Origin of the sequence: Flavipsychrobacter stenotrophus, assembly GCF_002954265.1 — a bacterium.
Classification (GTDB): Bacteria; Bacteroidota; Bacteroidia; order Chitinophagales; family Chitinophagaceae; genus Flavipsychrobacter; species Flavipsychrobacter stenotrophus.
This window is the reverse complement of sequence record NZ_PPSL01000002.1, coordinates 230,685-461,370: the sequence shown is the minus strand read 5'-3', so window position 1 is coordinate 461,370 and position 230,686 is coordinate 230,685. Positions and strand designations below refer to the sequence as shown.

The following is a 230,686-nucleotide window of genomic DNA, read 5'->3' as shown; positions in this document are numbered from 1 at the left end:
CTTTGATACAGTTGCCAAAGAAAGTGGACTCACAAAGTCAGCTGCGGCCCTGGTGGTCAATACTTTTACCTCTGCCCCTGCTTTTACAAGCAAACGCACTAGTTGTGGGGTCTTATAGGCAGCAATGCTACCTGTAACCGCCAATACGATCTTTTTTCCTGCTAAAGACATAAGTAACAGTATGCAAGGTACTAAAAGTTAATAGTAGATAGTATTTTGCAGATGCAAGCGTTCAGTTGGTTTAACATATCTGTTCGTTAAATGAAAAAGCCCTGACCCTCTGCATGGCCGGGGCTTTTTACGTTACGGGTTTTCAATTACATTTTTGGCGGCATGCCGTTAACTCTGCTGCTATCCGGGTTTATTCCTTTTGGTTGAATTGTACCGTTTTTGTTGGTTGGAGCAACATTGTTCCATCTCTTCCCTGCAGTATCTGTCGGAATCATCTTAGGTGATCTGTTAGGAGATGTAGAATCCTGCCCTGTGATGTTTTTCTTTGGCTGCTGCACCTTTTTAGTATCCTGAGCAATGGCACTTGTAATTAAGAAGATTGCCATTGCTGCCGTTATGATTGGCTTTTTCATGTTTTAGCCCATTTGATTATACCTGTCAAAGCCAAAAAAATGTGCCAGATACGCAAAATAATGAGCGTCAATAAAGAAGGAACTCAACGCAATTTCTCTCTATGAGCAATGATGTCAACAAAGCACCTAATTTGGGGTTAGTCGATAACAATATCGTATTTGCTTAACAGCCCGCTGATTCCGTGATGAGAAAATTTCGCTTTTTTGATCCTGTTTAGCTCAGGGTCAAGCGAATAGTTATAGGCAGTTCTTAGATCAGCTTTTTCCAGAATGGTCTTATTAAAGCTAGTATGGAGCAGATCACAATTGGTAAAAACTGCTTCTGTAAGATCGGTCTCTTCAAAGTCTGCTTCTTTAATTGAGCAGCAACTAAATAGTGTCTTCTTCATTTTCTTTTGGAAGAAAGATGCGTAATCCAGTTGGCAATCTGCAAACTGAATGGAGAAAAGAAAGTCGCTGCAAACCTGGAAATTGATCCCTATTAACTTGCAGGAAGTGAATTGAACTCCCTTTATACCTGTATTGTTCAAAATAGCCTGTGAGAAATTGCACCCTTTAAAAGTGCACTCAATAAGATCGGTATTCTTAAGGTCGCAGTTTGTAAAGTTACAGTTGATGAACTCGCAGTTTGTATACTCATTGCCGGCGAGTGACTGTTCTGTAAAGTCAGTATTTTCTATTGTAGCCCCTTCAATGTAGTTGTTCATTGTACTTGCTGTTTTTAGAGTAAAAGTATCAATTAATAGTGCCCGGAGAAAATGTAAAAGAGCAGGCTGTGGTGCCTGCTCTTTTACTGATTTGTATATCACTTCAATTATCTCTTACTCACTTTTGTCAGTTGCGGTTGCGTATAATTTACTTTGATCATAGATCTGCAGCATTTTGACAATTCGTCGAACAAAGCAATATTTTCTGTTCCGCCGAAATCATGAAATTTATCTACACTCAATTCTTTACAAATGATCTTTGCCATTTCCTTTGCTTTTCTACTGTCACCCACCAATACTACCTGTGCGGGTTTGCCACCAAAAAGGGGTTTAAACAGCTGCTCATGATTGTATAGACTCAATAGCTTTACAATGTGCTCTGAACCGGTAATAGAATTGATGGCGCCTATAGTATTAATATTGGTAGTATTTCCGTTAGGCACATTTACAGTAAGATCAACGATCACCTTTCTTCTGACATCTCCCAACCAGTAGGCTACTTCACGCACTTCGCTTGCATGCGTACAGATCATTATGAAATCTGCCGCTGCTGCAGCATCTTCTATACTGCAGTAATGTATGTCGCCTTGCTGCTCCGGTTCCGGCAGGCTGCCGGCCATCTCCCTTTCGGTATTAGCCATAAAGACCTGATGACCTACATTAATGAATGCACTGGAAAGTGCATGACTCATTTTGGTGTTGCCAATAATTGCAATGTTCAATGATACGTAAGATCTGTACTCCATCATCCTCTGATTTAATTGAAATAATATAATGTTCTTATGGGAGGACAATTATTTGTTACTCTGAATCTTTTTGGTAGTAGATATACCACAACCAAAGAGCAAAAAATGATCGCGTTTTCGAGGCGAGAAAGGAAGTATTTATACAAATATAGGAATAGAAATTGCTAAAAAAAACTGACCCAAATCAGTATTCTATGTACGAATACCGCTTTTGAATTACCAAAAAATGGCAATGAATTAGCAGGTACATTTTTATACATATAAAAAAGTATACTGTGTTTTAATAAATCTATCTGGTAAAATAAAATTGGGGTAAATGACCTTTAAATAGGGGAATACGAGAAAAGTTTAATTGCGCTTAAAAAAAACAAAACCATTTTTTTCGCCTAAATAGGTCATTTGCGGCATTGCCTTATACTGCTGCGCGTTCTGTATTTTGCTTATAAAGTATGTGGGCCTGTCTACCGTACCATTCATCAGCCATGCTTCGTTTATCTTACCGTCCTTATAATATTCCTTATTAGCAAATAACGGTTTGCGGGCATAGAAGATATTAGCATAGCTTTTATAGCCCAACGGTAGTATGTAAACTTCCTTACCTTCAAAACTCTTGAAGAACTCTATGGCAGCGCGCTGTGAATAGGTCTCTATTTTGGGCGTGAAATGTAGTATGGTTACCTGTATGATAACTAACTGTACCAGACAGAGGGTGATCATTCCTTTTCTGAAATCTCTCTTCATCATGGCAATGGCAGTGCAGGTAGCAATTATGTATAGCCCGCCCCATATACATTCAGTATACCTCCAATGCACGTCAGCGGCAAGGTTGGCTACTGCAAACGGGTCTTCTATAAGTGGAATGATGGCTTGTTTGTTGATGCCAACTACTGGTAGCAGTAAAAGCACCAGTCCCCATATGCAGGCAGTTGCAATGAGTGTGATCTTCACGCCTTTCTTCATCTTCATACCTTCATAGGTAAGCCGGTATAGTTGCACGGCTGCCAGGTAGGTAAGCGGGAAATAACAAAGCGAAGAGTAGTGGACTATCTTGGTCTTTACAATTGAGAACAGGATAAGTACCACCCAGAACATTACCCACATCCAGCGGCTGAAATCGCGGGAATTAGCGGCATCATGACTGCGCTTTCTTGAGTACTGAAAGAGAAATGCTGTAGCCGGGAAGCAGCCGATAAGCAATACAATAAAGTGATAAATGAAAGGCCCGCCATGATCGGCATCTTCTGTGCGGAACAACCTTACCTGGTAAGTAAGAAATTCTGTCATGAACCAGCTGCCGTACTTCAATCCATAAGTAGCAACTGCAGCTCCCAGCCATAGTGCAAACGGTATCATGGCACTAAACGTAATGATAATGAGATCCCTGACCTTATAGCCATTCATGCCTCTGTTGAGTAGCACATAAACTGCGAACGATAGGCCCGCTACCAATATGGCCACAGGCCCTTTGGTCAAAACGGCGATACCCAGGAAGAGCCCTGCCAGTAAAGCATGTAGTGATTTCTTTGCGGAGAATTTTAGCAGGTGCAGCTGAAAGAAAGCAAGGAAAATAAAGTAATTGAAAGTGGGGTCAATGATACCTGTCTTGAAATAGAAGTGTGGTAACCAACTTGCAGCGTAGAGTAGTACCCACCATGTTGCCATCTTCTCATTCATTACCTTTTTGCCGGCATAGTAGAGGGTGATCAGTGTAACTATACCCATTACCGCATTTGGGAAACGGGCTGCATATTCGCCTACGCCAAACAGCTTCATGCCTATTACCTGCATCCATATAAATACCGGTGGCTTCTCCCAGAAAGGCATAAAGTCTATCTGCGCACGCAGGTAATCTTTAGATACGATCATTTCGCGGGCGCACTCCGCAAAGTTGATCTCATCCCAGTCGAATAGATGCACCTGGTCAAGAAATGGCAGGAACAGCAGACAACCTGCAATGGTGATGATGAAATATTTTATATAGTTAGGCATTGGCCTTATTAAAAAATACCGGTGACAATTATAATTGCTCTGCTCCCAGGCGCGATCTGTACCGCATCATAAAGGAGTAAATTAGTGTCGTTGTGATAACGCCGATGATACTGCCCGTATATACGTCCTCAAAAAAATGAGCGGCAAGGTACATTCGGGAATAGCAAACGGAGAGGGCTAATAGAAAAAACACGCTGCCGGCCATTCTGTATCTGGCAGGCAGTAACAAAGTTAGAAAACAAAAGAAACTAAATGCACCCTGGCTATGGCCCGAGGGGAAACTATTATTGCCTGTAAGTTCCGGCCAGTCGGACTTAATAAAGTGTATCCAGTCGGCATGCTGGTAAAACTTCAGCGGGCGCGGATGATAGAATATCTGCTTCATTATCTGCTGCGTGAGTAGCGGGGTAATGTTGCATGCAATAGCTGTAAGTATATACCACCAGTTTCTGAAGCGGGGCAACGCAATGAGGATCAATAGGGTAGGTATGATTACCTCCGGTTGGCCCAAATGGGTAACCGGAAACATGATCTTATCCAGGAAGGGGGTATAGGAGCCATTAACTGCCGCAAAGAGCTCCCGTTTACTGAAAGTGAGTAGCAGAACAGCGCCAACAATTACCCACAGCAATGCCGGCAAATGGAACCAAGGCCTGTATATGATCCTGAATTTATTTTGCAAGGGCAGATTTTTTTGAAGGAAAGTAACCTCTTACCTTACGCCATGCACGCAGGTACAATTCCTTATTGAAGATCTGTGAATCGTTAGTGGCAGTTATGACCAGCCATATGGCTATAGGCGCCATAATAAATGTAGACATCCACATACCTGCCCATGGTGGTAAAGAGCTCGACTTTGCCAGTTTTTCGCCCGTGATGTTCAATATATGAAAGGTGATAAAGAACACTACGGCAAACACCAATGGCAGACCAAGGCCACCCTTGCGGATGATAGCGCCTATGGGGGCACCAATAAGGAACAGCAACATACACGCAAAAGACAACGCGAACTTGCGGTGAAACTCTACAGAGAATTGCATCGTCTTTTCTTTCTGCAGCTTTTCATTCAGGCAGTTATTGTCCATCAACGCCTTCAGGTTGCGCATATTATTACTTACTGTCTGCATCATTACCAGGCGCTTATCTTCCGGTATCAGCTTAAGGAATGAGCTATCGTACGCCCTTGCCGGTGTCTTTACCCCTGCCAGTTTTATTTTCAACAGTGAATCTTCTTTCAGCTTGTTGTTGAAGGTCATGTAGGGCGCTACATAAGACGTAATGGCCTTATAACTCATGTCACTATTCCGGTCAAAGCTGTCCAGAACCTCATAGAGCTGCTTTACATCCATCATCTGGTAAGCATTCTTAAACAGATCCTGGTTAGAACGGGTAAAGTTGAATGAAGAAAGGTCGAATACCTTATCCCATTTGGCAAAGTGCATTCTCGTTTGTGGATACTCAGCATCATGCATTCCCCCCTTATAATTCTCCTCATATCTCCAGCCATCTTTTAGTCTGAATATAAGTGTTTGTTTATCGGCAGTAGGCATCATCTGGCCTTCTTTGGCTATGATCACCTTGTTATTGCCCACCATGTCGGTGTGGTCGTAAATGATAATGTCGTGAATGGTAAAGCCATCTTCATCCTTACTGCCTACCCTTATAGAATAACCCTGTATATCGTTATTGAATTGGTCGGGTTTAATATTTAGTGTGGGCTTGGAGTTACGTACGTCGTATAGCAACGACAGTGCCTTAAGGTTAGCAACCGGGATGATATTATTATTGAATACAAACGCCCCACCTGTAACCAGTAGAATAAATACGCCCAACGGTGCCAGGAAGCGAAGTAGTGAAATGCCGGAGGACTTGATTGCTACCAGCTCAAAATTCTCACCCATGTCGCCGAACGTCATGATAGATGCCAGCAACACACTCAACGGCAATGCCAGCGGCACCAGCGTGGCCGACATATACATGAGCAACTGCACTATCATCCATATGCTTAGGCCCTTGCCTATCAATTCGTCCATATAGAGCCAGAAAAACTGCATAACCAATACGAACAGCGCTATGAAGAAGGTAATGACAAAAGGCCCGATAAAACTTCGAATAATTAATATGTCGAGCTTCTTGAACAATACATTGAAAATTTACTGGGCAAATCTACACATTATAGGCTAAAACGGGTAGCCAGGTGCCCTACCTATAAACGGCAAAACAGGCATTAATTACAATAAATGTAATGATTTAACGCTTTGTTGATTTTTTGAAAGGCAACTACTACCTACATTTTCTTTACATCCCTTATGCAAGTCACATATTTCTGGATGGCAGTAGCTAATTCAGGAGACACTACCGACTGCGCTGTAGCCAGTTTGAAGGATATGATCTTCTTAGTGGTGAGCTGCTTAATGTTATCGCCATTCACAGGGTAGTAGAGCACCCTCATGGCTGTGCCATCCCCTTTTTTATTGTGCGTTACGGTAATGTCATCTTCCAGTTTGGTCTTGTCATCAAATTCTATCACCACCCCCTGCTCCTCCTTCTCTGTTTCTCCGCTGGCACCCGGAACAAGTAGGTCGCTAAACTCACATGGTATGGCAAATATCAGGCTGAAGTTGTCGAAATCAGCTTCAGGGTTAGTGCTGTAGTTCCTCACCACACGTATCAGTGGCAATGAGTCCTCTTTATAAGGAGATTCGTAATTAAATGAAGTGTTGTTCTCGGTTACTTCCTTTTTAACCTGTTTGCAATAGTCTTGTGCAAAAGCAGTGTTGCCGGCGAAAAGCAAAGCGAGTATCAATATGTTTTTCATAAAATGGATATTAAGTGTGTGGCCAGCCATTAGCTGCGCATATAAAAATACATAATAAAATTAATTGAGGGTATAATTTATGGGTGTACTTATCGTATGTGCAGGAGATTTGACAACTTTCTAAAAAGTTGTCAATCCGAATGTTGACCAAAACACTTTTTACTTTTGAGTTTTAAGTTTTTACTTTTTAGTGCATTCTGTCACCCCTCGGCTCCAACAGCGCCAGTACTTCTATTTCTGTCTTCAGCCACCATGCCCACGCCTCTCGCACACGCTCTACAGGGTAGTACACCTCTGCCAGGTCTATAAGCATACGGTAATGGCCGGCTTCTGAGATCATAAATTTATAGTAGAAATCACGAAGTCCCTGGTCTTCGAGATTTTCGTGCAGCAACCTGAACCTTTCGCAGCTGCGTGCTTCTATCAATGCAAAGATCATCAGCTTTTGCAGCAACTTATCGTTGCCGTGGTTGCCATGTTTGGGTTCACGTTCCAACAGCATATTTACATATTCGTCTTTGCGCTGCGGCCCAAGGCTATACCCGCGCTTTTTCATTTCTGCCCACACCATACGGAAGTGTCCCCACTCCTCAGTAACCACCGGCGATAATGCATTCACCAGCTCTATCTTGTCGGCATAGCGCGATATAAGGGTCACGCATTGCGTAGCCGCTTTCATCTCGCAAAAAGCATGATCTATAAGAATGTCTTTGATAGAGATAGACGCCAGATCGGCCCAGCGTGGGTCGGTAGGAAGTTTTAAGCCAAGTATAGTATTTTCTGCGGTACTCATAATTGCTGCAAAAGTAGAAAAATGAAAGTTCATAATCCATGACATATACCTTCTCTTCTCAAAACCGTGGGTAACTTATTTTTTAATTCTCGTTAAACTTAATCTAATCTGCCCAATCTAAATTGCTTATAATCAAATGATTTTATGCGCAAAATAAATTTAACCTACATGCTTGCCCTGGGCATTGCAGTGGCGTTTACGTCTTGCACCAAGAAGGGCGATACAGGTCCTGCTGGTGCCACTGGTCCTGCAGGACCAACTTATACCGGTGCTATAAGCGGCCACATAAGTCTTTTTGACCAGTATGGCAGTAAGGTGCTTACCGGCCTTGGCAATACACAGCTGTCCTTAAGCGGTGGTGCACCAGTGGCTGCAGATGCAGTCGGATACTACATTTTTGGTGGTACGAAGACAGGATCTTATACAATATCTGCAACCAATTCGGGTTATGCAGATACGCGCCTGAATAACTTTCAGTTTCTTGCTGACACGCTCAACAGAGATATCAAGTTATCTGCAATTCCAAACTTTAGCCCTACGGCCGTAACTGTGTATACTATGGCGGGCGGAACCGGCGACTCTGTAGTAATGACATTTGCTACAGACTCAAGGGTAAGAAACTGTATCCTCTTTCTGAATAGCACCTCTACTGTAAATAATATGCCGGCCAATTACCTGCTATCATATTCCCGGTCTATTGGTGCTAATGTACCGCGTGCTGTTTTATTGATACCTAAACAAGATCTGCTTAATGCAGGACTTACTTCTGGTGCCAACGTATACTATGCAGCTTATGGATATGCAGTGAGTGATGCCTCTTCCTATGAAGACCTAGGGACAGGCAAAACTGTTTACACTGCGGTAAGTGCCAGCTCTATGACGGGTACTGGTATTGTACCTTAAAGATCCTTAATTATATAAAACAAAACGGCGCGCATTCTATTGGAATGCGCGCCGTTTCTATATTGTTTAGTCTTTAATTATTCTACCGATTCACCCTTCAGGTAAATAGTATAACGCTTTTCGCCGTTAGGCACTACAGCGTTAGAACGAATATAAACGCTCTTGTTGAATACACCTGTAAGTTCTGATGTTTTTACACCAAGGGTGATGTGGCCTACCTTACCCGGTAAAATTGGTTGCTTATCCCACTCTACCTTAGTACAGCTGCAAGATGGGGTAACGTCGTTAATGATCAAAGGTTCTTTACCTGTGTTCACAAATTCGAAGGTATGCTCGGCAACAGGGCCTTTCTTTACCTTTCCGAAATCGTGGGTCTCACCACCTTTAAATTTAAACTGGGCACGTGTGTCGCCTTGAGCAAATACTACAGCCGAAAAACCGGTAAGGATGCAAAGCAGTGTAAGAATGAGTTTTTTCATAAAAATGTTTTCTTCGTTTAGTGTATTTAAGACCTGAAAATTAATAACTCCGTTTGAAATGTTTTGTTAATTGAAGTATAACAGGCAAATGCTGTGCCAAAAATAATACAAGCCGGATTAATAGGGATTATTTAAATTGCTGAAAAAGCAAATTAGTGGATCTTATAGACCTTCAGCAAGAAGAAAATCAGCGACTATTACAGAAGTACAATAAGCAAATGACCACCGGCAGAGTGGTGATATACCTGTTGATGGCGGTTGTTTTGACAGCGGGCATAGTGGCTTCGCTTAAATTCGCTATGTATACAGACCTGATGCTGGTAGTGATAACAGGTACAATATTTCTGGGACTGGCAGCGCTGAGCTACAAAAAGCCCTTTATCTCATTTGTCATCATTTCCATCCTCAGCTTCTTGTTTTTCCTGCTTGTATTTTATGATGCGATAACAAATGCCGGCATTATACCCGAATCCCCGATATTGATACCGCAACTTGTGGTTGCCGCAATAATGGTACGAGCCGCCATAAGTGCAAGAAAATATGAAATTTTGAACAAGGAACTGAGCTCTTAAACTACCACCATGGACATATTTGAAGAAAAAGAAGAAGAACAAAAGCTATTGCTGAAAAAGTACAACAGGCAGATAAACGCTACGAGGATCATAACGTTTGGTATGGCTTTGATGGCCATGGTTGGGGCCATTATATCTATGTCTATTAGCGCTAAATTTGGCTATAGCAACAGTAGTGCTATCTGGCTGCAGATAGGTGTGCTGGCTGTAGTATTGCTCATTGTTGGGTTAAGCTATGTTAAGCCATTTATACCATTGGTGCTGCTCACGTCATTCACATTGTTTGGTGCGCTGGCTTATTCAATAACCGTTGTTACTACTATGATCTACGGAAGTACGTCGCCGGGCTTGGTGGCAATATTGAGTATATTAGTGCAGTTGGTAATCAACGTGTTTATGATAAAGGGCACCATAGCCGCATGGAAATGGCAAAGGTTGAGAAAGGAAATGATAAACTAAACTATCACTATGGATATTATAGATCACGAAAGGTATGACATGACGCAGCAACTGAAGCAACTTGCGCGACAAGGTAAGGTGGCCAGGATAGTGCTGCTTGGTTATGTATGTTTTTTGTGGCAGCACCAGGCCTTTCGTATAAACGATGTACTGGGGGATGGGCATAGTGTTTCTTATCTTGCAATGAGGCCCGAATATATTTACCTGGCAATATTGACGATAGTATTGCTAATGGCGATTGGCAGCTTTTTCTGGCCACGTATATTAATGTTCATTCTTTCCATTAGTGCTATCGCGTATTTTGTTGTTGACATTACTGCAATTATAGACGTTGTTATGTACTTTGAGACTTTTGATGCAACATTCCTGAATATTAATGTTGCAATATGGCTAACAAGGCTTGTTGTAGTTATATTTATGATAAAGGGCACCATAGCCGCATGGAAATGGCAAAGGTTGAAAAAGCAAAAGGTATAATTTTATGGAAAGCCCATGCCATTGCATCTTATAAAAAAGCAACGTTATGCAATACTCACTCCGTATACTTAAACCATGCAATGAATCATGGGAGCAGATGATGCCCGATGGTAATGGCAGGCACTGTGCACAATGTAGTAAAACTGTTATAGATTTTACTGCCTGGGAACCCGATGCTATATTACAGTATCTGCAGGAGCAGGGTACCGGGCGTACGTGTGGCAGATTCACTGCAGCACAACTAGGACCGCAAGAAAGTGAATCGGTCATATACGCTGTAAGCGTTGCCAGAGCACCTTTATACAGTAAGTGGGTAGCTATATTCCTATTGGCATTTGGATTGATATCGGTAGGCGATGTTGATACCGCAATAGCCCAGAACAAAAAGACACAGGGCAAAGCAAAGATCATTGACGATGGCAAGCATCGTCCGGTGATAATGGGGAAGCCTGCAACAAGGCCTGCGCCTAATAAAGTGACGAAGCATCTGATTCCGGTTGATACCTCGCAGAGTGCGGTGGAGCGGCGATTGAATATAATGGGTGATGTAGCTCCGGAATGGCATCCTGATGATACTGTAAAGAAAAAGTAGCAGTAATTATACAAAAGTGAAAGCGGCAGGTATTACCCGCCGCTTTCTTGTGATATAAACCACTTTCAAGTTTTCACTTTTTACTTTCAACTTAGATAACTACCATCCCAGCAAATAAGCAAAGATCAGTGGAGCTACAATAGTAGCATCACTTTCTACTATAAACTTAGGTGTATGGATATCCAGCTTGCCCCATGTGATCTTCTCATTAGGTACTGCACCGCTGTATGATCCATAAGAGGTAGTACTGTCGCTTATCTGGCAGAAATAGCTCCAGAACGGAACATCATGCCACTCAAGATCCTGGTACATCATAGGCACTACGCATATCGGGAAGTCACCTGCTATACCACCACCTATCTGGAAGAAACCCACGCCCTTGCCACTTGAATTAGCGCGATACCATTCTGTCAGCCACATCATGTATTCGATACCACTCTTCATCGTAGATGGCTTAAGGTCGCCCTTAATGCAATAAGATGCGAAGATGTTACCCATGGTACTATCTTCCCAACCCGGACAAATGATAGGAATATTCTTCTCAGCAGCAGCTATCATCCAGCTATGCTTGGTGTCTATTTCGTAATGCTCTTTCATAGCACCGCTAAGCAGCAACTTGTACATGTACTCATGCGGCAGGTAGCGTTCGCCCTTATCGTCAGCATCTTTCCATATTTTGTAGATGTGCTTCTGTATACGGCGGAAAGCTTCTTCCTCTGGTATACAAGTATCAGTTACACGGTTAAAGCCACCTTCCAGCAATTCGAACTCCTGCTCAGGAGTAAGATCGCGGTAGTTAGGTACGCGCTTGTAGTGCGTATGCGCTACAAGGTTCATAATATCTTCTTCAAGGTTGGCACCTGTGCAACTGATGATAGCCACCTTATCCTGGCGGATCATTTCAGCGAAAGAGATACCCAGCTCGGCAGTACTCATAGCGCCCGCAAGCGATACCAGCATCTTGCCACCTTCAAGCAGGTGTGTTTCATAACCTTTAGCAGCATCTACCAGTGCCGCCGCATTGAAGTGACGGTAATGGTGCTGTATAAATTGGGAGATCGGTCCTTTGTTCATATTATAAAATTGGCTGTAAAGGTAAAACATTAATGGCTGAATTTCGAAATGGCTCAATGGCTTAATGAAATTTGACAATTCGACAATTCGGCAATGTGATAATGGTGTGTTTACTGTTTAATCCAACACGCCAATCACCGTAATTAAGCCATTAAGTAATTGTTAATTCATGTAATTGTCGAATTGTCAAATTGCCGAATTGTCAAATTAGTTTTCTAATTTCATCAAGTAATTATGAGTAATTACAAAACGATCACAGACACCGGCCCTTACACATTCTCGGCGGGCATCTTAAGGCTACAACAGTCCTGGCCACACGGACCAACAGCCTCTCCGGGCAGAAACTATCAGCCACCCGGAAGCCCTCCAACTGAAAATTGCGACAAACACTCCCCGCCTTCGTTCTTTGAGTCAGGCAACAAAATAAGATGGTTAATACTGCTACTTCCCTTCATCATCAGTAAGCACATCTTCAAAGAAATATCACCGTTTGACCTTCCTGACGATCAGTTTTACAAGTTCTACATTATCTACTTCATCTGCAGTGCCCTTACCACACACCTGGCACTAAATGCAAAACGCAGAGCACTATCTAACCGGCTCCACGATACAGATGATCTTCCATACCACCTCAGCAGAATAAAAGAAGCATACAACAAGTGGACGAATACCACCATTGTACCGCTGCTCTGCATAGTGCCGGGATTTGCAAAATTCATACAGCAGCTATTCATGCAACATGATGCACTACTTCCACTCATCAACACAGCAATAATTACACTTCTCTTCCTGGCCATCTTCAGGGCCAATAACTACAACAACACTTACAATGCCTTTTACAAGATAGAACCTCCCTATCACGAGAGTAACTTATCGACAGAGAGTCGCGATCAGTTATTGCGGTGGGGCACACTGGGACTAACCTTCATCTGGTATCACGACAACCTTGTAAAGAGCGGGTTTATGGACCCAAGCGCCGACGATGAAGTGCAGGAACAACTAACAGATAAATGATTTAAATAGACAAAAGCAAAAAATGAAACATCGAACGATTAAAACAAACAATTATGAACAACACAAACACACACAACTACCTCGCAGATCCGCTCTGGAGCAGGATAGACGCCTATCCTATTGATAACCCCGATGCAGCGCATCCCTTCTCCGCCAAACTTGCCGCAGAGCAAGGCTGGACAAAGAGCTTCACGCGGCAGGCCATAGAAGAGTACAAGAAGTTCATCTACCTCTGCTGCATATCTCCCACAGGTGCATCACCCAGTAAAATAGTAGATGAAGTATGGCACCAGCACCTTACCTATACCACAGACTACTGGATAAGGTTCTGCAAAAACACCCTGCACAAAGACATTCACCATTACCCATCGCAGGGAGGAGCGGATGAAAATGCAAAGCACAGCGACTGGTACGACAAAACCATCGAGCTTTATAACGACGCCTTCGGCCACTACCCGCCAGAGCATATATGGCCCGGGCAAAAGCACAGAGAAGTGCCGGAGTATGAGGAAGAACAAAAGCCTTTTGCAGAACATATAAACTATGCAAAATTCGCTGTACTACTTATCCCCTTTGTGCTGATAACTCTTATCTTCTGGCAGCCCAATCCCTTCCATCTCTCGGGACCACACTTCCTGGTTTTCTTCATTACGCTTGCTATCTGTACCATATCGCTACAGGCAGATTGGGCGGCAGGAAAAAAGAAGTTACTGAAACACATCCTGAATAATAAGTATCACGACCTCACTAAGTACGAGAAAGCCTGGCTAAGCGGAGGTACAGAGCGAATAGCCCTACTGATGGTGGTAGAGTTGATAGACAAGGAAATCATAACGCTGATAGGCACAGAAACCTACAATATCAACTACGACAAGATGGAAGGGTACGATCATCCACTCGCCGAATCTCTGAAGAACATAGACCACCTTACCATAGCCTCAGCCCGGCTTAAAGAAGTGGCCCTGTATGTGGCTGGTGGGGTAGAAATAAGACTGCTAACACTCAAGGATGAGTACGACAACCAGGTAAGCAAGGCCAACTGGCTAATAGCAATAACAGCCGCAATAGGTATACTGCGCTTCATACAAGGAGAGAGTAATGACAAACCTACAGGCTTTCTCTTTGGACTGCTGATCGCCTTTGGGTTTATAGCCCTAACCCTACGTCATGCAAATAAGTTCCATCCGGTATGCAACAACACACTGCGGTCAGAATCAGAGCTGCCCGAAGCACTGGAAACAGACATAACCAACCAGGTCATCCTCTACGGAATAGCACCACTACTTATTCTGCCACTCTACAGCCACATGAGAACCGACTATAACAACCAATTCTACGGAGGAGACAGTGGAAGTTCGGGAGGTGGTTGCAGCGGCGGTGATGGAGGCGGATGCGGTGGAGGTTGCGGAGGTTGTGGAGGAAGCTGATTAAAAGTAAAAACTTAGGACTTAGAAGTAATAATTGCCAATTCGATGCATCAGATATAACTGATGCTATTTTTTTGCCTTGCCTGTCCGCTTGTTCCTAAAAACAAAAAAGCACACAGTGTTAACCGCGTGCTTTTTACTTTTAAGTTTTTACTTTTTATTTTTAAGCTACTGCTTCGCCTTTAGCTATAAACTTCTTCACCCATTCCGTAGTGATTGATTTTGGACGCTCCAATGGGAAGCCCAAAGCGCGATCCCAGCACAGGCTAGATAATACGCCCAATGCACGGCTCACACCAAACAGTACTGTGTAGAACTCTTCTTCTATCAGGCCATAGTGCTTCAGCAATGCACCTGAGTGTGCATCTACGTTAGGCCATGGATTCTTGATCTTTCCGGTGCTCTCCAATATTGGCGGTGCTACTTCATATACATTCCATACTGTCTGCACAGTAGGGTCGTTAGGGCAGTGCGTTTTAGCAAATTCCATCTGAGCGGTAAAGCGTGGGTCGGTCTTACGCAATACTGCGTGGCCATAACCCGGTACTACCTTACCTGCTACCAATGTCTTCTGTATATAGTCTGCTATTTGAGCCTTTGTAGGGGCGTCAGAGTTCAGTTCTTTACACATATCTTCTATCCAGCGAATTACTTCCTGGTTAGCCAAACCATGTAATGGACCTGCAAGACCGGTCATACCAGCTGCAAAAGACAAATAAGGATCGCTCAGTGCTGAACCTACCAGGTGAGTAGCATGAGCAGATACGTTACCGCCTTCGTGGTCTGCATGGATCACCATGTATAAGCGCATCAATTCCTTGAAGCTCTCATCATCATAACCCAGCATGTGCGCAAAGTTGGCGCTCCAGTCCAGCATACCATCCGGGTGAATATGTTCACCACCCTTATATTTACGACGGTAGATATAAGCAGCTATACGTGGCAGGCGGGCAATAAGAGACATGGTATCTTCATACACATAAGACCAGTATTCCTTCTTGCTGATGCCTTCGTTATATGCTTTAGCAAATTTAGATTCTGTCTGCAACGCCAGTACCGCCGCTGTGAACTGAGTCATAGGGTGGGTAGAAACCGGAAATGCTTCAATAACATCAAATACATGGTTAGGTACATGTGAACGACGCGCCCATGTAGAAGATATGTGCTCTACATTTTCACCAGACGGCACTTCACCTGTCAACATAAGATAAAACAGACCTTCAGGCAATGGCTCGTTACCACCTTCTGCCTTTGGCAATTTCTCCCTCAACTCAGGAATGGAATAACCGCGGAAGCGGATACCCTCATTAGAGTCCAGCAGAGAAGTTTCGGTAACAAGGCCTGTAATGCCGCGCATACCCTGGTACACCTGGGCAAGCGTTACATCCTCGATCTTCATGTTGCCATGTTGCTCTAAAATACTTTTGATCTCTTTGTTTTGTGCGTCGGCCTTTTCTTTGAAGAGGTCTTTTACGTAGCCCATGTTACTATTAAATTATGTGCGGTGACCAGAATGTGAAAAATAGGATACAAAGGTAATAAAACTGTGATAACGCCAACTGTAGAAAATGCAAATTTTGTGTACATAAACACAGTTTTTTTCTATAATGGTATTTTAAAACCCATGTAATTAAAAAACCTCATCTGTAAGGATGAGGTTTCTAATCTTATATGATAAATTAATTTTAGGCTATTTTTTCTACCTGGCTGTAGTTCAGCTCTACCGGTGTAGCACGGCCAAAGATCTTTACAACTACCTTCAGCTTCTTCTTCTCGTCGTTCACCTCTTCTACAGTACCGTTGAAATCGTTGAAAGGACCATCTACTATCTTCACGGTCTCGCCCATAATGTACGGATCTGCGTAAGATATGCCCTGCTCGCTAACTTCGTCCATCTTACCAAACATCTTGTTCACTTCAGATTTACGCAGTGCTGTAGGGTTTTCCTTACCCAGAAAGTGAATAACGTTCGATACATTCTTTATAGCGTGTGCTATATCGTCTGTAAGCTTACCATCAACCGCTTCAAGCAATATGTAACCAGGGTACAATGTTTTTTCACGCAATACCTTCTTACCGGCAACTACCTTGAAAACCTTTTCAACAGGGCAAAGAACCTGTACTACTGATTTAGACCAGTTGTAGATCTTCACTTCCCTGTCTATCAATTCCTTTATTTTCCTTTCCTTGCCACTTACCACACGTATTACATACCATTTGGTATCCTGTGGTGGCGCTACCGGAGCTGTTTCTTCGGGAACGGGCAGTGAGTTCTGGTTTTCTATAACTTCGTCCATCATTGTTACTCTTTACTTGGCTAATAAGTTATAAATAAATGTAAGGACAGCCTTTATACCAAAGTCCATACCCCATACAATACCGGTTACCATAAGCAACGCTACCAATACGATCATAGTGGTCTGCTGTAGCTCATCCCATGAAGGCCAGCTAACTTTGTGCAGCAACTCGTCGTATGCTTCCTGTATGTAATTACCTAATTTGCTCATTTTATTAAAGTTAAAATATTGAAGATCAGCTGGTTAAGGGCCGGTCAAAATGCTTTTCAAAACAAATAATTACCTGTTAACCTCCATAAGTAAGTTAACAGGTAATACTCAGCACGGGCACGCGGATTCGAACCACGATCAAAGGTTTTGGAGACCTCTATTCTACCGTTGAACTATGCCCGTTTTTGGTACTCAAAACGTCAGTTAAATCAAAAAGTCAAAAGTTTAAACCTTTTGACTTTCTCGCAACGGATGGCAAATATACGCTAACTTTTTGAAAAGACCACTTTTTTTGGAAAGCATAGGAACTTTTTTCCGCGCTCTAATGTTTACATAAGTAATACGTTATACCAATAGTTGTTAATCCGATCACGAAAGGGGAGCAACAGTAACCTCTTTTAATTTCAAAAATGGCTCACCTCATGTTTTAATGCCACATACTTTCCTTTCACTTTTCTGAAAGCCATTCTTATGTAAGCATTCGTCATAGGATCCCATACTTTAAACTCCAGTTTTTTATCTCCTGGCTCCCGCAGCACAAAAATTGTTTTGCGACTTTTATCTTCTTTTAAGCGTGTATCATAAACAGTATAGTGCGAGGTGTCATGTGTTATCTTTAATTGTCGTCCGTCTATGCTGTCAGTGCATCCGTAAAAGAGAAAGTCCCTATCATTAACAATTAACGGCAATTCTGTGTGTTTCATTGACCAGCAGCGCTGTCTCACTTCCGGGTGGTGGAGAATAGCTTTAAGCAGATCACATTTATCGCTAACAGTCTGTCCGGTGCATACGTTAAAAGAAAACACGGATACAGTATATACAATTAGCTTCTTCAAATTCATATAAACTCCCTCCTCAACAATGAAAAACAAACAGAATCCTCAATAATCCCATTCTTACAATAGTGCTCCCGCATCACTCCTTCTTCCACAAACCCGCAACCCTTCACCAATCGTTGAGATGCTTCATTCCTGCGGCCAATAAATGCCTCAATGCGGTTCAGCTTCATTGTTTCAAAACCATAATTAAGTATAGGCCTGAAAGCCTCTTTCATATACCCCTTGCCCTTTACCTCATCGTTGTTCATGTTATAGCCTATCTCTGCACGGCTATGGTCGGGGTACCAGGTATGAAAACCACACTTGCCTATCACATTGCCATCCGCCTTATCAATCAGCAGGAAATTACGGAACGAACGATTATGCATAGTTAGCCCTTTCTGAAATTTGCCCTGCTCTGTGAGCAGCTCAGCCTCTGTAAGTCCAAGAAATATTTTTATATGCTCGTCAGGCAACGTTGTATAGACAAGATTCATCACACCCGGCGTCAGCGCCTTCAACAGAAGCCTTTCGGAATGAATGATCGTAGAAGGTATGGTGGTATGTAAAGGGTGCATATCCAAAGATAATGAAACAGATAAATAATATCCGCTACATCAAACTTCAGATAGAGGTATCATGCGGATATCGATTGATGCCAAAGGACGTCAATTTCACACTTTTTGAATACGTCAACCACTCTCCTCCTTTTGAAGGAGGAGTACCCAAAGTTTCGGCTTTTTCTGCCGGAACTTTGGGGGAGGTGGTTATTGCGTCTGGTATAATTTTGAAGTCAAATTAGTACGACGTTATGGTCCCAACCATAGGTTGGGATGACTTGTCTAAAGAAAACAAGATAAAAACAGGAAAACGATGCCGTAGGTATCGGACGTCTATATAAGCTACTCTCACCTTACCAATGATACTATAAATCCACTTTTAGGTTCATACTTTTGACTTTTAACTTTATCAATGCACCCCATTCAATATCCTCACAATCTCATCCGGCACCCTCATCCCCATCTGGCTCATATGTGCTGTATGTGCTTTCGCTTCAGCTATCTGGCCCTTATTAATGTACATCAGCAATAGATTATTATTGGCGGGCTCACTTGTGGGCATCCTTTTCAGGTAGCTCTTTAGGTAGTTCATGGCACCCGTGGTATCATTTTTGGTCATAGCCACCCTTGCAAGGTAAAAATCAACTTCCACAAAATCTGTATTCGCTTTTTCTGCCAGCAGGTAGGGCTCAGAGGCGATCACAGAATCTTGTTTCTGCAACATCATTCCGTAATAGTAGTTAATGTACTTCTGCTTCGGATCAAGTTTGTAGGAGCGGTGAAATAGTTCATAAGATTTCGCCAGATTATCTTCACGCGCACCTAGCATCATAGCGGCATAGGCCGAATGCGGCGATGTTTCAACTGCATTGGTCCAGAAAATATACGGACTGGAAAAATTACCCTGGTAGGCAAAGTTCATCCCCGAAAATACCACACACAATATCGATCCATATAGCACTGTTTGGGAATCTATAAGCCTTTTAAAAAGAAACGTTTCAGTAAATATGATCAGAATACCAATGATAGGCAGGTACAACCTGTGTTCAAATGTTTGCTCGTTAAGATTGTTGGGTACGAGCAGGGCGGGAATGAGGAATAGCATGAAAATTACCGCTCCTGCAATGACTATTTTCCAGTTCACATTTTTAGAAAGGAAGAGAGAGGCCGCTAACATAATAATCGCTATGATGCCATACTTCATCGATGTGTCTTCCTGCATAGGAAATACACTTTGGTTTACAGGAAGCAGGATCTTACCTATATATTGTGGTATAAGCGGCAGGCGGTGAATAAAATCTGTCACCATTATGCCAATGTTGGGATTATTACCTGCCTGTATGTTAGATGCCTGCGACCGTACTGCATACCAGATCAGAAAGCATGCTACCCAGCTGCCATACAATACCATCTTGTTTTTAGAGATCCACTTATCACCAATCACCAATACAAACATTACAAACGCTACTACTGGAACAAATACAGCACTTTCTTTAGTAAAATAGGCGATCAGTAAAAAGAGTATGGATAATAACAGATCTTTTATCTTGCCGAAGTCAGAATAATCTATCGCGTAGTAGAAGAAAGAAAAACTGAATAATGCCAGTAACGTATCATTACGCCCCGGTATCCACGCTACTGCCTGGCAAAGCACAGGGTGTACAGCAAACATAAGTGTAATGATAAACGAATGAAGTTTCCTTATTCTCAATCGTACAAATACATTATACAGCATTATTACTGATCCTACATGCAGCGCAACATTCACAAGGTGATAGCCAAGTATATTTTGCTTGGCAAACAGGTAGTTGACCACCATGCTATCTAAAAATACTGGCCTGAAGTATGGATCCTTGATTGCGTCAAAGAGGCCACGATGAAATGATGTAGCCAGGTTGGCCAGGTTTTCATTATATTCATGAAACTCACGGATAAAGATGGAATCATCCAGTTCTGTGAATCCAAATCCTATGGTGCGGACGTAAACCAGGAGTGCAGCTAAAGCCAGCCACAAGACAGGTAGATTGACAATGATCTGTCCATTGTTTTGAGGGAAAGTGCCTTTTTTCTGTACATCACCTTTTACAATTGCTCTACCAGGCTGCTTTTGTGCAGTATTATGCTTCAATTTTTATATACGTTTTTGTATGTTTTCAAAATGGTTGATAATTAGAAGATTAGTGCAGGGCAGGTAATGCAAAAACTAAGCTTCAAAAATAGAAAAATTACTTTGCACTTGCGTGAAATTACTTTATTTTTCATATTAATCATGATTGCAATATCGATTATTAATAAAAGGCTGGCTGCACAGCAATATCTGCCTGCGACATCAATGATGCTCAACATATTGCGTAATGGATGGGTGTAATACTGGCATAGGAATACGCAAGTACTAAATGGCCGTCATCACTAAGTCAAATACCTTCGGATACTAAATACTGAGGGAAACCATTCAATAATTAAGAATGCTAATTCCCAAGTCTCCTACACCCTTGCCGGCAATCCATCCAGGCTCACAATATTCTTCTCTGCTTTATAGGCTTCCAATCCATTCGCGCCTTTCTTAGCCGCCCACTTTTGTGCAAAATCACGCTCGCCGTTATAATCATACAGCGGCACGCTAAATCCGCATGATGTCTGTACTTTGTATATGTCGGCTACAATTATCTGCCTTGTACCCAGCTCTATTTCAAAATGAGGAGACAAAGCCGCCCATTCAGTATCAGACGGTAGCACTGTATGGCCCGTTCCGTATAATCTTAGTATGTTAGGCGGGCCATCAAATGCGCAGAACATAAACGTTATTCTCCCGTTCTCCATTATGTGTGCCGACGTTTCATTGCCACTACCCACCAGGTCCATATAAGCTACAAGTGTTGGTGATAACACTCTGAATGAATCTAATCCTTTGGGCGACAGATTAACATGCCCGCCAGCACTTAGGGGTGCCGTACCTACAAAGAACATCTTTTGCTTTTCAATGAACTCTTTGTGTTGCTCAAGAATAGAGTCGCTGAACTTACCCATAGTACATGTTTATTTTTATACGTTAAATCTACACGAAACATACATCTCACACTCTTCTCCTTTTGAAGAGGAGGTGATTATCTTCTTAATTAAATTACAAACCACCACCATTTTACCAGACTACTTTATCTAATTGCACATCATGTGTTTCCGTCGGTACTTTGTCTACAACCTGGAAAGGGTAGCAGATGCCCACCTTGTAAGCATTGGGCGGAGTAACCAGAAACGTATCATAATACCCCGACCCATACCCAAGCCTGTAATTGTTTGTATCAAACGCAAGCCCGGGAATCACAAACAGATCTATATCTCCGTTATACTCATTTCCGCCTGCCGGGTGTTGTGTGCCATATATACCCTCTTCCAGTTCGCTCAATGAATTTAATACAAGGTTTTGCAGTTTACGCTGCTTTAGCGCCTTGGGGTTAACAACAGTGATGCCGGCAGCAAGCATTTTTTCTATAAGAGGATTGATGTTTATCTCACTACCCATGGGCAGGTAAGTATGCACCACTTTTACATCACGCGCCTTTATAATGGCTTCTATCTGTGCACAGATATTCACATCATACTTTTCTTTTTCATCACCTGCCAGCGCATCGCGTTTGGCAAGCATCTCTTTACGTAGTTCCTTCTTTTCTGTCATGGTGTGTATTTAGGAAATGCCAGTGGTACCTCTATGATATTATTGGCTCGTACGTCATTACGGCCGCAGCTGAAAGAGGTTTGTAGCACATGTTGCTCTCTTTTTTCATCGCGCGCCCTTAGGTTCGCGCCCTTTCACATCTCAGCAAAATTCAATACGCCCACTACTGGTTATACAAATGTATTAAAAAGTACACTGTATAAAACAACAACTCTGTAGGCCATTGTATGCAATGATGCTGAAGGCACCAGATGTTTATAGAAGTAGACAAGGCTTATTTTGAAAGCGATGCCGAAGGTATTGATGTCTCCATAGGCGCCACACAAAGCTTGAACATGCGCATAATATTTGTGGTACATTAAAATCGAAACCGCTACAAACAACAAAGCCCCTTCCGTTTAGGAAAGGGGCTTTGTTCATATAAATATACCCAGTATTAGTTAGACGGATGGATAGCCAAACCTATGGTAGACACTCCTGTAGAAAGATCAAGGAACGCACCTACCTTATGGTTGAAATGGTATTCTGTGCCTATGTGCAGATCCAGGTACAACGCACCGGCACCGCGATAAACATCCCTGTCACCGGTGTAGTTATCGTCCCACACCACCCGGGTAAAATTGTAGCCGAGTGAACCTGCCAGGTAAAAGTCCCATGCAGGCCCTGCACCAAGGAGATTATCGAAGTAATAGGTACCCTTTACGCCAATTGGAATAACGGTCTCACGGTAGTAATATCTTCTGTCATAATAATTGCTTCTGTAAGAAGCAATACCTATAAAGGGTGCCAGGGTAAACTGGCGGGCTACATCAAACTCGTAGTTGGCCGTAAAGTAGGGTACTGATTGATTATGGTAATAGCTGTAATAACCCACACCAAGGCCCAGATTAAGACCGCTATAGCTTTCACTGCTATGGGAGTGTTTGTTACTTTGTGCCTGTGCATTGGCCGATAAAAACATTGCCGCGGCTACTCCCGCTATCTTTAATGTTGTGCCTATTTTTTTCGAGATACTCTGTGTGATGTTCATCTGTGTATATTTTTGTGTTGTTATTGATAGTTTAAAAACCGTGCCATGTCGCCTATTTACTTAAGGGTCAGGCACTATTTTTTCTTTTTGTCAATTTTAGGTTGATCTTTTTTCTCGGCTTTTTCTGCTTCTTTAGCTTGCCTTGCTTCTTCTTTTTCTTCCTTCTTTCTTTCTTTTCTTTTATAGTAACCACGTAGCAGGAAGTTGCCTTTCAGCGCTTCCATATTTTCGCTGAATCCCTTTGTACCCTGCTTTATATTGGTAACAGTTCCTTCCAGGTTCTTCGCCAGATCATCATTATACAACAACCTGCCCAGGCTGCCTTTACCCTGACTTATCGTCATAGATATATCTGCCAGCCCAGCCGTTATCACCTCGGCATTATCTGCTATACGTTGCATCTTAGCAACTATTTCACCCATGTCAGTAGGGTTATTGGTGGCTATGCGGGCACCATCTTTCACCGGTTGCGTACCATCATCTGCTGCTGAGATTACGATCAGTTTATCTCCCATCAATCCGTCCGAACCAATAGATGCTACTGCGTTGCTCTTTATGAACTTGTGCACACTCTCCTGCACTATAAGGTCTACTCTGGCCAATGTATCAGATATGATACTTATGCTCTGTACAGTGCCTACATTCACTCCCACAAATCGCACATTGTTACCTGCCTGAAGGCCACCCACATTTTTAAATGTGCCGTATACATGGAAGGTGTCTCCAAATAGATTCTTTGTCTTGCCAATAAGGAAAACAGCGCCAACTAAGAGCCCCAGCCCTATCAATGCAAATATTCCTGTTCTTACTTTCTGTCCGCCCGTTGCTTTCATCGTATGGTAGTATTATAATTTGAAAAATGATTTTATAAAGTCGTCGCTTGAATTTTCCAGTTCCTCAAAAGTGCCCTCTGCTACAAACTCACCTTTGTCCATTACCATCATCCGGTTGGCGGTGATCTTAGCGCAAGCTATGTCGTGGGTAATAATGATCGAGGATATCTTAAACTTCTCCTGCATAGACATGATGAGCTCGCTGATCTCTTTCGATGTGATCGGGTCTAATCCCGTTGTAGGCTCATCATAGAGCATGATCTCGGGTTTAAGAATAATGGTGCGGGCAAGGCCTATACGTTTGCGCATACCACCCGATAGCTCAGAAGGCATTTTGTCAATAGCATCGGGCAAGCCTACACTATCCAGTACCTCCTTTATTCTGTCCTCCAGCTCTTTCTCGTCCTTTATCTTTAGGATTCTCTTTAACGGGAATTCCAGATTTTCACGAACGGTCATAGAGTCATAAAGGGCTGCACTCTGAAAGAGAAACCCTACACGTGTACGCAACTTTTTTAGTTCTTGTTCAGACAGGTCTTTTACTTCGTCGCCAAATACTTTCAGCTCACCTTTATCGTACTCGAGAAGGTTAACAATGAGTTTTATAGTGACAGATTTGCCCGTGCCAGACTTACCCAATATCACCAGGTTCTCGCCCTTGTGCAGATCCATGTTGATGTCTTTGAGTATTGCGTTGTCGCCAAAAGATTTAGCTATGTGGCGCATGGTTATTACATCACTATTGTCTTGCGGAGTGTCAACTTTTTTATTTTGTATAGGTTCGTCCACGTTTGTCTGTAATTAGTGTTTTATTAATTTTGTCATTTGCTGTTGAGAAGTATGGTCTTACTAATGGCGAGCTTTTTAGTTTTAATTTCTGACTTTTAACTTAGTTAGTACCCGAGTGCATTAGTAAGTTGAACTGCAATGCCATCAATGACTATGATCCAGAGAGAGGCATTTACTACCGCCGAATTAGCAGCTATACCCACACTCTCCGTTCCTCTGTTAGAATTATAGCCCTTATAACAACCTATAAATCCTATGGCAAATCCGAAGAAAATGGTCTTGAAGAATGCGGGTAACAGATCACCGAATTCAACCGATGAAAATGCCTTACTGAAGAACAATTGAGGACTTACGTGGTTAGATAAGTTCACCCCGAGATAGCTACCTGCAAAGCCAAGCGCATCTGCCATAAGTGTCAACAACGGTATCATTATAATGCATGCCAGTATACGCGTCACAACAAGGTATTGCACAGGGTTCGCGCCCGATACTTCCATCGCATCTATCTGCTCACTCACCTGCATACTACCCAGTTCAGCGCCAATCCCCGATGATATTTTACCGGCGCATATCAATGCTATTACTACGGGGCATATCTCGCGTATCAATGATATCGCTACCATCTTGGGTATAAAACTTTCTGCCCCAAAAGCCTTCATGGTAGGTTCAGACTGTAGTGTGATAACGAAACCTATAATAAACCCCGTTATACCCACAAGCGGAAAAGATTTATATCCGATCATATAGCACTGGCGTATAAATTCCTCCCACTCAAAGTCGAAGCGGAAAATATTTCTGAAGAAGCGGAACATAAAAAGTACCTGGTTACCGGCCTCTTCAAGTATGCCTTTATATGATGCTGCTGGTGCGTTGGCCATTGTGTTATTGATTTTTATTAGCAACTGTTTGGTGCAAATATTCAAGGCAGTAGCTTAAAAATCCACTACCTCAGAGAATAACCAATAAATACCGTGCCAGTGGTTGCTGGTCTGTGTTGGTTATGATTGTATGGGATGCATTATGCAGGATAATGTAAATTAATTGAATGTTCGTAGAGACGCAAGATTTTGCGTCTCTTAAGCGGCAGAGCTTAACGATGTAAATTGGCAATCACGGATAATACTCAATACTCCGCTCTATAACCGTTGTCCCCAGATCTTTCCAATGTATATACTGCACCAACCAGTTGCCTGCCTTGTCGAAAGATCTGTATTCTATTTTCTTTTGTGAGTGGATGCTGCCATCTGCTTCATAAGATCTCTCTTCAATCAAATTATCCTTTTCGTCAAACTTGCGAGTGGTTCTTATTGCACGGTGTGGCAATGCTGTATCTGCAACCTCACTGATGCAGTTACCATGCTCGTCGTAGGCATAAATAGTGGTCTCCCTGAAGCTATCCGAATGGGTATATATACTCTTTACTTTGTTTCCTTTCTTGTCATACACAAACACCTCGTTCGACATTATCTTCAAACCCGTATCGGGTGCGCTGGCCGGAATACTCATGATTGTGCTGAGGAGTTGGCCCCCTTTGTTATATTGATACTTAGCTTGTATAAGTATCGAACTGCCATCAAAAGGAAAGAAATTTTTCAGGGTGGTGTGGTTTATAGTATCATATGTATAGCGGGTGGTGGCCATCACATTATCAGCATATCCTCGCTCCTCTCTTATCCGGTTTGCGGCACCATATGTGTAAGTGTATCTGAACATCGATTTATTCTTTTCATCGAGTTGCTCGTTTTCTATAAGCAGGCCATTTAAATTGAATTTGAAAGTTTTAGTCCACCTTAGATGCTTCCCCTTATTACTGCCGGTAGTATCCAACATGTAATCCTTCTCTACCAACGTTTTCACCTTCCCGTGCAGATCCATTTTACCCCAATCATTATCTGCCTTCTTCTCCTTACAGGAAAAAAAGAACAGGCATATGATGATAATGGAAAGTGGTTTCATGTATTAAAGATAGTCAAAGACATCTATTCTCCATCGGCATACAATGCCTCAAATTTCTTAGCATACTTCATGCCGTAGATAAGGAAGTAAAAGATACCGATCCGTACAATTATGGTCGATAAGTAGGCAGCCCGCTGTATGCCGGCTATCTCCGCTATAGGGTTTTCTGCTATTATCGTCATCTCCATTATCATGGTTATGGCTACAACAAGTAGGTATGCTATCGTAGCTATTAGCAGGCCGGTATAAGCGTTTGTCCGGCTAAGTACGAACAGCGATGCATATAAAGCAATGATACCGCCAAACAGATAGCTTGCGCTTTTTGCCTGTTCAAAGTTGTCTAAGACCCGTATCAGCTTTACAACATAGATAAAGGCGACGAATACTATCGCCGCCCTACCATGTTTTATTCTCCTTACGTAGCGCTCAGCCTGCCTTTCGGTCATCTCGGCCTGCATATCATTGAGGAGGTCATTCACTTTATTGTCCTGGTCAGATGCCATTTTTATGCAGTTACGGCCATAAGTTCTTTTATTGCCGTCATTATCGTTTGCGCTACATTATTAGCACTGGCTTCGTCTTTGCTTTCCGAGTATACCCTTATTATTGGCTCTGTATTTGAAGTACGCAGGTGCACCCAATCCTTATCAAAGTCTATACGCAGGCCATCTTCTGTGTTGATAGGCTGTGCAGCATACTTCTTTTTGATCTCTTCGAATATAGCTTTTACATTCAGGCCTTCAGGTAGGTCTATCTTGTTCTTAGAGATGAAGTAGTTAGGGTAGGTGTTGCGCAATGCCTTTACAGACAATCCTTTCTTTGCCAGGTGAGTAAGGAATAACGCTATACCAATGAGTGCATCGCGGCCATAGTGCAGTTCAGGCACTATAATACCGCCATTGCCTTCGCCGCCTATTACTGCATTGTTTTCCTTCATCTTCTTGACTACGTTCACTTCGCCTACTGCGCTTGGAAAGTACTTGCCGCCGTGCTTCTCTGTTACATCCTGCAGTGCGCGGGTAGATGAGAGATTAGAGACAGTATTGCCTTTTTTGTTGCTCAATATATAGTCGGCTACAGCTACCAGTGTATACTCTTCGCCAAATAATGAACCGTCTTCGCATACAAAGCAAAGCCTGTCCACATCAGGATCTACAGCTATGCCCAGGGTTGCCTTCTTTTCTTTTACTGCATTGCAGAGGTCTACCAGGTTTTCAGGCAGTGGCTCAGGGTTGTGAGCGAAATGGCCCGTTACTTCTTCATTAATTACTGTTATGTCATTTACACCCAGTGCACGCAGTAATGGTGGTACTGATATGGTACCGGTAGAGTTAACAGAATCAAGCACCACGCTATAGTTCATGGCCTTAATTGCAGCTACGTCTACCAGTGGATGAGCCAGTATTATGTCTATGTGTTTCTGAATGTAGGTGTCATCATTACGCTGAGTGCCTATGTTGTCTATCTCTGCGTAGGTTGGTTCGGTCTTTTCCGCATAGTCCAGTATCCACTGGCCTTCGGCTGCATTCAGGAATTCGCCCTCATGGTTCAGCAACTTTAGTGCATTCCATTGTTTAGGATTATGGCTTGCTGTAAGTATGATACCGCCCCCTGCGTTTTCCATCTTCACTGCCATTTCTACAGTAGGTGTGGTGCTCAGCCCCAGGTCTACCACATCGCAGCCTATGCCTTGCAGCGTTGCCACTACCAGGTCGCGTACCATGCCGCCGGAAATACGGCCATCACGACCAATAACTATCTTCTTATTAGTGCCCTGGCTGGCTACCCATGCACCATATGCAGTGGTGAATTTCACTACATCTATTGGCGTCAGGCTTTTGCCTGGTGTGCCGCCTATTGTACCTCTTATTCCTGAAATTGATTTGATTAATGCCATATGAAAAAGTAAAATTTTTAAAAGTAAAAACTACAAAACCAATGCTGGACTGTTTTTCTTAGGGACGAAGATAAGCGTTTAGTTATACAGATAAAATACTATCAGAGGTAAAACAATTAGCGGTAACTATTCAATAACAAAGGGTTTAATGGCATTTTTTCCCTAACCATCTTTGTACAACTGGCAGCGTTCCTTACTTTTGGTTTATCATGAATTTACAACAGGGCGGAGTTATTGGTATCACTTGTCCATCGGGGTATGTATCGGCAGAAAGAATACAGTATGCTATAACGGTGCTGGAGCGCTGGGGGTATAAGGTGAAGGTGGGTAAAACGGTGGGCAATGAGTTTCACTATTTTGCGGGTACCGACCACGAGCGCCTTGCGGATATGCAGGCTATGTTGGATGATCCTGAAATTGACGCCATATTGATGGGCAGAGGCGGCTATGGCATGAGCCGTATTATTGATGATCTCGATTTTAATGCTTTTAAAGCCCGGCCAAAGTGGGTTTGCGGATTTAGTGACATCACTGTTCTGCATAGCCATATTACTGCTACGCTGGGTATACCTACGCTGCACAGCCCCATGTGTGGCGCGTTTAAGCCAGAAACAGAAAACGAAGACTACCTGCTGTCGCTGAAGCGTGCGCTGGCAGGCGAGCCAGAGCAATATATTATTCCGGCCGCAAGCTTTAACAAATCCGGAAGGGGAACAGGTGTGCTTACAGGTGGTAATTTGTCGTTGCTTGTGCATATGATAGGGACTAGTTCGGATGTAGATACGAAGGGTAAAATATTGTTTTTAGAAGATCTTGGCGAGCATTTGTATCATATAGATCGTATGCTGCTGCAGTTGAAACGTGCCGGTAAACTGGATGGTCTTACAGGGCTTGTATTAGGTGGGTTTACTGACCTGCAGGATACAGAAAGGCCATTCGGACAGACCATTGAAGAAATAATATGGGATAAGGTAAAGGAGTATGATTACCCGGTTTGCTTCAATTTTCCCTGTGGGCACCAGGATGTGAATTATACGCTGGCATTGGGTATGCGGCATACGCTGACCGTAAATGCAGGCGGCGCAAAACTGGTGAGGTAATTACAGGCCTGCTTCCCGCCAGGCTTTCATGCCGCCCGATAGATTGAAGAGGTTGTTATATCCATAGCCCTCTAGTCTTTGTATGGTTATGGTGCTGCGGATGCCTTTTTCACAGTACAGCACTACGTCCTGGTCCTTCGGTATTTCGCCCAGGCGGCTAATGAGATCACCCATGGGGATGTGTGCGCCACCTATATTGAATTGTTCGCGCTCCCATTGTTCACGTATGTCTATCAGCCGGTAGTCATGGCCGGCGGCCTCCCATTGTTTCAGTTCTACGGATGTTATTTGTTGCATGGGGTGGCGTTTAGCTGAATTTATTTGCCTGGTAAGGCTAAAAAAGCGCCCCGCATAGGGACGCTTTTCAATTTATTGCTATTAGAATTTAGTTTTTAGTTACCTCTTCTGTCGGTTGGTGTGATGTTGCAATCGCACTCATCGGCATCCTGGTGAAATTTCTTTAACGGGCCTTCTACAAGGAATGTTTCGTCTGTGTCATCGGCATAAACTATTTTGCTGATGGCCCAGTGAAGCTTGTTTTGAACGCATATATATAACAGGCCAATGTTCTGGCTTTCTATCTGGTCGCCTTCTATTACGGCTTCTTTGGTGATCACTTTTTTATAAACAGGAGAGTAATACTGATAGAAGATGCTCTTTATTTTCTTATCTACATTATTCTTTATCTTGATCTTGTACATTTCTTTAGAGCAAGACTCGCAGTAAAAGCACTCTTTTTGAATAGAGCACAGGTAGAATATCTTTTTATGCTGGAAATAATTGTGGTCTCCGGCGAATACAGAAGAACAGAACAAGAAAATAGGAACAAAAAGTAATAATGTAAAACGCCCTGCCATGTGTGTGTTTTTTTGAATTGTTTGCCGGGTTTGCCCGAAACCATCGCAAATATATAATTTGACGGACATAAAAATAAGGGTTTTAAGATAATAATATTTATATGGTGCTTTTTGGGGGTGAGGAGATGTCTGAATCGTGATGGTCAGGATAAAGGGTCTCGTCCCGGAATAGATTTACATGTTAGTTATATAGTCTCTGTATTTGTTTACTGCTACAATACGGGCGTTACAAACGCCCCGCCGTAGCATCCGCGATACAATCGCGGACGAGCGCAGTGAGTGTATTGGCCGTTTTAGAAAAAGTGGCAGTTTTTCAGAAAAGTGGCAGTTTTGGTTGGGGGTAGGTGGCGGAAGTGCTTGTTGGGAAAGGTTTTTAGCAGATTTTAACAAATTGCCACTATCTGCCACTTCCTGCCACTTTCTGCTACATGCTGCCACTTTTTTTATGAAATGTGGCAGTGCCTCGTCCCGAAGCAGGTTTACACGTTGTCTCGGAAGCGATACACTTCCATTAACGAGGACGAAGCGAGACGCTTCGACCAGTGTCGCCAGTGTTGCGCAGGGCTGAAGATTTTCAGCCCCTACGTTTTTTGTGGTGTTAGGGTTCGTAGATCAAAGAGCTGTGCAGGCGGTTTTCCCTGAATCGGGTGTAAATTAATGAGGGAAATTGAATTTATAAAATAAACATATCCACAAAATTTGCGAAAAAATCGGCTGTAATGAGCTGTGGGTAAGGGTTTCGGTGGCGCTATTTTCTGTGGATATGTTTTTTTAGGAGGGAAATGTCATCTGTAATAGATCGTTCTTCTGTTCAATTTGTCTCAAAAAGAGCGGGCCCCATGCAATCGGTCGCCCCCTGTCTACCGGCAAGCAGGCTTCTAGGACGCCAGGGTGACAGATGGGTAATTTATTTTGCTTTTAAGGGTGCTGTATCTTATTGTTTATTAAGGGTTACGGTGCCTGTAAGCAGTTAATCACCTCCCCCGCCGAAAAGGCGGGTACTCATCTTTCAAAAAGAGGAGAGTGGTTAATGGACAAAAGATGGAATTTCTTCTATGTGATTCGACCTATACGCATTCTAAAATAAAAATTGTCACTTTAGGGTGTTAAAAATATAATATTGCAAATTTTTTCCTATTTTTATCCTTGATTTGTTGCTACCCCTGTAGGGGTGGTGTATGCGTGTATATAGGTAAGTCAGTAAAAATGAGTGCTATTATTTGCGTAAAACGGTCAGAATCAATATAGAATTGAAAAATCTTAATTATATTTTATGATTAAAATCTATTACCCACGTGTGAAGAGCTTTTTTGGTGTGTGTGCGTTGGCTCTTTCTTCTCTTGTTCTCACTAGTAAATCCGCTAACGGGCAGCCGACTATCAGTTCTGTTACCCCTAATACGGAAATACCTGGAAATACTATTACCATCACGGGAACGAATTTTAATACGACACTGGCAAATAACATCATTTATTTCGGAGGTGTTAAGGCAATACCCACGGCAGCAACAGCCACTAATATGACTGTAACGGTGCCCGCAGGTGCCGGGATTGCAGGAGTTAAGGTGGTAAATACTGGTTTAGTTACCAACCGTACCGGCTTTTTCTCTTCTCCTTTTCTCCCTCGTTATATGAACAGTTGCTTTGTGCCTGGTGCATACAACTTTAAGCCGAAAGTTGATTTCACAACAGGGGCGCAGCCGTATATTGCTGCTTTTGCTGACCTTGATGGTGATGGTAAATTAGATATGGTTGTAGCTAATAACGGAACTACTACTATTTCAATGTATAGGTTTATAGGCAGCGGTGGATCAATAACTACAGGGTCGTATGCTGCGCCAATTAACTATACCGTTCCAACGGGTCCATCTAATATTAGATTCGCAGATATGGATGGTGACGGCAAAATTGATGTAATTGTTGGCTGTAGCGGCGGCGGTGGAGCGGTTTCTATATGCAGAAACATTAGTTCGGGTACTACAATAACTTTGGCGACTCCCAGAACTCTCGTCCCTTCAGGTAAAGTTTACGAGTTAGCAATTGAAGATTTTGACGGTGACGGCAGGCCTGATGTTGCCGCAACCATTGTTAATGTAATTACCGCAGGTGCTGACCAGGTAAAAATATTTGCTAACGGCATACTTACTCCTCCTGTTGGAAATGCTGGATTCCCAAATTTATTTACAACGAATACCTTCTCGTTACCAACAGATGCAGATCCGGTAAGTATTTGTGCTTCTGATTTTGATGGTGACGGTAAACCTGATATTGCTGTGGCAAACAGAGCCTCCGCGGGAACAATAAACGGTTCAGTGACCGTTTTTCGTAATACTTCCAGTGGTGCAGGTAATTTTAATTTGTCAACTTACATCAATATGGATATTCCAATAGGGATGCATGGGCAGCAAGTTATGGCCAGTGATGTTGATATGGATGGTAAAACCGATATTTTTGTAACTGGAAATGACCTTTCATATCCGGGTTTCGTAGCAGGTAGTTTCTCTGTTTTTAAAAATCAGTCTACAATTGGTTCGATCACTGCAGCTTCATTTGCGTCAAGAACTGATTTTCCAATATTTGCCACCTATCCTGTAGGTTTAGCTAGTGGAGATATCGATGCGGATGGTAAAGTGGACATATTACTTGGAGATGTGTCAGGCGGTAAAGTAACCTTATATAGGAATAATTCTGTATCGGGAACCATAACGTTAGATTCTACTTTAACTTTTACAACGGGTGCCGGTCCGGTAGGTGTATCAGTAGCTGACGTTGATGGGGATACAAAACCAGATGTGGTAACTGCAAATAGTCAAGTTGCTTCTATCTCCGTTTTTAGAAATTATCCATTACCTATTACTGCGCCAATTACAGGACCTGCCTTGATATGCGTACCGAACGTAGATACATTTAAGGATGTTGTAACCGGTGGTTACTGGTCTGTATTAAATACCACTTTTGCTACTATAGATACTGCAACCGGTGCTGTAACTCCGTTGGCTGCGGGTTCGGATACGGTGTATTACCGTATTATCTGTAATGGCGATACCGCTACTCTTTTAAGAAAGCCTTTCACTGTAAGTGTATTCCCTGTTGTGGCACCTATTTCGGGTACATCAACTTCATTGTGTACAGGTACTACAATATCATTATCAGACGCAACTCCGTTAGGTACCTGGAGCAGTTCTGCCCCGACCGTGGCTACTGTAGTTGGCGGTACGGTAACCGGTCTTACATCGGGTACCAGCGTTACCATTACCTATGCGGTATCTAATACCTGTGGAGCAGCCAGCCAGACATACGGGCCTATAACGGTCAATCAATCTCCGGCAGCGATAACGGGGACCACTACATTGTGCGCAGGGTCTTCGGCAACGCTAAACAATACTACACCTACGGGAACGTGGTCGAGCAATAATTTGCCTGTTGCCACAATAACAAGCCCGGGCGGAGTAGTACATGCGGTAAGCGCAGGTACTGCTATTATATCTTATACTATTGGCGGCTGCTATGATACAGCTCTTGTTACGGTAACTGCAGGCCCTGTAATAGCGGCTATCGGCGGTCCTACATCTGTATGTACCGGTGCTAATATGACGCTGACGAATACTACACCATTGGGTACATGGACATCGAGCGACAATACAAAAGCTACTGTGTCTGCTTCGGGCATGGTGCATGGCATTGCCGCGGGTGCGGTGACGATAAGCTATACGCTTACCAATGGTTGCGGTACGGCATCTCAACTCTATCCAATAACTGTAAACTTAAGCCCCGCCGCAATAACGGGTACATTCAATGTTTGTCCGGGTAATACGATCTCTCTGTTTAATACAACGGGCGGTGGTACATGGCTGAGTACGAATACTGCCGCGGCAACTGTAACCGGCACAGGTGGAGTAGGTGGTGTAGCAGGTGGTACATCTGTTATTTCCTATACAATAACCGGTGGCTGCTATGATACGGTTATAGTAAATGTATACAATAGCCCCGCGCCAATACTTGGTGGGAGCTCTGTGTGCGTGGGTTCTTCGATAACACTCACCAATGCATCGGCACCGGGTACCTGGAGCCAGGTGGGCGGTTTTGTAAGCATAGGCACATCATCTGGCGTAGTCAATGGTATTGCCGCAGGTAATGCTACTATCAGCTTTACACAAACATCTACAGGTTGCAGCGTAGCACTTACACCATTTACGGTAAATACTTTGCCAACGCCTATAAGCGGCGGACCAACCATTTGTCGTGGCGCAACTACTTCATTAACCAGTTCACCTGCAGGTGGTAACTGGACAGCAACTCCTTTATCTGTTGCTTCTATTGATGCCACAACGGGTTTTATAACAGGTAATGCACTGGGTATTGCTACAGTTAGTTATACCATTCCTTCTACAGGTTGTGCAGTAGGTACGACGATATCAGTATTCCCTAGCCCGGGCCCTATAACAGGTTCTGCAACAGTATGCCTTGGTGGCTTTACCAACCTGGTAGATACGCCATCGGGTGGTGTATGGAGCAGCAGTAACTCTGTAGTAGCACCGGTTAATGCTATTGGTATTGTTTCGGGAGCAACATTGGGAACGACTACTATTACTTATTCTATCGCAGGTTCAAGCTGTTATGCCACACATACCATGACAGTTACTCCGCCTCCGGCAGCTATTTCAGGCATATCTACAATATGCCCTAATGTTACTATAACATTAAGCGATGCTACAACGCTGGGTACCTGGAGCAGTAGTAACCCTGCTGTAGCCAGCATTAACACAAATACCGGTGAGCTGATAGGTATGTCGGGTGGTACAGCGTTTATCAGCTATACGCTCACTGCTACATCATGTTTTGTATTCTCTCCTATAACTATTAATCCCGGTCCAACCGTAACGGGGCCTACTTCGGTATGCCAGGGCTTTACCAGCAACCTGATAGTAGATTCGGCATTTGGCTACTGGACAAGTTCTGATACCAACCTGGTAAAGGTAGACTCTGTAACAGGTGTGGTGCGTGGTGTGGTAACAGGCCCATCGCCATCAATAAACACAGCCCTCATTACATTTACTACACCTGGCTTTGGTTGCAGAGATACCATGACAGTTACTTCTTATCCTATACTTACTCCATTGGTGTCTATAACTACAAGTCCTACGCTTACGCTTACAGGATCTGTAGCGACAGTATGTCAGAATACACTGGTGACGTATACGGCTAATACTATAAATCCGGGACCTACGCCAACCTTCCAGTGGAGAGTAAATACACTACCTGCAGGAACGGGACCATCGTTCTCGTATATTCCGCTTAACGGAGATTCTGTAAGTGTGGTAATGACGAGCAGCGCGCAGTGTCCATCGCCGGCAACAGCAAAGTCTTTTGTAAAGATGGTGGTGATCACCCGCAGAACGCCTATACTTAATCTGGCAACAGGTATTGGCGATACAACGTGCCTCGGTAATCCTGTAACGCTGAATCCGAATCCAGTGTTTGGCGGCGCGGCACCTACATTTAACTGGAACATCAACGGTATCAATGTAGGTCCGGGCAGTACATTTACGTACGTACCTGCCAATAATGATTTTATAAGAGTAGTGATACACAGCAACTACATTTGTCCGCTGGTAGATACAGCAGTAGATACCTTAAGACTTACAGTTAGTCCATACCTGAACCCGACGATCACAATGATCGGTTCGGATAGTGCCTGTGAGGGTTATCCGATTGCCTACTCAACAATAATGACCGGCGGTGGTACACACCCGACGTATGTATGGAAGGTGAATGGTGTGCCAGCCGGTACCGCAGGAAGCCTTGCTTATATGGGTACTACCGGCGATGTAGTGACAGTAGAAATGACAAGTAATTTCCCTTGTATCAACTATTCTGTAGCCACCAGCGCACCGCACTCTGTAACAGTGATACCGGTAGCTATACCGGATATTTACCTGAGTGTGAGTCCGGGGTATATATTGGCGCCGGGTATGACGGCTACGTTTACTGCGCATCCTACTAATCCGGGTCTGGCACCTACCTACAGGTGGAAGAAGAACGGTATATTAATACCGGGTGCTAACACTACCACTTACTCTACTAATGTATTGGCAACCGGTGATTCATTTACATGTATCATGACCAATACAGATTATTGTAACAATACATCTGTATACGCATCTCAAGAGATAGCGATAGGTGGTAATGTGGGTGTGAGCCAGGTGAATGTACCTAACAGCGACATTCGTGTAATGCCTAACCCTACCAAGGGTAACTTTGTGATACATGGTAATGTGGGTATTACTACCGACGAAGAAATAAGCGTAGAAATAACCAATATGCTTGGTCAGGTGGTGTACCGCAACCAGTTTAATGCAGCGGGCGGAGCGATAGACAATACGGTAGTACTGGATAATGAGCTGGCCAATGGTATGTACATATTGAATGTACACTCTGAGCACCTGAGTAAGACAATACATTTTGAATTGGGTAAATAAATTGTTCAGGTAGAATATTAATGGCCCCGATGAAACTCATCGGGGCCATTTTTTGTTAGTTCTGCTTCTAAAAAGGTGGAAGGAATGATTTGTTTGTACTCTGTTTTTACTTACGGCGATATTGACTGTTAGTTAATGAAATTGTTAATCGGGTGCAGCATATCTCAACAGTATATTATGTATATTTGCGTAATATACTTTTAAAGAGAAGCATATTACCCGGAATGCAACAACATTTTTGTTTGTTGCTAGTGAATTGTTAATCAAGACCTTATGAACACTCTTTTACTTAATAACCCTCTTGCTTATTTAAGATACTCTTGTCTTATTTTTATATTACTGTGCACTGTGCCGGGGTACGGGCAGGCGCCTGTTATTACGTCTGTTTCTCCATCTATAGCTACCACAGGATCTACTATAACAATATCGGGTAGTAGCTTTGACCTGCTGCCAGCTAATAATATTGTTTATTTTGGCTCTACAAGGGCATTTGTAATTGGTGCTACTGCAACACAACTTACAGTAACGGTAGATACGGGCGCTGTGTTTGGGCCTGTATCGGTGTTGAATACTACAAATCATCTCACGGGTTATCAGGTTGACAAATATTTACCAACCTTTAACAGCTCTTATTTTTACCAGGATACGATAAATATAAGAAATACTACATTGTTGACAGTAGGGTATAATGCGATTGGTTCATTTTCTGATCCTGCGTATTCTTACATAACAGTATTGGGAGATCTTGACGGAGATGGTAAGCCGGATTTAGTGACGACAAACCGACATGATCCTCCTAACTTTGGGAACCTTGTCATTTACAGAAATATAAGTACTCCTGGTTGGATAAGCAATGCATCCTTTTCTCCGGTTGGCGTTGTTTTGCCTTCCGGCAGTTTGCCGGGCGGTAATCAGCCTGCAAATGTGAAATTGGCAGATATAGATGGAGACGGGATGTTAGACCTTGTTTTGCCGCAATTAGGAGGGGGAAAGGTGGCTGTTTACAGAAACACGTCTACAACCGGCAACATTACTTTTGCTTCGATGGTGGAATTTCAGGTGTCGCCAACAGGTGTTGCCCCCTATGTAATAGGAATAGCTGATTTTGACAAAGACGGTAAAGTGGATGTTGCAGTTACCTGTAGGGATTCCGCAAATGTGGTCTTACTTCAGAATACAAGTACTGTAGGCAACATTAGTTTGAATGTTATCGGAGCTTTTAAGTGTGGCGTTCTGCCGATTGGCATTAGCACAGGTGACCTGGATGGTGATGGTTTGGCGGATATCGGAGTTGCAGATGATTCTTCCGAAACAGTTTCTGTACTGAAGAATATTTCAGTGGGCGGAATCATTGATTTTGCCCCGAGAATAATACTGCCTGCACCAGGGAAATTATCAGATATTCAAAGTGTAGATATAGATGGTGATGGTAAATTGGATATTGCGGTTACGTCTACAAGTTCCAACCAGGTTGGATTATATAGAAACATTGGTACTCCAGGGGTAATAGACGCTTCAACTTTTGCAGCTGTAGTGACTTATGTGACACTTGCATCGCCGGCGGGAATAGCAATAGGAGACCTAAATGGTGATGGCAAGCCCGATATTGTTGTTGCAGATGCAGCTCCGAGCAGGATATCCGTTTTCAGAAATACATCTATTACAGGCGCGGCTTTCACAGCCGGCACTTTAGCGACTAAACTAGATTTTCTTACTGGGACAACTCCGCTTGGAGTCAATCTGGGAGATCTAGACGGCGATGGATACCCTGAAATTGTGGCAACAAATAACAGACAGGGAACTATTACCATTTTCCGTGATTACCCACTACCTATAATGGATACTATATCCGGTCCCCATATAATCTGTGCTTCGGCTCCGGCCATAACGTTGACCAGCGGCACAATTGGTGGGGTATGGACCCTGACCAATAATACATTGGCTTCTATAGATACTGCTACAGGTATGTTGACACCACACCTGCCGGGTAAGGACACGGTAATATTGTACAAGATAGCTGGGGGTGATACCAGCAGCAGGAGGTTCGTTATTACGTTTGATTCGGTGATTGTAGTACCTGCCATAGCAGGCCCGGTAAGCCAGTGTATAGGAACGCCTATAACCCTCACCAACACAATGACCGGTGGCACATGGGCGACGGGAGATGCGTTTATAGCGACGATAACCCCAGCCGGAACTTCCGTGACTGTTAATGGTCTGCATACAGGCGTCGTAAATATTACCTACTCACTTACCAATACCTGTGGCCTGATCAGCGCAACAAAAGTAGATACGGTGAAGACCACACCATCTGCAGGGGTAATAACAGGTACCGCAGCTGTATGCGGTGCAGGGCAAACAACAACGCTGGCTGATACTGCTACAGGCGGTGTATGGTCATCTAATAATACTTGGATAGCTACGGTAAACGGAGTTGGGATGGTGACGAGTGTGGCCCTTGTGGGCAGCACTATTATCAGCTATACGTTGACCAATGGCTGCGGTAGTGCAGCTGCTACTGTTCCGTTTATAGTGAATGTGGCGCCCGTGACGGGAACAATAACAGGTACTGTCAATACGGTATGTGCAGGTTCTTCCATTACACTGACGGATACTACATCGGGCGGTGTGTGGAGCAGCTCTGTGCCCGCAGTGGCAACAGTGAGCGGTGGTGTAGTAGGTGGGGCAAGTATAGGCACAACCATCATTTCTTATACGGTAACGAATAGCTGCGGCTCTTTAAGTGATACACAAATGGTGCGGGTGTTTCCGTTGCCTGTTGTGGGCCTGACAACAGGGCCTACGAGTTTGTGTAATGGCACGGTTACCGGCGCACCTTATTCTAATACCGTCGGACCGGGAACATGGAGCAGTAGTAATACGAGCGTCGCTACTATAAACGCCGGCGGAACTGCTGGTGGTGCAAGTGTGGGAGTGGCCATTATCTCTTATTCTGTAACATCAACCAATGGCTGTGGTACGGCAACAGATACTTTGCTGTTAACTATCGATGCGACGCCTAACGCAGGAACTATTACAGGGCCTACTGCAGTGTGTGCAGGTACTACAATAACCCTTACTGACCCGGCAAGTGGCGGTACGTGGATAAGTAGTAATACTGCAAGAGCAACTGTGAGCGGCGGTGTGGTAACCGGCGTAGCTGCAAGTAATGTGATAATATCATATAGTGTTGCCAACAGTTGTGGAACAGCAACCGATACCCAGATGGTAGTGGTTAATCCGCAGCCCAATGCAGGTACAATAGTCGGGCCAGGTGATGTGTGCGTAAGTACTAACATAACGCTGACTAATACCGCTACAGGTGGTGCGTGGAGCAGCAGTGCTCCGGCAATAGCCAGTGTGGTAGGTGGCGTAGTACATGGCGCCGTGGGTGGTAGTGCAATAATATCTTATACAGCGAGCACAGTATGTGGAACGCAGGTAGATACGCAAATGGTAACAGTGATATCGGCTACAACGCCCGGTACTATAGGTGGACCAACTGCTGTGTGTGCAGGTACGCAGATCTCATTGACAACAAGTGTGGCCGGTGGTACATGGAGCAGTAGTGCAACAGGTACTGCTACCGTGACGAATAGTGGAGTTGTGACTGCAGTAGCAGCAGGAAATGCATTGATCTCTTATAGTTTTACGGGTGCCTGCGGAGTGGCGGTAGATACCCAGAATATAGTGGTATTGCCACAGCCAAATGCCGGGAATATAACGGGATTGCACAGAGTGTGTACCGGCTTTGACATTACACTCACCAATGCAACAGGTGGCGGCACATGGACCAGTAGCGATGCATCGGCGACTGTAGTTGGTGGGGTGGTGCATGGTGTATCTGTGGGGCTGCCAATAATTTCTTATTCTGTTACCAATAGCTGCGGCACTGCGGTAGATACGCAGCTCGTGGCGGTTGAACTGAGTCCGGACGCGGGGCATATAAGTGGAGCGGCTTCTGTTTGTGTGGGTAGCAGCATAACACTTAATAATACAGTGAGCACCGGCACATGGTTGAGTGGTGGTGCAGGTGCAACAATAAATAGTGGCGGCGTTGTGACAGGTGTGAGTGCAGGTTTGGTGATCATCTCGTACTCAGCAACAGCAGCATGCGGCACTGCATATGATACTCAAATGATAGTGGTATTGCCATTGCCCAATGCGGGCACTATTAATGGCGCACACACTGTTTGTACGGGATTGAATATAACACTGACGAATGGGACAACAGGCGGCACCTGGACCAGTGATGCACCGGCAATAGCCAGTGTGACAGGAGGTGTGGTTCATGGTGCTACACCGGGTGTTGCTATCATATCTTATTCTGTAACTAACAGCTGCGGTACAGCCGTGGATACGCAATTGGTGAATGTGAATCTGTCTCCTGATGCCGGCTCGATCACAGGGCCAACACGAGTGGTGTGCGAAGGCTCGGTGATCACGTTAAATAATACGGCTACAACCGGTAGCTGGATATCTGCTAACAATGCAACCGCAACTGTAAGCGGTGGTGTTGTTTATGGAGTGGCAGCGGGCAATGTAATCATATCTTATAGCGTAGTGAATAGCTGTGGTACTGCTGTTGATACGCAGATGATTACGGTAAATCCATTGGCACATGCGGGTATTATTACCGGTGGGCATTTAGTGTGTACCGGGGTGAATCTTACGCTTGCGAATCTAACAACGGGTGGCACGTGGACTTCCAGCGACCCAACGGTTGCGAGTGTGGCGGCGGGAGTGGTGCATGGTGCTACAGTTGGAATAGCTATTATCTCTTACTCTATTACCAACAGTTGCGGTACAGATGTGGACACACAGCTGGTGCAGGTAGATCTTTCTCCTAATGCGGGTGTTGTTTCCGGCCCAGTGAGTGTTTGTGAAGGTTCATTGATAACATTGACGAGCACGGTAGCATCCGGCTCATGGGCGTCGGGTAATGCTGCTGTAGCAACAGTGAGTGGCGGTGTCGTTGGTGGTGTGGTAGCGGGTAATGTGGTTATTTCTTATTCTGTAACCAATGGCTGCGGTACTGCTACCGATACGCAAATGATAACGGTAAATCCTTTGCCACATGCGGGTACGCTTACAGGCGCTACGTCGGTATGTACGGGAGCGCAGACTACGTTGGTGCCATCTGCTACTGGTGGAGTATGGGCGGCAACTAATGGCTCAGCTACTGTCGTGTCGGGTGTTGTGTCAGGTATAAACCCGGGTATTGATACGATCAATTATACAGTTACTAATGGTTGTGGTAGTGATGTAGTAAGTAGGGTGATGACCGTTAATTTGTCTCCGTCGGTAAGTCTTATCACAGGCCCAGGTTCGGTATGTGCTGGACAGTCTATTACCTTGACCGATAGTGTTAGTGGTGGTACATGGACAGCATCAAATGCTCATGCTACTGTTATTGGCGGTATAGTTACTGGTGCCACACAGGGAGTTGATACGATCACCTACACTATTTCAAATATCTGCGGCTCGGTATCTGCAACTCATGTTGTGGTCATAGATACGCTGCCACCAGCGGGTGTGATCAATGGGCTGTCCAGTGTTTGTGTAGGTACTGTACTTACATTAACTAATGCAGTAGCTGGTGGCGTATGGAGCGCTACAAATGCCAGTGCAACAGTATCGGGTGGTATAGTTACGGGAGTGGCTAACGGAGCTGATACAATACTATATACCACAACAAATATCTGCGGATCAGCAGTAGCTACTAAAAATATCGTTGTTAATAATTCACCGTACGTAGATACTATATCAGGAGTCAATACAGTTTGCCAGGGACAGGTTATAACACTCGCCAATACCGTTACCGGTGGTGTATGGACGTCAGATAGCGTTTCTATAGCAACTGTAGATACTGCGGGTGTTGTTACCGGCATATCGGGTGGGGTGGTTACTATATCTTATGCCGCTACAAGCGTATGTGGTACGGCTACAACTTCTACTTCAATTACAGTTAATCCATTGCCGCTTGCAGGTACAATAAGCGGACCAACCCATCTATGTCTGGCCAGTACAGTCTCTCTTACTGCTACTGCTTCGGGTGGGGTGTGGTCGGCAAGTAATGGCGCGGCAACGGTATCGGCTGCAGGATTTGTTAGTACAATAAGTCCGGGTACAGATACCATCTCTTATACGGTTACCAATGCCTGCGGTAGTGTTGCGGCAATACACATAGTTATAGTAGATGCGCTGCCTGATACAGGTATCATTACGGGTCCGTCAGCGGTTTGTCGCGGGGCATCTATAGTATTGGCTGATACAGTCAATGGCGGAACCTGGAGCAGCAGTAACACAGGTATTGCATTTGTAACAAGCGGTGGTGTAGTGACGGGTATTTCAGCAGGTACAGTGGTTATCAGTTACACAGTAAGCCTTGGTTGCAATGTGCTCTCTGCGCATCATATTGTTACAGTTAATACAGCTCCTGTGCTCACGAGCACATTAACGCCTGCTGCTATTTGTGATAGCACGGTGTTTACCTATCTTCCTTCTACTGTAACGCTTGGTGCGTCGTTTGTCTGGAGCAGGGATCTGACACCGGGTATTGCCAGTAGCGCGGGCGGCGGCGTAGGCTTGATCTCAGAAGTGTTGGATAATACTACTGCACTGCCCGTAATTGTAACCTATACTGTGGCTCTTGTTGCCAATGGTTGCGCGGATACGCAGCATGTTGTAGTAAGGGTTAATCCTACGCCAAGGCTTACCAGTTCACTAGCTGCTTCGTTGTGTGGTGGAACTGTATTTGATTATGTGCCTTTGAGTGCAACACCAGGTGCAGCCTATAGCTGGACAAGAGCTGCTGTGACAGGCATTACTCCGCCAAGTTCATTGGGTACAGGTGCCATTCATGATAGTGTGGTCAATACCACCGATAGCAATGTGATGGTGGTGTATGTATTCACGATCACTGCCAATGGCTGCGCTAACGTGCAGCAGTTGGATGTGATACTCAGCCCGGGCGCACACATGCCGCATATAGACATTAAGAGCCCGCCAGTGGTGTGTTTGAATACGCTGTACCAAAACTTCGGAACACTGGATACGGTTTATGCCGGAGAGCATTATACCTGGACGGCTACAAGCCCGGCTGCTATATGGGCTACCGGTGCAGGTGGTAGAAATAGTTTAGTTAGTTTCTCTACCCCAGGTATTGGCTGGATATACCTAACCGCTACCATGCTGTCATCGGGTTGTGCACAGCGAGATTCTTTTGCGGTGCTGGTTGATGGTGGTATATCTGATCTGCCTTCTGTTATCTATTTCGATCACCAATTTGTATGTGCCCCTTCTGATGAAGATACCTACCAGTGGGGTTATGATGATGTGATCACACTTGATTCTACATTATTATCAGGTGAGACCAATCAGAATTATTATAATCCTGCGCCGGACCTTGCAGGTAAGTATTATTGGGTCATTACCACCCGCAATGGTTGTATGCAGAAGACCTATTACAATGGAGCAGTTGCGGTAGCTAATGTTGGTGCTATCCAATGTAATATGAGCATTGTACCCAATCCTAATAACGGGTCATTTATGCTGCAACTTTCCTCTTCTGAAACGGAGCCTGTTCACATGGTTGTAACTGATCTTTTAGGAAGGGTGGTTAAGGAATGGAATACAATGACGAATAGAAAGGAACAGGTGCAAATGAATGTAGCCGCCGGCACCTACATGATATCCGCGATAACTGCCAGCGGTAAGGTGACGGAAAGGGTTGTGGTGGGTGAGTAACAATAACAGTAGGTAGAGACGCAAAATTTTGCGTCTCTACGGCGACACGACCGGAGTTTACGCATCGCACCCAGCCACTGGGGAGACGCAAAATCTTGCGTCTCTACCTACGTGTAATCTTTGAATTACCACCTGCTGGCCTGACTAAGAGCCTTCTTCATAATTATCTGTATTTTTTGCAAGAATAAGTATATTACGATCCAGTACTAATAATAGTTATAGTGTCTCTGTTTTACAATAAATATCGAGTAGAATCTACCAGGCTGAGATCATGGGATTATAGCAGCAGTGCGGCATATTTTGTCACTCTATGTACCTTTAACAAGGAACAGTATTTTGGGTCGATCACCAACGAAAAAATCCATTGGTCGCCCTTAGGCATTGTCGCAAATGATTGTTGGCTGGCGATCCCGCAACATTTTCCATTTGTTGACGTGGATGTATTCACAGTCATGCCCAATCATGTACACGGAATTATTGGGATAAATAGAACATTTGACAACCAAAAGGAGCAATCAGGAAGTAGTTTTGGTCCGCAGTCGAAAAATCTTGGGTCAATCATGCTGGGTTATAAAATTGGAGTAACGAATTATGCCAATGAAAACAATATTGTGTTTAAATGGCAACCTCGTTTTCATGATCACATAATTCTCAATGAAGAGGAATATCTGAAAATAAGGAACTACATTATCACTAATCCACAAAGATGGCAGGAAGATAAATTTTATAGAAAATAATTGCCAATGGCGGTTCGTAGAGATGCAAGATTTTGCGTCTCCAAAGCGGCGGGGCGCAGCACATATACAATAGCTGTTTTCATTTGTGTATTTTTAATAACCACACAGCCACAAAAAAAGAGCGCTCCAACCGGAGCGCTCTTTCTATAAAAAATCTATTGTTAAATTAGTTGGCTGCCGGTGGAGCAACATCAGCTGGTGCATCGTCTGCAGCGGCTTTGTTGATCTTGTCGAATTCGAACAGCAATGAGAAACGTACTGTGTTAGACAATGGGTTGCGGGTAGTACCGCTGCCCTGCGGAACGATGTATGCCGCATTGATCTGGAATACATTGTACTTAACACCCAGTCCTGCAGTTATATACTGACGGTCACCATTGCTCTTGTCTTCGTAGAAGTAACCTGCACGCACAGCGAACTGATCCTGGTACCAATATTCAAGTCCCAAAGAAAGATCTAGCTTCTGCAATTGGTTGCCACCACCGAATGACGAAAACACACCGCTGATGATACCTACCTGTGTATCTGAGCTATTCAGCGCTGGTACCAGTAGTTTGTTTACGTCAAAGGCAAAAGTCATCTTGTTATACTGGTCGAACTGAGTAGTATACGCTACACCCAGGCCAAGGTTCATTGGTATGAAATCCTTTCTGCTGGAGTTGTAAGATATCTTAGAACCAAGGTTACTTACTACCGCACCCAGGTTAAGGGTGTTGACATGGATATCATCTTTTTCTTTCCTCTTAGTGTAGAATACACCTGCGTCGGCAGACAATGCATTACCCGGCTTGTAGTTGTTACCCGCAAGGTAGCTTACGCCCGATGCGATAGCAGAGTGGATATACCTGAGGCTTACACCTGTAGAGAAATTTTCAGACAACTTACGTGAATAGCCAACATCGAAAGAATACTCACGTGGCTGACCTGTACCATTAGGGTCGCCCGTATTGGTAGTGTAGTTGATATTACCCAAAGAGAAATAACGCATAGATGCGCTGATTGTCTGGTTATTATCCTTGCCTATTTTGGCATAGCCGGAAATATAAGCCAGGAAGATATCCGGAACGAGGTCCTTCAACCATGGAGTATATGTAGCAGAGATACCATAATTCTTCTCAGAAAAGGCCAGTTTAGCAACGTTCCAGTATTGTGCGTTTGCATCTGGTGTGGTAGCAATACCAGCATCTCCCATGGCACCTGCACGGGCATCGGGGGTAATTCTCAGAAAGGGAACTGCTGTAGTAACAAAGTTCTGGGTACCGTTTACATTCTGGGCCCGGCCATTAAAAGACACAAGACCGGCTAATAGTGTTAAGCTTGCAATTGCAAAATGTTTTGCCATTTTGTTATTATTGTTTTATTTAAAGTTTTGCAAAAATATTCCTTTTTGCCCACTATCACAATATTTAATTGAGATACGGCCATTGTATTAACGTATGATTGCCAGCTTTTGGTATGCAGAGGTCTTATAACCTTTTTCTGTTGATATGTTCAGTCTGTAAACGTATACGCCTGATGGTAACGGAGAACCGCCATTATCGGTGCCATCCCAGGTAATATCTGAGCTGCGGCTGCCGCCCGGTGTAAAGGTTTCTTTGATCGTTTTGGCCAGGGCGCCGGCTGTATTGAATATGTTGATCTCTACATTCATCAATTCATCGGGGTGGTTGTGCTCGAATACAAAGTGTGTAAGGCCACCGAACGGATTAGGATAGTTGCCCAGATTCTGAATAGCAAATAGCTCGCCTTTGATCACCACAAAATCTACCGATCCTTCACCAACATTATTGTTTACATCCCATGCCTTCACTCTTATGGTATGCACACCGTCGGGCAGGCCTGTAAGTGGATACTTGGCAAAACCCAACTGGAATGTATTAGGAGCTGTTTCGTAATAGTCATTCAAAATGTAAGGCAGCTCCACATTGCCATCGAGCACTGCTGTAAGATCATGACCAATGCCGTAGCCCGATACATTAATGCCGGTAAGCGAACTAAGGATGACAAACAAAGAAGTATTAGTGCCGGTAATGCCACCATTAATAAACGCGCTGTCATTCATAAATGGTCTTACTGTAGGCGGTACATCATTGTTTACAGGATTAGCCGAATAACCTCCTATAGCTATAGATGTATCCATACCCGCAGCGTCTGTTACTCCGTTTTCGGCGTAAGTGCTTATTTTACCTTTTCCGAAGAAGTAATTGATATCCTTAGGCGTAATGAAAGTGATTGAAAACTGACCATTAGTTACGGAAACCTTACCCTTGTAGATCAGGTTGTCTTGCACAGCAAATGACTTTCTGCTATATCCCGCAGGAAACGAAACGTTTCTTGCCTTGTCGAAAAACGACATAGTGAGTGAACCGTTGAAATCATTAATAACGTTATTATTATTGTCGCGTATGGTGCCTTTAATGGTGTACATGCCAAGGGCTCTTACCGTGTCGGCGACTTCCATTGTTGCACCATCAAGAATGCTATCGATGGTCACCTTATTTTCAGGGAAATTGGGGGTCAGTGCGGGGTCGCCAAGCAATGTCCATTTACGGAAATTGGCGAGTACAGATTCGGGCTGAAGATTTATGTAGGTTAAGTTCTTTCCTGCTCTTACCGCATCGCCGAAAGTATTCCACCTGCCATTCGCATTCCTGGTGAACTGAGATTCTACATATTCTCTGTTCATCTCCTTATTGTATGAAGAGAATACAGCCTGTGTAGTCGTGATCATGGCTATAACACCACCCTTAGTGTCGAAAAGCAACTGTTCTGCTGCCGAAATAAATTCGGGATGATCGAACTGGCCAAAATCGCAGGTGGCAGTGATCATGAATGGCAGTTTGTCAATGTTTGCCCATTGGCTGTAGTCGTCCTGCGTCAGTATACGCTCATGCGCCAGCAGATCATTACGGCCATGGCCATTGTAGTTGATCATGAATGCGCCCTTATAGATCTGGTCATTGAGCGATGTATTGGCATTAGGGCATCTGTCGCCTGCCGGAGTGTTTACAAACGGTATAACATCCAGGTACACCTTCTGCTCATTATACAGGTTTTTGGTGCTTTGAACGAGTTGTGCGCAAACCAGTTCTGCATCGTCCGCGTGGAACCCTGCGGGGTCGTTATTATCAGCGGCGAAAGTGGTTGACAGGCGCCATGGGCCTAGTGTAGCTGTTGATTTGTAATGAATGATCTTATCGACCACATCATTTGCTACAGTCAGGTTTCTGGCTGATATACGGCCTGAACCAATATCAAGAGCGTTGACCACACTCCCATCTTCTATGTTTTCCGAGTCGTCGAGGAATCCATAAAAATCATCGCTAAGGAAGCTATTAATGGAGTTGGAATCATTGGTAGATTCAAACGTAGGCACAAGATTAGCGTTGTTGGCTACGCGATGCTTATAGTCATAAGAAGCACTTCCCAAAAGCAACAAGTAGCGCGGAATGTCAGCACTGTCGGTGCCGGCATTCTTATACATCATACGCACATAATCTCTTATAGCGCTAAGGTCTTGTGCTCCAGATGAAAATTCATTGTAAATATCACGGGTAGTAGCTATTGCCGTGCGCAGGTGATCGTGGCTGGCGTGGAAATCGGCCAATCGCTGTGCTGCCTGTAGAAATGATACGTCGGTAATTATGATCAGATCTGCTGCTGTGCTGGCATGCAGGTTTTGGTTAGGTACGCCGCCAACGTAGTAGGCGCTATATAATGCCTCATTATTCATGGCTACAAATTCATGTAGCATATTGGCATTCTGAGTAAATGAATAGGTACTGCCGGATAGTGTTCCCTGCATCATTACAGGGTGCAGAGGATCGGTCACGTCCCACACTTTTGTAAAGCCGTTAGCGTTGGTCAACTGGTAATTAGTGATCTTTCCTGCACCGGTTGTCGACCAGTCTCTGAAATTAAGCTGGTTGCCACCAATGTTCAGATTTCTGCGGCCATTCAGTTCTATATAATCAAGATAGCCTTTGGATGATGGGTCGCCCGCGGCAGCATTGAAAGTAATTGTGATATTGGCTGTTCTTGAATTACAAGGTACGGTCCATGTTGGCGCACGATGTGTTAACAAAATATCTGCGGCCGTTGGGGTAGGGGTGTCGAAAAGTGCATTACCCATAGGTGCGCCATTCAGCGTAGCTACAATAGTGCTGTTTGCTGCTTCCTGGTGGCAGGCAAACTTTACCTTACACTCCAGTGTTGCAATATTGTCGCCCAGGTCGAAGCTGTAAGATTTGGTACTGATATTAATGTCCGGAGAGTATTTGTCGTTGAACCAGCTTTTGCTGTAACCTGTAGGGTTGATCAGGTCCTGGTCGTTCACATCAAAGAAGTTGAACGTGGTAGCGGTGGTATTAGGTGTTGGCACAGAACCCTGAGTCTGAACCCTTGCGCCAGCGCCATTATTGAAAGTAATAAAGTAGTATGCTGTATCTGTGTAAAGATTGTTGAGGTGTGTAAACCGCTGTTTGGCGCTGTCTTTCACCATGGCAGTAGGGCCTGAGCCATAAAACACTACATAGTCGCCGGTATTAAAAGCATTGTCGCCGCCATCGTTCACCCATATATTATTCTCAGCAAGGTCACTGATCCTGGGCTGTGCGTTATCTTCAGAAAGCATGGTGCCGCCATTGCCAAAGATCCTGATGTTTGCCGGATTGACATCTGCAAGGTTTACGCCCATGGAGGTGAAAAAGGCGCCATCAAGTTTGTACAAACCTGTTTTAGTAAGCCCTATCTTATACCATGTGCCGGTTGATAGCACAGAATTGGTTGCTGAAGTAGTTTTTGATGCAGTTGTAGTTGGTGGCAATTCAGTCTCGGTAATATCGAGTGTAAAGCCTGTTACCTGGTCTGCAATGCCCGCTATAGCTGTTGCTTTATAAGCAGGTACGCTGATCACCGCAAATGGCCTCTTTCTATCCATGCCCAGCCTCACAACTACATCGGTCTGGTTGCCCGCTGCCGCATCGGAAGGTAGCGCAACACCAGTGGTATAAGAGATGCCCGAAATTACAACCTGTGGTTTGGCATATGCTTTCAACCATACCTTTTCGCTTATATAGCCTGTATGTATATTATTACTGCTTACCTGGTAAGCAGTAGTGTAAGCATGGGCAGGTGCTGCTGCGGTAAGCGACAACAGCAAAAGGGTAGAATAGTTAATAATTAATTTTTTCATATAACCAGGAGGTAATAATTTTTTGAATTTTTCAACCGGCAAAAAACCTCTTTCTCAAAATTACTTAAATATGGTCAGAAAGGCTGAGAAACGGCAATTGCCATGGTATAACAACGAGAAAATTTAACGTATATTTTGTGTGGACAAAAGAATTATTTACGTAAATTTTATTTTTGTGGTTGGGAATGCTTGAAAATCTGAAAAGAAAGTACTAACATTGTTCCTTGATTTAACAGTTTGTCAGACTAATACCGTCAAATCTTTGAGTTTTATTATGAAAAGAAAATTAATAGGCGTCACTTTACTTTGTATTGGAGTTTCCACACTTTTTTCTGCTTGTACATCCCGTTCACGTAAGGAAGGTAAGGGAGATGGGTTTTCCAACACTACCGGTTGGCCATTGAATGATCGCCGTTGGGGTGGTTTTGATGTGGCTTTAGGATATCAGGGTCAGCAGACCCCGGTGGGTATGACTCTCGTGCAGGGCGGTCGTTTTACAATGGGTGCCAAGGATGATGAATTGGTAACCGGAGAAAACAATAATAACAGGCGTACAGTTTCTGTTTCTTCATTTTATATGGATGAAACGGAATTGGCCAACATCAGCTACCGCGAATATATCTATTGGTTAGGCCGTGCTTACGCAAATGACCTTCCTGAAGTAGTAGTGGCTGCATTGCCCGATTCTACTGTATGGCGTTCACCATTGGGTTATAACGAGCCTTACGTGAAGAATTACTTCCGTGCGGCTGCTTATGATAACTATCCGGTTGTGGGTGTTAACTGGTACCAGGCAAGTGATTATTGCAAATGGCGTACAGACCGCGTGAATGAGTATTTGCTCATTGCCGCAGGAGCTTTGCAGCCAAATGTTAACCAGACAGGTGAAGACGTATTCACTACTGAGACTTACATGAACGGTCAGTATCAGGGTACTAATGGTGGTCGTCAGAAATCAGATCTTGATGCGAACGGATCAGGTACACGTCCTTACAATATGTCTGACGGTATCTTTATGCCAGACTATCGCCTGCCAACAGAAGCTGAGTGGGAATATGCTGCTCTGGGTTCTGCAGGTAATAACCCGGCTCCGGAAACTAAGCGTCGTCGTGGTGAAGAAGTTGTTACAGATAATAACGTATACGGCTGGGGACCTAGAAATACTACCCGCTACGATATCCACAATATGTACCAGGGTGAATTCATGGGTAACTTCATGAGAGGTGCCGGTGACTACATGGGTGTTGCAGGTGGTTTGAATGACAATGCTGATATCACTGCAAAGGTTAGAACATACCATCCGAATGCTTTGGGTCTGTATAACATGGCCGGTAACGTTAATGAGTGGGTTATGGATACTTACCGTCCGAACTCTCACGATGATGTTGATGGTTTCCGTTCTTTCCGTGGTAATGAGTACATGAGACAGCAGTTCCAGGAAGATGGTACTGTGGAAGAAAGAGATTCTACCGGTCACATTCCATACACACGCGTTCCAGCAAATGAATCATCACAACAGGGTCGCCAGATCAGAAGTTCTAACCTGTATTCTTATAAAGATGGTGATACTTCTTACGCAGGTGGACAGTTGGACAAGATGAATTATGGTCAGTATCAGTATGGTATCAACACTTTGATCAATGACTCTACTAAGGTTTACAAGGGTGGATCATGGGCTGACCGCGCTTATTGGTTGGCACCGGGTACACGTCGTTACATTCAGGGTAATTTGTCATCAAACACCATCGGTTTCCGTTGCGTAGTTGATCGCCTGGGTAGCCCTAACGGTAACAATGAGCCTGCAGGTAACGGCTTTGGCCGCGAGAAGAACCGCAGACGCTAATTAATAGCAATAACTAATATTGAATAACTCTTTGCAACCCCCTTCGTAATAAGAAGGGGGTTGTTTATTTTTACAGTAATTACTTCAATAAATTGACCGGTTGTGGAAATAAAGGAATTGTATGAACGCTATCTCAGGTATCCTTCTGTACAGACAGATACCCGGAAGATAAAGCAGGGAGATATTTACTTCGCCTTGAGCGGGCCTAATTTTGATGGCAATACATTTGCTGCCGAAGCACTGCAAAAAGGTGCGGCATATGCTGTTATTGACAATGCAGCATTTGCGGTGGGTGACAAGTGTATAGTTGTCGATAATACGCTGCAAACGCTGCAGCAGCTGGCTAAGTACCACAGGCAGCAAATGGATATCCCCTTTATAGCTATTACAGGCTCTAATGGCAAAACAACTACCAAAGAGTTGCTGGCAGTAGTATTGAGCCGTAAATATATTACCTACGCTACTGAGGGCAACCTGAACAATCATATAGGTGTGCCGCTTACCATTCTTAAGATAAAGAAGGATGCGCAGATGGCCATTATAGAAATGGGGGCCAACCACCAAAAAGAGATAGCATCTTATTGCGAAATAGCACTGCCCGATTATGGCGTGATCACTAATTGTGGTAAGGCCCATATAGAAGGCTTTGGCGGCATAGAAGGAGTAAGGAAAGGAAAGGGTGAGTTGTATGATTTTATCCGTGAAACAGGCGGGACCATTTTTCTGAATACTGATCTTGAATACCTGGAACCAATGGCTGACGGCATTAGTGAGCAGATAACTTATGGATCTCACCCGGCGGGCTATACAGGCAGGCCGGTAATGAACGGGGTATTCCTGAATGTAGAGGTAGATACCGATGATGAGCCGGTGACCTTAACTACTCACCTTGTTGGCGAATATAATTTCCCTAATGTACTGTTGGCGGTAGCTGCAGGCGAGCATTTTGGTGTAAGTCTGCAGGAAATACAAGCAGCGCTCGCTGCTTATAATCCCGACAACAGCCGTTCTCAATGGCTGAAAAAGGGCAATAACCAGGTGATACTAGATGCCTATAATGCTAACCCCACCAGTATGAAAGCCGCAATGGAAAATTTTGCGAAAGCAGATCTGCCGGGTAAAATGTTATGGATAGGCGGTATGCGGGAAATGGGTACAGAAGAGCAGCACGAACATGCAGAATTGGTAGCACTGATAGACAAGTATGAGTGGGCAGGCGTAATACTGGTGGGTAAGGAGTTTGCTACTGTAAAGAGCGCCCATATGTGGTTTGAAAACTCCACAGACGCTGCTGCGTATGTGGCGCAACATCCTCCGGTCAACAGTTCTATATTGATCAAAGGCTCGCGGGGCAGTAAAATGGAAGTGATGGCGGCTGCTCTGCCTGAGTAGAGCTGCTGATTATCTTAGCTAAATAGATATGGTTTTCAATGTAGTTCGTTGTTCTCAAATATTTTTGTATTAGGTTTGTTTTGTCATTTATACAATAAGCATGGATAAGGTATCAATACTCAAAGAAAAGATAAAAGAAGCCCACCTGGGTGGTGGTGTAAAACGTATAGAATCGCAGCACAAAAAGGGCAAGCTCACCGCCCGCGAAAGGCTGCTGCTCCTGCTCGATGAGGGATCTTTTGAAGAGATAGGGATGCTGGTAACGCATAGAAGCCGTGATTTTCACATGGAAAATGAAACATACCTTGGCGATGGTGTGGTGACCGGGTATGGAACTGTCAATGGCCGACAGGTATACGTCTATTCTCAGGATTTTACCGTATTTGGTGGTAGCTTGTCTGAGACCCACGCAGAGAAGATAGTAAAGATCATGGATCTGGCTGCGCAGAACGGTGCCCCTCTTATTGGTCTTAACGATAGTGGTGGTGCACGTATACAGGAAGGTGTAGTATCATTAGGTGGTTACGCCGATATCTTTCATCGCAATGTAAAGGCATCGGGTGTGATACCGCAGATATCTGCTATCATGGGCCCATGCGCCGGTGGTGCGGTTTACTCACCTGCTATTACCGACTTTATAATGATGGTGGAAAATACCTCTTACATGTTTGTCACAGGCCCCAACGTTGTGAAGACAGTAACCCATGAAACTGTTACCAGTGAAGAGCTTGGCGGTGCAAATACACATGCGTCTAAGTCGGGCGTTACACACTTCGCTTGTGCCAATGAGGTAGAGTGTATAGAGAACATTAAGAACCTGCTTAGCTACATGCCGCAGAATTGTGAGGACGATGCCCCGGTATATCCTTATGAAGCAGGTAATGAAACAAGAGAAGCATTAAACAGTATCATTCCTGAAAATCCCAATCAGCCTTATGACATTAAAGATGTAATAGCCGAAATTACTGATGAAGATTCTTTCCTGGAGGTGCATAAACAGTGGGCGGAAAACATTGTTGTGGGTTTTGCGCGCATAGGTGGCCGCAGCATAGGTATTGTAGCTAATCAACCCGCTTATCTTGCCGGTGTGTTAGACAATAATGCGAGCCGCAAGGGTGCGCGCTTTACGCGCTTCTGCGACGCCTTTAATATACCATTGCTGGTGTTGGTAGATGTGCCGGGCTTCCTGCCGGGTACCGACCAGGAGTGGCAGGGTATCATCATTAATGGTGCTAAGTTATTGTATGCGCTGAGTGAAGCAACCGTACCTAAGATCACGGTGATCACTCGCAAGGCATATGGTGGTGCATATGATGTAATGAACTCGAAGCACATTGGTGCCGACATGAACTATGCATGGCCTACAGCCGAGATAGCGGTAATGGGAGCCAAGGGTGCATCAGAGATCATCTTCAAGAAAGAGATATCAGAAGCTGCAGACCAATACTCTAAGATCGCTGAAAAGGAAGCTGAATACATTGAAAAATTTGCCAACCCATATGTAGCTGCCGCAAGGGGCTTTGTTGATGAAGTAATACTTCCTGAAGCTACCCGCGCTAAGCTGATCAAAGCATTTAAGATGCTGGAAAATAAGGTGGTTGTCAATCCTAAGCGCAAGCATGGTAACGTGCCACTGTAAGTAAAAAGTAAAAACTTAAAAGTAAAAAGTGTTTTATTCGTAAAGCCCCGTACGGAAGTTCGGGGCTTTGCCGTTTTTTGGATAGGAATAGCGACTTTTACAAAGCCAAATTATTCAATGAAGAAACTCCTCGACTGGTTTTTGCTGACAAGCTCATTTACCGCATTTTGCGCTATGGGCCTGTGCATGGCTACCGAGCGGCTCGTCAATGATATTCCTATCCCGTGGTTCAATCAGCTTGACGTGTTCGTCTATGGTTGTACGCTTGTTGTCTACAACCTGCATAAAGCGGTGAAGCGGAGAAAGTCTGTTGAGGTAGGCTTGCCGCGGCTTACCAGCTGGCACCGGCAGGTATATGCGCTAATGTCTTTTATTGGCCTGTTTATGATGGCAGCAAGTTTTCGTGTCTTACTGTCTGAAAAAATGTTGATCGCCTGTGCCGTACTGGGGTTCATATCTTTTGCCTATTCTATGCCATTATTGCCATTCAAAACAAAGAAACGGTTGCGCGATTTTGGCTGGCTGAAGATATTGTCTTTGGCTAGTGTATGGACGATAGTAACATCTGTATTGCCCATGCTCTACTGGCAAAGGCACGTAAGCGACTTCCCTTACGAAATTGTAGTGCGGTTCATGTTTATTTTCTCACTGTGCATCATCTTTGACATACGAGATGTGAAGGATGACATTGCCAGCAATATCAATACCTTTCCGCAGATAGTGGGCATAAAGAATAGCTATACGGTGATCAATATTTCGTTGATCTTATTTATGCTTGCCGGCATCGTTCAATACCTGCGTTATCCGCTATGGTACAGGCTGGTAGCAGTAGTGATCACTGCTATAGTCACCAGGTATGTAGCCGAATACCTGAAGACACACAACAGCGAACGTAATTACCTTATTTATGCCGATGGCGTAATGATCGTGTACTCTTTACTGGTTCTATTGTTATAACAGGGCTTAGAAATGTACAAAACTCAATCCCATTTGTATCAATCCTATCAGGAAGCCGAACACACCGCAAATGCCTTCAATAAGCCTGAATTCGCGCTTCATCACAGTGGCCAGTATCTCTTCCAGCTTGTCTGATGAGAAGCCCGCAACCTTATCAGTCACCATCTTTTGCACATCTATTTTATGCACCAGGTTATCTGCATATTTGCCGATCACTTCAGGCAGCATTATTTCAATTTCCTCCATCAGTCCCTCTTTCACTTTTTCCAGCATGCCCTGCCCAACAAACATGGAGATTACCGGCATCTTTTCTTTCAGGCGTGTATTGAGGAACGTGTCTATATGCTTTTCAATATCCGGCATTACCGCAGCCAGCTGATCGGGGTCCTTAATCTTTTCGGCTATTTGAGCTGCATTCAAAAGGTCATTGGCCACTACGCTACCCAGCTTCTGAGCAAATATATGCTGCCGCTTCGGGAAGATCCCCTGTATCGTTAACCCGAAAATGTGAATGGGCTTACGCGGGTGAAACAGCATGTAAAAAGCCAGCCACGTAGTAAACCAACCAATAAATGCAGAAACAAAGGGCTGTGCCCAGAATGATAAACTATGCATAGGTATAATGATCGTAAGTAAAACGGTTGCAAAGGTAAGTGAAGGTGATGCAATAAATACGTTATAATCTGTTGTGCTGGTTAAGCATCAAAATTAGAAATACAATTCATGTCATTGCGCCGTAGGTGCAAAAGGTTTGTAGTATACAGGGCCTATTCCTGATCCGCGAGCCGTAGGTTCGCGCCCAACACAACCTTGATTTTTTAATGTCTAACTCGTATTAGTTCATCAATCTCGGATAAAAATGAAGGAAGACCTCGCCCGATATAGGCATTTCTCCATACAATGAATTTAACGCCTTGTCTCCTTTATACGCGGCTAGCTGCGCACCGGCCGCCATGGTCACACCTTTAAAGCTGTACACATCATAGCTGCCCCCAAGTGTAAGTGCATGAACAGGGTATTGCTTATCAAGGCGGTAAATAATGCCCGGCAGGTTCAGTTCTTCGCCTGTTTTCTGTACAAATTCGTAGCGGGTATACAATGCCAGTTTCTTCAGCTTTAAAGTTGCCTCAAGTAGGGCAGAGTTAGATGCGTCTTGTCCGTCAATAAGATTTTGTCCCAATACCGCAGTAGCGGAAACAAACTTATTCTTACCCATAGGATGTACATAAGTGGCAGACGCAGTGGTGCGCACAATATCTTCACCCGGTGCCAGCGCTTCAGGGCTTTTAATAAACCCGGATGATACCTGTATAGCCCAGTTGGCGCTTGGGTTATAAGATAGTCTGCTGCTAAAAGAGTTAAACCTTGGTTTGTCAAATGCGTATCTGTCCTCATCAGGCTCTCTGCCTGTAAACGAAGACCCCTCCAATCTGAACCGGCCATAACGTATACCAAGCGTAGCCACCCCAAAGGTGATATGTGTAGCATCCTGCCAGTGGTGCCCTATGGGGGCGTCGGGGCCAAACATACCCGATGTACGGTGCATAAACGTTACGGGCCCCAGTGCAGGCTCTCCGGGATAGCCAATGTAAATGAACGCGTCAGACTTATCTGATAGGGCATATGAATAACTTGCCGATAGTTCGGAGAATAGGTCATGAGGATGCTGGCGGTCTACCAAAGGCTGGTTCTTCCACGACTCGCCTGTTTGAAAGAGCAGTGGATACCCGCTACCTCCCGCTATTATAGCATCAGTAGACAGCATCACATTAAAGTGCAATAAACCCTTCGTCCCTATTTTTCTTTGTGCCATTCCCATCAGCATATCTGGGGCATCTATTTTATCGCCACCTCTGCTGCCTGCATTGGTAATGTCTTGTTTGTTGTATCTTATATAGATATCTCCATGGGACATGAACATCCATTCCTTATGGTGCATCATGTACCCATACATTGGCGCCGCATCTGGCAACCAGCTGGTGCCCGATCCGTTTCTGTTCATGGGCAGATATAGTGATAATGCACTGGGCATGGATTTCATTTTCTTGGGCTGGTCGCTCATGTCCATGTCATCGTCCATTTCCTCCTCGCCGTCATCATACTCTGCCGAGTCTGCCGGCTTGTGCTTGGGTATGTGTTTGATACGGGTGTCATATTGTGCGCTTGCATACATGCAGCACAATAATAGTAGAACGGTAAGAAAGGATAATGTTCTCATAAATATTAACTTAAAGAACAACACATCAAAAATGTACCACCAGGCATTTACCACCAATTAAATGGCTAAGCACCCATAAATATACTTTTTATATCATGACGAATGCATTATTTTTGTTTTAATAAAACCGAAAAGATGAAGAGACTTTTTACACTACTGGCACTTACCCTGCCCGCATTAAGCGCAATTTCCCAGACTATAACCTGGGGCACACCCGTTACTGTAACTACAGCAACAGGTGCTAACCTGCATCCGCGGATAGCGCTGAACAGGAGCGGCAGCCCATATGTACTTTGGGGACAGACAGATACAAAAGCATTATTTGCCAAATGGAACGGTACAGGATTTACTACTCCTGTGACAGTGAGCGGAGGAATAAATGTATTTGCACAATCGTGGGCGGGGCCTGATATGGCTGCATTTGGCGATACTATTTACGTGGCTGTGAAGCGTTCTCCCGAAAATATGAACATGAACCACATGTACCTCACCCATTCTTATGACGGCGGGATGACCTTCTCCGATACAGTGAGAATAGACAACATTGATACGAACATGTCCCGCTTCCCTATAGTTACAACCACTAAGACAGGTAATCCGCAGATAGCGTTCATGAAATTCAATAGTGCATTTGCAGATGCGCGATATGTAGTAACAAGATCCGCCAATTACGGAATGACCTTTTCACCCGATGCGTTGGCTAGCGGTGCTTCCGGCGATGTTTGCGATTGCTGCCCCGCATCGATCATTTCATCAGATACCAATACACTGGTTTTATTCAGGAATAACCTAAGCAATATCCGCGATATATGGATGGGCCTTTCCAACAACAGCGGAGCTTCATTTTACAACAATAGGGTGGCTGATACTTCTAACTGGATGATCATGTCCTGCCCATCGAGCGGGCCTGATGGTTTTGTATTGGGTGATAGCGTCTACACTGTTTTCATGAGCAACGCATCTGGTATGCCTTATGTCTACCTGAGCAAAACAAACATTGCAACCATGACTGCAGTCACCGCACAGAAAAAGATAACAGGTATGTTCACTGGCCTATCTTCTCAAAACTATCCCCGCATTGCCAACGTGGGTAATAGTGCAATTGCAGTATGGAAGCAGAACACCTCTTCCGGCAATGGTATCGCATACTCTTTTACCAGTAATATTTTGGGTGGTCTTTCAGGCTATACCAATCTACCCGGTGCTACAGGTAGCGGTGTTATGAATGCCGACGTGGCCATGAAGAGCGGGGAAATACATGTGGTGTGGGAAGATGATAATACAGGCAAGGTGATGTACATAAAAGGTACTTACACACCTGTATCTGTTGCCAATATTAGCCGCAAAGAAATGATCAGCATTTATCCAAATCCTGCCAGCGATAACTTCACGGTACCAATGGGCAAGATCAACACAATAACCTATGCTTACCTTACCGATAATATGGGTAGAAATATAGCCTTAGTACCATCTTTAAAGAATGGTACGGCTGTCTTCTCAATACCAGGTATTGCGACCGGCGCATATTATTTTGTAATGGGCGATGATGCGGGTAAAAGCTATTACAGCAAACTGATAATAGAATAATTCGATTTCCTTACTATTTATGAAATGCCTTCTCCACCCGGAGAGGGCATTTTTTTTGCTCAAGTATATAATTGTCATCGTTTAATGAATGGGTATTATTTTTCATCCAAAAAATATCGGTTCCTTCCAAAAAAAGAATGCCGTCTGTCCGAAGGAAAAACACTGTTGAGCCGTCTAAGAATGGTAAGCATGAAGACGTGGATCATTATAGGGGTGGTAATGGCATTGGGGCTATTGTCGTTCAGCAGGAAGCCTGCCGATCGGTTTGTGGTGCCTGCAGGCTGGCCTAAACCCGCTTATAATTTCAAGAAAAATCCGTTAGATCCACAAAAGGTAGAAATGGGTAAAAGGTTGTTCAATGAAACATTATTGTCCCGGGATAATACCATATCCTGCAATAGCTGTCATGCACAATACACGGCCTTTGCACATACCGACCATAGCCTTAGTCATGGCATAGAAGGTAAGATAGGTCCGCGCAATTCACCTGCGCTGATGAACCTGGCGTGGAGCAATAGTTTTATGTGGGATGGCTCTGTAACGCAGCTCGATCTGCAGGCGCAGAAACCTATCACTAATCCGCTGGAGATGGATGAAACAATGGAACATGTGGTGGCAAAGTTGAAGGCCACAAGCAACTATCCCGATCTGTTTTTCAGGGCATTCGGCGACTCGCTGATAACAGTGGATATGATCATGCAAAGCCTCTCACAGTTTATGCTCACACTGGTAAGCGCCAATGCCAGGTACGACAGGGTAATGAATGGCGCAGACACATTTACAAAGAGGGAAGCAAATGGCTATGCACTGTTCAAACAAGATTGCGCTGCATGCCACAAAGAGCCGTTGTTTACAAATGGGCAGTTCGAAAATAATGGATTGGCTGTAGACGAATCGCTGGCCGATGGTGGGCGGGTTAAGATAACGCATAATGCAGGCGATTCACTAAAGTTCAAAGTGCCCACATTGCGCAATATTGAGGTCACTTATCCCTACATGCACGATGGTCGTTTCCGCAACCTGCAGATGGTGTTATTCCAGTATTCAGAACATGTGCAGCAGAGTAGCACACTATCTGTTCACCTGCAAAAGAAATTGATGCTTACCGAGCAGAACAAAGGAGATATTATACTATTCCTGAAGACGCTTACTGATGAAGAGTTTCTGAAAAATAAAAAGTTTGAGTTCGTTAATAATTAAACAACAGAAGTACACATGAAGAAGTTATTATTCTTACTGCTATTAAGCCCCGCCCTGGCCAATGCTCAGGCCAACATCAGCGCATGGACCATGAACCTGAATGGTAAATTAGGGAGCTATTGGAATCAGACCGCAACCAGTGGACCGCCCGTGTATGTATTCACCAACTCTGCCGACTCAGCCGATGTATTGAAGATGTGTTACTCCACAGATTCTATATGGGTGAGAGCGCAGGGGCTTACCGACAATATGGGCAAGTACATGAACCCCGGAAGCTGCCTGGCACAAAACTATGTCTTCCGCTTTCCCCGCAATCCGGTAGTGGCTACCACCAAAGTAATATCGCCAAAGGTAGGTGCCATCGGCTCGTTACTTAACGGTATTCCTATCTACGGTTTGACCAATGCCAACTCATGGAATGGTACTGCCAATGTTGGCGGTCCGGGTGGACTAGGTATATGGAATGTGGAAGTAGGACTGTCTGAAGGCTTTGTACTGGATACCGCTTTTGGCGCGCATCCGCAGCAGCAGGGAGCCTACCATACCCACACTACACCTTACAGGTATTACAGGAACACGCCCGCAGGTAAGCACTCACCGCTGGTTGGTTTTGCCTTTGATGGTTATCCTGTTTACGGTCCTTATGGATACACTAACCCCATGGATTCAACAAGTGGTGTTACCCGTATGAAGTCGGGCTACAGCATGCGTAGCATTACTACCCGCCACACGCTGCCCGATGGGACTGTGCTAACATCAGCGCAATACGGCCCCGATGTGAGCACTACTTACCCTATCGGTACTTATTGTGAGGACTACGAGTGGCTTTCTACTAATGGCGGCGATGTTGATGAATACAATGGCCGCTTCTGTCGTACTCCTGAATATCCTGCCGGCACCTACGCTTACTTTGTTACAACCGATGCTACCGGTGCAGCGGCATTCCCCTACTACATTGGCATCTACTACTACGGTCAGCCCGACCAGGGCAACTTTGGCATGGGTACGTCGCTGTCTATGCCTGCAGGTGTTACGTCTTGCCTTAGTCCCATAACCAACGGCATTGAAGATATTATTGCTGCCGGAACAAAATTCAGCATGTATCCCAATCCTGCTGCCGATCATATATCGCTTGTTACTACAGCCGATGCATTTACAGAGGTGGTCATCTACAACCAGTTAGGCGCAACAGTACTATCAACCACCATTGATAAAAACAACATGGACATCAACATTAACTTAAGCTCAGGGCTGTACTTTGTAAAATGCTTCAATAAGCAAACAGGCGCTGCTGAAGTGCAGAAACTGGTTATCCAACAATAACAGACCACAGAATAAACAGACTACTCATAACCAATCAGCCGGGGCATTGCTCCGGCTTTTTTTGAGACATATTATTCACGGCAAGTGGTAGAGACGCATAATTGCGTCTCCACATAACATGAGCCACACATGCCAGACGCAGCCTCTAAACCCACCAACATCACTCCACCACCACCTTTACCCGCGCACGGCCTATATTATTTTCATACACTGTAAAAAAATACAACCCCGATGTTAGCATACTTGTATTACAATCCAATGCATGGTCACCAACCGCCAGCGGCCCGTAACTTTCTTCCAAAACTACCTGCCCCATAATATTGGCCACTGTTATCCTCACATCGGCGGCATTCTTTAGCCAACAATGTATTGTTGCATTGTCAGCCACAGGATTAGGGTAAACCGACATTGCTGTTGCCTGCCTTTCATTGCTCACACCAAGTGTACCACATTTATCAGCTGCATACTCCCAGGTGGCTACCATAGGTTTTGCGCCCGTGTTCAGTGTGTCCTGGTATACTTGCCTGTTGGGGCAAATAATAAGCAGTGTAGGAAAGAAATTGATATTGTAACCCGATAAAAAATCGCTGAGCGCCACGCCTGTTGGTGGATCTATGATAGGGTAGTTACTGCCGGTCACCCAGTCGCCCTGTGTGCTGGTGCCTGTGCCGTTCAGGTCTGCTGAATTGGTAGAACCATCTCCCTCAATAAAAAATACCCGCCAAGTATTATCACCCGGCATATCATGCAATGTATACAAGCTATCGGGTGTTCCTGTAGTATGATAGTCCCAACATGGGTGACACCAGGTAGCTGAAATATCCAGCGCTACATACTTGCCTGAATCCAGGTAGCTATAAAGGTGGCGCGACACTCCATTGATATCAGTAAAAGTGAAGTCGGGCGCTACTGATCCATTGGCAGGTTGTGCATCGCACGGCCCAAAAGCCAGCAGTAAAAATAATATGATGTATATTTTGTTCATACCTGTTCTATAAAGATACGGGTTTAAATTTTTTAATAGAAAAAGGACTGTCTCTACTAAAGAGGCAGTCCCCCGCATTTATGTAAGCATCGTCTACTCTTTCACAAACGTCACTACCTGCTGGAATAAACGAGATAGTATTTGTTTCCCCCGTTTTGGATGAGTTTTTTGTCAGCTATGTTCATGAAACAAAATGCGCTCACATTCTGTTTTCTTGGGTTATGTTAAAAAAATATTACAGAAATGAACTTCCCCCGATTACCTTAACTTTGTAGCTCATAGATTTTTATGAAAAAGATACATATTGCATTGTTGTTATTGGTTGTAGTGGCTATAGCAGGTATTTCTGCCACATTCATCAATTTCAGCACGTACGAGACATTTGGTTCTGCCGCTAAGACTCCCGGCAAATCTTACCATGTTATAGGCTTTTTTGATAAGTCAAAGGGCATTAACTACGATGCCAAGACCGATCCTAACAAGTTTACCTTCTTCGCAAAAGATAAAGCCGGTAACATGACGCAGGTTGTGTTCATCAACGGTGCGCCTCCACGCGATATCGACAAGTCAGAACAGCTCGTGATGAAGGGATACATGCAGGACAATAAGTTTGTATGCAGCGGTATACAAATGAAGTGCCCGTCTAAGTACAAGAAAGATATGGTTGTAGGAGAGGGTGCATAATATATGTCTGCTTTCAATACGGTTATAGGTTATTGCATTTGATTTTTCAGGAGCGATCAACCAATTTTGATGTTTTACGGCAGAAAACTATACATGATAGTATGCTGATGAAACAACTTTTAAGTTTTCACCCTGCCTGCCGGCAGGCAGGTTTTAAATTTTTACTTATAAAATGGCTGCAGAATTTTTAGGAGAGCATCTGATGCCCGGGAAACTGGGATATTTCTTTGTAATCACTTCTTTTGTAGCGGCGCTGTTCAGCACATTCAGTTACTTCAACGCGGTTAGGCAGGAACAAAAAGATCCGCTGGGCAATAATGCCTGGCTCAAAATGGCCCGCGGCGGGTTTATGCTGCATACTGCCGCCATCATATCCATCTTTGTTACCCTCTACTACATCATTACCAATCACCTTTTTGAATACCACTATGCCTGGTCGCATTCCTCATACGATCTGCCGGGTAAGTATCTTCTATCGTGTTTCTGGGAAGGGCAGGAGGGCAGCTTTATGCTCTGGATGTTCTGGCACAGCATACTGGGCCTGGTAGTGATGCGCACAGCCAAAACACTCGAAACCCGCACCATGACCATCATTGCCATGACGCAGGTAATACTGGGTACCATGCTGCTGGGCTTATATTTTGGTGACAGCATCAAAATAGGTAGCACACCATTCCAGTTACTGCGGTATGCCATGCAGGAAGCACCGATATTCAGCACACCTAACTACATGAGCTTTATCAAAGATGGTAATGGCCTCAACATATCCCTGCAGAATTACTGGATGGTCATCCATCCACCCATCCTGTTCCTGGGGTTTGCATTGTCGCTTATACCATTCGCGTTTTGTATTGCAGCATTGTGGAAGGGTGATTATAAAACATTCATAAAGCCTACTATTGCCTGGTCTTTGGTAGGTGGTGCGGTATTGGGTACAGGTATCATCATGGGTGGTGCATGGGCTTATGAGTCGCTCAACTTTGGTGGCTACTGGGCATGGGATCCTGTAGAGAACGCCTCCCTTGTGCCTTGGCTGGTGCTTATAGCCGGTCTGCATACCCTGGTTATTTTCAAGAGTACAGGCAGGGCACTCACCATGACACTGATATTCCTCATGTTGTCGCACTTGCTCATCTGGTACTCTACCTTCCTTACCCGCACTGGTATATTGGGTAAAACTTCCGTACACGCGTTTACAGGTGATGGCGAAGCCCTTACCTACCACCTGCTGTCAGTAATAGGGTTGCTGCTGGCTATAGCTATTGGTCTGCTGGCATGGCGCTGGAAGACCTTGCCACGCATCAAGAGCGAAGAAGCAACATTATCCCGCGAGTTCTGGATGTTCATAGGCTCTGCGGTACTGTGTATCTCAGCGGTAATGATCATTACTATTACTTCATTGCCTGTATGGGCGCCATTGGCCAAGAAAATAACCGGTAAAGATTTTGCACCATCTACCAACCTGGTGCGAGATTATAACAATCAGCAGGTGTGGATAGCCATTATTATTGGACTCCTTTCCGGCCTTACTTTGTTCATGAAGTATAAGAATACCGATGCCAAAACCCTGTGGAAGAGAATTGGTATTGTTACCGCTATATCAGCTGTTATGTCGTTGGCCATTGGTTACGGACAGAAAATAACTACACCTCAATACTCGGTAATGCTGTTTACTTCATGCTTCGCTATCGTTGCCAGTCTTACATATGGCATTGTTATACAGAAGTTGAAGTTCAAGAACCTCGGCCCTTCCGTTGCGCACTTTGGTTTCGGTGCTGTGTTGCTGGGTATCCTGCTTTCGTCTTACAACAAGCATGCTATATCACTCAATACGACCGGTGAAGCTTTTACATTCAATAAAAATACTGCCGAAGAAGAAGCTATTGAAAGCCGTGAAAACGAGCTGCTACCATTGGGAAGGGGCGTGGCCATGGGCGATTACTTCGCCACTTACATAGGCGATAGTAGTGTGCCGGGTAAGGATAGAAGAGTATACTACAAGGTGAAGTTCGAACGCCTCGATTCTGCCGCTAAGAAGGTGGAAGAAGAGTTCATGCTTTACCCTGATGCCTTTATCAATCCTAAGGGCAATGAGAGCGGCCTGAGTGCCAATCCGTCTACCAAGCACTATTGGAACAGGGATATATTTACCTACATCAGCATGGCAACAGATAAAGCCAAGTCTGACACCAGCACCTACAAGAGTAACTTTGTTAGTAAGCCCGGCGATACCGTTTATCTCGACAATGGCTTCATGATCTTCAACGGATTCTCCCGCGAGGTAAAAGACCCGCGCTATGTGGGCGGACCGGATGATATTGCAGTCTCAGCCAATCTTACCGTTCATGACATGTATGGTGGCGTACACCAGATGGCACCTATCTATGTAGTACACAACAGGGAGTCGGTATACCGTATAGAAGATACCGTACACTCTATGGATCTGTATGCAAGGCTGGAAAACATCATCGTAAAATCAGCCGACTCCGCATCCGCCGAGATCAAGGTAAAACAAACCAACCCGATGGATGATTACATAGTCCTCAAAGCACTGGTATTCCCATACATCAATGTACTGTGGTTAGGCGTTATCATAATGGTCATCGGCTTCTTCATCAGCCTCGGCCAAGCTCCTCACAATGGGCGGTTCAAAAGACAAACTGGTAGAACAGAAGGTCCCGGTAAAGTAACGAATTTCACCTCTGGTAGAGACGCATAATTGCGTCTCCACAGCAGTTGTTTTCGGACACCAGTGCATTAAGTACGTAGCAACGTAATTATGCGTCTCCACAGAAGTCGTTTTCAGTCACCAGATTATTAGCGTACGTAGAGACGCAAGATCTTGCGGCTCCACATAAGTTGTTTTTGTACAAAAACGTACTAGTTAATGAATAATGCTATTAATGTGCTATCACCAATTTCCTATTGATACGGTTGCCCTGATCGTCAGCTATAGTAACATTATAAAGCCCGGTGCTCAATTGGCTGATATCTACTTTCTCTTCTACATTTAATGCGCGTATAGACAAGGCCGTTTGCCCCAGCATATTCGTTACACTTATCGTGTACCCTCCGGTAATATTCGTTTTTACCGTCAATAACTCATTGGCCGGGTTAGGCACAAGCTGGACTTCTGTTATAGGAGCGTTTATGTCATTGATGCCGTTCAACCATTTAAATCCTCCGAAACAAACTACCCCGCCCTTGTAGTAATAGGTAATGTGCTGGTCTATATCTGTATTTGCATCTTTGTAGTTTATACTCCATAGTCCATACCCAATATAGAAAGTCGAATCACGCGACGCCATTAATGTATAATCAAACCCGTGATGACTTGCTGTAAAATTTATATAGCATGTCGGGCCCGAGCAAACCAATTCATTCACAGAAGCAACATACTGCCCCTTTATCGGGCAGTATGCCGAATCGGGCCCCATCTCAGGCATATAGTGGTAAGTATGCCGATTACCTTTTTCTTCGGGCATGAGACTTTCATTGAATAACAAAGTGGTATCATAACCAGAAGGAATAAGAGTTGAGTGGCTGGTAAAAACGGGAGTTGGAGGAGCTCCGTAATAGTAATACTCTTCGCTGGAATGATCCTGAATGGAATAGGTTGACGAATCTGGCGTATGATGCGCAGATACTACAGTATCTACATATTCATTGTGAAAGAGCATGTAAATATCGTTCTGGTCTTTCTCATAAAAGGTCTCGTATACATCTCCAACTGCATAATCGTACACATCTTTCAGAGTAGGGTTATGTAGGTGGATAAGCTTGAATACGGAATTAATGGTATCCGGTAAATCACCGTGATAGGGTGCCACCCAGGCATCACCAACACCTATTATTTTTCTTACCACCAGATCCAGATAATAATCCAGATCCATAATGTTAGATTGCAGGTTGGGTTGGTGATAAGGAAAAGTATAGAGGTCAAAAACCTGTGCAAAGCCATGATCTTTGCTCAAAATTATTTTGAAATTGTTTACCGGATCAGTCAGCCGGGGAATCCCTGCCGAGTCTGCATTTATAGTAATTGTTTTCACGGAGTCAAGGCTTCCCAAGAGGGTCATGGTGTCTACCGCAGTAATAGTAGCAGTATAATGGATGTCGGTAGTGTCATTAAAAAACGGCCATGAGTCACCTAGCGCACCTTGTGTGTTGATAAAAACTGTATCATGCCACAAATTATCAAACTGCCATACACCATTGGTCTGTTGCACCACATTTTTACCTAACCAACTGCCACCATCTGTGTCAGATACAGTTGCCAGGCTAGTTCCGTCCATATACTTCGCAAGCCTCGGCGTATGAAACGCATGATAAATAGTATCACTACCCACCACACTCACGGAGTCTATCCTTATACCCCGTAAATAACCATCACCATTAGTAAAGTAATTTTTTGGCCCGAACTGCAGGCATTGATAATTCTGGGCATTAGCTATGCCGGTAAATAATACGGAAAGAATAAGTAGCCATTTCTTCATAGTGACAATTTTATGTGATTGATAGTCAATATTAAACAATAATAAAGTACGCTGTATCTATTTAGACGTAATAAGTCTGCGATATGTTAGACCGCACAAAAAATAATTCCCGGTTAATCTTAGCTAACCGGGAATATGCGTTCAAATTCTGTTCGATATTACTTCATCACCACCTGCAGTGTCTTCCTCGTTTCCTGCTTCAGCAATATCTGCTTGTTGGCGGTGAGCTGTTCCACCACTTCAGGTGTATAATGGCGTATGGTCAGCAGGCTTACGTTCTCGTTTGATAATACCTTATAGTCCTTGTTTAGTTCTTCGGTCAGGTCCTTTATCTTATCTGCGCGGTTATCTATGCATGCTACAAAGCTGATGGCGGCATTCTGTATCAGGTTCACCTTTATCTTTTTGGCATGGAACAAGGCATACAGCCTGCTCAGATTATCTTCCGTTATAAAAGAGAAGTCGCGGGATGTTACCTGCAGCAATACCTGGTCGTGCTTCAGTACAATAAGTGGAGGGTAGTTGATGCCTGTTACTTCTGCTTGTATGGTAGTGCCGCTAAGCGATGGATCAAGGAAACACTTTACGTAGAGCGGTATGTTATTGTTCTGTAGTGGCTTTATGGTTTTGGGGTGTATGATCTGCGCGCCGTAGAACGCCATTTCTATCACCTCGTTATAAGAGAGTGCTTCTATCTTTACCGTGTTGGAAAACATCTTTGGATCAGCATTCAGGAACCCTTCTACGTCTTTCCATATGGTCACAGATTCCAGCTGTAGCATTGCCGCCAGCATTGCTGCTGTGTAGTCCGATCCTTCTCTGCCCAGTGTTACAGAATCTCCGTTGATAGTAGCGCCTATAAATCCCTGTGTGAGTATAGATCTGCCTGCCTTCATTTTACGGCCTATAACTGCTTGCACCTGTTGCTTGCTGTAATTCCAGTCTACGCCGGCATCTCTATAAGTGTCATCTGTGCGAATAACGGTACGCGCATCTACCCAGTCAAACGGGAGCCCCTTCTGTACAAGATAGAAATGCAGGAGTAGGGTAGAGCAGATCTCGCCCAGGCACACTACCTGGTCGTAAGAAAAATCATAACGGCTGCTGTCTGCTAGTTTGATCCCTCTTTTCAACTCATTGAAGTAGGTATGAAGTGCGTCTGCGGCTTTAATAAAATGGGTTTCATCCAGCAGCGCGCGGGCATAGTCCAGGTGTTCCAGTTCCAGCTGCTCCGCAAGATGTATAGCTTCATTCTTATTTCCTGCACATGCGGCGTTTACTATCTTTTCCAGTGCATTGGTAGATTTACCCAATGCAGATACAACAAGTAGTACAGGTTCATGTTCATTACTGATGATCGGAAGCAAGGCCTCCATTTTTTCGGGGGTAGCTATAGAAGCACCTCCAAACTTAAATACGCGCATACTGTAAAAATAATAAAAATAATGGCTGATTTGCTTAGTAACTAAATGGTGTTGATGCTCCAAAACCTTATAACCAAAGTGAGCAGGAAGTGTTGCTATTGTCAGGTTAGCAGCCATGAAGGTTAGTACCATACGGTAAGGTGCTAATTCCATGTCATGATGCCGAAGGTATCAGATGTTTATAGCAAAATGAGATGGAAATTGGGAAACGATGCCGAAGGTATCGGATGTCTGGTTAGGCACCCTTCGCTTACTTTAATGACAAAGCCCTAAAGGGGCGAAACAACTCTGGCATCACACCTCCGTATATGCAACCCTACAACGGACATATTGCGTGGCATGGTTTTCATCACACTGATTAAGTAACACGGTACTTAATCAATAAGATATTTTATGAAACGAAAATTAATGATACTCATAGCAATAATGGTAGTGAGCATGAACCTCACCTCTTGCCTTATCAGCACACCTCACAGAGGCGGTGGTACTTACTACCAAAGACACAGTGGACATCATGATAATGGTCATCACTACGGTCGCGGCCGCCATTGATATGGTGGATAGAACTAGAGATCCTACATTAAAACATAACGGCAGAGCGTTTCGCACGCTCTGCCGTTAATATATTGGTTAGAATTGCTAGTATTTTTTGTCTGCTTTCATCTTGTCTGCTACAGCCGAAAGAGTGTCATAAAACTCTTCTCCATACTTACGGATGAGTGCGTCTTTAAGGAACTTATAGACAGGCACTTTTAGCTTATTGCCCTGCTTGCATGCGGGTTTGCATAAAGACTGCCTTGGTTCATAATTCACCAGCTCATAGCCGGGGTTAGATACAATGCGTATTGGGAACAGGTGGCAAGAGATCGGCTTCCTGAAGTTGATATGTCCTTCTTTCCAGGCCTTCTCTATACCGCATTTCACAATGCCAAGCTCATCAGTATAGCCATATACACATATGCCGCCATTAACGGTTGGTGTCACTAACCCATGTTCAGGATCAGTAGTATGAGTACCCTGTCTTTCTATCTCATCAAGGTAGGCGGGCTCCAGGTGTGGTTTTATCTTGGGGTATAACTGGGCAATGATCATAGACTCTTCGTGCGTTATCGGCGCACCGCAATCACCGTCCACACAACACCCGCCCTTACACTTATTAAGGTCGCAAAGAAAGTTCTCTTCAACTATCTCATCGCTCAGCAGTACATGGTCTATTGCTATCATTAGTTTCTATGCTTAATTCTTTCCGCAATAACAGGTGCGGTATTCAATTTTTACTTTTAAGTTTTTACCTTTTATCACATATTCAGGTAATTCATCAGCAGGTTGTACTTGCCCATCACATCTTCCATATTCTTCTGGTCGCCAAATACTTCCTTTATTCGGTAGTCATGTCTTTCCAGGGAAGATACTACTGCCTCCAAAGCTGTTCTGTTGGTCTTTATGGTCACTTCCATCGTGCCTTCCGGTGTAGTGTATACCTGCGAGTTCATAATGGTCACATCCTCATTTTCGCAAATACGCGCTATTTCATAAAGGCTGTAATTGCGTGCTTCCATTTCCAGTACTATAATGCCTCCGGCTACTTCAATACTACTGCCATCAGCAATGTATTTCAGCATGGTTGCCCCTGTTATGGCGCCAATGTACTTCTGTTCAAAGGTTACAATGGGCAGTACATCAAGCTCCATCTGTGTCATCAGGCGTAAAGCCTCGTAAGGATGTGCCGAAGCAGGTATAGCCGGCTTGTAAGTAAGTAATAAGCCCGTGTCCTGTAGTGCTGTTTCAGGGTCGTCCATATCTATCAGGTCGTCCTCTTTTACCAGTGCCACAAACATTTCATCCACTACCACAGGCAATTCTGTCAACTTATTCTCTTCCATCAGCTCCATTGCCTTACTGCCGGTATCGGTGGGTAATAAGGTGGGTACTAAAGGTGAAATTAACCGCGTCATGCTCATATCCCTCGGGTTTCGTTTATAGTTAGTGTATCACAAATTGAAAGCCAGACTGCACTTCCAAACCCTTTGGTACAGTATTATGTCACTCGGCTGACAATGCAGGTTATTTGTGTTTGTTCAAAAACTCGGCAAGGATCTTATTAAACTCTTCAGGCACTTCCATCATCGGCGCATGCCCGCACTTGTCTATCCAGTGCAGTTCCGAATTAGGGATCAGTGTCTTGAACTCTTCGGCTACCATTGGTGGCGTTATCGTATCGTTCTTACCCCATATCAGGCACGTAGGCGTAGTTATCGTGTTCAGTTCATCACCCAGGTTGTGTTTGATGGCTGAGCGCGCTAATGATATGATCTTCAGCGCCTTCATTCGTGAGTTCACTATCTCAAATACCTCATCAACCAGTTCTTTGGTAGCTACTTTAGGGTCGTAAAACGTAAGTTCTGTTTTCTTGCGTATATATTCTCTGTCACCACGCTTAGGGTAGGTTTCGCCCATGCCGTTCTCAAACAGGCCCGAGCTGCCGGTAAGCGTGATGGTCTTTACTTTTTCAGGATGCTTTAACACATACACCAGACCCACATGGCCACCTAGTGAATTGCCCAGTAGGTGCACATCTTTAAGTTGCTGATGATCTATAAACTTAGTCACAAACCTCGATAGGCCGGCAACGCTGGTTTCCAGCAATGTCAGGTCAAAAAGAGGCAATAATGGTATAATTACCCTGTAAGATTGTTTAAAATGATCGACCAGGTCTTTGAAATTACTCAATGCGCCAAACAAGCCATGCAGAAGTACTAATGGCTCGCCGGTACCCTCTTCGAGGTAATTGAATTTTCCAGAATGTTTAATTTCGTATTCCATTCACTTAGTTGTGCTATTCTGCTAAAATAAGATAATAGGCCAAAAACGACAAAAGTAATTAAAAGAAAGTTGGGCTTGTACCGGAATACATGCACTTAACAATACTTTTATCTGCCCATTCATAACAATTACTCGTTTGATTTTCATTATTTGTATATCAACATTCGGCTCTATTGGTGTCATTACCCTAACGCAAGGGAGCAAGCTCTGAAAGAGCGACATAAATAGCGAGGGGTTTCAACCCCACGTACAGAAAATATCCAATACATAAGCCCTGTAAGGGCGACATGAAAATGTAAGCAGACAATATGACATTTGAGTCCTTGCGATGATGCCGAAGGTATCGGATGTCTATAGATTTGGCATTAACTCAGGAAAACGATGCCGAAGGTGTCGGATGTTTATAGACGCGGATTGGTTCAGACTCCTCAGTTCTTCCCTACAAAAAAGATAAATGGTGTACTCGCTGCTTCGTTGAGCGCGGCCCTCACCTTATTTTGTTTGCTGATCGCCTTATAGCGTTGCAGGTCTATGGCCTCAAGGTGGGCAATGTAGCTTTTGTTCATATTGCTGCGACGCAGGAAGGAAGCCAAAAATATGGCTGATGAAATATCGGCAGCAATGATGTTCTTAACGTAATGGATCCACGTGTTTTGTCTCTCCCACATATAATACAGTTTTTATCTTCTTCTCGGGCGCCTGTAAGCATTCATCAGGTCGCTGCCACAGCCGCACTTCTTACTGGCGCTTACACAACCTTCTGCTAGTTCTACCAACGCAAATCCTAAAAAAGTATAAATAATTATTCTCCCTATCTTCTTTTTCATACTAGTTTTGTAAAAATAGGGAAATTATTGAGCAATAATATAAGCAAGCGAATATTGGTGGCGCCACTCGACTGGGGGCTTGGGCATACCACGCGCTGCATTCCCATCATAAACCACCTCAAAGCGCTGGGTCACAAAGTTATAGTGGCTTGCAACCACTGGCAACGGTCATTTATTGAGAATATTTATGGCGATATAGAAACCGTTCATCTGGATGGCTATAATGTCACTTATTCCGCACACGACAAGCTGGGTAAGATAAGCCTGCTGGGTAGTGTTCCCTCAATCTGTGCCGCTATAAAAAGGGAAGAGCAATGGCTGCAGCGCCACATAAAACAACTCAATATAGACGGTATTATATCAGACAACAGGTATGGCCTGCATCACCAGAGCGTACCGTCCATCATTATCACGCATCAGTTGGAAGTGCAAACAGGAATGGGCAAGGGTTCCAACCGGTTGATACAGAAGCTGCATTATAAATTTCTGGCACAATTCGACGGGGTTTGGGTACCCGATGTGAAAGGCGATATCAATCTCGGCGGACAACTATCTCACCCTAAGCACCTGCCGCTAGATGCTCAGTATATTGGCCTGCTATCACAGTTTCAGGATGCCGGACCTAAAAGAAATTGGGATGGCTATCTGCTCATATTGCTTTCCGGCCCCGAACCGCAAAGATCTATCCTGGAAAAGATACTCTGGCAGCAGGCCAAAGCCTTTACCGGTAAAGTAGTTTTTGTGGCAGGAAAGGAGCAAAACGCACCTGCCGATATTCCCGGTCACATAACGTACCATGCCCGGCTGGGTGGCGCTGAACTGGCCCATGTTATACAGGGTGCTGCAGTGGTGGTCTGCCGCAGCGGCTACTCAACCATTATGGACCTTATGCTACTTGGCAAGAGTGGCATACTTATTCCCACTCCCGGACAAACCGAACAGGAGTATCTCGCTACCTACCTCTCCGAATCCCGCTTTTTCATGGCTGCAACGCAGAAAAACATAGACCTCCCCAAAATGGTGCCCGCTTTTGCGCACATGAACCGCCATTCAGCGCTTTTCAGCGACAAATACCAGCTTTATAAACCCATTTTAGAGGAATGGCTCAGCCGAATGGATTAGGGTTATTACGCCTCAGTTGCTCTAATACTTTATAAACTATTGATTAAAAACGGCGATAAAACATTCGAAATAAAAATCTTCAACATTTTTTTAGAAAATTACTAACGTTTCTTCTTCATTTGTCGTCTTAGTATATAGGAACAGTTAAAAAACGACATTCTGAAGTGTTAATTTAATTTTGGTAGTGTCGTTTTTTTTGACTTTTTTGCATCGTATTTAATCTTAAAATCTCTTCTATAGCGAACATACTTCTACTTTAACATTATTGCAAACAACAGTTGGCACCCCTATATGCCACGTTCTAAAAAGTAGATTTATGCAGTTATCCCAGTATTCTGACGCCCAGTTAGCCCATGCCTATACAGAAGGTAATGAAAGAGCCCTTGAAGTACTCATCACCCGTCACAAAGACAAAGTATATACTTCTATATACATGTTGGTGAAAGATAAGTACCTGGCCGAAGACATTTTTCAGGATACCTTCTTAAAGATCATTAAAACCATAAAAGGTGGCCGCTACTCCGAGCAGGGCAAATTTTTGCCATGGGCTATAAGAGTGGGTCATAACTTGTGTATGGATCATTTCCGCCGCTCCCGCCAGCAAGTGCCTATCTCCCTGCCCGACGGACAGGATATCTCCGTACTTTTTGGTGCCGGCGATATGGCTTCTGATGGTATTGAGACCCGCCAGGTACACGAAAGCGTACGCAAAATGGTGGAATTACTACCCGAGGAGCAGAGAGAAGTTATAGTAATGCGCATATATGCCGATCAGAGTTTCAAGCAGATATCAGAACTTACAGGTGTAAGTATCAATACTGCCTTGGGTAGAATGCGCTATGCACTTCTTAATTTGAGAAAAATGGTAACTGATAACCAAATGGTTTTACGTTAATAAATTTTTTCTTTATTTTGCAGGATGCCCAATCTCGCTAGATTTTATTTTAATGGAAAGTTAATAGAAAACGAAACGATAACCCTCGACGATGCAACGGCCAAACATATATGGCAGGTGTTGAGAATGGAAGCAGGTGATGAGCTGAGGATTACCGACGGTAAAGGAAATGTTGCGGTAGGAACCATCAGAAGTGCCGAAAGACACAGGTGCGATGTAGTACTGCAGCAGGTTACTCTTTCCGAACATAAGCAGCACAGCCTGCACCTTTGCGTGGCATTTACCAAAAACAACAGCCGCAACGAATGGCTGCTTGAAAAAGCTACTGAGTTGGGTGTTGCCTCCATTACACCTATCTCTGCCGCACGGTCTGAGAAAGTACATTTCAGGCAGGAACGTTGGGAGAAGTTGTTGACATCGGCATTGCTGCAATCGCAACAGGATTACATGCCCGAACTGTCTGACATGATGACCATTGCGGAGGTAGTAAAAAAGTTCGGCCACATCAAAGACAAGTACATTGCCCATTGCATTAGTGAGCAGCCAAGAACCCCGTTTGCAGAAATGTTAAAACCAAGTTCAGAAACTGTTATACTTATCGGCCCTGAAGGGGATTTCAGATTTGATGAAGTAAGTTTGTGTATGGACTATGGTTTTAAACCCGTGACGTTGGGCAACCAGCGCTTACGCACAGAAACCGCAGCCATAGCAGCTTGTGCGCATTTTAACATGATCAATGATGGGAAGGATTAAGAGATACTGCGTTTTATTTATTTGCTTGTTCATAAGCATGCAGGTGTCTGCACAGAATATAAAATTGGCACTTCTTGTCTACAATGGCGGCGGCGACTGGTATGCCAATCCTACTTCTTTAAAGAATCTTGCAGCCTATTGCAATGAGCAATTGCATACTACTTTCAGCCTGCAGGAAGCAAGGGTAGAAGTAGGTAGCAACGAGCTGTTCAACTATCCCTTTGTACACATGACAGGCCATGGCCGCTGGGCGCTTAGCGATGCCGAAGCTACCAACCTGCGTAAATACCTTGAAGCGGGTGGATTCCTGCATATAGATGACAACTACGGCCTTGATCCTTATGTTCGCCCGGCACTAAAGAAGGTATTCCCCGAACTGGAATTGGTAGAGCTGCCATTTACCTACGCTATCTATCACCAGAAGTTCAATTTCCCTAATGGACTCCCTAAGGTACACGAGCATGATAACAAGCCACCTAAGGGATATGGCCTTATTTACAAGGGGCGCCTGGTATGCTTTTACAGCTACGAGACCGACCTTGGCGACGGTTGGGAAGACTACGAGGTACACCACGACAGTCCCGAAAAACACATAGCCGCCCTGCAAATGGGTGCCAACCTCGTACAATACGTCTTCAGCAGTGCCGATAAAAAAGCAGATGTGCCTGTAGCACCATAGTAAAGACAAGGTGCTGGGCGTAGACTCTGTCGCAGTTTATCCCGATTATTTCGGGGTCCTGGCGGTTGCCAGTCTCCCGACTGGCTCATCGGGCCGGTTATCTTTGAGTACGTAGTAGCATTCCCACTGGACGAAGCGTCCCGCTTCGTCCCATTCATGGCAGCGTCCCTGCGCTGGACGAAGTCTTCCGACTTCGTCCTATCGGTAGGGAATCTCCCGATTCCCGAAAACAAAGGTTCGCAACTCGACGCTCACCGTCGTGAGAATTAGCCTAGCACGCTCATGACTACATAATTTAACGAATCTCCGACCATAAGTGTTCGAAAAGGGCGAGTCAGCTCGTTATATATCCCCTGTGAACTTGCGGTTTGTAGTAAAACCTAACAAAAAAGGGACATTGCCCTGTCAGGCAATGTCATTGAAATAAGCAAATGAACTAGCTCTGAAAGAGCCTCATCCACTGGTCGAAGCGTCCCGCTTCGTCCCATTCATGGAAGCGTCTCGCTTCCGAACCTCCACTATCGCAAAACGTAACACAGCGCTCTATTGACTAAACAGTTTATCGGGTCTCGAACCACAAGTGTTCGAAAAGAGTAAAACAGCTCGTTATATGTCCCCTGGGGTCTAGCGGTTTGTAGTAAAACCTAACAAAAAAGGGACATTGCCCGTCAGGGGTTACCCTTATCTAAGGGCTTTAGTAACTTTTCGACATCTTTATCAGATCTCCAACCCGACACGTAACACTAGCGTGCCAACCCATAAAAAATCACATTATTCCCGGTAACTTTAAGTATGAAAAACAGCCTACCCGCTAATCTACTATTTATAGGCATAATAGTATTTTTATGCTCCTTCCTCATCCCTAAAGGATGGCGTATATCTGGCTCTGCCCCCGACAAATATGAGCTGGGACTTTTCAAGATCAACGGCCACGAAGGCAAGGCCTGTGGCGTTATACGCGCGAGCAAAAAAGAATACTTCGGAGACGAATACGCTTCACTCATACAAACTATATCGTCTCAAAACTATTTAGGGAAAAGGATAAAAATGACCGGCTACATGAAGTCGCGTGGAGTAACAGCATGGGCGGGCTTCTACCTCAGGGTAGATAAAGAGGGCAGTAAAGAGCCAATATCATTCGATAACATGCACGATCGCCCGATCAAGAACAATACGAACTGGACACAATACGCTATAGAGCTGGACGTACCATTGAACGCATCTAAGATCACTTTTGGCGCCTTGCTTCACGGCCCCGGCCAGGTATGGTTCGATGATATCAACTTCGAAGAAGTTGGTCCGTCAACCATCGTTGTTACTGATGTCATGTGCGACACCTCCCAAAAACGCCTGCCCGAAAACCTGGGTTTTGAGGATTGATAGTTTGATAACCGCCCGCCGCAAAATTATTTTCTATCTTTAGCCCGCGTTCCAATATTTAATTACATATGCAGTCAGTAACATACTTCTACAGAGAGCCAAGAAAAACAGGAGTTTCTATAGAAGGTATATTCAGGTTAGTAAAAGATTGCCTGAAAGGGAAAGTAGAGATCAAAGAATTTTATTGCGATCCTGCACTATCCCGCTATCAGAATACCATGCTGGCCGGCAAACATGCTGATGTAATCAATCACATCACCGGTGATGTCAACTTCCTGGCATTAGGCCTTAGGGGAAAGAAAAACATACTTACTGTTCACGACATGGGTCATTACGACACATTGAAGAACAGAAGTAAGCTACACTTCCTCATCTATAAGCTATTCTGGTTTCAGCTACCACTCAAATATGTGGATATAGTTACCGTTGTATCAAAATTTACCTACAACAAACTCACTGAATACTTCAATTTTCCCGAAGACAGAATAAGGCTCATCTACGATCCGGTAAAGCCCATATTTCAATATTCAGAAAAAACTCAGTTGCATAATGTGCCACGCATCCTTATGATGGGAACCGGGGTGCATAAAAACCTCAATGGCTTACTTGAAGCTGCTAAAGGCAGAAATGTGCACCTCGATATTATCGGGTGGCCATCAGATGCTGATACGGCAAAACTAAAAGACTATGGCATTGCCCATACACTCTACAGCAAGCTAACTGACGAAGAAGTATATACCCGCTATAAAGAATGTGACATCATGTTTATGGCCTCATTTTATGAAGGTTTCGGCATGCCCATCATTGAAGCGCAATCGGTTGGTCGACCGGTAATTACAAGCAACATCGGCGCCATGAAAGAAGTGGCCGAAGACACCTGCTTACTGGTAGACCCAACAAAGCCGGAAGAAATTGGCGCAGCAATAGACAGACTAATTAATGATCGCGGACTATATAATGAAGTAGTACAAAAAGGCCTGAAAAACATAACACCCTATCAATACGAAATCATAGCACAACAGTACGCAGAAGTGTATGAAGAGTTGAGTAGGTTGTAACTTTATGCACTAAGCAACAATTCCCCTCTTATTTTAAAAGGGGACTATTTTGGGCAACGTAGTTTGCCCAAAATCGGGGGTGATAACAACATCAGGACGTACTCGTTTTGACGCAATAAGGATGCTCCCTTATTAAACATAAAGCCCTGAAAGGGCGACATAAATAGCGAGGGGTTTCAACCCCTCGAACAAATGACTACAGAACCCTAGCCCTGTAAGGGCGACATAGCTAAGTAAGAGAAGTGAGAGACTTGTTACATTAATTGTCATTGCCCCGTAGGGTCAAAAGTTTTGTAGCAAAATACCAGCCTTCAACACAGCGCCCCTTAGGGTCGCAACAATCGGCGGGTGAATTAAATTGAATGAAACATTAAACAACACAACATTGAAAAAGATCGTTTACCTGTATTCTGAGATAATGCCCTATGCCATATCGGTGATGCGGGCCCTTGTGGAAGAATTTAACGTAGAGGTGGAGTGCATTAGCTGGGACCAGAACAAACGCACCCCGTTTGTCCCTGAAAACGAAAAAGGCATCACCTTTCATAAACGATCTGCATTCGATAAACAATCCATTATCGCCTTCCTCAAACGCATCGATCCCTTTATCATGTACGTCTCCGGCCGCATGGATGCCCTCTACCTCGAAGGCATCATGGACATGAAGAGCTGGAGCAAATGTAAGATCGTAACCGGCAGCGACAACCAGTGGGAAGGTACAAATAAACAAAAATTGGCTGCCATAATGAGCCATCGCCTCTACGGTAAATACTTCGATTACTTCTGGGTGCCCGGCCGCAGGCAATATGAATTTGCCCGTAGAATGGGCTACCCCAACGAACGCATCATTAGCAACCTGCTCACAGCAGACAGCCGCGTATTTGCAGGCGCATATGAAAAGAACAGGACCCACAAACAACAGCGTGTTCCGCACAACCTCGTCTATGCCGGCCGCTTCGCCAAAACAAAAGGTATAGACATACTCATAGATGCATTCCTTGCTGCCCGCAAAGAACTCAATAACGACTGGCAACTCACCCTTGTGGGCAGCGGAGATGAGATCTCTGCCAATGAACCATTTATCAATATCAAAGGCTTTATGAGCGGCGCAGAGCTGGCTGAGAACAGCAAGGACTGGACCGCCTATTGCCTGCCCAGCGTCAAAGAACCATGGGGCGTAGTGGTACATGAATTTGCCATGCTGGGTCTCCCCGTCATCTGCTCCACCAACGTTGGCGCAGCCGATGATATGGTCGTCAACAACTACAACGGCTTCATCTTCGAAAGCGGCAATAAAGAAAGCCTCAAACAAGCCATTATCCGGCTCATGTCCGCCACCGATAAAGAACTCCTCCTCATGGGCGAGCGTGGACATGAACTTTCCAAAAAACAAAGCCCGCTCATAGCCGCTTATAGCTTGATGAGTATAGTTTAGCCTACATTTTTAAATGGTTGAAGGGAACTTTATTAAGGTAAGGATGAGTATGCAATGAATAGCTCTGAAAGAGCTGACTCAATAGCGTAGGGCGTTAGCCCTACGTCTCAAACCACCTAACACAAAGCCCTGTAAGGGCGTACTCCTATATAGGCTGGCAACACTTATTAGGATCATACGAACAAGCCCTCTGAAAGGGCGACATAATTGTATATGCCAACCTAAACAAAAATGCCATAAGCAACGTCTTCGTTTTCACATTGCCACATTCCACAATTGAGCCATTATATTCCCTAAATTTGTACCCATGTTATTCAAAGACGTAGTAGGGCAGCAACCGGCAAAAGAAGGATTGACGAAGATGTGGCACAACAATGTGTTTCCGCATGCATTGCTGCTGGTTGGCAATGAGGGCACCGGCGGCCTACCCATGGGGCTGGCACTGGCACAATTCATTTTCTGCACCGAAAAGACCGAAAACGACTCCTGCGGACATTGCGTTAACTGCCGCAAGGTATCTCGCCTGGAGCATGCCGATGTGCACATGACATTCCCTACCATACCACCAAAGCCTGGTAATAAGGGGATGAGCAAGCTCTACATCCAGGAGTTTCGCGAGTTCATACAACAAACCCCATACGGCACTACTTACGAGTGGCTGCAACACATCAATGCCGAGAACAAGCAGGGCAACATAGTAGCCGAAGAGTGCCGCGAGATCATAGATACCCTCAACCTCAAATCATACGAAGGCGGCCGCAAGGTGCAGATCATCTGGCGCCCCGAATACCTGCGTAAAGAAGGTAACATCCTGCTGAAGCTCATTGAAGAACCGCCACACGACACCACTATCATCTTCATAGCAGAAGATCTGGAAGACATACTACCTACCATACTATCGCGAACACAGTCTGTAAAGCTGGCACCGCTGCACCCTAAAGACATTGCCGAGGCGTTGACCTATCGTGCAGTAACAGACCCTACACGTGCCGCACAAATAGCCCACATAGCTATGGGTAGCTATACCGAAGCATTGCGCCTGTCTAACCATACCGATAACGACCTGTTCCCCGGTGTAAAAGACCTCTTCAACTCCATCTTCACCAACAACGGCATAGCCCTTACCAAGTTTGCCGATGAATGGTCCAAGGCAGGCCGTGAGCAGCAAAAAAACTTCCTGCACTACATCATTCAATTGCTGGAGCAGGCAATAAGAGCACGCTATACCCCCGACATGCCATTGTCTCTACCCGAAGCAGAAGCACAGTTCGTCAGAAAACTGGCCGCCACAAAGACTACCTTCGATGCATTCGACAAGATGATCGGCACCATCACAGACACCATGTTCTACATAGAGCGCAACGCCCATTCCAAAACACAACTCCTGGCTATGGCCTTACGTATGCAGTATATGGTGACCAACAAACCGTTACCGGCGGGGGTATAAACAATGTTATTTGTTAGAGATAAATTCCACGTAATGATGCCGAAGGTATCACATGTCTATAGTAAAACCCCAGAATAACTGGGATCGCTGCCGAAGGTATCGCATGTCTGTTTAAGCAATTCCACCACCTAATTATAAATACAAACCATCATACAACACACGCTATGAACAACCTCATCAACTTTCAATCATTCTCCAACCAGGCCGACGCGCAAGCCATTGCCGACAAACTACAAAACGCAGGTATCACAGCCGATGTGGCCAAAAAAGCCAAACGTGGCGATGTGTTCCTGCAGGTAGGCGATTATGTTGATGATTATGTATTGCGCATAGCACCCGAAGACTTTGACAAAGCCAATAACGTGCTGCACTCCGTTGAGATAGACATTGCAGGAATAGAACCCGGCCACCCGCTGCTTGCACTCAGCACCGACGAACTAAAAGACGTAATTGCCAAAGCCGATGAATGGGGCGCAGACAACTATGCCGTGGCCACAGCCTTACTGAAAAGCAAAGGGGTCGTATTTAATAGTGAGGAACGGAAGCAGATGCAGGATAAACGCCTCACAGTATTATCTCAAAGAAAACCTGCCAGTGGCACTCTCATCATTATCGGCTATGTTCTAGCATTGTATCCATTTCTCTTGATTGGCATCCAACAACAAAACCACGTACCTACTTTATTCCCCAATGTAAAATGGTTATTCCCGGGCTTGTTTAGTCCTGCTATTGCTTGGTCTATACTTGTAGCGCGCACCACACTGCCCAACGGTAAGCGTATTGCCACTTACAATGATAGCTCAATCAGGCATGGTATATTTATAGCTGCGGCCAATGTCTTTGCTTGGGTACTTGGGTTACTTGCATTGCTGCTATTACCTTAATAGATCAATACCTTGACTTAGCAAATTAGCCAGCCCTGAAAGGGCAACATAAATAGCGAGAGCAACCCAATGGCATTGGTTTAAGCGCTAACATCATGTCATGACGCCGAAGGTGTCAGATGTCTATAGCAAAATGAAATAGGAATTTTGAAACGATGCCGAAGGTATCGGATGTCTGATTAAGCAAACATCCTCGAACTAAATGCCACTCATCACTTCCACACATGGAAATTCAGCCTCAGCTTCTTGTCCTGTAGCAACTTCCGCCAGTCAATGAACAGGAAGACTGCAATGATCATCACGCCCAGCAGGCTTCCGGTAATACTCTTCCAGGTGAGCATGCCATGCGCAATGTCTGTGGCATTGGTAGCAAAGTAGTCTCCTGTCATCACCATCACCATATCGCTGGTAAACTTACCGATAAAGAATGCGGGAAGTATTCTTATGGCATTGACGCGGGCCATTCCACTGGCCGTAAATAGCGGTGTGGAAGGCAAGGGCATCAAGGTATACAGAAACACGAAGGCAGGCACCTTCCAACCAGCATTACCCAGCTTTTCGCCAATAAAGTGAATGTCTTCATTCTTTTTGGGCAGGATAATCTTGTCAGATAAGTAAGGAATGTATTTACTCAGTGTATAGCGGCCAATGGTCGATCCGATCACACCCACTACCAGCACCATCCAGATATCCAGGTGATATCGCATCTGGAAGAATACCATCACTATCCATGCCGGTGGACCAAAAAACGGCACCAGGTCAACAAGTAGCGCAGCAAAAAACACATAGACATACGGCCAGATCACACTGCAAGGTATTGAAAAACTAAGCCAAAAAAGATGACGTTCGTTAAAACAACAAAGCCCCCTATAAATAGAAGGCTTTGCAGGGGTATCATTAATGTCTATTACCTCATGAACAACAGTTCGCGATACTTTGGTAATGGCCACAACTTATCGTCAACTATCAGTTCCAGCTTATCTGCATGGTAGCGGATGGTATCGAAGTAAGGCTTCACCTTGTGGCAATAAGCCAATGCGCGGTGATGCATATCATCTATGTTGTTGGCATCCTTGCGGGCCTGTATCATCGTTTCCACATTGTCATTGATGTGCTGTATGTGGTTGCTCATCACCTTCACCAGGTTCAGCTGCGCTTTGTAGCCGCTTTCATCCAGTCCTATTTCCTTAAGGCCCTTTACATTGGTGATCATAGTGTTCTGATACTCTATGGCAGCAGGCAATATGTGGTTGGTAGCCAGGTAGCCTATTATGCGGGCTTCGATCTGTACCTTCTTTACATAATCTTCCAGCATGATCTCGTGGCGGGCTTCCAGTTCGCGCTTGCTGAAGATACCATTGTCAAAGAACAGCTGCTTAGACTTGTCGGTAACATAAGCATCAAGAGCTTCAGGAGTTGTCTTAAAGTTGTTCAACCCGCGGCGGGCAGCTTCTTCAGCCCACTCAGCACTGTAGTTATCCCCTTCAAAACGGATCTTCTTGCTCTCGGTAATATAGCTGCGCAATATCTGCAATACTGCTATTTCCTTCTTCTCACCCTTCTCTATCAGCGTATCTACTTCCTTCTTGAACTTCCTCAGCGTATCGGTCATAATGGTGTTCAACACCACCATTGGCGAGCCGCAGTTGGCAGAAGAACCTACCGCGCGGAACTCGAACTTATTACCTGTGAAGGCAAAAGGACTGGTACGGTTACGGTCGGTATTGTCCATCAATACCTCAGGCAATTGTTTATGTATGTCCAGCTTCAGGATCACTTCATCCTGCTCGGTGAATTTCTCCTTAACCCTTGATTCTACTTCATCCAGCACCTGTGTAAGGTACTTACCCAGGTATACAGATATAATAGCCGGTGGCGCTTCATTGGCACCCAGGCGGTGATCATTGTTGGCAGAAGCAATAGCACCGCGCAGCAGATCAGCATGATCATGTACCGCCTTAATAGTGTTCACAAAGAAGGTAAGGAACATAAGGTTGGTACGTGGTGTCTTGCCTGGTGACAGCAGGTTTACACCCGTATCTGTAGCAAGGCTCCAGTTATTGTGCTTGCCGCTACCGTTCACACCTGCAAATGGCTTTTCGTGCATCAGCGCCTTCAGCTTATGACGCTTGGCCACCTTGGTCATTACGTCCATCAGCAATGTATTGTGGTCAACAGCTATGTTCACTTCTTCAAACATAGGTGCACACTCAAACTGTGATGGTGCTACCTCGTTGTGGCGGGTGCGCAATGGAATACCCAGTTTGTAAGACTCCTGTTCGAAATCCTGCATGAAGGCATATACACGCTCAGGGATAGAACCGAAGTAGTGATCCTCCAGCTGCTGACCCTTTGCAGGACCATGGCCCAGCAATGTACGTCCGCACATCATAAGGTCAGGGCGCGCATTGGCCAGTGCCTCATCTACTACAAAGTACTCCTGCTCCCATCCCAGGGTAGCGGTTACCTTAGTTACGTTCTTATCAAAGTAATGGCACACATCTACCGCTGCCTTATCCAGTGCTGCTATCGACTTCAGCAAAGGAGCTTTATGGTCAAGCGACTCACCATTGTAAGCAATGAATATAGTAGGTATGCAAAGTGTCTTACCCGAGCCTGCTTCCATTATGAATGCGGGTGATGATGGATCCCATGCGGTATAACCACGTGCTTCAAATGTAGCACGGATACCACCGTTAGGGAAGCTCGATGCATCAGGCTCCTGCTGTATCAGCGCTTCGCCGTCAAAAAGTTCTATCGCAGAGCCATCGCTCTTAATGGTAAAAAATGAATCATGTTTTTCGGCAGTAGTACCGGTAAGTGGCTGAAACCAGTGCGTGAAGTGAGTAACACCACGCTCTTCGGCCCAGGCTTTCATACCCACGGCTACCTGGTCTGCTATGCGGCGCTCGATACGCTGGCCCGACTTCGCTGAATTCATAAGGCTCTTATAGGCCTCATCGCTCAGTGATTCGCGCATGGCGCGACCTGTAAATACGTTGCTTCCGAACATGGTAGTGATCTTCTTCTCACTGTACCCGGAAACGATCTTCTCTTCGTTCTGCAATGACTGCAGGGCCTGAAAACGTAAATTCGCCATAGATATTAAATTTTGTGCGAATCTAGAAAATATTTCAGAATTGGAGAAATATTTCGACATTTTTCTTGAAAAATGTCACATGTTTATTTATTGTATTGTATTAGTATATTGCCCAGGGTTGGGCGTGATCCACGTAAGAGCAAGCAAAATCAGTAGTTATAAAGTTTTTTGTAAATACCATTTCCGGCATTTTATTCAATTTCATGTAAATATTAATATCTAGCGAAGTGCTGAAATAAGTGATCGGCAGGTGTTCTTTAAAGTCAATCCCCCTGCGGCCATGCCACTTATATACCGCCTCTTTAGCGCACCACGCCAGCGTAAAGTATTTAGGATCGTGGCACATGGTCTCCTGCTCTCCTTCCGACAAAAATTTATGCTTTATGTTATCTATCCTTGGGTGCCACGTCTGTATATCTATACCTGCAGCGTCTACAGGGTCTACCGCCACCGCTATATAAGGCCATGAGTGTGAAATAGAGAAATGAAACTGGTCATCGGGTATACGGGGTTTGTCATGTTCATCCTTTTGAATGGTGTGCAGCGGAAATTCTTCTTCCAAATGAGTGAGCAAATAGCGCCCTGCCAGGTGCTCTATCCTACGCTTCTCATTCTTTATATCAGACACTATCCCTGTCTTTTCAGCAAAAAAAGCCTCATCTTCCTCCACCTTCCATATAGCACCCCGGCCATGATCCCCTATATTCCATTCTTTAAGTAGCGGCATAACACAAATGTACATTGATAATGGCTGAATTGCGTAATGGCTCAATTGCCAGCTAGTAACAAGCTGATACATTAGCCGGTCTTTGTGAGCCTGCCTGCCGGCAGGGAACAAAGCAATCTAGTATCGGGTCGCTGAGTCCATCCGCTGTGGAGACTCAATCTTGCGCCTCTAAGCTCTTCTTCGTCTTTGGTCCTATCTTGGTGAAAAGCTAGGATATTACTCCCACTGGTCGAAGGGTCTCCCTTCGTCCTATCTAATGGAAGCGTCTCGCTTCCGTATTTTTTCGCAAGCGGGACGCTTCGACCAGTGATAAGCCGTTTTGGGTTATCCTAAAAAGAACCGGCCTGATGGTTGTTGGTGAGAAGACCGACAACGGCGGAAATGCCCTGTTTGGTGCAAATTTTTATCGGGCATGGAATTTTGATTATTGATTGGTTTTAAATGGGTTATGAAATAGTTGTATGCCCGATCGTGCCCGACGAAGTGGGTATGGGGAGCGAAAGATAAGGGCGGAATTTCTTGCTTATGTAGTGTGTCGGGTCAGAGGCCAGAAGTGTTAGGAAAGTTATTAATGTGCTTAGAAAAGGGTTGCCCCTGACGGGGCAATGCCCATTTTTTGTTACGTTTTACTACAAACCGGTAGTCCCTACGGGACATATCACGAGCAGTTTTACTCTTTTCGAACACTTAGGGTCAGAGACCCGTCAAATCATATCGTCACGAGAGCCCCGAGATGATCGGGGCTAACTCTCGCGATAGTTGCGACAGGTGCCTCGCCCCTTCAGAGAAATGTCAAATTGATCTCACCAATCATGCCCTGTTTGGCGAAAATTTTCATCGGGCATAGAATTTGAATTATTGTTTGGTTTTGAATGGTTTATGTAAAGAAAGAATGCCCGATGATTGCCGACTACCTGAAAAATCATTCCCAAATAGCGGTGGGTGAGTGGAGGACGGGTAAAGAGTGATGGTGTACATTTTAAGAGTGGGAGTGAAGAAAGGGTGTGTGACTTTGTTGTTGTGTCGGGAGTAAGATCTTGTGTGGGTTGTGTTGCTTGTGCGGGTGTGTTATTGTCTGCCTGAGATCCGTGGTTAGATGTAAGCAGGATGATGATGGCTGTATTGGTTTCCGCTTTGTTTGATTCATGATCTGCCAGAGCCACTTCTTCCCGCTGAAGTTCGGCCATGTCTTTTTCTTCCTCTTGTTCTATGGCTTCGAGGTTGTCCTTGACATCACTTACGTTTTTGTAGGCTGTGGGGTGGAACGGGCTAACCAAGCCTTTTATGTATTTGTCTGTTAGGGTGACTACTGCCTTACCCAGCTCGCTGTCATGGTCGTTGATAAAGGAGGTCAGTTCGGTAAATGCTTCGATGTATGAGCCGATATTGAGTTTCTGGATGTGTTTTGTTGATGCGAATAGTTTACGCAGCATTTCTACTTCCTGCCAGGTGGGGCACCGATCTTCGCGGGCTTTTATTTTATTGTTGACTGCCTCGATGTGATCATACACATCCTGCAACAGGGATGCGGGTGTTTGCCTTGCTGCGGTCTTCATTTGTTCCCAGCGGCCGTGTTTGATCCACAGGTAGAGTGTTTTGGTGTTAATGTCGATGAGGTCGGCGATCTCGGCACGGGTTCTGTCGGAGTGGAGAAAGAGGTTGCGTGCGGCTTGTTTTTTGTCGTTGTTTGCTTCCACAGGATTATTGATTAAGTCAAAAGTTAAAAGTCAAAACCAAAAAGTGGTCGGGGAAATTTTCCTGTCCAGAAATTTGGGTAGTAAAGGTGGGCAACCGGAAACAAACGGATGGAATGAAAAGTCATGGTGGTACACTTTCCGTACCATGATGGTACGCTTTTCGTACCACCATAAAACTTTTTTGTGTGGATAACTAAGAGTAGATTTTTGAAAGTGAGGTTGGTGTGTATTAGTTTTTCGCAGTTATGAAAAAATGTTTGCGTCCATGAGAAAATTTTAGGTATGAGGGGTGATTGGGTAGATGTTATGGACACAGCGCCCACAAAGAGAACCGGCCCGATATGCCGGTCAGAGACCGGCGACCGCACGAGCGTCGTCAGAGACATACGCTCAGCACATAGGGCGTTTTCCTTATCCCGCTCTCACTTCGTCGGGCATAATCGGGCATACAACTATTTCATAACCCATTCAAAATCAATTAATAATCAAGATTCCGTGCCCGATAAAAATTTACACAAAACAGGACTTTCCCCTAAATTATATTCCCACTCTCGATACTATTTCCCTCAAAATATAGTTTATAATTGCCGCAAACTGTTATTATGAAATACACGTCGCTGTTGTTGTCGGTTTTTCTGCTCCATTCCTGCCAGTCGTTGCAGCAAAAGAGCTACCTCAATCCGCTGGGGCGGACGATAAAAGAGCGCGTGCTACTGCCTGAAGGATATACGCGTATTGTAGGAGTCGATACTTCTTTTGCAACCTATCTGCAGAATGTTCCGCTGCTGGCTGCTGGCGAAAAGGTGCATTATTTTGATGGAAGCGTAAAAGATAAGCCGGATGTGTATGTGGCGGTAATTGATATGCCTATTGGGCATAAAGACCTGCAGCAGTGTGCCGATGTGGCTATGCACATGCGTGCGGCTTACCTGTATAAAGTTGGCATGCAAGACAGTATACGGTTTACACTCACTAATGGGTTTGTGGCAGCATATAGTAAATGGGCGCATGGCTACAGGATAGCGGTGAAGGGTAATAAAACGGAATGGGTAAAGAGTGTGGCAGCAAGAGATGATAGTGCAACCCTAGGCACTTATATGGATGTGATCTATAGCTACTGCGGATCTTTATCGCTGAGCAGGGAATTGACGAAAATAGGGTGGCGGGATGTGCGACCCGGTGACCTGTTGGTAAGGGGTGGTACACCCGGACACGTGGAGCTGGTGATGGATATGGCACATGATAAAAGCGGCCATAAAATATACTTACTCGCACAGGGCTTTATGCCGGCGCAGCAAATGCAGCTACTGGCCAATCCTATGAATAGCGGATTAAGTCCGTGGTATGAACTGAAAGAAGGTGAGATAAGAACACCCGAATGTGTGTTTACAAGTGAACATTTTATGCGATTTTAGGGGGAGTTTACTTGTTTTTTCTTTAAAGGAATTGAAAATACGCAGTTTCATACTCTTCTTTGAAGACTGATGAGGTTGTTGGTAGTCTGGTTCTTTTGAAATGTCGCTATTGCCGCTGTATTCCATAGAATAATGTTAAGTTGAAAAAATGAGATGTGAGACAATGCCAACCCATAAGAAGCATTAACCGCACAAAAAAAGCCCTCGGTAAACCGAGGGCTTTCAAAGTTGGATATGAATAGAATTAGATAACTCTTACATTAACTGCATTCAAACCTTTTTTGCCATTCTGAACTTCGTAAGACACTTTATTGTTCTCACGGATTTCATCATGAAGACCTGAAACGTGAACGAAAATGTCCGGACCACCGTTTGATGGTGTGATGAAACCAAAACCCTTTGTCTCATTGAAAAACTTAACTGTACCTTCTTGCATTGTTTTTAAAATAAAAAGATTAATAAAGACCAAAGATATAAACAAAAAACCAAAATACAATCAGGTATTCAAAAAATCTTTTTGATGATAAAGCGCTAAGTTACCCTTGAAATGTCTGAAAGCCTTATTTGCAGCGGCGTTGCTTATATATTTTTTCTTGCGGGCTGATGAGGAGCATGATCTCTGTTGATTTTATTTGATTTTGTTTTTGATCATACCGGAGCGATTTGAGAGCAAGTACTTAAGATCGTCTGATCAAGCAAGCTGCCCACCTTATTATTAGGTAAAGAAGAACCGGAAAATCGTGTAAATGAGCGTAAGTAACTATCTGCCAAAATATCAATAATGCATATTGTTATATGCAAAGTTGGCTTGCTGTGGCTTAAAATGACAAAATGAAAAGGCCTTGCACTGCAAAAATGACCGAAAAAGTGGCTGAAACCCGTTTGGCATAAAAGATGATGAACCGATAGTACAAAACTGTTCACAAACATAAAAATTTATAAAAATGGCTAACAACGTTAACATTACTCCCCTTCATGACAGGGTTATTGTAAAATCGGCTGCTGCTGAAGAAAAGACTGCCGGTGGTATCATTATACCTGATACTGCTAAGGAAAAGCCACAACGCGGTGTAGTAGTTGCTGCTGGTCCGGGTAAGAAAGATGAACCAATGACTGTGAAGGCAGGCGATACCGTTTTATATGGTAAATATGCAGGTACAGAAATTTCACTGGAAGGTGCTGACTACCTGATCATGCGTGAAAGCGATATCCTGGCGGTAATTTAATTCGGCAATTAGCCAATTGTTGCCTTCGGATAACAGCAATTAAACAAGTAAACAACATTTTTTTATACGCGTCAATTGGCTAATTGCCAAATTGACAAATTGACAAATTTAAAATATCATGGCAAAGCAATTGTTCTTTAACATTGAAGCACGCAACAAAATGAAGCGTGGTGTTGACATCCTTGCGGATGCAGTAAAGGTAACCCTTGGTCCTAAAGGCCGTAACGTGGTTATTGAAAAGAAGTTTGGTGCACCTTCAGTAACTAAGGATGGTGTATCTGTAGCTAAGGAAATAGAACTGGAAGACAGCATTGAGAACATGGGTGCACAGATGGTGAAGGAAGTGGCTTCACGTACTGCTGATCTGGCGGGTGATGGTACAACTACCGCTACCGTATTGGCTCAGTCTATCATAGGCGAAGGCTTGAAGAACGTAGCAGCAGGTGCTAACCCAATGGACCTGAAGCGTGGTATAGACAAGGCAGTAACTGCTGTTGTTGAAAACCTGAAGACTCAGTCTCAGAAAGTAGGAAACGACAATAAGATGATAGAGCAGGTTGCTTCTATATCTGCAAATAACGATAATGCAATTGGTGCTTTGATCGCCCAAGCAATGGCTAAGGTGGGTAACGAAGGTGTTATCACTGTAGAAGAAGCTAAGGGTACTGAAACTACTGTAGAAGTAGTAGAAGGTATGCAGTTCGATCGCGGTTACCTGAGCGCTTACTTTGTAACTAATACAGAGAAGATGCAGGTAGAATTGCAGAACCCATACATCCTTATCTATGATAAGAAGGTAAGCACATTGAAAGACATTTTGCCTATCCTGGAAAGTGTTGTTCAGAGCGGCCGTCCGTTGTTGATCATTGCTGAAGATGTAGATGGTGAAGCACTGTCTACACTGGTGGTAAACAAATTGCGTGGTTCATTGAAGATCGCAGCTGTTAAGGCGCCTGGCTTCGGTGATCGTCGTAAGGAAATGCTGCAGGACATTGCTGCCCTTACAGGTGGTATCGTTATCAGCGAAGAGCAGGGTTACAAGCTGGAGAATGCTTCAATAGCTTACCTTGGTCAGGCAGAAAGCATTACTATCGATAAGGACAATACTACTGTAGTTGGTGGTAAGGGTGTAAAGGAAGATATCGAAGCACGTATCAGCCAGATCAAAACGCAGATTGAAAACACTACAAGCGATTACGATCGTGAAAAACTACAGGAGCGCCTGGCTAAGCTGAGCGGTGGTGTAGCAGTATTGTATGTAGGTGCTGCCAGTGAAGTAGAAATGAAGGAAAAGAAAGACCGTGTTGACGATGCTCTTCATGCTACACGCGCTGCGGTAGAAGAAGGTATTGTACCAGGTGGTGGTGTTGCTTACATCCGTGCTATCGAGTCATTGATGGCTGTAAGCACAGACAATGCTGATGAAAAGACCGGTGTTGCTATCGTTCGCCGTGCATTGGAAGAGCCATTGCGCCAGATAGTTGCTAATGCAGGTCTTGAAGGTTCTATTATCATACAGAAAGTACGCGAAGGCAAGGGTGACTACGGTTTCAATGCACGTACAGAAGTATATGAGAACATGCTTGCTGCAGGTGTAATCGATCCTACTAAGGTGAGCCGTGTAGCTTTGGAAAATGCTGCTTCTATAGCTAGTATGCTCCTGACTACAGAGTGCGTAATTGCCGATAAGCCAGAACCTAAGTCTGCTGCACCAATGGGTGGCATGCCAGGCGGCGGAATGGGAATGGATTACTAAGTCAAAACTTAAAAGTGAAAAGTAAAAAGTTACTTCTTACTTAAATCAGATAAAAGATAAAGCCTCCGAGATTCGGGGGCTTTATCTTTTTGTGGTTGTGGCAGATTTGACAACTTTTTAGAAAGTTGTCAAATCTATTGCCTCAGGAGGAGAGTTTATCTGGATTTTCAAAAGGTTTAATGGGGTAGGGGAAATTTTATCAATTTCACATTGTTATAACTTTTGGCACAGATATTGTTACACAAGAGTCAAACACACAAAAAGACAAAAGCTATGAAGACGCTATACTGCTGCACTATTGCAGCGTTAATAACCTCTATTGCCCCTACGTAAGGATACCCATAAAATACTGCTTAAAAAACCACCAGCCCCACAAACCCCGGCACAAAAAAGAGCGCCGTCGAAGAGCGCTCTTTTCTAAAAAATCTGCAAACCCTGAACCCTATCAAATTTTGTTCAGATCATAAACCCTATCAACTATGAAAGTTCAGGTAAGTAAAGGTATAGTTTATAATCCTTATTAACAGACCTTGTTACGATTGTTGCGACCCTACGGGGCGCTGTGTAATTGGTGCTTTTTTTGCTACAAACCGGTTGCCACCTAACTGGGCAATGACATGAACTTAACCTACCTACTTCGCTATTTTCATTTCGTCGATTAACCAGCCGGCACCGCCAAACTTTTCGAGGATGAAGAGGGTGTAGCGGATATCGACAGAGATGTTTCTGCAACGGTTAGGATCAAACAGATAATCGCTCATTGTGCCTTCATATGCACGATCGAAATTGGTGCCTATGAGCTCTCCTTTGCTGTTGAGTATAGGACTGCCGGAATTGCCGCCTGAAGTGTGGTTAGAGGCAATGAATGCAACAGGCACATCACCATTTAATGCCCAACGGCCAAAGTCTTTTTTGTTGTATAGGTCTTTAAGTTTGGCAGGCACTTTGAAAGAAAGGGAGTTGGAGTCATCGAGTGCTACCACATCTGCAAGCTTTGTCTGGTAAGAGTAGGGAGCATCGCCATCAGGGTCAAGGCCCTGCACTTGTCCGAACATAACACGTAATGAAAGGTTAGCGTCGGGGTAGAAATCTCTTTCTGTTTCGTAGTTCATCTGCGCATTGATGTACAGTCTGTTGAGGAAGTGTTTCTTCGCCCTATAAGCGTCTATCTTAGGTGTTATCTTTTCTTTCCTCAATGTTGCAATGCTGGTGTAAAGCAGGTAAGCATGGTCATTCTTTAGTTTGTTGCTGTCATTTACTTTAGCTGTGTTTGCGAAGGCCATCATCTTTTCCTGAGATGCGAGCATAGACGACCTATATACCTTACGTGCCCATCTGTTGCTGTTGCGCAGATTGCGGTGATATTGTTTTTTATAGTAAGCCGGCATTTCCTTTTTGCAGTTCTTAACATATAATGGCATCAATGACGCAAAGAGATCTTTGTCTGTTTCCATGTCGTAATTCTTGTAGAAACCATCGAGCGCTTTGGTGAGTTTCTGCAGGGTGTCGGTGAGTTGGGCCTGTGTGAATTTTGCCCGGAAACATGCCTGCATTTTTTCCATTGCTGCACCCGTGGCTATCAGCTCTATGGCCAATAGTTCTTCCTTTATGTGCTGCTCATGAAACAGGACACCGTCTATATTGTCTACCTCGGTTTTTAGTTGAGGGAGGAGCGTTTTTACATATGGGTCGGTGGCTGTATTCATTGCCCATTGCTGGAATCCCTTCTCATATAATTCTTTCTTTTCGATGGCATTATTTACTCTCAGTCCTTCAATTTCGCCCTGCCATTTTTTCCAGCCATTGGCTACGCCGGCGCGTTTAGAAGTGTACTTCAGGAACACGTCCCTATGCTCGGTCATGTGTTCTGTCCATACATCGAGCCTGCGGGTTCTTGCTTCTATGCTGATAGGGTCGATGATCGAATATACCTGGTTCAGTTCGCCTGAAGAAATGTACTCCATAGTGGTGCCCGGGAAGCCATAGACCATGCTGAAGTCGCCTTCTTTATAGCCTTTCAGGCTGATATTGAAAAACTGGGAGGCATCGTAAGGTTTGTTGCCTGCCGCATAAGGAGCGGGTTTATTGTCGGCACCTGCATATACGCGGAATACGCTGAAATCACCGGTGTGGCGTGGCCAAACCCAGTTCTCGTCATCGCCGCCGAATGTGCCGATGCCATTGGGTGGGAAAGCTGTAAGGCGTATATCTTTATATGTTTCAGTTATTGCTATCCAGTACTGGTTGCCTTCGAAGTATGATTTTATCGTGGCATCCATGCCGGTGATTTTGGCGTAATCTTTCTCCACTACTTTAATGCGGTTGGCAATGAGTGTGTCTCTAATTGCATCGCGGAGGGTATCTGAAATGCCTGTAGTGATCTTAGACGTGACATTTTCTATACGACGGATAAATGTGACTGTAAGGCCGGGGCAAGGAATCTCTTCCTTTATACTTTTGGCAAAAAAACCGGTTGCGAAGTAATCTTTTTCCAGACTGGTGAGTCCCTGTACGGTGCCGTATCCGCAATGGTGGTTAGTGAGTACAAGACCTTTTGACGAAATTATTTCTCCGGTGCAGCCCTTGCCAAAGAGCACCACTGCATTGTTAAGACCGGTGCCACCATCATTATAGATCATTTCTACCGGAATCTCCAGGCCGAGAGCCTTCATCTGGTTCTCATGTTTTTTTATAGTCGAAGGTATCCACATGCCTTCTTTGGCTCCGGCCTCAAAAAAGGCACAAAGAGTGATATTTAAAATACAAATAAAACCTAATGCTAACCTTAATCTTTTACTTTCAAACATATACTTGCTTTGATTTACCGAAATAAATGTACAATTTTGCGACAAAAGTCTGTAGTTATTGTTATATTAGCCGTTTATTACGGAATTTCTTTTTCTGGATTATGAGAAAATATCTGCTACTAGTAGTTTTATCAATATTATCGCAACTGCAAGCTTTAAAAGCGCAGACCTTGTTTACTGCACCCGACACTGTGTGTGTAAGGCAGCCGGTACACCTGAACAGCACCATATTTGATGCTGCTTCATACTACTGGGGTTTTTGCTCAGGAGCCATAACCAGCGCGCCTTCCGGCGTGAACATGGGCAATGGTTTCGGCTTTCACCAGCCCTCTAATATTGAGATACAGCAAGACAGGAACGGACAGTATTACGGCTTTGTGCTTAATGCAAGTACCGATGAATTTTTGCGTCTTAACTATGGAACCAGCTTAAATAATGTGCCTACTGTTACCAATTTTGGTAATCTTACTAATGGTTTGCCTCACCATCCTACTTCTATGTTCATTGCTTATGATACATTGGCAGAGAACTGGTTTGTATTTGTAACAGGTGGATATACAAAAGCAGAATCGGCTGTAGGTCGTATTGATTTCGGACCAACGTTGGGTAACCCTACACCTAATATTGCGAATTTTGGTAACCTTGATGATCCGCTTACACCGGCAGTGAATGAATTTGTTGGCCCTAAAGGAATATTTGTAGCGCAGGATGCTGATCTTAAATGGTATGGCTATGTAGTAAACAGGTTCAATAACTTCCTGGTACGAATGGATTTTGGTACGAACATATCTAATACACCAGCTGTAGTAACAATAGGCAACCCCGGCGGAGTGCTGAATGACCCTACTGATATGGCTGCTATACTTGATAATGGCCAATACTATTTCTTTGTTGCTAACAGAGGAAACAGTACCATTGCCCGTATAAACGTAGGCCCGGTATTGAATACGACAGCAATGACCGGTAGTAATCTCGGTGACTTCCTGTTCCGCGTAACTATTCCATCGTCTATTAGCCTTACAAGAGATTGTGGTAGCATCTATGCCTATATAACCGACAGTACTACAAGCCAGCTGGTATCTATACAGATGGCTACTGCGGTAGGACCATACACTGCTGTAGACTATAGTGTGGTTGGTGGTATGAACTTCCCATCATCTATTTCTACGATACTGCGCGACAAAGATGACCTGTATGCTTTCATTACCAATGTAGCGGATAGCTCATTGACAAAGGTTACCATTACCCAGTGTACCAATGCTTCTATACCTTCTTTTACAGAAGTTACTCCTCCTGTTTATTATTACAATGCACCAGGCACATATAATATCTATTATGTGATCAACCAGGGTAAGCCAAATATGGCAGTAGAGTGTAAATCGATAGTGGTATTGCCTATACCTAATATATTCATTAACATTAACCCTACCATCTGTAAAGGGGATTCTATAAAGCTTTACGTGATATCTAATTTCGCTGATTCGTTTGCATGGTCGCCTATCTACCATATAGATACTGCGTATGATGGTGATGATACAGTGAAAGCATGGCCTGACTATACGATGAACTATAATGTAGAGATATTCTACCCTGATGGTTGCATTGTAGATACATTCATTCATGTAAATGTTGTTAAGGTAACTGCAGATGCGGGACCTGACCGTACTATACTTGATGGCGCTACAAGCATACTTGGCGGCCCGGATATGACACTGGAAGGTGCTGTAACTTATCACTGGACTCCTTTCCAATATATAGAGGATACAACAGTGCCATTCCCTACAGTTAATCCACCATCTGATTTCACTTATGTGATCGAGGTTACAGAACATTCATCGGGACTGACTTGCCAGGCAAGAGATACAGTGACGCTTCATTCTAATTGTGGCGACTTCTACCTGCCAAATGCATTTGCGCCTGCAAGCACCAGCTCACTGGTGAACAGGTTTGGTGTTATTAATCAGGGATTGTCTCAGCTTAACTACTTCCGGGTATTTGACCGTTGGGGTGTAATGGTATTCCAGACCAGCACGCCTACGCAAATGTGGGATGGTACGTACAATGGCACACCATGCCCAACCGGTGTGTATGTATGGGAAGCTGATGGATTCTGTGTGAGTGGAAAGCCAATAAAGAAGAAAGGAAACGTAAGTTTATTACGTTAATAGCTGATGGCTGCTTATTTTTTCCAGATCGAATTACCTGTGTTTACCACAGAGATGATGGCTGTTGTACCTGAACACAGGCACAATGTGAATAAATTATTTTCTGAAGGTAAGCTGCTGTCATATAGTGTGTCGCTGAACAGGGACATGATATGGTGTGTGATCAATGCGGAAGATGAACAGGTGGCAATGGAGCAGGTGATTGCGTTTCCTTTGTATCCTTTTTTTGTTGACGTAACCTGCACCCCGTTGTTGTTTCATAACACACTGCCTAGCAGCCTGCCGGGCATTTTTCTTAATTAAAACTAAAGTTCATCCATTTAGCTCGTGGCGATGTTAACCAGAGTTTGGATCTCTTCCAGGTATTTTCTTGCATTGTAGTCATTTACTTAATGACATGGGTTTGCACTGAATCTCAAGAAAGTGTATCTACTGAATTTCTGACATTTTCTGCAATCTGATAATTCAATCAATGCCTATATGAGGCATTTGTTATTGATTTAAAATTCATGGGTATTGTATTGATATTGTGTTGGGTTTTGAGTATTTTCACAAAAAAAAGCTGTGTCCCGCACCATTTCGCTTACCGTAAAAGATTCAGTAATGAATGCTTATGTGGCAGTTCCTCATGGGGGCGGCCCTTTTCCTGCCGTTATCATATTTCATGATGCTTTTGGAGTGAATGCAGATATGAGAGGGGTAGCTGATAAGCTGGGCCGGGAAGGCATTGTGGCGGTAGTGCCTGAACTTTTTCACAGAACGGCACCAGCGGGATTTGAAGCGAGGTATTACCAACATTCAATAGCTATGCCACATGTAACGGCAACCCGCCATGAGCAGATAGTTGATGATATGCAGGCCACTTTAAAGTGGTTGAGTTCTCAGGAAAATGTAAATGAAAATAATATAGGGACGCTTGGGTTTTCGATAGGGGGCAGATTGTCGTTTATTGCCAACAGCATTGTAAAGTTGGGCGCAAGTGTAAGCGTATACGGTGGCCAGTTGGATAAAGAGTTGGACCGAGTTTCAAAATTGCGAGGTGCTCAATTGCTTGTGTGGGCCGGAAGAGACGAGTATATTCCGGCAACACAGTCGGGAGCTGTAATAGATGCAATGAGGAGTGCTAACCGGGACTTTGTGAACCTGGAATTTGCACATGCGGGTCATGGTTTCTTTTTCGATGGTCACCCTTCTTATGATGCAGGGGCATCAAAGCAGGCATGGGGGGTAATAAAGGAGTTTTTGAAACATCATTTATCGGCGTAAGGCACTGCTAACTGCAATATGTGGTCATTCATAAAATAGCCACCACCAATATCGATATCCTCATCGCCAATATTCTTGAAGCCGATCTTTTCATAAAAGCCTATTGCAGATTTATTATAGCGGTTTACGTTCAGCCTTAGCTGTGTAGTGCCATTACCGGAGATTACAGCCGCAATATGATCCACGAGATATTTTCCTACCCCCTTGCCCTGGTGGCCCGGTAGTATGTATATTTTATGCAGTTTGAACAGGCCTTGTTCTATCTCTTCAAATGCTGCAAATGCAGCCGGAATATCGTCTGAATAGCAAACAATAAAATTTTGTCCATCCTGCATCTGCTGTGCGAGCACCTCGGGGTGATAGAACTTATTGAGCATATACTGTACCTGCACAGGGCCTAGTATGGGTGTATATGTTTGCGGCCAAACCTGCATGGTGAGTTCACGAATGAGATCTATGTCTTTTGGAGCAGCGTTTTTTATGTGAAGCATCAGCATCAAGTTAAAAGTCAAAACAAAAAAGTGTTCCACCCGAATCATTAAGCAGGGTAGTGAATTTGCCCTTATGGGCTTGGATCATGGTTACTTCTTATCATTTGATTTATAGGTCAACCATTTTTCGGTAAATGTAGCTAACAGATCATCGTCATATGCCCGGGGATTGAGTTTTAAGTCGTCGGTATCTGTTGTCAGTAAAGGGTTCCCATTTTCGTCTAATACAATGAGTATGGGGTAACCCTGATCTTTGGGTACATGTAATTGGTTAAGTATCGTTTCATTTTTATTGACAGGGCTGAAGTTGATGAAAACAAGTTCATAGTTATTATAGTATTGATGATTGCGGGTTAGGTGTCCGTACATTTTTCTTGACCAAAAACTCCAGTCGCCGCCGACTACCACAAGGACGTGCCTGTGTGCTTTTTGCGCAGCCATAAGAGCGTCATTAAGAGCCTTTTGTGCATCGGCATAAGGATTGAACAGATATTTATTGTCGATAGGCTTTTTTACTTCCTGTGAAAAACTTATTTTTGATGGAACTATAAAGAGGAATATGAGGAAAAATAAACGCTTCATATTTCAAAGTTATAAGAAAATAATTAGTTTAAACTGTCATTAACCGCCGTAAATGAAAAGGGATATTCGCTACACATTAGTCATTGCAGCTTTAGGTATTTTAGGTTTTTCTTCATGTAAAAAGAATTACCATTGCCAGTGTGCGTATAACAACGAGATCAAGCTGATAAGAGATCTTGGCTCTATGACCAAAGACGATGCGACGACAGAATGCGAGTCGTACGATACCACTGTAGTTGGTGAAAGATGGAACTGCACCATTTATTAATAGTATTTTTTATGGCTGCCTAAATTGAAGAGATAAACCCATCAGGCGTATCTTGTAGTACTGCTATTCTTAAAAGATCCGTTATTTTTTTACAGTAATTGTTTCGTCATACAATACCATATTATCTTTGCACCCATGCAGGATCTGACAAATTTTGACCCTAACTCCGTAGGACTTAAATCGAACAACATATTTGGCTTGCCATTCACTGAAGAGCAGGCCCAACTGGTATTGCTTCCTGTGCCCTGGGAAGTGACCGTTTCTTACCGTGTAGGAACGGCACAGGGCCCCGACCATATTTTTGAAGCGGCGATGCAGGTAGATCTTTTCGACCCTGATGTTAAAGACGGGTGGAAGAAGGGTTTTTATATGATGCCGGTAGACAAGAACATTCGTAAAAAGAGTGATTACCTGCGCCAGTGTGCAGAGTTGATACTGTCTCATATGGTAGAAGGTGGAGATGTTGCCGATAATGAACAATTGTCTCATAAACTCACTGAGATCAATAATAACGGCGAAATACTGCGTGACTGGGTATATGAAATGACCAGTAACCTGCTGAAACGTGGTAAGAAAGTAGGACTTATAGGCGGCGACCACAGTACGCCGCTTGGTTTTATCAAAGCCTTGGGTGATGTACACAGCGATTTCGGTATTCTGCAGATAGATGCACATGCCGACTTGCGCATAGCCTATGAAGGGTTTACGTACTCACATGCCTCAATCATGTACAACACGCTGAAGGAAGTGCCACAAGTGAAGAAGCTGGTACAGGTGGGTATACGCGACTATTGCAATGAGGAACTGGAGATGATAGAGCAGAGTAATGGCAGGATAAGAACATTTTTTGACAAAGACATAAAGGAGCAGCAGTATGAAGGTGCAACCTGGAAACAGATTTGTACCCAGATCATAGATTCGCTGCCGCAGAAAGTATACATCAGTTTTGATATTGATGGCCTTGACCCTAAGTTATGCCCTAATACCGGTACGCCTGTGCCGGGTGGCTTTGAAACAGAGCAGATATTCTATTTATTTAAAATGCTGCATCAGTCGGGTAAGGAGATCATTGGGTTTGACCTGAATGAAGTATCTAATGGGTTTACACATGGGGATGGAATTGACGCTATTGTTGGCGCAAGGGTATTGTTCAAGTTGTGCAACTACATGGTAGGGTAGTAAAGTCCAACGGGCAAAATGAAAACACAAAATGTGTCTGTGAATACCAATAGTATTTATTGTCAGTTGCTTACACAGGTATGCCGCCCCTTCAGGGCTTGTGTTTTTTGTTGTATGGTCGAGGGGTTGAAACCCCTCGCTGTTTATTTCGCCCTTTCAGGGCTTGCTCGAATGGTTAAATCTGTTGTATTGCCGCAGTTGTAGTGTTTATTAGAAATATGCAAATTGGTTCACTTTAGCCTCGGGCAGGCTTGATCCTTTCTTTGCAAAGCTATTTTTTCATATATTTACCTCATCATGAGCCGATTAATATTATCTCTTATTTGTCTGTGTATGTACTTCACAAGTACAGCGCAAACATTTCTAGGACTTAACGGAGACGTAAACTGTGTTACCCAGATAAGGGATAACCCGGCGTTTGCCGTGCATGAAGATCGTGCGCAGATCAATTTCCTTACTGTTGGAGGTGAGATAGGCGGCAATGCGCTCATGTTCAAAAAGAAGATCTATAATTCTTTTACTACAGGCCAGGCTACTATGGATAAAGACTACTACCGTAGTTATGACAGGCATAGTAAGACCATGTGGGCTAATATGGAAGTGATAGGTCCGGGTGCTTCTTTCCTGGTAAAGAAAAAGTACTTTATTGCCGTTACTACAGGTATGCGCTACCTGATGAACCTAGACAACCTTGACGATAATGTGTTTAGGATGATGGGTGTTAATGCCACCCGTGACACTAACCTGGTAGATTCGTTCAAGGTGAAGAATTTTGCGATGACATCGCAGATATACAGTGAGCTGAATCTTACTTATGCGGGTTTCATCTTCCAGAGTGAAGATCATACATTGGTAGCAGGTGCGAGTTTGAAAATACTGAATGGTATAGGTGCAGCAGGGCTGGGAGTTGGCAATGCATCATTCAAAACTTACAATAATGATGGCCTTGCTCACAATGCTACTGGCGACGTGAATGTCGCTATGACGCCATATGCCAATAAATGGGCTATTTCTACCAATCCTTTCAATGCGCTGCGCAACCCTGCTAATAATATGAGTGTGGGTGCAGATCTTGGGTTGGTGTATTACATGAATCCTAATGAAACGTTGTTCAGGAGAAAGGGTTATATCTCCCGCCTGGCGATATCGATCACCGACATAGGTCATAATTCTTACACTGCCTCATCGGTATCGGGCAAGTATGCTGTGGACAATAAAAATATTGATTTCAAGAACATACAGAACAACAGCGATATTTCATTTGGTACGCGCATTTTCAATGACTACCTGGTTGATACTATTGCCAAGCCTACGAGCAGTACAAAGAAGGTGAAGTTTGGATTGCCAACTGCCTTGCACCTGAATGGCGACTTTAAAATAGAAGAGCGTTTCTGGGTGAATGCCAATGTGCTGATCAACCTGCGTAAGGTAGATGCCAACGAGTTGTCTAACCACTACATCTCTACAGTAACCGTTACGCCACGGTATATAAGGGGTAAATTCGCAGTGTCTGTTCCGTTCTCGTTCAATATTCAGAAGCAAGGGTATCTTGGTGTGATCTTGTTTGCCGGTCCTGTTTATATTGGATCAGGATCATTATTCCAGATGACAGCGTCTAACAGTATTAATAATCTCAACCTCTTCCTTGGGTCAAGCCTGCGTATAAAGGCTAAGCGCCAAAAGGAAAGAGATGCCATGATGATGTAAATATTATTTTATATGAAACGTATTTTATTCTTTATACTTACTGTAACTGTTGTTGTGCTGGGCTCTTGCAAAAAGAAGAGTTCTTCTGTGCCGGCACAAATGACGGCTGTAATAGATAACAGGCCATGGGTGTCCGGCAATTCGGCGGTTAAGTTTGACAAGTCAACAGGCGTGCATATTACCATTACAGCTGACTCTGCCAATACACACATGAAGCTGGATATTGGTAATTACACAGGTGCGGGTACTTATGTTGTTTCTGATTCAGGTAATACTGCGAGCTATATCAGCCGTGATGGTGAAACTCACGTTGCCACATCGGGACAGATAGTTATTACGTCCAATACCACTAATGGCACTAATCGCAATGGCATAAAGGGTACTTTCCAGTTTCTGGCAGGTACTGTGCAGGTGACCGCCGGGGCATTTGATGTGAATATGTATTTGAATTAGGTTAAAGATAGCCTCACCCCGGCCCTCTCCAAACCTTCCTGTCGGCAGACAGTGGAGAGGGAGATGTGTTTACGTACTCAAAGAGAGCCGGCCCGATGTGCCGTCGGTCAGAGACCGACAGCGGGCGGACAAAAATGCAAATCGGCATCTTCCACTGATAAACAATAACATTTCAGAAGGTTTCTAATTTTTACATTTTACTTTAAATTTGCCCTATGTCTATAAAGGTCTCTTCCCTCAGTAAATTATACGATACACAGAAAGCAGTAGATAATATTTCTTTTGAACTGAAGAAAGGAGAGATCGTGGGATTTCTTGGGCCGAATGGTGCGGGTAAGTCAACTACAATGAAGATCATTACCGGTTATCTGCCTGCATCGGGCGGAAAGGCTGAGGTATGTGGTTTTGATGTAGCTGAAAAGCCTATGGAAGTGCGTAGCAGGGTAGGCTACCTGCCTGAAGCTAATCCACTGTACTATGATATGTACGTGCGCGAATACCTGGAGTTCACAGCCGGCATACATAAGCTGGGCAAGGGTGCGAAGCAACGCATAGAGGAAATGATAGAGATGACCGGACTGAGCAAGGAAGCGCATAAGAAGATAGGTGCACTCTCTAAAGGCTATAAACAGCGTGTAGGCCTGGCACAGGCAATGCTGCACGATCCGGAGGTACTGATATTAGATGAACCAACGACCGGACTCGACCCTAACCAGATACTGGAAATACGTGACCTGATACGCAAAATAGGTGCTGAAAAGACCGTGCTGCTGTCTACACACATTATGCAGGAGGTGCAGGCTATGTGCAGCAGGGTGATCATCATCAACAATGGCCAGATAGTGGCTGATGATTCAATTGAAAATCTGCGTGAAGCCGGTGCGCAACAGGATGTGATGATGGTATCATTTGACAAAGCCGTTGACGCTAAACTGTTGAAGCAACTAAAGAACGTAGCATCCGCAGAGAGTGTGGGCGATAACAAATGGAAGCTGGTAAGTAAGAGTGCAGAAGAATTGCCTCGTGAGCTGATGCAGTGGGCATTAGATCAGCATGTGAACATAACGTCTATGCAGGCTGAGGTGAATAGTTTGGAAGATGTGTTCAGGAAGTTGACGAAGTAGTTATTTTAAGTCAAAATTCAAAAGTGAAAACCTAAAAGTGTGTATAGAGAATGCCTGATCGTTGATTGGGCATTTTGTTTTAATGGGGGTTACTTACTTGGATTGGTGCGACAGTTGCATCGTATTTACAACCCACTCCTTTTTAAAGTTCTTCTACAACTGAGGTGGGTGCTTTTTCTGTCCCATCATCTATTGCACAAAATCTTATTTCGATATTGGTTTGCCGAAAAGAGTAGGATTGTTGTCGTGATTAGGTCGTGTTAAATTGAATTTGGGCTTATCGAACTTTCAATTATTTTACTAACATCGTCAAGCGGTAGCGTCTTCCCTTATTCAATTTCTTTTAGACCAACTTCAACTTTTTCTATAAAATCCTGTTCTTCTAATTTCTCCTGCGTAGGTGTTGATTTGCTCAAATTTACCATAAATAAAAATATGTTGCAGTTACAATTGGGCGCGAACCTACGGCTCGCGTGTGTAGGGGAGGGGATTATGTGCTACAAACCTTTTGCCACCTACGGCGCAATGACATGTTCTTTAACGAATGCGCTTAATTATACATCCGATACCTTCGGCATCGAAGTCAAGATTTTTATTTTTTCTATAGACATCTGATACCTTCGGCATCATTACTTGCTTTTCAAAAATAGTTAAATCGGTTGCATTGAGATAACCGGGCAATAATGTGCAATGTGCAGAATTTTGAATTTCCTCCCACACTTTCACACAACATTTTAAACCGCTAAATGGGCTTTACGGGTAAAAACGGTTAATATTGCATACAATTATGAAGCGTTTAGCCATATTAGGAAGTACCGGTTCGATAGGTACACAGGCACTTGATGTAGTAGCGGCTCACCCCGGCTTATTTGAAGTGGAAGTGCTCAGTGCGCATAGCAATGCGACATTACTCATAGAGCAGGCAAGAAGGTTTAAGCCTAATGCCGTAGTAGTAACCGACGAAACAAAATACAAAGAAGTAAAGGATGCCCTGATGATGTTGCCTATAAAGGTATTCACAGGTCATAAGGCATTGGCAGAAGTGGTCCAGTGGGATACTGTTGATACTGTGCTTGGCGCTGTGCTGGGCTTTGCAGGGTTACACTCTATACTCGCGGCTATTGATGCAGGTAAGCGTATAGCATTGGCTAATAAAGAAACACTGGTAGTGGCAGGTGAACTGGTGATGGCGCGTGCCAGGGAAAAAGGTGCGGTGATCATACCGGTTGATAGTGAACATTCGGCGATATTTCAGTGCCTTGCAGGTGAAGACCTGAACAAGGTGGAGAAGGTAATATTGACAGCATCGGGTGGTCCGTTTCTGGGTCGTAAGCCTAATTATCTTGTTAACGTAAAGGCATCTCATGCATTGCAGCATCCTAACTGGGTGATGGGTGCGAAAATAACCATAGACAGTGCCACCCTTATGAACAAGGGCCTGGAAATAATAGAGGCTAAGTGGTTGTTTGCATTGAACAATGACCAGATAGATGTGGTGATACATCCGCAGTCTGTAATACACTCTATGGTACAGTTTACAGATGGTTCGGTAAAATCTCAGATGGGATTGCCGGATATGAAGCTGCCCATACAGTATGCTATAGCTTACCCTGAGCGCATACACAACGATTACAAAAGGCTGGATTTTAAAGACTTCCCGAAGCTGTCGTTTGAGGCGCCTGATTATAAGACGTTCCGCAACCTGGCGCTGGCAATAGATGCTATGAAGAAAGGTGGCAACGCGCCTTGTGTGCTGAATGCTGCCAATGAAGTAGTGGTACATGCATTCCTGCAGAATAAAGTAGGTTTCCTGGAGATGAGTGAGATGATTGAGAAGACGCTTGACTGTATGACATTCATAGAGCACCCGACCATTGAAGAGTATGTAGAAACCGACAAGGAAGCCCGCATACAGGTAACCGAATTCCTTAAGAAAAGTCAATTATCTATTTATTAAGCTACACGAAAAAGCATCATGCCATTAAATTCCCTTTTATTGATGTCAGGCGGCCTTATACAGGCATTACAGCTACTGGCGGGCCTGTCATTCCTTATTGTATTGCACGAGTTCGGCCATTTCTTTTTTGCCCGTTTGTTCAAGACCCGCGTTGAGAAGTTTTACCTCTTTTTCGACTTTTTATTTCCTTTTTCAGGCCTGTTGAATTTTTCTTTGTTCAAGAAGACATCGGGCGGTACTGAGTATGGAATTGGTTGGTTCCCGCTGGGTGGCTATGTGAAGATAGCAGGTATGGTTGATGAGAGCATGGATAAGGAAGCGCTTGCAAAGCCGCCTGAACCGTGGGAATACCGCTCTAAGAAGGCCTGGCAGCGTATGCTCATCATGCTAGGTGGTATTATTGTGAATGTGATAATAGCTATTGTTCTGTACATGGTGATATTTGGTGTGTGGGGCGAAAGATATACGCCAACAGCCAAAGCTGAATTTGGTATTACAACAGATAGTACTGGTCGCTTTATAGGATTCCGTGATGGTGATATTCCTAAATCAATTGATGGCCAACCAATAGACAGGCTTGAAAATGTGGTAATGGCATTGCTGTTTCACAATACAGGTGGTACTATGGTAGTGGTGCGTGATGGTAAAGATGTGACATTGCCAATACCGAAGGGTACTATTACAAGATTGATCAAACGCAGAACGCCATTGCTTGCACCGCGCGCACACGCAATTATAGATACTGTGCTGCCCAACTCTATAGCCATAAAAGCAGGATTTAAGGAAGGGGATAGTATTATATCTGTGAACAATGATCTTATGCAATGGGGTGGAGACTTTATTAAATACAGAAGTGAGCATGAAGGTCAGCCGTTGGCGGTAGCGTATTCTCGCGGTGGCCGCATTGATACCATACATACTATGTGTCCGAAGGACTCTATGCTTGGTATGCTGGTGGGTGCCAGAGATAAATACATGGTGCATGAGACCTATACCCCCGGTGCAGCAGTAGGCAAGGGCTTTAGGGAAGCTTTTGATAAGCTGAGGTTGTATATGATCCAGTTTAAGTTGTTCGTATCTCCCGAAGTAAAGATCAACCAAAGTGTGGGTGGCTTTTATTCTATGGGTAAAATGTATCCTGATGAATTTGACTGGCATGCATTTTTGAGCCTTACAGCTTTTATTTCTATCGCATTGGCATTTATGAATCTGTTGCCTATTCCGGGTCTGGATGGTGGTTATGTGATCTTCCTGTTGTTCGAGATGATAACCGGCAAGCAGGTAAGTGAGAAGGTGATGGAAAAGGCTACTACTGTAGGGCTGGTTATCTTACTGGCGCTGATGGTGTATGTAAATGGACTTGATATTCTGAAAATATTTGGAGTGAAGTTCTAAAGTAAAAAAAGCACTTAAAAGAAAACGGGTCTCCACAAGTGGTGACCCGTTTTTGTTTTGAGCATCTGCTGTCGTCGCTTTTTATTGACTAGTCGAAGCTCCGATCTATATCTTCAGTTCTTATGTGATCTTTCTTCTTAGTTGGGGGAGTTGCCAATGGGTTGGCAATTGCCAGCCGGGTAGTTACAGGCCTTTTGTTCTTCGGGAATTTAGCCCGGAAAAAATTTACTGTGGCAGTAGTTTCAACTATAGTAACAGCTGGTTTCTGTGGTTTCTTATTGTTATCTGCTATAGCGCCAATAATGCCACCCACTGCACCTCCCGCCGCGCCACCTGTGGCCGCGCCCGATGTAGTGTGTTTTATGCCGCGGAGATCTAGCGTAATATCGCCGGCATAGTATATGGTATCGGGCGAAGTGGGGGTGGAGGAAAGATACCCCTTCACGATATTAATGATATGGTTGGTGTTCTGGCTATAACCGATCCTCACCATATTGTTCTTCTGTAGGGGTAATTTCATGTAGAAGTAGCCGCTGTCATCGGGTTTTATGTGGTATTTGCCCGAGAATGTCTCGTTAAATAGAAATTCAAGTGACTTTTTCCTGATAGGCTTGTTTGTAAGCACAGATAGTTTGCCGAAGACAATGGCTTCTGTAGGTTTTACCTGCTCTGTATTCTTAATTCTGCCGGTTCCGCACGCCACGAGCGTGCAGGTGGATAAGAGTATAAGCGCTCTTTTCATAAGTGTAGTTGATAATTTGGTCGCAAATCTATACAAAAGGGTTAATTATACCTATTGGTGTTGCCCGTATTGCCGAACGACTAGACTTAGACATGCTGTTAGCTGTAGTGCGCAAATACAAGATTTGAACCCAATGATCTAATGCATTATAGGTGTAATACATTTTTTATAGGCCGGCTTGTATCAAAAACATACTTTTTTATTAAATAAATGAATTTTTTGGGCGAAAAATGCTCGTTTTTTGAACATTAACTTATACATTTGCACAAAATTTCAAGGCAGTAATGAGTTGTAAAAGTCTGTTTTCCTTATTGATAGTGGCTTTCGGAGCGTTTGGCTTTGTAAATCCTTCATTTGCACAAACAACTGAAGAAACTACAACCACAACTGCTGCTACCACAGAAGAGCATGCGCCGGAGAAGAAGGGTATAAACCTTACTGAGCTGGTATTCGGTCACGTATCTGATTCACACGAATGGCACTTTTTTGAACTGGGTGAAAAGCCGGTTGCTATTCCCTTGCCAATGATCCTTTATTCTCCTACAAAGGGTCTGGATATCTTTTCATCGCACCATTTTGAAGAGTGGCACCGCGATGCGGCTATGCCGGGTGTGCAGATAAGCAATGAGCACAATGGTTACCACATTGAGAAAATGATGAAGGAAAAGGTAATTGCAGAAGATGGTTCTAAAGTTTATGACCTGTCTATTACCAAGAACGTTTTGTCAATGTTGATCTCTGTAGCACTTATCCTTTGGATAATGTTATCAGTAGCTAAGAAGTATAAGGCTGGTGGTGCAACTAAGGCTCCATCAGGTTTCCAGAATGCTACCGAAACTGCCATTCTTTTTATTCGTGACGAAGTAGCTATACCTAACCTGGGTAAAAAGAAGTACATCAAGTACATGCCAATGTTGCTGACTGTATTCTTCTTTATCTGGATCAATAACCTTTTGGGTCTATTGCCGGGTGGTGCCAACTTTACAGGTAATATTGCAGTTACACTGTGTTTGTCTCTAATCTCTTTCTTTGTAATGATGATCAGGGCTAACAAGCATTTCTGGGGTCACTTGCTGAATCCTCCGGGCGTTCCATTGGGTATCAAGTTCCTTTTGGTGCCGATTGAAATTATCTCTATGTTCATCAAGCCGGTGGCATTGACAATACGTCTTTTTGCAAATATGCTGGCTGGTCACATCGTAATACTTTGTGTTATATCAATGATCTTTATATTTGCAGGGTTGAGCAAGTTCGCGGGTATAGGCTTTGTGCCGGTATCTATAGCATTTGCTATATTTATGTTTATGCTTGAGTTGCTGGTAGCAGCTATCCAGGCTTTCATATTTACCAATCTTACAGCAGTATTCATTGGTTCAGCGATCGAAGAAGCCCATCATGCAGAGGGTGTTGATCATGAGCATAACGATGCAATAGAAATTATAGCGTAGTTTTTTTTTTAATCAAAATCCATATAACATGTCTGTTTTAATGAACACAATTATGTTAGCCGGCGACATGGCAAAAGCTGGTGGTGCTATAGGCGCCGGAGTTGCTGCCCTGGGTGCAGGTGTTGGTATCGGTCAGATCGGTAAAGGCGCGGTAGAATCTATCGCTCGTCAGCCAGAAGCTGCCGGTGACATCCGTGCAAACATGATCCTGACTGCTGCCTTCGTAGAGGGTGTGGCATTGTTTGCGGTAATCGCAGGCATCCTCGCTATCTTCGTATAGTAGCCAAAGACAATTAACCGCATCCAACGCAGAGGGCAGCGGATGCGGTTATTTTTACCTTTTGAAGATTTTGAAAGAAAGAAATAATAATACCTTTTACCAATTTACTTTTTAACTAATTTAATAGTATTATAAAATGGATTTGCTGACCCCGGAACTCGGTTTATTCTTTTGGACGCTCATAGCGTTCCTTGTTGTATTCTTTATCCTTGGCAAATTTGCATGGAAACCAATTCTTGGTATCCTCAGCGAGCGTGAAAAAGGTATCACAGAAGCAATAGCATCTGCAGAGAAAATGAAGGGTGAAATGAGCCAGATGAAATCAGAGAACGAAAAACTGATGGCCCAAGCACACGAAGAGCGAACTGCTATGCTTAAGGAAGCTAAAGACATTAAAGATCGTATCATTGGCGAGGCTAAGGAAATAGCTAAGACCGAAGCGAACAAGATCATCATTGAAGCTCAGGCACAGATCAACCAGCAGAAGAACGCTGCTATGACTGAAGTGAAGAATGAAATTGGTACATTGGCTCTTGAAGTTGCTGAGAAAATATTGCGCAAGCAGTTGAATTCAAACGAAGGTCAGGAAGCTTACATGAATATGTTGGCTAACGATATCAAACTGAATTAGTCAATTCGGCAATTCGACAATTCGGCAATTAGCCAATTAATCGGGTTGCAAGGAAACGTTTTAATAAGATTAAAAAGACGAAGGTGTTTTGGATCATACCATTGCCGAATTGTCAAATTGTCAAATTGTCAAATTGTCAAATTAAACTATGCAGAATCCCCGTCTTGCCTCACGATATGCAAAATCATTGCTTGATCTGGCTATAGAAACAAACAAGCTTGAAGACACACTGAAGGATATTCAGCTGTTGGATAATGTTTGCCGGGTTAGCCCTGAGTTTACTGTTATGCTACGTAGCCCGGTTATCAGAGGCGACAAGAAGCTTGCTGTGATCAATGCGGTTGTAAAAGACAGTCTGCATGAGCTGACGAAGAAATTTATTGCTTTGTTGGGTGTTAAGGGTCGCGAAAGCAATATGCCTGAGATAGTAACGGTATTTATTGAGCAGTATAACAAATTGAAGAACATCCGCACAGTTAACCTGACTACAGCAACTGCAATGGATGATAAGATGAAGAATGCAATGCTGGCTAAGATAGCAGGATTTATGCCTACAGATACTGTTGACATGAAGACTAAGATCGATGCAAGTCTGATCGGTGGCTTTGTATTGGAAATTGAGGGTAAGTTGTTTGATGCGAGTGTGAAGAAGAAATTGAATGACATTAAATCGAGCATAGTTGACAACAGCTACGTCAGCAAGATGTAAATATAATTGCGCAATGGCTTAATTGCTGAATGGCTCAATTAGAATGAAATAATAAACAGAATATTTAACTTTTGAATCTATAATAATATGGTTGACATTAAACCGGATGAAATATCGGCGATATTGCGCCAGCAGTTAAGCAATGTTGACGGAGCTGCAAGCCTGGAAGAAGTAGGTACTGTACTACAAATAGGTGATGGTATCGCCCGTGTGTATGGTCTTACAAGCGTACGCCAGGGTGAACTTGTTGAGTTCGACAATGGTGTTAAAGCTATCGCCCTGAATCTTGAAGAAGATAACGTGGGTGTGGTATTGATGGGTGACTACATGTCTATCCGCGAGGGTGACAGGGTACGCCGTACTAACAAGATCGCTTCTATCAAGGTAGGAGAGGGAATGGTAGGCCGTGTTGTGAACACACTTGGTGAGCCAATTGATGGTAAAGGACCAATAACAGGTGATCTGTATGAAATGCCATTGGAGCGTAAAGCACCGGGTGTTATCTTCCGTGAGCCGGTTAAGGAACCATTGCAGACTGGTATCAAAGCTATCGATGCGATGATCCCTATCGGCCGTGGCCAGCGTGAGTTGGTTATCGGTGACCGTGGTACCGGTAAGACCGCTATCTGTATAGATGCGATCATCAACCAGAAAGAATTTTTTGAAGCAGGCAAGCCTGTTTATTGCATATATGTTGCTATCGGTCAGAAAGCATCTACAGTTGCCGGTGTTATGAAGACATTGGAAGATGCAGGTGCTATGGCGTATACTATCATTGTCTGTGCATCTGCCGCTGATCCGGCTCCACTACAGTTCTACGCTCCATTCTCCGGTGCGGCTATAGGTGAGTTCTTCCGTGATACAGGTCGTCCGGCATTGGTTGTTTATGATGATCTTTCTAAGCAGGCTGTGGCTTACCGTGAGGTGTCATTGTTGCTCCGTCGTCCTCCGGGCCGTGAAGCATACCCTGGTGACGTATTCTATCTTCATAGTCGTTTGTTGGAGCGTGCCGCTAAGGTGATCAACAACAATGAGATCGTGAAGACAATGAACGATCTTCCGGAAAGCATCCGTCATATGGTGAAAGGTGGTGGTTCTCTGACCGCATTGCCGATCATTGAAACACAGGCCGGTGACGTATCTGCTTACATACCAACTAACGTTATCTCTATCACCGACGGACAGATATTCCTTGAGAATAACTTGTTCAACTCCGGTATCCGTCCTGCGATCAACGTAGGTATCTCTGTAAGCCGTGTGGGTGGTAACGCTCAGATCAAGGCGATGAAGAAGGTAGCAGGTACTTTGAAACTTGACCAGGCTCTTTTCCGTGAAATGGAAGCGTTCTCTAAGTTTGGTGGTGATCTGGATGCTGCTACGAAGACAGTTATCGACAAGGGTAGCCGTAACGTGGAACTGTTGAAGCAATTGCAGTACAACCCGTACAGCGTTGAAAAGCAGGTAGCTATTATCTACCTGGGTACTAACAACCTGTTGCGTGAAGTTCCTGTTAAGAACATCAAAGCATTTGAAGAAATGTTCTTACAGCAGATGGAGCAGAAGTTGTCTGATGTATTGAAGGAATTCAAGAAGGGTAACCTGCCTGAAGATGGTATCGCTAAAATGGTGAAACTGGCTCAGGATCTGATTCCTCAGTTCAAGAAGTAATATTGAAATAGTTTGAGTGATAAAAGTAAAGCCCCCGTTCATCGGGGGCTTTTACGTTATTGGGTGCCTTCACCCCTTGTATCTCAAAGAGAACCGGCTGGATTGTGCTTGTCTGAACCAGGATTTATAGGATTAAAGGAATGAGAGGGTGTGTGCCCCGATGCATTTGTAAAAAGAGAATGAAGAACATGGGCACAAATACGTTTAGAAGTAATAGATTAGAGTGCTATAAAATTCAAATATCATGAAAAAGCTGAAAATCAGTTTGTATCTGTTACTTCTATCGTGTCAAGCCTCAGCTTCTCATCTGCCCGATTTTGCCGACACCACAAGAGATAAGTACTCATTGATAACGGAACTGACCGCGATGAGAGATTTTGAAGCGATAGCTCAGCACCAAGCCAATAAGTTTTTAACTATAGCTGCGGTTGAGTTTGTAGTTATTATAGTGCTTACCGTTCTTCTTTTAAGAAAGCGTCCTAAAAAATAATTATTTCTCTCTATTCAAAATTGACAATCTCTTTCTAGTGATGGACACGTCTTATTCAGTTGGAGACAACAAGTGGTTTATAGCCGGTTGATTATTAAGATTCGATAGGGAAGAACAGCTTAAAACAGGCGCCTTGCTGTGAGTGGCCGTCGGCAACTATATAGCCCTCATGATTGGCCATAATGCGGAGGCATAGCGCCAGTCCTATACCCTTGCCATCATAGCCCGACTCTTGTTGGTGGAGGCGCTGAAAGATCTGGAACATTTTTGCAATAAACTGTTTTTCGAAACCGATACCATTATCTGTAATAATAATACGGTTAAATTTTTGCTGTTTCAGATTGGGGTTGATATCGAAGAGTTCCATACCATTGGTTACATCACTTGTGATAGATATTGCCGGTTTAGCGTCGGTACGGCTAAATTTGAGTGCATTATCCAGCAGGGCGTTAAAGAGGATCTTCAGCTGGTTCTCGAACCCATTAATGAACGGCAGGTAGCTGACGGTTACTGTAGCTCCCTTGTCGACCACTTTCTCATCAATATCGAGCAATATGAATTGCAGCATCCTGTTGAGATCCACTTCTTTCTTTACCTCGTCTACCTTGGTGAGGCTGGTTAATGATGACAGATCTGTGATGAGTGATTGCATGCGCAGTGCCGAATTATTGATACGCTGCAGGTTCTCGCGGTTGGTCTCGTCAATAAAATCAGTTTTCTGATACAGCAACATGTTGCTGAAGATCTGTATTTTTCTAAGTGGTTCCTGCAGGTCGTGTGCAGCCACAAACGCTATTTCCTGTAGCTCTTCATGTGAGCGCCTCAGGTCAATTACTTTCGCCTGTAGTTGCTCCTGGAACTTCATCCTGTTTTTCAACTCTATTATAAGCAATATCAGCAGGAATAGGGTAATGAGACAGAATAACAGTAGCAGCCATTTTATAGTACGCGTAGTAAGGGTTTCATATAGCTGCTCCTCTCTTAATCTCTTGTCTTTAAGTATGTTCTCTGAGTCATGAATTTTGCGAAGTAGCTTAGAACAATCGATCATCAATTGTCTGCTATCGAAATAGTATTTAGATAGCGTAGATGTTTTATTACTATCCACATAGGCTACGTTGTCTTTAGCCGCGGCTATTCTGGTGCTTGCGGTGGCATTAATAAGTGTTATTGTGCGCTGTAATTCAGCATTGTCTGTGGTAATCTCTTTAAGATCACGGATATTATTTCTAAGACTGTCGAAGGAGTTGTAGAGAAACCTTACATACATGGTGTCTTTGGTGATCATATATCCGCGCTCTGTGCGGTCTATATCGCGAATGCTTTTTTCCGCACCAAATATCTTTTCCAGTACAAATCCTGATTTATCTGTAAGTCGTGAAAAGTAAGTGTATTTGTTTAGTCGCTCGATAGAAAACAGTGATAATGCACCCATTATAAGAAATGAAATGCTAAAAGCACCCGCAATAATGATCAGTCGCTTTTTCATCAGTGTTCAAATCTACAGTTTGTGGAACAAATTCCTCATGAAAATATGGGATGTCTTATATGAAATAATGCAAAATGAATTGATATTATATTGTGTTATTCAATTGTATTTGATAACCAATGATATAGATGTTGTACATAATTAATTTCATGTTGTGGAGAATGTGGCTTTAACCTTGCTTTAAGGAAGGTAGTTAAATGTCAGAAGACCATGATCAGCCAGAACCAGAGCCAGAGACAAAATTTTAAAATCCTGCCACAGCAGATACAACTGCTTAACCTGTATTTTCTTAATTCCCTAGAACTGGAACAGCGTATCAAGAATGAACTGGAAGAAAATCCGTTTCTTGAAACTGCAGAGAAGAAAGATGAAGAAGATACGAAGTTGTCTAAAGATGAAATGCAGGATTATCAGGATTGGGAGGAAGTAATGTATGATGATGCGCCCAATTACAAATCTGATTACCAGAATTATTTTGATTCGGAAGTGGCGCCTAACACGCCAATAGTTAACGTCAATACTTTCAAGGAAGAAACCCATCAGCAATTGCAGATGTTGACACTTTCTGACGAGGACCGTGTAGCTGCCGAGTATATAATAGATATACTGAACGGAGAGGGTTTTATGGACAGGCCGATAGATGAAGTGGCTGAAGACATGTCATTCTACTTTCAGAAGGTAGTAGAGCCCGAAAGAGTAAGAAAGGCATTGAAGGTAGTGCAGTCGCTTGACCCTATAGGCATAGGTTCATGCAGTATACAAGAGTGCCTGCTGCTGCAGCTACATGCAATGGACGTGAGAAGGCCTGATGTGAAGTGTGCTATTAACCTGCTGCAGCACCATTATAACGACCTGATGCACCGTCAATTTGAAAAACTACATCATGCACTGAAGATAGATGATGATGAGTTGAGGACTGTTCTGAACCTGATCAGCGGATTGAAGTTTCATCCTGTTACAGAAACATCTGCTTTTGACCCTAAGAATACCATTATACCGGATTATATCATTACCAACTACGGTGGTAACATACAGGTGAATCTGTATTCAAGCCGTTCAGGATCTGTTTTTGTCAACCAGTCATTGCATGATGAACTGGCCAGCCAGATAACCAGTAAAGACAAAGGTGCCAACCAATATGTAAAAAGTAAACTGAGCTCTGCGCAATGGTTTGTAAATGCAGTGAAGCAACGCGAGGACACCATGCTGCGCATAATGAAAGGAATTGTAGCGTTGCAGCCTGAATATTTTCAGGAGGGAGATATCCGGTACCTGAAGCCAATGGTACTGCGCAACCTGGCAGACATGCTGAATATGGACATCTCTACCATATCCCGCATCACCAGTAACAAATATGCGGAAACACATTTTGGATTGATATACCTGAAGAAGCTATTCAGCGAAGGTATAGCAGACCAAAAGGGAGAAGTGATCAGTAATAAGGTGATCAGATCTGTAATAGAAGAAGCTATAAGTAAAGAGGATAAAAAGAAGCCATATACAGATCAGCAATTAGTTACAATATTGTCGGCAAGTGGGTATAATATTGCAAGGCGTACTATAGCCAAATACAGAGAGCAGTTGCAGATACCTATTGCGCAGATAAGAGCAGTATGGGCATAGTATCCATATAAGAATAAGACAAATTTTTTCATTACATTTAAGCTAGCTATAACCAATAAAGAACAATGCACAATATACTTGTAGTAGATGATGATAATGACATGTGCCTGCTGTTGAGCAGGTTCTTGTCACGTAACGGATATACTGTTGCTACGGCCAATAGTGGGCAGGATGCGATAGCCTGGATGAAGAAGAACACACCATCGCTGGTGTTGTGTGATTTCAGGCTGGATGATATGACCGGTACTGAACTGCTGGGAAAGATAAAAGAAGCACATCCCGCGGCATCAGTGATCATAATAACGGGCTACAGCGATGTAAAAGATGCTGTGGAAGTAATGAAACTGGGCGCGTTTGATTACGTGACCAAGCCGCTCTTCCCCGATGAGATATTGCTGACCATTAAGAAAGCTCTTTCGGATGAGCCTAAAGATAAAGTGGTGGCTAAGCCATCGGCAGCAGGTACAACTACCAGCAGTGCCAAGGCAAAGAATACAAACTCCGGTCAATACATAATGGGCGATAGTCCTGAGTTTGCTGTTATCATTAAGCAGATAGACCTTGTTGCGCCTACCAACTTCAGCGTTATTATATACGGTGAGAGTGGAAGTGGTAAGGAGGCAATAGCGCAACAGATACACCAGAAGAGCAAACGATCTAACAAGCCGTTTGTGGCAATAGATTGTGGTGCCTTATCTAAAGAGCTTGCCGGTAGTGAACTGTTTGGCCATGAGAAAGGTGCATTTACGGGTGCGTTGAATCAGAAGATAGGCAGCCTTGAGTTGGCCAATGAAGGAACTATATTTCTGGATGAAATAGGTAACCTGTCTTATGACATACAGGTATCGCTGCTAAGAGTAGTGCAAGAGCGTAAAATAAGGCGTGTTGGTGGTATAAAAGATATAGATCTTGATGTGCGTATACTAGTGGCCAGTAATGAGCGCCTTTGGGATGCTGCGCGGGCAGGCAAGTTCAGAGAAGATCTGTATCATAGGTTTAATGAGTTCAGTATAGATGTGCCAGCACTACGTGATCGTACCAATGATATTATGTTGTTTGCTCACCACTTCCTTAACGTTACTAATGCCGAGTTGGGTAAAAATGTAAAGGGCTTTTCTGCTGAGGTTACCAATATATTCAACAACTACATTTGGTACGGTAATCTGCGTGAACTGAAGAATGTGGTTAAGCGATCTACATTGCTTACAGATGGAGATCTGGTAGAGGCAAAGTCACTGCCGTTTGAGATAAGTAATTTCAGTAAGCTACAGTTTGAATTGCCGGCGCCGGCGGTAAAAAAGGACAATACCCAACCGGGAACCAATAACCAGGGATCATTTGAAAATAAGCTGAAGTCTGCCAATATGGATGCAGAGTATGAAGTGATACTGAATGCCCTGAAACAGGTGAATTTCAATAAGAGTAAGGCGGCAAAGCTGCTGAATGTAGACAGGAAGACACTATATAATAAGATGAAACAATTCAAAGAATTTAACGTGGAATAACCAGGTTATGTTTCTTTTAGTTGAACTAATAAATAGTAGTCATGACCCCTACAGTACCGATCATACAAGATCTTAATTTTATGCAGCATATCATGGCCGCCGGTCCGGGATATGTTGCCATAGTGCAGGAAAACGATCTAAAGATCGTTTTCGTCAATAACCTGTTCGAGCACGAGTTGGGTTATTCGAACGACGACATCAGCAAGAATGATATTTACTTTGCAGACCTTATGGATATCTATCAGCAAGACAGGCTGAAATACCATATGCAATCTGTAAAAAATGTGTATACAAGCACAGCCTACACCATTTATAAGTTAAATGGCAGGTTGAAAGGACTAAAATCTTACTACTTATTTGTGTCGCCAATTGCCGACGTAGATGGCAAATATGGTAATCTATATAAAATACTTATACAGCCGGATCTTTCAAAATGGGATCTGCCGTTTACTTCTTTTGAAACACGCGAGTTGTTTTTCGAGCATTTTCAGAGTGAAGATTTCGGCACTTTCGAATGGCTGATAGGTGTGGATAAAGCATTTTGGTCGGTAGGCGTATATCGTATCTACGAAGTTGATCCTTCTGTAGGTGATATCAATAAGCTATATGCAGGATCATTCATCCATCCCGATGACCGGGAATGGGTGGCGAAGGCCACTTCAGCAGTTTTAGAAGGCGAGGGGAAGCTGGATATAGAATTCAGGATAGTAACTGAGAATAAAAATGTAAAAATAGTACATAGCCTCGGTCGCCTGGTTAAAGATGAAGCCGGTGAACCGGTGAAATTCATTGGTAGCCTTCGTGATGTAACGCGCCAGCGCAACATAGAGGATGAGTTGAAAAGTAAAGTGGAAATGCTTTATAATTCAAATAAGGAGTTGGAAGAGTTTGCCTATGTGGCCAGTCATGACATGCAGGAGCCGCTGAGAAAAATTACTACGTTCAGCAGCAGGCTATCTGAAAAATATAAAGATGTACTGACAGGTGAGGGTGCTTTATACCTGTCAAGAATGACAGCATCGGCAGAAAACATGCGTATGCTCATTAACGACCTGCTGGAATTCTCCCGTATTTCGAATGCACAGCAGCCCTTCTCTGAGGTGGATCTGAATGTTGTAGCCAGGCAAGTGAAAATGGATCTGGAACTGGTTGTGGAGGAAACAAGCACACACCTGAGGTTTGGTAAGCTACCGGTGCTGGATGCTATTCCTACCCAGATGAAGCAATTACTGACCAATATTATTAGCAATGCCATCAAATTCCGTAAGTCAGATGCATCGCCCGTTATAACCATAGAGGCTACGGAAGCTAACCTGGTGACCAAAGCAAAGTATGAATTGAATAAAGATGAGGTATACTATAAAATAGAGATCACAGATAACGGTATTGGGTTTGAACAAGAATATGCGAATAGGATATTCAATGTGTTTCAGCGGTTACATGGCAAATCGGAATATCCGGGGTCGGGTATAGGGCTGGCTATTTGTAAGAAAATTGCAGAGCACCATAATGGTGTTATTTATGCCGAAAGTACCCTTGATGTAGGGTCGAAATTTGTTTTTATTATCCCTGAAAAAAGGAAAGCTCTATTATGAACGTGAAACACAAAACTGCCCGTATACTTATTGTTGATGACGATGAGGATGATTTCATTATCACCAGCGATTTTATACGGTCTATACCGGGTAATACTTTTATTATTGATTGGTGCCCAAATTACAACGAAGGAATAAAAAAGCTGCTGAGTGGTGTGCACGATCTTTTCTTTGTTGACTACAGGTTGGGGGCCAAATCGGGAGTTGATTTCTTAAAAGAAGCCAAGCAAAATAATTGCGACAACCCTATAGTATTACTTACCGGTAAAGGTAATTATGCGGTAGATATACAAGCCATGGAATATGGTGCTATAGACTACCTTATAAAAACGGAGCTTACGGTAGAGAAGATGGAACGCTGCATAAGATATGCGGTGGAGCGTGCGGCTACCCTGCAGGCACTGCGGGCAAATGAGCGTAAGTACAGAACCATTTTTGAGAAGTCGAAAGATGTGGTATTCGTAACTGATATTCACCTTAATTTCATTGATGTCAATTCGGCTATTTACAATCTTCTGGGTTTTACAAAAGAAGAGATGTTAGGTACCAACCTGGGAGATATTATCGATCAGTCTCAGCATAAAAAATTTCTGCTGCAATCTCTGCCACACCGACACAGTGTTAATGACTGGGAAGTATTGCTGAACACCAAAGACGGCGAAAAGAAGCAATGTACTTTGTCTGTGACAATGGAGCAGAATGAGACGGAAAGCGGCTATGTGCAAGGTATCATACACGACATTACCAATCTTAAAAAGATAGAGAAAGCAAACCTGCAGGGAGAAAAATTGGCTGCAGCAGGCAGGCTTGTGCGCACCATAGCGCATGAGGTGCGCAACCCGCTCAATAACATTACCCTGTCTATAGAGCAAATGCAGCATTATATTAAAGATGAAAGTATGGAGCTATATATGAGTATCATACAGCGCAACAGCAAGCGCATAAGTGATCTCATCAGTGAGTTGCTATACACATCTCGCCCGGCTGAAAATACGCTACAGCGCGAGGTATTGCAGAATGTGCTTGATGATGTGATCTCAGCATCGATAGACCGCATTACGCTTAAAAACATGAAGCTGCATGTGAACTATCCTGACGAGATGCAGGAGATAATGGCCGACCGAGAAAAGCTGAAACTGGCGCTATTGAATATTGTTATCAATGCAATAGAGGCAATGGCTGAAGGGGAAGGTATGTTGGTGATCAATATTGACCACAACGATAAATATGCTATTCTTACTATTACAGATAATGGTGCGGGCATAAGCGAGGAGAATATATCCAGGCTATTTGAGCCTTACTTTACCCAAAAGAGGAATGGGGTAGGTCTGGGGCTGACGTTTACCCTGAATATACTACAGGCGCATAAAGCTATTATAGAGGTTACATCAGAATTGGGTAAAGGAACAGTGTTTACTATCAGCTTTCCGCTGGCCGGGTAAATGTTCTTTTAGTTATGTGCATTACCATACCTTATACCAATGCCAGTTGCATATCAAGATCGTTGAGGCTAATGGGCTTTTCCAGTACTTTATATCTTGTATGCTCCGGCATAACAGGTATCTCAGGGTGAAAGGCACTTATTAGTACTATGTAAGTAGAGGGGTAAGAAGTAGCAAAGCTTGCGGCATTGCTCCAGCCGATACCATCGGGTAAATTATTATCAAGGAAAAGTATATCGGGCCTTACTTCATTCAATATTTTCTTGCCTTCAGACAAGGTATGTGAGAGGAAGACATTATAATGTTTTCGTATAAAGTAATCTTTTAGTAAAAGACACAGATCCGTTTCATCATCTATTATTAGTATTTTTTTCTCAACTGACATATTATTGCTGTTAAAACCAGATTATCATTCACTGCCCAATTTCACAACACTTTAAAATAATGATTTTCAGGTAGTTCTATTTTTATATTATCTGATAATTTTCTTTCGTAGTTGTTAGAGTAACTATTTGTGTTCAAAAACAATGCCATTACACTAAGGAGAGATGGAAGTGTGTATCCAGTAGCTTCTTAGTACGGCAACTGTCTTGATCAAATTCTCAAAACTATTTGGTTTGGTTATATAAGAATTAGCTCCCAGTTCATAACACCGCCTCATTTCCTGCTCATTATTAGTGGTGCTGAAAATAATCACGGGAATTTTCTTGTAAAGGGGATTGCTTTTTAATTCTTTTAATACTTCCCTGCCGTCCTTCTTAGGCATATTTAAATCAAGAAGAATAAAATTCGGCATTTTATCGGCTTGCCCGTTTTGGGATTGCGTATGCAGATACTCCAGCACCTCTACCCCATTTTCTACGAAATGTAGCTTGTCTTTATACCCATTTTCCTCAAATGCAGTTTGCAACAAAAACCGGTCATCCGCGTCATCTTCTGCAATCAGGATAAATATCTCTTCCATTGGCTTTACTGCTGTTAAATAAAGGTATATAAAAATATTGTTTCAACGTGTATTATTGGCCATGTTGTTGGTCGTTTTAAACATTTGTTCCCGCAAATATCTCTGTTACAGAAATTTATCCGAGGCCGGATAATTATGAACGTAAAAAAGAGAGGCCAGGATCAGTGAATGTGGCACTGACCGTTACGGGCTATAGGTGTGCCACGGCATGATGTTAGCTGCTTTGGGATTGTATTTTAAAAAGAACAATCATGAAAACGCAAACAGAAAACAAAGAACAGCTGAATAAGCAAGGGACGACTGAAACAGGCTATGTGCCGCAGCAACAGGGCGCGAATCAACAGCCTGACAGGGATAGGGTGCCTAGTGGTACACAGACCGACTACCGGGAAAGAACCACCCGTGGCAGCAGTGTGATTAAATCGGCAGGAGCGGGCGAAAATAACGAGGAGATCTCTAACCGGAACGAAGAAGGTGAAACTGCCGATGAAGAAATGGATGAGACACTTGAAGAAGATGACGATTGGGACGAAGAAGACACCATGAGTGACGACGACCAGGCGGAAGCAGATGAGCGCGCCTGATATGCAGCTATGTTATCTGATAATAAACATTGCCTGGTAATAGACCAACAAACAAAAGCCACCTGTAAGGGTGGCTTTTAAATATAGTTTATAAGTCCTGGGGGCTATAGATGTTCCCTTGGGCTTAGAGGGGCGGCTATTTTACTTGATCTAAATAGTCTTTCACCTTATCTTTATGCACCATACCTTCTTTAAAAGTATATGCTCCGGTCTTAGGGCTGCGTACTGCCTTAATTACTTTAGTGTAATTTTTAGCTTCTGCTGCCGCTTTCGGGTCTTTCTTTATCGCGGTTTTAGCTGCTTTTGCCATCGCTTAAATATTTTAAATTGATTACTTAATTTCTTTGTGTACTGTTACTTTCTTAAGAATAGGATTGTATTTCTTCAACTCCAGGCGTTCTGTAGTTGTTTTCTTATTCTTAGTAGTAATATAACGGCTGGTTCCGGGCATTCCGCTGTTTTTATGCTCGGTGCACTCCATTATAACTTGAACGCGGTTTCCTTTTTTAGCCATTTTTTAAGCTTTGAATTATTTAACGTAACAAAATTATAGTTTAATACCTTTTTCGCGAAGTTCGCTCAACACTACATTCAATCCGTTCTTGTTGATAGTGCGGATAGCATCTGTAGTTAATTTTAAGGTGATCCAACGGTCTTCTTCAGCTATGAAGAAACGCTTAGTCTGCAAATTAGGGAAGAAACGACGTTTCGCCTTTTTATTAGAGAAAGAAACTTTATGACCTACAACAGGTTTTCTACCCGTTACCTGACAAACACGTGCCATGATTTTTAATTTTTTTAGGACTGCAAAGGTAAGTAAAAAAATATCAATAAAACCGCAACCATGAAAAATAAAATTTTATTCTCCGCTATATATGGTTGAACGGGATGCAAATGTAAGAAAAATATTCAATAACCATCAATGAAATTCAGAAAGGGCAAAAAGAACCGGCAACGGTGCAAATATACTTTGGTTATCCGGCCTGAACCAGCGTTGTTTTCCTCCTGCTTTCAATAAGCCATATGCAACCAACACCCAGCGTGTAAGCCAGCATATCGCCCCACGAAAAGCCGCTCCCAAGTATCCATTGGGCGGGGCGGGAGTGCTGCAAGCCAAAGTGCACTATGAGATGAAAGTACTGTGTTACCTCTATTATATAAGCAATGAACAGCACGGCAATAGCCATAATACGGTAACCGGCTTTTATAAAGCTTTTCAAGCCGCAATACATTAGCATCACCACCAGGAAATCGCCAAATGTGGGGCGAATGAAGTCGTCGTGCATAAATGCTGCTATAAATACTTCGGTAATAAACAGGACTGTTGCCCAAAGGAAATATTTCAAATTGAAAGTCATAAAAGTACTTTGTATTTCAAAGTTAATCTAAAAAATGAAATAGAAAGAGAAATGATCAATGGAAGCAAAAGAAATGTTGAAAGGATCGAATAGTAGGTGCGGGTTTATGCTTTCTCTTTAGGCGGAGTCAGTTTTAATGTTCTCATCATTGGAGCGGCTAAGTATGTGAACCCTACAACTGCCAGCGTCATACATCCACCAAAGACCACAGCCGGTACCGTACCCATCCACCTGGCGGTAATGCCGCTTTCCATAGCGCCCAGTTCATTAGAAGAACTGATGAACATGGTATTTACAGCAGCTACCCGGCCACGCATATTGTCGGGGGTATACAGCTGTAGTACGGTACTGCGAATGACCACACTAACCGCATCGAACATGCCACCGAGTAACAACATAAAGAATGCGAGCAGGAAGGCCCACGATATATTACAGCCGAATACAGTGCCCAATATAGTAGTATCGGCGATATTGCCGCACAGGCCAAATAATATAGTAGTAATGCCAAATCCGGCTATAGATAACAATAGTTTTATGCCCGGTTTCTTTTTCAGCGGCATGAACGATAGCAGCATCAGCATGGCTATTGAACCAATGCCCGGCGCAGCGCGCATCCAGCCAAAACCAACTTCGCCTGTCTTTAATATTTCATTAGAGAATACGGGGAGCAGTGCCACAGCGCCGCCAAACAATACCGCAAACATATCGAGCGACAAGGCTGCCAGTATTAGCTGTGTACTGAAAACAAAGCGCAGGCCTTCACCAAGGCTTTTTAGGATCGGTTCTTTTTCTTTCTTTAGTATGGCCTGCACAGGTATAGTAATAATGGCGAAAAGGGAGATCAGTTCAATTGCCCCCACACTAATAAGACTACCATGAAAACCTGACGCGGCGATAAGAAACCCACCCAGCAGCGGCCCAATGACAAAGCCTGACTGCCATGCAGTACTGCTCCAGGTCGTCGCATTTGCATATAGTTTGCGGGGAAGTATCATACCCATGAGGGCAAATGACGCCGGGCTAAGAAAGGCTCTCAGCGCGCCACCAACAAATATGCCCGCATAAATGAGCCAGATGATATAGTGCCTGGAGATAACTGTATGTGCCCCCGGCCAAGCGAGCGACATGAAGAAGACAGTAAGTAAAAGGTAGCCGATGATACATTTTAATATGAGCCCCTTTTTTTCCAGCAGGTCTACAAAGTGGCCGGAGAATAGTGAAAAGCCTATGGCGGGTATCACCTCCCATAAACCCATAAGGCCAAGTACCAGTGCATCTCCTTTTTTTGTAACAGGGTTGTAGGTAAGCTGGTAAACAAAGTAGCTGACTATGGTGCTCTGCATATTCAGCGCCAGTATTATGGTGAATCTGAGGAGCAGGTAGCGGCGGAAAAGTTGAAATCTGAGGGCCTTGTTTCTTAATAATAGTAGTAAAGAGAGGAAGTATGTTTTCTCCTGTATGGGGTTTGTGATCGCTTTTCTTCTGGTCAGTCTCTTGATTACCGGCTTCAACAAGGAGAATTTTGTTGCGGCAAATTTATTGCTTAGGAACGATAATCAGATATTAACCGCTATTTTTGTTTCTCCCCGATGAACAATATTGGACAAATAGTAATAACCAGCATAGTACAGGCCCTACAGGAACTGAGGGTAAATAAATTGCGTACTTTTTTATCTCTGCTGGGGATCACTATTGGTATCTTCTGCATTATTGCTGTGCTTACCGCACTGGATAGTGCCAGGGGCATGATACAGAAGAATGTAGAAACCCTGGGCAGCGATGTGCTCTACGTGGGCCGCTGGCCATGGCCGGGTATGGAAGACGGGGAATATAAATGGTGGGAGTACTGGCGCCGCCCAAGCATGACAAAGACCGAAGTATATGCTATAAACGGGCAGATACGCAACCTGGCAATAACCACACTATGCCTGCCGGTAAGGAACCTTACAGTAAAATATAACGATGCCGAGCTGAGCAGCATAAGAGCTTATACTATCAATACAGATTTTGATAAGATCCAGAATATAGAATTGGCACAGGGCAGGTATTTTACTGCGTCAGAACTGGAGGGTGGTAATAACTCAATTGTGCTGGGTAGTGAAGTCGCGCTTGGGTTGTTTCAAAGAGGGGTGAGTCCACTTGGTAAGTCTATTACTGTTATGGGGCGTAAGTTTACTGTAATTGGCGTGATGAAGAAGGTAGGGCAGAACATGGCCGACTTTGACTTTGACAATGGCATGTTGTTCTCTTACAATACCGTTTCTGCTCTTATTGATGTAAAGTCGCTGCAGTATGAGCCGCGCCTGATGGTGAAACCCTATAACAAAGCCAATCTTGCCGAGGTTAAAGATGAGGTGACAGGAGTCATTCGGCGCCTGCATAAGATAAAACCCGATCAGCCCAATGATTTTACGGTCAATCAACTGAGTGGGATATCTAAGTTGCTCAACAGCATGTTTGATAAGATCAACATAGTAGGATATGTGATAGGCGGATTTTCCCTGTTGGTAGGTGCCTTTGGCATAGCCAATATCATGTTCGTAACCGTAAAGGAGCGGACCAAAATAATAGGATTGAAGAAAGCCATTGGCGCCCGCAGGGCTTCTATATTGACTGAGTTTCTATTGGAGTCGATAGTGTTGTGCCTTATAGGCGGACTGATTGGAATATTGATCGTTCTTTTATTAAGTTTGCTGGTATCGAAGCTGGCGGATATTGATGTTGTTTTGTCGATAGTTAATTTTTCAATAGGGGTAGGTATATCTATCATAGTTGGTGTTATATCAGGCATTATTCCGGCTATCAGAGCCTCTGATCTGGATCCTGTTGTAGCGATACGGTCAAATTGATTTGATTATTATGAAGAAGAAAAAGGTAGAAATACTGGATAAAGAAAGGATAGCGCATAAGCTGCGCAGAATGGCCTATGAGATATGGGAGCATAACAGCGACGAGCAGGATCTGACATTGGTAGGTATAGAAAGCGGTGGTAAAGTTATTGCGGATAATCTTGCCGTATTGCTTCGCGAGATCAGCCCGCTGAAGGTAGAAGTGATCTCTGTTACTATTAATAAAAAGAAGCCGCTTAATCACGCACTGGAGATAGACAAAGATCTTACCGGCAAGTCTGTAATATTGGTAGACGATGTGGCCAACTCTGGTAAAACGGTCACTTACTCGCTACACGCCATCCTCTCTTATGATCTAAAGAAAGTGATGGTAGCTGTGCTTGTAGACCGCCGTCATAAATCATTCCCTATAGCTTCTGATATTGTAGGACTTTCTATAGCCACTACATTACAAGAGCATATAGAAGTGGAAATAGAAGATGGACAGGTAACGTCTGTTTATCTGCAATAACAAATAAATATACTAACACAAATTAGCCCTGAAAGGGCGACATAAATAGCGAGGGGTTTCAACCCCTCGCAGAACAAACGAAAAAGGGGTAGCCCTGAAAGGGCGACATAACAATATAGAATAACACCTCGCTTTACCATGATTGCCGACTGGCTGGTTTGGAGATGCGGCGTGAGGCTAAACACACAAACAACACACGAATGTCTTTTACACTAGTTATACATGGCGGCGCGGGCAACATAACCCCGGCTATTATGAATGCGGAACAGGAACAGCAGTACACCGAAGGCCTGAAAGCCGCTCTGGATGCCGGTTATGATGTGCTGAAAAGCAATGGCACAGCGCTGGATGCAGTTGCTGCATCTATAGCAGTGATGGAAGACAACCCGATATTTAATGCAGGTCGCGGATCGGTATTTACTAAGAAGGGACTGAATGAAATGGATGCTGCCATAATGGATGGCAGTAACCTGGCTGCAGGTGCAATAGCAGGTGTGCGCCATGTAAAGAATCCTATAATGCTGGCTAAGGAAGTGATGCTGCATAGCGGTCACGTATTCCTTAGTGGCGCCGGTGCATCAGACTTTGCCCGCAACCAGGGTATACAGATGGAACCAGATAGTTACTTCTTTAACCAAAGCCGCTACGACCAGTGGGTAGAGATACGCGATACCGACTTTACTCAGCTGGATCATAAGGGTGACAACCTGAAAGGTAGTGCAGTACCTAATACAGGACATAAGTTTGGTACGGTTGGTGCAGTGGCCTGCGATATGTATGGTAACATAGCCGGTGGTACCTCTACCGGTGGTATGACCAACAAGCGTTTTGGTCGTATTGGTGACAGCCCGGTAATTGGTGCCGGTACTTATGCCAACAATGCTACCTGCGCTATATCATGCACAGGTCATGGTGAGTTTTTTCAGCGTGCGGTAGTTGCTCATGATATCAGCTGTCTTATGGAGTATCGCGGTCTTTCATTGCAGGAAGCATGTAATGTGGTGATCAAAGATAAGCTGGTAAAGATGGGTGGTGAAGGTGGACTGATAGCTGTAAATGCGAAGGGCGAATACGAATTCTGTTTCAACTCAGCCGGCATGTATCGTGGTATGCGCAATAGTGAGGTGAAGGAGATAGTGGCATATTATGGGATGTAAAAAATAAAGTAATAACAATTATACAATGCCTGCTGTCGGTCTTTGCCAACAGCAGGCATTTCTTTTTGATCCGCGTCAGGGTTTTACTGCAATGCCCAGAAACAGTCCTGATAGATAATTTGTTTGAACGAGACTACCAGACGGATCGATTTGCAGTACTGCGCTGCTGTCGGAAGACCACGTAATGGAACTTCCGGTAACAGTGTATTTTTGATTTGAAGCAATATACCGGTTATTACATTGATCGAAGGTTGATGAAAAATATCTGCCGATGGTTATTGGGGAAGTACTCACAGTTGATGATCCGCCGGCAGGATCTATCCGGACAAAATAGAGCAGTGTTTGCGCAGGGTTAAGGAGGTGTCTGAATGCATAAAGCATATGGTCTGTATTGCTGTATTCAATGGCATCTAGTAGTTGCGACGACTGGGAGTCGACCATACTAAACGTAGCCGCCCCGGGCGCAATTTTCAGCACTCTGTAACAAGATGGTGTATAGAAGTTGGCCGCGACATACAAGGTGCCGGTTGTTTGGTCTACCGTTGCAGAGCTATATCTAACCTCTTCATTAGCAAGCTGGGCAATTGGTGTGTATGAAAAACTACTTCCAGATGTTGTTATTTCTACCAGGGTATCTGCCAGTCCATGATTTAGTGCCAGTAATTTGTTGGTCACTGCATTATAAACAAGGCTTTCAAATACTACAGAATCTGTGATGCATTGATAAATAGAAACTACCCCGCTCGATGTAATTTTACATAGCCTGGGATGTGACCCCGAGTCTATAAATGTATAATAACAATTGTCGGAAGTGTTGTATGCGCCCTGATAGTGCTCTCCTGATGTTTTTCTGTTTATCGATCGGGATAAAGATGCAAGGTTGCCGGTAACCCCACCCGGAAGATCTATTGTGCCTATTCCATACGTGCTGAATAATGCCGGATAAGCAGTGCCGGTATCGGGTAGCGCATTGTAGCCAATCAATGTAACGGGACAAACAGGTGTTGTGGGTCGGTGTTTCTTACAAGATAACGTTAACAGGAGTAAAACAGGAATAATAACGGCGTACTTCATAGTGCGGTTAGTGATTGTATTTTATACTAACGCAGAGAACCGATTTTTCTTATATGGCCTGACTTGCTTTAATAGAAAAAGTGTTAAACAAATTAGAAATTATTTAAGAGGGTTCTTCGGTAACTTAAGGCTTTACTATATTTATTGTTACACGTGCTATGCTGTTATGTTTGAGGTTCTGGGAGAATTTTTGGTTGGATTTATTGAAGTTGCGGTGAAGATCGCATTTAAAGCCACAGGTGCTGCTATCCGTTGGGTAGCGGGGAGATGCAGGAAAAAATACACAGAGCTATACCATCAGGATACAGCTACAAGTAGTCTTGTCGGGTTTGGATTTTTCGCCCTGGTTACTACCGGTTTGTTGATCTGGTTGGTGTAAGGGCAAAAAATAACCCGGATCGCAAAAACGACCCGGGTACAAAAATCTAAACGGAATTATGCGCTAGTATTTCACTACAAGCCCCTGAAACATCCCGGGTGTATTATCTTGCTGTAAGAGTGTTCCAGATAGGTCAAACTGGTATATCTTACCATGGGTTTCATCCCATATCGATCCGGCGGTATCGTACTTTAGCGTAGATACAATGTACCTGCCATTACATTCATTAAGGCAAGTGGAGTAGTAATCTGAATTGAAGTTGATGGCCAGGTCGGCCAGGTTAGTGTGGCCTCCTGTTGGGTTTATCTTTACCAATGCATACGGTAGTGTAGATGAATAGTGTAATCCATATATCATGTTATCTGTAGTGTTATACCTTAAGCATCTTATTGCACCGCTGCCCGAGTCTACAAGTGTAGCGCCTGTTGCAGTGATCCTCGACAAAGTATAGTCATAGGGGACACCAGTGGAAATACCCACGGCGTATACATCCCCTGTTGCCGGATTGCAGGTTATTTCTGTAACGTATCCCGCAACCGGTATGGTGACGCCGGGTGATACTGAATAGGTGGTACCTGAGCCTATAATAATTTCTGATAGCTTGTTGATGGAACTGTCATTTTGAATGACCAATAGCTTATTGGTGGCAACGTTGTAGATAAGGCTGCCAATGTACGTATAAGTGCCCGATGGTCGGCTGTAATACGTAACCACACCAGCTGTGCTTACTTTGCAGAGCGTTGGGCTATTTGATCCGCCAACTATTGTATAGTAGCAGTTGTCTGACGTGTTGTATGCACCGCCACCAATTCTTATGTGGGTATTGATAGTGGCAATACCTGTACTTGCGGCCGTAGAGAAGTTAAATGTTCCGAAAGAATACGTGCCTGTGGAACCATAGTAGGAATCATTGTTAGGGCCGAAGTAACCGTAGATAGTAGCGGAACACTCAGGGGTGGTTGGTGTGGGTAGAGCGGTTGTTTTATCTTTTTTGCAAGACGCAACTGATGTGAGCAGTAAGGCTGTAGCAGCCAAAGTAAGGAGCGATTTCATAGCATTAATGTTTGGTTACTATAAAAGACGGCATTTTAGTTGGTGTTCTTGGGTGTGTAAATAGATAAATATAAAGGGTATGGTTGAAGGGTTTCTAATCAGCAGTTTATATTTATTGCACTAATTATCCTCGTCGTCAAATATCAGCGTATCCTTTTCTTTCACAATAATTTGTTTTAATTCGCCTTCTTTCTTGCTAATGTAATCACCAACGGATATTGTATCGTAAATGGCGGTGTTGCTTATGTTTATATCGCCAGAGTGCCCTTCAACGGTTATATATTTGGCGCCATGGGCTTCCTGGTAATATTTTTTTTCGGTAACAATACCTGAATAATGTTCGTTCAGTTTTTGATGGTAAAAGTGATTGCCGGCAATTGACATAAATTCACCGACACAAGTAACGAATAGCATAAATGCCATTAAAACCCGTGCTATTTGCGGCAATTTCAGAAATTTGTAGACTGTTATTACTAGCACGTAGCTGAGTGTGCTGCCTACATTATAAGGAACGGGTTTGTTTATGTATTGCGGTTTGGTATTTTCAATCTCTGGGTTAGCAACTTTTTGGGTATATACATCATACCTGACTCTATAAACATAAAGTGCATGCTTGAGTTGAATATAGTCTATTCCTAGTCTGTTTAGTGGCAAGCGTATACGTTCTCCTTGTACCTTGTAAGAAAGGAAATGGCGTTTTTGATTTGACATGACATTTTCCACAATTACTTCTTCATCCCATATGTTCTCCCATGTGTAATAAGTGCCGTTAGGAGATTCGATACCCTGATCGTTCAAAATGAGATTACCGCCCTTATTGAAGAGGCTCCCCATCCACACATCTGTTACAACAGTTTCGTTTGGTACATTGACATCGTCTTTGAATTGGTATGGTCCGTAATAGCGCTCCAGTATTGCCTTTCGTTCCGCAATATCTTTTTTCGACATCCAGAATTCCTTATCGTTATAGTCTTCAATACACAATTGATGCAGCAGGCATTGCATGGAGTCGAGCTCACGGATATCTTCGACCGAATTGTACGCCCATATCTGCCACTTAATGATTGAAATGAAATAAACATAGTAACATAATGGTATGCCAACTACAAATATCCAGGCGAAAGCAGCTTCTGCGGGTAGGCCGAATTTTATAGCCAAAAATATTGTGAGTGCAACATGCGAAAATGCTGTCAGTACTACTGCCGCTATAGTAATGGGAAATACTCTTACAACAAGATCGATTGGATATTTGCGTTGTCGTTGCGAAGCAGAGTTGCTCATAGAGAAGGCTGTATGCAGTATTTATTGCGATAGCTATTGCAAAGGTAGTGAGACTGAGAAGGCAAGATTATTGTATTTACCTATTATTGGCTCAGTTCGGTTCAATATATTCGTGAGATAATTGCATTCTACTTCTTCGCTTTCTTAGATTTTACCTCTATCTTTTTCACGTGCTCCATTGACGTCTCTGCCAGCTGTTTCCATTTTGCGGAATGAGCTTCTGATAGCTGCACCCAGCCATTCATTGCGCGGCCATCCATTGGTGTGAACATTTTAGCATTTTTTAGTTGCAACGCTTCTGCCTGCTCTGTATCAGGCAGCTTAAATACCATGTATTCTTTCCAGAACATTACCCCGGCTTTGCCATTGGGTGCCTTTAAGCAGAGTGCCCCAAACATTTTACTTTTGGTGGTGTCGGGTATATCCGCAGCTATGGAGTGGTATAATTCTTCGGCTTTGGTCATTTAGGGTATTTTTAGAATTATTGTACCCGCAATTTATGATATTTGCTTTAAATAGCGGATGTACTATCCGGGTATTCTCCCGGCCGTTGGTATATTGAATATGAATAAGATAGCGCAAATAGTAAAGTGGTGCAACGGCGCTCTGGCCGTTGATGTTGACATAAACGCAGAGATAGACGAACTGGCTACCGACAGTCGTAATATTGAGCACCCTGAAACAGCATTATTTATAGCTATAAAAACAAACCTGCGAGACGGACACTTATACATTGCTGATGCTTATGTAGCAGGTGTGAGGAATTTTCTTGTATCCAGACACGTAGAAGCTGGTGAGTTGCAAGGTGCAAACATTATCCTTGTAAAAGATACACTTCTTGCTTTGCAGCAGATAGCTGCCGGACATAGAAAACAATATAAGCTGCCCGTAATTGGCATCACAGGTAGCAACGGTAAAACAGTTGTGAAGGAATGGCTGTATCAATTGCTGGGCGGCAGGTTCAGCATAGCACGCAGCCCTAAGAGTTATAACTCGCAGGTGGGTGTACCACTCTCGGTATGGTTAATGGAGCCGGAACATCAGTTGGGTATTTTTGAAGCAGGTATCTCCCAGCCCGGAGAGATGGAGCAACTGGAAAAGATCATTGCGCCAACTATAGGTGTATTCACCAACATAGGAGAAGCACATAGCGAGGGCTTTCTAAATATCCGTCAGAAGATCAATGAGAAGCTGATCTTATTCCGCCATGCACAACACCTGGTCTATTGTCATGATCATGCCCAACTCAATGAGTGCATTGTGAATTACGTGCACCATGTGCAGGATGTAAAGCTATTCTCATGGTCGGCCAAACAAGATGCTGATCTGAGAGTAACCAAAATAAACAAGCAGGGAAACAAAACCCAGATAACAGCATCATACAAAGGAGAAGAGGCTACTGTTACTATTCCTTTTGGCGATGGCGCGTCGGTAGAAAATGCTATGCACTGCTGGTGTGTGGCACTGTTGCTGGGCCTTAGCCAGGCAGAGATTGCCGAAGGCATGATGTCGCTGCAATCTGTGTCTATGCGACTGGAGCTAAGGCACGGATTAAATGATTGCACAGTCATCAATGATGCTTATAATTCTGACCTTACTTCACTACAACTCGCATTGGGTTATCTCGATCAGCAGAAGCAACACCTCATGCACACGGTCATCATGTCTGATATGCTGCAGATGGGTAAGGCCGATATAGACTTATATGAAGAAGTTGCAGCACAGATAAGCCGCCGTGGTATACAGCGGTTCATAGGTATAGGTCCGGCGCTGTATAAAAACAAAGCTGCGTTCAGGAAGTATAAAAAGCTGCGGAGTATCTTCTTTAGGTCTACCGAAGATTTTTTGAAGAATTTCCATCAGCTTACTTTTAATAAAGAAGCCATACTGCTGAAAGGTGCACGTGTGTTTGCTTTCGAGAAGATAGGTTTATTGCTGGAACAGCAAGTACACCAGACGGTGATGTCTATTAACCTGGCTGCGCTCAAGCAAAACCTTGATGTATTCCGTGCCGAACTATCGCCCGGAGTAAAGACCATGGCCATGGTCAAGGCCTTTGCCTATGGCAGCGGTAGCTATGAGATAGCCAGCCTGTTACAGCATGCGGGTATAGATTACCTTACGGTTGCTTATACCGACGAAGGGATATCACTCCGCAAGTCGGGCATCACGTTGCCTATTATGGTCATGAGCCCCGATGCTTCATCATTCGACCGTATGATAGCCTGGAATCTGGAGCCGGAAATATTCAACTTCCGCTCACTGGGTATGTTTGTGCAAATAGCGCAGACATTGCAGGTAAAGAATTACCCTGTGCATATAAAGCTGGATACAGGCATGCACAGGCTGGGCTTTGAAGCGCATGACATGGAGCAGTTGATAACTCTTTTGAAGGACAATCCCATGCTGCAGGTAGCGTCTATATTCAGCCATTTGTCTGCCAGTGAAGACCCGAAGGAAGATGATTTTACAGCACTGCAGGCAAAACGATTTGATGATATGAGCAGCCAGCTGATGAGGGAACTACCTAATAGTCCTTTGCGTCACCTGTGTAACTCTGCGGCCATAGTCCGGCACCATTCATTACACTATGATATGGTGCGCCTGGGTCTTGGCTTGTACGGAGTAGATGGCAGCCACAGCCTGGAAGGAAAACTGCAACAGATAAGCACACTAAAAACAATGATAGCGCAGGTGCGCGATGTGCCTGCAGGCGATAGTGTAGGGTATGGTCATAAAGCCATGGCCGATCATGACCGCCGCATTGCGGTCATCTGTATTGGCTATGCCGATGGTTACCTCCGCGACTTGGGTAATGGCAACGCTTACGTACTTATTCATGGTCAGCAGGCACGTACCATAGGTTCTATCTGTATGGATATGTGCATGGTAGACATCACCAACATCCCCGAGGCAAAAGAAGGCGACGAAGTAACAGTCTTTGGTAATGATCTGCCTGTAACCTTGCTAGGCCAGTGGGCCAATACCATCTCTTACGAGATCATGACCAGCATATCGCAGCGCGTAAAGCGCGTGTACATTAATGAAGAGTAGTCTCAATTCGACAATTCGGCAATTTGACAATTTGGCAATGGTGGAAACGATACACGTGTTATCAAGGATTGCGTTCCCTTTAACAGCACAACTATTAATGAGCATTGCCAAGTTGCCAAATTGTCGAATTGTCGAATTCAATTGAGCCATTGAGTAATTAAGCCATTGGACCATTAGCAATCAGCTCTTCCCAAAACTCGGCCGCCCTGCGTGTATGCGGTATCACTATAGTTCCACCAACAATATTGGCCACTGCAAATATCTCATAGATCTCTTCTGTATTAATACCCTGTTCGTAGCACTTGCCCAGATGATACTTGATGCAGTCATCGCAACGCAGCACCATGCTCGACACCAGTCCCAGCATTTCCTTCGTTTTTGTGCTTAATGCACCCTCTGCATAGGTGTTGGTATCCAGATTGAACAGGCGGTTGATCACCTTGTTCTGCTTGCCCAGGATCACTTCATTCATTTTACCCCTGTATTCATCAAATTCTTTTACTAAAGACATATGTTGTAGATTTTATTTCAGATGATCAAAAGTAAGTGATTCGCTTTTTCCAATTGTCAGACAGCTGACAGGATTGTTTTTGCTGATTAATTTGAATTTCGCGCATTTCAATTAAAATAAACCACATGTATGGCCGCTTTCTGGTCTCAGGATAACAACGTAAATTCGCATCCTGATATAAAACAATAAATTTCATGCAAGATCAACAAGTTCCTGAGCAGCAGTTGAACATCGAATTAACAGAAGAAATGGCGGATGGTACGTATGCTAACCTGGCTATCATTACTCATTCTTTCGCTGAGTTTGTAATAGACTTCGTGAATGTAATGCCTAATGTGCCTAAGGCAAAAGTAAAATCTCGTATCGTAATGACTCCGCAGCACGCTAAGAGGCTGATGAAGGCACTTATTGATAACGTAAAACGCTATGAAGCGCAGAATGGTAACATCAAGGAACAAGAGCAGCAGAACATGCCGTTCAACTTTGGTCCACCTACAGCTCAAGCTTAATTCCAACAAAATTTGAAGTAAAAGTAGAAATGTGCGGTTGTATCCTATTCAAACAGTGACAAACAAAGCATTTCTACTTTTATTTTTTATGCACTTTTTTCCTTTTGTATGAACGATAAGATATTAATATTAGATTTTGGATCTCAGTTTACTCAGTTGATCGCCCGCCGTCTGCGTGAGCTCAATGTGTATTGCGAGATTCAGCCTTGCACTAAGCCGATCCCTGAGAACGATGCGACTTTAAAGGGGATTATCCTTTCGGGTAGCCCTTTTTCTGTAAATGACCCTAAAGCACCAAAGCCCGATGTAAAGGCTATGGCTGAGCGTTACCCTGTTTTGGCGGTTTGCTATGGTGCTCAATTTATCGCTCATCTTTATGGCGGTGAAGTGGGTAAGTCCTCAACCCGCGAATATGGTCGTGCGCACTTACGCGATGTAAAGCATACGCCTTTGTTTGCTACCATTGCAGATGAGTCTCAGGTATGGATGAGCCATAGTGATACCATCAAAAGCCTGCCTGCAGGTTTCGATATCATTGCAACTACCGACAATATTCCGGTAGCGGCATTCAGGTCGGGTGCCGATTTCGCCAAACATGATGTGTATGGTATACAGTTTCACCCCGAGGTAACGCACAGTACCGATGGGGGGCAATTACTGAAGAACTTCATTGTTGATATTTGTGGTTGTAAACAAGATTGGACGCCTGCTGCATTCATTGGCGAAACTGTTGCCCGTATCAAAGCACAGGTAGGCAATAACAAAGTGGTAATGGCCCTCAGCGGTGGAGTAGATTCTACGGTAGCGGCTATGCTCATTAATAGGGCAATCGGTGATAACCTATACTGCATATTCGTTGATAATGGCTTGCTCCGTAAAGACGAATTCCAGCAGGTATTGGACGGTTACAAACATCTTGGATTGAATACGCAGGGTATAGATGCTCACGAGCGTTTTTACCGCGAATTGGCCGGTGTTTCTGATCCCGAGAAAAAGAGAAAGATAATAGGGCGCTTATTCATTGAAGTATTCCATGAAGAAGGCGTAAAAATAAAAGATGTCAACTTCCTTGGACAGGGTACTATTTACCCCGATGTTATTGAGTCGATGTCTGTACATGGTCCGTCTGCCACCATCAAGTCCCACCACAATGTAGGCGGCTTGCCCGAGATCATGAATCTGTCTCTGGTAGAGCCATTGCGTGCTTTGTTTAAGGATGAGGTTCGTCGCGTTGGTCGCGAACTAGGTATCGATGAGATATTCATTGGTCGTCACCCATTCCCTGGTCCGGGCTTAGGTATCCGCATATTGGGTGCAGTTGAAGAAAGCAAGGTAAAGATGCTGCAGGAAGCAGATGCTATCTACATTCAGCACCTGCGCGATAGTGGCTGGTATCATAAAGTATGGCAGGCTGGTGCAATACTGCTGCCTGTACAGAGTGTGGGTGTCATGGGCGATGAGCGTACTTATGAATTTACCTGCGCCCTGCGTGCAGTAACTTCTGTAGACGGTATGACTGCCGACTGGTCGCATTTGCCTTATGATCTGTTAGCTAAGATATCTAATGACATCATCAATAAAGTAAGAGGGATCAATAGGGTGGTGTATGACATCAGCTCTAAGCCGCCTGCTACTATTGAGTGGGAATAAATTTTGATTCAATAACTCGTCCTTATGTGTAATGAGGATCAAACGGATGGGCGTGTATAACGTCCGTCCGTTTTATAAAAAGCTATTTAATGACAAAGTCTAAATTCATTGCCGTCTTATTGTTGACCGTATTTGCCGTGGGCTATGCGGGTGATGCTGAAGCACAATTCTGGAAACGGAAGAAGCATACTCATAAAAGCAAAAGCCACAAAAAGAAGTCTGTAGAAAATACAGATGAGGCCACCAATGAAGAAGACCTGCGTGCAGATCAGGATAGCAATGCATCTCACGAGCTCACAAAAAAAGAACGTAAGGAGCTAAAGAAGAAAGAAAAACACGAGCGCAAAGAAAGAGAGAAGAAAGAAAAGAGAGAGAAAGAACAAAAGGAAAAGAAGGAAAAGAAAGAGAAGAAGGAACAGGCAGCAAAAGAAAAGAAAGTCAAGTCGAAGAAGGGGGGCAAAAAAAGTCGGAAGTCTGCTGCTACAGCAACCAGGGAGCCTGTTATGGTCATCAGGAAATGGGCGGACATTGAATATGCACCATCTCAGAGAAAGACGCATTTCCGTATAGATGTGCTTGCGCCGCTATTCCTTGATGAACTGGTAAAGAATGGCTATGCAGTAAAGGATATTCCTGAAAAAGCGGTTGCCGGACTTAACTTCTACAAGGGGGTACAGATAGCTGCCGATTCACTAAAGAAAGCCAATTTCGATATTGATATTTTTGTGCACGACGTATCATCGCTTTTCGAATCGACCGATATGCTGGTGCGCAAAAATATGCTCGACTCTTCCGATCTGATACTTGGTGCGGTACAGGCTAAAGATGTGCCTGTGCTTGCTGCTTATGCGAAAGCAAAGCAAGTAAATTTCATCTCCGCTTTATCGCCTGCCGATGGTGGAATAAAAGACAATCAATACTTCACCCTGCTACAGCCCTCACTTAAGAGTCATTGCGAATGGATAGCGGCCGACCTCGAAAAAAGATATGCTGGTAGAAAGGCTTTGATGCTTTATCGCACTTATCTGCCGGCTGATCTCAACGCGTATAAGTACTTCACCGACGATACCGCTAACCGTAAGTTGTTCAACCCGCTCTTATGCAACTCTCTGCCTAAGAAAGAAAACATTGCTGTAATGATCGATACATCCAGGGTTAATACTATTGTAGTGTCTGTGTTAGACAATGTGTATGCCGATAGCATTCTGCGTATATTCAAAAGGGATTTCCCTAATGTGCGTTTCGAGGTGTATGGTATGCCTTCATGGGGCACAATGGCTAATATTGGTAAGCCTGGTATGTATCCCAATCTCAGCATCAATGTTACCCAGCCATTTAACTTTGATCCTGCTAATCCATCTGTACAATACATAGATAAGGTGTTTAAGAAGGAGTATGGCGGCCGCCCGCAGGAAATGGTCTATCGTGGTTATGAAACAATGTTCTGGTACGCCAACATGCTCATGCGCCATGGTACTATCTTCAACAAGCAGTACAACGATAATGAGATCGCACCTTTCACCCATTTCGAGATAGCGCCACAATGGGATGCTGCAGGAAACGTGCTCTACATGGAGAACAAACACATCTTCGTGCACAAGTACGAAAGCGCCGGATTTAATACCAATAAATAAGTCCGATAGATATTCGTTCGTAGAGACGCAAGATTTTGCGTCTCCACACAACACGATCTACCAATGAACCAAATAAACTTTATTAACCCGAATTAATTTACTTTTGCCCCTTTAAAATAAACGAACATGACACTTCATCGCGAAGGATACAAATATATTACCCTGGCTACCGTTATCATGCTGATAACAGGCATAGCCTCTTACATGTACTTCCCGCAGTCGCCTATACTGGTAGGTTTGATAGGGTTGGTCAACCTGGTCATCTTCTTGCTGTGGCTCTGGATCGTTTCTTTCTTCCGTATGCCATCACGCGTTCATACTGCCGGTGTTGACAAGATCATGTGTCCTGCCGATGGTAAAGTGGTAGTAATAGAAGAGACAATGGAGAACGAATACTTTAAAGACAAGCGCCTGCAGGTGTCTGTATTTATGTCGCCACTCAATGTACACGTTAACCGCAATCCTATCAGCGGTATTGTTAAGTACATGAAGTATCACCCGGGCAAATATCTGGTAGCATGGCACCCAAAATCATCTACTGAAAACGAGCGTACCACCATTGTTATCGGTAACGACAAGCAGGAGATACTTATGCGCCAGGTAGCTGGTGCCTTGGCCCGCCGTATCTGCTATTATGTAAAGGAAGGCGACAAAGTAGAACAGAACAACGAATTCGGTTTTATCCGCTTCGGCTCACGCGTAGATCTTTACCTGCCATTGGGCACTAAGCTTGATGTGAAAATAGGAGATGTAGTGCAGAGTGCTGTTACCGTTATCGGCCACAACTAAAACATACAATACTCAAAAATGGAGACCCGCTGTTACACTGTAGCAGCGGGTCTTTTTTGTAGATTAAATTAAACTCCATTAGTAATTTAGCGCAAGTGTCTTTTGTGTTGCGAGAACCAGATTTGACAACTTTTTTCAAAGTTGTCAAATCTATGAATAACACTATTAACAACGAATCAATTCTCAATTCTCAATTTCCACATTTTCTCATTGAGCCATTATTAACATTACTCCAGCTTAAAACTTATTGCCTGTGTAAACATCACCTTTGTAGCTACACCATTGTTCTTACCTGCCTTCCATTTAGGCATTGCCTTTATTACCCTTAGCGCTTCTTCATCGCAGCCTGCACCTAAACTGTGTGTTACTTTGGCATTAGTAATACTGCCATCTTCATTCACTACGAATGTTATGGCTACTCTTCCCTGTATACCTGCTTCCCGCGCATTAGGTGGGTAGTTGATGTTCTTAGATAAGTAGCTCTGCATGTCGCCGGGAAATGCAGGCATCTGCTCCACAAATACAGGTATTGCAGGCACATTGGCCGCGGCTACTACTACCGGTCCGCCAGGATTATTGCCTGCTATCGGTGGATTCAATCCATCTGCACCACTATCTACGTTTGCTTTTCCCGGGTTGAAATTCTTCATGTCTTCATTCCTTGTCATCTGTTTGTCGGGTTCTATTTCCTTATCAGTTATTACCGGTGGGGTAATTATTTTGCTCTTTGCAGGAGGAGGAGTCTCTGCTTTTTTAGGCGGTACTACAGGTGGTTTTTCTTTGCGCTCAACCTCAATGATGTGTGGGGTAACTGTAGTAGTGACAGTTATAGATGTAATCGGTTTTTCCATTCTAACAAATGAAAAGCTCACAATAGCACTCAGTCCCAGCATCAGAAACCCTACACCTTTCCTTACTCTGCTGCTGTAATTTTTACGCAATTCGTATCCGCCATATCCTTTGTTGCGGTGGTCATAAATAATGTCGAGATAGTCTGCTTCAAGCAATTTTTTCGCGTCCATAAAATTTAGTTTTAAAAGGTTTATGTGTTTGTTGTTCATTAATAAGAAGCGGCAGAAAAACAATTCCACAAGAAATTCATAAAAATATTTTTAGGTTTATTTATTAGTGTTGTATTGGCTGAAGTCCGCTATAGAAAAAGCATGCAGGGAGATTTTCTCTTGATCCCAATGTCATGGTGAGCCCTGTCATCCTGAGCTGCGTCGAAGGACGAACCACGACATTGGGTATCAGGTCGGTTCTCTTTGAGACTAATTATGCCGTCATTGCGAGGCACGAAGCAATCTAGTGTCGGGCAGGTTCTCTTTGAGATTTATTATGCGACTTGCATCAACCTCATTGAGCCATCGCACTCACATCTTCTGCAGTTATATCCACAATAGCATAGTACCTCACATCATTGATATTCATCTCATCAAGCAGGCTCACAACATCCTCATACTTGCAGGTCTTGTCGGGCTTAATAAGCACATGCAGCTTATGTGCGTCAGCAGAAAATGAAGAAGGTAATGCAGCTACCTCACTCTTCTTGCGAAGTATAATTGCTCGTGCATTTTTCATTGTAGCGACATGCATATCTGCAGGACTTTTCAACAAGCCATTGTAATAGTGCAGTGAATGATCTTTGGATGGGATGAGCGTAATTGTTGCTTCGTCCACAAAGATAGGTGGATTGTCAACCGGCCCATCATAAGGCATGTTCAGCTCCATGGCATTGGGTCTTGCCAGAGTAGTGGTGAGCATGAAAAAAGTAATGAGCAAAAATCCCAGATCCACCATAGGAGTAAGATCTACCTTCAGGGAATGTAATTTACGTTTGCCACTCTTTTGCGGCAGTATCATCTCAGCCATAGTAGTGTGTTTGCATATAAGATGCAGATGCACAAACTATTCCATAAAATTTTTTAGAATGGCTCAATCTGAAAATGGCTTAATGGCTCAATGGTTTAATGCTCTATTTGATTGAGATAATCTCGAAGTATATCAAATAAAAAATGTTGAGTATTTTTAAATAGAAAGATATAGATATTCATGGAGCCAAATGAGAAATTTAAAGAGGGATTTACAAAAATCGCAAGTGGATTTAAAAGTGATAATGTGTCACCAGCAGAATTTAAAAATGGTAAATATCCTGCGTGGGCTGTAAAAGCCATGGGATATACAGCCCGGGAAATGAGAGCCGGAGGCTATTCAAAAAGGGCTTTGAAATTGGCTGGTTTTACAGAAGACGAAATAAAAGAAACTGACGAGTAAGTTTTATCTTCGGTGCAACAAACGTCATTTTCACATTCCCACACTAGCACATTTCCACATTAGATAATTGAGCCATTGAGCAATTAAGCCATTGAGCCATTAATTATGCAAGCTCAATAACCGTGATCTCCGGCAATATGCCCAACCTGCCAGGGTAGCCCAGGAAGCCGAAGCCGCGGTTCACATACAGGTACTGATTGTCCTCCTGGTATATGCCCGCCCACTGCTTGTAGATGTATTGTACAGGGCTCCATTTAAATATCTTGCTGTCTATACCAAACTGCATACCATGTGTATGTCCGCTCAGGGTAAGGTCTACATCTTTATATTCCTTTCTTACCTGTGCCTCCCAGTGCGATGGGTCGTGAGACATCAGTATCTTAAACGGTACATTCTTTTCTTTCAGCCCGGCATACGCTTTGGTCATATCGCCATACTTAGGGAAGTTGGCTTTAGCACCCCAGTTCTCTATACCTACCAATGCTATTTTGTCTGCACCACGTTCAAACACCACATGCTCATTCATCATCAGCTTCCAGCCCATGCTTGCATGTATCTGTTTCAGCGTATCCAGGTTAGCTACTTTCGCTTCGGGTGTAGGCCACTGTACATAGTCGCCATAGTCGTGATTGCCCAGGGTAGAGTATACGCCCATTGGCGCTTTAAGGCGCGAGAATATTTCATGGTACTTTTCATCTACCTCGGTCGATACATTATTTACCAGGTCGCCGGTAAACAATATGATGTCCGCCTTCTGGTCCATTACCCTTTCTATACCATGTGCTACAGCTGCGTGGTTATCAAAACTACCCGTGTGGATGTCTGATATCTGCACGATCTTCATGCCCTTAAATGCGGCAGGCAAATTGGCGAAACTCAGCTTTATTTTACGTACCCTGTAGTTATACCTGTTGCGGATGCCCAGTGTAAAACCGCCCAGTGTAAGGCCAGCCAACACAATAGCCGTATTCTTCAGGAAAGCAGAGCGCTCTATAGGCTGCGATATGCCTTCAGATGTTGGTGAGTTGTGAAAAGCTACAGCCGCTATCAATGAGGTGATCAATCTTCTCAGGTCATCTATCAGCATTACCAGCAGCACCAGTATCTTGGCTACCAGCATGCCCAGTGCCACTGCTGTATAAATATTGCGCAGTAGGTGCGGCGTGCTCGATGATTGTAATTGGCGGATGAATACAAAACCCAGCCAGCATACCAGGGTAAACGTAACATACGCTATGGTGATACCTGTGCGCCATGCAGGGGAAAGATCCTTTACTATAGAGCGTACCAGTATATAACTGTAAAACTCGGCAAGGCCAAGCAGGCAAAGGATAATAATAAAACGAGTGGCCATAAACTATACTGTAAGTGGATGCTTAGAATTTAATGAAGTCGGCGATCTGCTGGCGGATATTATTTTCCGTTTCCGGTTTCATAACGCTGCCGTCTTTGCCAATCTCTTCTTTTATGCGCGAAAGTACCAATTTGTTGTAATGTACGTTTACTTTCATATAGTGCAGTATGCTGGTCATGTGCTCTATTCCGCGGAGATTACCTGCCCGGCCATCAGATATGCCCGTTAACAGCGCTTTTTTGTACCACCATACCTTCTTTATATCGGTGTTGTCCATCATTACCTTTAATATGCCGGGGAAACTTGCATTGTACTCAGGCATGATAAAAATGAACTTTTCAGCCGGAATCAGATATTCCTGCTCCAGTGCCAGCATAGATGCACCTCGTTCCCACACTTCCTTTCCTTCCAGCGATAGCAGCTTCACATTTTCTCCCAGTTCCTTCAGTATGTCAAAGTAGAGCCTGGCAGTTCTTAAGGTCATGCTGTCAGCCCTGTTGGTGCCTGCTATAATTGTTGTCATCAATTGTAATTTCAATTAAGGCCGGAAAATTACCTCCTTTCCCTCATTCCCTCATAATACATTTTTCTATTGCACCATATCCAATACTTATTTTAACGTCCTGTTGGCGGTATTATTTACACATAAGCGCTGAGCGTAGACTCTGTCTACGTTCGAGTGGCCGCCGGTCTCCCGACCGGCACATCGCGCCGGTTCTCTTAGAGGTGAATAAACAGACCAATCTAGGGGCTGGGTTCACCCCTGTTCAGCAACAAACGTGTCCCCAAGCACAAAAAAAATGCCCCCGCATCAGCGAGGGCATAAATATTATGCTATTGAAGAACCACTTTTAACTTTTGACTTTTCACTTAAACTAGAACCTTGTAGAGAACGTAGTTCTCACACCGCTGAACGCCGGCTCATAACGACATACACCACCGGTGCAATTGATACCTGCCACCTGCTTTACGTAGGCAATTGAGAAGCGCGAAGGTCCCTTGGTAAATGCGCCATATATAGTAGGGTAGTGGTATGCACCCTTAACATCGCTGTTGCTGTAGTTAGGGTCGAAATTATACATGTCTGATGCCGAGATAGAGAACTTAGGAGCCAGGTTATATTCCAAAAGGAAAAACACCCATGATCCGTAATCCTGCTTGGTGTTCATATACTGCGCCTCAAAGCGGAGCGATTTATGATCATTGATCAGGTAAGTAACCTCTGCAAAAGGAGTAACAGCAAACAGGAATGGTTGTGGTTTGGTGCGGTACACGGTCATGTTGTACTCCATGTACTGAATACCACCTTCAAATTTCCAGTTCTTTACCCCTTCATATACTATCTCGCCAAACAGCTCTCTGTACAGTTTGCTTTTGTCCAGCTTGTCTATATTAGTGTAGGTAAATGTATAGCTGGTTTTATCGCTAGGTGTATACAATACATCTACTGTGGTCGCCATTTCAGACAAGTCCTGAGATGCAGGTGTATAACGACTCATCAGCCTTTCTGGTCTCTGGCGGGCTACAACCGGCTGCCAGTTCACCATGCCATTGAGCAAAGACTCATTGGGAGAAGTGCGGTTAAAGAAATTTTCAGTGCGCTTTGCAGATACATTCACTGCAAACCCTTTCTTACCATAGTTGATGGTAGTAAACACCACATTACCTGCTCTGTCTACCAGTGCTCCAGCTGCATTGGTATCAGGTATGGCTTCGTGGGTCTTGTACGCACCCTCTATGTACCATGAAAAGCTTTTGTAGTTAATGGTGTTGTAAACACTCATCAGGTAGTTGTTCCACCTTGGTTCAAAACGCTTAGACAGATCATAGGTATTGATGTTGGATGCTATCTTCAGCATTGATGTCTCATCCAGGGTACGGTTCACAATGCCAATACCCGGCATGAAGTTGGCTTTGCCCACTGCATAGCTACCCTCGGCATTAAAGCCCTTTATTATCGGCGCATATCGTTCAAACCTGAACTTTTGCTGTCCGCCAAAACCTTTCAGCTGAATGTCCTTACCCAGCTTGTACTTGATCTCCAATCCTATCAGTGCGTTGTCTATCAGCAGCCCTCTGTCTTCATAAGAGCGGAATAAAAGGCCGCTACCTATCTGGTCATATATATTACCAACTGTTACGGTAACATCATCCATTTCTTTAGTTACGCTGAAAGCACCCACACCGTAGCCTGTAAGCGCCTGTGTAGGATTGGCCAAATTAGAATTGCTGAAGGCATCCAGTCTTAGGTTGAAGGTCCAGTCATTAACGTTGTAACGGGTACTCAGCCACGCTTCACTACCCGTCAGGTAGTTGTCGTATAGCGGGTTGTTAGATGCGCCTATCTTTTCATCCTTCTGAAAGAGGTTGAGATTGGTCTGCAAGTCGCCCGAAAGGGTGCCTTGTGCAAATAAACCTGCCGGTAGGCAGGTCAACAGAAATAAATAGAGCGCTTTGTTCATTATTTACGTTGAATTGTTAATTTTTTTCGGAAATTGTATGCAATTTACAAATTTGGCAGAGTTTTCGCTTACAATCAATTAAAATCAGGTATTTATGAAAAAATTACTTTTGGCAGTGGCCGGTCTCTTCTTAGCTATCAATCTCCACGCGCAGGATCTTCCTAAGACTCAGATCAAAGATCTTAACTCAGGAAAGAAGCTCGCGTTCAATGATGTAGTGGAAAAAGGAAAGGTAACTGTTATCAGTTTCTGGGCTACATGGTGTATCCCGTGCAAGAAAGAGATCAAGAACATTTCCGCAGCATTGCCTGCATGGAAGAAGGAAGCAGACTTCAATTATGTGACCGTATCTATAGATGAAGTTCGTGCAGAAGGTATTGCCCGCACATATGCAGTATCTCAGGGTTGGACCTTCTCTTTCTATATCGATGTGAACTCAGACCTTAAGCGTTCCCTTAACTTCCAGTCTGTACCGTTTACCGTTATTATAGACAAGAATGGTAAGATCGCTTTCAGCCATATCGGTTATGAAGAAGGTGGCGAAGCCGAAGTTTTCAAGAAGGTAAAAGAACTGGCTGCTGCAAAATAATCAGCCGGATATCATTAAATAATACAAGCGGGTGTCTCTATGAGATACCCGCTTTGCTATTACGGTGTATTCAAATTGACACAAATGAATTTTGCTTTAACGCCACGCAATAGCGTGGACATTATTCTCCCTCTCCCTTTGAGAGGGCTGGGGGTTAGGCTACACAGAACGGCGGTACAGTTTTAATAATGACTATCATCATGCATGATTGCCGTGAATAGAGTAATTTTATGGTGATAGAATAATTATTGAGCTAGCAACGGTAATGATGCCGAAAGCATCACATGTCTATAGTTAATATCAATCATCATAGAAACGATGCCGAAGGTATCGCATGTTTTAATAAGCATGTATTACTCTGATGATACGCGACAATAAGCCCATAACGGGCCACATAAAGAAATAGATTACCCATGGAATACAAAGATTATTATAAAACACTAGGCGTAGATAAAAAGGCAACTCAGGAAGAGATCAAGAAGGCATACCGCAAACTCGCCCTGAAATTCCACCCCGATAAAAATCCCGACAACAAAGACGCTGAAGCGAAATTCAAAGAAATTAACGAGGCCAATGACGTTGTCGGCGACCCCGTAAAGAGAAAGAAATACGACGAACTGGGTTCTAACTGGAAACAATACGAGAACATGGGCGGACAGCCAGGTGGTGGCGGTAATCCATTTGGTGGCGGCGGCGGATTTAGCGGCGGCTTCGGCGGTGGTGGTGGCGACTTCTCCGACTTCTTCGAGCAGTTCTTCGGAGGGGGAGGTGGTGCCCGTGGTGGTGGCAGGCAAAGAGCCCGCAAAGGCCAGGACCTGCAGACCGAATTTGAAATATCCCAGGAAGAGGCCTACTATGGCACTACCCGTGTAATACAACTGGAAAATGAAAAGCTTCGAATAAGCACCAAACCCGGCGCTTACGATGAACAGCAACTACGCATAAAAGGAAAGGGTGGTGCAGGCAGCACACCCGCCACAGCAGGCGATCTGTTCGTTAATGTAAGAGTACGTCCGCACCACAGGTTCACCCGCGAAGGAGATAACCTTAAGACCAACCACGAGATAGACCTGTATACAGCAGTACTGGGCGGCGAAACATTGGTAGAAACACTTACCGGCCAGGTAAAGGTGCAGATAGCAGCCGGTACTCAAGCCACCAAAACCATCCGCATCAAAAGCAAAGGTATGCCCGTATATGGCAAAGCCGAAACTTTCGGCGATCTCTACGTAACATTAAAAGTATTACTACCTACCAACCTTGCTGATAAACAAAAGGAGTTGTTTGAACAATTGAGAGCATTGAATAGCTAACCCAAAAATACCCTATTCTACAGCAGTTACACCTTTCGAACTCGCCCTTTATACGTTTGTAGAGACGCAAGATTTTGCGTCTCCACAGCGACTGGGTGAATAACACCGTCAGACGCGAATGTAAAAGCTGTAGAGTGAGTTAGCCTATCACTTTGTATTAATAAAATGTGCAAGAATCGCTTTCTTCGGGGATCATAGCCTATCATTTAATCAGGCGAATCAAGGTTCAGACAAAGGTATCGTGAATCTTTGATTCACCCAATCACCACATCACCCACATCTTCCTTTTCCATCACCTTACTCTTCTGATCCAGGATGATCAGCAAGGCTACCGGAATATAGAACAGTGCGCCCACCTTATGGGTCTCTATCAACTCAGAGAAGAAGTTGTTGATAAAGCCCGCGGCTATCGTCATGGCAAGGCCAATTGTTACTGCCCGCCAGAATTTGTCTTTGAATCTATGATACACTTTCTGCGCTTTGGCAAATAACACCGGTATCAGCAGGGCATACAACAGCATAGCAGGGTAACCCTGTTCTGCCAGCATATACAGGTAATAGTTGTGTGTAGTAGACTGTTCTTTGTTGCGGCTCACATACGTCTGGAATGAGCTTACCGCATATGGTTTGTAATAAAAGTAAAACGCACGCGGCCCGACACCCGTCCATGGATAATCTGTACTCATGCGCACTGTGGCTATCCACCTATACACACGCTCCATGCTCGACATATCCTTACCCCTGAACGTAGCTATAAGGTGGTCCGTAAACTCCTTATGCATGTAGGTCTTGTTATAGTCGGGGCGGAAGGCCATGTACTTATTGTTCGGCACCATGTAGCAAAACAGCAAGATGATGCACGCATAAATGGCCGGCATAATAAAGTTCACCAGCTTCATTCTGATGGCTATACCTACGGCAATACCAAAGAATACTGCTATATATGCAGCACGTGTCTGCGCGAAGATGATGCCTGCTATAAATATGGCTATGATCAGTAGCAAGCCTCCTCTCGTAGCCCAGCTACGTTTCTTCGTCAATGAATACGCCACCAGTATCAGCGGAAACAGCATTGACGTAACAGAGGAATAATCTACGTGGTTGTAATATAAACTCTGCCCCAGGAAAGCCAGCGACCGCTGCACCTTCTCAAACCTGAATCCAAGCATGGCATGGTGTATCAGGATGATAATAACAGTGATCAAAGTAGGTATCAGCAGCAATTTAAAACCAAGTATAAAATCCTTTTTCTCTCGGAAGATAAACACAGGCAGCATAAGGAAACATACCACCAGCCAAGTCTTTACCAGTAAAAATTTTATGGAGAAGAACAGCATCTGCGAGCATACCACAGCCACTATCAGCCATAAAAATTGCAGTGCAGATATAAACACGATCTTATCCCTCCACCACCATTGCGGCATCATGTTAGGGTTTCTTGCCAGCATCACTATAAACAATCCCAGCAGGCACCACATCAGGGGTTGGTCGGGTAGCGTCAGCGACATACTATCACCGGCAAAACTGATCTGTATAGAAAAAGGAATAGTAAAAAGGAATATCCAGTACGCTGTCTTCCAGTTAAGGCCCAGCAGCACTGCGAAAAACAAACCAAACGGAGCCGCCAATACGAGGAAACTACCCGTATAGGCAAACAATGCTACCGTGAGAAATAACACAGATAGTATTGCGGTACTCAGCCATTTATTTTTCAGGATCAGGTCCATTCGCTTAGCGGGGGTGGTTCATTAGCCTGTTATAATAAGCAAGTACCAACACCAGCAATACACCGCCAAACAAACCGAGGAATCCTGCTACCATCAGCACCGTCATCAAAGATGGTCCTATAGGTGAGGTAGGTGGAATAGCGCGTGTGGTCACCTTCAGGTAATTCATCGCACTATTGGTAGTGGCTTCAAATTCGTTGATGATAGACACATATCGTGCTCTGTCCAAAGCCAGCTGGTCTTTGGTAGCACGGAGTGTTTTAGCACTCTCAGCGCTCTTGGCACCACCCGCTGCTTCCATATGCACTAAGGAGTCAGTACAAACATTAATGGTGCTGTCTATTTGCTTCAGTTTGTCGCCTATAGATTTAGCCATGCCCAGCTTCATAGAAGTATAGTAGTTGCGGAAAGCTTCCTCGCACACCTTCACGCTCATGTTGGCCACATTGGCTGCAGTAACTGAGTCATAAGCGATATAACTTACTTCCAGCTCCTTGTATTCCGAACGCTTTACATTAAAGTTCTTGTCAAACACACCCATCAGGAATGCATGCCCCTTTTCTGTATTGATGTCATTATTATACACTATCTGGAACTGGCAATTACGGATGATCCTATCTTTTACAGTATCAGAATTCAACAATGCCGTTACCCTGTCCAGGTCATCATCACCACCAAAGTAATCTACATAGCGCTGTTCATAATTTCTGAACAATGTATTACGATCTCCATAAAGTGGATTGTTCACCAGGAAGTGCGATGAAGCCTTGAATTTCTTCCTTTTCATAGCAAAAAAGATACCACCCAACGCTAATGCTATCGCAGTTATGATGATGATGACCTTTCTCTGCTTCTGGATGGTTTTTATAACATCAATGAGATCAAAAGATGGTGTTGACATTGTTGCTTATGATTATTTCAATTAATTATTGTGATACAAGGAATTAGCCTACGTCTAAACGCATATACGCCTCCTTTATTGCTCCCAGTGTAGGTGTCTATTATGTACCCTGCTAGGCAATTGTCAAATACAGCATACACTTTTTACTTTTCACTTTTAAGTTTTTACTTAAATCACCGTTTCCCCCGCCTGCATCTTTTCTGCATTCTCGGCAAACTGAAGCGCATCTATCATTTCTTGTATGTTTCCATTCATGAAATCATCCAGGTTGTAGATGGTCATATTGATACGGTGATCCGTAACGCGGCCCTGCGGATAGTTATAAGTACGCACTTTGGCAGAGCGGTCTCCGCTGCTTACAAGACTCTTACGCCTTCTCGATATCTCATCTTCCTGCTTGCGCACCTGCTCTTCATACAACCGTGTACGCATCATATTGGTGGCTTTTTCACGGTTGCCGAGCTGGGAACGTTCCGTCTGGCATGTAATTACCGTGCCGGTTGGTACGTGGGTCAATATAACCTTGGTTTCTACCTTATTTACGTTCTGTCCACCCGCACCGCCGCTTCGTGCGGTTTCCATCTTCAGGTCGCTGTCTTTCAGTTCAAAGTCTATTTCTTCAGCCTCAGGCATCACAGCTACTGTAGCTGCTGATGTATGCACACGACCACTGGCTTCAGTATCCGGTACGCGTTGCACGCGGTGTACACCACTCTCAAACTTCATGATGCCATATACATCTTCACCGACTACTTCCAGCTGCACTTCTTTGTATCCACCCGCGCTACCTTCCGTTTCAGTAACAAGAGATACTTTCCAGCCCCTGCGTTCGCAATAGCGCATATACATACGCATCAGGTCGCCGGCAAATAAGCTGGCTTCGTCACCACCGGTACCTGCACGTATTTCCAGTATCGCGTTCTTTTCATCCTGCGGATCCTTTGGTATCAGCAGCTTGCGTATCTCGTCCTCCAGTTCTTCCTTCTGTACTTCCAGTGTTTCCAGGTCATCTTTGGCCATGGTACGGAGGTCGTCATCGCTTTCGGTCTCCAGTACTTCACGTGCAAAGGCAATACTGTCAAGGCAGTTCTTGTATTTTTTGTTCACAGCTACAATGCCTTCCAGCTTGCGGTATTCTTTACTTACCTGCGAGAATCGCTTGTTGTCTGTAACTATCTCAGGGTTGGTAAGCGCCACACCCAGGTCGTTAAACCTGGCCTCTATCGCTTCCGTCTTTTCTATAATTGAGCTCATCGGGTATTCAAATAAAAAAATAACACCTTATAAAAAAACACAGGTGTACCTCGCCCGTATTTTTATAAAGTGTGCAAAGTTACTTTTTAAATGCTATATAATCTTATTTTGTTTTTTGAATATGTGAGGAGGCAAGTCAAAAGTAAAAAGTCAAAACAAAAAGGTTTTACGGGTACTTTTAGGTTTTCACTTTTCACTTAATACTCAATTCAACTTCATCCTATGTGGATTCACCTGGTTGGTGATCCTTTCAAGACATATACCATTACGTTCGCTCATCGTTATGGCCTGTGCAAACTGGCAGAAAGGCTCCTGGCGGATGTATTGTTCAAAACCTTCGCACATAAATTCCGCATCGCCTTGCTGCGTAATGATGGTCCACTTCAATCCGTGCTTCGTCTGTTCCTGTTCTATGTCCTCTATCTCTATGGGGTCCAGCATGGTAGCATCAAACTCAAACCTGAAGTTCTTTATCTTCTTGAACACAAGCGTTGCAGGTGCTACCCAGTAGGTAAATGGAAAGCCTTGCATTTCAGGTTCATTCCATTGCAGGATATAGTCTATATCCATTTCCAGGTCTTCAGTAAGGCGCACTTTATAGATAGTGCAATCGTGCCAGATCATATTGTCAAAGTCGGCATCGCTGAATATTTTCTTGGTCAAATTGTAGCTCATAGGCCAGCAGTATTTTGTAGAGATAGATAGGCAATAGTATTTTATCAACTACAATTTAAGCAAAAACCGTCATAAACTACTCGTTTTCAGCATTATTTCTGTTCATCAATTGCTTAACTCCGGCTATTGAAACAAACCTGAAAATAAACATAAAGAGTAAACAGCTGATAAAGAATACACTAGCTTGAATCAGCCACATCGCTGGTAACCAGTTAATTATTCCATATGCAAGTCCCACTACTATAACCAGGTAGCCCATCAACGCCATTATCCATTTCACATTTGTTTGCAGTTTCAACACCTTGGTGCACGCAATTACAAAGGCTATGGCTAGTGAAGATTGTGTAATGAATGAGGTTATAGCGCCGCCTGTAGCACTAAAGTGAGGAATAAGATAGAAGTTGAGCGACAGGTTAATGACCACACCACCAAAGGCTATGTAGTTGAGTATTTTAAGATCGCCGTTAGCGGTAAGTAGGGTGCTGTAGATATACATCAGGCACCATGCAGGGAAGCTCGCTATCAGCCAGGAGAAGACCATTCTGTATTCATGCAGATTGCTCTCGTTGGCTCCTTTATAAAGCAGGTGCATAATATCACCACTAAAGAATATGCCCGCGGCAGCAACTACAAACGACAGCGGCAGCAGCAGGTTGGCGCACAGTTTTACTATAGGCTGTACATCTTGTTTGGTCGATAGCATACGGCCATACATAGGGAGCAACATGGTGGCAAACATCAGCCCCAGTATATTCACCATGTCCAGCAGACGGAAAGCCGATGCCCATATATCTGCCTGTGTCTTTCCATCAGCGCACATACGCTCTATCATCATAGCATCTGCACGGTTGTAGATACTCATCTGGAAGATAAGTATGGCATAGGGCAGGCTCTGCCTGATGATACTCATCACTGTTGGCAGGTGGAAGGAGAACTTCAGCTTTACATTAGAGATTCGGCGCAATACTATATAAGCTATAACGGCGGTAATAAAATAACACGCCGCCTGTGTGATCACAAACCACTCTATCTTAAAGCTATGTGCTGTTGGTGGGTAAATGAGCAGGAACCCGCAGATCACCACCATCATAAGCCTGTCTGTTATGGAGAGTATGCCGTCTGTTTTAAACCGGTGTAGTGCAGCTATGTTGCTGCGTATAAATGCCAGCAATGATGTCAGTGATTGAAACAGTAATATACCCAGCAGCAGGTTCAGCTCCCAGCCTCTGTATCCAAGCAGCCATCCCCATCCATATCCCAGCAGCATATACAAGCCCATCAGCACCAGCCTTGCCGATAACATTGCCGGAAATACAGTGGGTAGCTGATCGGGATCTCTGGCAATAGTGCGGCTATTATAACTGGTAATGCCAAAGTCAAGTACTATCTGGAAGATGATACCCAGACTCAGTAACGCCTGGTAAGTACCATAGTCGCCATGCGGTACTCTGTTCTGAACAACTCTATCTATAAAGAACACCCATACCGGCTTTACCAGTATGTTTATCGCAACTATAAAAATGATGTTCTTGACAAAGAAACGGCGCATGCGGGGCAAAAATAATGTGAAAATGTGACTAATAGGGAAATGTGAAAATTAATGCCCCAATGCCTGATTGATCAAATCGTTGGCGCAATCCCTTGCGGTTGCCCACGCTATGACCACTCTGCAACAATACCGGGCGCACAAGGAGCCACCCATGTTACAACACGGTTTTACCCTGTGAACTAAAAGCGATCCCAAACTGGCAGCCCTGAAGGGTAATGTCATTTAGTTATTGCACTAACACCATGTCATGATGCCGAAGGTATCAGATGTTTATAGCAAAATGACTTACAAATTGAGAAACGATGCCGAAGGTATCGCATGTCTGGATAGGCACACTTCGCTTTTTGTAATGACTTTGCCCTGATGACTGTTAAACGACATCCCACTGTCCCATTAGATTTGACAACTTTTCAAAAGTTGTCAAATCTGCCTGCATCCTCCCCACATAAACAACAGAGCCGGAACAATGTCCCGGCTCTGTTATAACGATTATCATGCTAATTTATTATCTCAACAAAGTAACATTACCCTGGTGGTGCTCCTTCTTACCATCTCTGAAGGTTGCATCTATAATGTAGACGAACACGCCCTGTGGCTGAGTTTCGCCATTATACAGACCATCCCATCCTCTGCCGTCAACACTATTGGTGGTGAAGATCAGCTGACCCCAACGGTTATAAATATCCATCTTGAACTTCGTCAACCCGCTGCTCAGGAACTGGCGTGGATAGAAGTAGTCATTGATACCGTCACCATTTGGTGTAAATATGTTTGGCATGCTCATGAAGCAATCTTCACCTATAGTTACCGAGTCAGTGGCCGAGCAATTACCTATAGTAACTGTAGCCTGATAGCCGCCCGGTGTAGACACATAAATGTTATAGGTGGTCTGGCCTGTATTCCACAACCACGATGCCGCTGAGTTCCCGGCGTTGACCATGTCTGCAAGTTCCAGTGTCTCGCTTCCGGGGCATATGATGGTGTCACTACCCAGGTTGATCACAGGCTGTGGTAACACTGTTACAATACGGCTGGTAGTTAATGTAGGGCATATCCTGAAGGTGACGCTTGATGTCAATACAAACGTACCCGTATTGTGATAGGCATATACTACAGGGTTTACATCCTTCACACTATCGCCATCACCAAAATTCCAGGTAATGCCTGTGTAACCTACATTAGTAAAATTACCCGTCATGGTCACATATGTAGAGCGGCACAATACTGTGTCCGTAAGGCTTATGGATAATGGACTTGCGGTGTCTACGAATATAGATTTGTAGAAGGTGTCATAGCACGGTATAGTATTGCCCGTTATCAGGCGCACTGTATACGTGCCTGCATTTGCATATGTATGCGTAGGGTCGGTAGTGTTGCTGTACGTTCCATCTCCAAATGACCAGCTATAGCTCAGTGGTAGTGGTGTGCCGGTGCTCGCATTGGTAAACGTTATCGGCCTGTGTTGGCAAACTACCGTATCTGATGTAAATGATGCCGACACGTTGTGATTGAGTATCACAGTAGTATCATGCGTTTGTGTACAGAAGTGGTTAGTGATCGTTAGTACTATATGGAATGTACCCTGTGTGTTGTACACATGTGTTGGATTTCTGTTAGTATCTGTTACGCCATCGCCAAAATCCCATACATACCAAAGACTGCCGCCCGGATTGTAGGAACTGTTGGTAAATGTGGCCACGTCAAAATTACAGCCCATAGTAAAGATCGAAGAGAAACCTGCAAACAGGGCCGGTGCTGCCAACACTGTAGGTGTGTTAATGGTTGTAGTAGGGCATGGGCCAACTTTAATAAAGAAGTTGGTATACGTGCCTGCACAAAGATTATACAGTGTAATGGTACTATCCGGTGCAGATGAGTATAACAGCGGAGGCTGAGGTACACCATTCAGTGAATAGAAGATGGTATCTATCGGTCCCGGAGGTGCACCCTTTATAACAATGCGACCATTACATACGCCACACTCTGTAGGTTGTGTTACAGACTCTATCCATATAGGTATCAATGGTGGGGCAGAGATCACAATTGTGCCCACCGCATTGGATATACATGTATTCAGCCTGGCGGTAATGTTGCTGTAAGAGCCTGGACAAAGGCCTGTACGGGTTACCGTGCCACTTGCAGATGATGTGGTTACGTATGGCGGTTGAGGTACGCCGTTGTAGCTGTAATTGATGGTCACACTCTGGTTAGGTGTAAGGCCATAGATAGTAAATGTACCATCACAAGCCGAGCAAGATGCATTAGTTGATGACGTATCAGTGATCGCAAACGAAGGATTGCTCAGCGTGATAGGGCCTACTGAAGGTGTGACACAGCTGTTCATCTTTACGTTGATGTTGGTATAAACACCTGCACACAAGCCGGTCAATACTATTGTGCCCGAGCCAGGTACCACTAGTACAACCGGTGTGCCCGGAGTGCCATCTTTTATAAAGCGCACAGTATCTGAGTAACCCGGTATCAGTCCGTTTATAGTTATCGTACCATCGCACGCACCGCACACACTTGGGTTGGTGCTCGATGTTGATGATATGGTAAATGAAGGATTGGTAAGTGTTGCGGTTACCGCAGCGGTAGTGCAGGTATTCATCTTTACAGTAATGCCTGTATAGTTGCCCGCGCAAAGATTAGTAAGGGTTATGTTGCCGGTGGCCGTTACAAAGAATACCAGTGGCGGTTGCGCTACACCATCTTTAATATAATTCACGGTGTCATAGTGGCCGGGAACCAGACCTGTTAATGTTATCGAACCGTCGCAAATACCGCATACAGTTGGGTTAACAAAGGTAACCGTAGCTACTGCAAATGCAGGATTGGTAAGGGTAACGTCAGTGCCGGTAGCAATACAGCTATTCATCTTCACACTTATTGATGTATACGCACCGTCGCACATGTTGGTTAACGTCACCGTGCCTGCTGCACTTACAGGCAATACTACCGCTGGCTGAGGTACACCATTGCGGGTAACGCGTATGGTATCGAAGTACCCTGGTACAAGACCGGAGATAGTTATGGTGCCATCACATCCACCGCAAACGGTAGGATTGGTGAAGGTAACTGATGAAATAGTGAATGAAGGATTAGTAAGTGTAACATCAGGTATCGCTACAGTACAATTATTCATTTTTACGGTAATGTTGGTATAGCTTCCGGCACAAAGACTACCGAAAGTAATAACTCCCGAAGCGCCAACATACAAAACCAGCGGCGATTGTGGAACACCATTCTTCCAGTAATTCACAGTATCATAGTAACCCGACACCAATCCTGATATAGAAATAGATCCATCGCAGATACCACAAACAGTTGGATTTACAGAAGTTACCGGTCCTGCAGTAAATGGTGGCGCAGCAACGGTTACAGACGCATAAGGTGCTGATGTACAATAGCCAACCTTTGAAGTGAAATTGGTGTAAGTACCCGCGCATAGCCCTGTGATGGTTACATCTCCCGCTGCGTTAGGCACTGCTACTACCACAGGTTGCAACACTGCACCCAGGTAATATTTGATAGTGTCCGATGATCCCGGTACAAGACCATGTAGAGTAACGGTACCGTCACAGATGCCACACACCGTAGGGCTGGTAGATGTAATAGAAGTAATAACCGGGCCTGTACCAATTATCACACCCACCATGTCTCTTGATGTGTCGCCGCAAGTTACTGCAGCAGCCGTATAGGTCGTTGGTACAGATGGGTTAACGACCATCGATGTGCCTGATCCAAGATAAGTAGAACCGGCATACCAGTAGATCGTTGCTGTAGTTGCTGGTACCGGACTGTATGGAATACTTGACAACGCATAGGTAGAAAGCGTAGCATCTGGAGTGAATCGGTAGGCATCGGGCGTAGTAATAGACCATAAAGCTGCATTTCTGCCCGGTACAAATGTTCCTACGCCAGCTGTAGGGCCTTCAATACCCTGTATGGAGTTTACTGAAAAGCACGTAAGTTTCTTTCCTGTGTGGATCTCAACAATATTTGTTGTTTCATACATCATGATCTGAAATGAAACACCAGGTGTTCCTGAACAAGAGTAATGGCACACTCCGCAGAACTGCACAATACATTTTCTATAAGGTGCCGTACCAGATACCCCATAAGACCATGTTCCACAACCCGAGCCAAAAAATGTTGGGAACAGGAGGTCGCAATACACACCTGCAATGCCGTTTCTCATTGCCGTATTTGACGGAATGGGTGACCCGGTGACTGTGTACGGAGAAAAAGCACCGCTCGAGCCTGTGTTAAAACTTACGTACCCATTTGATGAAACAACCATGTTTGTATAGGTAGTGCCATAATAATTAAACGAAAAGCCAATCGGCAATACAGCAGAGTATATATCGTCACTCAGGGAGGTTCCTGTAGTTGCTACATAACCGTTATTGACCGCCTGCAATGTCAACGGTGCTCCATTACAAACAGTAGTATCAGTGCCCGATGGAACGTAAATATCTACTTGCGCCCATGCAAAATGGCTGAATAAGCTGATAATCAAAGAAAGGAGTACTTTTTTCCTCATAAGGATATTTTTTCTTAAAACTTTGCTAATAACTAACCGGAAACTCAAATATAGGGATTAAATAGTAATAATTCTATAACAAAAAAATCACCTATCATTTAAAATATAAATAAATATTTCAATGAGTAATGGCATTGTTTCAGTCATTATTAATAGACGGTTAAACAGTTGAATTGCGTTGGGTGATGTGGCGTTTGAGTTAATAATTAAGCTGTAGATGATTTTAATGTCTATCTAATATAGCAAGTATCGGTCTTTTGCCCCACGGCACGGTTATTACACCATACTTATTAGTAGTCTGTATGTTATAGATTATATTTTATACTGCAATTTTAAAAATGGGGCTTTACTGGTGTTCAGTAGCTTTTAAATATAAATATGACAACAGAAAATAATTTGGTCGATTACGGGATCTATATGGATCACAAGAATGCATTTATAATATCTCTGCCACATGGCGTGCAGGAAGCGCTGCTGGAAGAAGATACAGAGCAATTTAAAGCCAGCGACATAGAAGGCAGCACAGACCAGAGCCGTCAGTTACACGTGCAGAACCGCGAAAATGAGTTCCTGAAAAAATTCTGTAAAGCAATTATGGGTAAAATAGAACATCCCAACAACATCCTGATATTTGGGCCATCGTCATCTAAATTTGAGCTGCAGAAAGAAATACAGGAGAATAAGAGCCTGAAAAACACAAGCGAGGAGATTAAGGTGACTGATACATTAAGCAAAGAAGAAGCTACACGTTTTGTTGGAGAGCACTACAACCGCTCTGCATCTATTTAAAGAAAACACCTGCAATAATATAAAGTGCGATCCAGTCTACATTAAAAGTAGGATTGGATCGCACTTTTTTGTTTCTCGGTAAAGATATGTTGGCTAACAAATTTCGGGACATGTATCGATCACTTATCTTTACATTCCTTAATGCTAAAGACCGTGAAACAACTATTTACACTGTTACTCTTTATTGTGGGCTCTGCAACCCAGGCACAGCAGCAATTCACATCCGCCCAGTACAAAGAAGATTTCAACTACTTCTGGAAGTCGATAGACGAGGACTATTGCTATTTCAATAAGAAGCAGACCGACTGGGCAAAAGTGAAAGAGATCTATTCACCACGCGTAGACACCGTTAGCTCACGGGCATCCTTTGTAAGCCTGCTGGAAGATGTTTTTACCGAAATATATGACCACCACGCGGGGCTCAACACCAATAATATGAACTCTGCCCGGTTGGTACCATCTGGCAGTGAAGTATGGGCAGAATATATTGACGGGAAACCGATAATAACAGAAGTGAGACAGGACTTTGCTTCCGAGCATGCATACGTAACCGCAGGTATGGAGGTAATAGCCATTAATGGTATACCTGTAGAAAAAGCAATTCAACGCTATGTAGGCAAGTCTTTGAAAACTGTGGACGCTGCTGCCCGGAACTATGCCCTGAACGTGGCTATGGCAGGCACGCACGACCAGGACCTGAAATTTACATTAAAGGATCAATCAGGAAAAATAAAGGAATACACGCCCGATGTGTGGACCGGCCATGGTCAGTGGAACGGACTAACGGGCGAACATTACACTTATGGCAGCATGGTAGAGGGCAAGATAATGGGTAACATCGGTTATGTAAAACTCAACAACTGTCTCGGAGACAATGACATGATCCCAGTGCTGGACAGCGTAATGCAAACCATGCTGGGGACTAGTGGACTGGTACTAGACCTTCGCGAAACACCAAGTGGTGGCAATACCACCGTTGCCCGTGCCATACTGGGCTGGTTTACCAATAAGGAACAATTTTACCAGAAGCATGAACTGTATGCTGAAGGAAAACAAACCGGCATACAGCGCAGCTGGGTAGAAATAGTATCGCCCAGGCCGGGCAAATATTACAACAAACCACTGGTAGTACTGGCCGACCACTTTACCGGCAGCATAGCAGAAGGTATCACTATCGGCTTCTCAGCAACAACAAAAGCAAAGATCATTGGCACTCCCCTCGCCCGCCTCTGCGGTGCCACCTACCCTTATGAATTACCCAATACGCATATCCATTATTCATTCCCCGCAGAGCGGCTCTACCATGTAAACGGCACTCCACGCGAGCAGTTTGTGCCAGACATTGTTATAGACTATACTAAAACACCGGTCACGGGCAGAGATGTGGCACTGGATAGGGCGATGGCTGTGCTGCAGGGGAAAGCGAAATAAACTACATTTCAATATATGTCATTAACAGAAACAGATATTTCTGTTAATTCTCAATTATTGATGGTTAATGACTGTTAATACTCAACTCTATTGAAGCCCATTTTCAATTAACTTTGTCTTCTATGCTGCAACAGTATTGTGTATCGCTTACAGATTATAAGAGATTGCCTACCCGCGAGGTAGCTATTGGTGGATTGCTATTGGGGAATAATAACCCTATTCGCATACAGACCATGACGACTACCGACACTATGGATACTGCCGCCACCGTGGCGCAAACCATTCGTTGTATAGAAGCCGGTGCAGAACTGGTGCGCATAACAGCTCCCAGTAAAAATGAGGCCGAGAACCTGCGCAACATAAAGAATGAACTGCGCGCCAGAGGATATGATACTCCCCTGATAGCAGATATACACTTTACCCCCAATGCTGCTGAAATAGCTGCCCGCATAGTAGAAAAGGTGCGCGTGAACCCAGGCAACTATGTAGACAAAAAGAAGTTTGATTTTATAGAGTATACCGATGCGGAATATGCAGAGGAAATAGACCATATCCGTAAGCGGTTTACACCGCTGGTGAAGATATGTAAGGAACATGGTACTGCCATGCGCATAGGCACCAACCACGGCTCGCTCAGCGACCGTATCATGAGCCGCTATGGCGACTCACCGATAGGCATGGTTGAAAGTGCTATGGAGTTTCTGCGGATAGCCCGCGATGAGAGTTACCACCAGATCATCCTCAGCATGAAGAGCAGCAACCCGCAGGTAATGGTGCAGGCATACCGGCTACTGGTGCAGAAGATGGACGAAGAGTTTGGAGAATGTTATCCGCTACACCTTGGCGTTACTGAAGCCGGTGACGGTGAAGACGGCCGTATAAAAAGTGCTATAGGCATTTGCACACTGTTGGAGGATGGCATAGGCGATACCATAAGGGTATCACTAACCGAAGACCCGGAATTTGAGATGCCGGTATGCAAGGATATAGTGAAGCGGTATAGTAACCGCCCACAGGGCATCATAGTTCCTGAAAATAAGATCATACTGCCATACAACCCATTTGAATATAGCCGCAGGCAGAGCGCACCCGTGCAGCATATTGGCATAGGTCACGTGCCTGTTGTTGTGGCAGATATGAGTGGCGTTGACATTACCACTAAGAGCCTTGAGTCTATTGGCTATACTTATAACGAAGAATCAGACAAGTGGAACATTGGCGATGGTGCAGCAGACTATATTTATACCGGTAACAGAAAAGTAGATTTCGCATTACCCGGTACACTACAGGTGATCTGTGATACTGCCACATGGAATACGGCAATAGACCCGCTGAAATATCACCCCCTGTTTACCCAGCATGAGTATATGAATGGTATGGCATCGGTAGATTCTATTCATTTTGTAGCCGTTGATGTAGACAACTACGATGCACAGTTATTCGACCTGCTGAAGCCTGATACTAAAGCCGTAGTAGTGGCACATAGAAGCAGAGGCAAAGGCATTATGCCGGCGCGTAGCTTTATAGCTTTACTAATGAGTCTGGGTATACAAAACCCGTTAATACTGCGTGTAGATAGCACCGATAAAACAGTCGACGAACAATTGATACACTTTGCTACAGAAGCAGGCGGCTTGCTACTCGATGGGTTTGGCGACGGTACCTGGTTGGCCAACCATCACGCACAACCCGAGAGCACACAGATGACGGGGCGCACTTACCTGGAAGTAAAGAGCAATGAGCAGTTCCTCAACAACACTGCGTTCTCTATACTGCAGGCCACGCGCACCCGCATCAGCAAAACCGAATACATCAGTTGCCCAAGTTGCGGCCGCACCCTGTTCGACCTACAGGAAACTACCGCCAAGATACGCGCTGCCACCAATCACCTGAAGGGTGTGAAAATAGCCATCATGGGTTGCATAGTAAATGGCCCTGGCGAGATGGCCGATGCCGACTTCGGCTATGTAGGCAGCGGCCCTGGCAAGATAACGCTCTACAAAAGCAAGGACGTAATGAAAAAGAACGTACCCAGCGAAGTAGCTGTAGATGAGCTGATAGGCCTGCTGAAGGAACATGGTGCTTGGGTAGAACAGGAATAGCTTAATGCCTGTAGAAAGAAAGGCGAAAAAAATTCTTGAACTGAAAATTATTATATACTGAGTGTGTGACGGAATGTTCCTGATTTCACAAACCGTCCTCGTTCTTATTCCTCTTTGTGTAAGCTTTAGGGCTCGTCGTTTCATTTCTTTGCACCGCCTTATAAAAGAGGTGCACTATAATCATGAAACGAAATTTACTAGTCATTGCGCTTACCTCATGCTTCGGCATCCTTATCTTTAGTAGCTATGAACATGGCCCTGCGTATGAAGGCGGCCTTAACAGAACCGGCAGCCAGGGTGGTGCGGCCAATTGTGCCGGCAGCGGATGCCACGGCGTTAATGCGCCAACAACTATTGTAGAGGTTAAAGTATATAACTCAGCAGGAGTAGCCGTTTCTCAATACTCGCCGGGAGCCAATTATACTGTAGCCATTACCGGCAACAACACCGCCGCAGGCATAACACTCGATGAGTTTGGCTTCCAGGTTTCTGCAGTTTTGAATAGCTCTGCGCAGGCAGGTAGCTTCGCTGTAACATCGGGTACGCATCTGAGGGTTACGTCATTGGGCGGACTACAGATAGTAGAGCATAAAGATGCGCTGAACGATACGTTTACCAATCATTTTGTGGCCCGTTTCTCCTGGACCGCTCCCGCAGCAGGCAGCGGAGACGTGAGCTTCTATAGTATCCTCAATCCACTTGGTGAAGATGAGCACCGCGGCCTGCCGGGTGGTGTAAAATCAAAACCAACCGATGATGATGATGACGAAATCAGTATGCCCAATACATCGCCCGTGGTTGTGCTTACAGAAGGTAATGGCAGCGGCTCAAATGCGGTAGGCAATACTATAACAGGCAGTAAAGTACTATTCTATCCTAATCCATGTAGTGACATATTGAACATACATACAGAGGAGGCGAATGCCGAGGGGATTATTGATATCTATGCTACTAATGGAGTAAGAGTCTATAGTGGCAACCTTACATCTGGCGTGGCTATTATTAACACCGGCAACCTTGCCACTGGCATCTATAATGTAGAGATAATGACCGGAAACGGAAGGATGGCAAGGGCAATAGTGAAGCAGTAAGCAATGTCATTATAAGAGTGTTAAATAACCCGGCAATGTTGCCGGGTTATTTCTATATCGGCTACAGCACTATCTGCTGCAGCAATTCACTCTTGTTCGGGTAGTCGGTGTTGAAGTGTAGGCCACGGCTTTCTTTGCGGAACTGGGCACCTTTTACTACCAGGTAACCAATGGTAATAAGGTTACGCAGTTCGCATAGTTGCGGAGATAATGTTGCAGTTTTATACAGCTCTTCCATCTCTTCATGAAGCAGGTCTATACGACGCATGGCCCTGTGCAGGCGAATATCGTTACGCACAATACCTACATAATCACTCATCACCAACTGCACTTCTTTTAGGCTCTGCGTGATGAGGATCATTTCTTTAGGATCTGTTGTGCCGGATGCATTCCAGTCGGGAACATCATCGTTGAACTGTACAAAATCCAGTCGTTCAGCCATGTTCTCGGCACACCTGTGGGCAAAGACTATAGCCTCGAGCAATGAGTTAGAAGCCAGTCGGTTAGCGCCGTGTAAGCCTGTGCTGGAGCACTCTCCGCATGCATACATGTTCAGGATCGACGACCTGCCCATTTCATCAACCTTTATGCCGCCGCAGCAATAATGTGCCGCCGGTGCTACAGGTATCATTTGCTCAAACACATTGATGCCCACGCTCATGCACTTAGCGTAGATGTTGGGGAAGTGCGCCTGAAACTTTTCATGGTCCATCGCACGACAATCGAGGTAGACATGCTCTGTACCTGTCCGCTTCATTTCACTATCTATAGCACGTGCCACCACATCGCGTGGCGCAAGATCAGCACGCGGATCGTAGGATGGCATAAAGGCTTCGCCGTTCTTATTTCTAAGAATACCTCCGTCGCCTCTTACCGCCTCGGTAATAAGGAATGATGGGCTTACTCCGGCCTCATACAATGCAGTAGGATGAAACTGGATGAACTCCATGTTCTCTATGCGACCCTTAGCACGGTAGGCCATGGCTATACCATCGCCGGTGGCAATCTTAGGATTAGTAGTAGTACGGTATGCCTGCCCTGCCCCACCGGTAGACATTAAGGTAACACGAGATAATATCTTCTCTATCTTATTGTTAGTGAGGTTAAGCGCGTATACACCATAGCAGGTAATATCAGGCGTGGCCTTGGTAACCAGGTAACCCAGGTGATGCTGCGTAATAATATCAACAACAAACCAGTGGTTATGTATTTGTATGTTGGGGTATTTCTTTGCTTCCGCCACCAATGCCCTTTCTATCTCTAATCCTGTTACGTCTTTATAGTGCAATATGCGAAATTCGGAGTGACCGCCTTCTTTACCCCGCATGTAATCGCCTTCTTTATCTTTATCAAAGTTGGTGCCCCAGTCTATAATTTCGTTTACTCTTGCTGGTCCTTCTTTTACTACTATTTCCACTACTTCACGGTTGCACAGGCCATCACCAGCTATTAGTGTGTCTTCTATGTGTTTGCCAAAGCTATCATGCTCCAGATCGTTGACTACCGCTATGCCGCCCTGTGCATATTTGGTATTGGTCTCGTCGGTATTGGCTTTGGTGAGAATGGTGATAGTATGATCGGGGAAGCGCTTGGCCAGTTTCACTGCGGAGGTTAGTCCTGCTATGCCTGAGCCTATGATGAGTATGTCTGTTTTGAGCATTTGATCGTGGGTTGTGATATTAATTGGCAAGTTAGGGAAAATAGGGATTGGGTTAATGTTAATATGCGGTGTGAAGTGAGTTGCAAAAAGCGAATACGTCCAGATACGGTAACCACCTCCCCCGCCGAAAAAGGCGGGTACTCCTCCTTGAAAAAAGGAGGAGAGTGTGTTATTAGCGCATCTCAAAGCCCACCGATGGTCGTCGGTCGGAGACCGACAACAGGCGTACCTGTTGATAGGCCGAGAGCCTATGGCTTGCGAATAAAGACGAAGGCAGAGTGACTACAAAGTGGTGCCCCCTAACTGGGTCATTACATACAATGTATCTGCCTTATACTATTGCGCGCTAAACCTTCTTCAAGCTGCTCTTTAATGTTAGATAATCGAGGTAGTAGATGACTTTTATGGATAGGCTGTTGCTTTGGGCGGCGGCGAGTGTCTGATTAAGGTTGTTAAAGTAATTATGTTCTATCATCTGTCCGCTGCTGTAGATACTGTTCTGGTACACAATGCTCATTTCACTGCCGGGTTTAAACTGCCATACAAAACTGGTGTATATGTTGAATGAATTGAAGTTGATGTTGTGGTTGGTATTGTAAGCAGAGGGGGACAATGTACCATCCATATTCAGCAACGAATACTTGGAGTATTTGGCCTGAGACCAATAGTGGCGGGCATCAAGACTCAGCGACATACGGTTGTTAAATATGTAGGCGCCGGTGAGGGCGTTAACGAAGGTATTCACATCGCGGGTGCCGAGGTATATGTCACCATTTACATTGTTCACAAAACCTACCTCATTTTTACTGGCCGTATTCTCTACCCTATATACCATAGAGAATTTGTCTGAAAACCTGTAACGGGGTGAAAGAAATATATAAGTGCTGTTCCTACCCGGTTCGGCAAATGATGAATGGTTTAACTCGGCATCACAGGCAAACTTCTTACGGTAATCTGAAGACACATAACCACCTATGTTGAAGTATCTTGGATATAAATAAAATCGACCTGGAGTGCGCGGTTCGAAGTAGTCATTGGTACTGAAAGGCTTGGTATCCCAATAAAGCGAGGAAGAAAGGAAATTTTTAAAGGTCATATTTTCCGAGCCGTTTATATTGAAAGAGTAAAATGCATCGGGGTTAAAGATCTTATTGTAAGAGATATTGAAACTACTGGAGGCTGAATTGGCTATCCAGAAGGGCTTATATATATTGTATGACTGGTTGAGTGCGTAGTATGAAAGGTTATTCCTGCCCAGGTAGCCAAGGTCATTGGGATTAAACCGATCGCTAATGGTTTGGGTGCTGAATGTAGCCAGGTAGTTGCCTTTTATCTTTCCTAATGCAAGGTAATACCTGTAACCAATATCGGCCTTAGCATTACCGCCGCTTATATCACTTACATCAGACGAGCCGCTTATGGCATATGAGTTGCTCTTGTTACAAAAGCGGAATAACAGTGCACTTACGTTGGCATTATAACTATTTTCTTTACGCAGCACATTGGTATTAATGAAGCTGATATAAGAATTATGCTTCAGGGCCTGATCGAGAACGATCACATTGTAATTGGTCAGCGGTGCAGTCTCTAGTTTGCGCTCCCTACCATTTATTGTATCTCTTACAGTGGCATAGGCCGGGGCAGCAACTGCATTAAAGAAGCCAATACCCAGGTTGCCCTTTGTTCTGCCCGATATTTTTGTTGCATTGTACAACTTGGTTGTAGCGGGGTTTTGTATTACCAGCTCTGTTGAGTCGATGGAACTATTTAACCTGCCGGAATTAATAGGCGAGCCTCCTACCCTGCGCGAATAGAACAGATCGTTCTTATTGAACAGGTCAATACCCTCGGTGAAGAAATACCGGCGCTCATCATACCGTACCTCTACCGGGGAGAGATTAAGCACCTTATTGTCGTACAAGGTCTGTCCGAAATCGGGGACAAGTGTAAGGTCAAGCGTAAAACTCTCGTTGATACCATATTTTATATCCAGTCCGCCATTGATGGTCTTACTGTATGCCCCATCAAAGTTTTGGCCGTATGCGGATAAATAAGGTAAGAACGCCAGCCTTATTGGCGAAAGAATATCATGCACATCGTGCAGCTCACCTGCCTGACTGAAGTAATTGCTTACTCCGGGGGTGATCGTGCTCCAGTAAGATTTTTCGCGGGTGCGGCGGATAGTGCGGGTAAAATTTACCCCCCAGTTCTGCACGGCACTTTTGGGGAAACGGAGGGCTGAGTAAGGTATTTTCATTTCCACAGCCCACCCCTTATCACTAATGCGGGCTTTAGAGAACCAGGCGGCATTCCAGGAATAATCAAACCCATCAAATCTTATTTTGGCATCGGCCTGCACCCCACCGGCAGTAACAAAAAAGGCAAAACCATTTTGCTGATCGCCATAGGTATCGAAGGCCACACCAAAAGCGTCGGTATTGGCATATTCGAAATCATCCCTGCCTGTGAGCTGTTTTAAAATACTATCGGGATGATTATCGTACAACATAGCACCGATATAAACAGCGTTATCGTCATAGAAAATACTTACCTCGGTAGGTAGTGCCGACCCTGCACCGGGGCGCGGCGATAATTGGGTGAAGCCAGATGCTTTTTCGGCGGAATCCCACACCGGCTCGTTGAGCTTACCATCTATTACTACAGGCGTTTTTATGCGGCATGCCTTCACGCATTTCTTCGGCTGCTGGGCATATAATACCCTCCCGCCGGGAACAGTGATAGCCAGTATAGCCACTAAAAGAATAAAACGCCTGAACATGAGCAGGAAAGATATAAAATTTACAGACATAATCTACAAGAGAAAAATACCCGAAATAACTGCCATATTTAACTATCCCCCCGTTTATCCCCCTTTTTACTTCGATCTTCTAGGCCGTTGCTAATGACATGTTGCTGTTTTTAATGTGATTAGGATGTGTCCTTTGAGGGGAAAAATATGTATTCAAAACTGAGGTGGGTGGCTTAGAATGAATAAAGTTGGGGTAGTAGATGAACAAACGTCAACTTTAATAATTGGAAGTATTGTATGAATTGATAACGGTCTATTAAATTGTAGATGATAGATTGTCTCCCTAAGGTTTCCCCTCTCATTTTCCCCTATTTCCTTATTTATGCGGAAAATCATTCATCTTAACTAGCAGTTTACAAGTTATTGTATTATTTTTGCAGCCTGTTTTATACTCTTAAAAAGAAAATTTATGCAGGAATTTGGTACTAAGAACCAATCGTTCAACTTATCTGAGTTGGGCCTTAATGTAGCCGTGGCGCATTGGAATCTCTCTCCGGAGGCATTAGTGAGTAAGACTTTAGAACTGGGTCAGGGCGAACTTAACGATACTGGTGCACTGTGTGTAAGCACAGGTAAGTTTACCGGCCGTTCTCCTAAAGACAAGTTTACTGTGAAGGATGCGATCACGCAGGACAGCGTGGATTGGGGTGATGTAAACATTCCTTTCTCTCCCGAAGCTTTCGACAAATTGTATGATAAGGTAGCTGCCTACATGGGTGGTAAGGAAGTATGGGTACGCGACGCTTATGCATGTGCTGATCCTGCTTACAGGTTGAATATCCGCGTGGTAAACGAAACACCATGGGCTAACCTGTTCTGTAACGACCTGTTCCTCCGTCCTACTGCTGACGAAATAGCTACTCAGAATCACGACTGGCTGATACTTCAGGCTCCGGGTTTTCAGGCAGATCCTGCTGTAGACGGTACTCGTCAGGGCAACTTCACTATTGTGAACTTTACACGTAAGGTTATCCTTATAGGTGGTAGCGGTTATACCGGCGAAATGAAGAAGGGTATCTTTGGTGTACTGAACTTTGTATTGCCACATGATCATAAAGTATTGTCTATGCACTGCTCTGCCAACGAAGGCAAGGATGGTGATGTAGCATTATTCTTCGGTTTGAGCGGTACAGGCAAAACTACCCTCAGCGCCGATGCCAGCCGCTCACTGATAGGTGATGATGAGCACGGATGGGCTGATAACAGCGTATTTAACTTTGAAGGTGGCTGCTATGCAAAATGTATAGACCTGAGTGCTGAGAAGGAGCCGGAAATTTTTGGCGCTATCAAGCCGGGTGCGTTGCTGGAGAACATTAAGTTTGTTGCAGGTACTAAAACTGTTGATTATGCCGATGGCAGCATCACAGAAAACACACGTGCAGCTTATCCAATTGACTTTATTCCTAATGCAAAGGAGCCTTCTTATGGCGGACAGCCTAAGAATGTGTTCTTCCTCACTTGTGATGCATTTGGTATCCTGCCTCCTATCAGCAAGCTGACAAAAGCACAGGCTATGTACCACTTCATCAGCGGTTATACTGCTAAGGTAGCAGGTACAGAAGTTGGAGTTACTGAACCACAGACTACTTTCTCTGCTTGCTTCGGTCGCGTATTCCTGCCTTTGCACCCTGCTAAATATGCAGAATTGCTGGGTAAGAAGCTTGACGATGACAAGAATGTGAACGTTTGGCTGATCAACACAGGCTGGAGCGGTGGCGCATATGGCACAGGTAGCCGTATGAAGCTGAGCTACACTCGTTCTATGATCAACGCAGCAATGCGTGGCGATCTGAACAATGTTGAGTATACTGCACACCCTGTTTTCGGCGTGTTGATGCCAACTACAGTTCCTAACGTTCCATCAGAAATACTGGTTCCACGTAATACATGGGCTGATAAGGAAGCTTACGATAAGAAAGCTAACGAACTGGCTGGCCTGTTCGTTAAGAACTTCGAAAAGTATGCTGAGAAATCAAGCGAAGAGATCCGTTCTGCTGCACCAAAGGTGATGATAGGAGCTTAATTAAGTTAGAGATAATAGATTTACTATATGCAACCGCTCCGTAAGGGGCGGTTGTTTTTTTAGTAGCATCATAGTATAGGCAATCAGGCAGGTTTCATTTTCTGTGCTTCTCTCAGACAGTGTATCATTTATTCTTTAAAAAAAATAATATCTGCAACAAACCTTTTGCCCGTAGAAGTATGTCTACACAGGGGGAAATCTGTCCTACATGTAAAAGTCATTCGTAATACTGTATAATATAAGGTTTTTTGGGGTATTTTGGATAAGGTTTTCTATCTTGCGCCTCAATTTAAATATAATAAAAGCTACGAATGTCTAAAAGCAGGGCCTTTAAACTCGAAATAATTAAGTTCAGTAAAGATTTTTTGTTGGCAACCCGGTTGCTGCAGGTATTTGCTCCCTTAAATAAATTGTTCTTTTTCCTGTATAATTTTAATCAACTCACATCGTGGGTGCACAAAAATAAGAAGGAAAAGTACCTCATGAACGATTTTTACCGTTCAAAAAGGAATTATGACGACAGGTTAAAGAGTTTTGAAGCCATAGTCAGGCATTATGGTATGGCTGAGGCTCCGATAGCTTATTTAGAGTTTGGCGTAGCGGCGGGATACTCTTTCAGATGGTGGATGGCGGAATGTAAAAATGCCAATGCCGGATTTTACGGTTTTGACACATTTGAGGGTTTGCCGGAAAAGTGGGGCATGTTTGCCAAGGGAGATATGAGCTACGGAATACCTGTGTTGGAAGACAAACGCGCGCATTTTTATAAGGGCTTTTTCCAGGATACACTCAATAATTTCCTTTTTGCTGAAGGAAACGGATTAAGAGGAAGAAGAAAGATCATCCATCTGGATGCGGATCTGTTCACTGCTACAATATTTGCATTGAGCCAATTGTATCCTTATCTTGAAAAGGGCGATATTATTATGTTTGATGAGTTTAGTGTATATGATCACGAATTCATGGCATTTAAAATTTTTACCGAAAGTTTCTATATGAATCTGAAACCTATTTCGGCACAAAATAATTTTTATCATGCGGCTTTTGAAGTCGTTTAATATATTATGTATATTTACCTGAAAAATACCATAGTTCCCTATGAAGAAACTGCTATTTTTATTTCTCGTTGTCATATTAGGTTCCGTACAGGTCAGCCAGGCGCAGACCCCTATGTGGGCCTTTAAGATAGGTAGTACTACCAATGATGTCAGTTATACCACCAAAGTTGCACCTAATGGCAATGTAGTTATTGCCGGTAAGTTTACCGGTGTAATGGACCTTGATCCTAATGCCGGTGTTTTCAATGTTACCAGCAATGGCCAGGAAGACATTTTTGTAGCCTGTTATGCATCTACAGGTTTATTCTTATGGGGTGGCAGTATTGGTGGCGGTGACTATGATGCGGCTAAGAAATTGACCATCGATGCGGCTAACAATGTGATCATTTGCGGATATTATCGTGGTGCTGGCGTGGATTTCGATCCCGGTGCGGGAACTTTTACTTTGTCTGATGCAGGTCTTACAGGCTCAGGGTCAATTAACTTCGACGGGGAAGGTTTTGTTGCTAAGTTTTCATCTACCGGCGTATTTCAATGGGCCAAAAGCCTTGGTGCGGAAACGGTATATGACTGTACCTTTAATGTTACCACAGATCCTCAGTTAAACGTGTATGCCTGTGGCTTCTTTACGGGTACTATGGTTGTATCTCCTACTATTACATGGAATAGTACAACAACAGGTAAGTGTTATATCATTAAGTACAATCCTACAGGTACGGTAATATGGGGCGATGTATTTGGCCTGCCAGGCTATGCCTCTGATGATTGTGTGCCATTGAGTATTGAAGTAAAGAACAATAAGATCTATAATAGTGGTGTATTACAGGGAACTGCAGACTTAGATCCGGGTGTGGGAGTTGCCAATTTCACTGCTGTAGGTCTGTATGATGCATATCTTGCAAAGTTTGACACGGCAGGTAATTATATTAACGCCATAGCCATATCGGGTACAGGCAGTCTGGATCAAGGTAATAATCTTATCACAGGCCCGCTTGGTAGTGTGTTCGTTAGTGGTTTCACCAATAGTCCCTCACTAACCTTTAATAGTGCTACCGGCCCAAGTGGTAATGCAGTTAACCCAACAGGTGGCGGCTCCAACGATTTCTTTATAGCTCGATATGACACCAATCTTAATTACGTTTGGGGACAGATAACGGGAGGACCGGGAGCAGATGCCTGTAATGACATAGGTATCAGTAATAACTATCTCTACGCTACAGGTTCGTTTAATGGTAGCGTGGACTTCAACCCCGGTGCAGCAACATTTAGTCTTGCAAGCACAGGTGCCAACGACATCTTCGTATCCAAGTACGACCTCAATGACAATTTTGTTTGCGCGTTTAAAGTAGGTGGAAGTGCTGCTGATGAGGGAAATGGTATGGGCTTCACGCCTACAGGCGATGTCTACCTCACCGGCACGTTTACCGGACTAACAGTTGATTTTGATCCCGGACCTTCATTATACACTCAGACCAGTAATGGCGGATCTGACGTATTTCTCATTAAATATGGGTTTACCGATCAGTCGGTTTCCGGATTTATTTCAGGGGATACTATTTGCCCCGGTGAGCAAGCATATATAACACTGCATATTGGTTCAGGTGGTGCTGGCCCTTACAGTGTCACATTGAGCGATGGCACTACCACTAATACTTATACCGGCGTTATGTCCAATGTTCCTTTTGCATTAACGCCTTCGCCGGTTGTGAATACCACCTATTCAGTATTTGCAATATCCTATACCGGTTCTAATGCGTGCTTGCCATTGTTGGCTGCTGCGTTTGGCTCAACCAGGGTCATCACGGCTAGTACAAGTGTAAATATCATAGCAACGCCAACCAGCTGTAACACAGTAACGTTCCTTTCCAGCACTTCTGATTCGGCATACGCATGGTCTTTCGGAGATGGTGGTACGTCTACTAATGCCAGCTCTGCGCACATCTTTGCCGATACCGGTACTTATACAGTTATTCTGAATGTTGCCGATACTACAGGTTGTTTTGCCGCAGATACTTTATTCTATACATTGGCCCCTCCGCCTGTTGTCACACTGAACAATGACACTATATTTTGCTTTGGTAATTCTATAGTATTGCAGTCTTCTGTTACTTACCCGGCCGGTACAACATATACCTGGAGCACAGGTAGCGGTGCGCCGACTATAACGGTAGGCTCAACGGGTAATTACTGGCTCAGGGTTACAAAAGCTGCGTGTAGCAGAACCGATACCGTGCATGTGATCGTTAATCCATTGCCGGTCGTCAATCTTGGAAATGATACTTCTTTCTGTGTGGGGCAAACGGTCACGTTCTCTTCGCCACAGCCCGCTGGTAACACCTATATATGGAGTGACGGCAGTACGGGAAGTTCATTGGGTATTTCGGCATCAGGTACCTATTGGCTGAGAGTAAATGTGAGCACCGGATGTACTGCAATTGACTCTATTCACATTACTACATCTCCTGCACCATATGTAAACATGGGCCCAGATACCACAAGTTGCTTTGGTGGTGCTGTTTTGCTGCAGGGTAATGGCACTTACGTAGCCCCTGTTTATCAGTGGAGTACAGGTGCAACTACACCATCCACCATCACTGCTGTAAACGGTATTTACTGGTTAGATATCACTGACGGCGGTTGTACTACACGAGATTCTATTTCAGTAACGATAAGGTTCGATACGCTACGTCTCGAGAATCGCGATACTGCTATCTGTAAAGGGCAGGTGTTGCAGACATTTGGTGGTGCTAACCCTGGTGCTTCCATCCAGTGGGTACCTACCGCAGGCATAGGTGCGTCAACATTCATCAATACTACCATCATGCCAGATACATCTGCAATGTACTACCTTGAAGTAAATCTGCCTGGTTGCCCTACATTGTATGATTCATTCTTCTTAGATGTGCAGCCGGTGCCTCGGGTATTTGGCGGCGGTTCAAGGGTGATCTGCGCGCATGATACCGTGCACCTTAAGCCTACAGTATTACCTGCCTGGTACAGTAACTATAGTTACGCATGGACACCGGTAACAGACCTGGACCAGAGCACCACGGCAACTGTAGTATTCACTGCAGGGCCATCTACTACTTACACAGTAACAGTAACTACCCCTGCCGGATGTACTGGCGTTGACTCCATCAAAATATTGGTAAGGCCAGGTGACTTCGGTAGCATTATTGGTAACCAGAATAAGTGCCCGGGCGATTCTGTTTTGTTGAATGCAGCCGGTGGTGTTTCCTACCAGTGGTTCCCTGCAATGAACATCAGTGACCCTACATCTCCTACACCATGGGCTTACCCGGTAGCAGATGAAGATTATCACGTTATTGTAACCAGCGTATATGGTTGTACCGATACATTGGCTATGCATATAGGTGTTTATCCTGCGGCATTGATCACATTGTCAGACAGTGTTGTACTGTATCCGGGTGAGTCTTACCAGCTAAGTGCTGTAGGTAACTGTACCAGCTTCAACTGGTTCCCACCTGAAGGGCTCGATACATTCAATATATCTAACCCTACAGCAACACCTCCGTTCGATACACGTTATATCGTATTCGGTAGTACCGAAAACGGATGCCAGACCTCCGATACAATTAGCATTTACCTGAGTACTGAAGCTATTATAGCTATGCCAAATGCCTTTACTCCTGGTACCGGTGTGAACAATTATTTCCACCCGATCAATAAAGGATTGTCAAGCATTAATTACTTCCGTGTGTATGACAGATGGGGTGTTATGGTGTTCGAAACTACATCTCTGAATTCACCGGGATGGGATGGTAACTATAAGGCTGTACCACAGGGCTTTGGTGTGTATATGTACGATATACAGGGCGTATCTCTTACCGGCCAGATCGTGAAGAGACATGGTAATGTCACTTTGCTACGATGATAATAATTTAGGTTAATAGCCTGCTTTGATAATAAAATTATAGCTCACCATCCATACAGGCGGTGAGCTATTTTTTTAGTGTGTCATCCCGAACTCGTTCTTGCCATCTTTAATTCTTAGTTAATTCCTGCGGGAATTGTTATCTTAGCATACTTGACAAAGACTTTATGAACAAATTTTATCTTCTAATAATTTGCTGTTGTTGTACATATGCCGCCACAGCCCAAAGCACAGTATATTCCGAAAGAGATTATGCCCGGAAACCTGTTTGGATAGAAATGATAAAGGATACTTCTGTCAATTTCTTCGAGGCCGAAAAGGCTTTTAAGACCTATTTCCGTAATCATGAAAAGCCGGAAGGAGAACAGGAAGATATTGGAGAACACGAAAAGCGGGAAAAGAATCCATCAAAAAGAGAACAGCGCGAAATGCAGCGCGAGAACCATATGCGCATGGATGTGAAAAGATATGAGTACTGGCGCGACAGAATGCTGCCGTACGTGCTGCCCGATGGTCACATCCTTACTCCAACCGAGCGGTTGAAAATATGGAAGGATAATAGCAGTAGGCAGTAGTTGGACATAGTCTTTTTATTAGCGTCGTGCCGTCATGTCGCTTGATTGACAATAAATATATTCAGATGAATTTACGTTGGTTATTCGTTTTGTTACTGTCTGTTGCATCAGGTACCGCAACAGCTCAGGCTGTAGGCACATGGTCTAATACGGGGCCTGTGCAATTTCCGGTGAATGTTAGCGGCCAGGTGCATGGTATGGGACGCGTCAGTCAGCTTAAATTTCATGTGTCTAACCCCGCTAAAATGTATGCGGTAAGTGCCTCTGGTGGTTTATTCATCAGTAATGACACCGGCGTTTCCTGGACTCCTACTCCGGGTACAGAAGTGCTGCCTACAACAGGCTGCTCTTCGGTATGTATCGATTATACAAATGACAATATCATGTACCTGTCTACCGGAGATCAGAATTATTACGGAGACTGGTATGGCATCTATAAGACCATAAATGGCGGTGTTACCTGGACCCCATCTAACGTGAACATAGGTAACCGTATGGCTGTAGAGATAATAATGGATCCACTGAACCACAATACGCTGATCGCGGCGACTACAGATGGTATATGGCGCAGCACCAACGCTGGTGCTACCTGGACACAAACCTTTACAGGTGGTGCTTTTAAAAGTATGCAGCGCAGGCCCGGCAGTAATAATGTGCTCTATGCCTCAACCGGTACAAAGTTCTACCGAAGCACTAATATGGGGGCTACTTGGACTAATATAACCGCAGGTGTGGTAGTGCCCACTGGTAATGATGGTACACGAATAGCCGTAACACCGGCAGATAGTAACCTGGTATTTTTAGGTACAACTGATGGTTACGGACAGATATTGAAATCGACCAACGGCGGTACGTCATTTACTAATATTTATAGCAGCACTACCCAGTGTCTGGTGTGCTATGATTCTACCATAACATCTGGTTCGCAAGGGTATTATAATTTCAACCTTACGGTCAATCCTGCCAATCCGTTAGAGCTGCTACTCGTATCGCACTGTGTATGGCGCAGCACCGATGGTGGCTACACCTGGAGCTGGCGGACGCAATGGTACGATCAGGTACATACTGACATGCACGAAATATTGTTCGATCCTTACAATCTTGGGCTGCGCTTCAATGCCAATGATGGTGGTGTATGGTTATCAAGAGATCCGCAGGCTACGGTATGGGAAACCCGCAGCAACGGACTTGCGGCAACCGAAATGTATCATGCAGCCCAAAGCCCTGTGGTCAGGCAGATGATAAGCGCCGGTACACAAGATAATGGTGAGCTGTTTTTTGATGGTATTTGGAAGACCAATCGCGGTGGCGACTGGGGCGCAAAATGTGGCATAGATTATTTAGGTAGTAGCACTGTGTATTATAACAATGGTCAGCGCCGTAACCTGCAGCCGCTGGGTGGCGATTATTCGTATAATGCACCATTCACTACTACCCCCGAATTTAGTATTGAGTTCCTGCCATCAGCACCCACTACGGCTTTTATCGGTACTGACAGTGTATGGCGAAGCAATGATATCAACAATGCATTACCTACCTGGCTGTTCCTGGGTACACTCAATGAGAACATTATGGGTATGGCATCATGCAGGGCCGACAATAACATTCTATATGTGGTTACCGAGAACGATCACTTATTAAGGTATGACAATGCTATGAGTGGTGCACCAACGTACACTACTCTGGCTGCGCCTGCAGGCACCAGCGTAAGAGCAAGTGTAGCGACAAACAAGTACAATGCGAACGTAGTGTATCTTACTTGTGGCACTACTATCTATCGCTCGGCTAACAAGGGTGCAAGCTGGACCAACATTACCGTTACGCTGCCTTCTTTGAACATTCTGAAAGTCATTGCCGATGACTATTCTACCACGGAAAGATTGTTTGTATGCCTGGGTAACTATGTATATTACAAAGACAATACAACCACTACCTGGACACTTTCAGCAGGCTTGCCAACGGTTATGAGCATTAATGACTTTATGGTCTATAACGATAGTACCTCCGCAAGTATTGTTAGAGTGGGCACTTACGGTCGTGGTTCATGGGAGTGTAACATCCTCAATAACCTGCCACCAACAGGCACGTTTGCTTCAGATAAGCAGAACATCTGCCCCGGTGATACTGTACGCTACCATAAGAACCTGTACGGCAATTTCACCTCATTTACCTGGTTGTTCCCGGGTGGCAGTCCTGCCACATCAACTGCGGATAGTCCGGTGGTTATATACACCTCAAATGGTAACTATAATGCCACGCTGTTGGTCATAGGCCCGGGTGGTACCGACACTGTTACTATTCCAAACTATATCCATGTTTCTAATGGGATAGTCGCTACCATCAGTGAAGGATTTGAAGCGGCAACGTTTCCGCCTGCAGGTTGGCAGCATCAATCTGCAAGTGGAACGCAGTGGCAGCAAAATAATACTGTCGGTGGTTTCGGCACAAGCACCCGCAGCATGCTGTTCGATAACTTCAATAACGATGCAGGCGGCCGCAAAGACCGTATAATATTACCTAAAATAGATCTTACAGCAGCTACTGCAGCCTACCTCAAGTTTGACGTAGCCTATGCCTACTACCCCGGCTATAGAGATACGTTGTTGGTGGAGTTATCTACTGATTGTGGTAAGACTTATTCGACTGTCTATCTGAAGGATACAAGCTACTTGGCCACCGCTCCTAACAATACCACCAGTTTTGTGCCCGCGGCTACAGAGTGGCGTACAGACTCTATCTCACTGAATAGTTACATAGGTGGTGGTGTGCAGTTGTGCTTTACCAACAAGGGGCACTACGGTCAGAATGTCTACATTGATAACGTAAATCTGGGCGTTACCTGGTCGCCCACCATTGGTGTGAATACTATAGGCAAGACAAGTAAAATAGCCGTTTACCCTAACCCTGCCAAAGACAGGATATTCATTAAAGCCGAAGGTCTGAGTGGTAACAACGTTACAGTTACCTGCTACAACAGTGTTGGACAATCAATGCTAACAAGAAGGGAAGCTTTAAACAATGGACAGGTCAATACTTCATTTGATATTGCTTCATTGCTTCGCGGCATTTATGAAGTGCGCGTGCAAAGTGATAGTGGAGAAGGTTATGTTGAAAAGGTAGTGTTGCAGTAGTTTTATCGCAGCCCAATCAACTCATTGAACTCTTTTATTACTTTATTAAAGCGCTCTTCGCCCAGCATGTTTCGGGCACTTGAAGACGTTTGGTAGAGGACGATGATTTTGAACTCTTCTGCACTACATTTTTTATTCAGGTAGGTGACAAATGCGCCACCTACAGGATATAGTATCTTCTCTTCGGTCTTATCATTGTCCCATATGTCAAGGACGGAATGGAAATTACTTCCGTGAAGTATTGCTTTAGCTTCAGCATATTTTTCCTGCTCGTTGCCGGTAAGATTGAATGCTACTGCAGTGCCTTCTGAAATGAATTTTGCAAAGCCCACCTGTTTTTGTCCCCAGCCCCAGTAGCTGAGGGTATGAGTGATCTCATGGCCTATTGATTGATTTCTGGTTACATGCGAAAGGCACTGTCCCGGTCTTGTAAAGCCAAGTTCACGCCCCGTAACTCTTTTGGCCATGCCCTTGTCGTTCCATACTTTATAGGTGATCTTTTTGGGCAATAGGGCATGGAAAGTCTCGTTGTTCACAACATAAGCACTGTCATGCTTTTTCACGAAGGTATTTACCGAAGGTCCCCATCCGGTTGTATCCTGGAAATTGAAGATCATATGCTCACTTTCAATAACGGTCCACTTCGGTTCCTCTTTCGACAATTCAGCTCCAAGGGAATCAAGCAGGTGTTCTGCAAATTTTACTGATGGCTTGATATGTCCCAGATCAACCGTTTTGGTTAGTTCTTCTATAGCGCTGTCTTTCTTGTTATTGTGAATGTATATCTCAGCAAGGTGAGCATGTGACCACGACGATACCCAGCTGCGATCTTTATTAAGCGCAATTGCCCGCTTGAAGTTATAGGCAGCGGAATCATAGACTTTGGTATAGAAGTAGATGCTGCCAAGCGACAGGTATGCCTGTGCGTACAAGCTGTCTTTGGAGATCACGGCCTTTGCAAGTGTCGCCGCCTCGGCATATTGTTGGCTCGTTATGAGTACATCTGCCAGCAGGTATTGGGCATATTTCTCTTGCGCTTCTGTTTTGTTGAGCGCCACTGCTGTTCTCAGTTCACTTATGCCTTTTTCTTTCAATCCTGCACGAACATAGACGCTACCTAGCTGTGTATGTGACCACCCCGATATTTCAGTTTTGTCTTGGTCCAGCCTGATAGCTTTTTCAAGCAGTAGGGTTGCCTCATTACCCTTCCCTTGCTCCAGGTATACAGCGCCTGAGATCCCGTAGGCAAAAGCATTGGTGGTGTCGGCTGTAATTAGTTCGTTGGCCATCTTTAGTGCTTGTGCATACTTGCCATGCCTGTAAAGCGTATCAAGCTCGGCATTAGACTGCGCTAAGGCTACGGTGGAAAACAGGATAATAGCTAAAAGTGTAACCGTTGCTCTCATAAATGACAATTAATGGTATAAATATATATCAGGTTGTTGATATTAGAAAGGTGAGGCATTTTCTCGGCTTATCTTAGATTGAAATAGCACGTCCTGTAAATGGAATAGGTTGTAAATTTGCGCTCATGGGATCTTACAGTGTGGGCGAAGCACTCAAACATTTATTGGAACAATCGAAGTGGAAGTCTAAGATACACGAGCTAAGACTACGCGATGAATGGGAGACCATAGTGGGCAAGACCATAAGCAAATACACCCGAAATATAGACATCACCAACAAAGTACTTACTATCTACACAGATGTTGCCCCGCTCAAGCAGGAACTCCAGCTAGGCAAAGAACAGCTTATACAGCACATCAACGAATACTTTGAAGATAGGGTAGTGGTGGAGATTCAGATAAAGTAGTAGAGGATAATACCGTTCATGTACTTTTTCGACCGATGGTGAACTTTTCATGGGCACTGGCGGCACAAATCTTACATTTACATCATCTTTCACACTAAAACCAAAACACATGAAAAAAATGGCACTTCTGCTATTGCTGGCTGCGTTCAGCAATGCTTCCCACTCACAGATCATTCACACAATTGCCGGCACAGGAACTGCTGCTTATTCAGGAGATGGATTTGCAGCTACTGCCGCTTGTTTAGCGGGGCCGTCGCATGTAGCTGTTGATACAGCGGGTAACATATACATCGCTGATCAGGGCAATCATGCAATAAGGAAGATAACTGCTTCGGGCACAATAACTACTATTGCCGGTACGGGCATAATGGGATATAGTGGTGACAATGGCCCTGCTACTAATGCTACGCTTAATCAGCCGAATTGCCTGGCGTTTGACAAGCATGGCAATCTATACATATCAGATCACCGAAATAGTGCTATTAGAAAGATAGACGTAACTGGTATGATCACCACCATGGCGGGTGGAGCTTTCGGATCCGGTGGAGATGGCGGCCCGGCCACTGCTGCGCAATTGACGTGGCCTTGTGGTGTTTCTGTCGACACAAACGACAATGTTTTTATAGCAGATAATCTCGATAACCTGGTCAGAATGGTGAATTCTGCCGGTGTTATATCCACATTTGCCGGTACTACAGGTGGCTATAGTGGAGACGGCGGCCCTGCTACTAACGCACAATTAAGTGTGCCATTAAGGTGTCTCGCCGATCGTTCGGGTAATGTGTACATCTCAGACACCTATAATAATCTTATCAGAAAGGTCAACTCAGCCGGAGTGATTTCCATTTTTGCAGGTAGTACTTCAGCCACATCATTGGGGGATGGAGGTCCCGCTACCGATGCAATGCTCAACATGCCCAATGGTATAGCGTTAGGGCCCGATGGTAGCTTATATGTGTGCGATCTTGGTAATGATCGCATAAGGATGATCAATGCCACTACCGGTAATATTAGTACTATTGCGGGTACAGGGACTTTGGCCTTCAGCGGAGATAACGGACCGGCCACTGCAGCTGAATTAAATAATCCGACTGGCATAGCGGTGGATCGCAACAGCAATATATTTATTGTTGATGCAGATAACAACAGACTCAGAAAAATAGATGGCGTTCCGGACACTACTCTGGCAGTAGCCAATGTGCATTATACAAATCACGCGTTAAGGTTATTCCCTAATCCGGCAACCGGAAAAGTGACACTCGATATTGCCGGTTCAGCAACCTTTGAACATACTGCATTGGTAAGAATATTTATGCTGGATGCTGCCGGTAGAATAGTCTTTACAAAAAACGTAGAAAATGGTACTGGCCAAAAAATCACTTTAGCAATAGATAAACTACCGTCCGGTACCTACCTTGTAAAAGCAATGGCCGGGAATACTATATTGACCAGCAAGCTGACGATAGAATAAAACTTACCGAAACCCTAAACAACAAATCCCCCGATCGCTCAGGGGATTTGCTGTTTATAGATAATAACCCCTTAATTAAATATAGCCAGAGTATACTCTTTCTTGCCTTTCAATACAAGCAGGTATTTACCATGCAGCAGGTGCTCTTCCCTGATCACAAAATCCATTGGTACTTTCTCTTTGTTTATAGAGATACCATTGGCCTGCAGCATTTTCTTGGCCTCCCCGCGCGATGGTAAGATGGCATTATCAGCCAGGAAGGAAATGATGTCCAGTCCTTCTGTTAGTGGTGCTTTAGCTCCGTTTATTTGTGCTACACCGTCCAGCACTTCCATCAATTGGTTTTCATTCAGCGCCCTCAAGGTGTCGATTGAAGATTTGCCGAAAAGTATGTCAGATGCCTGCTTGGCAAACGCCAGATCGTCGGCGCTATGCACCAGTGTGGTTATTTCGTCGGCCAGAGCCTTCTGCGCTATGCGTGCGCCATATGCATTGTTGTGCTCGGCTATAATTGAATGCAGCTCTTCTAGCGGCTTGAAAGAATAGATCAGCAGCATCTTAGCAGCGTCAACATCCGGGAGATTCAGCCAGAACTGATAAAACTTATACGGAGAGGTACGCTCAGGGTCCAGCCATATATTTCCGCCTTCCGATTTACCAAACTTACTGCCGTCGCTTTTTGTGATCAGCGGACTAACCAATGCAAATGCATCACCACCGCCTTTTCTGCGTATCAGCTCTGTTCCGGTCACTATATTGCCCCACTGGTCGCTTCCGCCCATCTGCAGCTTTACATTGTGGTGCGTGTTCAAGTGGAAGAAGTCATAGCCCTGTATCAACTGGTAGGTAAACTCGGTAAAAGAAAGGCCTGTCTCCAGCCTTTTCTGCACAGAGTCTTTAGACATCATATAGTTAACGGTAATGTTCTTACCCACATCGCGGATAAAATCAAGGAACGAAAAGTTTTTGAACCAGTCGTAGTTATTGACCATCACCGCCGCATTAGGCGCGTCGCTGTTGAAGTCGAGGAATTTTTCCAGTTGTTTGCGCTGGCCTGCGCAATTTTTTTCTATCGTTTCTGCATCCAGCAGGTTACGTTCTGCCGACTTGCCCGATGGGTCGCCGATCATACCAGTAGCGCCGCCAATAAGCGCATATGGCTTGTGGCCGGCCTTCTGCAAGCGCATCAGCAGGGTTATCTGTAACATGCTGCCTATATGCAGGCTGTCGGCAGTAGGATCAAAGCCTATATAACCTGAGGTCATTTCTTTATTCAGTTGCTCTTCGGTGCCCGGCATTACGTCGTGCAGCAATCCTCTTTCCCTCAGTTCGGCTATTAAGTTCATTGTTATTGTGTGTTATAAGTCGGCAAAAATAAGAATATACACATGCATAAATAGCATTTATACGCATGTAGTTAATGTTTATGTAAGTAATGTTAAATTTTGGTTTGGCAATTATGTTTATTATTCCGAAATTTGTTTCTATCTTTCGCATGCCTTTACTAAAATTGATAATGTTGAAACGAATTATACTCTCGCTGTTCCTGTTATTGCCATTTTGCGTGAACGCACAGCAGTCTCATCATGAAATAGGCATCACGCTTGGTCTTTCCAATTATTATGGAGACCTGCAACCCAAGATGTTTCCTTCAATAGGCTATCACCCAATGGGCGGTATCATATACAAGTACTTCATGAATCCGCATTTCGGATTGAGGTTCGGAGCCAACTATACCAGTCTTTCTGCATCTGATAGTGATAGCAACATACCGGTAAACAGGGCTAGAAACCTGAGCTTTGGTACACACCTGTTCGAAATGCATGGTGCATTGGAAGTGAATTTCCTCCCAATAGAAATTAACGATTTTAAAGTAACTCCGTATGTTTTCGGCGGACTTTCTGCATTCTACTACAATCCGTTTGCAGATGATCCTAATGGTAACAGGGTATTTTTACGCCCGTTGAGCACCGAAGGTCAGGGCCTGCCTATTTACCCCGATCGTAAGCAATACAGCCAGATAAACATGGCGTTCCCTTTTGGTGGTGGTGCTAAATTCTTTATTGGTAAAACACTTATGTTGACAACTGAACTAGGCTTCAGATATACCAATACCGACTACCTCGATGACGTCAGCAAATCATACGTAGATCTTGATTCCCTCAATGCCTACAAAGGAATGTTGGCTAAAACAATGGCTTACCGCGGTAATACATTGGCTACATGGGATAAGAACAATCCATACTACGGTTTCCAGAGAGGAGATAGCAAGGCCAATGACTGGTATTGGTACGCCAATATCTCTGTTGCCATCTACTTCCGCGCATTTGGTAACACAAGAGAATACCTGAAGACCCGTTGCCCTGGCTTCTTCCGCTAAAACACGACCAACTAATTATACCAAACGCTGAAATGTCTTACGACCTTTCAGCGTTTTTGTTTTAGGTGGTATGCAGTTTATTGTGGTCAGATTTGACAACTTTTTAGAAAGTTGTCAAATCTATACGGCAACCAGATGTGGCACACCTCCAAGGTGTGCCACATCTAATCCCATGACGTGTGCCACACCGTCAGGCATCATGAAAATCTTTTAATACTTTAAAAATCCTGCCTGCCTGCCGGTAGGCAGGGTTCAGACAACCTCCCCAATAAACAACCTGTTGATATCAGAACTGATCACATGGTGTTTAGGGAAAACAGATGCGAAGGTCTTCTGGGTTCTTACCCATTCTTCTTCGCTGTTGATGATATAATTGAAGGCAACTCGCCCACCGGGAGCAATGCTCTTGCGGCAATTGGAAAGGAAGGATAGCGACGAAACGAAATCGGGTACCGTACGGCTATTAAAAATGTCTATGAACAGCAGGTCATGCTGTTTGGTGTTCTCCGCTACAAATACCTGCGCATCATTGCATACGGCATCTATCTTAGCTTCGCTGTCTTCCGAAAGAAATTCGAGTGCAAGTCTCAGCACCACCTTATCTATTTCAACCAGCGTAAAGGCTGGATTATAACCCCGCTTACGAATAATGCTGACCGTACTGCCCAGTCCTACACCAAGGATAAGTACACTTTTTACTTGCGGGAGAAATTTTTTAAGGTCGTTAAGTACACCTATTGCAGGTGTATATTCTACGCCGTCAGAATATAGCGCATCGGCGGTTGCCAGCTGCACGCGGCCCTTGTAGAGCAGTAATTCCAGGTACGGGTTTATATCACTCTGGTGATGGCTGAGCCACACAGGGTGAAAAAAACTCATGATACGTTTGTGAATCGGTATTTTTTCTATGTCGAAAGCCACAGGAGAGCTGTTTACGTTATTGGATACTACCTCCCCTATATTCTTTACGGGTGTATTGTGTGGCTAAAGGATCACTGATGGCGGTCTTTCTTCTTACGGAAGAAACCTACCTTACTTTCATTGCCATTAATTAAACGGCTGATGTTCTTATAGTGGGTCAACACCACAAGGCAGGCCGTGGCTATAGCAAATAGTTTGTAACTCAGCTCATGCGCATTGAATATGAAAACGATCATTACCGGGAACGCTATGCTGGCAGTAATTGAGCTCAGTGATACGTAGCGGGTAAGATACAGCATGCAGAAGAAAACAGCCACCAGGCTCACAGCCACTGCAGGCTGAATAGATAAGATCATTCCGAATAGGGTAGCGATACCCTTACCGCCCCTGAATTCTGCCCATATAGGGAATATATGCCCCAGTACCGATGCAAGTCCTAAGAATACTTCTAAGTTCCTGTAGGCCTCCCAATAATGCGGCAGACCTGATAAAATAACCAGTTTTACTGCCAGGAAGCCCTTAAGCATGTCCATAAGCATTACTGCCGAACCAGCTTTAGAACCTAATATCCTGAAACAGTTGGTAGCACCGGCGTTTCCGCTGCCATGTTCCCTTATATCTAAACCAAACACCCACTTGCTTACCCACACCGCTGAAGGAATAGATCCGATCAAATAAGCTAAAACAAGAAGAATTGCTATTAACATTATCAAATTGTGATTAATGACAAAAACAAATTTAAACTATGCACATCAGATTTCCTAATAGCGCATTAGATAAAGACTATGCTATTTTTAATTTTTTTTCGTTATGAAATTCCACTTATTTTCTCCTGAATGATAAAACTATCCAGTTATTAAGCTCCTGATAATCAAATAATTCTAAGCCTTGTGCGCCAGCGGTGGCTGTGATAATATCCTTGTCGGATGTCAGTAGCCCACTCATTAAAACTATGCCATCTTTAACAGTACATGTAGCCAGTTGCGGCATGTACTGGAGCAATATGTGCCGGTTTATGTTTGCCAGTATAATGTCGTACTGTGCCTGTGGCAACAGGTCGGTGTTGTTTTGTTCTACGGTTATCCTGGTCGAGTTGTTGCGACCAAGGTTCTCCAGTGCATTCTCCACACTCCACTCGTCATTGTCAATGCCAAATACTGATGCGGCACCCAATTTTTCGGCCATTATAGCCAATACACCTGTACCTGTACCAAAGTCGAAAACCGTTTTGCCGGCTATGTCCATATGCTTCATGGCCATCATCACCAGTTGTGTAGTTGCATGGTGCCCGGTACCGAACGACATTTTTGGGGTAATAATGATCTCATATGGGGTAGTAACCTCAATGTCATGAAAGTCGGCCCTTATGGTGCAGAAATCCTCTACTATCACCGGTTCAAAATTACTTTCCCATACCTCGTTCCAGTTCTGCTTGGGTATAATTTTAGTCTCAAAGAAGCTGTCGCCTGTAATTTCCTTCAGTTCAGTTGCATCATACGTAGGTTCATCAATATAGGCCTGTAAGCTATCTGCCGACTGCACAAACCCCTCATACCCTGCATCCGATAATTGCGCTACCAGTATTTCCTGCTGGTCTTCATCAATGTTGTTGATCGTTACTTCTACGTAATTCATGGCGCAAAGGTAAATATTTTAAAATGGGCGCATGACGTTGCATCATCAGACCAGTAGCATGACCAGGATCAGTACCTGATATTCACTATGTTTTCGCCGTGGCATGATTTTGAGAATGTTATGAATAGCGGAATCAATTTATGAGCTGCTGTTAATTTATATCATGAGGAATAAGACACTGGTAGCATTAGGAATAGCATTATTATCAATAACAGGAAATGTTATGGCGCAGGATGTGCCGGCTGAGAAGCGCGGAGAAAAATTTTACTTTGGTTTAAAGGCCGGTATCAATAGGTCAAATGTATGGGACGAAAAAGGTCAGGATTTTAAGGCAGATGCAAGAACGGGTTTTGCAGGTGGTGCTTTTATTACTATCCCTATCATTCACTTTATAGGCATTCAGCCGGAGGTATTGATCTCACAGAAAGGATATCAGTCATCGGGAACATTCCTGGGTAATTTCTATTCCAACACAAGAACAACCACTTACCTTGATGTGCCCATCCTGTTTGCCCTAAAGCCAAGCACTATGTTTACCATATTGGCCGGTCCGGAATATTCTTACCTCCTTCATCAGAAAGATGTAACACGCTTTGGTTCTGCCAGCACCGCTACAGAGCAGGAATTTCAGAATGAAAATGCCCGCAAGAATATATTCGGCCTTATTGGCGGACTGGATGTGAACATCAAGCATGTGGTGATATCTGCTAGAGCGGGTTGGGATCTGTCTAATAACAACGGAGACGGCACATCTACCACACCACGCTACCGCAACCAGTGGTTGCAGCTGACAATGGGTTTCAGGATCTGATAAAATGACGAAAGTCATACCCGCGGCACACATTTTGTATGACATTTGGGTAAGTATCCGATTATTACCAACACACAATTTTTCATTAAACTATAAAATCTAAACAACATGGACTTCTGCACATCCACAAACACGAAAAAGATCATAGGCGCCCTAATGGTAGGAACTGCTATAGGCGTGGCATTGGGTATCCTTTATGCACCTGCAAAGGGCGCTGATACCCGCAAAAATATTACCGGCAAAGGCGAAGACCTCGCTGATGCGGTAAAAGAAAAGTTCAACGACCTCGTTGATACCTTCAAGAAGGAAGCTTCTGAAGCAAAGGGCAAAATGAGCTAAGATTGTTTTTTACACGTTAGAACAAAAGGCAGAGAAACCACAATTTCTCTGCCTTATTTTTTTGTATTAGATAAAGCAGGATATCCCGCATTCTTTCACGTGTTCGTAGAGACGCAAGATTTTGCGTCTCCCAAGCGGCGGGCACATTATCTGTATTGCCAGCACCGAGACCATGTTGTGTAGAGACGCAAAATCTTGCGTCTCTACGAGCTGTCACTTTTTTCCTATACTTCTTTTCCTAAAATCATGACGATACAGGGTCAAATAATTGCCGGCCTTAGTCACTCCATTAATTCGAATTTGCTGCTTTTTTTGTTCGCCCTTGGCACAACCACCACAAGAAATAAAATCACTACATTGAACAACATTATATTTAACCATTCCTTTTTGCTTTTATCGCATTCAATATTAACGCACTTCCAATGCTCAATTAAAACCATCGTCTCCTCATGATTAAGCTTTGGATTTGACAAATCTTTATTAAAATAGGTCACTGCAAATGATGAGGTTTTACTATTATAGGCATAGTACTCATACATGTACGCACTATATAATGCATTCAACAACAAGACAATCACTAATAGGACTTTGAACTTTTTCATAAGGTTTATGTGAATTGGTATCCTGTTTTTCCTTTAATCCTATAAATCATGGTTCAGACAACTACCCCTCGCTCAACGCCCCGAAACTCCCATCCCCCAACAGATCAAGATCCACATCCATACCTGATATGCCCTCTATCGATCCGCGGATGTGTGCTGCATTCAGCAACACCTTTTCCAGTTGTTTTTCGCGGGCTTTCCAGAGCTTCTCCATCTGGTCGCGCTCCTTCTGTATGGATATTTTCATACCCATAAATCCTTCACGTATAGCGCCCCATTGCTCTGCAAATTCACTGCTTACGAGGTAGTTGTAAAGCAGGGTCATTTTGTCCCCTTTGTTCTCCTGGCTCTTGCCTGCATTGTATACTTTTATCACCGCATCGCGCAGTACATGCACCAGTGGCTTCGCATCGGCAAAGCTGCAGATCCATATACCCTGGCGTTCGCCAAAATCTTCCATGTCCTTAGGCATGGCTTGGGTAACTATCACAGCCACATCTGCACCCAGTGCGCGCAAGTCAGCCTTTAACTTTTCTATCCATTCATCGCTAAAGTCTTTGGTACGCTTACTCTCAAAGATGATCTTGCCACACTCCTGTCCGTAGCTGTTGCGGACTGTCTGTATACAATCGGCCCCTCTTACGCCCTTGCCCACCTCGCTTACCAGGTCAAAGGGGAATGAATGCCTCAATAACTCTTCAAGCGCCAATTCCTGCACCTCTCCTTGCAGCTGCATAGACCCCTGCTCTGCCTTGCGCTTCATCTCTTCTACCAGTTTCCGCTGGTCTTCCAGTTGCTTATCTTTTTCTTTCAGCTTCATCTGGAATTCTGCATCGCGCAGCTTATTCTTCTCTTCTTCTTCTTTCTTTATCTGTTCGCCCAGTTTAGAGCGTTCATCGGCCATCTTGCGTTGTATCTCCAGGTCCAGTTCTGCTTCACGCGTCTGCAATGCCTGCATTTGTTTTAAGAACTCCAGTTCTTTCTGGCGGGCCTCGGTGAGTTTGGCTTCATTGGTCTTATTAGCATCTTTCAGCATCACCAGCTCATTCTCGTAGTCGCTCTTTATCTTCTGCGTTAACTGCAGCGATATTTCGCTTTCTAAAGTCTTTTTATGTTCATCCAGCTTTTTGGCCATTTCCTGCTCCTGCTGGCGTAGCTGTGCTTTTAGCTGGTCTTGTGCTTTTTGTACTTGTTCCTGCTGAGACAGAATTTGCTGCTCGCGCAGTGCAAATTCCTTTTTCTGCACACTTATCTGGTCGGCCCATTTCTGATTGAACTCCTTGCGCATGTTTTCCTTAATGGTTTGGGCAAGTGCTTCGGTTGGTTCAAACTGGTGATTGCAATTGGGGCAGATTATGGTTGTAGACATATGTATATGGGCGGCGCCTGTTGAGCAAACAAATTTCAGAATTATTTCGTCATCTTCAGTTAGTTTTTATTTTTGATGTACTTTTCAGCTCAATGCGTCAGAAAATAGGCTTGTTATTATGTTGTATACTGCTGTGTAGTACTGTTTTCGGACAGACGCACAGAAGGGCGAGGCATTTCTACAAGTCGGCACAGGAAAACTGGCACAACTGGCACAAGAGTGAGGCGTATAGAAAGATGCTGCGCTCCATAAAGAAAGAACCACATTCACCAAATGCTTACAGTCAGTTGGGCGAGTGGTATTATACCCAGCAGAAGTTCTCAGACGCCGCAAAGATATTCAGCGATGCGTCCTTAAAATGCCCTAATGGTCGCAACTACTTTGCCAGGCCATTAGCCAAAAGTTTGCTGGCAGCGGGTATGCCCGATAGTGCCTTAAAGATCATTAATCCGCGCATGGGTGGCAAGGATGCAGCAGCATGGAACAAGCTCCGCGATCAGGCTTGGTTCATACAGAACGCCTATAGAAATATGCATGCCGATTGGCCGGTAAACTTAGGCGCTCGTATCAACAGTAAGTACGCTGAGCTATATCCGGTGCTTACTTCAGATAGCAATACCATATACTTTACCCGCAGGGTGAATAACATGGACGAAGATATTTTCCTGGCTCATGATGATAGTTGTGGCGAATGGCTGCATCCAGATAATATGGGCACGCCACCCAATACTATTAGCCATGAAGAAGGGCAGTTCATTACCGCCGATGGTCACTACTTGTTCTTCGCACGCAATGATAATCGCACCGATAATGGTTGGGCTGCCGGTGGGTTCGATCTGTTTATGGCCTACAGGCTTGCAGTAGACAGCGAATGGTCTATCCCGCAAACATTTGGTGGTACTATTAATACGCCTGCCTATGAGGGTATGCCCTGTGTATCTCCCGATAACCGCACACTTTATTTTGTGAGTGACCGATCAGGCGGCTATGGCGGATTGGATATCTGGATGTCTCGTTTCGAGAACAGCCGCTGGCAGCTGCCGGTAAATGCAGGCCCGGTGGTGAATACGGCTGGCGATGAAACATCTCCTTTCATAGGATTGGATAATAAGACATTGCTGTTCACCAGTAATGGTCACCCCGGGCTGGGAGGTACAGATATCTTCATCAGCAGGAAGATCAATGATTTAACCTGGGGTAAGGTAGAGAATGCCGGATACCCTATCAATACAGCATTCAATGAGCAGAGCTCATGGATCGTCGCAAGTGGTAAGAAGTTATATTTTGCATCAGACAGGCAGGGCCCGCCCGGTAACTATGATATTTATGAAACATCAGTATCGAGTGAAATGCAGCCCGATCCCATCAGCTTTTTCAAAGGCATCATCTACGATAGCATATTGCAACAGCCGCTCAACTTCGCAGCTATCTATTTGATGAATGCCCGTAACGGAGATACTATCTACACCTTCCAGAGTAACCGTGGTGATGGTAGTTTTCTCATGCCATTGTCTATGAATATTGAGTACGCCATGCACACCACTCATATAGGCTATACAGACGTTAAGGACACCTTTACTTTCGACAGGCCATACACTTACGACCCTTATGTTCATAATGTAGCTATGCTGGCCGATGATTACAAAGAACCTATACACGATAGCCTGCTGGCAACCATCCATTTTGATATCAATAAAGTAGAACTCACCAATGCCGATGTAGCCGCGATTGTAAAGGGTATAGATCCCTTTCTGCTCGAAAGGGATTACATACTGTATGTAAATGCTTATACCGACAATACCGGCACGCCAATGCTTAATGAAGAACTGTCTAACAAGCGCGCACAGCAGGTAGCAAGCGTACTGATAAAGCTAGGGGTAAGCGAAACCTCGATCACCGCCCGCGGATGGGGTGAAGCCAATGCCATAGCCCCCAACGACACCGAAGAAGGACAAAAGAAAAACAGAAGAGTAGAAGTGAGATTGAGGAGATGATTTGATCTGTAATTTATTTTTCAGGCATTGATTTGGTTCGTAGAGACGCAAGATTTTGCGTCTCCAAATTACATGGGTCATCGGGGCCTATTTGTTTTAAAACACTTACCTGCTAAAAAACAAAAATGCCATGGTTCGGGATCCCCACCATAGCATTTTTATTGCATTGCAAAACCACAAGCTTGGTCTACTTATTAGAATGCATACCTACCATGTTGCCTTCACTGTCGGTAAAGAATGCCATATAGCCACTCTCTTCATTGATCTTCGTTTTAGGCATTGTTACTTTACCACCTGCTTCTTCTACGCGCCCCAGGGCATCTGCCAGGTCTGGGTTAGCATTTATATATACTTTCGCTCCGTCCATGCTTGGCTTATGACCGGCGCTCTGTACCAACGCTCCACCTACCTTGCCGATCATATTGTCAATAGGGAACATGGCCATCTTCATGCCCATCATTTCCATTTCTTGCATGGTCATATTAAAAGCGGTTTCATAAAATTTCTTTGCCCTTGCTATATCGTTTACTGATAGCTCGAACCAGTTGATCGCATTTGCTGTGCTGTCCATAAAAAAATTGTTTTGTTGGTGAAAAAAATTGTCTTGTTTTTGTTAGAGCAAACTTAGCGACTCTCATTCATTTCTATCGTGTGTTAACACGCCAATATGAGGGGTTGTTTGCGCCAACATATAACCGTAGATTTGTTTTCATATCTAAAAGCAGCATCATGAAACATATTTCAATCATCGTGCCAAAAGGGGAGTACATAATGAGCAGTGTGCTGGGTACATACAAGATCTTTGTATCTGCCAATCAATACTTGTTGAGAACAGGCAGGCAGCCAATGTTTAAGGTGGCTCTTGTTGGGTTGGAAAACTCATCTACGCTGCACGGCGGTGCATTTTCCGTTCACCCCGATACCATGTTGGCTAATGTGCAAAAAAGTGATCTGATCATCATCCCTGCTATACAGGCTGATAATACTGCATTGAACATGGAGTTTATTCCCTGGATCAAAGATGCCTATGCGGGTGGCGCTGAAGTAGCCAGTCTATGTACCGGTTCGTTTTTACTGGCTTCCACGGGCTTACTCGATGGTAAGCATTGTTCTACACATTGGGCGGCGGCAGATGCTTTCAGACAAATGTTTCCTGATGTAACCTTGATGGCAGATAAGATCATTACCGATGAGCAGGGAACATATTCAAGTGGTGGTGCCTATTCCTTTCTTAATCTTGTGCTATACATCATTGAGAAGTATTGCGGGCGAGACGTTGCTATATTCTTAGCCAAACTTATGGAGATAGAAATAGACCGCGACTGCCAGTCTCAGTTCGCTATTTTTAACGGACAAAAAGACCATGAAGATGAGCCTATTAAACAGGCGCAAACATACATGGAATCTAATGTTGGCGAGAAGATAACTATAGAGCAGGTAGCGGGGTTATTCTCTATCAGCCGCAGAAATTTTGAACGTAGATTTAAGAAAGCTACTGCCAATACACCCGTTGAATATCTGCAGCGGGTGCGCGTGGAAGCAGCTAAGAAAAGCCTCGAGACCGGCCGTACTAATGTGAATGAAGTAATGTATGCGGTAGGCTATACAGATGGCAAGGCATTCAGAACTACCTTTAAAAAGATCACCGGTCTATCACCATTAGAATACAGAAAGAAGTACTCCATTAATACCCCAATGATGGTGTAGTGGAGCTTCCAAAGACATAGCCCTGAAGGGGCTAATAATGTTAGCCCAGGGTTTTAACCCTGGGAAACTTCAAAACGAACCACCAAAAAAACGGCACGATTTTAGTACTACCACCAATATGAATATCAGGATAATAGCAACGGCACTACTCATAACTACAACAACGGTGGGCATCACCACCACGGTAACTGCACAACGCCATGCAACTCATGCCACGCAGGCTACAGCCGAGCAGATACATACCCTCATCAATAAGCACAGAGTAAGCATAGGCTTAAAGCCACTGAAGATGAATGACGCTATAAATAAAGAGGCTGCCAGACACAGTAAGAATATGGCCGGCGGTAAGGTTTCTTTCGGACATGATGGATTTGATGGTCGCTCCGATCGGTTGATGTCTGCCATAAAAGGTGCCAACGCATCGGGCGAAAATGTCGAATATACCACAGGCGATGCTGAGCGTGTTGTTTACAACTGGTTGCACAGTCCGCACCACAAGAAGAATATAGAGGGTGATTTTACACTCACCGGAATCGGTGTTGCTACTGCGGCTAATGGTCAGACGTACTATACGCAGATATTTATAAAAAATTAGCCGTATATATAATTAACTTTTTAGCCATTTACTGATTTAGCCAATAAGGTTATATTTGTAGCATGCTACATAAAACCAAGATCATCGCCACCGTAGGTCCGGCATCTAATACTTATGAAAAACTACTTGCCCTTGTACAAGAGGGTGTAAACGTTTTCAGACTCAACTTTTCTCATGGCACTCACGAACAGCATCAGAGTGTTATTGAGCACATTAAAGCTATCAACAGCACGTTTCCGTTCAATATAGCTATACTTGCCGATCTGCAGGGGCCAAAACTTCGCGTAGGTGATATAGAGAACAATGGTCTCGACCTGGTTAAGGGCGATGAATTCTACTTCTCTAATGAAAAGACAATAGGTACCCTTGCCAATATCTATATCTCTTATCCTAACTTTCACATGGATGTGAAGATAGGCGAGAAGATCTTGCTTGATGATGGTAAGATAGAAGTATTGGTAAAGGAAATAACAAAAGAAAACAAGGTAAAGGTTGAAGTACTGACCTCTGGTTTACTGTCTTCTAAGAAGGGTGTAAACTTGCCTGATACAAAAATCTCCCTGCCATCATTATCTGAAAAAGATCTCCGCGATCTGGATTTCATCATCAGCCAGGATATAGACTGGGTGGCCCTTTCATTTGTTCGCCGCCCCGATGATGTCAATGACCTTCGCGCAATACTTAAGGCAAAAGGCAGCAATGCAAAAATCATATCTAAGATAGAAAAACCGGAAGCATTGGAGCATCTGCGGGAGATCATTCTCGCTTCTGATGCGGTAATGGTAGCCCGTGGCGATCTGGGTGTAGAACTGCCGCTGGAGCAGATCCCGATGATTCAGAAGAACATTGTCCGCAAGTGTATTCACCGTGCTAAGCCGGTTATCATTGCTACCCAGATGATGGAGAGTATGATAGACCGTACGCGCCCTAATCGTAGTGAAATTACTGACGTTGCCAATGCAGTACTAGAGGGTGCCGATGCGGTAATGCTGAGTGGTGAGACTGCTATGGGACAATATCCTGAGTTGGTCATCCGCACTATGGTGAGCATAATAAGGGAAGTGGAAAAAGAAGAGATAGTATACAACCGTAACCTTACACCACAGCCACATTCGCCGTCATTCTACAGCGATGCGGTTTGCTATAATGCCTGCGAAATGTCTAAGGATGTAAAAGCAAATGCATTGATAGGAATGACACAGTCGGGTTACACAGGGTTTATGCTATCCAGCTTCAGGCCTTTGTCTCCGTTGTATGTATTTACCAAAACACATACCCTCGTTAATCAGCTCAGCCTTAGCTGGGGTGTACAGGCTTTCTACTACGATAAAGAAGAAAGCATGGATGAGACCATCAACGACCAGATAGCCATTCTTAAAGAAAAAGGACTGCTGAACAGCGGTGATGTAGTTATCAATACCGGCAGCGTACCAATTCATGAGCACCTGCCAACAAACATGATCAAACTGACCAGGGTAGCATAACTGGGACTGCAATACTTAGTAAAAACGCCCCGTTTATCGGGGCGTTTTATTTTCCCTTAGTTTTGTGATCTAAATCTAAAATACCGGTGCGTTTCAGATACCTCCTCATAATATTGCTTATTGTCATGGTCAGGCCCTCCTGCTCGGCGCAGATGAACCTGAGAGATACGGTAAAGGAGTACAACAAACAGCGACTAATAATTAACCTGAAGGGTATGCAGGTGCTGACCGGATGGGGTATTGCCAATACGGCCGTAGGCGCTGCCGGCTATTTTGCCGCAAAAGACGACCAATGGAAATACTTCCACGGCATGAATGCTGCCTGGGGTATTGTAAATACCGGTATTGCTGCTTATGGGTTCTCGAGAATAAAGAACCAGGCAAGGGAAAGAGTGGACTTCAATAAAGCATATAACCACTATAAGCAAGATAAGAAGGTATTGCTCGTTAATATGGGGCTTGATGTTGCCTATATAGCCGGAGGGTATTACTTAATGAATCTCGGCACTACAGATCACAACAATCCACAGCTTTATCTTGGCTTTGGCCGGTCTATTATGATACAGGGGGCTTTCCTGCTGGCATTCGACAATATTTTGCTACTGTCACATAACAAATATAGTGGCCATTGGGCCACTATATTAGATGAAATGCGGTTTACCGGAAACGGTTTCAGTTATGTTCACACATTCTGAGCAACCGGCACCGATGTTAGGTCTATATTAGCCAGCTGACCACAAGCTGCATCAATGTCTTTACCCCTGCTTCTGCGCACATGTGCATTCACTTTATGGGCTGATAGGTATTTCAGAAAAGCTTCGGTCCTTTCTTCGTCAGGCTTTTCAAAACGAATACCTTCTACAGGGTTGTATTCAATGATGTTGACCAGGTCGGCAGGTACCTGCCTGTATATCTTTATCAGTTCATCAGCGTCTTTAATAGAGTCATTAAAGTCTTTGAACAGTATGTATTCAAATGTGATCTTATTGCCTGTCTGTTGGTAGAAATAGTTCAATGCCTCAACCAGTGTTTTCAGGTTGTTGGTCTCATTGATGGCCATGATCTCATTGCGCTTCTTGTCATTGCACGCATGCAGCGAGAGTGCCAGTTTGAACCTTACTTTATCATCTCCCAGCTTACGGATCATCTTGGCAACACCTGCTGTGGATACCGTAATGCGCCTTGGGCTCATACCCAATCCATCAGGTGAAGTGATCTTGTCAATTGCCTTTAACACATTGCTATAGTTAAGCAATGGCTCACCCATGCCCATGAACACAATATTGCTTAATGGTTTACCATGGTGCTTTATTGCTATGTCGTTCAGTAAGGTTACCTCATCAACTATTTCGTCAAAATCCAGATTGCGCTTGCGGTCCATAGTGCCGGTTGCGCAAAACTTACAGGCCAGTGAGCAGCCCACCTGCGATGATACACAGGCCGTAAGGCGCTTATCGCCGGGTATCAACACACTTTCTACAAAATAATCATCATGCAGCTGCAGGCGATTCTTTATCGTTCCGTCGCTGCTGTATTGGCTATGGTTATTCCTTACTTTAGGTATCGTAAATTCGGCACTCAGTTTCTCTCTCAGCGCCTTAGGCAGGTTGCTCATGTCATTGATATCGCCGCTCGATTTCTGCCATATCCACTCATACACCTGTTTTGCCCTGTATTTAGGTTCCCCCAGCTTTGCCATCATTTCCTCCAGTTCAGCCAGACTGCTGTCACGCAAATTCTTCATGCGGCAAAGATACATTATATACGCAGTTTAAATCATAAACATATGTTAGCGGTTTATAACTCACTTATACATAAATGATCAATTCAAGCGGATCACTCCACAAAAATTAATTTTAGTTAATTGCTATATTGCATTAGTTTATTTTTACATTTGCTAAATAAACTGATGATTATGAAAGCCTTATTACCTGTTATTTTTTGTGTATTGCTGTTTTCTTATTCACAAGCTCAGATCATTACTACAATAGCAGGCAACGGTACGCTGGCTTCATCCGGCGATGGTGGACAGGCTACTGCTGCCGGGATATGGGGCCCGACCTGTATAATTAAGGATAAGGTGGGCAACCTGTATATCAACCAGCGAATGAGCATGGTTAGGAAGGTAACGCCTTCAGGTGTTATTTCAACTATCGCCGGAACGGGCGTGTCGGGTTTTAGTGGCGACGGTGGCCCGGCAACCAATGCGCAGTTTACTCAATTATATGGAATGGCCCTTGATACTGCGGGCAACTTATATGTGGTAGACAGAGGCAACAACAGGGTCAGAAAAATATCCACGTCAGGCATAGTCACAACGTTTGCCGGAACGGGATTTACAACATTTACTCCCGACGGCGGACAGGCTACGGCAACTAATATTTTTGATCCTATTGGAATACTGATCGATAATTCGGGAGCCGTGTATATATGTGAAGAAAGTGGTTGCAGGATCCGTAAGGTATCTCCATCAGGAGTGGTAAGCACTTTTGCCGGCAACGGCACTATGACTGTTTCCGGCGATGGCGGGCCGGCAACTGCAGCTGGTATAGATAGGCCGTGGCAGATATGCAAAGGTCCGGCTGGAAGTATCATTTTTTCAGATTGTAATGCATACATCCGCAAAGTGTCAGCCTCCGGTATCATCACTACCATTGCGGGCAATGGCTGGACAGGTAGCCTGACCGGTACCGGTGGGCCGGCTACAGCTGCTGCACTCTACTATCCAAGAGGAGTGGTAGCAGACATTTCAGGCAACGTGTACATTGGTGAACATAATTATGTTCGTAAAATTGATGTTGCCGGAACGATAAATGTGTATACCGGAAACGGGCTTTTCTTCGGATATTTAGGCGACGGGGGGCCAGCTTCCGCTGCAGAGGTCAGCCTTCCGGAGGGCATTTACATTGATGCAGATGGCAGTTTGTATATTGCAGATAATATTGACAATCGTGTCAGATACGTAAAAAACTACCACCCGGCATTTGCCCACGGCAAAAGGCAGCATATTACTGTATGTGCAAGTGGCTTTGGCTTAGATTCATTACTTGGGATAACAGATACGAATACCCAGCAGCAGCTCACATGGCGTGCCTGCCGTCTTCCGGCGCATGGTACCCTTTCAGGCAATTTCACAAGCTTATCTAACGGCAGTACTGTAACCTGTGCCGGAGGATTTACATATACTACCTTTGCCGGTTACACCGGAACTGACACCTTCAGCTACGCCGTATCTGACGGGCTTGTCGAAGACACTGCCATATTTCATGCCGGCGTAGGCGGTTTACATCTGCCCATCACTATCTGGGGTGCGCACACTGTATGCACAGGAGACACTGTTCATCTTTCAGGCAACCCTTCTGGCCGTACCTGGAGCGGTACCGGTAGTATTGCTGCGGTCGATACCAATGGCGTTGTAAGTGGTATAAGTGGCGGCACTACTGCGATCTCGTACATCAACCATCAGTGCAGCGATGATACGGCAACGTACACGATCAATGTAATTACAACCACAACAGCTGCGGTAAGCATCACCTCCTCGGCCGACACTATATGCAACGGAAGCAGTGTAGTGTATACTGCCACAGCAATCCATGGTGGTACAACGTCGGTATGGCATTGGTACAGAAATGGGATGCCTGCTGGTATTACAACTGCCACTTACACCACTGCCGCATTAATGAATGGAGACACTATAGTGTGCAAAATGAATACCAGCGCAGCCTGCGCCCTGCCGGCTACAACCATTTCCAACACTAAGGTCATCAACATGTATCCATACGTATACGCTGCTGTCAGCATCACTAACATCCCTCTGATAGACTGTGATGGATTTCCGACTACCCTGACAGCACATCCTACCTACGGAGGTATTGCTCCTGATTATCTGTGGAGTGTTGGTGGTATGGCTATGGCTACCGGAAACCCTTTCAGCTATGTCCCATCTTCGGGCGATATTGTGCAGTGCCGCATGATAAGCAGCGACCATGCAGCATGCCTCGCAACTGATACTGCCTATGCCGCTATTGCACTAACTGTAGATCCCGTTGTTACTCCCTCAATAGATGTTATGTCATATGGTAACGACAGTGTCGACTTTCCGGGGGAGTGGGTACACTTTTATACCACAGTTACCAACTGCGGCAGTTCACCAACATATCAGTGGTATGAAAATGGGATCGCTGTACCAGGGGCTACTTCTGCAACGTTTACAACAGAACTATATGCCAGCGATACGGTGTACTGCATCGTTACAAGCAGTCTTCCCTGTGCCCAGCCAGCAACCGTATCAAGCAACGTAAAGGTGGTACAGGGGGATTATCTGGGCATTACATCGCAAGAGAGAGAAGCCGGGACGTTCAGCATATTCCCGCAGCCATCAACCGGATCTTTTACTATCATAACCAAGGGGCAGGCAGGCGAAGAAGGGATGGTGACACTATTCAGCATTGCCGGCCAAAAGATAACAGCACTGCCAATTACCATAGGCATCCCGTTAACCATACAAACAGACGCACCTTCGGGTATTTACCTTTTATCGGTCTCGTTGCCGGGTAATATTATGACTAAAAGGATGGTTATCATCAGGTGATTTGCATTATCCTTTTTATTTGGCCAATAGCTCTGTTATTGTTTTTTATCTTTACTTATGCTCATTTTAGTTGGTATTCCTTGGCTCCTGTTTTTAGCACTCTACCTGAGGTGGATGGTGAAACGTAAAACTATGTCCCGGCACAAGCGATACAACTTTCAGAACAACCAATATTATTTCATTATAAATCGCTGGACATTGGCTATTGAAGAATATGGATCGGTAAACAATATCGAAACACAGTAAAAGTAAAGGATACTAAAGGGACGTGTACTGAACGTCATGATGCCGAAGGTGTCACATGTCTATAGCAAACCAGATAATTATTTAGACACGATGCCGAAGGTATCACGTGTTTATGGAATAGGTGCTGTGGGCTAACGCTAAAAAATATTTCCCCACCCTGTAATAAAACATTCAATGCCCATACTAAGTAATAAACACACTTATTATGAGCACAAGAGCTAAACTGATACTCGCCATTCTTACCTTTCTTTTCTATTGCCACATGGCGCTGGCACAAAATAAGTACGATGCCTTTACGGTAAAGGTATCGGGCAAAGGGCAACCCGTAATATTGATACCCGGTGCTACATGCAGTGGTGCAGAGTGGGACGAGACCATCGCTCATTGGAATGGTAAATATCAGACACACGCTATAACTATAGCAGGTTATGCCGGTACAGCTCCAATGGCCGGCGGCCCTTATCTGGATAAGGTAAGAACACAAATAGAACAATACATTGCCGACAATAAGCTAAAAGATGTCATCCTTGTAGGTCACTCTATAGGTGGTTTCCTGGCATTGTCAATAGGTATGGATATGAATAGTTCGCTAAGCCGGATAGTGGTGGTAGATGCTATGCCTTTCTTTGCTGGTGCCAATAACCCCAATGCGGCAGACACCTTCAGCGAAGCGCAGGCAAAAGGTATTTTAGACAGATATACTAAAATGGATGACCAGCAACTAAAAGCCAGCCAGATGATGATCACCAAATTCATGTGTCTCGATTCCACCCGTTGGGATATGATAGCCACATGGGGACAGCAGTCAGACAAGCGTACAATGGCTTATACTATGAGCGAAATGCTGGGTAAAGACATAAGGAAAGACATTGCCCGTATAAAGGTGCCGGTGCTGGTACTTGCGGCATATAGCGCTATGCCTCAGTATCCCCAGTTTACCCGAGAGTCGGTAGCCAAAACATTCGGTGATCAGTATAAGGCATGTACTCAATGCACTGTTCACGTAGCCGATGGAAAGACGCGCCATTTCATTATGTACGACAACCCGTTGTGGTTCTACAAAGAAATGGATACCTTTCTGCAAAAGAATAACTAAGCCGGAGCTTTGGAACAGAGAGACAAACTTTTTGCCGGCATTGTAAAGGAAAACCAGGGAGCTATATACCGTATCTGCCTGGCTTACCTCTATGATAAGTCGCATGCGGCCGACCTCTACCAGGAAATACTGGTGCAGGTGTGGAAAAGCATGGACAACTATAAAGGCGCTGCGGCAATGAGCACCTGGATATACCGTATTGCCGTAAACACCGCTATCACCTACAACACAAAGTATAGTAAGTACAAACACGATGAACTTCCTAAGTATATTAACTTACCCGAAGAAGGCTTGCAGCCTGTATTAGAAAAAGAAGCGCAACTCAATCAATTATCAATAGCTATCAGTAAACTAGAGGAACACGACAGGCTGCTGATATCACTGGTGCTGGAAGATCTGAGCTATAAGGAGATTGCCGAAATAACAGGAAGTAATACCAATAACATAGGTGTACGCATCACACGTATAAAGGCCCGACTGCTGAAATTGATGAACGAAAAAACTGATGACTATGGACTTTGATGAACTGCAAAAAAGCTGGAAAGCACAGCCTGTAGATATACCCGAATTAAAGCCGGAGATGATAGATGAGCTTGCATCTAAATGGACTAAACAACAACGCAAACTGAAGAGAGTAAACATATTTGTCTCTGTAACTTTTCTATTAGTTTTTGTTGACCTCGGTTGGGTTTATTGTTCTTTTCATGAGGGGCATACTATCTTCTTTGGCGGGAGTATTTTTATGATGTTCGTTATGATGTGCATCTACCTGGCAATGCTATGGAGGGGGCTGTCATTCGATAAGTTTACCGCCGATACTGCCAGTAACATTTACTTAGATAAATACATCCGTAAGCTGCGCTGGCAGCGCATGCTCATCACCCGCTATTCGTGGATCTATGCCTTTATGCTTTGGTTACTTTTTATGTTCTACTGTTACGATGTTACAATGAAGGGCAGCTTACAAATGAAGCTGATCATCCCCGCTGTTATCTCCATCTATATCTGGGGTATGCAGCTTTTAATGAGGTTCACCAAGAAGAAAAAGCAACTAAAAAACATAGATGATCTGATCGCCGAAATGACAGAAATGAAAGAGAGAATGGACGCACTATAAAAACCGAAAGTACTAACAAGATCGCTGGGCGTAGACTCTGTCTACGTCCTTGCGGCTGCCGGTCTCCCGACCGGCACATCGGGCTGGTTCTCTTTGAGACTCGCCCAAAAAACGGGATCATGTCTATCGTTTAATCCTGTAAATCACGGTTCAGACTCCCACCAGCTCCCTCACCGTGTCATACACCCTTCCCAACTCATCAGCGCTTATACAATAGGGTGGCAATACATACAACACATTACCCAACGGTCTTAGTATGATGCCCCGCTTAATAAAGAACTCTGCCAGCGGTTCCGCGGCATTATTCAGGTAACCTGTTTTCTCGCCGGTCTTAATGTCAAATGCCAGTATAGTGCCTGTGTGGCGAACTCCTTCTATATTGCTGCAGTTGGCCAGTTCATTTGCAAATGTTGCGTGGCTATTTGTTATGAAATTGATCTGTTGCTGCACGGTGTCACTTTCCATAAGATCCATACTTGCCAGTGCGGCTGCACATATAGTAGGGTTGCCGGTGTAGCTATGCCCGTGGAAGAAGGTCTTCATCTTATCGTTGCTGATAAAGGCGTCGAAGATAAACTGCTTACAGGCCGTTGCCCCAAGTGGGAAGAATCCACCCGTTATGCCTTTCGACATACAGATGATATCTGGTTTGTTGGTTAGGTGATCGGTAGCAAAAAATTTGCCGGTTCTGCCAAACCCTGTCATTACCTCATCAGCTATGGTCAGGCAGTCGTATTTACGACACAGATCTATCAGTAATTGTAAATGCTCCGGCGTATACATCAGCATACCCGATGCACCCAATACCAATGGCTCAAAAATGAAGCACGATACATCGCCAAGCTGCAGGATAGATTCTAATTGCAGCAACAGTGCATTCATGTTATCATCTGTAGGAAGATCTATGGAGATCACATCAAACAACAGTGCCTCAAATGGTTGATTGAACGCATTACGTGCAGCAACAGACATACCACCGAATGTATCGCCATGATAAGCATCTTTAAAGGCGATGACCTTATGCTTGGGTGTGCCCTTATTGCTCCAGTACTGGAACGTCATCTTCAGCGCCACTTCGACTGAGGTGGAGCCATTATCAGAAAAGAAAACTTTGTCGAAAGAGGGTAGATGCTGTAATAACCTTTGCGCCAGCTCTATGCCCGGCTTGTGGGTAAACCCCGCGAATATAGAATGCTCCAGCTGTCCTATTTGCTTGGTAACTGATGCAACAATATGCGGGTTGCAATGCCCATGCAGATTTACCCACCACGATGATATACCATCTATATACCTGTTGCCATCAATATCTATAAAGCACGCACCTTCGCCCCGCTCAATGACCACATTCGCCGGCGCATAACTCACCTGTGTGAACGGATGCCACACATGCTCCTTATCCTTGGATATCCAGTCTGCCTTTGTATTGTTGCTCATTGTTTCTTATTCTATAAAATAACATGGTCTTTGCTAGGGTGGGCTGGATGCCCCACAATCGTAAACCAATGACAGCCACCAGGCGATAGCGTGGACTTTAGCGCTCCCTTCTCCTTTGGAGAAGGGCTGAGGTTGAGGCGTGTCATTGCGAGCCCTTCGCGAAGCAATCTCACGTTTGGACGTATTCGTTTTGGCAACACCAATACCTCCTTAAGCCATTGCGTCATTAAGCACTTCAGCAATCAAACCAGCATACCTGCTCACCATCTCTTTATCCACAACATCCTCCTCACCAATAGTGCCCAGGTGCTTGTAGCCCGTATGCTTTAGTATGATCTCTTCTGTACCTTCTATTTCATCGCCATTAAAGATAATGCCCTTCACTTTTATTCCATGCTGCTTCAATATAGCTGCTGACAGCAGTGTGTGATTGATGCTCCCCAGGTAGTGCCTGCTTATCAATACTACCTCTGCGTCCAGCTTCTTTATCAGATCTACCACAAACTCATTATCATTAAGCGGCACCATTAGTCCGCCGGCTCCTTCTATGACAATGGTATTCTCTGTGTTGGGTAGTGTTATTGCATTAAGGTCTATTGTTATTCCATCTCTGGCTGCTGCTGCATGCGGCGACATAGGCGTCTTCAGGCGGTATGTTTCAGGATGAAATACTGACACATTATTACTTACCAGCGCACGTGCCTTCATGGTGTCCGTATCATGCAGTTCTCCCGCCTGTACCGGCTTCCAGTAGTCTGCCTTCAATGCCTCAGCAAGTATAGCCGATATCACAGTTTTACCGGCATTGGTGTCTATAGCTGTTACAAATATTTTCTTCATGGATGATTACAGCGCGTTTAATTAAAAGCAGAGGTTTGTCTTTGATTTTGATTTGACGAACTTTTGTTGGCGTCATAAAGGGTTTTCAAAACACGGTCATTGCGAGGTAAGAAGCAATCTCACGTCTGGACGTATTCGTTTACTATCAGTGATCCGGTTAAACCTAAAGATCTATTCTTTTATCCCATACTCTTTTATCTTCCTGTACAATGTACGTTCAGATATGCCCAACTCAGCGGCTGCGTCTCTTCTTCTGTTCTTATGCTTCTTCAAAGCCTTATTGATAAACTCCTTCTCTCTGTCCGCAAGCGAAAGCGTTTCTTCTACATCTTCATGTAGCGCCGCGCTTGGCTCCAGTAGTATGGGTGTATTGTTGGGTGCACTGTAGGAAATGTTGTTCGCCGGTTCCACATCATTATACATCTGCACAATATTCTTTGATGTCGGTTCTGCAGGCGTATAACCCTGATGGTTGGCCACGTCAAATATCATCTGCTTCAGGTCGTTCATGTCCTTCTTCATATCGAAGAATAGCTTGTAGAGTATATCTCTTTCGCTGTTAAAGTCCGACTGCTGCTGACCACCGCCCTGCGCATTTCCCTGGTGTGGTATCAATGCCAGGCTGCGGCTGTTGTCGCGCTGTGGCAGGAAGTGTTGTATGATCTCGGCAGTCACCTGCTTATTGATCGACAGAACAGATATCTGCTCCGCTGCATTTTTCAGTTCACGCACATTACCTCTCCATGGGTAGCTCACCAGCAATTGCTGTGCAGCGCTATCCAATTGTATAGACGTAGTCTTGTATCGCTCAGAAAAGTCTGCTGCAAATTTCCTGAACAGCAATGGTATATCTTCTTTACGATCGCGCAAAGAAGGAACTCTTATGGGCACAGTACTCAACCTATAATAAAGGTCTTCTCTGAACTTATATTGACTTGTAAATTCCAGCAGGTCTCTGTTAGTTGCTGCTATCACCCTTACATCTGTTTTCTGCACCTTAGAAGAACCCACGCGAATGAATTCTCCGGTCTCCAGTACGCGCAAAAGGCGGGCCTGCGTACCCAATGGCATCTCACCTATTTCATCGAGGAATATGGTGCCGCCGTTCACCGTCTCAAAGTAGCCTTTGCGACTGTCTACCGCACCGGTGAATGATCCCTTTTCATGGCCAAATAGCTCACTGTCTATCGTTCCTTCGGGTATAGCTCCGCAGTTAACTGCTATGAATGGATTGTGCTTACGTGGAGAGAGTGAATGAATGATATTGGAAAATACTTCCTTACCCACACCGCTTTCTCCCACGATCAACACAGAGAGATCCGTGTTTGCTACCTGTACTGCTGTATTGAGGGCGTGATTGAGTGCCGGGGAGTTGCCTATAATGCCAAACCTGTTCTTGATACTTTGGATATCCATATGCTGAAGGTGAAGACGATTTAAAACAAAAAAATCACCACACTAAAGTGGTCAAAAAGTCACTTGAGGTGACAAAATTACGGATTTTGTACCTAAGCTTATCACAATTTAACCTTAATACTGCTATAGAAAAGGTTTATTGAAATGGTGGAGTATTATCTATCGGCGAGTCGTTTTTCTGCATGTTCCAGGGCAGATTGCAATGCTTTGATAGTAGCAGACTGTGTGTCAATTATCAGCTGCATTTTATCTATTATCTGTTGCTGCGTTGTATTGGTAGTCGTGTATTCTATATCAGGCTCTGCGGCAAAGGCTGTATGCAGTCCCTTTTGCACATGTTCATAAGCTCTTCCTTCCACATGCTCACCAGATAGGTCCTTAAGGATCAGATCTGATAAATTTACATTGAAATATTCGGAATACTGGATTATTATATCTATCGACGGTTCAGATACTTCATTTTCCCAGTTACTTTGTGTGTTAGGCTTAAATCCTTTACTGGCTTGTATTTCCGCTTGAGTTACCTTATTTACCTTACGAAGATAGGCGATATTTCTGGCCAGGTAATTCATCTATTTAACATTATTTTAACAAATTAAATAATCAAGTAAATGGAATATTCGAAATTGTTGATTTATCTTTGTCTTATAAAAGAAACAATACTGTGAAACGGTGTTATTTAGAATTTTCCATAAATGACACTGAGTTTTTTGTTACTCCTCCTTTTACAGGGGGAGTATACTTAGAATTGTTCACCTTAGGGTGTTTTAATATTTTTATTCAGGTATCAGGATGATTAGCAGTGAGACATAACCCTAATCCTTAGTAAGCAGTGCCGAAAGATTATTACTGGTCAATGGCTTGTTGAGGAATTGTTTTACCGATGAATATTTCGGCACCTTGATGAGATCATTATCATTGATAGAAGAGGAAATAACATAGATGTTGTAATTCTTGGTGATATTGATGGGTAGCTTTTCAAAAGCCTCAACAAATTCAAAACCGTTCATTACAGGCATCTGAATATCTACCAGCACAATTATAGGATATAGGCTACTGAGGGTATTTGTTGATATGAACTCCAAAGCTTCTTTTGCCTGCAGAAAGGAGATCACAGATTCGCATTTGCCTGTGTTCTTAATTATTTTCTCAGCAATGAAACAATCTAGTTTGCTATCATCAATAACTATAAAATGCTGTTGTCTATTTGGCGCCATTTGGTATTCCCGGGATAGTTACTTTAAATATTGTTCCTTCGTTAATTGCAGATGATACTTCTATAGTGCCGTTAAGTTTATTCAGTGCATCTTTCACATTGAATAGTCCAAACCCGGATCCAGTCTCTGCCGACGTGGCCCTGTAGAACATGTCAAAGATGTTGTCTATATGCTGCGCATCTATCCCTATTCCATTATCTTTTACAAATATAGTGGCTATGCCGTTATTTACATCAATATTTACATCAACAAATTTGTCTGTTTTTCCCCGCTGCTGGTATTTAAACGCGTTAGAAAGCAGATTGGTCAACACTATCTTTATAGATGTCTGGTCAGACAAAAATGTATCTTGTTGATTTACAGTAGATGTGAAGCGAATATTGTCTACACTGCCCGATATTCTGAACAATGCTGCCGTGTCATTAAGCACATCATTAAAACTGATCGCTTCAAATACCAACTGTCCTCTTTTAAGGTTGTAGTACTCATGAATGTTGGTGATGAACTCATCCAGTTTTTTAACTGCCAGGCTCATCATACCCATTATGTCTTTGATCTCCGCTATATCGTTCGATCCTTCAGCGATACTTATTGCGCCAAGCACACTTAGCAATGGGCCGCGCATATCATGCGTTACGCTATAAGCAAATTTTCCGAGTTCGTCATATGCAGATTGCAGCTCTTTATTCTTAGTAGCCAGTAAGCTATTGGTCAAATGGAATTTGTTACCCTCTTCTATAGCACTTTGAATGTCGGTATCTGTCCACGGTTTCTTTATGTACCTGAAGATATGGCCTCTGTTGATAGCTTCAATAACCGACTCAATATCTGTATACCCGGTTATCAGCATTCTTATTGGCTCGGGGTATTCAAAGCGTATCTCTTCAAAAAATTGTACACCTGTTTGGTCGGGCATACGCTGGTCACAGAGTATGATCTTTATATCGTTATGGTCACGTAGGTACTCTTTTGCTTTTGTAGTGGTTGCTGCTATGAATATGGTATAGTCGAACCTGAAGGTGGCTTTAAACCCATTCAAGTTATTTTGTTCATCATCAATATATAGAACCTTTATTTTTTCCATCGGTTTAATTTAATCCTGTCTTGAATTAAAAAATAATAATTCGGGTTCTATTTTTAATAGTCAAACTATTCTAAAGTCAATTCTTTGATGATGTTATTTACGCATCATCAATTTAATGCGTTATGTGGGTAATTTACGGTGTTGGTTGTATATGCTTACTTAAACATTTCACTTCTGTATCAAAGGTAATTTAATAATAAATTCGGTCCCCTGTCCCAATTCCGAATTTATCTGTACCGATCCGTTGTGTTTTACAATAGTATTGTAGGCGATCGAAAGTCCTAAACCGGTACCTTCTCCTACATCTTTTGTAGTAAAAAATGGTTCAAACAATTTCTTTTTGGTCTGTTCATCCATGCCTGTTCCATTGTCTGAAATAGATATGGCCAGGTGGTTGTCATCAATATACGTTTTTATCCCCAAAATACCACCATCTTTATCGGCATATTTTTTCTTAATTGCATAAACTGCGTTGGATATCATATTGAGAAACACCTGATTAAGCTTGCCGGGATAGCATTCTATCAATGGGATGTTGCTGTAGTGCTTATCAACCTTTATCACATTATTCAGCAGGTTATTTGCTATAATAAGGGTAGACTCCAGGCCTTCATTGATATCTGCTTTTTTGAGGTCATCCTCATCAAGCCTTGAGAAGATACGCAGGCCTTTTACTATCTCGGCAGTCCTTGATGCACCTTCTCCTATTCCGCTGAGCAATTGATCTATCTCTACCTTCAGGTAATCGTAATCTATCTCTTCCTTATATTCGGCTATTTGTTTTTGTTTTTCGGCCACCGGTATGTTTTCAATGGCAATTTTTTCCAGTACATCTACCGTTTCCAGCAGCATGCGTACATCCCTGTTCAGTGGTTTTACATTAGAAGTTACAAAGTTTATGGGGTTGTTGATCTCATGGGCTATCCCTGCCGTCAACTGACCTAAAGACGCCATTTTCTCAGATTCCACCAATTGCGTCTCTGCTTCCTTCAGTTCGGTCATCGCCTTGTTCAGTTCCTTGTTAGACAGGTTCAATTCAAGTGTTCTTTCGTCCACCCTTTTTTCCAGCACTATGTTTTGCTCGGTGATGATCTTTTCATTTTCTTTCAACGCACTCAAAGTAGCTGCCTGAGATATTTCTTTCTCCTTTCTGTAAATGTTTATCTTATCTGCCAGGGCAAACGATAGCACCACTACTTCAATTGCCGACCCGATCTGCAGTATGTAATTGGTGAAGTTATTATAAGGTAATACACCTACGTCTTTAAGAATGAAGACGATAATACCCATCAGGAAGGTAACCCACGCCACCAGGAAAAATATAGCCGGCCTGCTGCCTTTTCTGATCGCATTGATAGACAAGCCCAGTATGATGAACGAGGCGATCATAGCATTGGGTTGCAACAATTGCTGGCTTAATTGATGCAGCCCGGCCAGGCTTAGCACACAGTTAACCAGGTAAAAAACATTAAGCAGGTTGAGGATGATGTTTACCTTTTTAGGTGCTCCGTCGGCATATAGAAACTTCTTAAAAAATTCTATTGCGGTAATACCCGTTAACGCAGGGAAAAGTATCACGCTGTTATTGGCAAGTGCAGGTAATGTTGGCCAGAAGTACCGGTAGCTATAACCCTGGAAGCCTATCTGCGTAAGTCCTACAAACAGAATGTAGAATACATAATAGAGGTAGCTTTTATCTTTTACACTCAGGTAAACGAAGATGTTGTAAAAGATCATCACAAAGATGATACCGAGATAGATGCTGGTCAGGTTGTCCTGATTATTGATGGCATTAAAGACCACATTGGTAGCTCCCAGGCTTATGGGTACTAATATCTGCTCGCTGCTCTTTATCTTAAAGTAGTAGATCTTTTTTACCTGCTGCGGAAGATTAAGATTGAAAATGAAATTCTGGCTGGAATAAATTCTTTTGCTTATCTCTACTTGCTCGCCGCTCTTAATTTCGCGATATGCGCCGTTGCTGTCTGGTTTGAAGAAGTCAACCTCATCCAGTTGAGGATAGGACAACGTAAGCAGAAGGCGCGGGTCGGTAGTTTTATTTTCTACTTCCAGTTTTAGCCAGTAAGTAGAGTTCGTGATGCCGAAATTGGGGACTTCCTTTTCCGACGGCTTGAATTTATCAGCCAGTCTTACCTCGTCAAATGTTAGTTGGTTGGTCGGGTCTTCAAATACACCCACATATTTACCTACTATGTTTACCTGGTTGGAGTCGGTATAAACAAACGCCTGGCCTTTGGCAGCACTGTAAACAAATAACGAAACCGCAAAAACAACTAAAGAATAAATTGTTTTCATATGTCTTTAAGTCAGAAAGAATAATAGTACGATATTAATTTTATAAATTTAAGCGAAGCTGATATTCGATCTTAATTTTATGTTCGTTGTTGGTTTCTTCCCTCGTCTGCAACGGGTTTTCCCGAAGGCTCATTATTATATTCCGGTCTACCTCATTAGCGTCTGCCAGCGTGCGCACATCATTGATCACTGCGGCGGTGGCAACAAGTCCTTCTTTAGGGTAGTAGAAGGTTCCGCTGTTGCCTAGTTCTTTTTCAATAACAAATCCTTTTTCCAGCGTAATGCCAATAGTGTGTTCTGCACACAACACGTGCATAGTTTGCATGGGCAACTGAGTGCACAGGGATACGCCGGCCCGTGACAGGAACATGGTGCCGATACCCCAACCGGCCACATCGCGCGAATTCCATAACCCGCATATTTCACCTGTTCCTCCACTGCGGGCGTGGCGGGCCAATAATTCTTTTACTGATGGGTCAAAGTCTTTAACAGCGTCATCCATGGGCAATGGATAGTCTTCATGGTATAAATGCACACGTGCACCACCAACGGGTTGGTTATCAGATACCCGCTCTGCCATTATTACGTAGACATTAGGGTTCTTTATCCAGCTATTGTTGGCCGTGGTGATCTTGGTTATGCCAAATATCTTCAGCACGTCCATATGCTCCTTTGCATACAAATTGCACGCAGGTTCGTCATCAATTGCCCGGAATGCTCGTATTCTTATTAATTCACCCATTTACGACTCCGTTAATATATTTACTAAAGGTAAGCGATACGATTTAACTGATGGCGTTTTAGCTATACATAAACGAAACAAGAATATCTCGCCCTTTCCTTCCAGGCCGGGGAATACTCTTTCAAACCTTTTATAAAGTTCAGTAAATTCTTCTTTCATAAAGTCCGGCAGTCCTTCTCCATTTCCATGGTTGAGCCGTGCAAAGTGCAGCGGTGCGGCCAGCATAGGCTGCATGGAGACATTCAGTTTAGATGCCATCAACCACATACGCTCTACAGCCCTACCACCCATGAAGTAGTCGAGCGGACTATATTTCGGCATCACTATAAGACCTATACCCGATGCGCTGGCAATCGCTTTTCTGGCTATACTTTCCAGGCCTTTGCCGCCTCTCCATTCGGCCAGCAGCGCTACCACCCTCGGGTCTTTTACCAGTTTCAGACCTACTACTTCAGACGGTTTTACATCCAGTGTACCTATGTCAATGCCATCTGCGGTGGTGCGGCTATGTTCGTCGTCCCACCTCACTTCCTTGTTATAAAACTCATAGTGCCCCTCGGCGTGCAGCATACGCAGCCTTTCAGAAGAGCTCATAATGTCGGCCAGCTCGGCCATATCGGCTTCATCTTCTTTTAGCAATAGTTCTGCACCGGGAATAGATGCCACCGCTGCCCGCAGCTGTGTTATCGCGTCTGCTTCAAGTGCCACCCTCGGCCCCAGATTACGGTTTGTAAATCTATTGCCTATTTCCTTTACCAGTTCATCAGGCATATAAAGCCCGTTCGCTGTTGCCTCTTTACTGAAGCGGATAACGGCTATCAATTTTTTACTGTCAATAGGAAATGGTGTAATGTCGAGCCCTATGTGGTGTTTGTGTGCTGCCAGTTCCAGGTTCTCCACCGCAGCTCCCAAAGCTACATAAGATGCTATATCTTCAAAGTCGCCAAAGGTTACTGAGCGTATCCTGTCGTGAAACAGGAAAAGGCAGGAATTGGTGAGGTGCCACTTCCATGGCTGGTTATTGCCTGCCGACGGCGCTTGTCTGGCTGCTTCCAGCAATTCCATAAGTACTGCCCGTTCCGGCAACTCGCTGTGTAGTTGCATGCCAGCAGTGGCTTCTGCCGCCAATTCATTCATGTAGTCAACTGTAAGTGGCTGTTCCTCAATGTGGTAGTTGATCACAGGCTTCTCGCGGGTATCCGGTATCAGCTCTTCCAGGTCTATAAAGTATCTGCCCGAATTGGTGAATTGGTCGAGGAATATTCTGCGACACGTATCGGCTGTGAGTGCTCCGCCAAGTGTTACCGCAGTAGCCAGTTGAGGCCAGGTGGTGATGGTCTGCTCAATTTCCACCATTGAAGCCTTCATTCTTGGCGACAGCGTGTCTAATCCTGAAATAGGTAGCATGTATGGTAGCTTTTCTTCGGCCGTTTTGAGCTTATTAATGATCTCAAAATCCAGGGTTAGCCCTTCTAACCAACCGTGTATGATTGGTCTGTCGGGTTCCAGGTCAAATCGTTCTACATCCAGAGTTCCACGGTCGCTGGCCTCCATCAATACCGGCACATTCAGTTCGCGGGCCTTTATTCTGCACAATATTTTTATGTTAACACCGTCACATTCGTCTATAACGAGGTCTAATTTCCCGTTTTCGGTAAAGAACTGATGGATATTCGCTTCGGTAATGCCTTCAGAAAAACAGACCACTTTAAAGTAGGGGTCCAGTTCTGCTATTTCCCTTGCAACTGCATAGGTCTTTAATAATCCCAGGTTATGTACACCTGTGCGTATGCGGTTCATGTTGTTCAGCTCCAGCCTGTCAAAGTCCGCAATACGTAGTTCTCCGCATCCTCTTTCCAGCGCCAGCGTCATGGATACCGACTGTCCTACCGACAGACCTATAACACCTACCTTCTTTGTGGCCAGGCGTTCGCGCTCAGCTATTGTTATTTTATTTTTGTTGGCCGATGTGCGTAGCTCTATAAATTCTTCTTTATCAAGGATATGCACCAATCTTTGAGACCATGGGTAGTACGCCCATACGCCATATTCAGTGATAGGAGTGCTGCCAATGTGTTGGGCTATGCGCAGTTCATAGTCGGCTGCGGTAAGTTTTTGTTTTGGATTGCGGCTTTTGATCAGTTCTCTTAATTGGTCATATATTTCATCAAAGACCATTATGCTATCGTTGGCAAGTAGCTCATTAAATGCTTTCAGATCGCCACTATCCGCAAGCCTGAATAATGAGGGTACATACAACTCATTTAGATTTTTTGTAAATTGTAATCTTTCTGTTAACATAGCAGAACTGTTTGTTTAAACTGTAATTTGTTTTGGACATAAATATACAATGAGACCGAGGTAATTTCCAATTATTTTATTATCTTGCGTAGAGTTACATCTTAGTAAAATTATAATAATATATGTCCAAGCCCAACAAGATAGTGGTCTTATATGTTGACGACGAGGAAAACAATCTTGTTTCTTTCAAAGCTGTCTTTAGGATAAAGTATAAAGTGTTGACTGCCATAAGCGGAGAAGAGGCTATAAAGGTGTTAAAGAATAATGACGTTAATGTTATCATTACCGATCAGCGAATGCCTAATATGACTGGAGTTGAGTTTCTGGAAAATATTATTGACGAGTTTCCGCTACCTACAAGAATATTACTTACCGGCTATGCCGACATGAATGCTGTTATAGACGCGGTAAACAAAGGCAAGATATTCCACTACCTCACCAAACCCTGGAATGAAGAAGAATTAGATATGACCATCACCAAAGCATATGAGGTTTTCAGGGAAAAGGTAGATGAAAAGGAAATGAACAGCAAACTCACCATCAGTAACGAACAACTTGAATTCCTCGTTCGCCAGAAATTACTGTCTTAATTTATTAGCTTTATTTAGAATGTAGGTGCGCTTGGTGTCTTATCAGAAGTTGAGCACCAGGGTGCTTTCAGCGTGCATATGTGAAGAAAAGTCATTATTACATGGTCAGCCCATTTTCCTTCCCGCTGGCATAATTTTTGCAATAGAATTTTTCGTGATAAGTGTTGCCGCTGTATCTTTATAATATAAGAGGTTGTAATTTAAATGTGAAAGGCAGATGGCATTTATCCCTAATCTACTCAACCGGGAAACATGGAAATCGCAAAGATCAAAAACAAAGGACAGGCCAGATTATTTCAGAACGGAGTGCTGGAACTGATGACCAAAACACACCCCGCCATTGTTTATACAATGTATTTCCCGGTGATAGCCGCCATGCTCTATTACGGGGCGCATACAAGAGAACTGGCCTTAGGTCGTGAAGTACTACTTTTTTTTGGTGGTATTCTTACCTGGACTCTTTTTGAGTATGCCATGCACCGCTATATATTTCACATAATAGCCGACAGTGCTTGGGCGCAGCGCATACTTTATACCATACATGGGGTGCACCATGAATATCCCCGCGACAAGGACAGACTATTTATGCCACCGGTGCCCAGTGTTATACTGGCGGTGATCATATACTACTCAATGTATGCAGCACTGGGTTGGGATGCACTGGCCTTCTTTCCCGGTTTTCTTTTTGGTTATATCCTCTATGGCTCTATGCATTATGCCATTCATGCCTTTGCTCCGCCAAAGTACCTAAAGGCACTCTGGCGCAATCATCACCTGCATCACTACAAACAGCCTGATAAAGGTTTTGGCGTAAGCTCGGTGTTGTGGGATGTAGTGTTTGGTAGTGTGCCGAAGAAGGAGGAGGTGTAGCTGAAACCAGAGGACCAGTGCAGATTTGACAACTTTTAGGAAAGTTGTCAAATCTATATAACTATGCAGCCAACTTTTGCATTGTTTTGCCAGCCAGATAAGCCGCAATGCTCTCTTGCGTGATCTTATGGTCTACCTCGCCAATTACCTTTCGGGCATCATCTATAAAATGACGATTGTCAGCGGGTAAGCAATACTGGAACAAGTTATATTCCAGCCATTTTGCATTTACATATCTGCCGTTGAATTTTATTGTGGTTTTGTCTGTAAGATTGGCAAAGCTGCTTTTGCCCAACAGATGTCCGTACTGATCGAAGTCGCGCTGGGTAATGGCGGGGGTATTGAATTTTGGCGCAACCTCTTTTGCCGGAAGATCACTTTCTGTAGGCATGGAAAAGATGTCATTAACCGTCTTTGCCCAGGAATTTAAAGCTGCGATATCCGATGGGTCCTGTACTTTTTCTTTACGTGGACGGGCGGGTTGTTTTACCAGCCTGAGCAGGCAGGTGATCAGCTTGTGTTGTTGATTGGCTTCCTGAATTGTGGGGAATTGCTGGCCCACAGGGCGGGCTTCGATAAACTGCTGGAATGCGATGATCTGGTTGGCGAGTTTCTGAGCGATGGTGGTCAGCAGATCGGGATTTAATTGTGTGGTCATGGTGATGCGCTTTTTAGTGGTGTAAAATTAATTACGACCTCACCACATAGCCAAAAAATGTGGATATCTTTTCTGGAATGTAAGCCTGCAGGGATATGTGTTTTATTTTGTTATGCAATATTTGGGAGTGTTTTCTACAAAAAAATAACCCGCTCCAATAAAAGAGCGGGCTATTTTCTGAACTATAAAAATGATTATTTCTGACTGATGGGTATTGAATTGGGTGATCCCGGAGGTGTGTTCAGATTACGTGCTTTGTTTTTTTGTGCGCCATCATACTGCGGGCTGTTCTTACCATGGTATGGAGCATTGGCGTTGTTTATGGTATCTACGTGGCCGGTAACGGTAGCTACAGGTAACGTATTGTCAGACTGATCAGCAATAGATTGTGATTTCGGTGTTGCAGGTGGCTGAGCGAATGTTTGTGTAGTGGTTGTGGCTACAACACCATTTTCGGTAACCGTAGTGGTCTTTTTGATAGGTTTCTTATCTGCCGTACCTACAGCCAGTTTGGTAGTAGGGCCGGGTACTGTGTTGGTTGCATTCTGTGGTTCATCGCAAATGTGATAGTTGCCATTGCCCTTGCATACCTTGAAGTTTTTGGCATTAGGTCCCTGTGCAGATGGTATTGCAGGAGTAGTATTTACCGCGGCCGTAGCAGTGCGCGCTTTAGTTGTTTTGGTAGCTACAGTTCTCTTTTTGCCAGATGGCTTATCGCCGCATACATAGTAGGTAGAGCTGCCTTTACACACCTTGTAGTTCTTTGCATAATTGGGCGTATCTACAGCTTTAGCGGTTTCAGTGCTAACTGTAGTTGTAGTAGTTGTAATTTTTGTTTGTGCGTTTGCGCTTAAACAGGTAACACCTAGTATAGATAGCGCTAATAATGCTTTTTTCATGACGTTTGTTTTTTAATAGTTCAAATTCACTTATGCCTTCTTGTATAAACTATTAAAAAGCCGTGCCAACAGATGGAGCGCGAAAGGAACAGAGCGGAGAGCGGTCTGAAAATGACTGAGATAGAACATTTATCGAAATGATAGATCTGCGCCCGAAATGGGTCATAATATGCCGTTATATCCCCTTTATGCCATTATGGGATAATGGCTACACAAGTGGAATGCTGCTAAATAGATACCTTTGGATTTTACCGGCTATGGCAATAATAACACTGGAAGATTTTTATAAAGAGACGGCGGGCTTTTTTGACGACGGACAGAAATATACGCCCGATACCGTATTTAAGAACATAGGCCATTTTAACGTGTTTGATGTAGGTGCCTTGATGAAAGCGGCCAGTGGTAAACCGCCAATGGCATACAACCGCAGGGCCTACTACAAGATAAACTTTATATCGGGGCGCAACACTGCCGAGTATGCCGATAAGGTAATAGAAATAGAAAAACATGCGCTATTGTTTGGCACGCCCAAAGTGCCTTATCACTGGCAGCCGCATAACATGGACCAGAGCGGACATTTTTGCCTGTTTACAGAAGAGTTTCTGATACATAGTAAGAGTGGCGTAGTGCTGGATGAACTACCCATATTTAAGCCGGGTAACGTGCCCGTGTTTGAGATAACTGAAGAGCAGGCGGGTGAGATAGAGGCAATATTTAAGAAGATGCATAAAGAGCTTGCATCTGACTATGTGTATAAGTACGACCTGCTGCGCAATTACCTGCTGGAGTTGATACACTATGGTCAGAAGCTACAGCCTGTATCGGCTATCAATCCGCCGCATACTGCAGCTGCAAGGGTATCGTCATTGTTCTCTGAATTGCTGGAGCGGCAGTTTCCGATAGAATCTCCCAAACAAAAACTGGAGCTGCGTACGGCCAAAGACTATGCAGATAACCTGTCGGTGCACGTGAACCATCTGAACAAAGTATTGAAAGAGAATACCGGTAAGACCACTACCGAGATCATCAGCAGCCGTATAGCGCAAGAGGCTAAAATATTGCTGAGGCAAACCGACTGGAATATCTCTGAAATAGCCTGGTGCCTCGGGTTTGAAGAGGTAGCACATTTCTCTAATTTCTTTAAGAAACAAACATCTGTAGCGCCGGTGGCGTTTAGGGTGTAAGAGCGGGAAAGAGTGCGGAGCGGGATCGATGCCGAAGGTATCATATGTCTATAGTTCACGATGCTGAAGGTATCGAACGTTTGTATATGCGGGTTGTGTGCTTAGTGCGACATGCGATACCTTCGGCATCGGTGCTATTCGTGTTTTCATTTTCTACAGACATACGATGCCTTCAGCATCGGGGGTAAATGCCAGCGCTACTCCTTCACCATCCTCTTCACCACTCTATCACCTGTTTTATCATCGGTGAGGGTGGCAATGTATGTGCCGGTTGGTAGGGTAGAGATGTCTATGGTTTCTTTGTCGGTAAGCAGGTGGGTTTGTTGCCAGGTATGGCCGGTGATATCTGTGAGGGTGATGGTGCAGCTTGCTGCATGGTCTATATGCAGTTGGTTAGTAGCAGGACTAGGGTAGAGGTTGATGAGGTCTGTAGGAAAGCCAAGAGATGATACACCTGCAGGCACCACATAGATCTTTACCGTATCATAGGTGATATGTCCGCACAAGTCCAGCATTACCATATAAGAGGTGGTAGTTGTGGGGTGTACATCTATACCTCCACTATAGCCTATAGGCATAGTGCCGCCAAGCACATACCACTCTGTAGGCATGCCATCTTCTGTACTACCTATGTGTATGGTATCTCCCAGCCCTATCAGCGCATCCGGCCCGGCAAAGGCTGTGGCGGTGCTTTCTATGACGCTTACGTCGTCTATAAGATACCAGGAATAATAATTTTCGGTATGAGGATGTTGCCTGACAGTATCAGTATTATCTGCATCAAAAAAATTGCCGAGGGTGATGAATCGCTCATTACCACTAGCTATAAAACTACCCTGTATCTTTACCCAATTGGTAGTATCGTCGATAATGGCCGTAGTGTACACCTGCGGTATGATAGTGGGATGAGGCGAGGCGCAGCCCACACTATCCTGCCCGGCATCTATAGCCCCATTATCCAGGTATGCACCGACCTTATTAACTGCATATTGAGATCCCTGAGCTAAGGTTACGTAAAAAGAAACGCAATAAGTCTTACCCGCCACAAGATGATCATATAATTTTCCTTGCGCATAGTCACGTTGGTATGGCTCAGTGGGGTATTCATTGTCATAATAAGCTTCAATTTGCATCATCCCTTTTCCCGTGCGTGGGAAATGAAAATATAAACTACCTAGAGGGACTCCTACAAGAGAACCTACAGGTGCACATTTGTTACAATATTCAGGCGAACATAGCGGCCCATAGCCCATAATATGTACAGTATCAATAGCTTGCCAATAGTTTGCTAACCTTATCTGATCGTACACAAAGGGGCAGGTACTATATTGCTCAAAACTTCCATTAAGCACATAATTGGTTTGCGCTAACCCACTTAATGAGAGGATGTGTAGCAAAGTTACAACGATAAGAAATTTTAGCAGATTCATAGGATAAAGAAATTGGGCTGGGGCATTGTTGCCGACAATTAAACCTACAAAAAAAGTGCGGCATTTTACAATACCGCACTTTCTACTATAGTGGTTAGTTGAACTTTACTTTTTCTTTTCCGGTGTGTTGCCGTCGTTACCTTCAAAGCCCTGCAGGGTAGACATCAGCTGCTGCATGGTGCGCTGGTAGTTGTTGCTGCTGCCATCGAGGAATATGGTGTTGCCCTTGCCATATTCTGCAAAGTGCTTGATAGCATCGGTCCACATAGAGAAGAGGATAAAAGAGGCATCGAGGTTGGCCGACTCCATTTCTTTGGCTGCAAGCGCCATACCACGGGCTACTTCTTCGCGGAAGAGGGCCACGCCCTGTCCACGCATCTGTGCGGCCTGGCGTTCTGCCTCGGCAGATATCTTGATGGCATTACCTTCTGCTTCTGCTGCTTTGGTCTTGGTGATGAGCAATGCCTGTCCTTCGTTCTCTGCTGCTGCCTTCAGGTTGTTAGAGGCCACTACCTGCGCCATAGAGCGGAGGATAGCTTCATCGAAGGTGATATCATTGATCTGTATATCCAGCAGGTGGTAGCCCCAACCTTCCAGTTGAATGTCGAGTTCGCCTTTTACATGTTGTATTATTTCAGAGCGCAGCTGTAGTATCTCCGATTGTTTCTTAGTGGCTACAAAGCCGCGTACCTCGCCCTCTACCGAGCGGATAAGTGCCTGCATAAAGCTCTGTTCGTCTACAAACTTAAAGGCCACATTTTCTATGGTCGTGCTTTCTTCGTTCAAAACGGAATAAAGGAGCATGGCTGAGAAGTAGATATTGGCCTGATCCTGAGATATGGCCTGGAACTTTAGTTCTTTAGAGCGGTTCTGGTAGGAGATACGTTTGAAGATCACTTCAATGAAGGGGATACGGAAGTTAAGCCCCGGATGGAGGATTCTGCGGAATTTCCCGAAAACGGTAATAACGGCTACTGTGCCTTGCTGCACGGTAACAAAACATAAGAACAGCAGTGCAACGATGATAACGAGGAGTACCCCGGAGAAGACAGGCATGATGGATTTGCTTTAGACTACGAAAATATTGATTATTCTTTAATTTCTTGGGGTTTATTATTGGGGGGTAGGGTAGGTGTCATTATTGATCAGATGGTTATTGTTGTGTGCTTATAATGGAGTGCGCCCTTACAGGGCTTATAGTTAGTTGATTTTGGACGTAGGGCTCACGCCCTACGCTTTTGATAAAGCTCTTTCCGAGCTACTCATTTTAAAACGGGACTCGAGTGTATGCGGCTAGGTTACCCAGTCGTGGTAAACTGTTTAGGTTTTCATTTTTAAATTTTCACTTAGTCCGTACCTTCACAGTAGAATATGAGCGTGACCAAGTACAAGCTGGATGAAGCCTTTATGGAGGATGCCTTTTTTGAGGATACTGCCCTTATTGGCATTGTGAGCGGTTTGCCGGCATACAGGCTGTGCTGGATGCTGAATAATTATTTCGATATAGAGTTCGCCTGCGAACCGGATATGACCCTGGCTTTGGCGGTAAAGGGGAATATCAGCTACCTGCCGGTATATCAATACCAGTTCCCCAATAGTCCCGATAGATATTTATTATATAAGTTGAAAGTAGATAACGTATCCCTGCTGCCGGAAACGGGCAGGCTGGATTATATATGGCTGGTACAAACGGCTACCTATGAAACGGATGTGATAGACATCACCAACAGCCTGAAGAAAATACCCGATATTACATTATCTCAGATACTGGAGCGCAGCCAGTTAAAAAATGTGAAAAACCTCCTCGTTTAGTATAAACAGAACTTTTTACAAGTTATTTTAGCCAATTAAATCAATTAATTTATTTGAAACTTTCTGACAGCGTAAAAGCAGTCGGCTGATAACTGTTTGTTTTTACTATTTTTGTCGCCTTGTCTAATTAAATATTATGCACTATCGTAAAGTCAATAACCTATTAGGTTGGGTTACCGGGGCCATTGCCCTGTTTGTTTACATCAGTACAATGGAGCCTACCGTAAGCTTCTGGGATTGCGGGGAGTTCCTTTCCTGCGCATACAAGCTGGAAGTGGGCCACTCACCGGGGGCGCCTTTGTTTATGATGATGCAGCGTATGTTCGCCATATTCTCAGGCGGAAACGCATTGACAGGTGGTGATTCTACCCATGCCGCATATGCTATTAATGCTATGTCGGCAGTGGCAAGTGCACTTACCATATTATTCCTTTTCTGGACCATCACCCATTTTGCCAAGAAGCTGTTAGTAAAGAAAGGCGATGAGCCGGATGGGACTCAGCTGGCTATCATCATGGGCGCAGGCCTTGTGGGTGGATTGGCATATACTTTTTCAGATACATTCTGGTTCTCTGCTGTTGAGGCGGAAGTTTATGCAACTTCTTCATTCTTTACGGCAATTACCTTCTGGGCAGTGCTGAAGTGGGAAGATGTGGCTGATGAAAAGCATTCAGACCGTTGGCTGGTGCTGATAGCCTACCTGTTAGGTTTGTCGGTTTGCGTCCATCTGTTGAACTTGCTGACCATACCTGCGGTAGCTATGGTATATTACTACAGGCGTTATGATGTTACCGTTAAGGGTACCATCCTTGCCTTCCTTGCCGGTTGTGGTATACTTGGTTTCGTACAGTTTGGTGTTATACAGTATATTCCTAAGATCGCGTCTAAGTTCGACATCATGTTTACCAATGGTTTTGGTATGTCGTTCGATATGGGTTCTTTGTTCTTCCTGGCTATTGTAATAGGCTTGCTTGTATTTGGCATATACTATTCTAAGAAGAAAAGCATGGTATCGCTGCATACCGCAGTATTATGTATCATCTTTATTATCATTGGTTACTCCAGTTATTTCGTAGCTATCATCCGCTCACGCGCCGATGTACCTATTGATATGACCAACCCTGATAACCCGATCAGCTTCCTTGATTATGTGAATCGTGAGCAGTTTGGACAGCAGCCAATATTCTTTGGCCCTTACTTCAACAGCCAGTACGATGAGATAGACACATCGGGCAAGCTGTATTCACAGAGCAAAGCCAATGGTAAAGACCATTATGATATAGTAGGTGCTAAGAGAGTCCCTATTTACAAGGGCAACCAATCGCATTTCTTCCCGCGTATATGGGATCAGGAAGGCAATCACGTGAACTTCTACAAGAGCATGCTGAACCTGGCAGATGGCCAGGATCCTACCAGCTCCGATAACCTGAAGTACTTCTTTGGCTACCAGATGAACTGGATGTGGTGGCGGTTCTTTATGTGGAACTATGCCGGCCGTCAGAATGACATAGAAGGCCAGCTGGACCCTGAGCGTGGTAACTGGATATCGGGCATAGGCGCAGTAGACAAGATGCGTGGCCTTGGTGACACTGAAGGTATGGGTGAAGGATATACAAGGAATGGTGCACACAATAAGTTGTACTTCCTGCCATTTATACTGGGTATAATGGGTCTTGTATACCAGTTCAACCGCAAGCGCAATGATGGTATGGTGGTGCTGATGATGTTCTTCTTTACCGGTGCCGCTATCGGAATATTCCTAAACATGAACCCGTTGCAGCCACGTGAGCGTGACTACGCATTCGCGGGTTGTACGTATACATTCGCAATATGGATAGGGCTTGGGGTACTGATGGTCAACGATTGGTTCCAGAAGGCTATGAAGGGTAGTGTAGGAGCATATGCCAGCACAGGTATATGCCTTGTAGCTGTGCCTGTATTAATGGCTAATGTAGAGTGGGATGATCACGATCGTTCGCACAAGACATTGGCACATGATGTGGCGCATAACACTCTTTCTGCCTGCGCGCCAAATGCGGTACTATTCACCTTTGGTGATAACCAGACCTACCCGCTGTGGTACATACAGGAAATTGAAGGATTCAGAAAAGACATACGTATCATCAACACCAGCCTGCTGGGTATAGACTGGTATGTAGATCAGCTGAACTATAAGACCAACCAGGCAGATGCGGTACCAATGATATGGAAGAAGGCAGACTACACCGGTGAAAGGGCTAACTATATTATGTACTACGATAATCCTAAGGTGGGCTTGTCTAAGACACAGTATATCAACCTGGCTGATGTTTGTACCTTCATGAACAGCAATGATCCTAATGCCAAGGTGGGCACACGTGGTGGAAATGAGCTGAACTACATGCCGACAAAAAACTTCTTTGTACCTACAATGAGCAAGGAAGACCTGGTGAAGAATGGCCTGGCAACAGCCGCTGATACAGCAAACATCATCACTGATATGCGTTTCAACTATCCTAAGGAAAGTGCTTATAAGAGCGACCTTGCGATACTGAACATCATAGCAGCAGTAGCTAAGGAAGGCTGGAAACGCCCGCTTTATTTTGATGCGGGTCTGCGTACTGGTGACTATGGTGGAACAGGAGACTTCTTAAGACTGGAAGGAACAGTATATCGCCTGATGCCTTATAAGTTCGTTGATTCTATCAAGAAGAATTCTCCGATACTGGGTACCATTAATACAGAGAAGAGCTACAACCTGTTCATGGGATATACATTTGGTGGTGGTGAGCGCAACGACGTTTACTTCGATGAGCCAAACCGCCATGAGTTTGTTACTTACCGTATGGATGCATCTTACATTGCCAATGCACTGGTTGCAGAAGGTAAGAAAGACCAGGCGGTGAAGTTGCTGGATAAGGTAATGGCCGGTATCACAGAGCATTCTTACTACTACGACTATACCGCCTACTTCATAGCCGCTGCATACTACCGTGCAGGTGAACTGAAGAAAGGGCAGGAGTTGACGAAGAAGATAGTACGTAACTCTCAGACCATACTTAACTGGGCTGCTTCTCTTGAAGACAACAACAAGGATGCGGTGACGTTCGATATCAGGCAGCAATTCCAGGTAATGCAGTCGCTGGCAAGCTCTGCGTTCTACTCCGGAGATACAAGCTATGCCAAGACCATCGCCAACAGCATGCAGCGCATACAGCCTAACTTTGGTGCACAGCTGAAGCAGAATGCGCCTGTAGCGCCACAGGCGGGGGAAGAGGAATAGGAAGTAAAAATTTAAAACTGAAAAGTAAAAAGTGTGTGCTATAGCTACCTTCTTACTGTAACATATGAGCCGCCCCGAAATTTCGGGGCGGCTTTGTTATGTGGCTGTTAGCGACGATAATCAGCTTTTACCAACCACTAAATGAATAACTTTGGTACTTTAGTAGCAGCACTATTACAGGGCTAAAATATGACCGGGATGAAGCACAAAATAACAGACCGTATGGTATTCACAGGCACCTGCCTGGGGTATGGTTTGTTCTTGTTGTATGTTGCCTGCTCGTTCCTTCCGGTTGAGGCTTTGCATAACCGGTATGTGAACCGAAGGGTAGCTTCTACACTTTATGTGCCTAGGTGGGACTTGTATACTGCATCGCCACAAACAACAATTAGTAAGCTATATAGGGTGGATGGGAATAAGATAACGGAGGTAGATATGCGGCCATTTGTGCCCGATTTTATGTTTGGGCTTGACCGGCGGCCGAAGGTACTGGCACAGGAAGTATCCGTGATAGTTGATGATAAGCGGCTTCTCAGTACCATGCATCCCTACCTGATATTGGCTCCCGAAGACGGGTATATTCAACAATTTATCGGTGCCGATACATTGGTTTATACTCCAGTTTCCAAGCCACAGATAACACTGTTAAAGGGGAAGTACATTATAGCTATGTATGACGCTGCCAGTTGGGATATGCGCAAAGACAGCAGGCGGAAGATAACCCCTATGTATATAGTTGCCGTAAATATTGCTGCGCCATGATGGACAAGCTTATTACATACCTGAAGAACAAGCAGGTGCATACGCCCCGTATTGCACTGGCCCGCTTGCTGTTGGCGTTGGGGATGTTGCTTACTATATTGTGCAATGACATGAGCATAGTGGCCAATCACAACTACAAGCGTCTACCGGAATATAGTGCCAAACATAGCTCTACTATATCTGTTCCTTTAAAGCAGCTGGACCTATTCATGGTCATGCCCCCGGGCGTGGCAAAGGGTGTGGTAGTAGTAATCCTGCTGCTGGTAATGACTGGTTTCTATCCCAAAGTAACAGGGGTATTGCACTTTATTGCCTGCTTCAGCTATCACAACTATTTTCTCATTGTTAATGGAGGCGATGAGATCACCTTTGTTATGTCCCTACTGCTGTTGCCCTTGTGTCTTAGTGACCCGAGAAAGAATCAATGGCGGCATGTGGAAACGACTGCTTCACAGGGTAATATAGTGGGCAATATTGCACTACTAATGATACAGGTGCAGGCGGCATACATATACTTCAATGCGGGTTACACTAAGCTGTTTTCAAGGGTATGGCGCGAAGGGACTGCTGTGTTTTACTATACCTCGCATTACAGGCTGGGTGCAACGTTCTGGCTGCAGCAAATCAATGAACTTGTAACGCGTACTCCTTTGGTCAAAGTGTTGTCGTGGGGTGTATTGGCATTCGAATTATTACTGGCCCTTTGCCTGTTTTTTTCCGAAAAGATCAAAAGGAAGTTCTTCATTCCTGCACTTATATTTCATGGTCTTATCGTGATCAACTTCGGGCTTATCTCATTCTTCTTCGCGATGGCCGGTATGCTGGTGTTGTATCTGGGGGGTAGTCGTAAGTCGTAAGTCGTAAGTCGTAAGTCGTAAGTAGATAGTAGATAGTAGATAGGTTGGTGTTGGGCGTGGAGTATGTAAGATTTGACAACTTTTAAAAAAGTTGTCAAATCTGTGAAAAAGAATAGCCTTTATGAGTTGGGTTGGTTCTTACAACTTCATGGAAAGGAAGAAAACGACCGGAAGATTGAATTTGAATTCAGATACTTTTTCGTCTGAATCGGCGCTGGTGTAGCTACTTGTCATTTTGTCATTTCCGGTAAGGTAGTACATGCTTATTTCAGTGCCAACAAGAATTTTTTTCGACAAACTATACCTTAGCCAGCCCATTGGACCGGCACCTATCTTTTTGCTTTTATAAGTTTGTTTATATCCGTATGCAGATTGCTGATCGTAAGAAGTATCTACGTTTTTATACAATAGGTCTAGTCCGACACCGGTACTCCATTTATCTGACAACTTGAAAGTCTTCTCAAATCCAATGCGGCAATTGAATGATTTCACTGTAGATTTTCCGCCACCATCAAGGGTTTGAGAAATATAGTTAAACCCGCTGCCCACGCGGAAACCTAGCCCTGAAGAGCGCTCTGTGAGATGGTATGTAAACAAGTATGGGTTGTCGGCAACTGTACTGGTATTGTTGACGCCGAGGATTTGCTTGGTCAGTTCATTGATCTGTACGCCAATATAATGGTCGAATTGGTGCGGTTTTCTGGGTGGATCTGCATCGTCTTGCGCACGGCATAAGCCCACTGAGCTAATGGAGAGCAATGCCGCTATTATTATGTTCTTCATGTGGCAGTATGTATAAGCAATAACCGGTGAACTAGAATTTTACCGAGATGTAGAACACTACAGGCACGCTGATCTTACCTTCCGTAACATCATCATCTGTTTTGGTCTCATCTACATTGCCGAATGGGCCGTTGTTAGAGGTGGTGATGGTTTGCTTGTTACTGCCACGCAGGTAGTAGAAGCTGGTTTCTGTACCCAGCAATATTCTGTCGGTAAGATGGTAGCGCAGCCATGCCATCCCACCCGCGCCAAGGGTTGTAAACTTAGAAACAGTGTTGGTAGTGTATATGTAGCCACTATTGGTTACCGCTGTTGTCTTGTCGTCATTAGTTTTTATAACACCGTCTATACCCACGCCTGTGCTCCATTTGTTAGATAAAGAGAATGCCTTCTCTACACCCAATCTGAACTGCATATCGTTTATATCTGACGTACGCTTGGTAACATTATCATTGGTAGTAGATGAGTTAATGGTCATACCCAGGCCTGCTCTTAGTCCCCAGCCGCTCTTTACGCGATTGATATTGTAAGTAAAAAGAAACGGGTTAGTGTTGGCTGCCGCAGTGCTGTTATTGAAGGTGAAAATCTGTCTCATCAGGTCATTCAGCTGCACACCAAAGACATGATTGTATAGTTTCTCTTTAGGGGTGTTGATATTGTCGGTTTGTGCAAACGCAGAGCTTAAGCATCCTG

At 44.1% G+C, this 230,686-nt stretch carries 196 protein-coding genes and 1 tRNA gene (2 of these 197 only partly in view); 97 read left to right on the top strand and 100 right to left on the bottom strand.

Features of this window, described 5'->3' with window-relative positions; translation table 11 throughout:
• The 9 genes from coaBC to miaE all read right to left on the bottom strand — a co-directional run.
• On the bottom strand, positions 1-171 hold the 5' portion of the coding sequence (gene coaBC, locus CJD36_RS07035; protein ID WP_105038427.1) for a bifunctional phosphopantothenoylcysteine decarboxylase/phosphopantothenate--cysteine ligase CoaBC. Its footprint begins 1,041 nt before the window's first position; the window shows 171 of its 1,212 coding nt (coding positions 1-171); its start codon is at positions 169-171; its stop codon lies off the left edge, out of view.
• Positions 172-317: 146 nt separating this feature from the next.
• Positions 318-584: a hypothetical protein gene (locus CJD36_RS07030; protein ID WP_105038426.1), complete on the bottom strand. Its 267-nt coding sequence runs from the start codon at positions 582-584 to the stop codon at positions 318-320.
• A 137-nt stretch (positions 585-721) separates the two neighbouring features.
• Entirely contained in the window at positions 722-1,291 is a 570-nt protein-coding gene (locus CJD36_RS07025; protein WP_105038425.1) for a pentapeptide repeat-containing protein, read from the bottom strand.
• 107 nt (positions 1,292-1,398) lie between these two features.
• A complete protein-coding gene (locus tag CJD36_RS07020) occupies positions 1,399-2,040 on the bottom strand; it encodes an NAD(P)-binding domain-containing protein (RefSeq protein ID WP_105038424.1) in 642 nt (213 codons plus the stop codon).
• A 345-nt stretch (positions 2,041-2,385) separates the two neighbouring features.
• Complete coding sequence (locus CJD36_RS07015) at positions 2,386-4,026, bottom strand: ArnT family glycosyltransferase (protein WP_105038423.1); 1,641 nt, start codon at positions 4,024-4,026, stop codon at positions 2,386-2,388.
• A 28-nt stretch (positions 4,027-4,054) separates the two neighbouring features.
• Complete coding sequence (locus tag CJD36_RS07010) at positions 4,055-4,708, bottom strand: phosphatase PAP2 family protein (RefSeq protein WP_133162536.1); 654 nt, start codon at positions 4,706-4,708, stop codon at positions 4,055-4,057.
• The gene (locus tag CJD36_RS07005) at positions 4,698-6,167 is read right to left on the bottom strand and encodes an LptF/LptG family permease (protein ID WP_161499238.1); all 1,470 of its coding nucleotides are present in this window, start codon (positions 6,165-6,167) and stop codon (positions 4,698-4,700) included. Before CJD36_RS07005 ends, CJD36_RS07010 begins: the two co-directional genes overlap by 11 nt.
• Positions 6,168-6,313: 146 nt before the next feature.
• Positions 6,314-6,844, bottom strand: coding sequence for a hypothetical protein (locus CJD36_RS07000; RefSeq protein WP_133162535.1), 531 nt, complete (start codon positions 6,842-6,844; stop codon positions 6,314-6,316).
• Positions 6,845-7,031: 187 nt separating this feature from the next.
• Positions 7,032-7,637, bottom strand: coding sequence for a tRNA-(ms[2]io[6]A)-hydroxylase (miaE, locus tag CJD36_RS06995; protein WP_105039037.1), 606 nt, complete (start codon positions 7,635-7,637; stop codon positions 7,032-7,034).
• Positions 7,638-7,781: 144 nt separating this feature from the next.
• On the opposite strand from miaE, the gene CJD36_RS06990 reads away from it, so the two are divergent.
• Complete coding sequence (locus tag CJD36_RS06990) at positions 7,782-8,540, top strand: hypothetical protein (protein WP_105038419.1); 759 nt, start codon at positions 7,782-7,784, stop codon at positions 8,538-8,540.
• Positions 8,541-8,617: 77 nt separating this feature from the next.
• On the opposite strand, the gene CJD36_RS06985 is transcribed toward CJD36_RS06990, so the two are convergent.
• Positions 8,618-9,019 carry a DUF1573 domain-containing protein gene (locus tag CJD36_RS06985; RefSeq protein WP_105038418.1) on the bottom strand — a complete coding sequence of 134 codons (402 nt, stop codon included), beginning with the start codon at positions 9,017-9,019 and terminating at the stop codon, positions 8,618-8,620.
• A 155-nt stretch (positions 9,020-9,174) separates the two neighbouring features.
• Here CJD36_RS06985 and CJD36_RS06980 point away from each other — a divergent pair, with 155 nt between their 5' ends.
• From CJD36_RS06980 to CJD36_RS06965, 4 genes are read left to right on the top strand one after another with little or no spacing between them, the layout of a single operon-like run.
• Entirely contained in the window at positions 9,175-9,591 is a 417-nt protein-coding gene (locus tag CJD36_RS06980; protein ID WP_105038417.1) for a hypothetical protein, read from the top strand.
• 9 nt (positions 9,592-9,600) lie between these two features.
• Positions 9,601-10,050 (top strand): hypothetical protein, encoded by a 450-nt coding sequence (locus CJD36_RS06975; RefSeq protein WP_105038416.1) that lies wholly within the window; start codon positions 9,601-9,603, stop codon positions 10,048-10,050.
• Between the two features lie 9 nt (positions 10,051-10,059).
• Positions 10,060-10,527, top strand: a complete 468-nt coding sequence (locus tag CJD36_RS06970; protein ID WP_133162534.1) for a hypothetical protein — start codon at positions 10,060-10,062, stop codon at positions 10,525-10,527.
• A gap of 46 nt (positions 10,528-10,573) precedes the next feature.
• Positions 10,574-11,119 (top strand): hypothetical protein, encoded by a 546-nt coding sequence (locus CJD36_RS06965; protein WP_105038414.1) that lies wholly within the window; start codon positions 10,574-10,576, stop codon positions 11,117-11,119.
• Positions 11,120-11,218: 99 nt separating this feature from the next.
• Here the strand turns inward: CJD36_RS06965 and CJD36_RS06960 are convergent, their stop codons facing one another.
• On the bottom strand, positions 11,219-12,193 hold the full coding sequence (locus CJD36_RS06960; protein ID WP_105038413.1) for a deoxyhypusine synthase family protein: 975 nt from the start codon (positions 12,191-12,193) through the stop codon (positions 11,219-11,221).
• A gap of 234 nt (positions 12,194-12,427) precedes the next feature.
• On the opposite strand from CJD36_RS06960, the gene CJD36_RS06955 reads away from it, so the two are divergent.
• Positions 12,428-13,207 carry a hypothetical protein gene (locus CJD36_RS06955; protein ID WP_105038412.1) on the top strand — a complete coding sequence of 260 codons (780 nt, stop codon included), beginning with the start codon at positions 12,428-12,430 and terminating at the stop codon, positions 13,205-13,207.
• Between the two features lie 53 nt (positions 13,208-13,260).
• Complete coding sequence (locus tag CJD36_RS06950; protein ID WP_105038411.1) at positions 13,261-14,634, top strand: TIGR04222 domain-containing membrane protein; 1,374 nt, start codon at positions 13,261-13,263, stop codon at positions 14,632-14,634.
• 163 nt (positions 14,635-14,797) lie between these two features.
• Here the strand turns inward: CJD36_RS06950 and CJD36_RS06945 are convergent, their stop codons facing one another.
• The 16 genes from CJD36_RS06945 to glmM all read right to left on the bottom strand — a co-directional run bounded on the left by CJD36_RS06945 (position 14,798) and on the right by glmM (position 28,697).
• Complete coding sequence (locus CJD36_RS06945; RefSeq protein ID WP_105038410.1) at positions 14,798-16,117, bottom strand: citrate (Si)-synthase, eukaryotic; 1,320 nt, start codon at positions 16,115-16,117, stop codon at positions 14,798-14,800.
• Between the two features lie 202 nt (positions 16,118-16,319).
• Complete coding sequence (gene nusG, locus CJD36_RS06940) at positions 16,320-16,934, bottom strand: transcription termination/antitermination protein NusG (RefSeq protein WP_240609316.1); 615 nt, start codon at positions 16,932-16,934, stop codon at positions 16,320-16,322.
• Between the two features lie 9 nt (positions 16,935-16,943).
• Positions 16,944-17,141 carry a preprotein translocase subunit SecE gene (secE, locus tag CJD36_RS06935; protein ID WP_105038409.1) on the bottom strand — a complete coding sequence of 66 codons (198 nt, stop codon included), beginning with the start codon at positions 17,139-17,141 and terminating at the stop codon, positions 16,944-16,946.
• A gap of 112 nt (positions 17,142-17,253) precedes the next feature.
• Positions 17,254-17,324, bottom strand: a tRNA-Trp gene (locus CJD36_RS06930).
• A gap of 221 nt (positions 17,325-17,545) precedes the next feature.
• Positions 17,546-17,845: a hypothetical protein gene (locus CJD36_RS06925; protein WP_133162533.1), complete on the bottom strand. Its 300-nt coding sequence runs from the start codon at positions 17,843-17,845 to the stop codon at positions 17,546-17,548.
• 134 nt (positions 17,846-17,979) lie between these two features.
• On the bottom strand, positions 17,980-18,537 hold the full coding sequence (locus CJD36_RS06920) for a GNAT family N-acetyltransferase (protein ID WP_105038407.1): 558 nt from the start codon (positions 18,535-18,537) through the stop codon (positions 17,980-17,982).
• A gap of 391 nt (positions 18,538-18,928) precedes the next feature.
• Positions 18,929-20,647: a tetratricopeptide repeat protein gene (locus tag CJD36_RS06915; RefSeq protein ID WP_105038406.1), complete on the bottom strand. Its 1,719-nt coding sequence runs from the start codon at positions 20,645-20,647 to the stop codon at positions 18,929-18,931.
• 356 nt (positions 20,648-21,003) lie between these two features.
• The gene (locus CJD36_RS06910) at positions 21,004-21,546 is read right to left on the bottom strand and encodes a pyridoxamine 5'-phosphate oxidase family protein (protein WP_105038405.1); all 543 of its coding nucleotides are present in this window, start codon (positions 21,544-21,546) and stop codon (positions 21,004-21,006) included.
• Between the two features lie 112 nt (positions 21,547-21,658).
• Complete coding sequence (locus CJD36_RS06905; RefSeq protein ID WP_105038404.1) at positions 21,659-22,192, bottom strand: 5-formyltetrahydrofolate cyclo-ligase; 534 nt, start codon at positions 22,190-22,192, stop codon at positions 21,659-21,661.
• A 436-nt stretch (positions 22,193-22,628) separates the two neighbouring features.
• Positions 22,629-23,222, bottom strand: coding sequence for a hypothetical protein (locus tag CJD36_RS06895; protein ID WP_105038402.1), 594 nt, complete (start codon positions 23,220-23,222; stop codon positions 22,629-22,631).
• Between the two features lie 74 nt (positions 23,223-23,296).
• Positions 23,297-24,055 carry an MlaD family protein gene (locus tag CJD36_RS06890; RefSeq protein WP_105038401.1) on the bottom strand — a complete coding sequence of 253 codons (759 nt, stop codon included), beginning with the start codon at positions 24,053-24,055 and terminating at the stop codon, positions 23,297-23,299.
• 12 nt (positions 24,056-24,067) lie between these two features.
• Positions 24,068-24,844: an ABC transporter ATP-binding protein gene (locus CJD36_RS06885; RefSeq protein WP_240609315.1), complete on the bottom strand. Its 777-nt coding sequence runs from the start codon at positions 24,842-24,844 to the stop codon at positions 24,068-24,070.
• A gap of 104 nt (positions 24,845-24,948) precedes the next feature.
• Entirely contained in the window at positions 24,949-25,722 is a 774-nt protein-coding gene (locus CJD36_RS06880; protein ID WP_105038400.1) for an MlaE family ABC transporter permease, read from the bottom strand.
• A gap of 232 nt (positions 25,723-25,954) precedes the next feature.
• Complete coding sequence (locus CJD36_RS06875) at positions 25,955-26,800, bottom strand: RHS repeat domain-containing protein (RefSeq protein ID WP_105038399.1); 846 nt, start codon at positions 26,798-26,800, stop codon at positions 25,955-25,957.
• A 23-nt stretch (positions 26,801-26,823) separates the two neighbouring features.
• Complete coding sequence (locus CJD36_RS06870) at positions 26,824-27,303, bottom strand: hypothetical protein (RefSeq protein WP_105038398.1); 480 nt, start codon at positions 27,301-27,303, stop codon at positions 26,824-26,826.
• 2 nt (positions 27,304-27,305) lie between these two features.
• Complete coding sequence (gene glmM / locus CJD36_RS06865; RefSeq protein WP_105038397.1) at positions 27,306-28,697, bottom strand: phosphoglucosamine mutase; 1,392 nt, start codon at positions 28,695-28,697, stop codon at positions 27,306-27,308.
• A gap of 209 nt (positions 28,698-28,906) precedes the next feature.
• Here glmM and CJD36_RS06860 point away from each other — a divergent pair, with 209 nt between their 5' ends.
• Positions 28,907-29,797: a S66 peptidase family protein gene (locus tag CJD36_RS06860; RefSeq protein ID WP_105038396.1), complete on the top strand. Its 891-nt coding sequence runs from the start codon at positions 28,907-28,909 to the stop codon at positions 29,795-29,797.
• Here the strand turns inward: CJD36_RS06860 and CJD36_RS06855 are convergent, their stop codons facing one another.
• Complete coding sequence (locus CJD36_RS06855) at positions 29,798-30,094, bottom strand: rhodanese-like domain-containing protein (protein ID WP_105038395.1); 297 nt, start codon at positions 30,092-30,094, stop codon at positions 29,798-29,800.
• A 95-nt stretch (positions 30,095-30,189) separates the two neighbouring features.
• Positions 30,190-30,654, bottom strand: a complete 465-nt coding sequence (locus CJD36_RS06850) for a hypothetical protein (protein ID WP_133162532.1) — start codon at positions 30,652-30,654, stop codon at positions 30,190-30,192.
• Positions 30,655-31,927: 1,273 nt separating this feature from the next.
• Here CJD36_RS06850 and CJD36_RS06845 point away from each other — a divergent pair.
• The 3 genes from CJD36_RS06845 (at position 31,928) to CJD36_RS06835 (ending at position 45,618) form a co-directional block, all read left to right on the top strand.
• Positions 31,928-37,132 (top strand): FG-GAP-like repeat-containing protein, encoded by a 5,205-nt coding sequence (locus CJD36_RS06845; protein ID WP_105038393.1) that lies wholly within the window; start codon positions 31,928-31,930, stop codon positions 37,130-37,132.
• Between the two features lie 273 nt (positions 37,133-37,405).
• Positions 37,406-44,881, top strand: coding sequence for an FG-GAP-like repeat-containing protein (locus tag CJD36_RS06840; RefSeq protein ID WP_105038392.1), 7,476 nt, complete (start codon positions 37,406-37,408; stop codon positions 44,879-44,881).
• A gap of 221 nt (positions 44,882-45,102) precedes the next feature.
• Entirely contained in the window at positions 45,103-45,618 is a 516-nt protein-coding gene (locus CJD36_RS06835) for a transposase (RefSeq protein WP_105038391.1), read from the top strand.
• Between the two features lie 166 nt (positions 45,619-45,784).
• Here CJD36_RS06835 and porV read toward each other — a convergent pair whose 3' ends face one another.
• Entirely contained in the window at positions 45,785-46,960 is a 1,176-nt protein-coding gene (gene porV, locus CJD36_RS06830) for a type IX secretion system outer membrane channel protein PorV (RefSeq protein WP_105038390.1), read from the bottom strand.
• Between the two features lie 87 nt (positions 46,961-47,047).
• Positions 47,048-50,812: a type IX secretion system sortase PorU gene (gene porU / locus CJD36_RS06825; RefSeq protein WP_133162531.1), complete on the bottom strand. Its 3,765-nt coding sequence runs from the start codon at positions 50,810-50,812 to the stop codon at positions 47,048-47,050.
• Between the two features lie 274 nt (positions 50,813-51,086).
• On the opposite strand from porU, the gene CJD36_RS06820 reads away from it, so the two are divergent.
• From CJD36_RS06820 to CJD36_RS06805, 4 genes are all read left to right on the top strand, one after another.
• Positions 51,087-52,655 (top strand): SUMF1/EgtB/PvdO family nonheme iron enzyme, encoded by a 1,569-nt coding sequence (locus CJD36_RS06820; protein WP_105038388.1) that lies wholly within the window; start codon positions 51,087-51,089, stop codon positions 52,653-52,655.
• 102 nt (positions 52,656-52,757) lie between these two features.
• On the top strand, positions 52,758-54,047 hold the full coding sequence (locus tag CJD36_RS06815; RefSeq protein WP_105038387.1) for a UDP-N-acetylmuramoyl-tripeptide--D-alanyl-D-alanine ligase: 1,290 nt from the start codon (positions 52,758-52,760) through the stop codon (positions 54,045-54,047).
• 100 nt (positions 54,048-54,147) lie between these two features.
• Entirely contained in the window at positions 54,148-55,686 is a 1,539-nt protein-coding gene (locus tag CJD36_RS06810; protein WP_105038386.1) for an acyl-CoA carboxylase subunit beta, read from the top strand.
• A gap of 117 nt (positions 55,687-55,803) precedes the next feature.
• On the top strand, positions 55,804-56,643 hold the full coding sequence (locus CJD36_RS06805) for a UbiA prenyltransferase family protein (RefSeq protein WP_105038385.1): 840 nt from the start codon (positions 55,804-55,806) through the stop codon (positions 56,641-56,643).
• 6 nt (positions 56,644-56,649) lie between these two features.
• Here the strand turns inward: CJD36_RS06805 and CJD36_RS06800 are convergent, their stop codons facing one another.
• Both CJD36_RS06800 and CJD36_RS06795 read right to left on the bottom strand, forming a co-directional pair.
• Entirely contained in the window at positions 56,650-57,258 is a 609-nt protein-coding gene (locus CJD36_RS06800; RefSeq protein ID WP_105038384.1) for a DUF445 domain-containing protein, read from the bottom strand.
• 220 nt (positions 57,259-57,478) lie between these two features.
• Entirely contained in the window at positions 57,479-58,861 is a 1,383-nt protein-coding gene (locus CJD36_RS06795; RefSeq protein ID WP_133162530.1) for a porin family protein, read from the bottom strand.
• A 135-nt stretch (positions 58,862-58,996) separates the two neighbouring features.
• Here CJD36_RS06795 and CJD36_RS06790 point away from each other — a divergent pair, with 135 nt between their 5' ends.
• The 3 genes from CJD36_RS06790 (at position 58,997) to CJD36_RS06780 (ending at position 62,971) form a co-directional block, all read left to right on the top strand.
• Entirely contained in the window at positions 58,997-60,448 is a 1,452-nt protein-coding gene (locus CJD36_RS06790) for a T9SS type A sorting domain-containing protein (protein WP_105038382.1), read from the top strand.
• Positions 60,449-60,637: 189 nt separating this feature from the next.
• The gene (locus CJD36_RS06785; RefSeq protein ID WP_161499237.1) at positions 60,638-61,648 is read left to right on the top strand and encodes a cytochrome-c peroxidase; all 1,011 of its coding nucleotides are present in this window, start codon (positions 60,638-60,640) and stop codon (positions 61,646-61,648) included.
• Positions 61,649-61,663: 15 nt separating this feature from the next.
• A complete protein-coding gene (locus CJD36_RS06780; protein ID WP_105038380.1) occupies positions 61,664-62,971 on the top strand; it encodes a YHYH protein in 1,308 nt (435 codons plus the stop codon).
• Positions 62,972-63,131: 160 nt separating this feature from the next.
• Here CJD36_RS06780 and CJD36_RS06775 read toward each other — a convergent pair whose 3' ends face one another.
• Positions 63,132-63,956 carry a T9SS type A sorting domain-containing protein gene (locus CJD36_RS06775; RefSeq protein WP_161499236.1) on the bottom strand — a complete coding sequence of 275 codons (825 nt, stop codon included), beginning with the start codon at positions 63,954-63,956 and terminating at the stop codon, positions 63,132-63,134.
• 288 nt (positions 63,957-64,244) lie between these two features.
• Between CJD36_RS06775 and CJD36_RS06770 the strand changes: the two genes are divergently transcribed.
• The gene (locus CJD36_RS06770; RefSeq protein WP_105038378.1) at positions 64,245-64,640 is read left to right on the top strand and encodes a cytochrome c maturation protein CcmE domain-containing protein; all 396 of its coding nucleotides are present in this window, start codon (positions 64,245-64,247) and stop codon (positions 64,638-64,640) included.
• Between the two features lie 172 nt (positions 64,641-64,812).
• Positions 64,813-67,359 (top strand): cytochrome c biogenesis protein CcsA, encoded by a 2,547-nt coding sequence (ccsA, locus tag CJD36_RS06765; RefSeq protein ID WP_105038377.1) that lies wholly within the window; start codon positions 64,813-64,815, stop codon positions 67,357-67,359.
• A gap of 181 nt (positions 67,360-67,540) precedes the next feature.
• Here the strand turns inward: ccsA and CJD36_RS06760 are convergent, their stop codons facing one another.
• Positions 67,541-69,136, bottom strand: a complete 1,596-nt coding sequence (locus tag CJD36_RS06760; RefSeq protein WP_105038376.1) for a T9SS type A sorting domain-containing protein — start codon at positions 69,134-69,136, stop codon at positions 67,541-67,543.
• A gap of 158 nt (positions 69,137-69,294) precedes the next feature.
• Positions 69,295-70,692, bottom strand: coding sequence for an aspartate kinase (locus tag CJD36_RS06755; protein WP_161499235.1), 1,398 nt, complete (start codon positions 70,690-70,692; stop codon positions 69,295-69,297).
• Between the two features lie 261 nt (positions 70,693-70,953).
• Between CJD36_RS06755 and CJD36_RS23210 the strand changes: the two genes are divergently transcribed.
• Complete coding sequence (locus tag CJD36_RS23210) at positions 70,954-71,112, top strand: hypothetical protein (RefSeq protein ID WP_161499234.1); 159 nt, start codon at positions 70,954-70,956, stop codon at positions 71,110-71,112.
• A gap of 87 nt (positions 71,113-71,199) precedes the next feature.
• Here the strand turns inward: CJD36_RS23210 and CJD36_RS06750 are convergent, their stop codons facing one another.
• The 5 genes from CJD36_RS06750 to CJD36_RS23205 all read right to left on the bottom strand — a co-directional run bounded on the left by CJD36_RS06750 (position 71,200) and on the right by CJD36_RS23205 (position 74,210).
• Positions 71,200-71,784, bottom strand: coding sequence for a DUF3109 family protein (locus CJD36_RS06750; protein ID WP_105038374.1), 585 nt, complete (start codon positions 71,782-71,784; stop codon positions 71,200-71,202).
• A 74-nt stretch (positions 71,785-71,858) separates the two neighbouring features.
• The gene (locus CJD36_RS06745) at positions 71,859-72,515 is read right to left on the bottom strand and encodes a CBS domain-containing protein (RefSeq protein ID WP_161499233.1); all 657 of its coding nucleotides are present in this window, start codon (positions 72,513-72,515) and stop codon (positions 71,859-71,861) included.
• Positions 72,516-72,624: 109 nt separating this feature from the next.
• Positions 72,625-73,383 (bottom strand): alpha/beta fold hydrolase, encoded by a 759-nt coding sequence (locus CJD36_RS06740; protein ID WP_105038372.1) that lies wholly within the window; start codon positions 73,381-73,383, stop codon positions 72,625-72,627.
• Positions 73,384-73,811: 428 nt separating this feature from the next.
• Positions 73,812-74,051 carry a hypothetical protein gene (locus CJD36_RS06735; RefSeq protein WP_105038371.1) on the bottom strand — a complete coding sequence of 80 codons (240 nt, stop codon included), beginning with the start codon at positions 74,049-74,051 and terminating at the stop codon, positions 73,812-73,814.
• A 12-nt stretch (positions 74,052-74,063) separates the two neighbouring features.
• Entirely contained in the window at positions 74,064-74,210 is a 147-nt protein-coding gene (locus tag CJD36_RS23205) for a hypothetical protein (RefSeq protein WP_161499232.1), read from the bottom strand.
• A gap of 27 nt (positions 74,211-74,237) precedes the next feature.
• Between CJD36_RS23205 and CJD36_RS06730 the strand changes: the two genes are divergently transcribed.
• The 9 genes from CJD36_RS06730 to CJD36_RS06690 all read left to right on the top strand — a co-directional run bounded on the left by CJD36_RS06730 (position 74,238) and on the right by CJD36_RS06690 (position 83,863).
• Positions 74,238-75,332 (top strand): glycosyltransferase, encoded by a 1,095-nt coding sequence (locus CJD36_RS06730; RefSeq protein WP_105038370.1) that lies wholly within the window; start codon positions 74,238-74,240, stop codon positions 75,330-75,332.
• A gap of 316 nt (positions 75,333-75,648) precedes the next feature.
• Complete coding sequence (locus tag CJD36_RS06725) at positions 75,649-76,227, top strand: sigma-70 family RNA polymerase sigma factor (protein ID WP_105038369.1); 579 nt, start codon at positions 75,649-75,651, stop codon at positions 76,225-76,227.
• Positions 76,228-76,251: 24 nt separating this feature from the next.
• A complete protein-coding gene (locus CJD36_RS06720) occupies positions 76,252-76,980 on the top strand; it encodes an RsmE family RNA methyltransferase (RefSeq protein WP_105038368.1) in 729 nt (242 codons plus the stop codon).
• Complete coding sequence (locus CJD36_RS06715) at positions 76,964-77,659, top strand: DUF4159 domain-containing protein (protein ID WP_205685566.1); 696 nt, start codon at positions 76,964-76,966, stop codon at positions 77,657-77,659. Before CJD36_RS06720 ends, CJD36_RS06715 begins: the two co-directional genes overlap by 17 nt.
• A gap of 792 nt (positions 77,660-78,451) precedes the next feature.
• Positions 78,452-79,039 (top strand): hypothetical protein, encoded by a 588-nt coding sequence (locus tag CJD36_RS06710; RefSeq protein WP_105038367.1) that lies wholly within the window; start codon positions 78,452-78,454, stop codon positions 79,037-79,039.
• Between the two features lie 68 nt (positions 79,040-79,107).
• Positions 79,108-80,097 carry a glycosyltransferase family 4 protein gene (locus tag CJD36_RS06705; RefSeq protein ID WP_105038366.1) on the top strand — a complete coding sequence of 330 codons (990 nt, stop codon included), beginning with the start codon at positions 79,108-79,110 and terminating at the stop codon, positions 80,095-80,097.
• A 385-nt stretch (positions 80,098-80,482) separates the two neighbouring features.
• Positions 80,483-81,532: a glycosyltransferase gene (locus CJD36_RS06700; RefSeq protein WP_133162529.1), complete on the top strand. Its 1,050-nt coding sequence runs from the start codon at positions 80,483-80,485 to the stop codon at positions 81,530-81,532.
• 307 nt (positions 81,533-81,839) lie between these two features.
• Complete coding sequence (locus CJD36_RS06695) at positions 81,840-82,979, top strand: DNA polymerase III subunit (protein WP_105038364.1); 1,140 nt, start codon at positions 81,840-81,842, stop codon at positions 82,977-82,979.
• A gap of 164 nt (positions 82,980-83,143) precedes the next feature.
• Positions 83,144-83,863, top strand: a complete 720-nt coding sequence (locus CJD36_RS06690; RefSeq protein WP_105038363.1) for an SPOR domain-containing protein — start codon at positions 83,144-83,146, stop codon at positions 83,861-83,863.
• A gap of 212 nt (positions 83,864-84,075) precedes the next feature.
• Here CJD36_RS06690 and CJD36_RS06685 read toward each other — a convergent pair whose 3' ends face one another.
• From CJD36_RS06685 to CJD36_RS06670, 4 genes are all read right to left on the bottom strand, one after another.
• The gene (locus tag CJD36_RS06685; RefSeq protein WP_105038362.1) at positions 84,076-84,669 is read right to left on the bottom strand and encodes an SNARE-associated domain-containing protein; all 594 of its coding nucleotides are present in this window, start codon (positions 84,667-84,669) and stop codon (positions 84,076-84,078) included.
• Positions 84,670-84,770: 101 nt separating this feature from the next.
• On the bottom strand, positions 84,771-86,963 hold the full coding sequence (locus CJD36_RS06680; RefSeq protein ID WP_105038361.1) for a glutamine synthetase III family protein: 2,193 nt from the start codon (positions 86,961-86,963) through the stop codon (positions 84,771-84,773).
• A 100-nt stretch (positions 86,964-87,063) separates the two neighbouring features.
• Positions 87,064-87,690 (bottom strand): 4'-phosphopantetheinyl transferase family protein, encoded by a 627-nt coding sequence (locus tag CJD36_RS06675; RefSeq protein WP_161499231.1) that lies wholly within the window; start codon positions 87,688-87,690, stop codon positions 87,064-87,066.
• A gap of 803 nt (positions 87,691-88,493) precedes the next feature.
• Positions 88,494-89,387: a terminase gpP N-terminus-related DNA-binding protein gene (locus tag CJD36_RS06670; protein ID WP_105038359.1), complete on the bottom strand. Its 894-nt coding sequence runs from the start codon at positions 89,385-89,387 to the stop codon at positions 88,494-88,496.
• A 602-nt stretch (positions 89,388-89,989) separates the two neighbouring features.
• Between CJD36_RS06670 and CJD36_RS06665 the strand changes: the two genes are divergently transcribed.
• Positions 89,990-90,802 carry a DUF4846 domain-containing protein gene (locus CJD36_RS06665; RefSeq protein ID WP_105038358.1) on the top strand — a complete coding sequence of 271 codons (813 nt, stop codon included), beginning with the start codon at positions 89,990-89,992 and terminating at the stop codon, positions 90,800-90,802.
• Between the two features lie 244 nt (positions 90,803-91,046).
• On the opposite strand, the gene CJD36_RS06660 is transcribed toward CJD36_RS06665, so the two are convergent.
• Positions 91,047-91,238, bottom strand: coding sequence for a cold-shock protein (locus tag CJD36_RS06660; protein ID WP_105038357.1), 192 nt, complete (start codon positions 91,236-91,238; stop codon positions 91,047-91,049).
• Positions 91,239-91,746: 508 nt separating this feature from the next.
• On the opposite strand from CJD36_RS06660, the gene CJD36_RS06655 reads away from it, so the two are divergent.
• Both CJD36_RS06655 and groL read left to right on the top strand, forming a co-directional pair.
• Positions 91,747-92,028 carry a co-chaperone GroES gene (locus CJD36_RS06655; RefSeq protein WP_105038356.1) on the top strand — a complete coding sequence of 94 codons (282 nt, stop codon included), beginning with the start codon at positions 91,747-91,749 and terminating at the stop codon, positions 92,026-92,028.
• A 118-nt stretch (positions 92,029-92,146) separates the two neighbouring features.
• Entirely contained in the window at positions 92,147-93,784 is a 1,638-nt protein-coding gene (gene groL, locus CJD36_RS06650; RefSeq protein ID WP_105038355.1) for a chaperonin GroEL, read from the top strand.
• A 632-nt stretch (positions 93,785-94,416) separates the two neighbouring features.
• On the opposite strand, the gene CJD36_RS06645 is transcribed toward groL, so the two are convergent.
• Positions 94,417-96,495 (bottom strand): S46 family peptidase, encoded by a 2,079-nt coding sequence (locus CJD36_RS06645; RefSeq protein WP_262497505.1) that lies wholly within the window; start codon positions 96,493-96,495, stop codon positions 94,417-94,419.
• A gap of 197 nt (positions 96,496-96,692) precedes the next feature.
• Here CJD36_RS06645 and CJD36_RS06640 point away from each other — a divergent pair, with 197 nt between their 5' ends.
• The 3 genes from CJD36_RS06640 (at position 96,693) to CJD36_RS06630 (ending at position 100,022) form a co-directional block, all read left to right on the top strand.
• Positions 96,693-98,756, top strand: a complete 2,064-nt coding sequence (locus CJD36_RS06640) for a T9SS type B sorting domain-containing protein (RefSeq protein ID WP_161499230.1) — start codon at positions 96,693-96,695, stop codon at positions 98,754-98,756.
• 6 nt (positions 98,757-98,762) lie between these two features.
• Positions 98,763-99,059: a hypothetical protein gene (locus CJD36_RS06635; protein ID WP_105038352.1), complete on the top strand. Its 297-nt coding sequence runs from the start codon at positions 98,763-98,765 to the stop codon at positions 99,057-99,059.
• 261 nt (positions 99,060-99,320) lie between these two features.
• On the top strand, positions 99,321-100,022 hold the full coding sequence (locus CJD36_RS06630) for a dienelactone hydrolase family protein (protein WP_105038351.1): 702 nt from the start codon (positions 99,321-99,323) through the stop codon (positions 100,020-100,022).
• Here the strand turns inward: CJD36_RS06630 and CJD36_RS06625 are convergent.
• Together CJD36_RS06625 and CJD36_RS06620 are read right to left on the bottom strand one after the other, a co-directional pair.
• Positions 100,007-100,513: a GNAT family N-acetyltransferase gene (locus tag CJD36_RS06625; RefSeq protein WP_161499229.1), complete on the bottom strand. Its 507-nt coding sequence runs from the start codon at positions 100,511-100,513 to the stop codon at positions 100,007-100,009. The two genes, CJD36_RS06630 and CJD36_RS06625, sit on opposite strands and share 16 nt — an antisense overlap.
• A 90-nt stretch (positions 100,514-100,603) precedes the next feature.
• Positions 100,604-101,095 carry a thioredoxin domain-containing protein gene (locus CJD36_RS06620; RefSeq protein ID WP_105038349.1) on the bottom strand — a complete coding sequence of 164 codons (492 nt, stop codon included), beginning with the start codon at positions 101,093-101,095 and terminating at the stop codon, positions 100,604-100,606.
• Between the two features lie 52 nt (positions 101,096-101,147).
• Between CJD36_RS06620 and CJD36_RS22965 the strand changes: the two genes are divergently transcribed.
• The 7 genes from CJD36_RS22965 (at position 101,148) to rseP (ending at position 109,178) form a co-directional block, all read left to right on the top strand.
• Positions 101,148-101,363 (top strand): hypothetical protein, encoded by a 216-nt coding sequence (locus tag CJD36_RS22965; RefSeq protein WP_133162527.1) that lies wholly within the window; start codon positions 101,148-101,150, stop codon positions 101,361-101,363.
• 135 nt (positions 101,364-101,498) lie between these two features.
• The gene (locus tag CJD36_RS06615) at positions 101,499-102,542 is read left to right on the top strand and encodes an agmatinase family protein (RefSeq protein ID WP_105038348.1); all 1,044 of its coding nucleotides are present in this window, start codon (positions 101,499-101,501) and stop codon (positions 102,540-102,542) included.
• 297 nt (positions 102,543-102,839) lie between these two features.
• Positions 102,840-104,249: a DUF5723 family protein gene (locus CJD36_RS06610; RefSeq protein WP_133162526.1), complete on the top strand. Its 1,410-nt coding sequence runs from the start codon at positions 102,840-102,842 to the stop codon at positions 104,247-104,249.
• 12 nt (positions 104,250-104,261) lie between these two features.
• Complete coding sequence (locus tag CJD36_RS06605) at positions 104,262-104,702, top strand: DUF6252 family protein (RefSeq protein WP_105038346.1); 441 nt, start codon at positions 104,262-104,264, stop codon at positions 104,700-104,702.
• 215 nt (positions 104,703-104,917) lie between these two features.
• Positions 104,918-105,826: a gliding motility-associated ABC transporter ATP-binding subunit GldA gene (gene gldA / locus CJD36_RS06600; RefSeq protein ID WP_105038345.1), complete on the top strand. Its 909-nt coding sequence runs from the start codon at positions 104,918-104,920 to the stop codon at positions 105,824-105,826.
• A gap of 787 nt (positions 105,827-106,613) precedes the next feature.
• Positions 106,614-107,783, top strand: a complete 1,170-nt coding sequence (locus CJD36_RS06590; RefSeq protein ID WP_105038343.1) for a 1-deoxy-D-xylulose-5-phosphate reductoisomerase — start codon at positions 106,614-106,616, stop codon at positions 107,781-107,783.
• Positions 107,784-107,801: 18 nt separating this feature from the next.
• Complete coding sequence (gene rseP / locus CJD36_RS06585; protein ID WP_105038342.1) at positions 107,802-109,178, top strand: RIP metalloprotease RseP; 1,377 nt, start codon at positions 107,802-107,804, stop codon at positions 109,176-109,178.
• Positions 109,179-109,266: 88 nt separating this feature from the next.
• Here rseP and CJD36_RS06580 read toward each other — a convergent pair whose 3' ends face one another.
• On the bottom strand, positions 109,267-109,920 hold the full coding sequence (locus tag CJD36_RS06580) for a hypothetical protein (RefSeq protein ID WP_105038341.1): 654 nt from the start codon (positions 109,918-109,920) through the stop codon (positions 109,267-109,269).
• Positions 109,921-110,204: 284 nt separating this feature from the next.
• Between CJD36_RS06580 and atpB the strand changes: the two genes are divergently transcribed.
• The 6 genes from atpB to CJD36_RS06550 all read left to right on the top strand — a co-directional run bounded on the left by atpB (position 110,205) and on the right by CJD36_RS06550 (position 115,146).
• Positions 110,205-111,368 (top strand): F0F1 ATP synthase subunit A, encoded by a 1,164-nt coding sequence (gene atpB, locus CJD36_RS06575; RefSeq protein WP_105038340.1) that lies wholly within the window; start codon positions 110,205-110,207, stop codon positions 111,366-111,368.
• A gap of 40 nt (positions 111,369-111,408) precedes the next feature.
• Complete coding sequence (gene atpE / locus CJD36_RS06570; protein ID WP_240609313.1) at positions 111,409-111,648, top strand: ATP synthase F0 subunit C; 240 nt, start codon at positions 111,409-111,411, stop codon at positions 111,646-111,648.
• 136 nt (positions 111,649-111,784) lie between these two features.
• Entirely contained in the window at positions 111,785-112,279 is a 495-nt protein-coding gene (gene atpF, locus CJD36_RS06565; RefSeq protein WP_105038338.1) for a F0F1 ATP synthase subunit B, read from the top strand.
• A gap of 148 nt (positions 112,280-112,427) precedes the next feature.
• The gene (atpH, locus tag CJD36_RS06560) at positions 112,428-112,988 is read left to right on the top strand and encodes an ATP synthase F1 subunit delta (RefSeq protein ID WP_105038337.1); all 561 of its coding nucleotides are present in this window, start codon (positions 112,428-112,430) and stop codon (positions 112,986-112,988) included.
• A gap of 87 nt (positions 112,989-113,075) precedes the next feature.
• Positions 113,076-114,656: a F0F1 ATP synthase subunit alpha gene (atpA, locus tag CJD36_RS06555; RefSeq protein WP_105038336.1), complete on the top strand. Its 1,581-nt coding sequence runs from the start codon at positions 113,076-113,078 to the stop codon at positions 114,654-114,656.
• 244 nt (positions 114,657-114,900) lie between these two features.
• Entirely contained in the window at positions 114,901-115,146 is a 246-nt protein-coding gene (locus CJD36_RS06550) for a hypothetical protein (RefSeq protein WP_105038335.1), read from the top strand.
• Between the two features lie 94 nt (positions 115,147-115,240).
• Here CJD36_RS06550 and CJD36_RS06545 read toward each other — a convergent pair whose 3' ends face one another.
• A complete protein-coding gene (locus CJD36_RS06545) occupies positions 115,241-116,635 on the bottom strand; it encodes an ATP-binding protein (RefSeq protein WP_105038334.1) in 1,395 nt (464 codons plus the stop codon).
• A gap of 210 nt (positions 116,636-116,845) precedes the next feature.
• Between CJD36_RS06545 and rpoN the strand changes: the two genes are divergently transcribed.
• From rpoN to CJD36_RS06525, 4 genes are all read left to right on the top strand, one after another.
• The gene (gene rpoN / locus CJD36_RS06540) at positions 116,846-118,258 is read left to right on the top strand and encodes an RNA polymerase factor sigma-54 (protein ID WP_105038333.1); all 1,413 of its coding nucleotides are present in this window, start codon (positions 116,846-116,848) and stop codon (positions 118,256-118,258) included.
• Positions 118,259-118,323: 65 nt separating this feature from the next.
• Positions 118,324-119,763: a sigma-54-dependent transcriptional regulator gene (locus tag CJD36_RS06535; RefSeq protein WP_105038332.1), complete on the top strand. Its 1,440-nt coding sequence runs from the start codon at positions 118,324-118,326 to the stop codon at positions 119,761-119,763.
• Between the two features lie 41 nt (positions 119,764-119,804).
• A complete protein-coding gene (locus CJD36_RS06530) occupies positions 119,805-121,358 on the top strand; it encodes a sensor histidine kinase (RefSeq protein WP_105038331.1) in 1,554 nt (517 codons plus the stop codon).
• Entirely contained in the window at positions 121,355-122,800 is a 1,446-nt protein-coding gene (locus CJD36_RS06525; protein WP_105038330.1) for an ATP-binding response regulator, read from the top strand. Before CJD36_RS06530 ends, CJD36_RS06525 begins: the two co-directional genes overlap by 4 nt.
• A 31-nt stretch (positions 122,801-122,831) precedes the next feature.
• Here CJD36_RS06525 and CJD36_RS06520 read toward each other — a convergent pair whose 3' ends face one another.
• Positions 122,832-123,185, bottom strand: coding sequence for a response regulator (locus tag CJD36_RS06520; RefSeq protein WP_105038329.1), 354 nt, complete (start codon positions 123,183-123,185; stop codon positions 122,832-122,834).
• Positions 123,186-123,338: 153 nt separating this feature from the next.
• Positions 123,339-123,764, bottom strand: a complete 426-nt coding sequence (locus CJD36_RS06515; RefSeq protein ID WP_105038328.1) for a response regulator — start codon at positions 123,762-123,764, stop codon at positions 123,339-123,341.
• A 251-nt stretch (positions 123,765-124,015) separates the two neighbouring features.
• Here CJD36_RS06515 and CJD36_RS06510 point away from each other — a divergent pair, with 251 nt between their 5' ends.
• Complete coding sequence (locus CJD36_RS06510) at positions 124,016-124,348, top strand: hypothetical protein (protein ID WP_105038327.1); 333 nt, start codon at positions 124,016-124,018, stop codon at positions 124,346-124,348.
• Between the two features lie 136 nt (positions 124,349-124,484).
• Here CJD36_RS06510 and CJD36_RS06505 read toward each other — a convergent pair whose 3' ends face one another.
• The 5 genes from CJD36_RS06505 to CJD36_RS06485 all read right to left on the bottom strand — a co-directional run bounded on the left by CJD36_RS06505 (position 124,485) and on the right by CJD36_RS06485 (position 127,220).
• Positions 124,485-124,658, bottom strand: coding sequence for a DUF4295 domain-containing protein (locus CJD36_RS06505; protein ID WP_105038326.1), 174 nt, complete (start codon positions 124,656-124,658; stop codon positions 124,485-124,487).
• Between the two features lie 21 nt (positions 124,659-124,679).
• Positions 124,680-124,862, bottom strand: a complete 183-nt coding sequence (gene rpmG / locus CJD36_RS06500) for a 50S ribosomal protein L33 (RefSeq protein ID WP_105038325.1) — start codon at positions 124,860-124,862, stop codon at positions 124,680-124,682.
• Positions 124,863-124,895: 33 nt separating this feature from the next.
• A complete protein-coding gene (gene rpmB, locus CJD36_RS06495) occupies positions 124,896-125,132 on the bottom strand; it encodes a 50S ribosomal protein L28 (protein ID WP_105038324.1) in 237 nt (78 codons plus the stop codon).
• A gap of 190 nt (positions 125,133-125,322) precedes the next feature.
• Positions 125,323-125,706: a ribosomal maturation YjgA family protein gene (locus CJD36_RS06490; protein WP_105038323.1), complete on the bottom strand. Its 384-nt coding sequence runs from the start codon at positions 125,704-125,706 to the stop codon at positions 125,323-125,325.
• Positions 125,707-125,810: 104 nt separating this feature from the next.
• Positions 125,811-127,220: an MFS transporter gene (locus tag CJD36_RS06485; RefSeq protein ID WP_205685565.1), complete on the bottom strand. Its 1,410-nt coding sequence runs from the start codon at positions 127,218-127,220 to the stop codon at positions 125,811-125,813.
• Positions 127,221-127,295: 75 nt separating this feature from the next.
• Between CJD36_RS06485 and CJD36_RS06480 the strand changes: the two genes are divergently transcribed.
• From CJD36_RS06480 to CJD36_RS06470, 3 genes are all read left to right on the top strand, one after another.
• Complete coding sequence (locus CJD36_RS06480; protein WP_105038322.1) at positions 127,296-128,555, top strand: ABC transporter permease; 1,260 nt, start codon at positions 127,296-127,298, stop codon at positions 128,553-128,555.
• 10 nt (positions 128,556-128,565) lie between these two features.
• Complete coding sequence (locus CJD36_RS06475; RefSeq protein ID WP_105038321.1) at positions 128,566-129,066, top strand: phosphoribosyltransferase family protein; 501 nt, start codon at positions 128,566-128,568, stop codon at positions 129,064-129,066.
• A 200-nt stretch (positions 129,067-129,266) separates the two neighbouring features.
• A complete protein-coding gene (locus tag CJD36_RS06470; RefSeq protein WP_105039032.1) occupies positions 129,267-130,223 on the top strand; it encodes an isoaspartyl peptidase/L-asparaginase family protein in 957 nt (318 codons plus the stop codon).
• A 75-nt stretch (positions 130,224-130,298) separates the two neighbouring features.
• Here the strand turns inward: CJD36_RS06470 and CJD36_RS06465 are convergent, their stop codons facing one another.
• Positions 130,299-131,297 carry a hypothetical protein gene (locus CJD36_RS06465; RefSeq protein ID WP_133162525.1) on the bottom strand — a complete coding sequence of 333 codons (999 nt, stop codon included), beginning with the start codon at positions 131,295-131,297 and terminating at the stop codon, positions 130,299-130,301.
• Positions 131,298-131,463: 166 nt separating this feature from the next.
• Between CJD36_RS06465 and CJD36_RS06460 the strand changes: the two genes are divergently transcribed.
• A complete protein-coding gene (locus CJD36_RS06460) occupies positions 131,464-131,676 on the top strand; it encodes a hypothetical protein (RefSeq protein ID WP_105038319.1) in 213 nt (70 codons plus the stop codon).
• A gap of 63 nt (positions 131,677-131,739) precedes the next feature.
• Here CJD36_RS06460 and CJD36_RS06455 read toward each other — a convergent pair whose 3' ends face one another.
• From CJD36_RS06455 to CJD36_RS06445, 3 genes are all read right to left on the bottom strand, one after another.
• The gene (locus CJD36_RS06455; RefSeq protein WP_105038318.1) at positions 131,740-132,729 is read right to left on the bottom strand and encodes a hypothetical protein; all 990 of its coding nucleotides are present in this window, start codon (positions 132,727-132,729) and stop codon (positions 131,740-131,742) included.
• 120 nt (positions 132,730-132,849) lie between these two features.
• A complete protein-coding gene (locus tag CJD36_RS06450) occupies positions 132,850-134,010 on the bottom strand; it encodes a hypothetical protein (protein ID WP_105038317.1) in 1,161 nt (386 codons plus the stop codon).
• 128 nt (positions 134,011-134,138) lie between these two features.
• Complete coding sequence (locus CJD36_RS06445; protein WP_105038316.1) at positions 134,139-134,474, bottom strand: hypothetical protein; 336 nt, start codon at positions 134,472-134,474, stop codon at positions 134,139-134,141.
• 100 nt (positions 134,475-134,574) lie between these two features.
• On the opposite strand from CJD36_RS06445, the gene CJD36_RS06440 reads away from it, so the two are divergent.
• The gene (locus tag CJD36_RS06440; RefSeq protein WP_105039031.1) at positions 134,575-137,064 is read left to right on the top strand and encodes a bifunctional UDP-N-acetylmuramoyl-tripeptide:D-alanyl-D-alanine ligase/alanine racemase; all 2,490 of its coding nucleotides are present in this window, start codon (positions 134,575-134,577) and stop codon (positions 137,062-137,064) included.
• Between the two features lie 157 nt (positions 137,065-137,221).
• On the opposite strand, the gene CJD36_RS06435 is transcribed toward CJD36_RS06440, so the two are convergent.
• Entirely contained in the window at positions 137,222-137,575 is a 354-nt protein-coding gene (locus CJD36_RS06435; protein ID WP_105038315.1) for a carboxymuconolactone decarboxylase family protein, read from the bottom strand.
• A gap of 194 nt (positions 137,576-137,769) precedes the next feature.
• Between CJD36_RS06435 and CJD36_RS06430 the strand changes: the two genes are divergently transcribed.
• The 4 genes from CJD36_RS06430 (at position 137,770) to CJD36_RS06410 (ending at position 142,157) form a co-directional block, all read left to right on the top strand.
• On the top strand, positions 137,770-138,084 hold the full coding sequence (locus tag CJD36_RS06430) for a DUF3467 domain-containing protein (RefSeq protein WP_105038314.1): 315 nt from the start codon (positions 137,770-137,772) through the stop codon (positions 138,082-138,084).
• 108 nt (positions 138,085-138,192) lie between these two features.
• Entirely contained in the window at positions 138,193-139,734 is a 1,542-nt protein-coding gene (guaA, locus tag CJD36_RS06425) for a glutamine-hydrolyzing GMP synthase (RefSeq protein ID WP_105038313.1), read from the top strand.
• 89 nt (positions 139,735-139,823) lie between these two features.
• Entirely contained in the window at positions 139,824-141,368 is a 1,545-nt protein-coding gene (locus tag CJD36_RS06415) for a hypothetical protein (protein ID WP_161499228.1), read from the top strand.
• A gap of 126 nt (positions 141,369-141,494) precedes the next feature.
• The gene (locus tag CJD36_RS06410) at positions 141,495-142,157 is read left to right on the top strand and encodes a phosphatidylserine decarboxylase family protein (RefSeq protein WP_105038310.1); all 663 of its coding nucleotides are present in this window, start codon (positions 141,495-141,497) and stop codon (positions 142,155-142,157) included.
• 227 nt (positions 142,158-142,384) lie between these two features.
• Here the strand turns inward: CJD36_RS06410 and CJD36_RS06405 are convergent, their stop codons facing one another.
• Both CJD36_RS06405 and CJD36_RS06400 read right to left on the bottom strand, forming a co-directional pair.
• Positions 142,385-143,179: an energy transducer TonB gene (locus tag CJD36_RS06405; protein ID WP_161499227.1), complete on the bottom strand. Its 795-nt coding sequence runs from the start codon at positions 143,177-143,179 to the stop codon at positions 142,385-142,387.
• Between the two features lie 334 nt (positions 143,180-143,513).
• Positions 143,514-144,029, bottom strand: a complete 516-nt coding sequence (locus CJD36_RS06400; protein ID WP_105038308.1) for an ExbD/TolR family protein — start codon at positions 144,027-144,029, stop codon at positions 143,514-143,516.
• Between the two features lie 180 nt (positions 144,030-144,209).
• Between CJD36_RS06400 and CJD36_RS06395 the strand changes: the two genes are divergently transcribed.
• Complete coding sequence (locus tag CJD36_RS06395) at positions 144,210-144,431, top strand: hypothetical protein (protein WP_105038307.1); 222 nt, start codon at positions 144,210-144,212, stop codon at positions 144,429-144,431.
• Between the two features lie 103 nt (positions 144,432-144,534).
• Here the strand turns inward: CJD36_RS06395 and CJD36_RS06390 are convergent, their stop codons facing one another.
• The 3 genes from CJD36_RS06390 to CJD36_RS06380 form a co-directional block, all read right to left on the bottom strand.
• Positions 144,535-145,785, bottom strand: coding sequence for a metallophosphoesterase (locus CJD36_RS06390; protein WP_105038306.1), 1,251 nt, complete (start codon positions 145,783-145,785; stop codon positions 144,535-144,537).
• Positions 145,786-145,807: 22 nt separating this feature from the next.
• The gene (locus tag CJD36_RS06385; RefSeq protein ID WP_105038305.1) at positions 145,808-146,308 is read right to left on the bottom strand and encodes an NADPH-dependent FMN reductase; all 501 of its coding nucleotides are present in this window, start codon (positions 146,306-146,308) and stop codon (positions 145,808-145,810) included.
• Positions 146,309-146,660: 352 nt separating this feature from the next.
• Entirely contained in the window at positions 146,661-148,247 is a 1,587-nt protein-coding gene (locus tag CJD36_RS06380; protein ID WP_105038304.1) for a DUF6029 family protein, read from the bottom strand.
• Between the two features lie 94 nt (positions 148,248-148,341).
• Between CJD36_RS06380 and CJD36_RS06375 the strand changes: the two genes are divergently transcribed.
• Entirely contained in the window at positions 148,342-148,836 is a 495-nt protein-coding gene (locus CJD36_RS06375; protein WP_105038303.1) for a TlpA family protein disulfide reductase, read from the top strand.
• A 413-nt stretch (positions 148,837-149,249) separates the two neighbouring features.
• Positions 149,250-150,149 carry a DnaJ C-terminal domain-containing protein gene (locus tag CJD36_RS06370; RefSeq protein WP_105038302.1) on the top strand — a complete coding sequence of 300 codons (900 nt, stop codon included), beginning with the start codon at positions 149,250-149,252 and terminating at the stop codon, positions 150,147-150,149.
• A 254-nt stretch (positions 150,150-150,403) separates the two neighbouring features.
• Here the strand turns inward: CJD36_RS06370 and CJD36_RS06365 are convergent, their stop codons facing one another.
• From CJD36_RS06365 to CJD36_RS06340, 6 genes are all read right to left on the bottom strand, one after another.
• Positions 150,404-151,876 carry an O-antigen ligase family protein gene (locus CJD36_RS06365; protein ID WP_105038301.1) on the bottom strand — a complete coding sequence of 491 codons (1,473 nt, stop codon included), beginning with the start codon at positions 151,874-151,876 and terminating at the stop codon, positions 150,404-150,406.
• Between the two features lie 4 nt (positions 151,877-151,880).
• Positions 151,881-152,777, bottom strand: a complete 897-nt coding sequence (locus tag CJD36_RS06360) for a Wzz/FepE/Etk N-terminal domain-containing protein (RefSeq protein WP_105038300.1) — start codon at positions 152,775-152,777, stop codon at positions 151,881-151,883.
• A 168-nt stretch (positions 152,778-152,945) separates the two neighbouring features.
• Positions 152,946-154,031 (bottom strand): peptide chain release factor 1, encoded by a 1,086-nt coding sequence (prfA, locus tag CJD36_RS06355; RefSeq protein ID WP_240609312.1) that lies wholly within the window; start codon positions 154,029-154,031, stop codon positions 152,946-152,948.
• A gap of 204 nt (positions 154,032-154,235) precedes the next feature.
• Positions 154,236-154,706, bottom strand: a complete 471-nt coding sequence (locus tag CJD36_RS06350; protein WP_105038299.1) for a hypothetical protein — start codon at positions 154,704-154,706, stop codon at positions 154,236-154,238.
• 76 nt (positions 154,707-154,782) lie between these two features.
• Positions 154,783-156,255, bottom strand: coding sequence for a lipid II flippase MurJ (locus CJD36_RS06345; protein ID WP_105038298.1), 1,473 nt, complete (start codon positions 156,253-156,255; stop codon positions 154,783-154,785).
• A gap of 505 nt (positions 156,256-156,760) precedes the next feature.
• The gene (locus tag CJD36_RS06340; protein WP_105038297.1) at positions 156,761-160,801 is read right to left on the bottom strand and encodes a PKD domain-containing protein; all 4,041 of its coding nucleotides are present in this window, start codon (positions 160,799-160,801) and stop codon (positions 156,761-156,763) included.
• A gap of 378 nt (positions 160,802-161,179) precedes the next feature.
• Between CJD36_RS06340 and CJD36_RS06335 the strand changes: the two genes are divergently transcribed.
• The 4 genes from CJD36_RS06335 (at position 161,180) to CJD36_RS06320 (ending at position 166,214) form a co-directional block, all read left to right on the top strand.
• Positions 161,180-161,590, top strand: coding sequence for a hypothetical protein (locus CJD36_RS06335; RefSeq protein ID WP_105038296.1), 411 nt, complete (start codon positions 161,180-161,182; stop codon positions 161,588-161,590).
• Positions 161,591-161,743: 153 nt separating this feature from the next.
• Positions 161,744-163,021, top strand: a complete 1,278-nt coding sequence (locus CJD36_RS06330) for a S41 family peptidase (protein ID WP_161499226.1) — start codon at positions 161,744-161,746, stop codon at positions 163,019-163,021.
• A gap of 122 nt (positions 163,022-163,143) precedes the next feature.
• Complete coding sequence (ispG, locus tag CJD36_RS06325) at positions 163,144-165,123, top strand: (E)-4-hydroxy-3-methylbut-2-enyl-diphosphate synthase (RefSeq protein WP_105038294.1); 1,980 nt, start codon at positions 163,144-163,146, stop codon at positions 165,121-165,123.
• 182 nt (positions 165,124-165,305) lie between these two features.
• Positions 165,306-166,214 (top strand): T9SS type A sorting domain-containing protein, encoded by a 909-nt coding sequence (locus tag CJD36_RS06320; protein ID WP_105038293.1) that lies wholly within the window; start codon positions 165,306-165,308, stop codon positions 166,212-166,214.
• 61 nt (positions 166,215-166,275) lie between these two features.
• On the opposite strand, the gene nadB is transcribed toward CJD36_RS06320, so the two are convergent.
• Both nadB and CJD36_RS06305 read right to left on the bottom strand, forming a co-directional pair.
• Entirely contained in the window at positions 166,276-167,874 is a 1,599-nt protein-coding gene (gene nadB / locus CJD36_RS06315; protein ID WP_105038292.1) for an L-aspartate oxidase, read from the bottom strand.
• Between the two features lie 346 nt (positions 167,875-168,220).
• Positions 168,221-170,683 (bottom strand): DUF5916 domain-containing protein, encoded by a 2,463-nt coding sequence (locus CJD36_RS06305; protein WP_105038290.1) that lies wholly within the window; start codon positions 170,681-170,683, stop codon positions 168,221-168,223.
• A 409-nt stretch (positions 170,684-171,092) separates the two neighbouring features.
• On the opposite strand from CJD36_RS06305, the gene pckA reads away from it, so the two are divergent.
• The 5 genes from pckA (at position 171,093) to CJD36_RS06280 (ending at position 181,365) form a co-directional block, all read left to right on the top strand.
• Entirely contained in the window at positions 171,093-172,706 is a 1,614-nt protein-coding gene (gene pckA, locus CJD36_RS06300) for a phosphoenolpyruvate carboxykinase (ATP) (RefSeq protein WP_105038289.1), read from the top strand.
• A 311-nt stretch (positions 172,707-173,017) separates the two neighbouring features.
• A complete protein-coding gene (locus tag CJD36_RS06295; protein ID WP_105038288.1) occupies positions 173,018-173,764 on the top strand; it encodes a class I SAM-dependent methyltransferase in 747 nt (248 codons plus the stop codon).
• A 40-nt stretch (positions 173,765-173,804) separates the two neighbouring features.
• A complete protein-coding gene (locus CJD36_RS06290; RefSeq protein WP_105038287.1) occupies positions 173,805-177,659 on the top strand; it encodes a PKD domain-containing protein in 3,855 nt (1,284 codons plus the stop codon).
• A 278-nt stretch (positions 177,660-177,937) separates the two neighbouring features.
• Positions 177,938-178,234, top strand: a complete 297-nt coding sequence (locus CJD36_RS06285) for a hypothetical protein (protein WP_133162524.1) — start codon at positions 177,938-177,940, stop codon at positions 178,232-178,234.
• A gap of 65 nt (positions 178,235-178,299) precedes the next feature.
• Entirely contained in the window at positions 178,300-181,365 is a 3,066-nt protein-coding gene (locus CJD36_RS06280; protein WP_133162523.1) for a T9SS-dependent choice-of-anchor J family protein, read from the top strand.
• Between the two features lie 2 nt (positions 181,366-181,367).
• Here the strand turns inward: CJD36_RS06280 and CJD36_RS06275 are convergent, their stop codons facing one another.
• On the bottom strand, positions 181,368-182,771 hold the full coding sequence (locus CJD36_RS06275) for a tetratricopeptide repeat protein (RefSeq protein WP_105038284.1): 1,404 nt from the start codon (positions 182,769-182,771) through the stop codon (positions 181,368-181,370).
• Between the two features lie 125 nt (positions 182,772-182,896).
• Here CJD36_RS06275 and CJD36_RS06270 point away from each other — a divergent pair, with 125 nt between their 5' ends.
• Together CJD36_RS06270 and CJD36_RS06265 are read left to right on the top strand one after the other, a co-directional pair.
• Positions 182,897-183,178 carry a DUF721 domain-containing protein gene (locus CJD36_RS06270; RefSeq protein ID WP_105038283.1) on the top strand — a complete coding sequence of 94 codons (282 nt, stop codon included), beginning with the start codon at positions 182,897-182,899 and terminating at the stop codon, positions 183,176-183,178.
• A 118-nt stretch (positions 183,179-183,296) separates the two neighbouring features.
• Entirely contained in the window at positions 183,297-184,649 is a 1,353-nt protein-coding gene (locus tag CJD36_RS06265; protein ID WP_161499225.1) for an NHL domain-containing protein, read from the top strand.
• A 71-nt stretch (positions 184,650-184,720) separates the two neighbouring features.
• Here CJD36_RS06265 and tyrS read toward each other — a convergent pair whose 3' ends face one another.
• Positions 184,721-185,995: a tyrosine--tRNA ligase gene (tyrS, locus tag CJD36_RS06260; RefSeq protein WP_105038281.1), complete on the bottom strand. Its 1,275-nt coding sequence runs from the start codon at positions 185,993-185,995 to the stop codon at positions 184,721-184,723.
• Positions 185,996-186,165: 170 nt separating this feature from the next.
• On the opposite strand from tyrS, the gene porG reads away from it, so the two are divergent.
• Positions 186,166-187,029 (top strand): type IX secretion system protein PorG, encoded by an 864-nt coding sequence (gene porG / locus CJD36_RS06255; RefSeq protein WP_161499224.1) that lies wholly within the window; start codon positions 186,166-186,168, stop codon positions 187,027-187,029.
• A gap of 252 nt (positions 187,030-187,281) precedes the next feature.
• On the opposite strand, the gene CJD36_RS06250 is transcribed toward porG, so the two are convergent.
• The 3 genes from CJD36_RS06250 to prmA form a co-directional block, all read right to left on the bottom strand.
• Positions 187,282-187,908: a spermidine synthase gene (locus CJD36_RS06250; RefSeq protein ID WP_105038279.1), complete on the bottom strand. Its 627-nt coding sequence runs from the start codon at positions 187,906-187,908 to the stop codon at positions 187,282-187,284.
• A gap of 113 nt (positions 187,909-188,021) precedes the next feature.
• Positions 188,022-188,657 (bottom strand): glycerol-3-phosphate 1-O-acyltransferase PlsY, encoded by a 636-nt coding sequence (gene plsY / locus CJD36_RS06245; protein ID WP_105038278.1) that lies wholly within the window; start codon positions 188,655-188,657, stop codon positions 188,022-188,024.
• A gap of 115 nt (positions 188,658-188,772) precedes the next feature.
• A complete protein-coding gene (prmA, locus tag CJD36_RS06240) occupies positions 188,773-189,585 on the bottom strand; it encodes a 50S ribosomal protein L11 methyltransferase (RefSeq protein WP_105038277.1) in 813 nt (270 codons plus the stop codon).
• Between the two features lie 163 nt (positions 189,586-189,748).
• Between prmA and CJD36_RS06235 the strand changes: the two genes are divergently transcribed.
• Both CJD36_RS06235 and CJD36_RS06230 read left to right on the top strand, forming a co-directional pair.
• Positions 189,749-190,396, top strand: coding sequence for a porin family protein (locus CJD36_RS06235; protein ID WP_105038276.1), 648 nt, complete (start codon positions 189,749-189,751; stop codon positions 190,394-190,396).
• Positions 190,397-190,504: 108 nt separating this feature from the next.
• Positions 190,505-190,735, top strand: coding sequence for a YtxH domain-containing protein (locus CJD36_RS06230; protein ID WP_105038275.1), 231 nt, complete (start codon positions 190,505-190,507; stop codon positions 190,733-190,735).
• A 281-nt stretch (positions 190,736-191,016) separates the two neighbouring features.
• Here CJD36_RS06230 and CJD36_RS06225 read toward each other — a convergent pair whose 3' ends face one another.
• Both CJD36_RS06225 and CJD36_RS06220 read right to left on the bottom strand, forming a co-directional pair.
• A complete protein-coding gene (locus tag CJD36_RS06225; RefSeq protein ID WP_105038274.1) occupies positions 191,017-191,337 on the bottom strand; it encodes a hypothetical protein in 321 nt (106 codons plus the stop codon).
• A 61-nt stretch (positions 191,338-191,398) separates the two neighbouring features.
• A complete protein-coding gene (locus CJD36_RS06220; protein WP_105038273.1) occupies positions 191,399-192,706 on the bottom strand; it encodes a DUF2130 domain-containing protein in 1,308 nt (435 codons plus the stop codon).
• A 92-nt stretch (positions 192,707-192,798) separates the two neighbouring features.
• Here CJD36_RS06220 and CJD36_RS06215 point away from each other — a divergent pair, with 92 nt between their 5' ends.
• Positions 192,799-194,700, top strand: a complete 1,902-nt coding sequence (locus CJD36_RS06215; RefSeq protein ID WP_105038272.1) for an OmpA family protein — start codon at positions 192,799-192,801, stop codon at positions 194,698-194,700.
• 187 nt (positions 194,701-194,887) lie between these two features.
• On the opposite strand, the gene CJD36_RS06210 is transcribed toward CJD36_RS06215, so the two are convergent.
• Entirely contained in the window at positions 194,888-195,271 is a 384-nt protein-coding gene (locus CJD36_RS06210; RefSeq protein ID WP_105038271.1) for a VOC family protein, read from the bottom strand.
• Between the two features lie 158 nt (positions 195,272-195,429).
• Between CJD36_RS06210 and CJD36_RS06205 the strand changes: the two genes are divergently transcribed.
• The 4 genes from CJD36_RS06205 (at position 195,430) to CJD36_RS06190 (ending at position 199,181) form a co-directional block, all read left to right on the top strand.
• Positions 195,430-196,407 (top strand): GlxA family transcriptional regulator, encoded by a 978-nt coding sequence (locus CJD36_RS06205; protein ID WP_105038270.1) that lies wholly within the window; start codon positions 195,430-195,432, stop codon positions 196,405-196,407.
• 118 nt (positions 196,408-196,525) lie between these two features.
• Complete coding sequence (locus tag CJD36_RS06200; RefSeq protein ID WP_161499223.1) at positions 196,526-197,002, top strand: CAP domain-containing protein; 477 nt, start codon at positions 196,526-196,528, stop codon at positions 197,000-197,002.
• Between the two features lie 62 nt (positions 197,003-197,064).
• The gene (gene pyk, locus CJD36_RS06195) at positions 197,065-198,486 is read left to right on the top strand and encodes a pyruvate kinase (RefSeq protein WP_105038268.1); all 1,422 of its coding nucleotides are present in this window, start codon (positions 197,065-197,067) and stop codon (positions 198,484-198,486) included.
• Positions 198,487-198,611: 125 nt separating this feature from the next.
• Positions 198,612-199,181 carry a DUF6992 family protein gene (locus CJD36_RS06190; RefSeq protein ID WP_133162522.1) on the top strand — a complete coding sequence of 190 codons (570 nt, stop codon included), beginning with the start codon at positions 198,612-198,614 and terminating at the stop codon, positions 199,179-199,181.
• Here CJD36_RS06190 and rlmN read toward each other — a convergent pair.
• Entirely contained in the window at positions 199,169-200,230 is a 1,062-nt protein-coding gene (rlmN, locus tag CJD36_RS06185) for a 23S rRNA (adenine(2503)-C(2))-methyltransferase RlmN (RefSeq protein ID WP_105038266.1), read from the bottom strand. The two genes, CJD36_RS06190 and rlmN, sit on opposite strands and share 13 nt — an antisense overlap.
• Positions 200,231-200,401: 171 nt before the next feature.
• Between rlmN and CJD36_RS06180 the strand changes: the two genes are divergently transcribed.
• From CJD36_RS06180 to CJD36_RS06160, 5 genes are all read left to right on the top strand, one after another.
• Complete coding sequence (locus CJD36_RS06180; RefSeq protein ID WP_161499222.1) at positions 200,402-203,077, top strand: T9SS type A sorting domain-containing protein; 2,676 nt, start codon at positions 200,402-200,404, stop codon at positions 203,075-203,077.
• Between the two features lie 57 nt (positions 203,078-203,134).
• On the top strand, positions 203,135-203,323 hold the full coding sequence (locus CJD36_RS06175; protein ID WP_105038264.1) for a hypothetical protein: 189 nt from the start codon (positions 203,135-203,137) through the stop codon (positions 203,321-203,323).
• A 205-nt stretch (positions 203,324-203,528) separates the two neighbouring features.
• A complete protein-coding gene (locus CJD36_RS06170) occupies positions 203,529-204,419 on the top strand; it encodes an alpha/beta fold hydrolase (RefSeq protein WP_105038263.1) in 891 nt (296 codons plus the stop codon).
• A gap of 9 nt (positions 204,420-204,428) precedes the next feature.
• Positions 204,429-204,941 (top strand): RNA polymerase sigma factor, encoded by a 513-nt coding sequence (locus CJD36_RS06165; RefSeq protein WP_105038262.1) that lies wholly within the window; start codon positions 204,429-204,431, stop codon positions 204,939-204,941.
• A complete protein-coding gene (locus tag CJD36_RS06160) occupies positions 204,931-205,536 on the top strand; it encodes a hypothetical protein (protein ID WP_105038261.1) in 606 nt (201 codons plus the stop codon). The genes CJD36_RS06165 and CJD36_RS06160 overlap by 11 nt, the downstream gene beginning before the upstream one ends.
• A 150-nt stretch (positions 205,537-205,686) precedes the next feature.
• Here CJD36_RS06160 and bioA read toward each other — a convergent pair whose 3' ends face one another.
• The 9 genes from bioA to CJD36_RS06115 form a co-directional block, all read right to left on the bottom strand.
• A complete protein-coding gene (gene bioA, locus CJD36_RS06155) occupies positions 205,687-206,970 on the bottom strand; it encodes an adenosylmethionine--8-amino-7-oxononanoate transaminase (RefSeq protein ID WP_105038260.1) in 1,284 nt (427 codons plus the stop codon).
• A gap of 210 nt (positions 206,971-207,180) precedes the next feature.
• Entirely contained in the window at positions 207,181-207,810 is a 630-nt protein-coding gene (gene bioD, locus CJD36_RS06150; protein WP_105038259.1) for a dethiobiotin synthase, read from the bottom strand.
• Positions 207,811-207,981: 171 nt separating this feature from the next.
• Positions 207,982-209,226, bottom strand: a complete 1,245-nt coding sequence (locus CJD36_RS06145; protein ID WP_105038258.1) for a sigma-54 interaction domain-containing protein — start codon at positions 209,224-209,226, stop codon at positions 207,982-207,984.
• 155 nt (positions 209,227-209,381) lie between these two features.
• Complete coding sequence (locus CJD36_RS06140) at positions 209,382-209,798, bottom strand: helix-turn-helix domain-containing protein (RefSeq protein WP_105038257.1); 417 nt, start codon at positions 209,796-209,798, stop codon at positions 209,382-209,384.
• 243 nt (positions 209,799-210,041) lie between these two features.
• Positions 210,042-210,443: a response regulator gene (locus tag CJD36_RS06135; protein WP_105038256.1), complete on the bottom strand. Its 402-nt coding sequence runs from the start codon at positions 210,441-210,443 to the stop codon at positions 210,042-210,044.
• Positions 210,430-211,527, bottom strand: a complete 1,098-nt coding sequence (locus CJD36_RS06130; RefSeq protein WP_105038255.1) for a hybrid sensor histidine kinase/response regulator — start codon at positions 211,525-211,527, stop codon at positions 210,430-210,432. The genes CJD36_RS06135 and CJD36_RS06130 overlap by 14 nt, the downstream gene beginning before the upstream one ends.
• 168 nt (positions 211,528-211,695) lie before the next feature.
• Positions 211,696-213,843 (bottom strand): sensor histidine kinase, encoded by a 2,148-nt coding sequence (locus CJD36_RS23825; protein ID WP_105038254.1) that lies wholly within the window; start codon positions 213,841-213,843, stop codon positions 211,696-211,698.
• A 40-nt stretch (positions 213,844-213,883) separates the two neighbouring features.
• Entirely contained in the window at positions 213,884-214,585 is a 702-nt protein-coding gene (locus tag CJD36_RS06120) for a hypothetical protein (RefSeq protein WP_105038253.1), read from the bottom strand.
• Entirely contained in the window at positions 214,586-216,886 is a 2,301-nt protein-coding gene (locus tag CJD36_RS06115) for an Rv1355c family protein (protein ID WP_105038252.1), read from the bottom strand. It lies immediately after the preceding gene.
• A gap of 122 nt (positions 216,887-217,008) precedes the next feature.
• On the opposite strand from CJD36_RS06115, the gene CJD36_RS06110 reads away from it, so the two are divergent.
• Entirely contained in the window at positions 217,009-217,476 is a 468-nt protein-coding gene (locus CJD36_RS06110) for a response regulator (protein WP_105038251.1), read from the top strand.
• Between the two features lie 252 nt (positions 217,477-217,728).
• Positions 217,729-218,346 carry a sterol desaturase family protein gene (locus tag CJD36_RS06105; RefSeq protein WP_105038250.1) on the top strand — a complete coding sequence of 206 codons (618 nt, stop codon included), beginning with the start codon at positions 217,729-217,731 and terminating at the stop codon, positions 218,344-218,346.
• Positions 218,347-218,407: 61 nt separating this feature from the next.
• Here the strand turns inward: CJD36_RS06105 and CJD36_RS06100 are convergent, their stop codons facing one another.
• On the bottom strand, positions 218,408-219,004 hold the full coding sequence (locus CJD36_RS06100; protein WP_105038249.1) for a hypothetical protein: 597 nt from the start codon (positions 219,002-219,004) through the stop codon (positions 218,408-218,410).
• Positions 219,005-219,198: 194 nt separating this feature from the next.
• Complete coding sequence (locus CJD36_RS06095) at positions 219,199-219,903, bottom strand: hypothetical protein (protein ID WP_105038248.1); 705 nt, start codon at positions 219,901-219,903, stop codon at positions 219,199-219,201.
• Between the two features lie 137 nt (positions 219,904-220,040).
• Here CJD36_RS06095 and CJD36_RS06090 point away from each other — a divergent pair, with 137 nt between their 5' ends.
• Positions 220,041-221,087, top strand: coding sequence for a helix-turn-helix domain-containing protein (locus tag CJD36_RS06090; protein WP_240609311.1), 1,047 nt, complete (start codon positions 220,041-220,043; stop codon positions 221,085-221,087).
• 197 nt (positions 221,088-221,284) lie between these two features.
• On the opposite strand, the gene CJD36_RS06085 is transcribed toward CJD36_RS06090, so the two are convergent.
• The gene (locus CJD36_RS06085) at positions 221,285-222,517 is read right to left on the bottom strand and encodes a T9SS type A sorting domain-containing protein (protein ID WP_105038247.1); all 1,233 of its coding nucleotides are present in this window, start codon (positions 222,515-222,517) and stop codon (positions 221,285-221,287) included.
• Between the two features lie 105 nt (positions 222,518-222,622).
• Positions 222,623-223,573, bottom strand: coding sequence for an SPFH domain-containing protein (locus CJD36_RS06080; RefSeq protein WP_105038246.1), 951 nt, complete (start codon positions 223,571-223,573; stop codon positions 222,623-222,625).
• Between the two features lie 315 nt (positions 223,574-223,888).
• Between CJD36_RS06080 and CJD36_RS06075 the strand changes: the two genes are divergently transcribed.
• The 4 genes from CJD36_RS06075 to CJD36_RS06060 all read left to right on the top strand — a co-directional run bounded on the left by CJD36_RS06075 (position 223,889) and on the right by CJD36_RS06060 (position 229,210).
• Positions 223,889-224,329, top strand: coding sequence for an IPExxxVDY family protein (locus CJD36_RS06075; RefSeq protein ID WP_105038245.1), 441 nt, complete (start codon positions 223,889-223,891; stop codon positions 224,327-224,329).
• A 136-nt stretch (positions 224,330-224,465) separates the two neighbouring features.
• Positions 224,466-227,591: a glycosyltransferase family 117 protein gene (locus CJD36_RS06070; protein ID WP_105038244.1), complete on the top strand. Its 3,126-nt coding sequence runs from the start codon at positions 224,466-224,468 to the stop codon at positions 227,589-227,591.
• Between the two features lie 198 nt (positions 227,592-227,789).
• On the top strand, positions 227,790-228,353 hold the full coding sequence (locus CJD36_RS06065; RefSeq protein ID WP_133162521.1) for a hypothetical protein: 564 nt from the start codon (positions 227,790-227,792) through the stop codon (positions 228,351-228,353).
• On the top strand, positions 228,350-229,210 hold the full coding sequence (locus tag CJD36_RS06060) for a hypothetical protein (RefSeq protein WP_105038242.1): 861 nt from the start codon (positions 228,350-228,352) through the stop codon (positions 229,208-229,210). The genes CJD36_RS06065 and CJD36_RS06060 overlap by 4 nt, the downstream gene beginning before the upstream one ends.
• A 138-nt stretch (positions 229,211-229,348) precedes the next feature.
• On the opposite strand, the gene CJD36_RS06055 is transcribed toward CJD36_RS06060, so the two are convergent.
• Together CJD36_RS06055 and CJD36_RS06050 are read right to left on the bottom strand one after the other, a co-directional pair.
• Complete coding sequence (locus tag CJD36_RS06055) at positions 229,349-229,993, bottom strand: hypothetical protein (RefSeq protein WP_105038241.1); 645 nt, start codon at positions 229,991-229,993, stop codon at positions 229,349-229,351.
• 31 nt (positions 229,994-230,024) lie between these two features.
• On the bottom strand, positions 230,025-230,686 hold the 3' portion of the coding sequence (locus CJD36_RS06050; RefSeq protein ID WP_105038240.1) for a DUF6850 family outer membrane beta-barrel protein. Its footprint extends 34 nt past the window's final position; 662 of the gene's 696 nt are visible here — the last part of the coding sequence; its start codon lies off the right edge, out of view; its stop codon occupies positions 230,025-230,027.

Bases quoted from the DNA above. Each gene is read 5' to 3' on its own strand.
- CJD36_RS06800 (WP_105038384.1), bottom strand. From the start codon at position 57,258: ATGCATAGTTTATCATTCTGGGCACAGCCCTTTGTTTCTGCATTTATT.
- CJD36_RS06410 (WP_105038310.1), top strand. From the start codon at position 141,495: ATGACACTTCATCGCGAAGGATACAAATATATTACCCTGGCTACCGTT.
- bioA (WP_105038260.1), bottom strand. From the start codon at position 206,970: ATGAGCAACAATACAAAGGCAGACTGGATATCCAAGGATAAGGAGCAT.
- CJD36_RS06175 (WP_105038264.1), top strand. From the start codon at position 203,135: ATGCTCATTTTAGTTGGTATTCCTTGGCTCCTGTTTTTAGCACTCTAC.
- CJD36_RS07030 (WP_105038426.1), bottom strand. From the start codon at position 584: ATGAAAAAGCCAATCATAACGGCAGCAATGGCAATCTTCTTAATTACA.
- CJD36_RS06075 (WP_105038245.1), top strand. From the start codon at position 223,889: ATGAGCGTGACCAAGTACAAGCTGGATGAAGCCTTTATGGAGGATGCC.
- CJD36_RS06750 (WP_105038374.1), bottom strand. From the start codon at position 71,784: ATGATAGCAATAGACCATGTACTGCTGAGCGATGAGATAGTTGAAGAG.
- rseP (WP_105038342.1), top strand. From the start codon at position 107,802: ATGCCATTAAATTCCCTTTTATTGATGTCAGGCGGCCTTATACAGGCA.
- CJD36_RS06610 (WP_133162526.1), top strand. From the start codon at position 102,840: ATGAGCCGATTAATATTATCTCTTATTTGTCTGTGTATGTACTTCACA.
- CJD36_RS06405 (WP_161499227.1), bottom strand. From the start codon at position 143,179: ATGGACGCGAAAAAATTGCTTGAAGCAGACTATCTCGACATTATTTAT.
- CJD36_RS06265 (WP_161499225.1), top strand. From the start codon at position 183,297: ATGGCACTTCTGCTATTGCTGGCTGCGTTCAGCAATGCTTCCCACTCA.
- CJD36_RS06200 (WP_161499223.1), top strand. From the start codon at position 196,526: ATGAATATCAGGATAATAGCAACGGCACTACTCATAACTACAACAACG.
- nusG (WP_240609316.1), bottom strand. From the start codon at position 16,934: ATGATGGACGAAGTTATAGAAAACCAGAACTCACTGCCCGTTCCCGAA.
- CJD36_RS06655 (WP_105038356.1), top strand. From the start codon at position 91,747: ATGGCTAACAACGTTAACATTACTCCCCTTCATGACAGGGTTATTGTA.
- CJD36_RS06090 (WP_240609311.1), top strand. From the start codon at position 220,041: ATGATAGATCTGCGCCCGAAATGGGTCATAATATGCCGTTATATCCCC.
- CJD36_RS06675 (WP_161499231.1), bottom strand. From the start codon at position 87,690: ATGCCGCTACTTAAAGAATGGAATATAGGGGATCATGGCCGGGGTGCT.
- CJD36_RS06530 (WP_105038331.1), top strand. From the start codon at position 119,805: ATGACCCCTACAGTACCGATCATACAAGATCTTAATTTTATGCAGCAT.
- CJD36_RS06305 (WP_105038290.1), bottom strand. From the start codon at position 170,683: ATGTCTGTAAATTTTATATCTTTCCTGCTCATGTTCAGGCGTTTTATT.
- CJD36_RS06920 (WP_105038407.1), bottom strand. From the start codon at position 18,537: ATGCACCCTTTACATACCACCATACCTTCTACGATCATTCATTCCGAA.
- atpE (WP_240609313.1), top strand. From the start codon at position 111,409: ATGAACACAATTATGTTAGCCGGCGACATGGCAAAAGCTGGTGGTGCT.
- ispG (WP_105038294.1), top strand. From the start codon at position 163,144: ATGCTGCAACAGTATTGTGTATCGCTTACAGATTATAAGAGATTGCCT.
- nadB (WP_105038292.1), bottom strand. From the start codon at position 167,874: ATGCTCAAAACAGACATACTCATCATAGGCTCAGGCATAGCAGGACTA.
- CJD36_RS06290 (WP_105038287.1), top strand. From the start codon at position 173,805: ATGAAGAAACTGCTATTTTTATTTCTCGTTGTCATATTAGGTTCCGTA.
- rpoN (WP_105038333.1), top strand. From the start codon at position 116,846: ATGATCAGCCAGAACCAGAGCCAGAGACAAAATTTTAAAATCCTGCCA.
- CJD36_RS06580 (WP_105038341.1), bottom strand. From the start codon at position 109,920: ATGAAAAGAGCGCTTATACTCTTATCCACCTGCACGCTCGTGGCGTGC.
- CJD36_RS06375 (WP_105038303.1), top strand. From the start codon at position 148,342: ATGAAAAAATTACTTTTGGCAGTGGCCGGTCTCTTCTTAGCTATCAAT.
- CJD36_RS06140 (WP_105038257.1), bottom strand. From the start codon at position 209,798: ATGAATTACCTGGCCAGAAATATCGCCTATCTTCGTAAGGTAAATAAG.
- CJD36_RS06760 (WP_105038376.1), bottom strand. From the start codon at position 69,136: ATGAAGAAATGGCTACTTATTCTTTCCGTATTATTTACCGGCATAGCT.
- glmM (WP_105038397.1), bottom strand. From the start codon at position 28,697: ATGGCATTAATCAAATCAATTTCAGGAATAAGAGGTACAATAGGCGGC.
- CJD36_RS06250 (WP_105038279.1), bottom strand. From the start codon at position 187,908: ATGAGTTTTTTTCACCCTGTGTGGCTCAGCCATCACCAGAGTGATATA.
- CJD36_RS22965 (WP_133162527.1), top strand. From the start codon at position 101,148: ATGAAAAGGGATATTCGCTACACATTAGTCATTGCAGCTTTAGGTATT.
- CJD36_RS06515 (WP_105038328.1), bottom strand. From the start codon at position 123,764: ATGGAAGAGATATTTATCCTGATTGCAGAAGATGACGCGGATGACCGG.
- CJD36_RS06645 (WP_262497505.1), bottom strand. From the start codon at position 96,495: ATGTGGATACCTTCGACTATAAAAAAACATGAGAACCAGATGAAGGCT.
- CJD36_RS06145 (WP_105038258.1), bottom strand. From the start codon at position 209,226: ATGGATATCCAAAGTATCAAGAACAGGTTTGGCATTATAGGCAACTCC.
- CJD36_RS06440 (WP_105039031.1), top strand. From the start codon at position 134,575: ATGAATAAGATAGCGCAAATAGTAAAGTGGTGCAACGGCGCTCTGGCC.
- CJD36_RS06480 (WP_105038322.1), top strand. From the start codon at position 127,296: ATGAACAATATTGGACAAATAGTAATAACCAGCATAGTACAGGCCCTA.
- CJD36_RS06210 (WP_105038271.1), bottom strand. From the start codon at position 195,271: ATGGACAGCACAGCAAATGCGATCAACTGGTTCGAGCTATCAGTAAAC.
- CJD36_RS06235 (WP_105038276.1), top strand. From the start codon at position 189,749: ATGAGGAATAAGACACTGGTAGCATTAGGAATAGCATTATTATCAATA.
- prfA (WP_240609312.1), bottom strand. From the start codon at position 154,031: ATGAGCTCAATTATAGAAAAGACGGAAGCGATAGAGGCCAGGTTTAAC.
- CJD36_RS06625 (WP_161499229.1), bottom strand. From the start codon at position 100,513: ATGCTTCACATAAAAAACGCTGCTCCAAAAGACATAGATCTCATTCGT.
- CJD36_RS06435 (WP_105038315.1), bottom strand. From the start codon at position 137,575: ATGTCTTTAGTAAAAGAATTTGATGAATACAGGGGTAAAATGAATGAA.
- CJD36_RS06665 (WP_105038358.1), top strand. From the start codon at position 89,990: ATGAAATACACGTCGCTGTTGTTGTCGGTTTTTCTGCTCCATTCCTGC.
- CJD36_RS06385 (WP_105038305.1), bottom strand. From the start codon at position 146,308: ATGACAACAATTATAGCAGGCACCAACAGGGCTGACAGCATGACCTTA.
- CJD36_RS06660 (WP_105038357.1), bottom strand. From the start codon at position 91,238: ATGCAAGAAGGTACAGTTAAGTTTTTCAATGAGACAAAGGGTTTTGGT.
- CJD36_RS06085 (WP_105038247.1), bottom strand. From the start codon at position 222,517: ATGAATCTGCTAAAATTTCTTATCGTTGTAACTTTGCTACACATCCTC.
- CJD36_RS06095 (WP_105038248.1), bottom strand. From the start codon at position 219,903: ATGAAAAAAGCATTATTAGCGCTATCTATACTAGGTGTTACCTGTTTA.
- CJD36_RS06840 (WP_105038392.1), top strand. From the start codon at position 37,406: ATGAACACTCTTTTACTTAATAACCCTCTTGCTTATTTAAGATACTCT.
- atpF (WP_105038338.1), top strand. From the start codon at position 111,785: ATGGATTTGCTGACCCCGGAACTCGGTTTATTCTTTTGGACGCTCATA.
- CJD36_RS06430 (WP_105038314.1), top strand. From the start codon at position 137,770: ATGCAAGATCAACAAGTTCCTGAGCAGCAGTTGAACATCGAATTAACA.
- atpB (WP_105038340.1), top strand. From the start codon at position 110,205: ATGAGTTGTAAAAGTCTGTTTTCCTTATTGATAGTGGCTTTCGGAGCG.
- CJD36_RS23205 (WP_161499232.1), bottom strand. From the start codon at position 74,210: ATGAAAAAGAAGATAGGGAGAATAATTATTTATACTTTTTTAGGATTT.
- CJD36_RS06080 (WP_105038246.1), bottom strand. From the start codon at position 223,573: ATGCCTGTCTTCTCCGGGGTACTCCTCGTTATCATCGTTGCACTGCTG.
- CJD36_RS06525 (WP_105038330.1), top strand. From the start codon at position 121,355: ATGAACGTGAAACACAAAACTGCCCGTATACTTATTGTTGATGACGAT.
- CJD36_RS06135 (WP_105038256.1), bottom strand. From the start codon at position 210,443: ATGGCGCCAAATAGACAACAGCATTTTATAGTTATTGATGATAGCAAA.
- CJD36_RS06955 (WP_105038412.1), top strand. From the start codon at position 12,428: ATGAGTAATTACAAAACGATCACAGACACCGGCCCTTACACATTCTCG.
- CJD36_RS06755 (WP_161499235.1), bottom strand. From the start codon at position 70,692: ATGGTACTAACCTTCATGGCTGCTAACCTGACAATAGCAACACTTCCT.
- CJD36_RS06705 (WP_105038366.1), top strand. From the start codon at position 79,108: ATGCAGTCAGTAACATACTTCTACAGAGAGCCAAGAAAAACAGGAGTT.
- CJD36_RS06635 (WP_105038352.1), top strand. From the start codon at position 98,763: ATGGCTGCTTATTTTTTCCAGATCGAATTACCTGTGTTTACCACAGAG.
- CJD36_RS06850 (WP_133162532.1), bottom strand. From the start codon at position 30,654: ATGGCAGGGCGTTTTACATTATTACTTTTTGTTCCTATTTTCTTGTTC.
- CJD36_RS23825 (WP_105038254.1), bottom strand. From the start codon at position 213,843: ATGAAAACAATTTATTCTTTAGTTGTTTTTGCGGTTTCGTTATTTGTT.
- pyk (WP_105038268.1), top strand. From the start codon at position 197,065: ATGCTACATAAAACCAAGATCATCGCCACCGTAGGTCCGGCATCTAAT.
- CJD36_RS06740 (WP_105038372.1), bottom strand. From the start codon at position 73,383: ATGGAATACGAAATTAAACATTCTGGAAAATTCAATTACCTCGAAGAG.
- CJD36_RS06880 (WP_105038400.1), bottom strand. From the start codon at position 25,722: ATGGCCAACGCACCAGCAGCATCATATAAAGGCATACTTGAAGAGGCC.
- CJD36_RS06365 (WP_105038301.1), bottom strand. From the start codon at position 151,876: ATGGACCTGATCCTGAAAAATAAATGGCTGAGTACCGCAATACTATCT.
- CJD36_RS06905 (WP_105038404.1), bottom strand. From the start codon at position 22,192: ATGACAGAAAAGAAGGAACTACGTAAAGAGATGCTTGCCAAACGCGAT.
- CJD36_RS06345 (WP_105038298.1), bottom strand. From the start codon at position 156,255: ATGCGCCGTTTCTTTGTCAAGAACATCATTTTTATAGTTGCGATAAAC.
- CJD36_RS06845 (WP_105038393.1), top strand. From the start codon at position 31,928: ATGATTAAAATCTATTACCCACGTGTGAAGAGCTTTTTTGGTGTGTGT.
- CJD36_RS06780 (WP_105038380.1), top strand. From the start codon at position 61,664: ATGAAGAAGTTATTATTCTTACTGCTATTAAGCCCCGCCCTGGCCAAT.
- rpmG (WP_105038325.1), bottom strand. From the start codon at position 124,862: ATGGCTAAAAAAGGAAACCGCGTTCAAGTTATAATGGAGTGCACCGAG.
- CJD36_RS06820 (WP_105038388.1), top strand. From the start codon at position 51,087: ATGAAAAGAAAATTAATAGGCGTCACTTTACTTTGTATTGGAGTTTCC.
- CJD36_RS06190 (WP_133162522.1), top strand. From the start codon at position 198,612: ATGGTCAGGCCCTCCTGCTCGGCGCAGATGAACCTGAGAGATACGGTA.
- prmA (WP_105038277.1), bottom strand. From the start codon at position 189,585: ATGAATTACGTAGAAGTAACGATCAACAACATTGATGAAGACCAGCAG.
- CJD36_RS06790 (WP_105038382.1), top strand. From the start codon at position 58,997: ATGAAGAGACTTTTTACACTACTGGCACTTACCCTGCCCGCATTAAGC.
- CJD36_RS07000 (WP_133162535.1), bottom strand. From the start codon at position 6,844: ATGAAAAACATATTGATACTCGCTTTGCTTTTCGCCGGCAACACTGCT.
- guaA (WP_105038313.1), top strand. From the start codon at position 138,193: ATGAACGATAAGATATTAATATTAGATTTTGGATCTCAGTTTACTCAG.
- bioD (WP_105038259.1), bottom strand. From the start codon at position 207,810: ATGAAGAAAATATTTGTAACAGCTATAGACACCAATGCCGGTAAAACT.
- CJD36_RS07025 (WP_105038425.1), bottom strand. From the start codon at position 1,291: ATGAACAACTACATTGAAGGGGCTACAATAGAAAATACTGACTTTACA.
- secE (WP_105038409.1), bottom strand. From the start codon at position 17,141: ATGAGCAAATTAGGTAATTACATACAGGAAGCATACGACGAGTTGCTG.
- CJD36_RS06805 (WP_105038385.1), top strand. From the start codon at position 55,804: ATGAAGAAACTCCTCGACTGGTTTTTGCTGACAAGCTCATTTACCGCA.
- CJD36_RS06115 (WP_105038252.1), bottom strand. From the start codon at position 216,886: ATGTTAACAGAAAGATTACAATTTACAAAAAATCTAAATGAGTTGTAT.
- CJD36_RS06120 (WP_105038253.1), bottom strand. From the start codon at position 214,585: ATGGGTGAATTAATAAGAATACGAGCATTCCGGGCAATTGATGACGAA.
- CJD36_RS06455 (WP_105038318.1), bottom strand. From the start codon at position 132,729: ATGAAATCGCTCCTTACTTTGGCTGCTACAGCCTTACTGCTCACATCA.
- porU (WP_133162531.1), bottom strand. From the start codon at position 50,812: ATGAAAAAATTAATTATTAACTATTCTACCCTTTTGCTGTTGTCGCTT.
- CJD36_RS06445 (WP_105038316.1), bottom strand. From the start codon at position 134,474: ATGACCAAAGCCGAAGAATTATACCACTCCATAGCTGCGGATATACCC.
- CJD36_RS06615 (WP_105038348.1), top strand. From the start codon at position 101,499: ATGCAGGATCTGACAAATTTTGACCCTAACTCCGTAGGACTTAAATCG.
- CJD36_RS06470 (WP_105039032.1), top strand. From the start codon at position 129,267: ATGTCTTTTACACTAGTTATACATGGCGGCGCGGGCAACATAACCCCG.
- porG (WP_161499224.1), top strand. From the start codon at position 186,166: ATGTTGAAACGAATTATACTCTCGCTGTTCCTGTTATTGCCATTTTGC.
- CJD36_RS06735 (WP_105038371.1), bottom strand. From the start codon at position 74,051: ATGTGGGAGAGACAAAACACGTGGATCCATTACGTTAAGAACATCATT.
- CJD36_RS06695 (WP_105038364.1), top strand. From the start codon at position 81,840: ATGTTATTCAAAGACGTAGTAGGGCAGCAACCGGCAAAAGAAGGATTG.
- CJD36_RS06055 (WP_105038241.1), bottom strand. From the start codon at position 229,993: ATGAAGAACATAATAATAGCGGCATTGCTCTCCATTAGCTCAGTGGGC.
- CJD36_RS06505 (WP_105038326.1), bottom strand. From the start codon at position 124,658: ATGGCAAAAGCAGCTAAAACCGCGATAAAGAAAGACCCGAAAGCGGCA.
- CJD36_RS06340 (WP_105038297.1), bottom strand. From the start codon at position 160,801: ATGAGGAAAAAAGTACTCCTTTCTTTGATTATCAGCTTATTCAGCCAT.
- CJD36_RS06875 (WP_105038399.1), bottom strand. From the start codon at position 26,800: ATGAAACCACTTTCCATTATCATCATATGCCTGTTCTTTTTTTCCTGT.
- CJD36_RS06910 (WP_105038405.1), bottom strand. From the start codon at position 21,546: ATGGGTAAGTTCAGCGACTCTATTCTTGAGCAACACAAAGAGTTCATT.
- CJD36_RS06100 (WP_105038249.1), bottom strand. From the start codon at position 219,004: ATGACCACACAATTAAATCCCGATCTGCTGACCACCATCGCTCAGAAA.
- CJD36_RS06395 (WP_105038307.1), top strand. From the start codon at position 144,210: ATGGAGCCAAATGAGAAATTTAAAGAGGGATTTACAAAAATCGCAAGT.
- CJD36_RS06620 (WP_105038349.1), bottom strand. From the start codon at position 101,095: ATGAAGCGTTTATTTTTCCTCATATTCCTCTTTATAGTTCCATCAAAA.
- CJD36_RS06855 (WP_105038395.1), bottom strand. From the start codon at position 30,094: ATGCAACAAATAACATCCGTAGAACTGAAACAATGGGAGGCCGCCGGC.
- CJD36_RS06225 (WP_105038274.1), bottom strand. From the start codon at position 191,337: ATGAAAAAGTTCAAAGTCCTATTAGTGATTGTCTTGTTGTTGAATGCA.
- CJD36_RS06605 (WP_105038346.1), top strand. From the start codon at position 104,262: ATGAAACGTATTTTATTCTTTATACTTACTGTAACTGTTGTTGTGCTG.
- CJD36_RS06545 (WP_105038334.1), bottom strand. From the start codon at position 116,635: ATGAAAAAGCGACTGATCATTATTGCGGGTGCTTTTAGCATTTCATTT.
- CJD36_RS06180 (WP_161499222.1), top strand. From the start codon at position 200,402: ATGAAAGCCTTATTACCTGTTATTTTTTGTGTATTGCTGTTTTCTTAT.
- CJD36_RS06160 (WP_105038261.1), top strand. From the start codon at position 204,931: ATGGACTTTGATGAACTGCAAAAAAGCTGGAAAGCACAGCCTGTAGAT.
- CJD36_RS07015 (WP_105038423.1), bottom strand. From the start codon at position 4,026: ATGCCTAACTATATAAAATATTTCATCATCACCATTGCAGGTTGTCTG.
- CJD36_RS06390 (WP_105038306.1), bottom strand. From the start codon at position 145,785: ATGGCCACTCGTTTTATTATTATCCTTTGCCTGCTTGGCCTTGCCGAG.
- CJD36_RS06230 (WP_105038275.1), top strand. From the start codon at position 190,505: ATGGACTTCTGCACATCCACAAACACGAAAAAGATCATAGGCGCCCTA.
- atpA (WP_105038336.1), top strand. From the start codon at position 113,076: ATGGTTGACATTAAACCGGATGAAATATCGGCGATATTGCGCCAGCAG.
- CJD36_RS06890 (WP_105038401.1), bottom strand. From the start codon at position 24,055: ATGAAAGCAACGGGCGGACAGAAAGTAAGAACAGGAATATTTGCATTG.
- CJD36_RS06990 (WP_105038419.1), top strand. From the start codon at position 7,782: ATGCGCAAAATAAATTTAACCTACATGCTTGCCCTGGGCATTGCAGTG.
- CJD36_RS06335 (WP_105038296.1), top strand. From the start codon at position 161,180: ATGACAACAGAAAATAATTTGGTCGATTACGGGATCTATATGGATCAC.
- CJD36_RS06295 (WP_105038288.1), top strand. From the start codon at position 173,018: ATGTCTAAAAGCAGGGCCTTTAAACTCGAAATAATTAAGTTCAGTAAA.
- CJD36_RS06710 (WP_105038367.1), top strand. From the start codon at position 78,452: ATGAAAAACAGCCTACCCGCTAATCTACTATTTATAGGCATAATAGTA.
- CJD36_RS06985 (WP_105038418.1), bottom strand. From the start codon at position 9,019: ATGAAAAAACTCATTCTTACACTGCTTTGCATCCTTACCGGTTTTTCG.
- CJD36_RS06785 (WP_161499237.1), top strand. From the start codon at position 60,638: ATGAAGACGTGGATCATTATAGGGGTGGTAATGGCATTGGGGCTATTG.
- CJD36_RS06380 (WP_105038304.1), bottom strand. From the start codon at position 148,247: ATGAACAAAGCGCTCTATTTATTTCTGTTGACCTGCCTACCGGCAGGT.
- CJD36_RS06680 (WP_105038361.1), bottom strand. From the start codon at position 86,963: ATGGCGAATTTACGTTTTCAGGCCCTGCAGTCATTGCAGAACGAAGAG.
- CJD36_RS06360 (WP_105038300.1), bottom strand. From the start codon at position 152,777: ATGTCAACACCATCTTTTGATCTCATTGATGTTATAAAAACCATCCAG.
- CJD36_RS06965 (WP_105038414.1), top strand. From the start codon at position 10,574: ATGCAATACTCACTCCGTATACTTAAACCATGCAATGAATCATGGGAG.
- CJD36_RS06960 (WP_105038413.1), bottom strand. From the start codon at position 12,193: ATGAACAAAGGACCGATCTCCCAATTTATACAGCACCATTACCGTCAC.
- groL (WP_105038355.1), top strand. From the start codon at position 92,147: ATGGCAAAGCAATTGTTCTTTAACATTGAAGCACGCAACAAAATGAAG.
- CJD36_RS06460 (WP_105038319.1), top strand. From the start codon at position 131,464: ATGTTTGAGGTTCTGGGAGAATTTTTGGTTGGATTTATTGAAGTTGCG.
- rpmB (WP_105038324.1), bottom strand. From the start codon at position 125,132: ATGGCACGTGTTTGTCAGGTAACGGGTAGAAAACCTGTTGTAGGTCAT.
- CJD36_RS06110 (WP_105038251.1), top strand. From the start codon at position 217,009: ATGTCCAAGCCCAACAAGATAGTGGTCTTATATGTTGACGACGAGGAA.
- CJD36_RS06720 (WP_105038368.1), top strand. From the start codon at position 76,252: ATGCCCAATCTCGCTAGATTTTATTTTAATGGAAAGTTAATAGAAAAC.
- CJD36_RS06690 (WP_105038363.1), top strand. From the start codon at position 83,144: ATGAACAACCTCATCAACTTTCAATCATTCTCCAACCAGGCCGACGCG.
- CJD36_RS06400 (WP_105038308.1), bottom strand. From the start codon at position 144,029: ATGGCTGAGATGATACTGCCGCAAAAGAGTGGCAAACGTAAATTACAT.
- CJD36_RS06285 (WP_133162524.1), top strand. From the start codon at position 177,938: ATGATAAAGGATACTTCTGTCAATTTCTTCGAGGCCGAAAAGGCTTTT.
- CJD36_RS06970 (WP_133162534.1), top strand. From the start codon at position 10,060: ATGGATATTATAGATCACGAAAGGTATGACATGACGCAGCAACTGAAG.
- CJD36_RS06925 (WP_133162533.1), bottom strand. From the start codon at position 17,845: ATGAAACACACAGAATTGCCGTTAATTGTTAATGATAGGGACTTTCTC.
- rlmN (WP_105038266.1), bottom strand. From the start codon at position 200,230: ATGAAGAATTTGCGTGACAGCAGTCTGGCTGAACTGGAGGAAATGATG.
- CJD36_RS06170 (WP_105038263.1), top strand. From the start codon at position 203,529: ATGAGCACAAGAGCTAAACTGATACTCGCCATTCTTACCTTTCTTTTC.
- CJD36_RS06450 (WP_105038317.1), bottom strand. From the start codon at position 134,010: ATGAGCAACTCTGCTTCGCAACGACAACGCAAATATCCAATCGATCTT.
- CJD36_RS23210 (WP_161499234.1), top strand. From the start codon at position 70,954: ATGAAACGAAAATTAATGATACTCATAGCAATAATGGTAGTGAGCATG.
- CJD36_RS06065 (WP_133162521.1), top strand. From the start codon at position 227,790: ATGAAGCACAAAATAACAGACCGTATGGTATTCACAGGCACCTGCCTG.
- CJD36_RS06510 (WP_105038327.1), top strand. From the start codon at position 124,016: ATGAAAACGCAAACAGAAAACAAAGAACAGCTGAATAAGCAAGGGACG.
- CJD36_RS06370 (WP_105038302.1), top strand. From the start codon at position 149,250: ATGGAATACAAAGATTATTATAAAACACTAGGCGTAGATAAAAAGGCA.
- CJD36_RS06475 (WP_105038321.1), top strand. From the start codon at position 128,566: ATGAAGAAGAAAAAGGTAGAAATACTGGATAAAGAAAGGATAGCGCAT.
- CJD36_RS06535 (WP_105038332.1), top strand. From the start codon at position 118,324: ATGCACAATATACTTGTAGTAGATGATGATAATGACATGTGCCTGCTG.
- CJD36_RS06105 (WP_105038250.1), top strand. From the start codon at position 217,729: ATGGAAATCGCAAAGATCAAAAACAAAGGACAGGCCAGATTATTTCAG.
- ccsA (WP_105038377.1), top strand. From the start codon at position 64,813: ATGGCTGCAGAATTTTTAGGAGAGCATCTGATGCCCGGGAAACTGGGA.
- CJD36_RS06205 (WP_105038270.1), top strand. From the start codon at position 195,430: ATGAAACATATTTCAATCATCGTGCCAAAAGGGGAGTACATAATGAGC.
- CJD36_RS06975 (WP_105038416.1), top strand. From the start codon at position 9,601: ATGGACATATTTGAAGAAAAAGAAGAAGAACAAAAGCTATTGCTGAAA.
- CJD36_RS06270 (WP_105038283.1), top strand. From the start codon at position 182,897: ATGGGATCTTACAGTGTGGGCGAAGCACTCAAACATTTATTGGAACAA.
- CJD36_RS06215 (WP_105038272.1), top strand. From the start codon at position 192,799: ATGCGTCAGAAAATAGGCTTGTTATTATGTTGTATACTGCTGTGTAGT.
- plsY (WP_105038278.1), bottom strand. From the start codon at position 188,657: ATGTTAATAGCAATTCTTCTTGTTTTAGCTTATTTGATCGGATCTATT.
- CJD36_RS06590 (WP_105038343.1), top strand. From the start codon at position 106,614: ATGAAGCGTTTAGCCATATTAGGAAGTACCGGTTCGATAGGTACACAG.
- CJD36_RS06870 (WP_105038398.1), bottom strand. From the start codon at position 27,303: ATGGCATCTGACCAGGACAATAAAGTGAATGACCTCCTCAATGATATG.
- CJD36_RS06775 (WP_161499236.1), bottom strand. From the start codon at position 63,956: ATGAACAAAATATACATCATATTATTTTTACTGCTGGCTTTTGGGCCG.
- pckA (WP_105038289.1), top strand. From the start codon at position 171,093: ATGCAGGAATTTGGTACTAAGAACCAATCGTTCAACTTATCTGAGTTG.
- CJD36_RS06795 (WP_133162530.1), bottom strand. From the start codon at position 58,861: ATGAGAACATTATCCTTTCTTACCGTTCTACTATTATTGTGCTGCATG.
- CJD36_RS06725 (WP_105038369.1), top strand. From the start codon at position 75,649: ATGCAGTTATCCCAGTATTCTGACGCCCAGTTAGCCCATGCCTATACA.
- CJD36_RS06275 (WP_105038284.1), bottom strand. From the start codon at position 182,771: ATGAGAGCAACGGTTACACTTTTAGCTATTATCCTGTTTTCCACCGTA.
- CJD36_RS06520 (WP_105038329.1), bottom strand. From the start codon at position 123,185: ATGTCAGTTGAGAAAAAAATACTAATAATAGATGATGAAACGGATCTG.
- CJD36_RS06465 (WP_133162525.1), bottom strand. From the start codon at position 131,297: ATGAAGTACGCCGTTATTATTCCTGTTTTACTCCTGTTAACGTTATCT.
- CJD36_RS07020 (WP_105038424.1), bottom strand. From the start codon at position 2,040: ATGATGGAGTACAGATCTTACGTATCATTGAACATTGCAATTATTGGC.
- CJD36_RS06070 (WP_105038244.1), top strand. From the start codon at position 224,466: ATGCACTATCGTAAAGTCAATAACCTATTAGGTTGGGTTACCGGGGCC.
- CJD36_RS06060 (WP_105038242.1), top strand. From the start codon at position 228,350: ATGATGGACAAGCTTATTACATACCTGAAGAACAAGCAGGTGCATACG.
- CJD36_RS06220 (WP_105038273.1), bottom strand. From the start codon at position 192,706: ATGTCTACAACCATAATCTGCCCCAATTGCAATCACCAGTTTGAACCA.
- gldA (WP_105038345.1), top strand. From the start codon at position 104,918: ATGTCTATAAAGGTCTCTTCCCTCAGTAAATTATACGATACACAGAAA.
- CJD36_RS06950 (WP_105038411.1), top strand. From the start codon at position 13,261: ATGAACAACACAAACACACACAACTACCTCGCAGATCCGCTCTGGAGC.
- CJD36_RS06745 (WP_161499233.1), bottom strand. From the start codon at position 72,515: ATGACGCGGTTAATTTCACCTTTAGTACCCACCTTATTACCCACCGAT.
- CJD36_RS06640 (WP_161499230.1), top strand. From the start codon at position 96,693: ATGAGAAAATATCTGCTACTAGTAGTTTTATCAATATTATCGCAACTG.
- atpH (WP_105038337.1), top strand. From the start codon at position 112,428: ATGCAGAATCCCCGTCTTGCCTCACGATATGCAAAATCATTGCTTGAT.
- CJD36_RS06350 (WP_105038299.1), bottom strand. From the start codon at position 154,706: ATGAGCTACAATTTGACCAAGAAAATATTCAGCGATGCCGACTTTGAC.
- CJD36_RS06320 (WP_105038293.1), top strand. From the start codon at position 165,306: ATGAAACGAAATTTACTAGTCATTGCGCTTACCTCATGCTTCGGCATC.
- CJD36_RS06895 (WP_105038402.1), bottom strand. From the start codon at position 23,222: ATGAACATCACACAGAGTATCTCGAAAAAAATAGGCACAACATTAAAG.
- CJD36_RS06490 (WP_105038323.1), bottom strand. From the start codon at position 125,706: ATGACTTTCAATTTGAAATATTTCCTTTGGGCAACAGTCCTGTTTATT.
- CJD36_RS06945 (WP_105038410.1), bottom strand. From the start codon at position 16,117: ATGGGCTACGTAAAAGACCTCTTCAAAGAAAAGGCCGACGCACAAAAC.
- CJD36_RS06715 (WP_205685566.1), top strand. From the start codon at position 76,964: ATGATGGGAAGGATTAAGAGATACTGCGTTTTATTTATTTGCTTGTTC.
- CJD36_RS06415 (WP_161499228.1), top strand. From the start codon at position 139,824: ATGACAAAGTCTAAATTCATTGCCGTCTTATTGTTGACCGTATTTGCC.
- porV (WP_105038390.1), bottom strand. From the start codon at position 46,960: ATGGCAAAACATTTTGCAATTGCAAGCTTAACACTATTAGCCGGTCTT.
- CJD36_RS06770 (WP_105038378.1), top strand. From the start codon at position 64,245: ATGAAAAAGATACATATTGCATTGTTGTTATTGGTTGTAGTGGCTATA.
- CJD36_RS06550 (WP_105038335.1), top strand. From the start codon at position 114,901: ATGAAAAAGCTGAAAATCAGTTTGTATCTGTTACTTCTATCGTGTCAA.
- CJD36_RS06280 (WP_133162523.1), top strand. From the start codon at position 178,300: ATGAATTTACGTTGGTTATTCGTTTTGTTACTGTCTGTTGCATCAGGT.
- CJD36_RS06860 (WP_105038396.1), top strand. From the start codon at position 28,907: ATGAATTTACAACAGGGCGGAGTTATTGGTATCACTTGTCCATCGGGG.
- tyrS (WP_105038281.1), bottom strand. From the start codon at position 185,995: ATGAACTTAATAGCCGAACTGAGGGAAAGAGGATTGCTGCACGACGTA.
- CJD36_RS06130 (WP_105038255.1), bottom strand. From the start codon at position 211,527: ATGGAAAAAATAAAGGTTCTATATATTGATGATGAACAAAATAACTTG.
- miaE (WP_105039037.1), bottom strand. From the start codon at position 7,637: ATGAGTACCGCAGAAAATACTATACTTGGCTTAAAACTTCCTACCGAC.
- CJD36_RS06810 (WP_105038386.1), top strand. From the start codon at position 54,148: ATGGATAAGGTATCAATACTCAAAGAAAAGATAAAAGAAGCCCACCTG.